General features: G+C 58.4%; 162 protein-coding genes, 4 tRNA genes and 2 riboswitches (2 of these 168 running past the window's edge). Of the genes, 77 read left to right on the top strand and 89 right to left on the bottom strand.

Translation table 11 applies throughout. The features are described from left to right. The 7 genes from clpB to miaA all read right to left on the bottom strand — a co-directional run. A protein-coding gene (gene clpB, locus FYB92_RS02440) for an ATP-dependent chaperone ClpB (RefSeq protein ID WP_332828109.1) crosses the window boundary here: on the bottom strand, positions 1–1251 show its beginning. 1353 nt of this gene lie to the left of the window's left edge; the window shows 1251 of its 2604 coding nt (coding positions 1–1251); it begins with the start codon at positions 1249–1251; its stop codon lies beyond the left edge, outside the window. Between the two features lie 886 nt (positions 1252–2137). Next, positions 2138–3214 carry an aldo/keto reductase gene (locus FYB92_RS02435; RefSeq protein WP_192266257.1) on the bottom strand — a complete coding sequence of 359 codons (1077 nt, stop codon included), beginning with the start codon at positions 3212–3214 and terminating at the stop codon, positions 2138–2140. Between the two features lie 178 nt (positions 3215–3392). Then, positions 3393–4085 (bottom strand): fumarylacetoacetate hydrolase family protein, encoded by a 693-nt coding sequence (locus FYB92_RS02430; protein ID WP_062809665.1) that lies wholly within the window; start codon positions 4083–4085, stop codon positions 3393–3395. Between the two features lie 276 nt (positions 4086–4361). Continuing rightward, on the bottom strand, positions 4362–5381 hold the full coding sequence (gene ilvC / locus FYB92_RS02425; protein WP_003616475.1) for a ketol-acid reductoisomerase: 1020 nt from the start codon (positions 5379–5381) through the stop codon (positions 4362–4364). 56 nt (positions 5382–5437) lie between these two features. Beyond that, entirely contained in the window at positions 5438–5953 is a 516-nt protein-coding gene (gene ilvN / locus FYB92_RS02420) for an acetolactate synthase small subunit (RefSeq protein ID WP_003616478.1), read from the bottom strand. Positions 5954–6052: 99 nt separating this feature from the next. Beyond that, on the bottom strand, positions 6053–7885 hold the full coding sequence (gene ilvB, locus FYB92_RS02415) for a biosynthetic-type acetolactate synthase large subunit (protein WP_003616482.1): 1833 nt from the start codon (positions 7883–7885) through the stop codon (positions 6053–6055). A 5-nt stretch (positions 7886–7890) separates the two neighbouring features. Continuing rightward, entirely contained in the window at positions 7891–8955 is a 1065-nt protein-coding gene (gene miaA, locus FYB92_RS02410) for a tRNA (adenosine(37)-N6)-dimethylallyltransferase MiaA (RefSeq protein ID WP_332828108.1), read from the bottom strand. Between the two features lie 30 nt (positions 8956–8985). Here miaA and serB point away from each other — a divergent pair, with 30 nt between their 5' ends. Beyond that, the gene (gene serB, locus FYB92_RS02405) at positions 8986–9894 is read left to right on the top strand and encodes a phosphoserine phosphatase SerB (protein ID WP_075595510.1); all 909 of its coding nucleotides are present in this window, start codon (positions 8986–8988) and stop codon (positions 9892–9894) included. 355 nt (positions 9895–10249) lie between these two features. On the opposite strand, the gene FYB92_RS02400 is transcribed toward serB, so the two are convergent. Continuing rightward, the gene (locus FYB92_RS02400; RefSeq protein ID WP_332828107.1) at positions 10250–11197 is read right to left on the bottom strand and encodes a cation diffusion facilitator family transporter; all 948 of its coding nucleotides are present in this window, start codon (positions 11195–11197) and stop codon (positions 10250–10252) included. Positions 11198–11618: 421 nt separating this feature from the next. On the opposite strand from FYB92_RS02400, the gene FYB92_RS02395 reads away from it, so the two are divergent. Both FYB92_RS02395 and FYB92_RS02390 read left to right on the top strand, forming a co-directional pair. Continuing rightward, on the top strand, positions 11619–12521 hold the full coding sequence (locus FYB92_RS02395; RefSeq protein ID WP_332828106.1) for a diacylglycerol kinase family protein: 903 nt from the start codon (positions 11619–11621) through the stop codon (positions 12519–12521). A gap of 2 nt (positions 12522–12523) precedes the next feature. Continuing rightward, on the top strand, positions 12524–12859 hold the full coding sequence (locus FYB92_RS02390; RefSeq protein ID WP_332828105.1) for a hypothetical protein: 336 nt from the start codon (positions 12524–12526) through the stop codon (positions 12857–12859). A gap of 302 nt (positions 12860–13161) precedes the next feature. Here the strand turns inward: FYB92_RS02390 and FYB92_RS02385 are convergent, their stop codons facing one another. The 3 genes from FYB92_RS02385 to FYB92_RS02375 form a co-directional block, all read right to left on the bottom strand. After that, complete coding sequence (locus FYB92_RS02385; protein ID WP_062810062.1) at positions 13162–13965, bottom strand: NAD kinase; 804 nt, start codon at positions 13963–13965, stop codon at positions 13162–13164. A gap of 708 nt (positions 13966–14673) precedes the next feature. Beyond that, complete coding sequence (locus FYB92_RS02380; protein WP_247067436.1) at positions 14674–15816, bottom strand: aminotransferase class I/II-fold pyridoxal phosphate-dependent enzyme; 1143 nt, start codon at positions 15814–15816, stop codon at positions 14674–14676. Positions 15817–15951: 135 nt separating this feature from the next. Then, entirely contained in the window at positions 15952–17325 is a 1374-nt protein-coding gene (locus FYB92_RS02375; RefSeq protein WP_003616500.1) for a cytosine permease, read from the bottom strand. A gap of 470 nt (positions 17326–17795) precedes the next feature. On the opposite strand from FYB92_RS02375, the gene FYB92_RS02370 reads away from it, so the two are divergent. After that, positions 17796–18398: a hypothetical protein gene (locus tag FYB92_RS02370; RefSeq protein ID WP_408902330.1), complete on the top strand. Its 603-nt coding sequence runs from the start codon at positions 17796–17798 to the stop codon at positions 18396–18398. A gap of 290 nt (positions 18399–18688) precedes the next feature. On the opposite strand, the gene FYB92_RS02365 is transcribed toward FYB92_RS02370, so the two are convergent. Next, positions 18689–19606, bottom strand: a complete 918-nt coding sequence (locus FYB92_RS02365) for an SDR family oxidoreductase (RefSeq protein WP_332828104.1) — start codon at positions 19604–19606, stop codon at positions 18689–18691. Between the two features lie 233 nt (positions 19607–19839). On the opposite strand from FYB92_RS02365, the gene FYB92_RS02360 reads away from it, so the two are divergent. The 7 genes from FYB92_RS02360 to FYB92_RS02330 all read left to right on the top strand — a co-directional run bounded on the left by FYB92_RS02360 (position 19840) and on the right by FYB92_RS02330 (position 28859). Further along, the gene (locus FYB92_RS02360) at positions 19840–20637 is read left to right on the top strand and encodes a deaminated glutathione amidase (RefSeq protein WP_332828103.1); all 798 of its coding nucleotides are present in this window, start codon (positions 19840–19842) and stop codon (positions 20635–20637) included. Positions 20638–21193: 556 nt separating this feature from the next. Beyond that, the gene (locus tag FYB92_RS02355; RefSeq protein ID WP_332828102.1) at positions 21194–22261 is read left to right on the top strand and encodes a D-TA family PLP-dependent enzyme; all 1068 of its coding nucleotides are present in this window, start codon (positions 21194–21196) and stop codon (positions 22259–22261) included. 87 nt (positions 22262–22348) lie between these two features. After that, entirely contained in the window at positions 22349–22714 is a 366-nt protein-coding gene (locus tag FYB92_RS02350) for a RidA family protein (protein WP_332828101.1), read from the top strand. Between the two features lie 529 nt (positions 22715–23243). Beyond that, the gene (locus tag FYB92_RS02345) at positions 23244–24725 is read left to right on the top strand and encodes a M81 family metallopeptidase (RefSeq protein ID WP_062810064.1); all 1482 of its coding nucleotides are present in this window, start codon (positions 23244–23246) and stop codon (positions 24723–24725) included. 43 nt (positions 24726–24768) lie between these two features. Next, entirely contained in the window at positions 24769–26106 is a 1338-nt protein-coding gene (locus FYB92_RS02340) for a gluconate:H+ symporter (RefSeq protein ID WP_332828100.1), read from the top strand. Positions 26107–26548: 442 nt separating this feature from the next. After that, positions 26549–28246, top strand: coding sequence for a Hint domain-containing protein (locus FYB92_RS02335; RefSeq protein ID WP_239021184.1), 1698 nt, complete (start codon positions 26549–26551; stop codon positions 28244–28246). Positions 28247–28292: 46 nt separating this feature from the next. Continuing rightward, complete coding sequence (locus FYB92_RS02330; protein ID WP_003616521.1) at positions 28293–28859, top strand: helix-turn-helix domain-containing protein; 567 nt, start codon at positions 28293–28295, stop codon at positions 28857–28859. Between the two features lie 96 nt (positions 28860–28955). Here FYB92_RS02330 and FYB92_RS02325 read toward each other — a convergent pair whose 3' ends face one another. From FYB92_RS02325 to FYB92_RS02290, 8 genes are all read right to left on the bottom strand, one after another. Next, positions 28956–29795 carry a sulfotransferase gene (locus tag FYB92_RS02325; RefSeq protein WP_332828099.1) on the bottom strand — a complete coding sequence of 280 codons (840 nt, stop codon included), beginning with the start codon at positions 29793–29795 and terminating at the stop codon, positions 28956–28958. Between the two features lie 110 nt (positions 29796–29905). Further along, the gene (locus FYB92_RS02320; protein WP_075595501.1) at positions 29906–30619 is read right to left on the bottom strand and encodes a LuxR family transcriptional regulator; all 714 of its coding nucleotides are present in this window, start codon (positions 30617–30619) and stop codon (positions 29906–29908) included. Positions 30620–31637: 1018 nt separating this feature from the next. Beyond that, positions 31638–31726, bottom strand: a tRNA-Leu gene (locus FYB92_RS02315). 99 nt (positions 31727–31825) lie between these two features. Continuing rightward, entirely contained in the window at positions 31826–32530 is a 705-nt protein-coding gene (locus FYB92_RS02310) for a SprT family zinc-dependent metalloprotease (RefSeq protein WP_332828959.1), read from the bottom strand. Next, positions 32530–33045: a YcgN family cysteine cluster protein gene (locus FYB92_RS02305; RefSeq protein ID WP_003616561.1), complete on the bottom strand. Its 516-nt coding sequence runs from the start codon at positions 33043–33045 to the stop codon at positions 32530–32532. Before FYB92_RS02305 ends, FYB92_RS02310 begins: the two co-directional genes overlap by 1 nt. 20 nt (positions 33046–33065) lie before the next feature. Further along, positions 33066–33539 (bottom strand): hypothetical protein, encoded by a 474-nt coding sequence (locus tag FYB92_RS02300; protein ID WP_332828098.1) that lies wholly within the window; start codon positions 33537–33539, stop codon positions 33066–33068. A gap of 6 nt (positions 33540–33545) precedes the next feature. After that, entirely contained in the window at positions 33546–34586 is a 1041-nt protein-coding gene (locus FYB92_RS02295; RefSeq protein ID WP_081378512.1) for an extracellular solute-binding protein, read from the bottom strand. Between the two features lie 107 nt (positions 34587–34693). Continuing rightward, positions 34694–35815 (bottom strand): ABC transporter ATP-binding protein, encoded by a 1122-nt coding sequence (locus FYB92_RS02290; protein ID WP_003616567.1) that lies wholly within the window; start codon positions 35813–35815, stop codon positions 34694–34696. 99 nt (positions 35816–35914) lie between these two features. On the opposite strand from FYB92_RS02290, the gene FYB92_RS02285 reads away from it, so the two are divergent. The 7 genes from FYB92_RS02285 (at position 35915) to FYB92_RS02255 (ending at position 42208) form a co-directional block, all read left to right on the top strand. After that, positions 35915–36163, top strand: coding sequence for a hypothetical protein (locus FYB92_RS02285; protein WP_003616569.1), 249 nt, complete (start codon positions 35915–35917; stop codon positions 36161–36163). Positions 36164–36203: 40 nt separating this feature from the next. After that, entirely contained in the window at positions 36204–36644 is a 441-nt protein-coding gene (locus FYB92_RS02280; RefSeq protein ID WP_003616570.1) for a hypothetical protein, read from the top strand. 196 nt (positions 36645–36840) lie between these two features. After that, positions 36841–37317 carry a MarR family winged helix-turn-helix transcriptional regulator gene (locus FYB92_RS02275; protein WP_003616572.1) on the top strand — a complete coding sequence of 159 codons (477 nt, stop codon included), beginning with the start codon at positions 36841–36843 and terminating at the stop codon, positions 37315–37317. Further along, the gene (locus tag FYB92_RS02270) at positions 37314–39539 is read left to right on the top strand and encodes an FUSC family protein (protein WP_003616574.1); all 2226 of its coding nucleotides are present in this window, start codon (positions 37314–37316) and stop codon (positions 39537–39539) included. The genes FYB92_RS02275 and FYB92_RS02270 overlap by 4 nt, the downstream gene beginning before the upstream one ends. Continuing rightward, complete coding sequence (locus FYB92_RS02265; RefSeq protein WP_003616576.1) at positions 39539–39733, top strand: DUF1656 domain-containing protein; 195 nt, start codon at positions 39539–39541, stop codon at positions 39731–39733. Before FYB92_RS02270 ends, FYB92_RS02265 begins: the two co-directional genes overlap by 1 nt. Before the next feature lie 29 nt (positions 39734–39762). Further along, a complete protein-coding gene (locus FYB92_RS02260) occupies positions 39763–40674 on the top strand; it encodes an HlyD family secretion protein (protein ID WP_003616579.1) in 912 nt (303 codons plus the stop codon). A gap of 16 nt (positions 40675–40690) precedes the next feature. Next, positions 40691–42208, top strand: coding sequence for an efflux transporter outer membrane subunit (locus FYB92_RS02255; protein WP_003616582.1), 1518 nt, complete (start codon positions 40691–40693; stop codon positions 42206–42208). A 320-nt stretch (positions 42209–42528) separates the two neighbouring features. Here the strand turns inward: FYB92_RS02255 and FYB92_RS02250 are convergent, their stop codons facing one another. From FYB92_RS02250 to hpnA, 10 genes are all read right to left on the bottom strand, one after another. Beyond that, positions 42529–44898: a phosphoketolase gene (locus FYB92_RS02250; RefSeq protein ID WP_075624919.1), complete on the bottom strand. Its 2370-nt coding sequence runs from the start codon at positions 44896–44898 to the stop codon at positions 42529–42531. Positions 44899–44932: 34 nt separating this feature from the next. Next, positions 44933–46141, bottom strand: a complete 1209-nt coding sequence (locus tag FYB92_RS02245; RefSeq protein ID WP_075624937.1) for an acetate/propionate family kinase — start codon at positions 46139–46141, stop codon at positions 44933–44935. Positions 46142–46211: 70 nt separating this feature from the next. After that, positions 46212–46358, bottom strand: coding sequence for a hypothetical protein (locus FYB92_RS02240; RefSeq protein WP_155116134.1), 147 nt, complete (start codon positions 46356–46358; stop codon positions 46212–46214). A gap of 339 nt (positions 46359–46697) precedes the next feature. After that, positions 46698–47393 (bottom strand): hypothetical protein, encoded by a 696-nt coding sequence (locus FYB92_RS02235; protein WP_081254529.1) that lies wholly within the window; start codon positions 47391–47393, stop codon positions 46698–46700. 2 nt (positions 47394–47395) lie between these two features. Beyond that, complete coding sequence (gene shc, locus FYB92_RS02230) at positions 47396–49432, bottom strand: squalene--hopene cyclase (RefSeq protein WP_239021183.1); 2037 nt, start codon at positions 49430–49432, stop codon at positions 47396–47398. A gap of 160 nt (positions 49433–49592) precedes the next feature. After that, positions 49593–50891: a hydroxysqualene dehydroxylase HpnE gene (hpnE, locus tag FYB92_RS02225; protein WP_332828097.1), complete on the bottom strand. Its 1299-nt coding sequence runs from the start codon at positions 50889–50891 to the stop codon at positions 49593–49595. Between the two features lie 4 nt (positions 50892–50895). Continuing rightward, entirely contained in the window at positions 50896–51792 is an 897-nt protein-coding gene (hpnD, locus tag FYB92_RS02220; protein ID WP_332828096.1) for a presqualene diphosphate synthase HpnD, read from the bottom strand. A 100-nt stretch (positions 51793–51892) separates the two neighbouring features. After that, entirely contained in the window at positions 51893–52759 is an 867-nt protein-coding gene (gene hpnC / locus FYB92_RS02215; RefSeq protein ID WP_003616600.1) for a squalene synthase HpnC, read from the bottom strand. Further along, positions 52756–53991, bottom strand: a complete 1236-nt coding sequence (locus FYB92_RS02210; RefSeq protein ID WP_040511179.1) for a glycosyltransferase — start codon at positions 53989–53991, stop codon at positions 52756–52758. Before FYB92_RS02210 ends, hpnC begins: the two co-directional genes overlap by 4 nt. Before the next feature lie 10 nt (positions 53992–54001). Continuing rightward, positions 54002–54997 (bottom strand): hopanoid-associated sugar epimerase, encoded by a 996-nt coding sequence (gene hpnA / locus FYB92_RS02205; protein WP_003616603.1) that lies wholly within the window; start codon positions 54995–54997, stop codon positions 54002–54004. 189 nt (positions 54998–55186) lie between these two features. On the opposite strand from hpnA, the gene FYB92_RS02200 reads away from it, so the two are divergent. Together FYB92_RS02200 and FYB92_RS02195 are read left to right on the top strand one after the other, a co-directional pair. Next, on the top strand, positions 55187–56257 hold the full coding sequence (locus FYB92_RS02200) for a lysylphosphatidylglycerol synthase domain-containing protein (protein ID WP_062809698.1): 1071 nt from the start codon (positions 55187–55189) through the stop codon (positions 56255–56257). Positions 56258–56296: 39 nt separating this feature from the next. Continuing rightward, positions 56297–57205, top strand: a complete 909-nt coding sequence (locus FYB92_RS02195) for a prephenate dehydrogenase/arogenate dehydrogenase family protein (RefSeq protein WP_332828095.1) — start codon at positions 56297–56299, stop codon at positions 57203–57205. A gap of 259 nt (positions 57206–57464) precedes the next feature. Here the strand turns inward: FYB92_RS02195 and pyk are convergent, their stop codons facing one another. The 4 genes from pyk to FYB92_RS02175 all read right to left on the bottom strand — a co-directional run bounded on the left by pyk (position 57465) and on the right by FYB92_RS02175 (position 61401). Continuing rightward, the gene (pyk, locus tag FYB92_RS02190) at positions 57465–58907 is read right to left on the bottom strand and encodes a pyruvate kinase (protein WP_003616608.1); all 1443 of its coding nucleotides are present in this window, start codon (positions 58905–58907) and stop codon (positions 57465–57467) included. A 135-nt stretch (positions 58908–59042) separates the two neighbouring features. Continuing rightward, positions 59043–60113, bottom strand: a complete 1071-nt coding sequence (locus FYB92_RS02185; RefSeq protein ID WP_192265340.1) for an SH3 domain-containing protein — start codon at positions 60111–60113, stop codon at positions 59043–59045. 17 nt (positions 60114–60130) lie between these two features. Further along, positions 60131–60556, bottom strand: coding sequence for a DsrE family protein (locus FYB92_RS02180; RefSeq protein ID WP_062809701.1), 426 nt, complete (start codon positions 60554–60556; stop codon positions 60131–60133). Continuing rightward, on the bottom strand, positions 60553–61401 hold the full coding sequence (locus FYB92_RS02175; RefSeq protein ID WP_062809702.1) for a molybdopterin-synthase adenylyltransferase MoeB: 849 nt from the start codon (positions 61399–61401) through the stop codon (positions 60553–60555). Before FYB92_RS02175 ends, FYB92_RS02180 begins: the two co-directional genes overlap by 4 nt. A gap of 161 nt (positions 61402–61562) precedes the next feature. Between FYB92_RS02175 and FYB92_RS02170 the strand changes: the two genes are divergently transcribed. Further along, positions 61563–62183 carry a DUF2939 domain-containing protein gene (locus tag FYB92_RS02170; protein ID WP_003616616.1) on the top strand — a complete coding sequence of 207 codons (621 nt, stop codon included), beginning with the start codon at positions 61563–61565 and terminating at the stop codon, positions 62181–62183. A 56-nt stretch (positions 62184–62239) separates the two neighbouring features. On the opposite strand, the gene FYB92_RS02165 is transcribed toward FYB92_RS02170, so the two are convergent. Further along, entirely contained in the window at positions 62240–62467 is a 228-nt protein-coding gene (locus FYB92_RS02165; protein WP_003616619.1) for a DUF3126 family protein, read from the bottom strand. A 267-nt stretch (positions 62468–62734) separates the two neighbouring features. On the opposite strand from FYB92_RS02165, the gene FYB92_RS02160 reads away from it, so the two are divergent. Beyond that, positions 62735–63289 (top strand): hypothetical protein, encoded by a 555-nt coding sequence (locus FYB92_RS02160; protein WP_040510282.1) that lies wholly within the window; start codon positions 62735–62737, stop codon positions 63287–63289. On the opposite strand, the gene FYB92_RS02155 is transcribed toward FYB92_RS02160, so the two are convergent. Then, the gene (locus FYB92_RS02155) at positions 63261–65042 is read right to left on the bottom strand and encodes a hypothetical protein (RefSeq protein ID WP_003616622.1); all 1782 of its coding nucleotides are present in this window, start codon (positions 65040–65042) and stop codon (positions 63261–63263) included. The two genes, FYB92_RS02160 and FYB92_RS02155, sit on opposite strands and share 29 nt — an antisense overlap. A gap of 394 nt (positions 65043–65436) precedes the next feature. Between FYB92_RS02155 and FYB92_RS02150 the strand changes: the two genes are divergently transcribed. The 7 genes from FYB92_RS02150 (at position 65437) to FYB92_RS02120 (ending at position 74195) form a co-directional block, all read left to right on the top strand. Continuing rightward, entirely contained in the window at positions 65437–66363 is a 927-nt protein-coding gene (locus FYB92_RS02150) for an MIP/aquaporin family protein (protein ID WP_281649535.1), read from the top strand. Positions 66364–66571: 208 nt separating this feature from the next. Next, a riboswitch (FMN riboswitch) is annotated at positions 66572–66734 on the top strand. A 97-nt stretch (positions 66735–66831) separates the two neighbouring features. Beyond that, positions 66832–67905, top strand: coding sequence for a bifunctional diaminohydroxyphosphoribosylaminopyrimidine deaminase/5-amino-6-(5-phosphoribosylamino)uracil reductase RibD (gene ribD / locus FYB92_RS02145; RefSeq protein ID WP_075595530.1), 1074 nt, complete (start codon positions 66832–66834; stop codon positions 67903–67905). Then, the gene (locus tag FYB92_RS02140; RefSeq protein WP_062809703.1) at positions 67887–68501 is read left to right on the top strand and encodes a riboflavin synthase; all 615 of its coding nucleotides are present in this window, start codon (positions 67887–67889) and stop codon (positions 68499–68501) included. Before ribD ends, FYB92_RS02140 begins: the two co-directional genes overlap by 19 nt. Continuing rightward, entirely contained in the window at positions 68501–69769 is a 1269-nt protein-coding gene (locus FYB92_RS02135; RefSeq protein ID WP_075624924.1) for a bifunctional 3,4-dihydroxy-2-butanone-4-phosphate synthase/GTP cyclohydrolase II, read from the top strand. The genes FYB92_RS02140 and FYB92_RS02135 overlap by 1 nt, the downstream gene beginning before the upstream one ends. A 24-nt stretch (positions 69770–69793) precedes the next feature. After that, complete coding sequence (gene ribH, locus FYB92_RS02130; protein WP_003616631.1) at positions 69794–70279, top strand: 6,7-dimethyl-8-ribityllumazine synthase; 486 nt, start codon at positions 69794–69796, stop codon at positions 70277–70279. 71 nt (positions 70280–70350) lie between these two features. Next, complete coding sequence (locus FYB92_RS02125) at positions 70351–71367, top strand: lysylphosphatidylglycerol synthase domain-containing protein (protein ID WP_075624925.1); 1017 nt, start codon at positions 70351–70353, stop codon at positions 71365–71367. A gap of 233 nt (positions 71368–71600) precedes the next feature. Continuing rightward, positions 71601–74195: an MMPL family transporter gene (locus tag FYB92_RS02120; RefSeq protein WP_003616635.1), complete on the top strand. Its 2595-nt coding sequence runs from the start codon at positions 71601–71603 to the stop codon at positions 74193–74195. Between the two features lie 160 nt (positions 74196–74355). Here the strand turns inward: FYB92_RS02120 and FYB92_RS02115 are convergent, their stop codons facing one another. Further along, on the bottom strand, positions 74356–74592 hold the full coding sequence (locus FYB92_RS02115) for a DUF3297 family protein (RefSeq protein WP_003616637.1): 237 nt from the start codon (positions 74590–74592) through the stop codon (positions 74356–74358). Positions 74593–74847: 255 nt separating this feature from the next. Between FYB92_RS02115 and FYB92_RS02110 the strand changes: the two genes are divergently transcribed. The 9 genes from FYB92_RS02110 to FYB92_RS02070 all read left to right on the top strand — a co-directional run bounded on the left by FYB92_RS02110 (position 74848) and on the right by FYB92_RS02070 (position 86155). Further along, positions 74848–76128: a multidrug effflux MFS transporter gene (locus FYB92_RS02110; protein ID WP_075595529.1), complete on the top strand. Its 1281-nt coding sequence runs from the start codon at positions 74848–74850 to the stop codon at positions 76126–76128. A gap of 263 nt (positions 76129–76391) precedes the next feature. Then, on the top strand, positions 76392–77177 hold the full coding sequence (locus FYB92_RS02105) for an ABC transporter permease (protein ID WP_003616645.1): 786 nt from the start codon (positions 76392–76394) through the stop codon (positions 77175–77177). Then, positions 77174–77965, top strand: coding sequence for an ABC transporter ATP-binding protein (locus FYB92_RS02100; protein WP_003616647.1), 792 nt, complete (start codon positions 77174–77176; stop codon positions 77963–77965). Before FYB92_RS02105 ends, FYB92_RS02100 begins: the two co-directional genes overlap by 4 nt. A 185-nt stretch (positions 77966–78150) precedes the next feature. Further along, on the top strand, positions 78151–79545 hold the full coding sequence (radA, locus tag FYB92_RS02095) for a DNA repair protein RadA (RefSeq protein WP_003616649.1): 1395 nt from the start codon (positions 78151–78153) through the stop codon (positions 79543–79545). Between the two features lie 43 nt (positions 79546–79588). Next, positions 79589–80152, top strand: coding sequence for a YigZ family protein (locus FYB92_RS02090; protein WP_075624941.1), 564 nt, complete (start codon positions 79589–79591; stop codon positions 80150–80152). Positions 80153–80910: 758 nt separating this feature from the next. Continuing rightward, entirely contained in the window at positions 80911–81897 is a 987-nt protein-coding gene (gene galE, locus FYB92_RS02085; protein ID WP_075624926.1) for a UDP-glucose 4-epimerase GalE, read from the top strand. A 378-nt stretch (positions 81898–82275) separates the two neighbouring features. Further along, on the top strand, positions 82276–82689 hold the full coding sequence (locus tag FYB92_RS02080; RefSeq protein WP_075624927.1) for a hypothetical protein: 414 nt from the start codon (positions 82276–82278) through the stop codon (positions 82687–82689). 12 nt (positions 82690–82701) lie between these two features. Next, complete coding sequence (locus FYB92_RS02075) at positions 82702–83889, top strand: hypothetical protein (protein ID WP_332828094.1); 1188 nt, start codon at positions 82702–82704, stop codon at positions 83887–83889. A gap of 7 nt (positions 83890–83896) precedes the next feature. Further along, entirely contained in the window at positions 83897–86155 is a 2259-nt protein-coding gene (locus FYB92_RS02070) for a glycosyltransferase (RefSeq protein WP_332828093.1), read from the top strand. Between the two features lie 713 nt (positions 86156–86868). Here the strand turns inward: FYB92_RS02070 and FYB92_RS02065 are convergent. After that, positions 86869–88019 (bottom strand): IS3 family transposase gene (locus tag FYB92_RS02065; RefSeq protein WP_237915129.1). Its coding sequence is split into 2 segments (ribosomal slippage): positions 86869–87761 and positions 87761–88019, totalling 1152 coding nucleotides; the frame shifts between segments, so codons are not numbered across the junction. 36 nt (positions 88020–88055) lie between these two features. On the opposite strand from FYB92_RS02065, the gene FYB92_RS02060 reads away from it, so the two are divergent. Continuing rightward, on the top strand, positions 88056–88301 hold the full coding sequence (locus FYB92_RS02060) for a hypothetical protein (RefSeq protein ID WP_332828092.1): 246 nt from the start codon (positions 88056–88058) through the stop codon (positions 88299–88301). Between the two features lie 333 nt (positions 88302–88634). Here FYB92_RS02060 and FYB92_RS02055 read toward each other — a convergent pair whose 3' ends face one another. Continuing rightward, positions 88635–90158, bottom strand: coding sequence for a replicative DNA helicase (locus tag FYB92_RS02055; protein WP_110550141.1), 1524 nt, complete (start codon positions 90156–90158; stop codon positions 88635–88637). A gap of 51 nt (positions 90159–90209) precedes the next feature. Beyond that, the gene (gmk, locus tag FYB92_RS02050; protein ID WP_003616672.1) at positions 90210–90869 is read right to left on the bottom strand and encodes a guanylate kinase; all 660 of its coding nucleotides are present in this window, start codon (positions 90867–90869) and stop codon (positions 90210–90212) included. A 176-nt stretch (positions 90870–91045) separates the two neighbouring features. On the opposite strand from gmk, the gene FYB92_RS02045 reads away from it, so the two are divergent. The 6 genes from FYB92_RS02045 (at position 91046) to rfbA (ending at position 100066) form a co-directional block, all read left to right on the top strand. Continuing rightward, complete coding sequence (locus FYB92_RS02045; RefSeq protein WP_332828091.1) at positions 91046–94345, top strand: efflux RND transporter permease subunit; 3300 nt, start codon at positions 91046–91048, stop codon at positions 94343–94345. A gap of 58 nt (positions 94346–94403) precedes the next feature. After that, positions 94404–94480: transfer RNA gene (locus tag FYB92_RS02040), tRNA-Arg, on the top strand. Positions 94481–94973: 493 nt separating this feature from the next. Then, positions 94974–96440, top strand: coding sequence for a D-glycero-beta-D-manno-heptose 1-phosphate adenylyltransferase (gene rfaE2 / locus FYB92_RS02035; RefSeq protein ID WP_332828090.1), 1467 nt, complete (start codon positions 94974–94976; stop codon positions 96438–96440). Between the two features lie 57 nt (positions 96441–96497). Then, positions 96498–97634 carry an AGE family epimerase/isomerase gene (locus FYB92_RS02030; protein WP_332828089.1) on the top strand — a complete coding sequence of 379 codons (1137 nt, stop codon included), beginning with the start codon at positions 96498–96500 and terminating at the stop codon, positions 97632–97634. A 456-nt stretch (positions 97635–98090) separates the two neighbouring features. Then, a complete protein-coding gene (gene rfbB, locus FYB92_RS02025; protein ID WP_332828088.1) occupies positions 98091–99161 on the top strand; it encodes a dTDP-glucose 4,6-dehydratase in 1071 nt (356 codons plus the stop codon). After that, complete coding sequence (gene rfbA, locus FYB92_RS02020) at positions 99158–100066, top strand: glucose-1-phosphate thymidylyltransferase RfbA (protein WP_332828087.1); 909 nt, start codon at positions 99158–99160, stop codon at positions 100064–100066. The genes rfbB and rfbA overlap by 4 nt, the downstream gene beginning before the upstream one ends. A 9-nt stretch (positions 100067–100075) precedes the next feature. On the opposite strand, the gene petA is transcribed toward rfbA, so the two are convergent. The 5 genes from petA to FYB92_RS01995 all read right to left on the bottom strand — a co-directional run bounded on the left by petA (position 100076) and on the right by FYB92_RS01995 (position 106410). Continuing rightward, the gene (gene petA / locus FYB92_RS02015) at positions 100076–100720 is read right to left on the bottom strand and encodes a ubiquinol-cytochrome c reductase iron-sulfur subunit (protein ID WP_062810075.1); all 645 of its coding nucleotides are present in this window, start codon (positions 100718–100720) and stop codon (positions 100076–100078) included. A gap of 441 nt (positions 100721–101161) precedes the next feature. Beyond that, positions 101162–102385, bottom strand: a complete 1224-nt coding sequence (locus FYB92_RS02010; RefSeq protein ID WP_062809718.1) for a cytochrome b N-terminal domain-containing protein — start codon at positions 102383–102385, stop codon at positions 101162–101164. A gap of 243 nt (positions 102386–102628) precedes the next feature. After that, entirely contained in the window at positions 102629–104389 is a 1761-nt protein-coding gene (locus FYB92_RS02005) for a hypothetical protein (protein WP_003616688.1), read from the bottom strand. A gap of 540 nt (positions 104390–104929) precedes the next feature. Beyond that, a complete protein-coding gene (locus tag FYB92_RS02000) occupies positions 104930–105931 on the bottom strand; it encodes an NAD-dependent epimerase/dehydratase family protein (RefSeq protein ID WP_062809719.1) in 1002 nt (333 codons plus the stop codon). Between the two features lie 239 nt (positions 105932–106170). Next, positions 106171–106410 carry a hypothetical protein gene (locus FYB92_RS01995; protein ID WP_332828086.1) on the bottom strand — a complete coding sequence of 80 codons (240 nt, stop codon included), beginning with the start codon at positions 106408–106410 and terminating at the stop codon, positions 106171–106173. A 228-nt stretch (positions 106411–106638) separates the two neighbouring features. Here FYB92_RS01995 and FYB92_RS01990 point away from each other — a divergent pair, with 228 nt between their 5' ends. Continuing rightward, positions 106639–107130 (top strand): DUF2721 domain-containing protein, encoded by a 492-nt coding sequence (locus FYB92_RS01990; RefSeq protein ID WP_003616693.1) that lies wholly within the window; start codon positions 106639–106641, stop codon positions 107128–107130. Positions 107131–107502: 372 nt separating this feature from the next. On the opposite strand, the gene FYB92_RS01985 is transcribed toward FYB92_RS01990, so the two are convergent. The 14 genes from FYB92_RS01985 to rapZ form a co-directional block, all read right to left on the bottom strand. Next, a complete protein-coding gene (locus FYB92_RS01985; protein WP_332828958.1) occupies positions 107503–108963 on the bottom strand; it encodes a phosphomannomutase in 1461 nt (486 codons plus the stop codon). 320 nt (positions 108964–109283) lie between these two features. Then, on the bottom strand, positions 109284–110321 hold the full coding sequence (locus FYB92_RS01980; RefSeq protein WP_332828085.1) for an ABC transporter substrate-binding protein: 1038 nt from the start codon (positions 110319–110321) through the stop codon (positions 109284–109286). Positions 110322–110348: 27 nt separating this feature from the next. Then, a riboswitch (TPP riboswitch) is annotated at positions 110349–110443 on the bottom strand. 405 nt (positions 110444–110848) lie between these two features. Next, a complete protein-coding gene (locus FYB92_RS01975; protein WP_075631791.1) occupies positions 110849–112504 on the bottom strand; it encodes a glycosyltransferase family 39 protein in 1656 nt (551 codons plus the stop codon). 176 nt (positions 112505–112680) lie between these two features. After that, on the bottom strand, positions 112681–113436 hold the full coding sequence (locus FYB92_RS01970; RefSeq protein ID WP_075595524.1) for a glycosyltransferase family 2 protein: 756 nt from the start codon (positions 113434–113436) through the stop codon (positions 112681–112683). Between the two features lie 16 nt (positions 113437–113452). Beyond that, on the bottom strand, positions 113453–113947 hold the full coding sequence (locus FYB92_RS01965) for an ATP synthase subunit B (RefSeq protein WP_003616705.1): 495 nt from the start codon (positions 113945–113947) through the stop codon (positions 113453–113455). Positions 113948–113977: 30 nt separating this feature from the next. Then, a complete protein-coding gene (locus FYB92_RS01960) occupies positions 113978–114592 on the bottom strand; it encodes an ATP synthase F0 subunit B' (protein WP_003616707.1) in 615 nt (204 codons plus the stop codon). A gap of 14 nt (positions 114593–114606) precedes the next feature. Further along, positions 114607–114831: an ATP synthase subunit C family protein gene (locus tag FYB92_RS01955; RefSeq protein WP_003616715.1), complete on the bottom strand. Its 225-nt coding sequence runs from the start codon at positions 114829–114831 to the stop codon at positions 114607–114609. A gap of 55 nt (positions 114832–114886) precedes the next feature. After that, positions 114887–115636: a F0F1 ATP synthase subunit A gene (locus tag FYB92_RS01950; protein WP_040510302.1), complete on the bottom strand. Its 750-nt coding sequence runs from the start codon at positions 115634–115636 to the stop codon at positions 114887–114889. 38 nt (positions 115637–115674) lie between these two features. Continuing rightward, a complete protein-coding gene (locus FYB92_RS01945) occupies positions 115675–116001 on the bottom strand; it encodes an AtpZ/AtpI family protein (protein WP_003616720.1) in 327 nt (108 codons plus the stop codon). A gap of 147 nt (positions 116002–116148) precedes the next feature. Beyond that, positions 116149–116946: a hypothetical protein gene (locus FYB92_RS01940; RefSeq protein ID WP_075631789.1), complete on the bottom strand. Its 798-nt coding sequence runs from the start codon at positions 116944–116946 to the stop codon at positions 116149–116151. A 104-nt stretch (positions 116947–117050) separates the two neighbouring features. Then, positions 117051–118634 carry a bifunctional phosphoribosylaminoimidazolecarboxamide formyltransferase/IMP cyclohydrolase gene (gene purH / locus FYB92_RS01935; protein WP_332828084.1) on the bottom strand — a complete coding sequence of 528 codons (1584 nt, stop codon included), beginning with the start codon at positions 118632–118634 and terminating at the stop codon, positions 117051–117053. A gap of 112 nt (positions 118635–118746) precedes the next feature. Next, the gene (locus FYB92_RS01930; RefSeq protein WP_332828083.1) at positions 118747–119550 is read right to left on the bottom strand and encodes an aminotransferase class IV; all 804 of its coding nucleotides are present in this window, start codon (positions 119548–119550) and stop codon (positions 118747–118749) included. Then, complete coding sequence (locus FYB92_RS01925) at positions 119543–120952, bottom strand: anthranilate synthase component I family protein (protein WP_332828082.1); 1410 nt, start codon at positions 120950–120952, stop codon at positions 119543–119545. The genes FYB92_RS01930 and FYB92_RS01925 overlap by 8 nt, the downstream gene beginning before the upstream one ends. Positions 120953–120980: 28 nt before the next feature. Next, the gene (gene rapZ / locus FYB92_RS01920) at positions 120981–122003 is read right to left on the bottom strand and encodes an RNase adapter RapZ (RefSeq protein ID WP_332828081.1); all 1023 of its coding nucleotides are present in this window, start codon (positions 122001–122003) and stop codon (positions 120981–120983) included. Between the two features lie 287 nt (positions 122004–122290). On the opposite strand from rapZ, the gene FYB92_RS01915 reads away from it, so the two are divergent. From FYB92_RS01915 to FYB92_RS01905, 3 genes are all read left to right on the top strand, one after another. Beyond that, positions 122291–122644 carry an endoribonuclease L-PSP gene (locus FYB92_RS01915; RefSeq protein WP_332828080.1) on the top strand — a complete coding sequence of 118 codons (354 nt, stop codon included), beginning with the start codon at positions 122291–122293 and terminating at the stop codon, positions 122642–122644. Between the two features lie 612 nt (positions 122645–123256). Next, positions 123257–125092 carry a glycosyltransferase family 4 protein gene (locus tag FYB92_RS01910; protein WP_332828079.1) on the top strand — a complete coding sequence of 612 codons (1836 nt, stop codon included), beginning with the start codon at positions 123257–123259 and terminating at the stop codon, positions 125090–125092. Between the two features lie 264 nt (positions 125093–125356). Beyond that, positions 125357–127063, top strand: coding sequence for a glycosyltransferase family 4 protein (locus FYB92_RS01905; protein WP_048859220.1), 1707 nt, complete (start codon positions 125357–125359; stop codon positions 127061–127063). 236 nt (positions 127064–127299) lie between these two features. Here the strand turns inward: FYB92_RS01905 and FYB92_RS01900 are convergent, their stop codons facing one another. The 4 genes from FYB92_RS01900 to FYB92_RS01885 form a co-directional block, all read right to left on the bottom strand. Then, positions 127300–127614 (bottom strand): hypothetical protein, encoded by a 315-nt coding sequence (locus tag FYB92_RS01900; RefSeq protein WP_062809726.1) that lies wholly within the window; start codon positions 127612–127614, stop codon positions 127300–127302. Between the two features lie 383 nt (positions 127615–127997). Further along, a complete protein-coding gene (locus tag FYB92_RS01895; protein WP_332828078.1) occupies positions 127998–129149 on the bottom strand; it encodes a glycosyltransferase family 1 protein in 1152 nt (383 codons plus the stop codon). 34 nt (positions 129150–129183) lie between these two features. Then, a complete protein-coding gene (locus tag FYB92_RS01890) occupies positions 129184–130443 on the bottom strand; it encodes a polysaccharide biosynthesis/export family protein (protein ID WP_225578726.1) in 1260 nt (419 codons plus the stop codon). A gap of 261 nt (positions 130444–130704) precedes the next feature. Next, positions 130705–130780 (bottom strand) — tRNA-Ala (locus FYB92_RS01885). A gap of 146 nt (positions 130781–130926) precedes the next feature. Between FYB92_RS01885 and FYB92_RS01880 the strand changes: the two genes are divergently transcribed. Together FYB92_RS01880 and FYB92_RS01875 are read left to right on the top strand one after the other, a co-directional pair. Next, the gene (locus FYB92_RS01880; protein ID WP_040511214.1) at positions 130927–131247 is read left to right on the top strand and encodes a YggT family protein; all 321 of its coding nucleotides are present in this window, start codon (positions 130927–130929) and stop codon (positions 131245–131247) included. A 99-nt stretch (positions 131248–131346) separates the two neighbouring features. Continuing rightward, positions 131347–131808, top strand: a complete 462-nt coding sequence (locus tag FYB92_RS01875; protein WP_003616749.1) for a YjjA family protein — start codon at positions 131347–131349, stop codon at positions 131806–131808. A 102-nt stretch (positions 131809–131910) separates the two neighbouring features. Here the strand turns inward: FYB92_RS01875 and hemJ are convergent, their stop codons facing one another. From hemJ to hemE, 3 genes are read right to left on the bottom strand one after another with little or no spacing between them, the layout of a single operon-like run. Next, positions 131911–132357 (bottom strand): protoporphyrinogen oxidase HemJ, encoded by a 447-nt coding sequence (gene hemJ / locus FYB92_RS01870; RefSeq protein ID WP_062809728.1) that lies wholly within the window; start codon positions 132355–132357, stop codon positions 131911–131913. After that, positions 132357–133058 carry an HAD family phosphatase gene (locus FYB92_RS01865; protein WP_075624850.1) on the bottom strand — a complete coding sequence of 234 codons (702 nt, stop codon included), beginning with the start codon at positions 133056–133058 and terminating at the stop codon, positions 132357–132359. Before FYB92_RS01865 ends, hemJ begins: the two co-directional genes overlap by 1 nt. A gap of 3 nt (positions 133059–133061) precedes the next feature. Then, entirely contained in the window at positions 133062–134123 is a 1062-nt protein-coding gene (gene hemE / locus FYB92_RS01860) for a uroporphyrinogen decarboxylase (RefSeq protein WP_075595521.1), read from the bottom strand. 437 nt (positions 134124–134560) lie between these two features. On the opposite strand from hemE, the gene FYB92_RS01855 reads away from it, so the two are divergent. Together FYB92_RS01855 and FYB92_RS01850 are read left to right on the top strand one after the other, a co-directional pair. After that, positions 134561–135202, top strand: a complete 642-nt coding sequence (locus tag FYB92_RS01855) for a nucleoside triphosphate pyrophosphatase (protein WP_281649516.1) — start codon at positions 134561–134563, stop codon at positions 135200–135202. A gap of 84 nt (positions 135203–135286) precedes the next feature. Beyond that, positions 135287–135362 (top strand) — tRNA-Ala (locus FYB92_RS01850). 188 nt (positions 135363–135550) lie between these two features. Here the strand turns inward: FYB92_RS01850 and FYB92_RS01845 are convergent. After that, positions 135551–136204: an ABC transporter ATP-binding protein gene (locus tag FYB92_RS01845; protein WP_003616759.1), complete on the bottom strand. Its 654-nt coding sequence runs from the start codon at positions 136202–136204 to the stop codon at positions 135551–135553. An 83-nt stretch (positions 136205–136287) separates the two neighbouring features. After that, positions 136288–137757, bottom strand: coding sequence for an LTA synthase family protein (locus FYB92_RS01840; RefSeq protein ID WP_332828077.1), 1470 nt, complete (start codon positions 137755–137757; stop codon positions 136288–136290). A 193-nt stretch (positions 137758–137950) separates the two neighbouring features. Between FYB92_RS01840 and FYB92_RS01835 the strand changes: the two genes are divergently transcribed. The 8 genes from FYB92_RS01835 (at position 137951) to FYB92_RS01800 (ending at position 148801) form a co-directional block, all read left to right on the top strand. Next, the gene (locus FYB92_RS01835; protein ID WP_332828076.1) at positions 137951–139651 is read left to right on the top strand and encodes a beta-3-deoxy-D-manno-oct-2-ulosonic acid transferase; all 1701 of its coding nucleotides are present in this window, start codon (positions 137951–137953) and stop codon (positions 139649–139651) included. Then, on the top strand, positions 139648–140988 hold the full coding sequence (locus FYB92_RS01830) for a capsule biosynthesis protein (RefSeq protein ID WP_003616765.1): 1341 nt from the start codon (positions 139648–139650) through the stop codon (positions 140986–140988). The genes FYB92_RS01835 and FYB92_RS01830 overlap by 4 nt, the downstream gene beginning before the upstream one ends. Before the next feature lie 9 nt (positions 140989–140997). Then, the gene (locus FYB92_RS01825; protein WP_003616767.1) at positions 140998–142206 is read left to right on the top strand and encodes a glycosyltransferase family 1 protein; all 1209 of its coding nucleotides are present in this window, start codon (positions 140998–141000) and stop codon (positions 142204–142206) included. A gap of 237 nt (positions 142207–142443) precedes the next feature. Then, the gene (locus FYB92_RS01820) at positions 142444–143913 is read left to right on the top strand and encodes a mannose-1-phosphate guanylyltransferase/mannose-6-phosphate isomerase (protein ID WP_003616768.1); all 1470 of its coding nucleotides are present in this window, start codon (positions 142444–142446) and stop codon (positions 143911–143913) included. 448 nt (positions 143914–144361) lie between these two features. Next, positions 144362–145174, top strand: coding sequence for an ABC transporter permease (locus tag FYB92_RS01815; RefSeq protein WP_075595460.1), 813 nt, complete (start codon positions 144362–144364; stop codon positions 145172–145174). A 95-nt stretch (positions 145175–145269) separates the two neighbouring features. Next, positions 145270–146385 carry a hypothetical protein gene (locus FYB92_RS01810; RefSeq protein ID WP_081385165.1) on the top strand — a complete coding sequence of 372 codons (1116 nt, stop codon included), beginning with the start codon at positions 145270–145272 and terminating at the stop codon, positions 146383–146385. Between the two features lie 137 nt (positions 146386–146522). Further along, the gene (locus tag FYB92_RS01805; RefSeq protein WP_064305479.1) at positions 146523–147695 is read left to right on the top strand and encodes a polysaccharide biosynthesis/export family protein; all 1173 of its coding nucleotides are present in this window, start codon (positions 146523–146525) and stop codon (positions 147693–147695) included. 476 nt (positions 147696–148171) lie between these two features. Then, positions 148172–148801: a sterol desaturase family protein gene (locus FYB92_RS01800; RefSeq protein ID WP_117129574.1), complete on the top strand. Its 630-nt coding sequence runs from the start codon at positions 148172–148174 to the stop codon at positions 148799–148801. Between the two features lie 239 nt (positions 148802–149040). Here the strand turns inward: FYB92_RS01800 and FYB92_RS01795 are convergent, their stop codons facing one another. Next, positions 149041–150519, bottom strand: a complete 1479-nt coding sequence (locus tag FYB92_RS01795) for an MATE family efflux transporter (protein WP_332828075.1) — start codon at positions 150517–150519, stop codon at positions 149041–149043. A 569-nt stretch (positions 150520–151088) separates the two neighbouring features. Between FYB92_RS01795 and FYB92_RS01790 the strand changes: the two genes are divergently transcribed. Then, positions 151089–151292 (top strand): hypothetical protein, encoded by a 204-nt coding sequence (locus FYB92_RS01790; protein WP_003616784.1) that lies wholly within the window; start codon positions 151089–151091, stop codon positions 151290–151292. Between the two features lie 458 nt (positions 151293–151750). Here FYB92_RS01790 and FYB92_RS01785 read toward each other — a convergent pair whose 3' ends face one another. The 7 genes from FYB92_RS01785 to FYB92_RS01755 all read right to left on the bottom strand — a co-directional run bounded on the left by FYB92_RS01785 (position 151751) and on the right by FYB92_RS01755 (position 158760). Further along, complete coding sequence (locus FYB92_RS01785; RefSeq protein WP_192265299.1) at positions 151751–152689, bottom strand: electron transfer flavoprotein subunit alpha/FixB family protein; 939 nt, start codon at positions 152687–152689, stop codon at positions 151751–151753. Positions 152690–152691: 2 nt separating this feature from the next. Beyond that, on the bottom strand, positions 152692–153441 hold the full coding sequence (locus tag FYB92_RS01780) for an electron transfer flavoprotein subunit beta/FixA family protein (protein WP_332828074.1): 750 nt from the start codon (positions 153439–153441) through the stop codon (positions 152692–152694). An 87-nt stretch (positions 153442–153528) separates the two neighbouring features. Beyond that, positions 153529–155166 carry an electron transfer flavoprotein-ubiquinone oxidoreductase gene (locus FYB92_RS01775; protein WP_003616789.1) on the bottom strand — a complete coding sequence of 546 codons (1638 nt, stop codon included), beginning with the start codon at positions 155164–155166 and terminating at the stop codon, positions 153529–153531. A 169-nt stretch (positions 155167–155335) separates the two neighbouring features. After that, positions 155336–156022, bottom strand: coding sequence for a 2OG-Fe(II) oxygenase (locus FYB92_RS01770; protein ID WP_075595456.1), 687 nt, complete (start codon positions 156020–156022; stop codon positions 155336–155338). Next, positions 156019–157389 (bottom strand): oxygen-independent coproporphyrinogen III oxidase, encoded by a 1371-nt coding sequence (gene hemN / locus FYB92_RS01765; RefSeq protein WP_332828073.1) that lies wholly within the window; start codon positions 157387–157389, stop codon positions 156019–156021. Before hemN ends, FYB92_RS01770 begins: the two co-directional genes overlap by 4 nt. Before the next feature lie 4 nt (positions 157390–157393). Beyond that, positions 157394–158179 (bottom strand): OmpW family protein, encoded by a 786-nt coding sequence (locus tag FYB92_RS01760; protein WP_003616794.1) that lies wholly within the window; start codon positions 158177–158179, stop codon positions 157394–157396. A 104-nt stretch (positions 158180–158283) separates the two neighbouring features. Then, complete coding sequence (locus FYB92_RS01755) at positions 158284–158760, bottom strand: hypothetical protein (RefSeq protein ID WP_003616796.1); 477 nt, start codon at positions 158758–158760, stop codon at positions 158284–158286. Positions 158761–158976: 216 nt separating this feature from the next. On the opposite strand from FYB92_RS01755, the gene FYB92_RS01750 reads away from it, so the two are divergent. After that, positions 158977–159732, top strand: a complete 756-nt coding sequence (locus FYB92_RS01750; protein ID WP_332828072.1) for a helix-turn-helix domain-containing protein — start codon at positions 158977–158979, stop codon at positions 159730–159732. Between the two features lie 310 nt (positions 159733–160042). Here FYB92_RS01750 and FYB92_RS01745 read toward each other — a convergent pair whose 3' ends face one another. Then, positions 160043–161320 carry an AI-2E family transporter gene (locus FYB92_RS01745; RefSeq protein ID WP_003616799.1) on the bottom strand — a complete coding sequence of 426 codons (1278 nt, stop codon included), beginning with the start codon at positions 161318–161320 and terminating at the stop codon, positions 160043–160045. Positions 161321–161637: 317 nt separating this feature from the next. Here FYB92_RS01745 and pqqA point away from each other — a divergent pair, with 317 nt between their 5' ends. The 6 genes from pqqA (at position 161638) to FYB92_RS01715 (ending at position 166377) form a co-directional block, all read left to right on the top strand. Next, positions 161638–161718, top strand: coding sequence for a pyrroloquinoline quinone precursor peptide PqqA (pqqA, locus tag FYB92_RS01740; protein WP_075595519.1), 81 nt, complete (start codon positions 161638–161640; stop codon positions 161716–161718). Positions 161719–161776: 58 nt separating this feature from the next. After that, entirely contained in the window at positions 161777–162700 is a 924-nt protein-coding gene (gene pqqB / locus FYB92_RS01735) for a pyrroloquinoline quinone biosynthesis protein PqqB (protein WP_332828071.1), read from the top strand. Continuing rightward, complete coding sequence (gene pqqC, locus FYB92_RS01730; RefSeq protein WP_062808404.1) at positions 162697–163434, top strand: pyrroloquinoline-quinone synthase PqqC; 738 nt, start codon at positions 162697–162699, stop codon at positions 163432–163434. The genes pqqB and pqqC overlap by 4 nt, the downstream gene beginning before the upstream one ends. Continuing rightward, positions 163431–163718, top strand: coding sequence for a pyrroloquinoline quinone biosynthesis peptide chaperone PqqD (pqqD, locus tag FYB92_RS01725; protein WP_075631691.1), 288 nt, complete (start codon positions 163431–163433; stop codon positions 163716–163718). Before pqqC ends, pqqD begins: the two co-directional genes overlap by 4 nt. Further along, positions 163715–164821, top strand: a complete 1107-nt coding sequence (gene pqqE / locus FYB92_RS01720; protein ID WP_408902328.1) for a pyrroloquinoline quinone biosynthesis protein PqqE — start codon at positions 163715–163717, stop codon at positions 164819–164821. The genes pqqD and pqqE overlap by 4 nt, the downstream gene beginning before the upstream one ends. 245 nt (positions 164822–165066) lie before the next feature. Beyond that, positions 165067–166377: a glycosyltransferase family 1 protein gene (locus tag FYB92_RS01715; protein WP_062808406.1), complete on the top strand. Its 1311-nt coding sequence runs from the start codon at positions 165067–165069 to the stop codon at positions 166375–166377. Between the two features lie 477 nt (positions 166378–166854). On the opposite strand, the gene rfaD is transcribed toward FYB92_RS01715, so the two are convergent. After that, the gene (rfaD, locus tag FYB92_RS01710; protein ID WP_062808407.1) at positions 166855–167838 is read right to left on the bottom strand and encodes an ADP-glyceromanno-heptose 6-epimerase; all 984 of its coding nucleotides are present in this window, start codon (positions 167836–167838) and stop codon (positions 166855–166857) included. Positions 167839–168358: 520 nt separating this feature from the next. Here rfaD and FYB92_RS01705 point away from each other — a divergent pair. The 3 genes from FYB92_RS01705 (at position 168359) to rfbD (ending at position 171992) form a co-directional block, all read left to right on the top strand. Then, positions 168359–169675, top strand: coding sequence for an FAD/NAD(P)-binding protein (locus FYB92_RS01705; RefSeq protein ID WP_332828070.1), 1317 nt, complete (start codon positions 168359–168361; stop codon positions 169673–169675). Between the two features lie 867 nt (positions 169676–170542). Then, positions 170543–171103 carry a dTDP-4-dehydrorhamnose 3,5-epimerase gene (gene rfbC / locus FYB92_RS01700; protein ID WP_075632268.1) on the top strand — a complete coding sequence of 187 codons (561 nt, stop codon included), beginning with the start codon at positions 170543–170545 and terminating at the stop codon, positions 171101–171103. Beyond that, positions 171096–171992: a dTDP-4-dehydrorhamnose reductase gene (gene rfbD, locus FYB92_RS01695; RefSeq protein WP_075632274.1), complete on the top strand. Its 897-nt coding sequence runs from the start codon at positions 171096–171098 to the stop codon at positions 171990–171992. The genes rfbC and rfbD overlap by 8 nt, the downstream gene beginning before the upstream one ends. Positions 171993–172455: 463 nt before the next feature. Here the strand turns inward: rfbD and FYB92_RS01690 are convergent, their stop codons facing one another. From FYB92_RS01690 to FYB92_RS01670, 5 genes are all read right to left on the bottom strand, one after another. Further along, positions 172456–173886: a sugar porter family MFS transporter gene (locus FYB92_RS01690; protein WP_075632267.1), complete on the bottom strand. Its 1431-nt coding sequence runs from the start codon at positions 173884–173886 to the stop codon at positions 172456–172458. A 119-nt stretch (positions 173887–174005) separates the two neighbouring features. Next, positions 174006–174560, bottom strand: a complete 555-nt coding sequence (locus tag FYB92_RS01685) for a hypothetical protein (RefSeq protein ID WP_332828069.1) — start codon at positions 174558–174560, stop codon at positions 174006–174008. A 421-nt stretch (positions 174561–174981) separates the two neighbouring features. Continuing rightward, positions 174982–175497 (bottom strand): transcriptional repressor, encoded by a 516-nt coding sequence (locus FYB92_RS01680; protein WP_003616823.1) that lies wholly within the window; start codon positions 175495–175497, stop codon positions 174982–174984. Between the two features lie 185 nt (positions 175498–175682). Beyond that, complete coding sequence (locus FYB92_RS01675; protein WP_003616824.1) at positions 175683–175841, bottom strand: hypothetical protein; 159 nt, start codon at positions 175839–175841, stop codon at positions 175683–175685. Positions 175842–176098: 257 nt separating this feature from the next. Continuing rightward, complete coding sequence (locus tag FYB92_RS01670; protein ID WP_247067244.1) at positions 176099–176593, bottom strand: flavin reductase; 495 nt, start codon at positions 176591–176593, stop codon at positions 176099–176101. A 125-nt stretch (positions 176594–176718) separates the two neighbouring features. On the opposite strand from FYB92_RS01670, the gene FYB92_RS01665 reads away from it, so the two are divergent. From FYB92_RS01665 to FYB92_RS01655, 3 genes are read left to right on the top strand one after another with little or no spacing between them, the layout of a single operon-like run. After that, the gene (locus FYB92_RS01665; RefSeq protein ID WP_075632272.1) at positions 176719–177777 is read left to right on the top strand and encodes an enoyl-CoA hydratase/isomerase family protein; all 1059 of its coding nucleotides are present in this window, start codon (positions 176719–176721) and stop codon (positions 177775–177777) included. A gap of 5 nt (positions 177778–177782) precedes the next feature. Beyond that, entirely contained in the window at positions 177783–179246 is a 1464-nt protein-coding gene (locus FYB92_RS01660) for a protein adenylyltransferase SelO family protein (RefSeq protein WP_247067243.1), read from the top strand. A 27-nt stretch (positions 179247–179273) separates the two neighbouring features. After that, positions 179274–180755, top strand: a complete 1482-nt coding sequence (locus tag FYB92_RS01655; protein ID WP_332828068.1) for a sugar porter family MFS transporter — start codon at positions 179274–179276, stop codon at positions 180753–180755. Positions 180756–180847: 92 nt separating this feature from the next. Here FYB92_RS01655 and FYB92_RS01650 read toward each other — a convergent pair whose 3' ends face one another. After that, complete coding sequence (locus FYB92_RS01650; protein ID WP_332828067.1) at positions 180848–182842, bottom strand: prolyl oligopeptidase family serine peptidase; 1995 nt, start codon at positions 182840–182842, stop codon at positions 180848–180850. Between the two features lie 180 nt (positions 182843–183022). Between FYB92_RS01650 and FYB92_RS01645 the strand changes: the two genes are divergently transcribed. Together FYB92_RS01645 and FYB92_RS01640 are read left to right on the top strand one after the other, a co-directional pair. Further along, positions 183023–183616: a DedA family protein gene (locus FYB92_RS01645; protein ID WP_003616838.1), complete on the top strand. Its 594-nt coding sequence runs from the start codon at positions 183023–183025 to the stop codon at positions 183614–183616. Then, complete coding sequence (locus tag FYB92_RS01640; protein ID WP_332828066.1) at positions 183613–184554, top strand: SDR family oxidoreductase; 942 nt, start codon at positions 183613–183615, stop codon at positions 184552–184554. Before FYB92_RS01645 ends, FYB92_RS01640 begins: the two co-directional genes overlap by 4 nt. Positions 184555–184751: 197 nt before the next feature. On the opposite strand, the gene FYB92_RS01635 is transcribed toward FYB92_RS01640, so the two are convergent. The 5 genes from FYB92_RS01635 to dnaK all read right to left on the bottom strand — a co-directional run. Beyond that, complete coding sequence (locus FYB92_RS01635; protein WP_040510317.1) at positions 184752–185456, bottom strand: tRNA (guanosine(46)-N(7))-methyltransferase TrmB; 705 nt, start codon at positions 185454–185456, stop codon at positions 184752–184754. 101 nt (positions 185457–185557) lie between these two features. After that, on the bottom strand, positions 185558–186745 hold the full coding sequence (gene metK, locus FYB92_RS01630) for a methionine adenosyltransferase (RefSeq protein ID WP_003616845.1): 1188 nt from the start codon (positions 186743–186745) through the stop codon (positions 185558–185560). Between the two features lie 133 nt (positions 186746–186878). Beyond that, the gene (gene dapB / locus FYB92_RS01625; protein ID WP_062808415.1) at positions 186879–187679 is read right to left on the bottom strand and encodes a 4-hydroxy-tetrahydrodipicolinate reductase; all 801 of its coding nucleotides are present in this window, start codon (positions 187677–187679) and stop codon (positions 186879–186881) included. A gap of 628 nt (positions 187680–188307) precedes the next feature. Next, on the bottom strand, positions 188308–189435 hold the full coding sequence (gene dnaJ, locus FYB92_RS01620; protein ID WP_003616848.1) for a molecular chaperone DnaJ: 1128 nt from the start codon (positions 189433–189435) through the stop codon (positions 188308–188310). Between the two features lie 237 nt (positions 189436–189672). After that, a protein-coding gene (dnaK, locus tag FYB92_RS01615; RefSeq protein ID WP_003616850.1) for a molecular chaperone DnaK crosses the window boundary here: on the bottom strand, positions 189673–191206 show its 3' portion. It continues 389 nt past the right edge of the window; 1534 of the gene's 1923 nt are visible here — the last part of the coding sequence; the start codon falls outside the window, past its right edge; the stop codon is at positions 189673–189675.

Genomic DNA, 191206 nt, shown 5'->3' with positions numbered 1-191206 from the left:
GTCGAGTTCGTCGAGCTCTTCGGGCTTGCTGTCGATTTCCATACGCAGGCGACTTGCGGCCTCATCCACAAGGTCGATGGCCTTGTCCGGCAAGAACCGGTCGGTGATGTAACGGTTCGACAATGTCGCCGCCGCAACCAGCGCCCCATCGGAAATACGGATGCCGTGATGGAGTTCGTATTTCTCCTTGATCCCGCGCAGGATGGAAATCGTATCGGCCACTGTTGGCTCACCCACATAAACCGGCTGGAAGCGGCGGGCGAGGGCGGCATCCTTTTCGATATACTTGCGGTACTCATCCAGGGTCGTCGCACCGATACAATGCAGCACGCCGCGGGCCAGTTCAGGCTTGATCAGGTTGGAAGCATCCATCGCCCCGTCCGAGCGCCCCGCACCGACAAGGGTATGCATTTCGTCGATGAACAGGATGATCTGTCCCTCGGCGGTCTCGATCTCCTTCAGGACGGCCTTGAGGCGTTCCTCGAACTCCCCGCGATATTTCGCCCCGGCCACCAGCGCGCCCATATCAAGCGACAGCAGCTTTTTGTTCTTCAGTGCCTCTGGCACGTCACCATTGACGATACGCAGCGCCAGCCCCTCGACGATCGCGGTCTTGCCCACGCCGGGTTCACCGATCAGGACGGGATTGTTCTTGCTGCGGCGCGCCAGCACCTGAATGGCACGACGTATTTCCTCGTCACGGCCGATGACGGGATCAAGCTTGCCCTGCAAGGCGATCTCGGTCACGTCACGGGCGTATTTCTTCAACGCATCGAAACTGGCTTCGGCGTTTTCACTGGTCACGGTGCGTCCCTTGCGGATGGTTGCGATGGCCTTGTCCAGAGCCTGCGGCGTGGCACCACCGGCCCGCAGCGCCTGACCGGCAGGCGTTTCGGATGCCGCAATGGCGGCCAGCAGGCGATCCTGCGCCACATATTCGTCCCCGGCCTTCTGCGCGGCTTGTTCGGCGGCATCAAGCAGGCGCACGAGATCTGGCGTAGCACTTGGCTGTCCCGCGCCACCGCCCTGCACCTTCGGCAGTTTGGCAAGCGCCGTGTCCACGGCGGCGGCGATGGCCGGCGGCTGTCCCCCGGCGGCGCGGATCAACGCGGATGCGGCCCCCTGGTCATCATCAAGCAGCGCCTTTAGCAAATGCTCAGGCGTAAGCTGCTGATTATATTCCCGCATGGCAATAGTCTGCGCAGCCTGAAGGAAGCCGCGCGAACGTTCCGTAAATTTCTCGATATTCATAAAATCCCCCGTCCCTATATCCTCAGGCGACAAAATCAGGTCCGCTGCTGCCGTCCCATAAAGAGAGGCAACGGCACAGCGGCTGGTTTCACAATTGGGTATGGATGCATGTTATTACAAGATGACACTCCCATGTTTCCATGCCCCTCTTTCAATCCTGCGCAGCATCGGCCACATCCATCATCCCAGTATGATCACTGATTGGTGAGATGCTACTTAATCTGCATCAAGGCTGGCGTGACTTCTTCTCCGGGCGGCCATTCGCACAACGCGTATCCTGCGATCAAGGTTGTGACCATGATTAAGGCCGCCCCCCATCGACAGGCATTCGATGTCCTGAACAGGCCACAAATTCTTTATGAGCCGCAGATTTTCAGGAATAGAGGCAAACCATCGGCTTGATATAACTACCCCTGATCCTTCTGCTCCAGCACGTGGGCCAAGGTCATTGGGTCTGGGTAATACAGTTCTTTCGCCATGAATTATAAAACGGATGACACGTAAATTACGCCAGATTACGACACCCATTGCAGAATAATAATATATTTAATTCCTGAATTTCATCAAAAATACTTCCGATGAATATGAGACCCCATAATCATGACGCCTGATCCCCGGACCGGCAGAACATGTGATAAAGACAATACGGACAAGGTTTTCATGCCACGAGAGAGAATAATTCCCAGATTTCGGAAAATCCTTGCCATTGAATGAAAAGATCCGTCATTCATATAACAGTGCCAGCCGAGCCTACGAATATACGGGCCTGTTGATTAATGCCGTGATCTGCGGGGAAGGCGCCATACTGCCCTCACAAAACATTATCCCCCAAACGCCCCCCCCCCTGCCCTTTCATCGAAATGGCAGGGGGAACAGCATGTGGGACTCAGGCCTTTCCGTCTTTCGCGCGTTCCGCGATCGTGGGGGCCAGCAGCAGCAGGTCGGCAGGCGACAGGCGGTCAGATGCGGTGCTGGCCTGATGCCAGTATGGATACAGCACCGGCGGCGCGCTGGCCTTGTTCAGGCGTGCCATCTCCTCGGCGCTCAGGCTCAGTTCGGCAGCCTTCAGGTTATCGGCAAGCTGCGCATCCGTACGTGCCCCGATCACGACCGAGGTAATGGCAGGACGGTGCGCCACCCAGGCCAGCGCGACCTGCGCCGCCGAAACCCCGCGTTCCGCCGCGATGGCAACCAGCACTTCGACCACGTCATAAAGCTTTTCGATGTCATAGACAGGGGGCTCGCCCCATTTCTCGATCTGGCGGGTGCCGGTTGGCTGCGGTTTGCCACGCCGGTACTTGCCCGACAGCAGGCCACCGGCCATCGGGCTCCAGACCTGCACACCAATCCCCTGGTCCACCGCCACGGGCAGCAGTTCATATTCCGCCTCACGCGCCTGAAGGGAATAATAAATCTGTTGCGCCACCGGGGCGATCAGGCGATCGCGTTCCGCAGTACTCAGCGCCTTCATCAGGTGCCAGCCGGAAAAGTTCGAAACCCCCGCATAGCGGATCTTCCCGCTGCGCGTCAGGGTATCGAGCGCCTCCAGCGTTTCATCAAGCGGCGTCTGACCGTCCCACTCATGCAGGTAATACAGGTCGATATGGTCACGCCCCAACCGTTTCAGGCTGGCTTCACACGCGCTGATCAGGTGATAACGCGATGATCCCGCATCATTTGCCCCCGGCCCCATGGTGAAGCGGGCCTTTGAACTGACCAGCAGGTCAGACGAACGGCCCTTCAGCGCCGCGCCAAGGATTTCCTCTGACACACCAGCGGAGTAGATGTCGGCGGTGTCGAAGATATTGATCCCGGCATCCACGCACATGTCGATCTGGCGCTTTGCCCCGGCAAGGTCGGTATCCCCCGTCTTGGCAAAGTCTCCCTTGCCGCCAAAAGTCATCGTTCCCAACGTAAAGGTGGAAATGCGCAGGCCGGAGCGCCCAAGCTGACGATAATGCATGATCTGTCTCTCCCGTGCGGATGATATGAAAGGATGATGGCCCGTGCGTGACGGGTGCGGACGGGTCAGGCGCGCCAGAGCGTTTCCACCGAAAACCGGTTCGGTGAAAATGCTCCGGTTGATGGTTTTTACGAGCATCTTCACCTGTTTGAATGCACGCATTCAAACAGGATCTGCTCTAGCTGCCATATGTGATGTTGAGTTCCCCTACCCCCGCGCATACGGCGTGCAGGACATCGCCGCGTCCCACCGGGCCGACGCCCGATGGCGTGCCGGTCATGATGAGATCGCCCGGCGCGAGGGCGACAAAACGGCTGAGGGCGGCAATGATTTCCGCCACCGACCAGATCATGTCCGACAGGTCCCCTACCTGCCGTTCCTCGCCATTCACACTCAGGCTGATGCGCCCCTTCGCCGGATGGCCGATTTCGGAAACCGGACGGATGGTGCCAATGGGACAGGACTGATCAAATCCCTTGGCCAACGCCCATGGACGCCCCGCCTTCTTCGCAACCGCCTGCAGGTCACGGCGTGTCATGTCCAGCCCCACGGCATAGCCATAGATATGGGACAGCGCCTTGTCCGCCGCGATATTTTCCCCATGCCGCCCGATGCATGCCACCAATTCGACCTCGTGGTGCAGGTCGGACGTCGCAACGGGAAAATCCAGCAGGCCGCCACCGGGCACCACCGCATCCCCCGGCTTGGCAAAGAAAAATGGTTCCGTCCGTTCGGGATTCCCCCCCATTTCACGCGTATGGGCGGCATAGTTCTGTCCCACACACCAGATTCGGCGCACGGGAAAGAGCGCCTCCGTCATGCTGACACCAACCGTGGGCTGGGTGGGGGGAGGAATCACAAAATCCACCATTGGCAGATAACTCCGTCACAGTTGCAACCAGCCCATCACAGGCCATGCCCATGGTTGCATTGCACACCCCCGCCTGTCACGCCTGCAGAACGCACCGGGACAATACAATAAATTCATCGCCTCCCCCATGAGCCATACCTCATGTCCCATGCCCCTGACCGTACCTGCCGAACCCGCAGCATGTGCCCCCAATGCAAAACGCCGCCCGGAAACCCGGACGGCGTTCGCGATGGACCATGGGAATGGCCCCGATAATGCAGTGACCTTGGCCCGCGATCAGTTGCGGCTTTTGTCCACCAGCTTGTTCTTGCCGATCCACGGCATCATGGCGCGCAGCTTCTCGCCCACTTTTTCGATCTGCATGTCGTTGTTACGCGCGCGCGTCGCCTTGAACCCAATGTTACCGGACTGATTTTCAAGGATGAAGTTACGCACGAACGTACCATCCTGAATATCGGTCAGGATCTTCTTCATCTCCGCCTTGGTATCCGGCGTGATGACGCGCGGGCCAGAGACATATTCACCATATTCGGCAGTGTTGGAGATGGAGTAATTCATGTTCGCGATGCCGCCCTCATAGATCAGGTCAACAATCAGCTTCGTTTCATGCAGGCACTCGAAATACGCCATTTCCGGCGCATAGCCCGCCTCCACCAGCGTTTCGAAACCGGCGCGGATCAGCTCCACCAGGCCACCACACAGCACGGCCTGTTCACCAAACAGGTCGGTTTCGACCTCTTCCTTGAACGTCGTCTCGATGATGCCCGCACGCCCACCGCCATTGGCAGAGGCATAGGACAGCGCGATTTCCAGCGCATTGCCTGACGCGTTCTGCGCCACGGCAACCAGCGACGGGACACCGCCGCCCTTCTGGTATTCGGAACGCACGGTGTGGCCGGGGCCCTTGGGCGCGATCAGGAACACATCAAGGTCTGGACGCGCCTCGATGATGCGGAAATGAATCGCAAGGCCATGCGCGAATGCCAGCGCGGCACCCTGCTTCATGTTCTTTTCCAGCGCGTCCTTATACAGCGCGCCCTGCCCTTCGTCGGGCGTCAGGACCATGACGACATCGGCCCATTTGGCCGCATCGGCGGGGGTCATCACCTTGAAACCGGCGGCCTCGGCCTTGGCGACGGCACTGGATTCGGGACGCAGGCCAATGACGATGTCCGAAACACCTGAGTCCTTCAGGTTGTTGGCATGGGCGTGACCCTGGCTGCCATAGCCGATGATGGCGACCTTCTTGCTCTTGATCAGGTTCACGTCGGCGTCGCGATCATAATACACGCGCATGGGAATACTCCTGTGTAGTAAACTGTTCGAAATGAAGGAAAAAACCGGGACCTGCGTTACAGCGTTTCCGGGCCCCGGCTGATCGCGACGACACCGGTACGCGATATTTCAGCCAGCCCCAAGGGACGCATGAGGTCAATAAACGAATTCAGCTTTTCCGGCGAGCCGGTCAGCTCGAACACAAAGGACGTGGCCGTCGTGTCAATGACGCGCGCACGGAACGCCTGGGCAATGCGCAGGGACTCGGCACGGGCCTCGGCGGTTGCGACAACCTTCACCAACGCCAGTTCACGCGCGACATGGGGGCCGCCCTCGCTCAGGTTCGCGACACGATAGACCGGGACCAGCCGCTCCAACTGTGCCTTGACCTGTGCGACGGCGTGGGGGGTGCCCGTCGTCACCACATTGATGCGCGACATGCGCCGCGTTTCATCCACCGGGGCGACGGTCAGGCTTTCGATATTGTAGCCGCGCCCCGAAAACAGGCCGAGCACACGGGCAAGCGCCCCGCTCTCGTTCTCGACCAGTATGGAAATGACCGCGGAGGTTTCAACCTCCTGCTGGGTGGTCATGATGTTGTTTCCTGCACTTTGGTTTCCGCCCCGCCACCAGGACCGGGTGCGGGACATGACAGACGGACCGGAACGGCGCAACCGCTCCATGGGGATGGATCAGACGAGCATCCGTCCCTCGGCGCTGACTTCCACCCCATCATCCTGATCGGGGCCAAGCAGCATCTGGTTATGCGCCGCCCCCGAAGGGATCATGGGATAGCAGTTCTCTTCCTGTGCAACGCGGATATCCGCGACGACCGGACCGGGATGGGCCAGCATGTCCGCGATGACGCCATCAAGTTCGCCCACGCATGTCGCCCGCAGGCCACGCCCATGGAAACTTTCGGCAAGGCGGACAAAATCCGGCAACGCCGCGCTATAGCTTTCGGAATAGCGCGATTCATGCAGCAGTTCCTGCCACTGCCGCACCATGCCCATATATTCGTTGTTCAGGATAAACAGCTTCACCGGCAGGCGGTACTGCGCGATCGTGCCAAGTTCCTGAATGTTCATCAGGGTGGATGCCTCCCCCGCGATATCGATCACCAGCGCATCGGGATGGGCAACCTGCGCGCCCACGGCGGCAGGCAGGCCGTATCCCATCGTGCCCAGCCCCCCCGACGTCAGCCAGTGGTTGGGCCGGTCGAACTGAAAATGCTGCGCCGCCCACATCTGGTGCTGCCCCACCTCGGTAGAGACATAGGTGTCACGTCCGGTCTGGCGCGTCATTTCATACAGGCGGCTGATGGCATATTGCGGGCGGATGATGGCGGACGGGGTCATGTCCTGACGGAAGCCAAAGCTGTCACGACCGCGCCATTCACCGATCTGCGCCCACCATTGCGCGATATCGCCGGCCTGCGCCGCAGGGGTGGGGGTACGTTCCCATTCCTCGATCATCATTTCGATGATGCGACCCGCATCCCCCACGATACCAAGGTCAACCGGCACGATCTTGCCGATCTGCGCAGGGTCGATATCGGCATGGATCTTGAACGATCCCGGCGAAAACGCATCAAGGCGTCCTGTGACACGATCGTCAAAGCGCGACCCCAGCGCGACCAGCACGTCACAGTCATGGGTGGCAAGGTTCGCCTCGTACGAACCATGCATGCCCAGCATGCCAAGGAACTGCCGGTCCGTGGTGGGAAACCCGCCCAGCCCCATCAGGGTGGAGGTGCATGGGAAACCTGTCATCCGCACCAGACGGCCAAGCAGCTCCGCCGCCCTGGGGCCGGAATTGATGACGCCCCCACCGGTATAGAACAGGGGACGGCGCGCCGCCTTCATCGCGGCGACAGCCTGCGCCACGGCGGCACGTTCTGGCTCGAAACGGGGCCGGTATGACGGATGCAGGACGGGCGCCGGTTCGACATAGGGGGCGGGACCGACCATCAGGTTCTTTGGCAGGTCCACCAGCACCGGCCCCGGACGCCCGGTCCGCGCGATATGGAATGCCTCCTGCACGACAGGGGCGATATCCTGCGCCCTGCGCACGAGGTAGTTGAACTTGGTCGCCGGACGGGTGATGCCAGTAATGTCCGCTTCCTGAAAGGCATCGGTCCCGATCAGGGGCACGCCGACCTGTCCGGTGAAACACACGACCGGAATCGAATCCAGCAGCGCATCCATCAGCCCGGTCACGGTATTCGTACCGCCCGGCCCGCTGGTGACGAGTACGACGCCCACCTTTCCGGTGGAACGGGCATATGCCTCCGCCGCGTGGACGGCGGCCTGTTCATGACGGACCAGGACATGGCGGATCGCATCCTGCCGGAACAGCGCGTCATAGATCGGCAGGACCGCCCCACCGGGATAGCCGAAGACGACCTCTACCCCCGCATCCTGAAGAACACGCAGCAGTACTTCCGCGCCGGACATGACGGTGGGGTCCACAGTCGTGGCGCGGGCGTCGGGCCGGATGGCGGTATGCTGCACTGTTGCGTTCATGTCCCTTACTCCTTCGCCCCGGTCCCGTCAGGAAGGACGGCACCCCCAGCGGGCGAAATGTGGGCCGGGTTTAAGCGAAAGCGGCCCCCGGCGTCAATGCAATTAATAACAAAAGAAATAATTTTCCGCTTATCTCTTTCCATTTGTTGCGCACCTGATGTGATTCTGCCGTCATGGAGACAGGTCCGTGCCTCCGCGGCGAGGGAATGGTGCGCAAACCATGTGGACTGGCGCTTGGTATATTGCGCCGTAACCTGCACCGCGCGGGTGATGGCGTCCTGGCGCGACATCTCCCCACGCAGCATGGCGGCAAGTTCGGGCACGCCATGCGCACGCATCGCAGGCAACGTAGGCGACAGGTGGCATGACAGCAGGGCGCGCACTTCCTCCACCGCACCATTTTCCATCATCGCCACAAACCGCGCGGCAATCGCCTGCCGCAACAGGTCACGCGGCGGCGACAGGCGCACGGAGACAAAACGCGCAGACAACGGCGGCAGTACCGATTCCGTGCGCCACCATGACAGGCCCCGCCCCGTCGCGCGCCAGACCTCCCACGCGCGCGCGATGCGCTGCGTATCACCGGGGCGCAGGGCGGACGCGGTTTCGGGATCGACCGCCATCAGGCGGGCATGGATCGCGGGGCCTCCTTCGGCCAGCACGGCAGCCCGGGCTTCCGCCCGGATTTCGGGGGGCGGGTCAGGAATATCGGCTAGACCGTCGGTCAGGGCGCGGAAATACATCCCCGTCCCACCGCAGAAAATCGGGATACGCCCGGCCCGCCATGCCTCATCCGCCGCATGCAGGGCCTGTTCGCGCCACCATGCGACCGACCCCGCCTGTGCCGCGGGCAACACGCCATACAGGCGATGCGGCAGCAATGCTTCCTCCGCCACCGTGGGGCGGGCCGTCAGGATGCGCAATTCGCGATAGACCTGCATCGAATCGGTATTGATGATGGTGCCGCCAATCACGCGCGCCAGCGCCAGCGCCAGCGCGGACTTGCCCGAACAGGTGGGGCCTGCCACGATCACGGCGGGACGCAGGCCCGTTTCGGTGCCTTGCGTCATGATCTCATCCCTGCCACATGCCCGGACATCATGGCTGAATCCTCCTCCTCCCCGACCCACGTCCTCGTCCTTGTCGCGCATCGCGACGCCACATCGCTCAGCACGGCGGACATTGCCACTGCACGCGACATGACCGGGGGGGGAACCCCCACCATCCTGTCGGCAGGCGAAGCGGTCGAGATCCCGTGCCCCGCGCCCGGCACGGGCGACATGCCGCATATTGCCCCCCTGCGCGAGGAATTTTCGCGCCGCGCCCTCGACGCCATCGTCGTTGCCGCCCATGGACGGCGCAAGGGGCTGCTGGTTGCGGACATGGACAGCACCATCGTCGATTGCGAAACGCTGGATGACCTCGCACGGCATGCGGGTATCGGTGAACGCATTGCCGAGATCACGCGCCAGTCCATGAACGGGGAAATGGATTTTGAGGCCGCGTTGCGTGAACGCGTCGGGTTGCTGCGCGGCATGCCCGCCACTTTGCTGGAGGCGGCATGGAAGGACGTACGTCTCAATCCCGGTGCGCGGGAACTGGTGCGCACGATGAACAGGCATGGCGCGCACACGGCGCTGGTATCGGGCGGGTTCACGTTCTTTACCTCCCGCGTGGCGGAAAAGTGCGGATTTGACGAACAGCACGCCAATACCCTGATGATCGAGGGCGACCACCTGACCGGCAAGGTCGGGCAGCCGATCCTTGGCCCCGACGCAAAGCTTGCGCACCTGCGCAGGCTGGCGCTGGCACATGGGCTGCATATTGGACAGGCGATGGCCGTGGGCGATGGGGCAAACGACCTTGCCATGCTGCGCGAAGCGGGGCTGGGCATCGCATTCCATGCCAAGCCTGCCGTGCGACAGGCGATCAGCAGCCAGGTCAACCATACCACGCTGCGTACTCTGCTGTTCGCACAGGGATATGCGGCGGCGGACTTTGTTGGCTGATTATGGACCTTTCATGACAAGCCCCCGGCACCGTGCCGAACAGCACTGATATTTCCGGGCATCACCCTGGTTTGGAGATTGGTCGAAAATATCCCCATTGATAATGGCATGGCCGCAACCCACTGGATGTTGCCTCCTTTCTTAACAGGCAACATCTTTCAAAGGTTTTTTGGTGTTGCCTTTCGATCGAAAAAGGCAACGTCTTTCGAAGCTTTTTGGAAAAAGCTTCACCAAAAACTTTTATTATTTCAAGATCTTATCTGACTTATCTTTTCAAACAGTCTCTTGTGTATCCTTATTCAGGGGAAAGGGGCCTGCCCTGCCTTTTCAGGCGCACCAGCAGCTTTCACATGCATCACGGCGCGGTCGGGATGACGGCCGACTGCTGGCTGCGATTGTCCTGTGCCTCGATAAAGACGCGCGTGACCTCGGGATAGGTCTGCTTGATCTGGCGTTCAAGCTCGGACACCGTTGCCTCCACATCGCCTGCGGACAGGTCATTGTGGAAATCAATGCTGATGACCACCAGCACATCGCGCGGCCCGAAATGCATGGAACGGATTTCGTTCAGGCGGTCCACCCCACGCGCCGACAGCGCCATGCGACGCAGGGCCGCCAGAACTTCGGGCGCCACACCTTCGCCCGTCAGCAGCGACTGCGATTCGCGCGCCAGGAAAGCAGCCGTCACCGCAAGGATCAGCGCGATGATGATGGAGGACACACCATCCAGCACCGGCATATCCAACGTTTCCGACAGCACATTGCCCACCAGCGCCACAAACAGGCCCGCCAGCGCGGCTGTATCCTCGAACAGGACGGTAAAGACGGTCGGGTCCTTGCTGCGCTGTACGGCTTCGACCCAGCCAAGACGGCCCTTGCCATGGCGACGGAACGCACGCAGCGCCATGACCCAGACCGATCCCTCGAACAGGATGCTCAGCCCCAGCACGATATAATTGACCAGCACATGCGCCATTGGTTGCGGGTGAAGGATGTGGGTCACGCCCTCGAAGAACGAAATGCCAGCCCCCAGCCCGAAAATCAGCAAGGCAACGACAAAGGTCCAGAAATACAGTTCCAGCCCATAGCCGAACGGATGCGCAAGCGTGGCCGGACGCGCCGCGCGCCGCATTCCCACCAGCAGCAGCGCCTGGTTCCCGGTATCAATAAGGGAATGGATCGCCTCGCTCAGCATAGAGGAACTGCCGGTGATATAGGCCGCGACGCACTTGGTCGCCGCCACGAGAAGATTACCCCCCAGAGCCGCCAGAATCACGAGGCGGGAGGAAGAAGAATGCGCCATGACCATCCCATATAAAAAAGCTGGCATATCCTATCGCCTGCCCCAGCACATTGACAGGGCAGCACATCACGCCCGCCACCATGTGATCGCCCACACGCCACATCACGCAAAATGATAGGAAGTTTCTGGTGAAGCCTTTTAGAGACTGTTTGAAAAGTCAGGATCGATAAAACTCTGAAATTATAAAGGTTTTTGGTGAAGCTTTTTCTAAAAAAGCTTCAGAAGACGTCGCCTTTTTGAAAAAAGGCAGCACCCAAAAACTTTTCTTGTTTTTTATCAATGACTTGTTTTCAAACAATCTCTTACAGCCAGAACAAAATACCAGAACAAGATGATAGCCAAAATTTTTATGATTTTTATCAATGATCTACATTAGAACACGACGCCATTATCCGGTCATGCAGCGCCCGGGCGAAAGAACATGAAGGGTATCACGGGCATGCGGGCATGCATCATCGTCAACCCCACGGCGGGACGCAGGCGGCGCAGGCCACTTGCGCGGTTCATCGCCGCCCTGCACGCGGGTGGGGCGCAGGTGCGGGTCCTGACGACGCGCCATGCGGGCCATGCGCAGGAACTGGCGCGCCAGACCCTGGGGGCGGCCGGGACCGACTGCATCATCGCCGCGGGCGGGGATGGCACGATTGCCGAAGTGGCGCAGGTCCTTGCAGGAACACAGCAGCGCATGGGTATTTTCCCGGCGGGCAGTGCGAACGTTCTGGCCCGTGAACTTGGCATACCCTTTGCCCCGCAGGCGGCGGCACGTCTGATCCTGTCGGGCGCCAGCGCGACCATATGGCCCGGCATGGCGGAGGATACGAAACATGCCCGCCTGTTTGTCCAGATGGCCGGAATCGGGTTCGACGCCTGCGTGGTACACGGGCTGCCGTCACGCCTGAAACGCATGGTGGGACGCACGGCCTATGTCCTGACCATGTTCGGCGCGGCGCTGCGTTACCGTTTTACGACGTTGCAGGTACAGGTGGACGGCATCACGCACCGCGCCCATGGCGTCGTGGTGTCCAAGGGACGCCTGTATGGCGGGCGGTTCGTCCTTTGCCACACCGGCATGCAGCATGAGGCGGGGTTTCGCGTCATCATGCTGGAAACGGCCGGCCTTCTGGCCACCCTGCGCATGGGATGCGCGCTGCTGCTGGGGCGGGTGGAGCAGATGCATGATGTGCGGATCGTGACCGGGCACGACATAGAGGTCCATGCCGCAACGCCAGTCCCGGTGCAGGTGGATGGGGATGTGCTGGGCATGACGCCAGTCCGTATCCGCGATGCCGGGCGGCCTCTGCACCTTGCGATAGAAAGTAGGTAAATATGGAAGAATTAATAAAGAAAATAAATGATATATCATGTATTTCCGATAATATTTCTAATTTTATTTCGCAAAGGAGTGCGGATAATCTGCCTATGATTTTGGCAGATTTGGGCCGCCTGCTTTGTAAGGACTTCAGTCGCTTTTCTGATCGTGACAAAAGAAATATCTTTTCCCTAATAGAAAAGACAATAGAAAATAATGAAAAAGAAAGTGACATGGTGGCTACAATGTTTTTAGAGTCATTTATAAACTGTTGGATCGACCGCGGTCATAAATACAATTATAAAGAATTTATTGGGCAGAAATCACTAATATTTATTAATAAACTTGATTAATATTACTCTTAACACCAGATATTATTGCGATACAGGATGCATCACGCTATAATTCCCAGACCACAGTCAAAGACCTGCAAGACTGTTTAAAAAGTCAGGCTCGATAACACCCTGAAATTATAAAGATTTTTGGTGAAGCTTTTTCTAAAAAGCTTCAGAAGACGCCGACTTTTTGAAAAAAGGCAGCCCCCAAAAAACTTTTCTCAATTCCAGCATGTTCATGAACCTGTCTTTTGGGGAAAAGACGGCATCCAGACATTTTCATGACTTTTCTACCAATCCGATATTTGGAAAATCGATGTTCAGGTCGTGAACTGTTCGGCAATGATCCGTTCGGACAGGCTCTGCCCCGGATCAAACAGCAATGTCGTATGCCGGGTGCGATCTTCTTGTATCTCCACAGACATGACATCGCGGACTTCGGTAAAATCCGCCACAGCCGCGACCGGTCGTTTGTCAGGTTCCAGTATGGTGAACCTGACCTGTGCCGTTGACGGCAGCAACGCGCCCCGCCAGCGCCGGGGACGAAAGGCACTGATGGGCGTCAGCGGCAGCAGATTGGCCGACAGCGGGACGATTGGCCCATGCGCCGAAAGGTTATACGCCGTCGAACCGGCAGGCGTCGCGATCAGCACCCCATCACAGATCAGTTCCGCCAGACGCTGTCGCCCATCGACATCAATGCGGATCTTGGCGGCCTGACGCGTCTGACGGAACAAGAAGACATCATTCAGGGCCAGTGCCTCCGTCACCATGCCATCGCGGGTGGTTGCGCGCATGCGCAGGGGATGAAGGACAGCCTCCTGCGTGGTGGCAAGATGGGCAGGCAGGTTTTCTGGCACGGTCGGGTTCATCAGGAAACCAACCGTGCCGCAATTGATACCATAAACCGGAATGTCACGATCCAGCGCGATATGCAGGACCTCCAGCATGAATCCATCCCCACCAAGGCAGACCATGGCGTCAGCCTGGGCCGGGGGGGTCTGCCCATACTGGCGGGTCAGGCGTTCAAGCCATGCCTGCGCGCTTTCATTGGGGGCCGCGACAAAGGACAGGCGTGTGGGCAGGTATCCGTCCTGCCAGCGGGAGGCAACGGCTTCGGTCATGCAGCGTGCCGCCATGCCGTCAGGCACCGCATCACACGGGCCATCGCATCACCCCCCGGCACAGTGGCACCCGCCACCACAGCCAGAAGCGTCGGAAGGAAGGTCGTGCGCATCGGGAACTCCATAAGGCTTGCAGCGCAGGGAAACGACAGGAAAGCAAATGACAGGGGACACGAAACCGCCAGCCAGGCCCGCGATAGTAGGATGCCCCCATCAGATTGCGCAACATATCTGCGCCACGCACAACGTAATTCGCGTGACACCATACCAAAAACAGTCAAGAAACCGCTTCAAAATAACGCATCGACGCGGAACAACAAACGTTCCCTGAGAGATTGTCTGAAAACAGGGCATTGATAAAAAACAAGAAAAGTTTTTGGGTGCCGCCTTTTTCAAAAAAGCGGCGTCTTCTGAAGCTTTTTGAAAAAAGCTTCACCAAAAACTTTTATAATTTCAGGATGTTATCGAGCCTGATTTTTCAAAGACCCTCTGATATTATATTTTCAAAAATATCCAGAATATATTTAATATTTTCAAATACCACTTCCTGGAACCGATCATCTCCCCACCTGACAGAAATTTTTTAAAGCCGTTGGGAAAACAAAAATTCATAAGGAATGGTAACATTCCCTAAATGTTGGATTTTATATAAAGGCAACAGGTTTCAAAGATTTCATCATTCCGGCCTGTTATTCCCCTCCTGTCTTTTCAAACCGCCTTTCTGTCCCCTGCCTGCGCCAGCACTGCGGACAGATGCGCAAGAAACCGTTCATTATCATGCGGCAGGCCGATGCTGACCCTGATCCAGTTTTCGAATCCCTTTTCCTTCCACGGTTTGACAATCACCCCATGGCGCAGCAATGCACCCGCCACATCCATGGCGTCATGCGCGGTACGAAAGAACAGGAAATTGGTATGGGCAGGCGCGACAAACAGGCCCATGGCCCGCAGGGCAGCGGCCATGCGGGCACGCGATGCCACCGTACGGGCCACGCAGGCGCGCATATGATCGGGGTCCGTCAGGGCGATGGTGGCCATTTCCTGCGCGGGCATGGTGGTATTGAACGTATCGCGCACGGTCTCCAGCACAGACGCGACCTCAGCCGAGGACGCAAGCGCATAGCCGATACGCAGGGCGGCCAGGCCATATGCCTTTGAAAAAGTGCGCAGGCACAGCCACGGCCGCCCCTGTTCACGCAGGATGGCGCGCGCATCGGGATAATCGGCATCTATTTCGGCATATTCACGATACGCCTCATCCACCACGATCAACGTCCGGGGCGAACATGCCGCGATGACCCGACGCAGGGCATCCGCCGTCATCATGCAGCCGACAGGATTGGACGGATTGGAAAAGATCAGGATCTTGGCCGGGCGCGACAGGGCATGGCACAGGCCGTCGATATCGAACTCTGCCCCTGGCGTGACCGGCACCGCATCGACCACCGCCCCCATCAGCAGCGGATGTATTTCATGCAGGCCAAAGGCAGGACGCACCGTCACCACCCGTTCCCCCGGTGACAGCCATCCTTCCGCGATCATGCGGATGATCTGTTCCGACCCATTGCCAATGACCACCCGGTCGGGGGCGATGTCGTTGAAACGCGCGATCCCTTCACGCAGGCCGGTCGCCCCGGCATCGGGATAGCGGAAAAGACGCTGTGCCAGCGCGGGCCACTGCCGCAGTACCTCGGGCGAGGGACCATACGGATTTTCATTACTGCCCAGCTTGCTGATTTCCGACACGCCAAACCGGCGCTTCACCGCATCTTCGGACAGGCCCGCATTATAGCGGGGCAGCGTCCTGACTTCGGGGCGGCACAGGGTCTGATGGTCGATCGTCTCCGGCATGGTCTGTCCTGTTTGCGTGCAACGCCCGGGCACCGGGCGGAAATATACGTGATACCACCGGCGCGACCGGCGGCAGGGCTGGTCCGTGTTTCCTGGCAGGAAACACAGGTGGGGGCAAAAGGGCGCGGTCGCCTGTCAGGCGGCCTGCCGCCGCGATGCGCGCGTGCTTCCGCCACGATACAGCACCACATACACCACCGTGGTGACGATCAGGCTGACCAGCCACGAGATATCAACCCCATGCAGCATTGGCAGCAAGAACCCCATATACAGATCATTTTTCAGGAACGGCAGTTCCACCAGCACCCCCACGACATAGGACAGTACGGCAGGCATGTTGAAATAGCCGTAACATCCCCCATCGACACGAAAAAACGAGGCAACGTCATAATCCCCATGACGCAACAGGTAATAATCGGTCAGGTTGATGGCCGTCCACGGCACGATGACCGCCATCAGGATATCAAGGAACGCGGCATAGGATTTCATGAAATTGGCGCTCATGCCAAACGCCATCACCAGCGCCAGCGCCACAAGGCACAGCGTGACCACGACGCGGCTGATCATCGCGGGATGCCAGTCGGGACGAAAGGTCTGCACCACCGTGATGGTCGATAACGCGCCGCAATACACCCCCATCGCATTGCCCAGCGTAATCGCCAGCGACAGAACCACCAGCACGATGCCAGCCCCCCCGCCACATAACCGCGCCAGTGCCTCCACCGTGGTCAGGTCCGACCACTGGCACGCCAGCACGATCCCCAGCATCATCGGCAGGATGGTGCCAAGGACCGTACCCGCATAGGTCGCGATGAACGTGTTGCGCACCGATACGGCACTGTTGGGCAGGTAACGCGACGAGTCCGAAACATAGGGGGCATACGCAACCTGCCACAGGGCGGAGACGGAAAATGCGCTGAAGATCCCCGCGACCGAGCCATGCATATCCATCAGCATCCCGCCCGAAAACCGCCACAGCCCCAGCGCGATGCACAACAGGACCACCCCACCGGCCAGCCAGCTTACGACCTTGGAAATCACATGGATCGCGCGATATCCCATACAGCACGGCACAAGGCTGACACCCGCGATGGTCAACACCCCCACCGTACGGTTGAGGCCCGGAAGCGCCTGCACCAGCGCCTGCCCCCCCACGACATAATTGGACGCGGCAAAGCCGACATACATCACGATCACCAGCAACACGATGGGAACCGCGCCATAGGACCCGAACTGGCCCCGGCTCTGCACCATCTGCGGCACGCCAAGCATCGGCCCCTGTGCCGCATGCAGGGCCATGAAGACCGCGCCCACCATATTCCCCGCCACCGCCGCCAGCATGGACCACCCGAACGACAGCCCGAAAACCGTTGGCCCCAGCGCACCGGTCACGACCGTCAGCAATGTCATGTTGGTGCTGAACCAGACGCTGAAGAGATCGCTGACACGGCCATAACGCTGGTCTTCGGGTATCTGGTAGATCGTATGCGTCTCAAACGTCGCGGCCATGGGCGCAGCCCCCCTTCATTCTCTTCTTGAAACATTACACGGATGGCATGGCAACCGCATCCATGGCTTCCTTCTGTTTCGATGCCCGTTATGAAGACATCCCGCCCGAAAGCAATATCATACGGCAATCCGGCGCAACGTGGCCCCCGGGGAACGCCATGGCCCTGCCCCCCGCGCCTCATCACATGCGCCCCATCATGGGTCATGCGACACGCACCCATTTTGCCCGATATGACAGCGCAAGGAAAACACACGCCCCACCTGCCATGACACCGGCACGCACGATAACGACGCCGGGGCACGGGACAGCCGCACGCGGCATGGGGGACAAGGCAGGGGAAATACGGACACAGGGGGAAAACGGATGCAGGGGGAATATGCAAGTCAGCCTACCGGTTTTACAATCTCGCCCTGGCTTCCCATCCTGCTATATTTCCATCACGGGCGTGTGAGAACAAAGGGAGAAGCACGTGAGCCATACATGGGGCGATTTTCAGGCCGTCGTACAACTGTCGGCAGGGCTGAATGTCGCCATTCTCAGCTTTGTGGACATCAGCCTGCCCGCGATCAAGGAACGGCGACGCACCTTTGCCAAGGCCCAGCAGGAACTTGACATGCATCGAAGTGCGCCGGGCAAGGTTACAAGTGCCGCACAGCTTGAACATGACTGCCAGGTGGAGGAAATGAACGAAAAGCTCTACCTGCTGTGGCAGCAATCCCTTGCATTCAGTAACGAAGAAGATTCCCTGATCCATTATACGGGCATCCTCGGCTTCCTTGGCGCCGCACTCAGCCTTGTCCTGCTGTGGTATTCGGCGCAATGTTACGATGACGTCATAAGCGTGACGGGCAAGACCGTGATCGGGCTGTCGTTCTGCTCCCTCATCGGGGCGTTCGTCATCAATTTCATGACGGCCTCCCAGGCGGGCGTTTATACCAAGAAATGCAACCAGATTCGGCAGGAAATGCACCAGACGCTGGGAATCGCAACGGCCCCCACGCCGGGCGCATCCCCGGCCCCGGCCACACATACGGACGCGGCCTCAGCGAAAATGCCATCAGCGGAAAACTGAGGATCGTTGCATATTTTCCGGGGGCCGCAGCCTGCTACGATTACGCGGCCGCCCTGATGCGTTTGGATCAGTGCGTCATCAAAAACATTTCATATGCATGATGATGGTCTTTCATGACAGTCCGCCCAGAGAGTGTTTGAAAACACATCATTGATAAAAAACAGGAAAAGGTTTCGGGTGCCGCCTTTTTTCAAAAAGGCGGCGTCTTCTGAAGCTTTTTGGAAAAAGCTTCACCAAAAAACCTTTATGATTTCAGTATGTTATCTATCCTGATTTTTCAAACAGTCCGCTCAGACATGCTGACCGCCATTGATATGGATTTCCGAACCATTGACATAGGATGACGCCGACATACACAGGAAATAGATCGTCTCCGCCACCTCCATGGGGTTTCCCAGGCGACGCATGGGCACACCATTCGCCACCAGTGTATCTGTGCCCTTGGACAGGATGGAGGTATCGATCTCCCCCGGGGCGATCGCGTTCGCCCGCACGCCACGGCCACCGAATTCGTGCGCCATTTCCCGCGTCAATGCCGCCAGGGCCGCCTTCGACGCCGCATAGGCCACACCTGCAAACGGATGCACGCGCGAACCTGCGATCGAGGTCACATTGACGATCGCCCCGCCCGCACGTTCCAGTTCAGGCATAAGCGCCCGTGCCAGCAACGCCGTTGACACAAGGTTGACGTTCAACACCTGCGTCCACAGGGCCGCATCGCTGCGCATCAGCCCAAGACGTTCGCCCTGCGGACCCTTGGGCGAAATCCCCGCATTGTTGACAAGGGCATGAAGCCTGCCATTCCCAAGGCACCCACGAACGGCGGCCACAAGGTCGGGAATGGCGTCAAGGTCGGAAAGATCTGCCTGAATATGGCCATCCCCCGCCGCACGCCACTGACACAGGGGGGAGAATTCCTGCCGCGATACCGTCAGCACCCGCCAGCCACGTTCCTGAAACAGCTTGACGGTGGCATGGCCGATCCCGCGACTTGCCCCAGTCAGCAGCAGGACCGGCGGTCCCGCGCCATCATCCTCAGGTGCCGGCATGCTGTCACGCGGGGCCGTCTCATCCAGCGGGGCCTCGACATGGCCATCCACTGGACGCGTATTGCCAGTGCTGCGCGCCCTGTCATTCCCAGTGCCATCGCCAGTGCCATGCCCCGTAAAAGGACAACCCGGATTACCACTCGCCTGCGTGTCGGTCATACCGGTATTGATACAATGCGCCGGGGCGACAATGGAAATGAATTCAACCCGGGCACCTGCATTTGATATGCATGCCCGCACTTCAGAATCACACACCCCCTATTCATCTGGCGAAATCACCGCGCAACCTGCGGGATGCGGGCGGGAACATTTACCGCAACATGGCTTTATATTACGCTGACGCAAAGCCTGCCGACACGGACCGAGCCCACACAGATCGACATGGACATATCATGCTGAAAGTCGCCCTTGGACAGTTTGCCGTTTCCCCCAGATGGGAAACCAATCTGGAACACATCCTTGGCCTGATCCGGCAGGCCGCGATGGAGAAGGCCGGGCTTCTGGTCCTGCCCGAAGGCATCCTGGCGCATGACATCGCCGATCCCGATATCATCGCAAAGACCGCCCAACCGCTTGATGGCCCCTTCATGTCACGCCTGCTGCATGAAAGCCGTGACGTGGACGTGACCATCATGGGGTGCGTGCATGTCCCCGATGGGCAGGGACGTTACCACAATACGCTGGTTGTACTGCACAAGGGAAAAATCACCGCGCAATACAGGAAGCTGCATCTCTATGATGCTTTTGCCGTGCAGGAATCACGTAATGTCACGCCCGGTCAGGAAATCCCGCCGATTGTCGATGTGGCGGGTTTCCGGATCGGGCTGATGACCTGTTATGACGTACGCTTTCCCGAACTGGCGCGGCGTCTGGCGCTGGACGGGGCCGATGCGCTGGTTCTGCCCGCCGCATGGGTGCGCGGGCCACTCAAGGAAGAACACTGGAAAGTACTCGTCACCGCGCGGGCGCTGGAAAACACATGTTACATGGTCGCCGTCAGCGAATGCGGCAACCGCAATATCGGATCAAGCATGGTGGTGGACCCGCTCGGCGTTGCAATCGTACAGGCGGGGGAGGCCCCGACACTGGCATTCTGTTCGATTTCCCACGAACGGATCGCACATGCCCGCACCATTGTGCCCGTCCTGCAGAACCGCCGGTTCGGCACGCCGGAACTGCGACAGGACTGACACGCGGCGCCTGCCGGAAACACATGACCGGATTCCGGGAAATGTCGCCGCAGTTCATGACAGGGGGCGTTGCGAAACACCCCGTTGATAAATAACAATAAAATTCCAGCGTTGCTTTTTTCATAAAGGCAACGTCTTTCAAGGATTTTTAGGAATATTTCCAAAATTCTATTGTTGCGGAAGGTTATTTATTCTGGACCCTTCAGGTGAAATTGTAATATTTTTAAAATATCCTGATTATAAAAAGAATTCCGGAATATTTACCTGGCATTTTCATACGATGCTGGATCTTATCCTGCCGCCTTTTCTGAAAATCCGATGCTTTTCGAAATTTTTCCCCAATGGTGGCCTCCCCTCTGGTCATGCCATCGCCCTATCCCCGGATGGAAATAGAACCGCTTTCCCCTCTATGGAAACATAGGGGTGTGAGAATTTTATACTTTTTTCGTGACGGTTAACAATTTTACACGACTTCCCTTCGCCATTATGTTTCGACATGGTTATTATCGATAATGGTTGGCGGGCATCTCCCCTCCACCTGAAACGCGGGAAGACGATGTCCATTTCCATTGATATGCTCGATACACCAGCCGTACTGGTCGATATCGACAAGGCACAGGCCAATATCAACAGGGCGCAACAGTACGCCAACACACATGGGTTCTGCCTGCGCCCCCATATCAAGACACACAAACTGTCCTGGTTCGCCCATAAACAGGTGCAGGCAGGCGCAGTCGGCATCACCTGCCAGAAACTGACCGAAGCCGAAATCATGGCGCAGGCAGGGCTGTCGGATATCCTGCTGACCTATAACATCATTGGCGCGCACAAACTTGGGCGGCTCGTCAACCTCGCACGGCAGGTCAATCTGTCGGTTGTGGCCGACAACCTGCCGGTGATCGAGGGATATGACCGCGTGACGGCGGGTGCGGACATTCCCGCACTTCGGGTATTTGTCGAATGCGACACCGGGGGCAATCGCTGCGGTGTGCAGACACCACACGACGCACTGACGCTGGCGCAACGGATCATGGCGGCCCCGAACCTGTGCTTTGCCGGGCTGATGACCTATCCCGCATCCGGGAAACAGGCACAGGCGGACACGTGGCTGGAACAGGCACGCGGCGTATTCGACACGGCCGGGGTCACGATACCGGCAATCACGGTTGGGGGAACACCCGACCTGTGGACGGCGGGCGACATGCGTAACATGACCGAATACCGCCCCGGCACCTATATCTATATGGACCGTTCGCAGGTGGCGGCGGGCGCCGCGACGATCGGGGATTGTGCGCTGAGTGTGCTGGCCACCGTCATCAGCCGCCCCACCGATACACGCGCGATCATTGATGCAGGGACAAAAACCCTGACAAGCGACCTGCTGGGACAGGACGGATACGGCCATATCATCGGCCACGAAGACAGCCGCATCACCGCCCTGAGCGAGGAACACGGCACCATCCATTCTGGCGGCGGCACATCCCTGCCCGCCATCGGGGACAAGGTGCGCGTCATTCCCAACCATGCCTGTGTGGTTACGAACATGTTCGATCACATCTACCTTGTTTCGGACGGCAAGGTCATTGACCGCCTGCCTGTCATCGCACGTGGTGGTGTAAGCTGAGGTCAGACATGTTTCCGGTCGCCACCCGTCCCTGAAAATTCATTTCCGATCAGCATATTTTTATAAATTCTGGAAAATAGGAACCCTATGATGAAGAAAGTTTTTGGCAAGGCCGCCGTTCCCCTGTCCATGGCGGTGCGTGCAGGTGATTATGTCTATGTCTCGGGACAGGTGCCCGTCGTGGATGGTGTGGTTGTCGAAGGCGGAATCGTGGCGCAGACAGCCGCCGTGCTCGATCACGTTACCGCCGTCCTGAAGACGGTAGGGTGCGAAATGAGCGACGTGGTCAAGACCTTTGCCATCCTGACCGATGCAGGAAATTTCGAGGAATTCAACAAGGTATATGCAACCTATTTCCCGGTTGCCCCCCCTGCACGCACCACCATCGAAGCCGGCCTGATGGCCGACATCATGGTGGAGATCGAGGCCATCGCCTATAAGCCGATCGGCTGACCTCCCCTTTCCTGCATACAGCCATATTGCGGGTCATGATGGCATAAGGATTGTTCAAAGATCTTTTAAAAACAGATTATTGATAATGAAATCCCACATTGTCAGGGTGTTGCCTTTTTTTCATGAAGGCAACATTTCCCGAAGCTTTTAGAGACTGTTTGAAAAGTCAGGATCGGTAACACTCTGAAATTACAAAGGTTTTTGGTGAAGCTTTTTCTAAAAAGCTTCAGAAGACGCCGCCTTTTTGAAAAAAGGCAGCACCCAAAAACTTTTCTTTTTTTATCAATGACTTGTTTTCAAACAATCTCTTAAAAAACCTTCCCCGAAAAACTTCCTGTCTTTAGCTGTATTTTCTCCCCAGACTGAATTTTCAGACAGCTTTTTGCGAAGAGGGAAATTATAAGATTCCCGATTGGTAAATTTTCGAAAATATTTGATTTTAAAAATATATTTCATAAAAATTTTCTCAAAAAACTATAAATCATTCCAACACAGAAACAGACCCCCTGATACCCAGAGGAGAATGAACGTGCGCGTGTTTGTTGCCTCACTTGCAACCGAAACCAATACCTTTTCCCCGGTACCAACCGACCTGTCCGCATTCAAAGCTGCGTTCTATGCCCCACCGGGGCAGCATCCCCCCACACCGACACTCTGTTCCGCCGTAGTTCCCGCCCTGCGTTCGCGCAGGGCGGACGGGGATTTCGAACTGGTGGAGGGCACCTGCACATGGGCGGAACCCGGCGGCCTGGTCAAACGCCAGACCTATGAAGAGTTACGTGACGAGATCCTGGAACAGTTACGTGCTGCCATGCCCGTGGATGCGGTGGTCATGGGGTTGCATGGTGCAATGGTCGCGCAGGGTTACGATGATTGCGAAGGAGACCTGCTGTCGCATATCCGCGACTGCGTTGGGCCAGATGTCGTGATCGGGGCGACATTCGACCCGCACAGTCACCTCACCGCACAACGCGTACGCAGCCTGGATGCCATGAATGCGTTCCTGGAATTCCCGCACACTGATTTCATGGAACGCGCACAGCAACTTGTCGATATTGTCCTGCGCGCGGCACGTCGTGACATAAAACCGGTCATTTCGACATTCGACTGCCGGATGATTGACGTCCTGCCCACCAGCCAACAACCATTGCGCGGGTTCGTGGACAGGATCGTGGCGTTACAGGGCACGGGCAGGATCCTGTCCATTTCCCTCATCCATGGGTTCCTTGCGGGGAATGTGGCTGACCTTGGCACACAGGTTGTGGTCGTAACGGACAATGACCCGGACGGTGGCGAACATCTGGCGCATGATCTGGGCATGGAGGTATTTGGCTTTCGCGGCAGCACGCGCATGCACACCCTGTCCCCCGAACAGGCGATCACACGGGCACGGGATGCGATTGCCGACCCTGCGACCACCGCGCCGGTCGTACTGGCGGATATCTGGGACAATCCCGGGGGCGGCGTCGCGGGGGACGGGACGCTGCTGCTGTCGGCACTGATCGATGCGGGCATCGACAATGTGGGGATTGCGACGATCTGGGACCCGATCGCCGTCGCATTTTGCAAGGCAGCAGGGATTGGCGCACGGATTCACCTGCGCATCGGCGGCAAGGCCGGTCCCGGCGGCGGGGACCCGATCGACGCGGATGTCGAAGTGCGCAATGTCGTCGATGCGGCATGGCAGAGCTTTGGCGAAAGCAGGGTTCCACTGGGCGCAAGTGCCGTCATCCGGATTGCTGGCACACATATCGACATCATCGTGAACACCAACCGTACCCAGTGTTTCGAGCCGGACATATTCTCCAATCTTGGCATTGATCCCACCGCCAAGGACGTACTGGTGGTGAAATCCACCAACCATTTCTATGCCGGGTTTATCGGGATTGCCGCCGCAGTCCTTTATGTCGATGCGGGCACGCATTACCCATCCGACCCGAAACGCACCAGATACACCAAGCTGACGCGCGGGATCTGGCCCATCGTGGAAAACCCCCATGACGTGACATGATCGCACACCGCGCATGTGACATTCCCCACCCGGGACCGCCAAGATGCCCTTGACCCATGCCCTTGCCATCGGGGGATGTGCGATCGGGATGATCATTGTCCTGATCGCCCGCTTTCGCCTGAATGCACTGCTGGTGCTGTTCGGTGTGGCCATCGCGGTCATGCTGGCGACAGGTCACAGCCCGGCGCAGGCCGTGACCACGTTCCAGCACGGGGCAGGCAACGCGCTGGGCAATATCGGATTCCTGATCGCCTTTGGCACCATGTTCGGCAAACTGATTGCGCAGTCGGGGGCGGCCGATACGGTTGCACGCTCGGTCATGCAACGATGTGGCGTACGCAACCTGCACTGGGCCATGGCCGCGACCGGCATGATTGTCGGCCTGCCCATCTTCTTTGACGTGGGGTTTGTCCTGCTGGCCCCGCTGGGCTTCATCGCGGCACAGGAAAGCCGCAGGCCTGTACTGATGGCCATCCTGCCCCTGGTTGCCAGCCTGTCGATCGCCCATGCGGTCATGCCGCCACATCCGGCCATCATGCTGGCCATCGGCATTTACCATGCCCGCCTGACACTCAATCTCATGCTTGGGCTGCTTGTCATGCTGCCCACGGCAATCCTGTGCGGGCCTGTGTTCGCGCAGTTTGTCATCCGTCACATCGGCACAATTGCGACCAGCCCGATGGAAGCGGAATTCCAGATACGCACCACGCCAGAAATCCATGCTCCGCCGGGGCGCAGCGTGCTGTGCATTTTATTGCCATTCCTGCTGATCGGGGGTGGGCAGGTGCTGGCGGCCATACCCGGCGCAGGGATATGGCATATGCTGGGGCAGGCACTGGGGGAGACGAATATCGCCCTCCTTGTGTCGCTGCTGGCCGTGGCCGTACTGTTATGCAGGCCTGCGGGCATGACACCGCAACAGATTGCCCATGCCCTTCAATCCTGCCTTGCCCCGACGGGATTCGTCATCCTGCTGGTGGGCGCGGGCGGGGGATTCGGACAGGCGGTGATCGACAGCGGCATTTCCGCAGCCCTGACATCCGCGGCCCTGGGCGCGCATATGTCCCCATTGCTGCTGGCGTTCCTGTCGGCTGCGATCATCCGTCTTGCGACAGGATCGGCCACCGTGGCCACCGGCACGGCGGCAAACCTGATCGCACCAGCACTCCCCCACCTGCATGGCGTATCACCGGAACTGCTGGTACTGGCAACAGGCGCAGGATCAATCGCCTTTGGCCCGGTTAACGATCCCGTTTTCTGGCAATTAAAGGAATATCTGGGCCTGTCGCTGGCACAGACCTTTGTCGTGTGGTCCGGAACGGAAACACTGATTTCCATTGTCATCTTGTGCCTGACGCTTCTTCTTTCTGCTGCCCTATAGGAATGCTGCTGTCTTTGGATGGATTTTCAACGGTCCGACCGGACAGTAGATCGCCCCCTTTGGATGAACCGGCACACACCCGCGACGATAAACATCTTAGTATCTGTTTGAAAAGTCAGGCTCGATAACATACTGAAATTATAAAGTTTTTTGTGAATCTTTTTCTGAAAAGCTTCAGAAGACACCGCATTTTTGAAAAAAGGCGGCACCCAAAAACTTTTCCTTTTTTATCAATGATCTGTTTTCAAACACTCTCTTACGCCAGAACAGCGGAGAGCGTCGGGCGGGCTGTCCCTGCCTCGTGCCATGCGATTCACATAATGATAACATTTCAGGAGCATTATCCTGGTCACGAGTTCCATTCGATACGCTCAGGAATGATGAAATGACCCAACTATTCGGAACGGGAAACAGTGTTACCAGCAGTGGAACATATGACCTTATGCCAATTGCGGTACTTGGTATTCTGGGAAGCGCCGATGCCACGGTATCTTCCTCCACCGGTGCAGAGGTCGATGCCACCATCAACATTACGGGACTGCTGGACCTTCCGGTCACAGCACTCAGCACCTATACGATCACTGCGGAAAAAAATACTTCCGTCACCGTTTCCGCCGGTTCCGTCGCCATCGGAACCGAAACGATCCTCAATGCGGACGGGGGGACGATCTCGCTGGGTGGTGGACTGCTGAATGCAGCCACAGGCGTGACCATCAATCTGAGCAACGGTGGAACATTCAACGGTTCGGCCGTCATATCGGCCCTGTCTGGTGCGACAATCAATTTCGAGTCCGGTGGTGGCGTGCTCAACCTGGCTGGCTCCAGCACCGGGCTGGCCCTGCTGTCGGGGGCATCAATCAAAAATTTTGGAACGGGGGATTCGATTATTATCGAATCCAACGGTTCCCCCGCGACCATCAGCAGTGTCAGTTATAATTCCCTGCTGGGAACAACTGACATAACATTTTCAAATAATGACAGTGTAACGCTGACGGGTGAGTACCAGAACACGGACCCGACGGCCTCCAACTATGTCAATGCCGTTGCAGAAAGCGGTGATACAGGCACAGTGATTGTCTGTTTCCTTTCGGGCACCATGATCCAGACCCCGACGGGGGACATCGCGGTCGAGGCCCTTCAGGTTGGTGACGCCATCAACATTTTTGACTGTTCTGTCCCTGCTGGCACAACCCGGAACATCGTCTGGGCAGGACACCACAAAGCCGTGGTGCGGCCCCACCTGCCAGATGATGAAGCCGGATATCCCGTGCGTATCGTCAAGGATGCGATCGCCGATGGCGTACCGTACAAGGATATGCTGATCACGGCGGAACACTGCCTGTTCTTTGACGGGAAATTTGTGCCCGTCCGCATGCTGGTGAACGGTCGATCCATTTTTTATGACAAGTCGATCACATCCTATGACTATTATCATATCGAAACCGCACAACATTCCGTCATCATGGCCGACGGTATGCTGAGCGAAAGTTATCTTGATACCGGAAACCGCCGCAATTTCCATCAGGCTGGCAATGTCGTGCGCATCGGGTCGTCACCACGAAATTGGGCCAATGATGCCGCAGCACCATTGGCGGTCAACCGTGATTTCGTCGAACCCCTGTTCCACCGGATCGGGGAACGGGCCATTGCCTCTGGTCATGCACCCAGGTCCGAACCGCCGATCGTGGAAACCAACGCCGACCTGCACCTGGTTACAAAAACAGGGGCCGTCCTGCGCACGATGCGCGAGGCCAATGGCCATGCTTTTTTCATGATCCCACCTGGGATCGAGGAAGTACGGATCATGTCACGCACGGGCCGCCCGTCAGATATGGTTGGTCCTTATGTGGATGACCGCCGCCATCTGGGTGTATTGGTCAGGAGCATCAAACTGTTTGAAGGCAATATCGCCCGTCCCGTTACGTCCCACCTCGCACCCGACGCACCGGCGGGATGGCATGATGGGGGATATATGCCCTGCAAGGAGCCTTGCCGCTGGACAGATGGGCAGGCCACGCTGCCGCTTGGGCACCGGCATCCCACATTGATGGGGCTATTGTGCCTCGAAATCATTGCGGGTGGGCCTTATAATGTCGAAAAAGACAATATTCCCCAAAATGATACGCGCCTGACAGCCTGAACAGGACGCCCCCTGTGTTCTGCCGCAGGGGGCGATTCACACGATCATGAAGCCTTTATTTACCCTAAAACCCGGACAGACCTGGACCGGTGCCCCCCCACGCAGCGAAGTGCGTGTCATTGACAGTATTGAAAAAAACCATGTCGTCTTTCGCAGGAAAGGAAAACGACGTGCCTTTCTGACCTTGCAGGAAACAACCATCATGGGTTTCCGCAAATGGATCCAGCAAAGTCAGGCCATTTCCGATGATGGGCTGAGCGCAACCGATCTGCACGGTTTTTCACCTTCACGCGAAATCGGGCAACGTATTCAGTTATTGCGCAAGGCTGCGGGACTAAGCCAGAAAGCATTTGCCGAAATGTTGGGTATGTCGCGTGCCGCCGTCTGTTTCTGGGAAACAGGACGTTCCAGCCATATCAGCGAACATGTACCCCGCATTGCGGAAATATTTGGTATCAGCGAAGAAGTTTTCCTAAATGGACAGAACAACGAAACAATACCGATCGAGCTTACAAAAGATGAAGAAAATATTATAAAGCTCTATAGATCCCTTTCCATCGAGAACCGTCTTCAGGCGATAAAACGTATGGAAATGCTATATATAAAAGGATAATATCAGGAATTCATAAAATAAATTAAATGTTTTTGAAAAATTTCCATCAAAGAACATTATAATCCCAATATGCGCGGTTCTGTGTTTTTAAAATCATTAGGCAATGACTACCGCCCTTCCGACTTTTTTCCTCTGGTCACACCAAAAACGATTCCCGGCAAGTTTTGAAACAATATCCGGGGGAAGGACTGGGCGCCGACGCAGAACTTCAACGCGCGGTCTTACTTTATGCAGGCCGGGGGAATTCAGACTTTCATCAAATTTGACGGGTTCTTCGAAATATACATTTTCGAAATCATATTTGCATGCGGGAAGGTTTAATACATCGCCCAGAATACTCGATGTCCTGGCAGGTTCATGAACCAGGACATCGTAATCTACGACAATGAGGTTATGAGCAAAATCGCTATAAAATGCTTCGGTAAAAGCACGCCAACAAAACCCGAATGCCCCATTGGCTGAAAGCAGGGAATACACGCGGCTGTGCAAATTCCCCCTGTGTTCGATCGGGACGATTTTTGAACTTAAAAGAGGGTTTTGCTGCATCACACGTTCAAATGAATCAATAATCCAGACAGGGTCCCTGACACAGAAAATAATCTTTGCTTCTGGGAAAATAGCATTGATCAAACCAAGTCTGGTACACCACAGACGGCTATTATCAATAATCACTGACAGATTATTGGCATTCAGGGATGAATCCCCGCCATAATAATTGAACAATATCCCCCGCAGGAGACGATGCCTTGTGTCCCTGTCAAATTCGGTTTGATACTCCCCCTCCACCATAACGGAACTTAATTTTAACATCATGGGAGCAACAGGAGAAATATGCCCTGCTTTGATGATCGTAGGATTCTGTCGAAGCAATGCCGCAAGCAATGTTGAGCCTGAGCGCGGTAATCCAGACATGAAATGCACAGTAGGGACGAGCATGCACATAAAGGCCATTGCAGTTGAACCAAGCCTTTATCGTAGTAAAGTCAGTCTTTAAGATCCTCCTACCTGAACAGGTGGCGCACATATTACATGATGTTACATATGCATCAGGGATGAATCAGGCCCAGGTTGATTGCCTGGACAACAGCCTGAATGCGATTATGGGCCCCCAATTTCTGCATGATATTTTTCAGATGATATTTGACTGTATTGTCACTGATATTAAGGATGGAACTGATTTCCAGAGTATTTTTCCCTTGCGCGACCCACAGCAGGCATTCACGTTCCCTGTCTGAAAGGGAACAGTCTTCTTTAGATGTCCCACCATTGGTAATTTGCATGTAGCAGGCGTGATATTGGTTAATCGCGATTTGCAGTATCGTTCGGTCACGAAAATTGATTTCTTTATCATTAGATGCCATTCCGACTAATAACAGCATAGAAGGGGATACCGGCAGGGGAACTGCATATCCGCTTCTAAAGCCGATATCCTGAAATTCTTGCATCATATTTTTTTGGCTTTTATTCCGGACACCTACAGATCCCCAGCCATAGGGCAGGAATTCATGCCTGGCAGTTGCGATTACGGGATCTATATTTTGATAACAATTGTCAATATAATGTTGCATCCAGTCATCAGGATACGTACTGTCAATCAGATAGCATTCCGTAACACGGGTTTTATGCACCAGCCCGGCTGTATGAACAAAATGTTTCAGTTTCGTCAATATACTCCGAAATTCCGCATTTAATTGATTTATATTTTCAGAATTCTGCATACTTTCCACTGAATTCAGGGCATCTTCAAACAGGTGTAACATGCGTAATTTCTTTTTGTCGGGACAACATGGAATCAGGCGTGAAATTATACATGATGTGCATTTATCATTTAAAGGAGGATATGCATAAATATTCCAAAAATATCAAAAATGCCCGTTACAATTTGTCGAAGATGAACATCCATATTTCTGCACTGGACGGACACCGTATTTCGCAATGCAGACACCATGATCCCCACAGGCAGGCTGACACGGCCTTGAACCACAAGAACGCCTGTTCCAGCGCAACCATCTGGCCCCCCTGTCTTGATGACTCCAGACCAAGCACGCGGCCCAGGGCGTCTTTCAGACCAGATCCCATGTATCTGGAACGCACTGGCGTGATCTGGAGATCCTTCTTCCGTCGGTTACAGATTTCACCCAGCCCCATCGCTGAGTAAGCTGCCATCCATATGGCTATCCGGAAAATATGCTCTGATGCCACGAGGCTGTATCGTGAACAGGCAACCTGCACAGCCGGTTCTGTGATCGTCCAGTCCCCGCATGGAGTACGTGACACCTGTCCGCTGAAATGCTTTTTTCGTGTCGGCACTAACATGAGGGATCTCCGGCACAAAACGTTTCAAGGCACCAGAACGCATCAGAAACTGCTATTTTGGAAGCTTCCGTTTGATTTTTTGTCCTCCGGGGGATGGCATTGATACCGCCATTGGCACGTATCCCCGTTCCAGGAGACTGTATTTAAAAGACAGGATCAATAATATATTAAAAATAGAAAAGTTTTGGGTGAATTTCGTTGCAACAGTCTGACAAAAACATCGCCTTTTAGGGAAAGATACCCCAAAAACTTTTCTGTTTTTTTATCAACAGGCTACTTTCAAACAGTATCTGGACGCATGCGGCCCAGCCAGCACGGAACGAACCTGCATACGATAAAGCCTCCCTGCCTGCTGGCCTTATACCAGTCGCCAGGACTGCGGCCACGGCGCAGGAACCCATCAGGGCAAAACCGTCTTTACCCCGGTGTTGCCGAACCACCCTTCATCACACAGGGCACCTGTGGTGCGAGCTGCGGGACTCGAACCCGCACGCCCTGTTAACGGGCGCAAGATTTTAAGTCTCGTGCGTCTACCATTCCGCCAAGCTCGCATTAAGCGCATCTTCTAGCACACACACCATCCACGACAACTCAACCCGTCGCGGTTTAAGGATATTTTCACACAAAAAATATCCCTCTGCCCCTCCGGGTCATTCCTGCATATCGCGCAACAGGGTGGCCCCTTCGCGGTGTAGCCATAGCTCGGCCATACGCCGATGCGGGGTCAGGCGATCCACCAGCATCCAGAAATCCGGCCCATGGTTCATGTGCCGCAAATGCGCCAGTTCATGGGCCATCACGTAATGCTGCACCTCTGGTGGGGCCATGATCAGACGCCAGCACAGCATGATTGCCCCATCGGCAGTACAACTGCCCCACCGGCTGCGTGTATCGCGCACCGTCAGCCGCGTGGGGCGCAATCCCGCCTGCCGTGACAGCGCGTCCAGCCCCGCCCCAAGGCGGGTCCGCGCCTCCTCCCGCAGGAAAGCCAGCAGGCGTCTTACCAGAAACGCGGCTTCCCCACTGACATGTATCACCTCGCCCTCGATCCACACGCCACGCCGGGCCTGCGGACAATGGCGAATGGCATGGGGCCGTCCATCAATCAGCACCTGTCCCCCATCATGCCATCGCGGGGCCTGCGGTATGCGGGCAAGATTGGCCACCACCCATGCCGAATGTGACCGCAACAGCGCCAGTGCATCATCACGTCGGGCGCGTGGCGGCAGGGTCAGGATGACATGACCGCTGCGTGCATCAATCCGCATGGAAATGCGCCGCGCCCGCGCCGAACGACGCCAGCATACCGTGACCTGCCTGCTGGCGATGGCCACGGTTTCGGGGCCATCGGACATCATTCGCGCGACGGAATGTCCGGGGCCTGCGTGCCGTCGGCACCGGGGGGACATTCACCCGGCCATTCAACGACATGATCCTCCAACGCACCGGCACGACGTTCGCTAATGACACGCCCGCTGACCGAAACCCCGGCCTCATGCACCGTATCGGCCCGTCCCGAAACCAGCGGATGCCACCATGGCAGGGGCCGTCCCTCCTGTATCAGACGGTATCCACAGGTGGGAGGAAGCCAGTCGATATCCTTCAGCATGTCCGGCGTCAGGCTGATACAATCCTGAACCTTGCGCTGTCGATGCGGATAATCCTTACACAGGCACGTCGTGGTATCCAGCAGACGACAGGCAACATCGGTAAAGACGATCTCCTCCGTCTCATCATCACGCAGTTTGTGCAGGCAGCACCGGCCACACCCGTCACACAGCGATTCCCATTGCTGGCGCGTCATACGTGACAGCGGAACCGTCATCCAGAACGGACGGTCCCCTCCGTCATTACGGCTATCCATGCCCATTGCCTCCTGTCCCCGTCCCGTCATGTCCCGAGGGTCGCCCCCATATCCACCATGGCGGCCAACACCCCCATCCCCAGTCCCGCGCAGGCAGACAGCACCAGTGACGGCCCAAGCAACGGCAACCACAACAGACGCGCACGCATCCATAGCCCCGCCCCCAGCCCCCATGCCGTGCGCGACACGCTCGCAGGCACGCGCATCAGCGCTCGCAACGGCAGCACCGTCACAAGAGGGCACACAAACACGCCCTGCAATACCGGCCACAGGGCCACATTCCCCGCCCCGCCCCAATGCGGCAGCCACAACACACCGGCCATCCCCGGCACCAGCACCAGCAGCAGCAACACCTGCACCACGGCAGGTCCCCATGGCATGCGACGCCGCATGAACATGCATGCCCCCATGACCACCACCGCCATGATGAACGCCGTCATGGCGCATTCCGCCATATCAGGAAGCAACATCATACCGCCACCACCGCGAACAAAAGACACGTGGCATCACGCGGGTCCACGCAGCCAGTCGGCAAAACGCTGTGACAGGTCCGGCAGGTGCGCACCCCAGAACTCCAGATCCATGGGCAGGTCGACCGAGGGTTCGCCCGCCGGCGACCCGGCGGCAACCTGCCCCATGGGATAAAGGGCGGCAAAACGATCCTGCTGTTCAGGCTGCACTATATAATGCAGCAGATCGCGCGCCTGTCCCGCCATGGCGGGGGATACCCCCTGCACCAGCGCCCATGACAGACATTCGCCCAGGCTCTGCGCCCACTGCACGCCGATATCATGACGACGCGCGGGCAGGCGGGCGATTTCATTGCTGAAGACACTGCCCATCAGCACACTGCCATTTTCAATGATGCGGGCTGATTCCTCTGGCGTGGACCACCATGTAATATACGGGCGCAACTGCGTCAGCTTACGAAATGCCCGGTCGATGCCCGGCCCGGTGGACAGCACGTCATATACGTCATGCGGTGGCACGCCATCGGCCATCAATGCGATTTCCAGCGTCGAGCGCGGGTCACGTCGCAGCCCCCGTTTGCCGGGAAAGCGCACCACATCCCAGAAATCGGCCCAACGTGGGGATGCAGGACGCCACCCGCGATCCCATGCCAGGACGATGGCCGGATGCAGCGCGGCGACACCACATCCGTCGGGATTGTCCGCACTGCCCGCCAGGCGCACCAGGGTGCCCTGTATGCACGATGTACGAATTGCACTGTCTTCGCCAAAGACGACCGCCCATGTGGCGGGCGTGGATTCTGTCGCGGCATGCGCCGCCAGCGTCGTCGCCTGCCCATCCCATGTCCGACGCACGACACGTATCCCCGCCTTCCTTGCAAAAGGCTGGAAATAGGCACGGTCCTGCACCCTGCCCAATGTATCGTCCTGTGTCGCGACGCTCAGGACGGCAAGGCGGTGGTGATGGACGGTGGACACCAGACGGGCGGCCAGCACTTCGGGCGCACACACGATATTCCCCGCCAGCGCCATGATGATGAAAAGACACGACACGCGACGCGGCGACAGGCGGGGCAAAAGGCACGCACTGCTCAACGGAAAGGACAACAGGGAAAACAGCGGGAAAGACCTTCACAAGACGGCATGACCGCCGGTGCGGCCACAGGGATACGGAACATCGGACGCTAGCGCATTTCATGACGGAACGGAAAGGCAATCGCCTGCCCCGCCTGCCACGCCAGCAACGCCGGACGACCGGGTTCCACCCCGCACACGATCTGCAACGGGGGACGGCGCACCAGCAGCTCATCGCCATTCGACAGCCTCATGCGCATGCGGATGTATGTGCCCATGTGACGCATGTCCACCAGGACCGCGGGCAGCATCGCGGATTCGCCATCATCGGTGGCAAGGCTGCCCATCGCCCCCGGTCGCGCGGGAAACAGGGTCGCAATGCGGTCAGGACGCACGCAGACGGTGCAAAGGCTGTCTTCCGCCAGGCCGGGCGCCGCCATGGCCTGCACCGTCAACCCGTCGGGCAGGCGGATGACGGCGACATCCTCCTCGATATAGGACACGCGCCCGGTCAGGGCATTCGCCCCGGCAAAACCGGTGGCCACGCGGTCGCATGCCGGACGGTCGAACAGGTCCGCCGCCGCCCCGGTCTGCAAATGTTCTGCACCGTCAAAGAACGCAATACGGTCCCCCACCACCAGCGCATCATCACGATCACAGGTGGCCATCACCACACACAGGTCACGCGCACGGATCAGGCGGCCAAGGAAATTGCGCATCATCCCCCGCCGGTCCGCCGGCAGCGGGGCAAAGGGATCATCCAGCACAATGACCGGCGGCGCGCAGACCATGACCCGCGCCAGTCCGGCGCGCAGGACCTGTTCCGCATCCAGCGCGGCAGGCCGCACATGGCCCAGCCCCTCCAGCCCCAGCAAAGCCATGGCCTGACGCGCACGGTCCGCCGCCTCCGCCCGGGCAATGCCACGGACACGCAGCGGAAACAGCAGGTTGTGGAAAACCGTCAGGTGCGCGAACAGCGGATCGCGCGCTCCCCACAGGCCACACATCCGCGTGAGCGGTGGGCGACCCGACACATCGATCCCCCCCACCATGACGTTACCGTCAAGCAATGGCCGCTGCCCCACCAGCGCGTCGGCCACCGCCGACAGGTCCGCACCGCGGTTTCCCAGCAGGGCAAGGCATTCCCCCGCCCCGACACCAAAGGAAAACGGGGCGGTATCGGCAGTTGTGACCAGATTGCGGACAACCAGTCGTGAGGAGAAAGGTGGCATGCGATAACAGAAACCTGACTATCCAAAGAAAGGGTTATAAGTGTTTCCTTCCTCCTTACCAGAGGATCATCGGGCCAGCCCCTTTGCAAGGACAAGAAAATGACAAAGACAGACATCAAGCACGTCACGCACGAAGACCTTCAGGCACTGAAGTCCCACGTCGAAAACCTGCTGCAGACGCATGGCAAGCAGGCCCTGCACACCGCCGTCGAAAAGGCGGAACACCTGGCCACCAACGCGCGTGAACTGGCCGAAGCCCCGACCAAGACCCGCTCGCGCGGACGTTCCTTTCTGGCTATCGCCATTTTCTCGGCAATCGGCTACTTTCTTGGCCGCGCCACGAAATAAGGCTTGGTAGCCTGACGAAACCAGAGGACACGCGACAGCAATGAGAATAGGCGAAATCGGCAAGACCATCATTGATGGGGAACTCACCCTACGCAAATTGATGGCCATCCGCCTTGGCCGCCAGGCTGCCTTTCTGGTTGTCGCGGCCGTTTTTGGTGGTTTCGCGACCATAACGGGCCATGGCCTGCTGTGGGCTTTCTGTTACCAGACCCTTGGCCTCAGCGTTCTTGGCGCGTCATGCGCGGTCTTTGCGGTGGATATCATCGCCGCGTGCATGTTCGCCTTCATGGGACGGCGGTCCTATATGACGGCCGAAGAAATCCGTGTCCGCTTCGCCCGCGAACATGCCCTTAATGAACTGCGCCAGACGGTGGCGCTGTCCGCCGTGGTGGGCACCGTCGCCGGGCCGGTGACACGTCACACCGGGCGCGCAATCTGGAACCTGTTCCAGACCGTGACAGGACGCCGCCCCCGCTCCTGATGTGACCATCGGGGGCCGCCGCCCCCGCCGTCATGCATACCATCATGATTGATGCACATCATTGTCAGATGGTATCCATGACGAAATTGCATTGGCTCCCGGACACTTTTTCTGGAAACGTGCGACTGCACGCAATCGTAAGCAGGCAAATAGTTTGCATGCTCATGATTTTTTCCAACCCGGCTGGCAGGATGCAATGGCCGATACCGAGCGCCTTGAACGAGAACGGTCCTTCAGACGCAGGCTGGCGCGCCTTGGCACGGCATGGCGGCGACAGGTGGACCATGACCTGCGCGATTACGGCCTGACCGAAGCCACCTGGCGGCCTGTCCTGTATCTGGGCCTTCTGATGCCGCCGGTACGGCAGACCGACCTTGCCCGCGCCCTTGAGATCGAGGCCCCATCGGTCGCCCGCCTTCTTGATGTGCTTGAACGCCGCGGACTCGTCTTCCGTTCCCGCGACGAGGAAGATCGCCGCTCCAAGCTGGTACGCCTGACGCAGGAGGGGGAGCGGATCGAACGTCAGGTGCGTGACGCGGTGGACGCCGTGTCGCATCGCCTGCTGTCGGGCATTTCGGATTCCGAACTGACGGCGTGCTATTCCGTCTTCGACCGGATTGAGGCCAACCTGTACACGGATCGCATGGCGACCGGGGCCTCCGTCCGTTCATGAGGCTGATCCCCCCCCACGGCGCGCTGTCGCGGCCCCTGCTCCGGCTGGGAACCTTTGTTTTCCCCGACTGGAAAACGGTGCGCCCCACGATTGCCTACAGCATCCGTACGTTGCTGGCGGTGGGGCTTGCACTGTTCCTGGCCTTCGACCTGCAACTCCAGACACCGATGTCTTCGGTCACGACGGTGTTGATCGTCGCCAATCCCGTCGTGGGCGCAATGGTGTCGAAAAGCGTGTGGCGTATTTTCGGCACGATCATCGGCGCGACCTCCGCCATCGCGCTGATGGCGCTTTTTCCACAATCGCCCGTGCTGTATTTCATGGGGCTGTCGTTCATCATCGGGCTGGCATGCTGCGTGTCCACCCTGCTGCGCTTTTACAAGGCGTATGCAGCGGTGCTGACGGGTTATACCATCATCCTGATTTCCGTTTCCGCCTTCAGCGAACCGGACCATATCTTCATGGCCGCGATGTCACGCCTGTCGGCGGTGACGGTGGGCATCCTGAGTACCGCATTCGTCTTCCTGCTGACGAATATCAGCCATCCTGAAAAGGTCATACGCCAGATCGACCAGGTGTTGCGCAACATCACCTCCCATTTCGCGCAGCCAAGCGATCCGTCATGGAATGACGCAACCTCCATGCCCGATGACGCGGGACAGCCCCTGTCCTTCCGCGCCATGTCGATCACATCATATGACCAGCGTGCGCGCCTGCTGTCGCAGGCCAACGCCCTGGTGGAGGCCATCGAATACGCCGCAGCCGACAATTACAGCGTCAGCCTGCGCGCGCGTGGCCTGCGTGGGGGGGTGGCGCGCCTTTTGGGGTTGCTGAGCGCGCATCATCCCATCTGGCAGGATGAACCGCCGATGACCCGGCAGGCGCGGACGGCGCGGCATATCCGCCAGGAGATCATGCGGCATTTCGCGACCCTGCCGCCAGAGGACCTGCATCTGGAAGCGCGCGACAACATGCGCCCCATCCGTCGGCGCATCCGCGCGGCGATGACAGAACTCGACGAACTCGGCGAACAGACGCAGGACCTGCCGACCATCGCCTTCATCGACAATGAACGCGACGTACTGGCGCAGCTCTGTGCGGCGCTTGATGATTTCATGGGACCGCAGGAACATGTCCGCGCCATCGGCCTGAAACTGTATTTCGACTGGCCCGCCGCCCTGCGCAACGGCACGCGCGGCGCGTTCGTCACCCTGCTGGGTTGCATGTTCTGGTATATCTGCCGCTGGACCCACGGGGCGAACATGCTGACCTACCTGATCCCGGCATCATGCCTGCTGGCGACAAGCCCGCTGGCGTCACGTGCCAGCGTCATGTTCGCAAGCGGCACATTCGCGGCCATTCCCGCCGCCTTCATCTGCCAGACCTTTTTGTTGCCGCGCATCGACGGCTACCCGCTGCTGTGGCTGTCGCTGTCACTGTGCCTGCTGCCGGGGATATGGTTGCAGTTCCATCCACGCCACGCCATGCGCGGATTCGGCTATGCGGTGTTCTTCAACGCCATGGTACAGGTGCGCAACCCCATCACCTATGACGACCTGTCGCTGATGAATACATGGATGGCCTTCGCGCTGGGCGTGGTGTCCATCGCACTGGTGTTCCGCGTCATCCTGCCCGCCAACCATCGCCTCGACTCGGGGCGGCTGGTGGCCTCCATCGCACGCGCGACCGAACATCTGGCCCGCCAGCCACTGGGTCAGCATGTCGAATGGCCGGTGTGGGAAAACCTGCAGATGCAAAAAATACTGCGCATCATACAACGCTTCTCCCTCGTATCGTCACCGGGGCGGGTCTATGAACTGACGGATGCGGCATTCATGGCCGTATCGCTGGGCCGGGTGCTGGTCCGGTTGCGCACCCTTGTCACGTCCCCCGCCATTCACGCAGAAGACCGCGAACGCGTGACGCAGGCGCTTGGCGCGTTCCGTTACCTGCGTTCCGACCCGGCGCTTACGGTCCAGACGCTGCGCGCAACCGCGCTGACGCTTCTGTCCCACCTTGAACGCCGGGGGATGCCGGCACATACGCCCACACGCCGTATCGCCGCCTGCCTGGAACAGGCATCGCTGCTGATTGGGGCAATCCCCGGTTTCTTCCATCGCCATGGTCCGCTACAGATGGCGGCGGATATGCCCGGCGCCAATAACCGCCTGACCCTTCCCGTATTGTCCACGACTGGCCCGTTCGGAATGAGAACCGCCTGATGCTGACCGAATTCAATCTCTTCGGTGTCTTCATGGCACCGATTGTCGTCTATGCCATCGCGGCGCTGCCTGTGACCATGCTGCTGCGCTCCCTTTTATGGTGGAGCGGCATCATGAAATGGTTCTGGCATCTCGCCCTGTTCGAGGTCGCGCTCTACACTTGCGTCCTCTGCCTGATGATCCTGTACATCTGACTGTCGCCGAAAAGGTTCGAGAATCCACCATGCCTCTCTTGCGCACCCTGATCCGTGTGGTACTGACCCTGGCGGTCGTGGCGATGGCCATCGTCATGGGCGTCACCTTATGGGACACCTACATGATTGCCCCGTGGACACGTGACGGACGTGTGCGCGTCTATGTGGTCGATGTTGCCCCCGAAGTTTCCGGCACGGTGGTCCAGCTACCGGTGGTGGACAACCAGTATGTCCATAAGGGCGACCCGCTGTTCGTGCTTGACCCGGTCCGCTTCCACCTGGCCATCCGCGAGGCGCAGGCCCGCCTTGACGGTGCGCTCGAAGACCTGAAGCTCAAGCAGAATGATGCCCGGCGCCGCATGGGCCTTGGCGGTATCGTCTCTGCCGAAGAACAGGAGGTTTTCAACTCCAACGTGGCGACGCAGATCGCGTCGGTGGATGCGGCCCGCGCTGCCCTTGATCTGGCCAAGCTGAACCTCCAGCGCTCCATCCTGTATTCGCCGGTCAATGGCAACATCACCAACCTGAACCTGCGGGTGGGCGATTACGTCACGGCCGGGCATGCCCGCCTTGCGGTGATTGACTCCGACTCCTACTGGGTCAACGGGTATTTCGAGGAAACGAAGATGTGGGGCGTCCATGTCGGGGACGAAGCACGCGTCAAGCTTATGGGATACAAGGACATCCTGCCTGGCCATGTCGTCAGTATCGCACGTGGCATCAATGACCAGAACGGCAAGCCAGATGGCCTGGGCCTGCAGGACGTCAGCCCGATCTTCACCTGGGTCCGTCTGGCACAGCGTATCCCGGTGCGCATCCATCTGGACCATGTTCCCGACAGCATCACCCTTGCCGCAGGCATGACGGCGACCATCAGCGTCGGCCCGCAGTCCCGTACCCAACGCGGCCATCTGACGACGTGGTTGCAAGACCACCTGTAAGGCGCCAGGCACAACAATGAATATCACCACGATCACCCGCAAGACCGGCCTGTTCCTGAGCGCCGCCCTGGTGCTGGCCGGTTGCACGGTCGGACCGCGTTACCAGCCCGACCGCATGAAGCTGCCCGCCCGCTTCACCGAGGATGACCATCCTGCCACCAAGGAAGAGATCGAGGACACCGACCGGGAGCTGAAACAGTGGTGGCACCTGTTCAAGGACCCCGAGCTGGACAAGCTGGTCGATAAGGCGATCACAGGGAATTATGACCTGCAGGCGGCAGGGCAGCACATCCTTGCGGAACGCGCGATCCGCGATGTGCAGGCGTCGCAATGGTATCCACAGATGGATGCCGATGCGGGTGGTGGTAATGTCCGGTATTCGATCAACATCGAGAACTGGCCGATCCGTCCAGGCAACCCGGCCAACCACCCGGATGCGAATTACCTGACCTATGGCATGGCAGGCAGTTGGCAGCTTGACGTTTTCGGGCGTATCCGCCGCAGTGTGGAGGCGCAGAAATACGCCGTCGAAGCCACGATTGAGGAACGCCGCGCCCTGATGGTCATGATCCTGTCCGAAGTGGCCAGCGATTACATGATGCTGCGCGACCAGCAATTGCGGCTGGAAATTGCGAACAATAACATCCGTGTGGCCCAGGATGCCTATGACCTGACCAACCGCCTCTACCTCGAAGGGGTGGGCAACACCATGCAGATCGCGCAGGCCAAGGCAGAGCTGGATTCCCAGACCGCCGCGCGCGAACCGCTCAAGACCCATATCTCCCAGATCACGCATGCGCTTGATGTTCTGATGGGGCAGATGCCCGGGACTTCCGAAATCGAACTGAAGGTGGCCAGACCCCTGCCCAAGGTGCCGGAATTCCCGGCCACCCTGCCGTCCATCGTCCTGGCCAACCGCCCGGACATCCGCACGGCCGAACGCCAGTATGCGGAGGCCACGGCACGGATCGGCATGGCCGTGTCACAGCTTTATCCCAATTTCAGCATCCCCATCAGCTTTAACCCGAATGCCTCGGTCATGTCGCAGATGACAGAAGCTGCGACCATGAGCTGGCAGTTCCTGATGATGGCTTCGCTGCCGCTGATGCATGGGGGCAAGCTGACTTCGCAGGTGCGCGCGACACAGGCCGCGGCCGAAGCAAGCCGCCTGAATTACCGCCAGACCGTCCTCAAGGGCTTTAAGGAAGTCGAAGACGCAATGGCCGCCTGGCATGATGATGAGGAACATACCGAACTGCTGGCCAAGGCCGCCGAAGACAGTACGCTGGCAAGTGAGCGCGCGCGCAAGCTGTATGGCGCGGGACTGGTCGGCTTCCTCGAAGTCCTGACTACGGAACGCACCACCCTGAACGCGCAAAATGCCGAAGCCATGGCACGGCTGGAACGGTTGCAGGATGCGATCAACCTGTATACCGCCATCGGCGCAGGCTGGCAGGGTGTGGCACTGACCAACACCACGCTGCCGATCTCGCTGGAGAAACAGAATTTCCTTGCGCACCTGTTCCAGCAGTAATCCACACGGGATTACATGGGCCACGAACTGATTATGATGCCCGTTTCCAGTTGCATGAAAATAACTGGGAACGGGTATTTTCATATTATGCAGGACGTGTCTTCTTGTTTGCAGAAACAATGAAAAAAAACGTTCATGTCATAACCACAAGAAGATTTCAGGAAATATTTCCAGAAAAATTTTGAAAATACTTCCTGTTTTCAAAATTGGTCATGACAGGAAAATACCGCCCGAAAAAAATACCGGCAGCAAGCCATGCTCACTGCCGGTACCAGAAGATCACAGCCGGATCAGATGATCCGGGTCAGCGCCGCCAAACCTTATGACCAGCGCCAGTTACGCACTTCCGGCAGGTCCTGCCCGTATTGCGCGACATAACGCTTATGCTCGTTCAGCTTGTCATTGATCAACTGGTTGGCATAGGCCGCCTTGACCGCAAGGGCGGGTACGCGGCGGATCACGTTCTGCACCAGATGGAACCGGTCCAGATTGTTGCGCACCGTCATGTCGAACGGTGTCGTGGTCGAACCTTCCTCACGATAGCCATGAACGTGGAAGTTGCGGCAGTTGGTCCGCTTGTAGATCAGCTTGTGAATCAGCGCCGGATAGCCATGGAAGGCGAAGATCACCGGCTTGTCCACGGTGAACAGGCTGTCGAACACTGCATCATCCAGGCCATCGGGATGTTCCTGCGGGGTCTGCAGCGTCAGCAGGTTCACCACGTTGATGACACGGATTTTCAGGTCCGGCAGATGTTCATTCAGGATCTGCGTCGCGGCCAGAGCCTCGATGGTGGGGACATCACCGGCGCAGGCGATCACGACATCGGGCTCCCCCCCCTTGTCATTACTGGCCCATTCCCAGATGCCAATTCCCTGCGCGCAATGTTCAATGGCGGCATCCATATCCAGCCACTGCGGCTCCGGCTGCTTGCCCGCCACGATAACGTTCACGCGGTCACGACTTTCCAGACAGGTCTTGGCCGTGCATAGCAGCGTGTTCGCATCGGGCGGCAGGTACACGCGGACGGTCTTGGCCTTCTTGTTCAGGACATGGTCGATGAAACCCGGGTCCTGATGGCTGAACCCGTTATGGTCCTGACGCCAGACATGCGATGTCAGCAGATAGTTAAGCGAGGCGATCGGCGCACGCCATGCCACTTCATCAGCCTGCTTGATCCACTTGGCATGCTGGTTGACCATCGAGTCGACGATGTGAATGAACGCCTCGTAGCACGACATGAAGCCATGGCGGCCCGTCAGCAGGTAACCTTCCAGCCAGCCCTGACAGGTATGCTCGCTAAGGATTTCCATCACATGGCCATCAACGGACAGATGGTCATCGTAATCGAACGTCTCGGCGTTCCATGCGCGGTTCGTAACGTCAAGCACAGCGTTAAGGCGGTTCGAATTGTTCTCATCGGGTGCCAGCACGCGGAAATTGCGTGATGACAGGTTTTCCTTCATCACGTCACGCAGCCACGATCCCAGCACGCGCGTCCCCTCACCCAGCGCATGGCCTGGCGCTTCCACCGTCACGGCATAGGGTGCCACATCCGGCAGGCGCAGGTCGCGACGCAGCAGGCCGCCATTCGCATGGGGGTTGGCACTCATACGGCGGTTGCCCTTGGGCGCAAGCGCCGCAATTTCGGGCATCAGCGTGCCGTTTTCGTCAAACAGTTCCTCTGGCCTGTAGCTGTGCAGCCATTCATCAAGCAGCTTGAGGTGCGCAGGATTGCCAAGGTCGGTAAAGGGCACCTGATGGGCGCGCCAGTATCCTTCGACCCGCTGGCCGTCCACCGTCTTGGGGCAGGTCCAGCCCTTGGGCGTGCGCATGATGATCATGGGCCATATGGGCCGTTCGGTCCTGCCTTCGGTGCGGGCGGCCTTCTGGATGGCGTCGATGCGGGCAAACGCCGTGTTCATCGCATTCGCCATGGCCTGATGCACCACGTCGGGCACGTCACCTTCGACCACGATCGGGTCATAGCCATAGCCCTTGAACAGGGAGACCAGTTCCTCGGGCGAGATACGCGCCAGAACGGTGGGGTTCGCGATCTTGTAGCCATTGAGGTGCAGGATCGGCAGGACCGCGCCATCGGTCTTGGGGTCAAGGAACTTGTTGCTGTGCCACGATGTCGCCAGCGGCCCGGTTTCCGCCTCGCCATCACCGACGACGCAGGCGGCGATCAGGTCGGGGTTGTCGAACACCGCACCATAGGCATGCGACAGGGAATATCCCAGTTCGCCACCTTCGTTGATGGAACCCGGCGTGGTGGGGGCAGCATGGCTGGGAATGCCACCGGGGAAGGAGAACTGCTTGACCAGCCGCGCCAGCCCGTCCGCGTCCTGCGACACTTCGGGGAAATACTCGCTATAGGTGCCTTCAAGATAGGTGTTGGCAATCACACCCGGCGCCCCGTGGCCCGGCCCCGCGATGAACAGGATGCTGCGATCCTGTTCACGAATGATGCGGTTGAGGTGGAGATACAGGAAATTCAGCCCCGGCGTGGTGCCCCAGTGCCCCAGCAGGCGTGGCTTGGTATCCTCAAGCTTCAGCGGCTCGCGCAGGAGCGGATTGGCCAGCAGGTAGATCTGCGCGATCGACAGATAGTTGGCCGCGTGCCACCATTTGTTGAATAATGCCAGTTCCTGTGCCGATAATGGCGTGGTGGATACTGTCTCACTCATCTGCGTCCCCTTCGAAACAAATTGTCCGTGTCCGTTACGCCAGACACATCATCACATGGCGGCGGATCGTCGTTTCCTCATCCGTCGGAATGACCCGCACCTCGACCTTGCTGTCGGATGTGCTGATAATTTCGCTGTTCGCGATATTCGCGGCAGCATCGAGCCGCACGCCCAGCCATTGCAGCCGCGCACAGATCGCAGCACGCACGATGGCGTCATTTTCCCCAATGCCCGCCGTGAAGACCAGTCCGTCCAGCCCCTGCAACGACGCGGCCATCATGCCCGCTTCCTGCACAAAGCGATAGACGAACAGCTCCAGCGCCGCGCTGACGGCGGGATCGTGGGCGGCGCGCGCATGCAGGTCACGCATGTCATTGGACACCCCCGAAACCCCCAGCAGGCCGGAGTCGTGGTACAGCACCTTTTCGATCGCTGCTGCGTCCAGCCCTTCTTCCCTGAGCATGTAAAGGATCACACCCGGATCGAGATGACCGCAGCGTGTGCCCATCATAAGCCCGTCCAGCACCGAAAATCCCATCGTGGTATCGATACTGTGCCCTTCATGCATGGCGCACAGGCTGGCACCGCTGCCGACATGCGCCACGATACAGCGACCACCCGCCAGATGCGGCGCGCGCGCGCGCAGGCAGTTGGCGATATATTCATATGATAGCCCATGGAAACCATACCGCCGCACGCCCTTGGCGGCATAGGAACGCGGCAGGGCCTGTGCCTGCGCGACAGGGGGCATGGTATGGTGAAAGGCCGTATCGAAACACGCGACCTGCGGCAGGTCGGGCCGCTGTGCCATCAGCGCGCGCGCGGGCGCCAGACTGCCGGGCTGATGCAGAGGGGCAAACGGCGTCAGCGCCGTCAGGGCGGCCAGCACATCGGGCGTGATGCGCACCGGGCGGATGAAATCCGGCCCGCCATGGACAACACGGTGCCCCACCCCCATCAGTTCGACATGACCCAGATGTTCGCCCACCCACTCCATCAGGGTGGCCATGGGGCCATGATGCGCATCAGGCGTCCCCGCTTCATGGGCGTCCCAGCTTTCATCAACCAGGACCTTGCCGTCCGCATCCCTGGCGCGGAAATGCGGATGGGTGCCAATGCCCTCCACCTCGCCCGAGGCGATGCGGTGGCTGGGACTTGTGGGGGTATCGGTCGGGTCAATGCGGAACAGGGCGAATTTCAGGCTGGACGACCCTGCATTCAACGCCAGAACAGCCTTTGTCATGCCCGTCTTTCCTTTCCCGACACCCACCGACATCCTATCGACTATCGACCCTGCGACACATTGACGCGAATCAATTCCGCATCGCCGCCGCTGCATCGCGAACGTGCGGCATCAGCGCCGGATTGCTGTCATTCTTTGAAACATAGCGCAAAAACAGCGGGATATTCCACAGATGGCTGATGCCCGGTACCTGCATGGGAACACACATGTCGCCCATGCGTGGTGACACACCCTCTGCAAGGGCGCAGCCCTTGACCCGCCCAAAGGGCATCGCCCTCTGAAAACCGGCCATTCAGAGGTTTTTAAAAAAGGAAGACCCCATAACTTCCTGAAATATTATAAGTTTTTTTTAGTGAAGTTTTCCCGAAAAGCTTCAAAAAGAGTGTCATCTTCTTAAAGATTTCTTGAAAACAAATCATTGATAGAAAATCAGAAAAGTTTTTGGGTGCCGCCTTTTTTTAAAAAGGCGGCGTCTTCTGAAGCTTTTTGGAAAAAGCTTCACCAAAAACCTTTATGATTTTCAAACCACCTCTTTAAAGACAAAGAAGGCAGCATATCAGTCCGGGTCAAACCGCCGCCGCAACATGGCGCGCGCGGCCTTGCGGGCCATACCCGCATCCCGTCCCACTTCGATCAGGGCCGGGATCTGCCCCGGATGGGCCAGCACATTGCGCAGGATCGCGCCCAGTGCGATCCCCCCGCCCGGCTGCAACGCCACCACGGCGGCGGGGGGCAAGGTGCGGTCCGCCGGGTCGCACACGACACGCAGGACCGCGAACGCAACCTTGCGCTCGGAACACAGCGTCGCCACCACGCCACTTTCCATGTCCAGCCCTTCGCACCCGCTCTGCGCGAACAGTTCGGCTTTCTCCTGCCGGTCGGAGACGATCACATCACTGTGTAGCAGATCCCCGCGCTGCACCGTCCGCAGCCCCTGCCCCAGCCAGTCGGAAAAGGCCGGATCGGTGGGGATACGCGCCCCATCGACCACAACATGACGTGGCAACAGGACAATCCCCGGATACAGCGCCGGGTCCAGACCCGCGGCCAGCCCGAACGACAGAACCGCATCCACCCCGGACGTCAGCAGGATGGAGGTCGCACGCCGTGCGCCATCAAGCGTCGCGCCACTGATGCCAAAGCGCGCGGCGGGGAAGAACGGGCGGATCAGGGCGGCCTCCGCCTCCATCCCGACCACGATCCCAAGACGGGTGAAGGGCACCACAACCGTGGCCTGCATGCTGTTATCCATAATCAGAATCCATACCCCACGCGGCCACTATTGCTGTTTTGCAGGTTGCGATAGCGCGACAGCGCCATCAGCGGAAAAAACTGTCGGTAGCCATGATACCGCAGGTAAAACACCTTGGGAAAACCGACGGCATTATACGGCTCTTCGGCCCACTCGCCGTCCGTACCCTGCGTCCGGGCCAGATACGCCACACCGCGCGCAACCGCCGCATCATCCTTCAGGCCCGCAGCCATCATGCCCAGCACGGCCCATGCGGTCTGCGACGGCAGGCTCTGGCCATATTCACCATGGGGGCCACCTTCGTAGGATTCACATCCCTCACCCCAGCCACCATCCGCGCGTTGCCTACACCGCAGCCAGTCTGTGGCGCGGACGACCATCGGGTCGTCCTTTGCCACATTCGCCGCGTTCAGCGCACACAGCACCGACCAGGTGCCATAGATGTAATTGGTGCCCCAGCGGCCGAACCATGACCCGTCCGCCTCCTGCTCCGTGCGCAGGTAATCAAGACCACGTTCGATGCACGGGCGATCCACACCATGGCCAAGCTGCGCAAGGAAGGAAATGCAACGTGCCGTCACATCGGCGGTCGGCGGGTCAAGCAGCGCCCCATGATCGGCGAAAGGAATGTGGTTGAGCACATCAAGGTCGTTATCAATGTCAAACGCCCCCCAACCGCCATTGCTGCTTTGCATGCCAATGATCCAGTGGCGTGCGCGCTCCAGCGCTTCGGCATTGGCCGGATCGCCCGCACGGTGCAGCAGCATGCCCACCACCGCCGTGTCATCCACGTCGGGGTAGTAGTCATTGTTGTACTGGAACGCCCAGCCACCGGGCTTCACATCCGGGCAGTTCATCGCCCAGTCACCCTTGACGTCAAGGATCTGGCGTCCACGCAGCCATTGGGCAGCCTTCGCCAGCTTCTCCTTCGTCGCCTGTGGTGCAATGCCATCAGGACCGGTGGCGGATTCGATCATGGCGTGCCCCGCAAGGCCGGTGTCCCATATGGGGGACGCGCAGGGCTGGCAATAGGTTTCCCTGCCCTGATTGACCAGCAGGCGCTGCACCGCTTCCCACGCTGTTGCGGCGCGGGGGTCGGTATCGGGCACACCCAGTGCGCGGAACATCATGACGGTATTGGCCATGGCGGGATAGATCGCGCCCAGCCCATCCACGCCATTAAGGCGTTTTTCAACGAAGTCCACGGCGGCACGGATCGCACGACGGCGCGTTTTACGCGGGAAAAAACGTTCCGCTGGATGCAGTACCCTGTCCAGATACTGAAACACATGCCCCCAGCGGGAACGGTACGGCCCCCGGACCCAATCGCGCACCCTGTCGGGCGGGGTTACGAACAGTTCGGGGATATGGACACCGCGCGGGTTCAGCGCACAGGGCCGCACGGCCCCCAGCACCAGCAGGGGCGCGATGACCGTCCGTGACCAGTACGACATGTTCCATACCGAAAACAGCACCTTGCGCGGCATCAGCATCAGTTCGACCGGCATGGCGGGCACGGCGTGCCATGGCACCTCCCCAAACAGCGCAAGCTGCAGGCGGGTGAACACGTTGGTGCGTTCCGCACCACCATGATGCAGGATTGCCGCCCGGGCACGGATCATGTGCGGGGCATTGATGTCGTCGCCAATGGCCTTGAGGGCAAAATACGCCTTGACCGACGCGGAAAGGTCGAACCTGCCATTTTCATACAGGGGCCAACCACCATGCGCCCCCTGGATACGACGCAGATAGACGCCAATCCGCTTTTCCAGCGCCGGGTCGATCCGATCAAGGAAATGTTCGAGCAAGACATATTCAGCCGGAATGGTGGCGTCCGCCTCCAGAGGGAAAACCCAGTGGCCGTCTTCCTTCTGTCGCTGTCCCAACGCGGCCTGCGCACGGGTGACGGCCGCATCAAGGTCCGCCGCCGCCAATGGCGCATCAGGTCTGACCACCTTTGTGGCGGTGCGCCTGCGTGTCGTCGTGGTCTTGCGGGCCGGGGCCTTGCGGGTCGTCGTCGTTTCAGGTTTCTGCGCCATAATCCCATATTCCCCCATTATCCGGCGGGGGCCTGTTCCAGATTCAAAGAAATTTCCGGTGTGGCCTTCTGAAACACGCGTCAAAAGACGTCATATTTTTGGAAAAAGGCCGCACCCGAAAATTTTTCTCTTTATCAAGCAGCTATTTTCAAACAGCCGTTCATGCACCGTGGCGCTGCCGGACGGCCTGCGCCGCGGCAACACCAGAACGGATCGCACCCTCGATCGTGGCGGGCAGGCCGGTTTCCGTCCAGTCCCCGGCCAGCATCAGGTTGGGCAACATCGTGCGCGTGGCGGGCCGCAGCCGATCCTGCGCCGGGGTTGCGGCGAAGGTCGCGCGCTTTTCACGCACGATGCGCATCGGCGGCATGTCCACCGGCAGGGCCATCGTCAACGCGGGGTCGAGGGCTGCGCGCACCTCCCCCCAGATGGTGCGGGCCAGAGCGTCGGTGTCATATGCGGCATAACGGTTGGCGGCGCTGACGGTCACAGACAGGATGTGCCCCTTGATGAACACCCATTCGCTGATCCCCCCCACCAGACCGATAAAGCGCGCCTGCGCCAGCGCACCGGTCGCCACGGGCACATAAGGCATGGCGAAATGCGCGTTCACGATGGCCTCGAACTGGTCCGGGGCGCTGAACCCGGGAAGCTGCCCCTCCAGCAGGGAGGCCGCGACCGGTGCAGGCGTTGCCATGATCACCGCGTCCCCTGAACCAATGGCGATGTCCTGCCCCGTTGCGCGCAGCATGGTGACGCGCCCGTCCCCGGCCTCCACCGCACTGATACGCACGCCGGTCTGGACCTGTGCCTTCATCAGCGCGAGGTGCGACAGCGCCGGATCAACGAAACTTTCGGACAGCCCGTCCTGCGGGAAGCGTGGCAGGCAATGCCGCCCCCCCTGCGCCAGGCTTTCACGCACCACCGCGCCCAGCAATGCCGCACTGCCGACGTCGGGCATGGTGTTGAGGACGGAAATCGCAAACGGTTCCAGCAGGCGCGACGACAGCGCACCGGGCATCAGGCAGTCCGACACCACGATATCGGGGGCTGCCTCCATCAGGCGCATCAGGCTGCGCAGTTCCCCCAGCCGCATGCCCGGCACACGGCGCCGGCGCGACAGCACCCACAACGGAACCTTCCCGCGCGACAGGTCCAGCGTCCAGCGCGCACGGTCCGCAAGGTCGATGAAGGGGAAGACCGGGCGTGACGGCCCCGTCAACGTATCCTGCGCGCCAATCAGCCCAAGATAGCGGTTGACCGCCCGATTGCCCGACAGCAGCAGGTGGTTGCCATTGTCGATGCGACAGCCAAGATGTTTGTCCACATATGAACGCGCCCGCCCGCCACAGGCCGGTCCGGCCTCGTACACCGTGACGCGTTCCCCGGCACCCGCCAGTTCAACGGCCGCCGACAGGCCCGCAAGGCCGCCGCCGACGATATGGATATGTCCGCTCATGCGTTCAGGCCACCAGCGCGCGGGCTGCAATCAGCAGCTTGCGCGGGCGCGACAGCGAAACACGGTGCGACAGGTCGCGCCACCCATGGCGTTCCTGCGCGGACAGGATCGCGGCATAGGTCGCGCCCATCACGCGCGCGGGGCGCATGGCCCGGCGGTTGCACCGGCGCATCGCGGCATCCGCGGCGCGGAAATGGTCACGTGCCCGTCCCGCCAGAATGCGTCCCACCGCATCCAGCCCCGCCGCATGGCATGCCCCCTGCGGGGTCAGCGGCACATCGAAACGCGACAGCAGTTCAGCAGGCAGGTACAGCCGCCCGATCCGCGCATCCTCCGCCACGTCACGCAGGATATTGGTAATCTGCAACGCACGGCCAAGGTGATGGGCCACCTTGTCCGCCTCGGCCGAGGCATCGCCGAACACACGCACAGACAGACGCCCCACGGCAGAGGCGACACGATCGCAATACAGGTCAAACGTCGCCTCGTCCGGGGCGACGATGGGGCCACGCGCATCCATTTCCATGCCGTCGATCACGGCATTGAAATCCTCCTGCCGCAGACCGAACATACGGATGGTGGACAGAAGTACACGATCCAGCGCATCGTCCGCCTGTCCCGCATACAGCCGCGCGATACGTGCCCGCCATGCATCAAGCCGGTCGCATTTGTCCCGGGCTTCGCCTTCGTCATCGGCCACGTCATCCACCAGGCGACAGAAGGCATACACGGCATACATCCCATACCGCCGGTCCGGCGGCAGGATCTGCATACCCTTGCCAAAGGACGTGCCCGACGCCGTTACCACCGCCTCGACCTGCATCAGGTCCGTGGGGTCGCATCCCAGTGGGGCCGTGCCATGTGGGGTCGTGCCATCATGCCGCGCGCGCAAAAAAACCATCCCCGCGTTTTCCGTTCCATCCAAGGTTCACAATGTCTGCCGGACGTTCTTTAACGGCAATTACCCTAACGGCAAAATCCGCCTGCCGACATGCACGGCATCAGCGGCGGATGACACGCAGCGCACCGCCCATCGCCGCCAGCATGTCGCCACGCGACAGCTTGACCCGCCCCGCCAGCGGGTCCTCACGCCGCAGGCGGGCGGCAAGACGCTTTGACAGGCCAACGATCACCGCACATTCCATGCGCATACGCCGGTCATGCACCAGCGCGGGCAGGCGGGATGCTTCGTCATTGAGGCGGTCCACACCGTCCAGCATCGCGTCGAACACACGGCGCAGGGCAGGCAGGGCATAGGGGCCATACAGATCCTCCACCTGCGCGCCCTCGCGCGCCATCCATTCGCGCGGCAGGTAACAACGATCGAGCGCACGCAGGTCATCCGCACAATCCTGCAGGTGGTTGATGACCTGCAACGCCGTGCATAACGCATCGGACGGACCTGCCGTCTCCGGCCCCTCACCATGCAGCGCCAGCAGGAACCGCCCCACCGGATTGGCGGAATAGCGGCAGTATTCCAACAGTTCGTCCCACGTGTCGTACCGGTTCTTGACCGCATCCTGACGGAAGGCGACGATCAGGTCGGTTGCGGTTTCAACCGGCACGCCCGTACGCGCAAACATCTCGCGCACCCTTGCCGCCGTCTGTGCATCGGGACGGGCGGGGGCGGCCACGGTGCCGCGCACCACACCCTCCATGGCATCAAGGCGGTCGATCTTCGCCTGCGGGTCAAGCTTCGTGCTGTCCACGATATCGTCGATGACACGGGCAAAATCATAATAGGCATGGACATGCGGACGCTGGTCGCGGCTGATCAGCAGGGAGCCGACAGGAAAATTCTCATCCCCCGCCCCCTTGCCAGACGAGACGTCCTCGCTTCCCCATGCGTCGTGTTCGGCTTTACTCACCCTATGTCATCCCCTGTCATTGTCCTGTTCATGACCGCACCACCGGCTTCGGGATGGGTATAGGTCGAAATCGCCCCATCGGCATCGGTATAGGCACGGCTTTTCCACACCACGCCCCGCCCCCGATGGTGATTGATGGCCGACCCGATGGTCGCCAGTGTATAAAAACCCGCCACAACCGGCAGCAACAGCGCCCATGCGGGCATCAGGTTGAACCGGCGCAGCGTGGGGGTGTACGACGCCATCGACATAACCCACGCCGCAGCCCCCAACAGGCAGGCCGCGCCATGGGTAAACAGGGCAAGTTCCATCGGCACGATCCACACCACGATCATCCCGATCACCGTCGCAAGCAGCCTCCACGGCGAATATCGCAGTTGCACATATGCCGTGCGCGCCACCATGCGCCAGATATCATGCGGGTGGGGATAGGGCCGGATGGAACGGGCAAGGCAGCTATGCCCCAGATAGATCTTCCCGCCCCCATGCTTGATACGCGCGGCAAGCGTGCAATCGTCGATCAGTGCGCCGCGCAGGCTGTCGATACCGCCAATCCGTGCAAGCGCCGTCCGACGCACAAGAATTGTCCCACCGGCGGCCCCGGCGGTTTTGCTGCGCGGATCGTTGACGCTGGCGAAGGGATAGAGCAGGGCAAAGAAAAAGACGAAGGCCGGGACCAGCATGCGTTCGGCGGGACTGACGCAGTGGAGCTGCACCATTTCCGACACCTGATCGAGGCCGCCCCCCTCCGCCCGGGCCACAAGGGTGGACACATGGCGCGCATCATGGGTGATGTCCGCATCCGTCAGCAGGACGAACCCATCGGTCGCGGGACACAGGCGCGCGACCTCCGCCATGCCCTGGCTTACAGCCCACAGCTTACCGCTCCACCCCGCGGGGCGGGGCCTGCCGGTCACGACCGTCAGGCGTTTTTTCGGATCGGCCACCTTGCGCGCCAGTCGTCCCGTCCCATCGGTGCTGCCATCATCAACGACGATGACATGCAACCGCCCCGGATAATCCTGCGCCAGCAGGGACGAAAGACATTGCGTGATCGCCGCGGCCTCATCACGCGCGGGCACCACGACACAGACGTCGGGGCATCGCCTGCGGTCAAGCTGCCTGCCCCCCACCGGGGCAAGGATCGGGCCAGCCTGCCAGAAACGCCCGTGGAAGAAGATCAGCCATCCCCATATGGCCAGCGCCAGCCCCGCAATGGCGATAAGCAGCATGCCGCGGACCTCAATCCAGCATACCATGCTGGCGGAACCAGTCGATGGCGTCCTTTACGGCGTCCCGCGCGGGACGGGGGGAATAGCCCAGTTCCCGGATCGCCTTGTCAGAGGAAAAGAACATCTTCTTGTGCGACATCGCCAGCATTTCGCGCGTAACGCGCGGGGCGATGCCGAACATGCGCGACAGCCATTCGCTGACGATCGCAACGGGCCAGATCACCGCCTGTGGCAGGCGGACGCGCGGGGGCGCCACCCCGGCAAGTTCCGCCGTCATCGCAAACAGGTCGCGCAGAAGGTAATTCTGCCCGCCCAGGATATATTTCTCCCCCACGCGCCCACGTTCCAGCGCCAGCGCATGCCCTTCGGCCACGTCATCAACATGGACGATATTCACACCCGTATCGACATAGGCAGGCATCCGCCCCGCTGCACAGTCGAGGATCATCTGCCCCGTGGGCGTGGGCTTGATGTCGCGCGGGCCGACAGGGGTGGAGGGGTTGACGATCACGGCAGGCAGCGCACGTTCATGGACCAGACGCAGGACTTCCTGCTCCGCGCGGTATTTGGAACGCTTGTAGATCCCGATCACGCCATGTTCATGGACCGGCGTTTCCTCATCGCACACCGTCCCGTCCCCGATCAGGCCAAGCGCCGCAACGGAGGAACAGTAGACGATTTTTTCCACGCCCGCGCGCTGCGCCGCAAGCATGAGCTGGCGTGTCCCCTCCACATTGGCGATCATCATGGGGACGGGATCGGGCACCCACAGGCGGTAATCCGCGGCCACATGAAACACATACCGGCACCCGCGCACCGCAGCGTCAAAGGTGGACGGGGTGGACAGGTCCCCTTCCACCAGTTCGCATGGCAGGTCGCGCAGGTTGGTGAGATCACTGCCCTTGCGCACCATAAGGCGCAGCGAATGGCCACGTTCCAGCAGGTTGCGGGCGACAGCAGAGCCGACAAAACCGGTTGCACCGGTGACGAGCGTTGGGGCAGTCATGACCTGAACGAGCACTCCGTGACAGAATTCAAGATTGCGATACGGACTCGCAACCAGCAAGAAGTACCATTTATCCCGACACCTCGCGGTGGCGCCAGACCCTGTCGTGGTGTAAGTCAGGCGCGCACTGTCACTTCGGGCGGACATTGCGACCGCTTTTCGGCTTAACAGACGCATTACGGATCTTTCTTGAGAAAGCTTACCATCCTGCTGGCCTTCCTTGGCCTGGCCTTCCTTACCGGTTGCACGGCGTGGCTTGGCGCGGGCTCCGTCATGAAGGCGATCGTGTCGATCGGCTTCGTCGGATTCATGGCAACCGTGCTGGCGCAGCTTGCAGTCGATGCAATACTGGGTCTTGCATGGCACGCGGCTTGTCGTGACATTTCTGTCCGGCAACTGCTGGTATCGCGCATGATCCGTGATGCGGCGGCGTCATGCCTGCCCTTCTCCCAGCTTGGGGGGATGGTGATCGGCATCCGCGCGACCTGTTCAAGCCACCTGTTCGCGGGACGTCGCGGACGCACCATCAGCGGGCCGGAAGCCGCGTGCGCGAACCTGGTGGACATCACGACAGAGGTGATGGGCCAGATCCTGTTCATCCTCACCGCCGTGCTGTGCCTTGTCGCCCACCAGCAATCCAGCCCCTTCGCCAAGCCGGTGATCATCGGTCTTGTGTTGCTGACGATGGGAATTGGCGGCTTCATCTGGACACAACAGCACGGGGGGTCGCTGCTCAAGCGTGCGGGCCGCATGCTGGGCCATAACATGGCGACGCAGTGGCAGGATGCGATGATGAGCAGCGCCGACAGCCTGCAGGAACGTTTTGACGAGATCTGGTCGCACCCGCGCCGCATCGCAGAGGCCGCGTTCCTGCACTATCTGGGCTGGCTGGGCAGTGCGGGCACGATCTGGGTTGCATATTATTTCCTTGGCGCGAAGCTCAGCTTCAGCGGCGCGATCGCCATCGAGGGCGTGGCCTGCGGTATCATGTCCGTCTCATTCCTTGTCCCCGCCGGGCTGGGCGTGCAGGAAGCGGCCTATATCGCGCTGGGTTCGGCCTTTGGCATTGCGCCGTCCGTCTCGCTTGGGCTGTCACTGCTGCGACGCGGGCGTGAACTGGTGATCGGCATCCCGATGCTGCTGGGATGGCAGGCCATGGAAATGCGTGGCCTGCGCACGACGCCGCAGGCCACACCCCCCGACGCCAAGGACGCCGCCCCCGTTGCAACCCCGTCCACCACCACCCCACCGGGCGAATAACCCGCCCCCATCCCCGCACAGCTTTGACCCGGTGCCGCCATGACCGCCACGCCCTTCGTCCCCCCCCTGTTTGACAAGCTGGTCATCATTGGACCGGGCCTGATCGGTTCGTCCATCCTGCGCCGTGCGATGATGGACCGTGACATTGCGCGTGAAATCGTCGCCAGCGATATCGACCCGAAGGTCTGTGCGCGCGTGCGTGAACTCGGCATTGCCGACCAGGTGGAGCCCGACGCCACACAGGCGGTGCGGGATGCGGACTGCGTGATCCTGTGCGTGCCGGTGGGCGTGATTGGCAAGGTCGCGGCACAGGTCGTCCCGGCCATGAAACCCGGCGCGATCCTGAGCGAGGTGGGATCGACCAAGGTTTCGGTCATCAACGCCGTACTGCCCGCGCTGGCGTCACGCCCCGATATCGCCTTCGTCCCCGCGCACCCGATGGCGGGGACGGAATATTCCGGCCCCGACGCGGGGTTTCCCAGCCTGTTTGAAAACCGCTGGTGCCTGCTTCTGCCGTTGCAGGACACGCCCGCCGACGCGGTGGCGCGGATTTGCGCCATGTGGGAGGCGATGGGCGCGCGCCTGCGCACCATGACGCCCGAACATCATGACCGGGTGTGCGCCATCGTCAGCCACCTGCCGCACCTGCTGGCGTTCACCATCTGCGGCACGGCGGATGACCTGGCGGATGAAACACGTTCCGAAGTGCTGGATTTCGCGGCATCGGGCTTTCGCGACTTCACCCGCATCGCGGCGTCCGACCCGACGATGTGGCGTGACATCTTCCTGAACAACCGCGAAGCACTGCTGGAGATGCTTGAACGTTTCATGACCGACGCACAGGTCATGGCCGACGCCATCCGCAGGGGCGACGACACGATCATCGTCGATCGCATCGCACGCGGGCGCGCCATCCGGCGCACCCTCATTGAAAACCATCAGGCCTGATCGTCAGGGCTGATCATCAGGGCTGCGGCCCCTTCTGGCTGTTTCGTAAAAATACTGCCGGTCACAGGGCAGAAAGAAGAGGTTTGGGGGCAGGAGGCTTGAGAGACTGTCTGGAAAGTCACCCTCGATAACATACTGAAATCCTAAAGGTTTTTTGTGAAGCTTTTTCCAAAAAGCTTCGAAAGACGCCGCCTTTTTGAAAAAAGGCGGCACCCAAAAACTTTTTTTGTTTTTTACCGGTGACCAGTGGGGCCTGACCCTACTGCACCCGCGCCACACGCAAGGTGTTGGTACTGCCGGTCACACCAAAGGGCAGACCGGCGGCAATGACCACAGCATCCCCCGGACCCGCGCACCGGGCCTGCGTCGCGGCTTCAAGGGCCTGGTCCACCACGGTCTCGATCCCATAGACCGGAACTTCCTGCCCCGCCGAAAGCGCAACCACGCCCCATGCGATACACAGCCTGCGCGCGATTTCATCCGTGGGCGTCAGGCCAATCACCACGCAGTCGGGCCGTTCACGCGAAATGCGCAACGCCGTGCGCCCCCCCAGCGTAAAGGCCACAATGACCGGGGCATCCACCGATACCGCCACCTGCCGTGACGCGGCGGCGATCGCATCGGCGACGGTACTTTCGGCGGGTGATGGGGTGGCGGCCTGCATCGTCAGGTTCCATCCCGCATCGCCTTCCACGCTGCGTACGATACGATCCATGATCGCCACCGCCTCACGCGGGTAATCGCCCACGGCGGTCTCCGCCGACAGCATGACCGCATCCGCCCCATCAAACACCGCCGTCGCCACATCCGACGCTTCCGCCCGGGTGGGGGTAGGGGCGTGGACCATGCTTTCAAGCATCTGCGTCGCAACAATCACCGGGCGGCCCATGCGGCGTGCAACGCGGATGATCCGCTTTTGCGCCACGGGCACCTGTTCTGGCGGCAGTTCGACGCCAAGGTCGCCACGCGCGACCATCACCACGTCCGACAGGGCCACAATCTCGTCCACGCTGTCCATGGCCTGCGGCTTTTCCATCTTGGTCAGTATCCAGGCCTGCCCCCCGACAAGTTCACGCGCATCGCGCACGTCCTGCGGGCGCTGGACAAAGGACAGGCCAACATATTCCACCCCGAGTTCAAGGGCGAAGGCCAGATCATCGCGGTCCTTTGTGGTAATGGCGGGGATGGGCAGGACCACATCGGGAACATTGACGCCCTTGCGATCCGACAGGCGCCCCCCGACCACCACCTGCGTCAGGAGGTGATCCGCCCCCTTTTCACGTACCTCCAGCCGGAGCCTGCCGTCATCAAGCAGAAGGCTGCTGCCGATAGCGGCGGCCTCCACGATTTCGGGGTGCGGCAGATGGACGCGCGTCTCGTCCCCCGGATGGGGTTCAAGGTCAAGACGGAACATCGCGCCGGGGCGCAGGGTCACGCCACCGTCGGCAAAGGTGCCAACCCGCAGCTTCGGCCCCTGAAGGTCGGCCAGAATGCCCAGCGGTCGCTGGATCTCGGCTTCCACCGCGCGGATGGTCGCATGGCGCTGCGCGTGTTCGGCGTGCAGCCCGTGGGAGAAATTGAGGCGGAACACATCGACGCCGGCATCCGCCAGCGCGCGTATGGTCCCGTAACTGGAGGTGGCCGGTCCCAGCGTCGCCACAATCTTGGTCCGTCGCTGGTCATGCGCGAATATAGGGTCCATCGGGAATCCTCTTTGCCGGACGGACGCAATGCGCGCCGTTCGCGGCCCTTGCCTGAACCGGCATTCCCGATGCGCGCACGGCATGGGAAATGCCTGCCACCGCGCACGCCAGACCGCGATCAGGCCAGAGCGCGATCAGGACGGCGAGATGACTTCCTGCGGCAGCAGCCCCCACAGCGACTGCCGTTCCAGCCAGCCGGAGTACTGCTTGACCGTTACCTGGCACCAGCCCGAACCTGCCGGACACTGGCGCAGCGTCCCCACCACTCCGGGCTTGAGCACCGCGACAATGGGGGACGCGGGATCTGCCTTGCCACGCAGCATGACACCACCCGGCACGGCCGCCGCCTGCGTGGCGTCGGCCACATGCCCGATGATGCGGCTGTCGGCCCGACCGATGACATCCGTTTCCTTTGCGGATGGCTGGCCTGCCTGCTGCGCATCACCCTGGACTGGCTGTCCCGGTATGACGAACGTGCGTGTCCCCACCAGGGTTGCCTGATGGACCCACCCTTTCTGTCCGTCCGCATCCTCGACCAGTCGCCAGACATCGAATTCACGTTCGATTTTCACCGGCAGCCCACGGCGGTGATACACCCAGTCGATGGGATAACGCTGTCCCGGCCCGGCGCGCAGGTTGACCTCGTCCGCGCGGAACGCGGCAAAGCGCGGCAGCGGCAGGCCGGTCGCACTGCCCTTGTCAGGGGACATCCCCGCCGCTGCACCGGCGGGCGCCGCAGCAGCAGTGGTACCTGCCGCCGCCGTGGCCGCAACCGCGGCCCCCGCCGCGACGGGGGCCGCCACGGCGGCGGCATGGGCGTGATGATGTGCCGGCGCAACAGGCATGGCGGCGGCATGTTCATGCCTGTGGGCGGCGGATATGCCCTTGCCCTTATGCCCGGCATGGGCCGCATGGACCTTGCTGGCCTGTGCGCCTTTCTTTTCCGCCGCGACCCCCTTGTGATGGTGTGCGCCGTGATGCGGGGCATGGTGCGCGCCCGCCTGTGCCGCCGGGGCAGTGGCCGCCGCCTGCGCCCCATGGACACCTGCCATCACGCCCCCACCGAACAGGGCCAGCATGGTGGCGGCCCGCGCCGCGCCCCACAGGTGACGCGAACGCATCCCGATGGGGGAAGCCGCCCGATTGCCCACCGTCCGCGCGGTGGAAACATGCGGTGCACAAACATGCCGCGTGCCTTGCGCCATCGCGTTCCTCAATCCTTTTATAACGTTATGACCTGCCGCCCACGGGCGGCATCCAGGAATGTCGGCACCCCCGCGACACGCACCGATGGCAACAGCGCCTCATGCCCCAGACCACATAGCCTCAGTCCCGCCTCGCACGCCAGCAGGGTACATTCCAGTTCCACCACCGCATCGCGCAGTGTTGCAAACGTGGCGACACCGCGCGCGGCCATTTCCGCATCCTGTCGCACATCACGCAACCCCCGCCAGTCCCGCGCCAGCGCATGCACGCCCCGCCCGGCCGCGAACAGCACGACCGACCGCCCCAGCGCAAGGCCCGACGCCGCAAGGACCAGCGCATAATGTGCCCGTTCATACCCCCCGTCGAGCAGCAGGATCGCAAGATCCCCCGACGCGGACGCATTGTCACACGCCGATGGCGTCCCGTTTACGGCGTCACTCATGACGGCGCCATCGCATCATGCCCGCAAGCCGCGCCATGGACGGCGGCAGAGGCGGCGGCAGGGGCATGGCCCGACAGGTCATGGATGGTCGCATGCCCCCCACACAGGCGGCAGTCCGGGTCGCGGGACAGGCGGATAGTATGAAACCGCATCGCCAGCGCGTCCCACACCAGCAGGCGCCCCGACAGCCCTTCGCCGATGCCCAGGATTTCCTTGAGCACCTCTGTCGCCTGCAGGGTACCCATCACGCCGGTCACGGCGCCAAACACCCCGGCCTGCGCGCATGACGGCACCATCCCGGCAGGCGGGGCGGATGGATACAGGCAGCGATAGCACGGCCCCCCGTCATGCGGGCGAAAGGTCGAAAGCTGTCCCTCAAACCGCAGTACCGCCGCCGAAACCAGCGTCCGGCGTTCCAACACGCACGCATCAGCCAGCAGGTAGCGGGTGGCGAAATTGTCGCACCCATCGCACACGATATCGTATCCACGCACCAGTTCGCGCACGTTATCCGGGCCAAGGCGGATGTTATGACAATCGACCGTCACACCGGGGTTGAGCGCGCGCATCGCCTCTGCCGCCGATTCGACTTTTGCATGGCCGACCCGCGCCGTGACGTGGGCGATCTGGCGTTGCAGGTTCGACAGGTCCACCACATCATCATCCACCAGACCGATCCGCCCCACGCCAGCGGCAGCAAGGTAAAGGGCAAGCGGGGACCCAAGACCGCCGGCCCCGATGATGAGGACACGGGCCTTCAGCAGGGTTTCCTGCCCCGTGCCCCCCACCTCCGGCAGGAGGATATGGCGCGCATAGCGCTGTATCTCGTCTTCGGAAAAATCCATCCGTCACCCCCGGCCTGGTGTTGTTTCAAGGCCCACGGGCCCCTGCATGAAATCACAATTTCGTGATGCCATGGGTGCCATTTCATGAAACCAATGCATGCCCGATATGTTTCCAGTATAATGCGGGCTGACCGCGAACCACCATGGGGGAATATAAAACAATGTCTTCTCTTTCCCGCATGAAAATCCCGTCGTCGCTACCGGAAATGCGCAGGCAGCAGGCGCGCTGGATATGTGCCGGGACGTTCGCTGCGGCAACATCACTGTATGCCGCATCGCCTTTTGTCACATTGTGGTCGATTTCATCCGCCATCCAGAACCATGACATGCATGAACTGGGCGAAAGCATGCGATGGAATTCCGTACGCGACAGCCTCAAGACACAGGCGGTGGATGAACTTCTTGGCCCCAGGCCCGCCGAAGACGACCTGCCGGCCTTCGGGGCCTCCTTCGCCAGTACCGCCGTGTCGAACGCGATTGATACACGCGTGAACGAAAACAACCTTGGCGATATCGTCGACCACCTTGTCCCGCAGGGACAGGCGGCGACCTTCACCCCACTGGCATTCGTGCAGCGCGTGCATGCGCGATTCGTCAAGCCCGGCCTGTTCGAAACCAGCATCGTCATGCCCGGCCATGAAGGCGAGACACCGTTGCGCGTGCAAATGCGCATTCACGCGTTCCAGTGGCAGATCCATCGCATTGACCTGCCAACATCGCGCCAGCCGCTGATGGAAGCCTCCGCCACGCAGGCACAGCCCCCCGCCATTACCCGGCACTGACCCGCGCGGGCCAGGGGCAGGGCTGTGGCGCGGGGCCTGATGCCGGGGCGCAGGGATCAGCGCGCGGGCGGCAGGTCTTCTTCGAGTACTGTCATATGCACGGCATAGGACACCTCGCCTTCGTCCTCGTCACGATGGATGGTTCCCACCACTTCGCCATTGACGGCCAGTTCGACCGACAGGCCCGCGCGCGGCGGGGCATTGACCGTCAGGCCGGGCGAACCCAGCAGGCGGCGCAGGCAGGTCTGAAGGCGGCTGATCTCGGATGTGGAAATGGCGCTCATTGCTCTTGTCTCTCCTTGGGGGACGGATATGGCGGGGTCACAAACATGCCCTTAACGGGGCCGGATGCAAAACCGGGCCCCCAGCCCGCCGGACCGCGTCCGATACCAGATGATGAAATACGGATATTGCCGCACGCTATAGGCACATGGCGTTTTCCCCGCAACCGCCCCGTGCCCATGATTTACCCCATCCTTGCCCCGTGATTGCCACGAAGTCCCGGTCTTTTGCCACTTACGGGTTCAACAACAACGCCATAGGAAAAAAGTTTGCGGCTACGCTCCCTCCCACGCCTTGTGCTGTTCTGGCTGCTTCTTGCGCTGCCCATCGGGCTGACCGCGCTGGCGGCCGGCACACCCACGACGCCCGGCGCCCCGGTGGAGGCATCGCGCGTCCTGACGGCACGCGGGCTGGCGACGCGCATCCGCGATACGGGGGCACGTGAAAGTGTAAGGCAGCTTGAACGGCAGCAGGCATGGCCACATGTGATCCGCGCCGTTTCCGCCGGATGGGGGGGATGGATCGCACTGGTGCCCGACCTGATCGCCAACACCGACAGCGCACATGTCAGCGCCCTGCAGGCCGCGCTGCGGCGGGGGCTTGCGCATAATCCGCGCGCGGTGATGCAGATCCTTGATCCCGGCAATGGGGCATTGCTGGGTGGGGGGCGCATCTGCGTGGATACCGGCATGACCCGGCGCTGGCGCACCGGCGTGATCACGGGGCTGCGCGCCATGCATGACATACACCTGAACCATCAGGTGTCAGACTGCCTGGCCGCGCTGCATGCGCCCCCTACTGAAATGGCAGATAGCGGAAAGTGACATAGATCGTGTTGCCACCGGTTTTCGGGTCGATCCTGCCCCCCGCACCATTGGTGCCGGAAAATGCGATCTTCTGCACATAGGTATACTGCACACCGGTCATCACCGCGCCATAACGGCCCTGCAACATATGCCACCAGCCCCCCACCGTCATGTCGGCCACGGTGCGCGTCTGCGCATTGCAGGTGCTGGTCGTGATCTGTTCGATATCGCATGAGGCGAGATCAAGGTCACTGACGCCATAGCCGTACTGGCGTCCATCAAGACCACGATAGCTGCGTCGGCCCGCCGTTTCGATCCCACCATACAGATAGAGCAGCACATTATCCGTCGGATGCCCGATCAGCCCGAGGCTGCCAATCAGTTCGGGAATGGGCGCGGGCGTGCCATCAGCCTTGAACGTGGCGTCGGAAATCATGGATGGCCCATAGCGCCCGATTCCCTTCCCCGCGAGGACATTGCCCGTCACCTGCAGGTATTTGGGAATGGCATGAACGGTGATATCGCCACCGACACCCCCGGCAAAGGAAATCCGTTCGCGGATCGAATTGCTGCCATAAGCCTTTTCCAGTGCCTTGAACCAGCGCGCCAGGCCGTACACCTCATAATGGGCCAGTTTCGTATCCAGCGCGCCCTTAAGCACAAGGTCCGGCGCCACGTCCATGCTGTATTTGGCATTGGGGTTCAGCATACCCGTCCCGGTATTGTTATACAGGACATCCGTGCCGCCACGCATGCCCACGCCCGGCTGCAACGTGCCATCGTCCAGCATGCCGTCAGATTCCGCAAAGGCGACCTGCGGGGCCTCGATCGACAGGCCCACCCACCATTTGCGCCCGAAATCCTTGATAAAGCGGATCTGGGGCACGCGGGTAAACACGATACCGGGGATCTGGTTGTTATCCACCACGGGGGGCAACTGCTCATGCCGCGACAAAAGCCCCTGTGTATAGCCGGTCGTCAGGCTCCACGCCTGTCCGGCAAGGACATGGAACCCCCATTTCGTATCGCTATAGGTCATGTAGGCCTGGCGGATACGCGGGGTATAGCTGTTGGTCTGATAACTGTTGGCGGTACCGGCGGCGCCGCCGAAATCGGTCTCGATATACGCCGAAAGCACCTGGTGGTCCGTCGGCGTTCCCTGCAGCAGCACACTCAGGCGCGTCAGCTGTGCGGAGGGACGGTATTCCCCGGTATGGGCGTTGGGGCTGTTGGCATAGGGAAAGCTGCCCCAGCTTGTGGCGGGGCCGCTGGTCAGGTTCTTGCTGCGGTAGATGTTGGAAAAGTCGATGAACCCGCCAAGCCGCACCGACACGCCGCCGATGCGGAACACGGGCGGCAGGCTGTCCACACCGGTCTGGGTGATCGACAGGGGGCTGGAGGAATCCATGTTCAGTTGCGGCTGCTGCTGCGCATTGGTGTCCTGAAGCGCCGCGTTGGCTTCCTCCGCCGCGGTCTGGCTGTCGGCGGAAACGGCGGGACCGCCGATCGACAGGTGGCGCAGGTCGGGCACGGCACCGGGGTCGATGGGATGCGTGTGCGCACCGCCATCCGACAGGCTGTTCTGCCGTGTGCCATGGCGTGCGAACAGGTGGCCACCCCCATTGCCCGCCGCATGGGCATGGTGTGATTCCAGCCGTTCGACCTTGGCCTCCAGCCTGCGCATCTCCTCGCGGATGGCCTGGATTTCGCTCAGGTCATCGGCACGGGCCGGAAGGGCGATACAGGCCGCGAACACCCCGGACAGCACCATGGCCACGCCCCGCGCCGCCGTCCGGTGGGCGCACCGGTGGACGCACCCGCCATCGCGGTGGCGGACAGGATCATGTATTTTCTGCCAACAGCACATCGTTCCGGCACGCAGTCCCTAAAGCAGATACAAGAACATCATCGCATCGTGACAACAGCCACAGATGGATATGGCCGCGCACGAGTATTTCATGCCATGAAAGTGTTTTTTTTCGCATACACTTTGCAGCATGTTGCCTCATCAATAAAAATAAGAAGAACTGTTATTTAATTATTATTGGATTCAGCATCTTATATTCACATGATTATATATATTTCATAACATTTCTTCCTGTAGACAAGGGGCCTACGCCCATTTTCCGGGGTACAGCCCTGTCACAGCCATGGAAGAAGGCGGCATGAACACCCTTCCTGCTTCATCATCCCCCGCGACAGCCCCCCACACACAGGAGGACCGCCCCCTGTCAGGTGCGGCCCACCCCGACCATCCCCTGCACTGGACATTGTATGGGTGTGAAATGGTGGCCACCGCGACCCTGATGATATGCGGCGTCATCTCGGTCGCGGTCCTGACGGCGCCACAGGGTGCGGTGGGGGCATTCCTTGCCCCCCATCCGATCATCCAGATTGCATTGTGCGGCCTGTTTTTCGGCCTGTCGGGCACGGTCGCGGCCATGACCCCGTTTGGCAGGGTCAGCGGCGCGCATGTGAACCCGTCGGTCTCCCTGGCATTTGCCCTGTCGGGAAAGCTGGGGTGGGTGGACCTGTGCGGTTATGTCATCGCACAGATGGTTGGCGCATGCCTTGGCACATGGCTTCTGGCATGCGCGGCAGTGCTGTTCCCGTCATGGGGGCATCTGGTGACGACAGCGGGATACGCGGCAACGGTGCCTGCGCCCCATGTCTCCATCATGTGGCCGCTGATGACGGAACTGGTGCTGACGGCGCTGCTGATCCTCATGCTTTACGGGCTGGCGGGGCATCCGCGTTTCAAGGAACTGACGCCATGGGCGGGGGGCCTGTTCTTCCTCTTGCTCAATCCCGTCTCCGCATGGCTGTCGGGCAACAGTTCCAATCTGGCGCGCAGTTTTGCGCCCGCCCTGTTTTCGGGGCAATGGACGTCTTTCTGGATCTATGCCATCGGGCCGTTCGTGGGCGCATCCCTGTCTGTGCTGGCGATCCGTATGCGCCTGTTCGGTCATCTGGAGGTGGAAGAAGCGCGCCTGGTCAATTTCGGCCACCATGGGCGTGTCCCCTCCCTGTTCCACCCAATGCGCCGGCACGCGGAGAGGCAGGAAGCGAAGATACAGGGAAAAGAAGGATAGCAAGGCACGGTGGGGGATCTTGCACCGCCTCTGCCCCATGGCGGCAAAGGGGCATGCCGGTGGGGTGGGTTTCACGACAGCAGGTCCGGGTGAAGCCGGGTGAAAACGCCTCTTGGGGAATGTGATCGGGGACGGGGCTTGCAATTGCCTGTCATTCTTCCCAAACTATAGGCCAAGTTGATGGGTCGGTTCATGGGAACCGGCCCGCAGACGTTCTCGGGGCGGGGTGCAATTCCCCACCGGCGGTGTTTGACGGGGCGTAACAGTCCCGCCATCAGTCCGCGAGCGCCTGGCGGCATCAGCCGACAGGGTCAGCAGATCCGGTGAGACCCCGGAACCGACGGTTACAGTCCGGATGATAGAGAACGAACGCATGTCAGGATGTCCGCACCCGTTAACGGGTGCGGCATGCAGGCGTCGTGCGCCCTGGGTCCGTCCGCATAGTGGATGGAGAGTATCGTCGTGGACATGTCGGCTGGACATGCACGCACGGGGACAAGGGCAGGCAGGCTTCCCCCCCATATCGAACGGGCCTTCCGCGCGGCGGTGGCGGACGCGGTGCGCCATGTCGGCGCGACCGCCCCCAACCCGCCCGTGGGCTGCGCGATCCTCGACGCTGCGGGGACGATCCTGTGCACTGGCGCGCATCATCGCGCGGGCACCCCCCATGCGGAGGCACGGGCCATCGCCCTGTGCCGTGAACGCGGCCTGATCGAACGTGCCCATACCATCGTCGTGACGCTGGAGCCGTGCAACCACACCGGGCGCACCGGCCCGTGTTCGCAGGCCATCATGCATACCCCCATCCGCACCGTCTGGATCGGGGCGACGGACCCCAACCCCAATGTCGCGGGTGGCGGGGCGGATTTCCTGCGTGACCACGGGTGCGATGTACGCCTCCTGTCCGATATGGGCACATATGACGCAGCAGAACTGGCCCGGCTGTGCCGGGGCCTGATTACGCCCTTTGCCCATCTGGCACGCACGGGCCGCGCATGGGTCACGGTCAAACAGGCCGTTGACGCCACGGGGTCCATGCGCCCGCCCGCCGGACGCACGACCTTTACCTCCGCCACAGCACTCGACCTTGCACACCGCCTGCGCCGCGCGACGGATGCGGTCGTCACCGCCACCGGCACGATCGCGGCGGACCGCCCGGGACTCGATGTCCGGCGCGTACCCGACCATCCGGGCCGCGCGTCACGACTGCTGGTGATATGCACCACACGCGGGCAGGTCGATGAACAGTATGCCACGCAGGCCCGCGCGCGCGGGTTCGATGTGCGGACCTGCACCGACATCCGCCACCTGCCGGACCTGCTGGGCCGGGCCGGGGCGATGTGGGCGCTGGTGGAGGCCGGGCCGGGCCTGCTGTCGGCAATACGTGAACATGCAACATGGGATGACTGGCTGACGGTTACGGTCCGCCCCGACGGGACGGAGGCCATGGAGGTCAGCGTACGCACGGGCGGGGACACGCCGCTGTGCCTGTTCCCCGAACTGGATATCCCGAAAGGAGCGACATGTTTTCAGGGATCATAGAGCATCTGGGCACCATCACCACCACACAGCGGGGCGAACGCGACCTTGAGGTGCAGGTGGCGACCGGGATCACGGACCTGTCGCTGGGCGAAAGCATCGCGGTCAATGGCGTGTGCCTGACGGTGACGGCATTCGACACGGCAGGCAACGCCACGTTCTTCATCAGCCCGGAGACACTGGAATGTACATCGCTGCGCCAGCTTGCGCCGGGGCGTCGCGTCAACCTGGAACGCGCGGTGACACCTGCCACCCGCCTGTCGGGCCATATCGTGCAGGGCCACGTGGACGCCACCGCCCGCCTGCTGTCGGTCACACCCGAAGGCGAGGCGCGTCATATCGCATTCGCCGTCCCCGCGCGCCTGCGCCGTTATCTCGTGGACAAGGGGTCGATCACCCTTGACGGCATCAGCCTGACCCTCAACGCCGTCGGCGCACCGGGCGAAGACGCAGGGCCGGACGCATTTCGCATCGAACTCATGATCATCCCCCATACATGGGAACACACGACGCTGGGCACACTGACGCCCGGCGCGGACGTGAACGTGGAAGTGGATGTCATCGCAAAATACGTGGAGACATTATGCCAGTACCGTTGATGCCCCCCCGGCTGGAACACGCGGTCGCGACCATACGGCGTGGCGGAATGGTCATCCTTGTCGATGATGAAGACCGCGAGAACGAGGGCGACCTTGTGATGGCGGCGGAACTCGTCACGCCAGAGGCGATCAATTTCATGATCACCCATGCCCGTGGCCTGGTGTGCATGCCACTTGCCCCCGCCCTGATCACACAGCTTGGCCTGCCGATGATGACGCAGGTCAATACCTGCCCGCGCGGCACGGCGTTCACCGTCTCCATCGAGGCGCGCGAGGGCGTGACCACCGGCATTTCAGCCGCCGACCGCGCACGCACCATCCTTGCCGCCGTGGCCCCGGATGCACGGCCGTCGGACCTTGTCTCCCCCGGGCATATCTTTCCCCTGCGCGCCAAGCCGGGCGGAACGCTGGAACGTGATGGCCATACCGAGGCATCGGTGGACCTCGCACGCCTTGCCGGGCTGATGCCTGCCGCCGTGATCTGCGAAATCACGAACGATGACGGCACCATGTCGCGCATGGACGACCTGCGCCCCTATGCCGAAAGGCACGGGCTGCCGATCCTTTCCATCGCCGAACTTGCGGCGTGGCTGCGCGCACGGGCCGACGCGGCCGCCACACCGGACGGAACCGATGCGCCCCTGCCCCGCGTCGAACAGGTGGCGCAGGCAAAGCTGCCGAGTCGCTTTGGCGGGGAGGACATGATTATCCATGCCTTCCGCGCGCCCGATGGCACGGAACATGTGGCAATGGTCAAGGGCCAGCCGGACGCGGCGGGATGCGTGCCGTTGGTGCGGCTGCATTCCGAATGCGTCACGGGCGATGCGCTTGGTTCGCTGCGCTGCGATTGCGGGGCGCAGCTCCAGGCGGCGCTGGAACGGATCGACCGCGCGGATGCCGGCGTGCTGGTGTACCTGCAGGGGCACGAGGGACGCGGCATCGGGCTGGCGAACAAAATCCGCGCCTATGCACTGCAGGACATGGGACTCGACACCGTGGATGCGAACCACCGCCTTGGCTTCGACACGGATACACGCGACTGGAACGTGGCGGCCGACATCCTGCGTGCGCTGGGAATCGGGACACTGGACCTGATGACCAACAATCCCGACAAGGTCAGCGCCCTGACGCAGCGCGGCTTTACCGTGCGTCACCGCGTGGCGCTCGACATCGCGCCCAACCCCTTCAACCGTGCCTATCTGGATGCCAAGCGCACCCGCATGGGCCATAAGCTCTGCCTGCCCGTGACTGCCCCGGTCGCGGAATAAAGGCCCCTTCAGGAACCTGTTCCCATGAGTACAAACATTCCCTCCACCACCGTGGACCTGACCTTCGCACATCCGCCACGCCTTGCCATCGTGGTCAGCCGGTTCAATGAAAATGTGACGCATGGCCTGCGTGACGGCGCGCTGGCGTGGCTGCGTGAACATGATATTGCCATGCGCGATGACGATGTCATGTATGCCCCCGGTGCGTACGAACTGCCGCTGCTGGCGCAGACGCTGGCGAAAACCGGACGTTACGACGGGGTTGTCTGCCTTGGCTGCGTCATCAAGGGTGAAACCGCGCATTTCGAATTCATCAGCCTTGGCGCTGCTGTCGGCCTGATGCAGGCATCGCTGTCAACAGAAGTACCGGTCGCGTTCGGGGTGGTGACAACCTATACCGACCAACAGGCGATCGTGCGTTCGCGTGACGACGTGCATAACAAGGGACGCGAGGCCGTGGCTGCCTGTGTCGAAAGTCTTGCATTGATACAGAAAATAAGAGGCTGTTAAGGTCATAGCATCTTCGCGCGCGGCGGCCCCGCGCGCGACATGGACAACGGCGCGCGACAAGGGGACGGCGGATGAGGCTGATCACTTTCATCGCCGGGACATTCGGGATCGGGCTGACGGTATGGATGCTCTCCCGTTTCGGCCTGCATGACATCCTTGCCCTGATCGCCACGGGCGGGTGGAGCCTTGCCGCCGTCATCATCTTTCACGCCACACAGGTCTGCGCCTCCGCCCTGGCGTGGAAGATCCTTGCCGAAAGCCATCGTCGCCCCCTGCCGCTGGGTGATTTCCTTGTCCTGCGCTGCGCGCGCGAGGGGATCAACAACCTGCTGCCGGTGGCGCAGGTAGGGGGCGAGGTCATTACCGCACGCCTGCTGTCACGCCGTCATGGGGTGGGCCTGCGCCGTGCGGCGGCCTCGACCATCTGCGACCTGACGATCGAACTGCTCAGCCAGGTGACATTCACGCTTATCGGGCTGGGGGCCCTGTTCTGCCTCGTCAACCGTTCCGCCGTGACGGACGAACTGATGGAAAGCGCGGGCGCTGCCCTGCTGCTTGGCGCGGTATTCCTTGGCAGCCAGTATCTGGGCGCGGTTTCCCTGATCGAGGGGCTGCTGATGCGCATCGCCTCGCATCTTGGCTGGGGCGGGATGGAGGATATCCGCGGCCTGCATCATGAAATCATCACGCTGTACAAAACACGGTCAAGCACGCTTCGCGCGGGGGCGCTGCAACTGCTGGGATGGTCACTGGGCACGTTTGAGGTCAGCATCATCATGCACGGCGTGGGCCACCCGCTGTCACTGGGGCAGTGCCTGGTGATCGAGAGCGTGGGACAGGCGGCGAAATCCGCCGGCTTTGCCGTGCCCGGCGCGCTTGGTGTATCCGAAGGCGGGTATATCATCATCGCCGGCCTGTTCGGGGTGTCACCACAGGTGGCCATTGCGCTGTCACTGATCAAACGATTGCGTGAGATCGCATGGGGCCTGCCGTCTCTGATGGGATGGCAATGGATGGAGCTGCACTGGATTATCCCCACGAATACGAAAAACCCCGCACGGGGAAAAGAGATTCCCGAACAGTCATAATGGCGTCATCCGGCGGGCCGCCGCCTCTGATGGGCGCGGCGCGGGGGCATGACAAAAGCCCAGGCCACCATTACGTGCGTCACACCGCCATGTTCATGACACGGATGGCGGCCACGGTAACAAAGAACCGCCTTGCATCACACGTGCTTCATGGGCCAAACCGAGGCTCTTCCACCCGGTGCCAGGACGAAATACGCATCGGCAACGGTTTCTGAAGGGCTGAATAACTCGTCATGCTATCGGTACCCCTTGGGCGTCTTGTCGCGTTCTGTTCCAACCGGGCCATTACGGTGGTCCTGGCCTTTGCCATTCTGGTCGGGGGGGCAGTCTTTGCAAGCTATACGCAACTGGGCGTCACCACCGACACGGGCATGATGTTTTCATCCGACCTGCCATGGAAACAGCGTTCGGATGAAATGGGGCGGCTGTTCCCGCAAAAACAGGACCAGCTTGTCGCGGTGATCGACGCGGTCCTGCCCGAAGAGGCGCAGCAGACCGCCATAGACCTTGCCGCGCGGCTGAAGAACGACCACGTACATTTCAATTACGTCACCACCCCGCAGACCGATCCCTACCTTGTACGCAACGGGCTGATGTTCCTTGACCCCAAGGCGCTGGACCGGGTGCTGGATACCACGATCACCGCGCAACCCTTCCTGGGGCAGCTTGCGGCGGACCCGTCGGGACGCGGCCTGTTCGGTGCCCTGTCGATGATCGCACTGGGTATCGAGCATGGTGAAGGCGACCTCAAAGGGTTCCAGTCCGCGCTCTCGGGCTTTGCCACCACGCTGGAGCATGCCGCGCAGGGCCATCCAGAGACGATGTCGTGGGAGCGTCTGCTTGCGGGCGACCTTGCCGACCTTGGCGGCAAGTACCAGTTCGTCGTGACACAGCCCAAGCTTGATTACGATTCGTTCCAACCCGGTGGCGCCGCCGCCGACGCCATGCGTGACGCCGCGCGTGACCTGCCATTCGTCAAGTCCGGGCGCGCGCACATCCATATCACCGGCGACATCCAGATCGCGGACGAGGAATTCGCCACTGTGGCCGAAGGTATGGTCGCGGGCCTGCTGGGGTCGCTGGTGCTGGTGACGCTGTGGCTGGTGCTTGCGGTCCATACGTGGCGGCTGATCGCACCGATCATCATCACGCTGGTGGCTGGCCTGTTGCTGACCACGGGTTTCGCCGCGCTGGCGGTGGGCAAGCTGAACCTGATTTCCGTGGCGTTCGCCATCCTGTTCGTCGGCATCGCAGTGGATTTCGCCATCCAGTTCTGCGTACGTTTCCGCGCACAGTCGCTGCCCGATGGGGGCGTGCCAAGCCTGCATGACGCGCTGGAGCGGACCGGAAACGAAACCGGGCACCAGATCCTTGTGGCCGCGACCGCGACCTCCGCCGGGTTCCTTGCCTTTACGCCCACCGCCTTTGTCGGCGTGGCGCAACTGGGCCTGATCGCCGGTTTTGGCATGATCTTCGCCTTCGTCTGCACGCTGACGCTGCTGCCTGCGCTGCTGCGGATCTTTCGCCCGACCTCCGGCCATGGGGCGGTCGGGTTCGTCGCCGCACGGCCCATCGACATCAGCATCCGCCATCATCGCAAGCCCATCCTGGGCGTATTCGCCTGCCTTGCCCTGCTGGGCGCGGGCCTGATCCCGACCCTGACATTCGACGCCGACCCGCTGCATACCAAGAACCCCAGGTCCGAGGGCATGGTCACGCTGGGCATGCTGATGTCGGAACCGCAATATTCGCCCTATTCCGTCGATGTGCTGATGCCCAGCCTGGACCAGGCGCATGCCATGTCGGACAGGCTGTCGCAGTTGCCACTGGTGCATGACGCGCTGTGGCTGGGATCGCTGGTGCCATCAGACCAGACCACCAAGCTGCCGATGATCCAGGATGCGGCGAACATCATGCTGCCCACCCTGATCGTCCCCAATCCCAAGCCCGCGCCGGACGCCAACGCCCTACGTGAAGCGGCGGCAAAAACGGCGGCGGACCTTGGCGGCGTGCTGGACAAACTGGCCCCGAACGACCCGCTGCGCCAGATCCAGTCCACGCTTGCACGTCTGTCGCACGCGGATGACCAGACGATCCTTGCCACCAACGAGGCACTGGTCCATTTCCTGCCGATGCAACTGGACATGCTGCGCACCATGCTGCAGGCCAAGCCGGTATCCATTTCCGACGTGCCGCCCATCCTTGCCAACGATTACCTGCTGCCTGACGGGCGCGCCCTGGTGGAGGTCCACCCCACCAAGGAAATGACCGGCAACGCAGCGCTGCACCGGTATGTGGGCGAAATCCAGAAGGTCGCCCCCACGGCGGCAGGCAGCGCCATCGACATCGTCGAAAGCGCGGCAACCATGGTCCATGCCTTTGTCATGGCCGCGTGCGCCGCGATCGTGATGATCGGCATCATCCTGTCGGTCGCACTGCGCCGCCTGCTGGATTCGGCGCTGGTGCTGGCACCGCTGCTGCTGTCGGCGCTGATGACGGTCATCCTGATCGTGTTCGTGCCCGAACAGCTTAACTTTGCCAACATCATCGCCCTGCCCCTGCTGCTGGGTGTCGGCGTGTCGTTCAACATCTATTTCGTCATGAACTGGCGCGCGGGCGTGAAGATGCCGCTGTCGAGTCCCACGGCACGCGCGGTGCTGTTTTCCGCCCTGACAACCGGTACGGCGTTCGGCTCACTCGCCGCGTCGCACCACCCGGGCACCGCCAGCATGGGACGGCTCCTGCTGCTGTCACTGGCATGCACGCTGGTCGCGACGCTGGTTTTTGTGCCAGCACTTCTGCCCAAACGGGCAATTGACGAGGAATAAGCCTCAGGGGCTCTGCCCCTGAAACCCCGCCAAAGGTCACGGACCTTTGGAAACCATGACTTTATAAACGAATCAGGGTGCAGGGATCGTGATCCCTGCCGGGTCCGGGCAGAGAGCCCGGACGTCGCCCGCGCGGAACTTCCTTCGCGGGGGCAGCAAATCAATCCTTGATCCAGACCTCGACCGGGCCGCGCACCAGCATGGTCATCGGGTTGCCGTGGCGATCGGTGCTCTTGCCCACGGCAAGGCGGACCCAGCCTTCGCTGATGCAGTATTCCTCGACATTGTTCTTCTCGATCCCCTTGAAGCGGACGCCAATACCGCGCTCAAGCAGGGCTTCGTTATAAAACGGGCTGGAGGGATTGGCCGACAGGCGATCGGGAACGGTCTCGGTCATGTGCGTTCTCTTTCAATATGCAGGAACTTCAAGCGTGCCTGACATAGCGGCTTCGCCCCGGTAATCCAAGCAGCGGATAAGACCATGGTGGACATGCATGCAGCGCCCCTCCGTCATGTCGCACCGGAACATATCGCGGTGCATGAAAACATGGACAAACACCCCCGAAACCACGGATATGAAAACCCGAAGTCACCCGTCACGCCGACCGTCACATTCGCTGTGCCGCCCGCCCTGCCCCAGAGCCACGTTCCAATGCCCATTGCCGCCCCGACCACATCCTCCCGTCCTGTCCTGTCCGCCCTGCCGCCACTCATGCCGATGTGGATGATCGGGCTTTTGGGAATGCTGACCGCGATCGGGCCGCTTTCGACCGACATGTACCTGCCCGCCTTCCCGGTGCTGGACCTCGAACTTGCGAATGGCCGCAATGGGGCCAGCCAGATCACGCTGGCGGCATGGTTCGCCGGGCTGGCGGTGGGACAGTTCAGCATGGGGCCACTGTCTGACCGGCTGGGACGGCGGATTCCCCTGATCGGGGGACTTGCCGTATTTATGCTGGCCTCCATCGGGTGTGCCTGCGCCACCACGCTGGACCTGTTCTGCGTATGTCGTTTTGTCGCCGCACTGGGCGGGTCCGCGTGTTCGGTAGTACCGCGCGCCATCGTGCGGGATGTCGCAACAGGGCAGCAGGGCGCGAAAATCATGTCGCAACTGACACTGGTCTTCGGCCTTATGCCAATCCTTGCCCCCTCCTTAGGCAGTCTTGTGCTGTCGGTCGGGCATTGGCGGTGGATTTTCTGGATTGCGGTTCTCTATTCCGCGCTGGGCCTGGTGGCAGTGGCCGCGGCAATGCCCGACACCATGCCCCACGCACGGCGCATCCCGCTATCGGCATCGGGCATCGCCTCGCGCTATATGGGGCTGGTGCGTGAACCGGTCTTTATGTCCAGCGCGCTGATCACCAGCTTTTCGTCATTCGTCATGTTCGCCTACCTTACGGCGTCGCCCATACTGTTTGAAAAGCTGCTGCACTTCACACCGCTACAGTTCGGGATGTTTTTCGGCATCAACGCCGCATTCTTCATCGCCGGGGCGCAGCTTAACGGATGGCTGGTGCATCACCATTCCCTGACGCGGTTGCTGAACGCTGGCATCGTGGTGTGCCTGTGTACCAGCACGTTGTGCCTTGCGCTGTCGCTGTCGGGTTTTGCCGGGCCGCAACATCCGGTCGTGATCTGTCTGCTGATCATGGGGATTACCGGCACGCTTGGCTTTATCGGACCGAACGCGATGGTTCTGGCCTTTACCCATCATGGACATCAGGCCGGAAGCGCATCGGCACTGATGGGCACGATCCAATTCTCACTCGCGGCATTCAGCGGATTTGTGCTGGGGCATGTGACATTCCATACGCCCGTGCCTCTGGCGGTCACGATGATGGCGGGGGTAATCGCGATGGTGGCGTGCAATATCTGGCGGCATATATGTGATAAAAAAGTATCACATGCATCCCTTTCTGGCACTTCTGCTTGACACCGGTCGATCGCTTTTTCCATCCTTGGGGGCGAAGCCGCATGACGTGTGTGCTTCATGGACGTTTCCTCCCTAAACTCTGGCGGCGTCTCACGACGCCGCCTTTTTTTTGGCGCGGGGCCCCGATACAACCGTCGCGGCCATCGTCGGGGCCATGGGGCTCACGCGGTTTGGCTTTGACGCCATGACAATCCCGCGCTACGGCAGGAAGATGTCCGCTTTCCTCTCCCGCTCCGTGCCGCAGCCCCGTCGGGAGCGCGCGCATGGATAAAATCCTCGATTTCATCGCAGGCATCGGCCGTACACTGCTCGACATGGTCCGCATGGCGGGGCAGGTGGCACTGTTCGGGCTGCTGGCGGTTTCACACCTTGTGCGCCCCCCTTTCTACTGGCGGACCTTCTGCGGGTCACTGATCGAGATCGGGTATTTCTCCCTTCCCGTCGTCGCGCTGACGGCGCTGTTTTCGGGCGGCGTCATCGCACTGCAATCCTATACCGGTTTTGCGCAGTACCATGCGCAAAGCGCGATCGCAGGCATTGTCATCCTGGCCGTCACGCGTGAACTTGGCCCGGTGCTGGCGGGGTTGATGGTGGCGGGGCGCGTCGGCGCCGCAATGTCGGCGGAAATCGGCACGATGCGGGTGACCAACCAGATCGACGCGCTCAGCACACTTTCGACCAACCCGATCAAATACCTTGTCACCCCACGTCTTCTGGCCGGGACGCTGGCGCTGCCGTTCCTGGTCATCATCGCCGATATCCTTGGCGTCATGGGGGGCTTCATCGTCTGTGTCATGAAGCTCAACTTCGTACCACAGGCCTATATCTCCGCCACCATCGCGTCGTTCAGGATGATGGACGTGACCGTGGGACTGGCAAAGGCCGCGATCTTCGGCTTCCTGATCGCGCTGATGGGGTGCTACCACGGCTATCACAGCCGTGGCGGGGCCGAGGGCGTGGGGGCAGCCACGACGGCGGCGGTTGTCGCGGCGTCGATCCTGCTGCTGACCTTTGATTACCTCCTGACGGATGTGTTCTTTTCGCAATGACCGGACCGACACCGAAAATCCGCATTCGCGGCCTGTGCAAATCCTTTGGCCCGAAGGTGGTGCTCAACGGGGTGGACCTTGATGTGATGGAGGGGACGTCCTTCGTCATCATCGGCGGGTCCGGCACCGGCAAGTCGGTGCTGCTGCGCTGTATCCTCGGGCTGGTGACGCCGGATGCAGGTACGATCGAAATCGACGGCGTGGATGTCACCGCACTGTCGCCACGCCACCGTGAACCATATATGGAAAAGATCGGCATGCTGTTCCAGAATGCCGCCCTGTTCGACAGTCTGACGGTATGGGAAAATGTGGCGTTCGGCCTGATGGCGGCAGGACGGCAGCACAAACATAAAATCAGCCGCGCGGATGCAAAGAAACGCGCGGGCGAGCTGCTTGAACAGGTGGGCATGGACCCGGGTGTTGGCGCGTTGTCGCCTGCTGAACTGTCAGGCGGAATGCAAAAGCGCGTGGGCCTTGCGCGCGCAATCGCGGCACGGCCGGAAATCCTGTTCTTTGACGAACCGACCACCGGCCTTGATCCCATCATGGGGGCGGTGATTGACGGACTGATCGTCGATTGCGTGCGCAAGCTGGGCTCGACCGCGATTGCGATCACCCATGACATGGCCTCCGCCCAGCGGATCGGCGATCAGGCGGCGATGCTGTATGAAGGCAAGCTGATCTGGCAGGGGGCGGCGACATCGCTGCTTGCCAGTGGCAACCCGATTGTTGACCAGTTCACCCATGGTCGCCGCGAGGGACCGATCAAGGTGGATGTCCGCGTCTGAGGGACTGTCTGTAAAATGTTAAAAGTTTTTGGGTGCCGCCTTTTTTCAAAACGGCGGCGTCTTTGAAGCTTTTTGCAAAAAGCTTCACCAAAAACCTTTATGATTTCAGTATATTGTCGGCCCGATCTTTTCAGACAGTCCCGGCACGACAGATCCGCCGCCTTTTCACAAGCTGAGGAATCAAGATGGCCCGCCGCCCTGCCAACCGTTTCGTATGCCAGTCCTGTGGCGCGGTTTTTCCGAAATGGTCGGGTCGGTGCGACGCGTGCGGCGCATGGAACAGCATCGTGGAGGAAACGGTCGAACCCACGGCAGGCGGTGCCGTCGCCCCCCGCCGCAGCCGGGGCAAACGCATCGAACTGGTCGGGTTGGATGGGGACACGCCGCCGCCCGAACGGATCGAGACACGGATCAGCGAACTAGACCGCGTGCTGGGCGGTGGTATGGTCCCGGCCTCTGTCGTGCTGGTGGGCGGTGATCCGGGCATCGGCAAATCGACCCTGCTGCTTCAGGGGGCCTGCGCACTGGCCGCGATGGGGCGCAGGGTCATGTATATCTCTGGCGAGGAAGCGGTGGACCAGATCCGCCTGCGCGCGCGCCGCCTTGGGCTGGACACGCCGGGACTGGAACTGGCGGCGGCGATCAACGTCGCGGACATCACCGCGACGTTGGAAGGTGAGCGCGACGTGGCGCTGGTGGTCATCGACTCCATCCAGACGATGTGGATGGAAACGGTCGAAAGCGCGCCGGGCACCGTAAGCCAGGTCCGTTCCTCCGCCTTTGAACTGATCCGCCTGGCCAAGCAGCGCGGTTTCTGCCTGATGCTGGTGGGCCATGTGACCAAGGAAGGCGCGCTGGCGGGGCCACGCGTGCTGGAACATATGGTTGACGCGGTGATGTATTTCGAGGGCGATCGCGGGCATCAGTTCCGCATCCTGCGCGCGGCAAAAAACCGTTTTGGTGCGACAGATGAAATCGGTGTCTTCGCCATGACCGATCAGGGATTGGTGGAGGTGCCCAACCCTTCCGCCCTGTTCCTGGCTGAACGGCGCGGGCATATCGCGGGATCGGCGGTCTTTGCCGGGATGGAGGGCACGCGGCCCGTCCTGCTGGAGGTGCAGGCACTGTTGTCGCCCAAAGCAGGCGATGGCGCACCACGTCGCGCCGTGGTCGGGTGGGAGACGGCGCGGCTGAACATGCTGCTTGCGGTGCTGGAATCACGTTGCGGGATGAAGCTGAACGCCATGGATGTCCACCTGAACATTGCAGGCGGACTGCGGGTGATGGAGCCTGCCGCCGACCTTGCGGTGGCGGCGGCGCTGGTTTCGGCGGCGACGGGACAGCCGACGCATGCGGGCGCAGTGTATTTCGGCGAAGTCGGCCTGTCGGGGGAAGTGCGTCAGGTCTCGCTGGCCGATACACGCCTGAAGGAAGCGCACAAGCTAGGGTTCGAGAGCGCCTACCTGCCGCGTCGCATTGCACGGGGGAACCGCCGTCCCAGTGCCCCCGAAGGCATGCAGTTGCATGAGATAGGCCACCTTGGCGATCTGGTCAGCCTGTTCGCCACAGAGGGGGAGTGACCCCGGCGTGAGCGGGACATCCCTGATCCTGACACAGCAGGTGATGCTGGAACGTGAAGTCCGAAAAAGCCTGTTCCTGGCGCAGGCGGCCCCCGTATCCTCGGCCGAGGCGGCGATGGCGTTCATCGCCGATGTCAGCGATCCCGATGCCACCCATAACTGCTGGGCCTATCGCATCGGGCAGTCCTATCGCAGCGATGATGACGGCGAACCCGGCGGCACGGCGGGGCGGCCCATCCTGCAGGTGATCGAGGGACAGGGATTCGACCACACCGTGGTCGTGGTCACGCGCTGGTTCGGGGGCATCAAGTTGGGCGCGGGCGGGCTGGTCCGGGCCTATGGCGGGACGGCGGCGGAATGTCTGCGTACCGCGCCGTCACGGCCCATCGTGCCGATGGTGGGGCTGACGTTCCACTGCGGCTTTTCCGACCATGCCCTGATCCGTGCGCGCCTTCTGGCGATGGACGCCACGATTGATGAGGAGACATTCGGCGCGGATGGCGTGGACCTGCGCATCACCCTGCCGCAGGTGCGCGAAGAAGAAGCGCGGGCGCGGATCACCGACATCACGCGCGGGCAGGCTGTTATCCGGGCGGTGGAAGATTAGGCGGCACGTTTGGACAATATATGCCAGATTACAGCCACCACAGAATCAGAAGATATTGTATTCTCCAGAAATTTTTCCGTGCCATGACCATAAATCTACCATGATTCCATACCGTAATATCACGAAATACGTTAATCACGACCAATCACATCCGAAAATTATTTCGGATTATGAAATGAAGATATCAGAAGCTGGACAACAGGCAAACGGCCGGAACATATATCACGCCAAAATGGCGGTTCTTTCTGACGTTCAGCAGGTAGCTATTGATTCCAGAAACAGATTTTCATATGCGTTCATCCTAACTATGTATTAGGTATTGCACTCACCAGATCGGGCTCATGAATATCATTCTCGCTGACGGAATCATCTGCGATCGGGATGAAATGGCCAAGGTCTTTCCATATACGCGGCTTCTTGGACTTCGTGTTGTATTATGCGACGACATGCGGAAAAGACTTCCTGATTCCGGTCAGGGTCGCCGGAATTTCCGTGAACCGCCTGCCTCATATATGTCGTCCCCCTCCCCCCTACACCATGACAGCCATACCAGACAGGGCGGACAGGGCGGACAGGGCGGACAGGGCGGACATTATGGATGCACCGTTCCAGACGAAGGACCATCGCATAACAACCAGCCTGTTGTTTCCATGTCCCCAAGACGAGGCCACCTCATAGATATGGGCACAAGGCCAAGATAAATCCACGGGTTTCCCGAAAGCAAAACATAAACAACGTAAAGTGATGGATTCTGATTTATGCGCTATTTCGTAACCGGTGGAGCAGGCTTCGTAGGCAGTCATGTATGTCTGGAATTTCTTGAGGCCGGACATGAAGTCGTTATTCTTGATGATCTCAGCACCGGTCACAGATCCGCCGTTCCCAAAGGCGCACGATTTATCGAAGGAAGTGTGCTTGATTCCGAACTGATCAACAAGATACTTTCCGATGGACAGTGGGACGGTGTGCTGCATTTTGCTGCTCTCTGCCTCGTCGGTGACAGCATGCGAAATCCCATCGAATATATGCGCAATAACGGGCTGGGGGGGTTTATCGTAATTGATGCCTGCGTTCGCCATGGGATACCCAGGTTCATCCTGTCCTCCACCGCATCGCTGTTCAGCAATGTGGATGACAACCTGATTGATGAAAGCTGTACCATTGATCCCGCGTCCCCTTATGGGGAAAGTAAATTCGTGGTGGAAAGGGCACTGCACTGGGCAGACCGCGCCCATGGCCTGAAAAGCGCCTGTCTGCGCTACTTCAATGCTGCCGGGGCCGACCCGTTGGGACGATTGGGTGAAGACCATAACCCGGAGACGCATTTATTACCGTTAATCATCGATGCCGGGTTGGGACGTCGCCCTCCCCTCGTCTTGTTCGGGAATGACTATCCCACACCAGATGGGACATGTATCCGCGATTATATCCATGTCACGGATCTTGCATCCGCACATCTGGATGTCATGATGAGCCTGAATGAAAAAAGCGTTTCCTATAATATAGGAACGGGAAAAGGTCATTCAAATCTGGAACTCATACATGCCGTTGAAAAAGTAACAGGCATTCCTGTTCCATACTCGGTTGGCGACCGCCGGGAGGGAGATCCCGCCATCCTGATTGCCAACCCCGACAAAATCAAAAAAGAAGTGAACTGGTTCCCTAAATATGCCAACATAGAAGAAATTATCGCCCATACTTACAAATGGCGCGTTGCCAACCCAGGTGGTTATGGAAATGCATAACCCATAGGCATCATCCGAGGATCAACACCCAACATAACCCGATATAAATGCCAAGCTGGTCTTCACATTAAATCTATGTGCCATAGCCATCCCTGCACATGGCGCAATGTTCGCGATAGTGCCGTGCATGGAAATATTATATGGATATAAAATAAATAAGTAGAAATTATACCTAATAAAATTACAATTATTAATCGTTACAACAGATATAAATCTGCAATTCTAATTTTATCTAAAGATACCCCCAAAGACAGCCCATATCGTAACATTATATTTCATTATAAAAATATATAAATTGATAAAATTTACCTACAAATTCTAGACATTTTCCTACCTGATGATAGTCTCGAACTATTGTTATGTAAGGAACGTCACGAGATGACTCGTTATAGAAAATTTCTGGGCGCTGAATTGCCTAGTGCAGTTGGTCGTAACGAGAAAGGGGGACTTCGCGTTGCAGACGGGCAGGAGGGCCATTTAAGTTTTGGTCCTTACATGACGCTGGAAGCGGGAGACTATGTCGCTGGCATATATATGCGTCGGATTGGTTCCGCACACCCGGCGAATGTTTCGATTGACGTCGTAACCGATCCCAATGAGATTGAAATCGCTCATCTGAATGTTCCCCATCGCGAAATCCTTGATAAAATCGCGGGGATGATTGCAGTTCCCTTTTCTCTTTACGGGGATGCCAAGAATCTTCAGATCCGAGTATTTGTCCCTGCTGGCGTTATGATAGAGATCGAAGAGCTTGTGATTATTCCAATGCGTGCCCGTCGCTGGACGGTATAATGTGAGGGCATAATGAAGAAAATATTTCAAAAACCCGCCGGAATTATACCTCCTTTGCCTATTCGGGAATGGGTCGAAAAAAGGGTTCAGTTCGCAATTGCTGAATCAGTTGCACAAGCTCACCAAGAGAGCAAACAGCAACTTGCAGAAGTTAAATCTGAAATACAGGATTATTTGCAATCTTCCATTACTGAATCAGTTGCACGGGCACATCATGATAACAAGCACCAGATTGCGGAATTTAAATCTGAAATTCAGGCTGATCTGCAATCCTCTATTACTAAATCAGTTGCACGGGCACATCAGGACAGCAAACAGCAGATTGCAGAATTTGACTCCAAGATACAAGCTTCCATTGCAGATCTGGCAGATAAATCATATGTGGAGCGTCGCGTAAAACTATCTATACTTGAGGTTCAAGGTTTTTTTGACCAGAACGTAGAAACAGTCAGTACTAGCCTTCGTGCTATTGGTAAAGTAATTTGTGAACTTCAAGACCTTACCAAAGAAAACTCTCGTATCGTACCTAAAATTCAGAACGAAATTCAAGAGTTACAAGAAAAAGTAAAAAACATCTCACATTTCCTTAAATCCATGCAGATGGAAAATTTTGGTGAAGGACATGTGAAACTTGACAATGCCTGTTCTTCCACCAATCAGCCACCTTCTGCTCCTAAAATCATCAATCAGGCAAAACTTGATGCCATGAAGCCAGACGGCATACGGCTCAATGTTGGTTGTGACCATATTCCTCTTGAAGGATATTTGAACGTTAATGGCCGGGAGCTGCCCGGTATTGATATCGTTTGCGATGCACATTCAATACCATTTGAGAATGGGAGCATAAAAGAAATACTCTCTGTGCATCTTGTTGAACATTTTCCTGCCAATGTCTTGGAATCTGTCATTTTACCGCACTGGTTCACTCTACTGGAAACAGGTGGGACGCTGGTAACTGTGGCATCAGATGGTGGGGCCATGCTTGAGGCCGTGAATGCGGGCACAATGAGCTATGAGGATTTCCGGGAAGTCCTGTTCGGTGGTCAGGAATACGATAATGATTTTCACTATAATATGCTGACAGTAGATAGTTTTGCTGCGCTGCTCAATCATGTTGGATTTTCAGATGTCAAACTTGAATATTCAGGGAAACGAAACGGAAAGTGTTTCGAATTCCGGGTTACAGCCCGTAAGCCATAAGCCTGCCATGCCCCTTACCTTTTCAGTGGTCATCAACACCAATGGGCGCTTGGAGTATCTCAAGCGCACATTATCTGGCCTTAAATACCTGACTTATCCCCATTTTGAAGTTTGTGTCGTTGCAGGCCCCACGGCGGACGGAACCGTGGAATATCTGCAAAGCCTGCAAGGACAAATAAAGATAGAGCATTGTACAGAATTTAATCTGTCGATATCGCGCAATATCGGAATCGCCATGTCGGATGGCGATGTTGTCGCCTTTATCGACGATGATTCCGTGCCAGAGCCGGAATGGCTTGCGGATCTGGCCAAATCCTATACTGACGACAGCGTTGGTGCGGTGGGAGGGTTCGTTTACGACCATACCGGCATTGAATTTCAGGCACGCTATGTAACGACGAACCGCCGGGCATATGCAAGCGATTGGGATGTCCCCACCCCCCACCTGAATTTTCCTTTCAGTCTGGATGTGCCCCACCTGCTGGGCACAAACTGTTCCTTCAGTCGCAAGGCTCTTCTGAAAATTGGTGGATTTGACGAAGAGTATGAATATTTTCTCGATGAAACCGATGTGTGCTGCCGCATAAACGATGCAGGTTACGCCATCGTACAAAGACCCGATGCATTCGTGCATCATAAATATGCCCCCAGCCATCTTCGCGATGAAAAAAAGGTTATCAAAAATTGGTATCCCCTTATTAAAAATCGCATCTATTTTGGTATGCGCAACGGCCTGTACCACCATACCGTCGCAGAAGTCGTCCAGGCTGGTATTGATGATGTAAATTCCAGGGGACAATCTGTAAAGCATGGTGAAAGTGAAGGAATTTATACAAAAGAAGACATCGATAGATTCTTAGAGCAGGCAGACAAGGCAATCATTGATGGCCTTACCCGCGGAGCCCAGCCTGCGAAATATCTACGTGACGCGACGCTTGAAAAATATCATTCACAATTTTTACAGTACCCACGGCTTTGCCCTGTCGGCACCAGACGTGTCATATGTTTCGTAACGCAGGATTATCCGCCAGGCCAGAATGGCGGTATTGCACGTAATATTGCCCAGTTCGCACGATCACTGGCGGCGTTAGGCCATTATGTTCATGTATTTACGAAAATGCGCATTGCACCAGCCGTGGATTATGAAGACGGCGTATGGGTCCATCGCGTTGCAATCAACCATCACGAACTCCCTCCTGTCTCACCTCTCGAAGATTGCAATATCCCCCAGCATATCTGGGATTATAGCCAAACCATGCTGCAGGAGATCCGTGATCTCAATGAGAAGCGCAAGATAGACGTCGTATATTGTCCACTATGGGATTGCGAACCGATCGCCTTTGTCCTTGATGGCACATTCCCGCTGATTGTGGCCTTGCAAACAACAATGCACTTCTGGCTCGACAGCCAGCCGTTAAAGGCCATGGATACCGAATGGATGCGGGCCTATGGCCATCCCATTATGGAAATGGAAAAATTCATTATTTCTCATACACCACTCCTGCATGCGAACAGCCACGCAATCGTCCGTGACATTGAGAAAAGATACAAGATCAAAATACCCCAAAACCGGGTTTACTATTCGCCTCATGGACTGGAAGACTGGGCTGCAGGCATGCCGCCCTCGGACCGGAATGATGAAGCTTTCCGTCTGCTTTTCGTCGGACGACTGGAATCCCGAAAAGGTATAGACGTTCTCCTGAAAATTGCGCCTGAAATACTGCATGATTTCCCTAAGGCGATCTTGGATATCGTTGGTGACGATACTATCCTTCGGCCAGACATGATGACGTATAAAGAGGAATTTCTTGCCCTTGAGCTTCCGGTGGATATCAGGGACAGGGTTATTTTCCATGGGCGCGTTGAAGAAGATGAGCTGAAAAAGTTTTATCGGGATTGTGACGTATTCATAGCGCCCTCGCGGTATGAATCATTTGGTCTAGTTTTTCTTGAAGCGATGATGTTCGGCAAACCTGTCATCGGTTGCGATGCAGGTGGCGGACCTGAAGTTATAACAGACGGTGTAAGCGGTTTCCTGATAAAGCCAGGAGATTCGGAAGGCTTACGATCTACGCTGGAATATCTCCTACGCAACCCTGACGCCTGCAAAAAAATGGGAACACAAGCACGTAAAGATTATGTGGATCGTTTCACTGATCAGGTTATGGTAAGTGACCTGATTAAAATTCTGGACGATTATGTCCCAACATCCTCACCTGATAAACAGTCAATGCTAACAGAGTCTTCAAAGGTCGTGCATTCATAATATTATTTCGTTGGAGTGTTAATGAATGAGTGAGAAATTTCTGTTTATGGCATCGGAAGTGCGGAGTGGAAGCACATTCTTTGCGGAACTTATTTCTTAACTCATTCCATAAATCTTATGGCGAGGAATTCTGGGATCTATCACGGAAGTTATTAAGCACTCTCAAAGACTCCTCTACACGTGACGAGATGCTTTCGATAACAAGAAATCTATATCTAAACAAATCTGGATATAGGTCGTGCAAGATTATGTGCGCACAGTTATCAATCATCAGTCGCGAAGCACGTAAAGACCAAGAAATTAAGGATATTTTCTTCGGAGACAATACATACTGGATTGTCTTCCGCAGAAAAAACAAGATAAAGCAGGCCATAAGTCTTGCCATGGTACGAAAGAGCAATATCTACCATTCATACGATGCGGATATGAAAGTCTCAAAAGCAGACACTGTATCCATGGAGGATATTGATCGTGCCCTGAAAGCAAATAGCCATATCCGATGAATATCTGAAGTTTTTTCCAAAAATTTGATATTGTTTGGAAACAAATCATTGATAAAAAACAAGAAAAGTTTTTGGGTGCCGCCTTTTTTCAAAAAGGTGGCGTCTTCTGAAGCTTCTTAGAAAAAGATTCACCAAAAACCTTGATAATTTCAGAATGTTATTGATCCTGACTTTTCAAACAGTCTGACGTGCCCCCTTTTTTGTATCCACTTAAAAGGAGAGTTCCCGTTTTTTATGGCTTGGGGTTGATGGAATGACAAGGGTCTCGGGGGCATGCCCCCGAGACCCTTGTCTGGCGATCTGATCCGGTGTCCTGCCATCCAGCTGGGAATGGGGACGCACCGTATTGTAGTCTTCCCGCCAGTCAGCCAGAACCTGTCGGGCATGGCTGAGAGACGTGAACAGCGTCTCGTTGAGGCATTCATCCCTCAACCGGCCGTTGAAACTTTCGACAAAGCCGTTCTGTTGCGGTTTCCCGGGGGCGATATAGTGCCATTCAACCTTCATCTCATCCGCCCATTTCAGGATGGCATGGGATGTGAACTCCGTACCGTTGTCGCTGACAATCATGAGGGGTTTGCCATATCGTTCCACCAGGGCCGTCAGTTCCCGCGCCACACGTCCACCTGATAATGACGTGTCGGCAACCAATGCCAGGTTCTTGCGACTGAAATCGTCGATAACAGCCAGAATGCGGAACCGGCGGCCACAGATCAGGGCATCCGAGACAAAATCCAGGCTCCAGCGCTGCCCGGGTTCCTGAGGGATGGTCATGGGAGAACGCGTCCCCAGTGCCCTCTTGCGGCCGCCCCGATGGCGGACTTTCAGCCCTTCCTCCTGGTAAAGACGGAACAGCTTCTTGTGATTGGGGCTGAACCCTTCGCGTGCCAGAAGATAACCCAGGCGGCGATAGCCAAAGCGGCGTCTCTGGCTCGCCAGATCCCGCAGGCGCTGGCGCAGGGTGGCATCATCTGCCCGGGTGGAAACATACCGCGCAACACGCCTGGCAAGACCAACAAGGGCACAGGCGCGACGCTCACTCACCTCCAGAGCCTTTTGAAGGTGTAGGACCGCCTGCCGCTTTGCGACAGGCGTCACCACTTTTTTCCAACAATTTCCTTCAACGCCGCATTATCCAGCATCGCATCCGCCAGGAGACGCTTCAGACGACCGTTTTCATCTTCCAAGGCCTTCAGTCGTTTGGCCTCAGATACCTCAAGGCCACCATAGCGGGTCTTCCATTTGTAAAACGTCGCATCACTGATCCCGTGTTTGCGGCAAAGATCAGAGACCTTGAGCCCAGCCTCCTGTTCCTTCAGCACCCCTATGATCTGCTCTTCCGTAAAACGACTGCGTTTCATTCGTCCGTATCCTTCTCGATCGGACTCTACTTTAAAATGGTTACATTTTCGGGGGGCACGTCAAGTCTCTTTGAAAATCATATTGAAATTTTTCATGAGGATGCCGTTAAGGCACAAAGACAATCTATGACCGACGTGATTACCAAACTTGATATGCCGCTTGATATCTCCAGACTACAGATCGAAGAACAAAAATTGAAACTATATGAAAGCCTCAAGAAGACCGAGCTTGAAAACAGATTTTTAGAGTGGTTTTCCATGAATTATCATTCCACTCAATGATATTATCCTCCTGAATTCCGACATCCGGATACTCAGATGCCTGTATGAACATTCATAAAATATCTGATGTAGCCTGTCAGATAGAAACATCTGTAGTTTCACAACCACATCAAGTCTCAAGACAAAATAGCATATCCTGAGACTCAAAGTGTTATCCCGCACCTTCCATAAAACATGAGGCGCTACGACGGAATATTCATCTCCAACATTTCACATCTGGAAATGAATATTGTTCCAGAAATGACGGGGGATGATGTTTTGTCTCATAATCCTGATGGGAAGCGGATCACCCTTATTAAGCCTGACCGTCATCCTGCCTCCATCCATCTCTCATCAACCGTCATGGACCATATCAAGGTCCGCGAACCGCGTGAACTCACCTTCGAAGAACAGATGAACCGTGCCGGTCGGGCCATGACGCTGTTTTTCAAGGATCAGTTCCGCGCGGTTATGGGCAAGGTCCATCTTGCGCTGCCATTCCTCAAGCGCAGTCTGGTACTTATCCTGTGAGTCGAAGGACGTCTCCTTGGGCTGACGCTGCTGCAGGTAATACTGATCGCGATAGACGAACATGACGGCATCGGCGTCCTGCTCGATGGAGCCGGATTCACGCAGGTCCGACAGCATCGGCCGCTTGTCCTCACGGCTTTCGACCTGACGCGACAACTGTGACAGCGCGATGACCGGCACCGACAGTTCCTTTGCCAGCGCCTTGAGCCCCTGCGTAATCATGGAGATTTCCAACACACGGCTTTCCGGGCGCGTACCGACTGACGGCCGCATCAGTTGCAGATAGTCAACCACCACCAGGCTCAGCCCCTTGGTACGCGCCAGGCGGCGACAGCGTGTACGCATGGCCGACAGAGAAATGGCTGGCGTATCGTCGATATGCAGCGGCAATTGCGACAATTCGCGGCTGACCTGCACGAAACGATCGAACTCTTTCTGTCCGATCTCGCCGCGGCGGATGCGCTCGCCCGACACGCTGGCCTGTTCGGACAGGATACGGGTAGCAAGCTGTTCGGCTGACATTTCAAGCGAGAAAATCGCAACCGAGCCTTTGGGCTGTGTACCCGGCGGACCTTCCTGCGCCTCGCGCATCAGGGCACGCGCGGCGCTGAATGCGATCTTGGTCGCCAGCGCCGTCTTGCCCATGGCGGGACGTCCGGCCAGGATCAGCAGGTCCGACGGATGCAGGCCACCCGTCTTCTTGTCGAGGTCACGCAGGCCCGTAGTCAGACCCACGACATCACCTGCCCGGCTGAAAGCCTGCTGCGCTACGTCAAGTGCTTCGGCCAGAGCCTTGTCAAAGGCAAGGAACCCACCATCTTGCCCCTTTTCTGTGGCCAGGCGGAACAGTGCTTCTTCCCCTGCCGCAATCTGGTCCACACCGGTCATGCCGGTAGTGGAACCGAATGCGGTATTGACGACATCCTCGCCAATATCGATCAACTGACGGCGCACCCACGCGTCATGGATGGCACGACCATAATCGGCGGCATTGATGATGCCGACCATCGCGCCCGCCAACTTCAGCAGATAGCCTGTCCCCCCAACAGCGCCCAGCGCGTCGGAATTCTCGAACTCCGCGCGCAGCGTCACCGGGTCGGCCAGTAACCCGGCCTCAATCCGCCGGGAAATGGTGTCATAGACAACACCATTCACCTCATTGGCGAAATGGGCACCTGTCAGGAAGTCGGAGACACGGTCATAAGCGCGGTTATTCGTCAGGATGGCACCAAGCAACGCCTGTTCTGCCTGGAGGTTGGCAGGAGGCGTACGCTGGGAAATCCCGATCAGGGAACCTGATGCAGGGGACTCGTCGGGGGTGGGATTGATCGTATTCACGGGGTCCATTCTATCCGACATCGCGGCAAAGCAGGAGGGGGACGGACGGGCAAAATGACCTCAGACCCCGAAACCCGCAACAAGGTCCGCCAGCCCGAACTGCCGATGGCGTTCCAGCCGGGCCGCCATCAGGATGGCACGCGCCTGCGCGATAGCGGTATCCAGATCGGCATTGACGATCACATGGTCGAACTCGTTCCAATGCGAAATTTCGTCCCGGGCCGCCTGCATGCGACGTTCGATCTCCTCCTTCTCGTCAGAACCGCGGCCATGCAACCTGCGCTCCAGCTCCTTGATGGAAGGTGGCAGCACGAACAGGCCGATCACGTCATCGGGCAACGCCTTGCGGATCTGGCGATGCCCCTGCCAGTCGATGTCGAACACCATGTCGCGTCCCTCCGCCAGGGCCTGCTCCACCGGCGCACGCGGCGTGCCATAGCCCCGGCCGAACACTGTCGCCCATTCCAGAAGTTCACCCGCTTCGGCCATTTGCGTGAAACGTTCCATGGTGCGAAAGTGATAATGGACGCCATCCGTCTCCCCCGGACGGGGCTGGCGGGTGGTGACGGACACGGAATGCAGCAATTGGGGTTCTGATGCACGCAACGCATTGGCGATGGTAGATTTCCCCGCCCCCGATGGGGCGGAAATGACAAGGCAGACCCCACGACGCGACACCGGGGGACAGGATGAAGGCACAGGCGCGCGCGTCGTGGTCATTGGCTTGAATCCTTGCTTGGTGGTCCATGGTCTGCCCCGGCGGGGCGCCGGGTTTTCGATGTTTTATCAGGCGAAGAGTATTCTGCGAATATGAAACCCACCCCCATGCGACGCGGGACAGGCTGTCCGCCGGTCGGTCACCCCCCTGATCATTCCAGTTCCATAATGGGCGTTGCATGAACCTGTGCCGAATCTTCATCCTGCGCCCGGTGGCCACGACACTGGTTTCGCTTGCGCTGCTGCTGGCGGGGGTGTTCGCCTATCGCATCCTGCCGGTGGGCGACCTGCCCAACATCTCTGTGCCCATCATCTATGTGGAGGCGACCCAACCCGGTGCTTCTCCGCAACAGATGGCAAGTTCGGTCACAACGCCGCTGGAACGCAGATTGGGGCAGATCGCAGGCATCAGTACGATCGAATCGGATTCCAGCCAGGATTCCGCCTTCATCTTACTGACATTCAATGATTCAGTGAACATCGACTCTGCTGCCAATGACGTGGAGGCCGCACTTCAGGCCGCACGCGGCGACATGCCCGCCACCTTGCGCACCCCACCCGAATACTGGAAGGCGAACCCGTCGGATAACCCGATCATCATCCTTGCACTGACATCGGATACGCAACCGGTCTCCCACCTGTATGATATCGCCAAGACGCGCCTGCAGCCACTGCTGTCACAGATCCAGGGGGTGGGCTGGATCGATATCGTCGGCAGTTCCGCCCCCGCCGTACGCGTGGACATCAATCCCTTTCCACTGTTCAAGTACGGGCTGGGGTTCGAGGATATCCGCTCTGCCCTGGCCTCGGCAAATGCCAACACGCCCAAGGGATTCATCCAGGAAGGGCCGATCCGTTACACGCTGGCCACCAATGACCAGGCGCGTGACGCGGCGCAATACCGCAACCTTGTCATTGGCTATCGCAATGGGCGGCCCGTGCGCCTGTCGGATGTGGCCAAGGTGCATGACGGGGTGGAAAATGACCACAAGGCAGGCTTTTTCAACGGCCATCCCGCCGTCATGGCCATTGTGCGGCCAAAGGCAGGGGCAAACGTCATCCATGTGATCGACCAGATCAAGGAACGCGTTCCCACCCTGCGTGCCGCCCTTCCGCAGGGTATCACGCTGACACCCGCGATGGACCGTTCGGTGACGATCCGCGCATCGCTGGCGGATACACAATGGACATTGGTGATTTCCGTAGCACTCGTGGTGCTGGTGGTGCTGTTTTTCCTGCGCACGCCCCGCTCCACCCTGATCCCGGCGATCACGGTGCCCATCTCGCTCGCGGGGACGCTGGCGGTGATGTATCTGTTCGGCTTTTCGCTCGATATCCTGTCGCTGATGGCGCTGACGATCGCCACCGGGTTTGTGGTGGATGATGCGATTGTCGTGCTGGAAAACATCGCACGCCACATGGAAGCAGGCATGGGCCGTATGGAAGCCACCTTGCTGGGCTCGCGCGAGATCTCCTTTACGGTTCTGTCGATCACCATCTCGCTGGTCGCGGTGTTCCTGCCGCTGCTGCTGATGGGGGGCACGGCGGGGAAGATATTTTTCGAATTTTCCATGACCCTGGCAATCACGGTCATCGTCTCGCTATTCCTGTCACTCAGTCTGACGCCGATGATGTGCAGCCTGATGCTGGAGGTGAACCACGACGCCCCCTTGCCTGAGACCGCACCATTATGGCAGCGCGCCATGCGGGCCTGTTCAGACGGGTTCGAAACCCTGTTCGCCATGGTGCTGCGGATCTATGGGCGCTCGCTTGAATGGGCATTGCGCCATCATGTGATCACGGCCCTGACGCTTCCGGCCAGTTTCCTCCTGATGATCGGCGTTCTGGTCATCATGCCCAAGGGAATTCTGCCCAAGGAAGATGTCGCCCTGGTCATGAGCTTCTTCCGCGCTGACCAGACCACGTCCTTTCCCGTCATGACCAGCAAGATCCGCCAGATCAGCCAGGCCATGATGGCAGACAAGGATACGCAGGACGTCCTTGCATTTTCCGGGGATTCAACCATCGAGGGGCAGGCCTTCGCACAGATGATTGACCGGACGCAACGTCGTGACGGCCCCGATGCCATGATCGCCCGTATCCATGACCGCCTGCATGATGTGACGGGACTGGACCTGTCGATGTTTTCCGCAGGCGACATCAGTGGCGGTGGCGGGCGGCAGAAGGAAGGGGCCTATCGCTATATCCTGACCAGCGACAATGCCGATGACATCTATACATGGGTGCCGCGCCTGACGGCGGCGCTGCATGATGATCCGGTGCTGAAGGATGTCACGACCGATGTCATGAACAATGGTGCCGCCGTGCATGCCAACATCGTACGCGACGCGGCCGCCCGTTACCTGATTACGCCCCAACTGGTCAGCAACACGCTCTATGATGCATTCGGGCAGCGCTCGGCCTCCAACATCTCGACTTCGCTTACGACCTACCATGTCGTCATGCAGGTGGAAGACCGGTTCCGCACGACGCCGGACATCCTGTCCGCCTTTCGCCTGTCCACGGCGGGCGGTTCGGCAGGTGGCGGGACAGTGTCGAACACAGTGCGCGTCACGGACCCAAGCGGCACCGCCAGCAAGGAAACGCAGTTGAGCCAGCAGTCCTTCCGCAACTCTGTCGCCAACAGGCTTGCGGGGGGGAATGGGGCGTCGAACGGTTCCGCCGTGTCATCAAGCAGCGAAACGATGGTGCCCCTGTCGGTGGTCGCCAGACTGGAACGCCATCCCACCGCGATCACGGTGTCGCACCGTGACGGATTCGTCTCCGCCGCGATTTCCTTCAACCTCGCCCCCGGAAAGGCACTTAGTGACGCCACGGACGAAATCCGCACGACCATGGTCAAGCTGCGTGTCCCGTCCTCCATCCAGGGTGGATTTTCAGGACAGGCGGCAGAGTTCCAGAAGGCCATCGTCAATGAAATTCTGGTGTTCATCGCGGCGCTGATGACCATGTATGTCACGCTTGGCATCCTGTATGAAAGCTACATCCACCCTCTGACGATCCTCTCCACCCTGCCCTCCGCAGCCGTGGGGGCGGTGCTGGCGCTGTGGCTGACGGGACAGGAATTCTCCCTGATCGCAATGATTGGCATGATCCTGCTGGTGGGGATCGTGAAGAAGAACGCCATCCTGATGGTGGATTTCGCCCTGCATGCCGAACGCGATGGCGGCATGCGGCCGGAGGCAGCCATCCGTGAAGCCTGCGTCAAACGCTTCCGCCCCATCGTCATGACAACGCTGGCAGCGGCCTTCGGGGCTGTCCCGCTGATCATCAGCGACGGCTACGGCATCGAACTGCGCCGCCCATTGGGGATTGCCGTGGTGGGGGGGCTGGCGATGAGCCAGTTGCTGACGCTCTACACCACGCCGGTTATCTATATCTATCTCGACCGGCTGCGGGCCTGGAGCAAACGTATGGTCCTGCGGCTGCGCAGAAAAAATAATGCGATCAAGGCGTAAAAAATGAAAAAAGGGGCTTGCGGCCCCCAGGAGGTCAGGTTAAAAGCCGCCTCACAGCGCACCCGTAGCTCAACTGGATAGAGCACCAGACTACGAATCTGGGGGTTAGAGGTTCGAGTCCTTTCGGGTGCGCCACTTTCCTTAAAATGCAGCTTGCTTCATATGCCCATGGCATGGATGTGATGCCGACCGTTCGATTGCCGCACCAAGGCTGCGATGACACCGGGCGTCACCGGTTACGCAGCGCCCTGCGCCAGTCGGCCCGAACATGACACACGCCGCCAGATGCCCGCGCGATGCGTTTCGTCATGATGGTGCCCGTTGCCGCCCTTATTGTTTCCCCGTGATTTTGGCCTATGCTACAGCAGCATATCTCCACAGGCGGGTTTGAAGGAATAATGAGCTCTGCCGTTTCCCTGAATCGTAACGGCATCATCAATATGTACGGGGGAAAGCCCCGTCACGTTGGGGGCCTGTGATTCATGCATGACATCACAAACACTGCGCCCCCCATACCGCATAGCCAGCAACGCCATATAAGCGGTCATACATACAGGGAACCCACTGCGGTGCTCCCATGCTACAACGACCTGCTTCCTTTCCCCAATCCATGGACATGCGACGTGGAATGATTGAGAATTTTAAATTTGGCCGCCTGTGCATCATCGGGGACCTGCTGGTGGACAAATATGTCTTCGGCACGGTCAACCGTATTTCGCCCGAAGCCCCCGTGCCGGTCCTCCTTCATTCCCATCAGGTCGCGGTTCCCGGCGGCGCGGCCAATGTTGCCGCCAATGCGGCCGCGCTGGGCTGTACGGTGGACCTGATCGGCGTGGTGGGACAGGATCGTACGGCCGATACACTGCGCGACATCATGGCGCCCTGGCCCGGCGTGAACCTGCGCCATTTCGTCACAGACCCCGCATGGACGACCATTACCAAGACACGCATCATCAGCGGCCGCCAGCAGATCGTCCGCATTGATGAAGAACATGTCGGCACCCTGTCCCCCACGACCCCCCAACATCTGATTGCCGCCACGCTTGATGCGCTGACGGAAGCCGACGCGCTGGTCTGTTCCGATTACGCCAAGGGCGTGCTGTCGGATGAAGTCCTGGATGCCGTGATCCGGGCAGGCCGCAAAAGGGGTATTCCCGTCATCGTGGACCCCAAGCGCCCCACCTTCGCGGCCTATCGCGGTGCAGACCTGATCACGCCCAACCGGTCGGAACTGACGCGCGCCACCGGCCTGCCGCTGGTGACGGAACAGCAGATAGAAAAGGCCGCACAGGCCGCATCACGACAGTTCGGCGGGGATGTCCTGCTTACCCGGTCCGAAGAGGGCATGACCCTGTGGCGGCGGGATCGCGAATGCCTGCATGTGACCGGTCGCCGTTCAGAGGTCAGCGATGTCTCCGGCGCAGGAGATACCGTCGTTGCAACCATCGCCAGCACCCTGTCCGCGGGGCAATCCATGGAAACGGCGGTCGTGATCGCGGCGGCGGCGGCGGCGGTTTCCGTCAGCAAGCTGGGCACGGCCACAGTCTCACGCGCGGAACTGAGCGCCGAACTGCATAGTGAAATGAATGATGCGGGCGCTTTGGTACCCGTCGAACAGGCCCGTCACATCGTCACCAACTGGCGCCGCCATGGGGCGCAGGTGGTCTTTACCAATGGCTGTTTTGACCTGATCCACCCCGGCCATATCGAATTGATCCGTGCGGCGGCAAAGGAAGGTGACAAGCTGATTGTCGCACTGAACACCGACAGGTCCATAAGACGCCTTAAGGGAAAAAGTCGCCCGATCCAGGACGAAATCGCACGCGCAACGGTCATGGGCGCCCTGCGTGATGTGGATCTGGTGATCCTGTTTGATGAGGACACTCCCCTTGACCTTATCCAGGAGTTGCGCCCCGACGTACTGGTCAAGGGTGCGGATTATACCGAAGATCAGGTGATCGGCGGTGATTTCGTCAAACAGCATGGCGGCCGTGTGGCACTGGTGAACATCGTACAGGGGCGCTCGACCTCATCGCTTGTCAAAAAGGCGCAGGGAGACGAGGCCACCACGCCCCAAAGCGCCACCGCGACATGAGCGTGGCCCTGCATTTGTGTAAACTGCCCAATAATAAATAAGATAAAGGGTATTGAATTGTCACACGATACGTGGCGCCGCTGGCTATCGGAAAGCGCACTTCCCCTATGGGCGGAAAACGGGTTCGATACTGATCGGTCCCTGTTCCATGAACGCCTGACCTTTGACCATCAGCCCATTGCCCTGCCGGAATTGCGCCTGATGGTACAGGCACGTCAGGTATCCACCTACTGCCGCGCGGAACTTGATGGTTTTGGCAACACGGCGGCCCGATCCCTGCGCTGCCTGCATGAAGTGAAGCGCCGTTACTGGCGCAGTGATGATGCGCCGGGGTGGATATTCTCCCTCGGGCCGGATGGGCGTCCGGCGGACAGGCGGCGCGACCTGTATGCCCATGCCTTTATCCTGCTGGCCCATGGCTGGGCCTATCACGTATCGCAGGATCGTCAGTACCTTGCCGTCGCACGGGAAACTTCGTTGGAAATCGACCGGATTTTCCTGATGGAACATGGCGGGTATCGCGATACCCTCCCCCCTGCCGACAGTATCCACCGGCAGAACCCGCATATGCACCTGCTGGAAGCCTATCTGGCGCTTTTTGATGTCTCGGGCGACAGTTTCTATCTGGACCACGCACGACGCGTCGCCTCTCTGGCGCTGGATCATTTCATCCTGCCCGGCACCGGCATGCTGCTCGAATTCCTTGATAGCACATGGGCCCCCCTGCAGGCGACGGGACATAACCGGGTTGAGCCGGGACACCTGCTGGAATGGTCATGGCTCTTTTGCGAATTCGCCCGCCTTGCCCCCGATGACCCCAATATTGACCGGGTGCTGGATGCGAAAGACAGGCTGGCGGAAACCGCCATGGCATATGGGGTAAATACCCGCACCCTGGTGGTTTGTGACGCGATAACCGAAAATGGTACGCAACTTGAAACCTCCACCCGCATCTGGCCACAGACCGAATTCCTGCGCATCCTGGCCTTGCGCGCACGGGGGGGGGACACGCAGGCCGCTGGTTTCATTGAACGGCAGAGCGCATTTTTCTTCGAACATTATGCCCCGTCGCGCCTGCGGGGGGGATGGATTGACCGCCTTGACGTACATGGCGTGGCCCTGACCGACCATATGCCTGCCAGTTCGCTGTATCACATCTATGGGGGCGCCATGGAGCTCCTTGCATCACGCTGACAGACCCTACCGGCCGGGGCAGTCTGCAGGGCAGCGACACAGGCACCTTGCCACAGGTGCCTGTGTGATCGCGGCATGTCTTGCAGCACCTGTTTTTCCAACCATTCCTTATCCAGACAGATATTTTCATTATGGTCGCATGAAGACCCGATCTGTGCCCACGCCAAGCAGGCTGTTTGAGCAGGGCGGAGCAGTAACCTTCTGGAATAATAAAGTTTTTTGGTAAATATTTTCAAAACGTCTTTAAATATCTTCATATTTCCAAAAACATAAGATAACGCATTAAATGTTCGTACTTTTTATCAATCGGCCGTTTTTGAACGGCCCCTAAAAAGTAACGATATATTATGAATTACGGGATAAAAAACATTCATATCCCCTGTGCTTTCCCTGCTTAGTTGAAAGCATATTTATCAGAAATATTTTAACAGTATATGCATACATGCAGGATTATACATGCGAATTCTCCTGACTGGTGGATGTGGCTTTATCGGATCGGCGGTTGTGCGCCACGTCATCCGACATACCACACATGAAATCATCAACGTGGACTGCATGACCTATGCCGCAAGCAGTGAAGCACTGGAGGATTCGGCCACGAACCCACGCTATCGCTTTGAACGGCACGACATTACCGATCCTGCCGCCATGGCACGCCTGTTTGCACATTACCAGCCGGATGCGGTCATGCACCTGGCCGCAGAAAGCCATGTAGACCGCTCCATCGACGGGCCGGACACCTTTGTCCGCACCAACGTGATGGGCACGTCGGTCCTGCTGGATGCGGCACGACACTACTGGCAGGCACTGGACCGGGCGGCGCAGGCTCGCTTTCGCTTCCACCATATCTCCACCGACGAAGTATTCGGCGCACTTGGCGCGCAGGACGCGCCCTTTACGGAAACAACCCCGTATGACCCGCGCAGCCCCTATTCCGCCAGCAAGGCGGCATCGGACCATATGGTACGGGCATGGCATCACACCTATGGCCTGCCGACATTTGTAACGAACACGACAAATAATTATGGCATCTGGCATTTCCCGGAAAAGCTGATCCCCCTGATGATCATCAACGCCGTGGAGGGCAAACCCCTGCCGGTCTATGGCGCGGGACAGAACATCCGCGACTGGCTGTTTGTGGAGGACCATGCCGAGGCCCTGGTGCTGGCGGTGGAACAGGGGCGACCCGGCGAAACCTATGCCATCGGCGCACGGCAGGAACGTACCAACATGGAGGTGGTACAGGCCCTGTGCGCCATCCTTGATGAACTCCATCCCGATCCGACAGGTCCACATGCACGCCTGATCCATCACGTACAGGATCGGCCGGGACATGATTTCCGTTATGCAATCGACCCATCCCATGCGGAAAACATGCTGGGATGGCGGGCACGGCACAATTTCGAGCAGGGATTGCGTAAAACGATCCAATGGTACCTGGACAATGCCGCATGGTGGCGGGGCCTGCGCGCACAACGTTACGCGGGACAACGTCTGGGCCGCGCGCCCATCATGGAGGTGACATGACCATTTCCCAGCCAATGAAGGGCATCCTGCTGGCCGGTGGGTCGGGCACCCGGTTGCATCCCATGACACTGGCATCAAGCAAACAGATGCTGCCGGTTTATGACAAACCCATGATCTACTACCCGCTTTCGACCCTGATGCTTGCGGGTATCCGTGACATCATGGTCATTTCCACGCCGCTGGACCTGCCACAGTTCCAACGCCTGCTGGGGGATGGATCACAATATGGCGTCTCCTTTTCCTATCGCGAGCAGCCCTCCCCCGATGGGATTGCCCAGGCCTTCGTGATTGTCGAAGACTGGATCAACAATGCGCCATGTGCCCTGATCCTTGGCGATAACCTGATCTTTGCCGATCACCTGTCGCAGATCCTGCAAAAATCCGCCCAACAGGAACATGGGGCCACGGTCTTTGCCTATCAGGTACGTGATCCTGAACGCTATGGCGTTGTATCCTTTGCCCCGGATGGAACAGCCGTTGATATCGTTGAAAAACCCCCCATCCCCCATTCCAACTGGGCCGTGACGGGGCTTTACTTCTATGATGCACGGGTCAGTGAATTTGCCCGCCGCCTCCGGCCATCGCCACGCGGGGAACTGGAAATCACTGACCTGAACAAAATCTATCTGCAGGAACATTCGCTGCGGGTGGAGCCGCTGGGTCGCGGCTGTGCCTGGCTGGATGCCGGCATGCCCGACAGCCTGATGCAGGCCGGCACCTTCGTACAGACGATACAGTCACGTCAGGGAATGCTGGTCGGCTCCCCTGCGGAAGTCGCATTCAGGATGGGATACATCAATGCACAGCAACTCCGCCACTGGGCGGGGCGTATGATCAAGACCGAACTGGGGCGCACTTTGCATGCTATTGCCGATGGACAGCAGGGACTTTGCATCGCGCCCTGAAACCACGTCCTATATCTGCAATATCGTCGTAAAATCAAACTCCTGCCCATCAGGATTCGCCCCGATCCGAATGGTTGTGGGCGTCGGCATGGAATAAGGCGGGACAGGCAGGTTGTAAGGTGCGGGCGCGCCCTTGAATACACGCCCTGCAAGATCGAACATCGACCCATGGCAGGGACAGGCATAACCACCGGGCCAGTCATCCCCCCCCGTTCCCTCCGGCAGGGGACGATAGGCCGGGATGCAGCCCAGATGCGTACAGATCCCCACTACAACCCCATATTCAGGCACAAGGGAACGATGCCAGTTGGTGGCATAGGCGGGCTGCTGCCGGTCGGTGGAATGTTCATCGCGCAGGCGCCGCGCCATGTCGGGCTGCTGCATCCGCGCAAGTGCCTGGGGTGTACGATGGGTAATGAAGACGGGTCGCCCCTGCCATGTCACGACGATCTGCTGCCCCGCCTGCAGGTGCGAGATATCGACATTGACCGGCATATGCGCCGCCGCACTGTCACGCGGCGCCAGACTTTGCAGGAACGGCCACAGGCACGCACCCGCACCGGTGATGGCGGTCGCGGCTGTCACCATGCCCAGAAAGTCACGTCGCCCACCGCCTGACGCAGGCGTTGCGCTGTCGTCGGTATTGTCTGTCATGAGGATTTCATATCCGCAGATGGCGGCGACGGAAAGGGCATATCGCATTACCGGTGGGCGACAGGGGAAAGGCAAGGGCTCTGCCCTTGACCCGCCAAAGATCACAGACCTTTGGAAACCATAACTTTTAACAGATCAGGGTGCAGGGATCGCAATCCCTGCCGGGTCCGGGCAGCGCCCGGATATCACACGCCTGGCAGAAGATGGAAACAAGGCAAAGGCTCCGCCCTTTACCCCGCCAGTTCTAAAAGATTGTTTGAAAACAACTCATTGATAAAAAATAAGAAAAGTTTTTGGGTGCCGCCTTTTTTCAAAAAAGCGGCGTCTTCTGAAGCTTTTCAGAAAAAGCTTCACCAAAAACCTTTATAATTTCAGTATGTTATCGAGGATGACTTTTCAAACAGTCTTTAATAGATCACAGGAAACATAATTCCTGCCGCCTCAGGAAAGGAAGGACGGCAGCGGCCGCGTCTTCTCGAAACGTGGCGCGAATGGCAGCAGCACAAGGAAATAGCCAAAATAATACAACGTGGCGCATCGTCCCGCGATCATCCACGCACCCGCCGCATGATGCCGTCCGACCAGCCCCAGCACCACGAACGCCACCACCAACCCAAACAGGCCGATGCGGCACACCGGGCGAAACCGGGCAGAACGCACGGGTGAAGGGTCCAGCCACGGCACAGCGAACAGGACCAGCACCGCCCCGGCAGAGGCAAGCAGTCCCCCGAACTTCGACGGCACGGATTGCAGGATTCCATAGAAGGGAAGGAAGTACCACTCCGGCTCGATATCCGTGGGTGTATGCAATGGATTGGCCGGGCGATAATTGGCCGGTTCCGACAGAAGGTCCGGCCACAGGAAAGCCAGCGCGGCAAACACGATGCCAAACAGCATAAGGCCCACCATGTCCTTGCTGCTGTAATACGGGTGAAAGGGCACCGTGTCGGAAGGTTGAGATGGCTCCACCCCCTGTGGATTATTCGAACCCGAAATATGCAACGCCGCCACATGCAGCCCCACGATCGCCACGATCGCAAACGCCATCACGAAATGCAGCACAAAGAATCGGTGGATAAACACATCCCCCAACGCATCGCTGCCTTCCATCACATGTTCCAGTCCGGGACCAATACCCGGAATGGCCCCGACTGCCTTGCCCACCACGTCCGCGCCCCAGTACGACATCTGCCCCCATGGCAGGACATACCCGGCAAAGGCCGTCACCATCGTCATGACCAGCAGCACAAGGCCCGTCAGCCACAGGATCTCGCGCGGGGCCTTGTATGACCCGTAATATAATCCCCGATACAGGTGTATATACAGCGCCCCCATGAACAGGCTGGCCCCCGTCATATGCAGCGCCCGCAACAGCCAGCCGGCGGGCACCTGACGTTCGATCACCTCGATCGACGCAAAGGCCCCAGCAGCGGCAGGGGTATAATTCATGGCAAGGAAGATGCCCGTCGCCAGCATCAGGACGAGAACAACACACAGGATCGCACCGAAATTCCACAACCCGTTCAGGTTGCGCGGCATGCGATAATCCACATATTCGGCCCGGAACCATCGGACCACATGCAGGCGACGGTCGATCCACGCAATGACGCCCGTCCCTGCTACGGACTGCTGGTCCGCCTCCTGCATGGTCTCTGGACCGCCCATCCCCTGCTCTCCCTTCCCATTGTGCAAATGGTGCTGCGGTCAGTCTTCTACCCGCTTTCAGGCACCTTTAACAGAAGGGATACCCTGCCTTGCACGACAGGGCATAAAGATCGCTTTGGCACAACCCATTGATAACAAACAAAAATTTTTGGGTGCTGCCTTTTTTCAAAAAAGCGGCGTCTTTCGAAGGCGTTTGAAAAAAGCTTCACCAAAAACTTTTACAATTCATAATGTTACCCGAGATCAGAACAGCAGGATGGCACCGCCCGAGGCCGTGTTGTCGGTGGCGCGTGCCGGGCCATGTGCCTTGGATTCCGTATGAGCATATTCACCCACGATGTTGAGCCAGTCGGTCAGGCTGTAGAACAGGGCGCCGACTTCGGACTCGTTGCGCGCGACAAGACTGGGATCGTTTTCCCCCCGCGCTTCATAAAGGTTACTGACACCATAGCTTCCGACCAGCTTGATCTTCTTGGTGACGTTATACATCCCCTGCAGGTAGTAACCTTCGGACGCGCGCTTGTGCCCGTTCGACGCCACACCGTCGAAGAACAGGCCCGTCGTGCCAAGGCCGCTGCCACGATAGTAATAGGCCACGCCCTGGAACGGGCCATAGGTCAGCTTGGTGCCGATTTCGCCCGCTTCGGCCATCACACCGCGCTTTTCCCCTTCGGAAACCGGCACGGTGGAGGTGGAAGTCTGGACCATGTTGTAGATCCCACCATCCATGCCGCCGGTTGTGACCTCACGCAGCGCGGTGGTGACAGTCGTCGTCTGGCTGCGGGTCAGATCCTGCTGATGCTGCACCAGGAAGCTGGCCCAGATACGGGCTGTCAGGCCACCAACCTTGAAATCGTAAGTAACCTTGCCCTGCACCATGGGGGAACTGTGCTGCGTCGATCCGGCAGACAGGTTGTCTCCTGCGAAATTATACTCATCCAGCGGCTGGAGGACACCGACATTGCCCTGGAAACCGGCCACCTTGGGCGACAGGTAGGAAATCTGCGGGATCCAGTCGGCATATACATAACCGACACCGATACGGCCAAGGGACGTATTGCCCGGCGCAGTATTGCTGCCGGTGGAACCGACACTCAGCAGGGTCGCATCATTAAGGATCGCATCCCCGCCGAAGATGCCAAGGTCACGCCCGATCTTGATCGTGCCGAAGGATTTCGTGCCTGCCGTCACGAACACCTGACGAAAATCGATCCCTGCGGTGCCAAGGCCGACCGGGCTGCCGCCGGAATTGGCGTTCATCGCGCCGGGCTTGTTATTATCAATGCCCGGATACATCCCCATGACGGCGGACATGTCGATGCCAGCCTGCGTCGTGGACAGTTTCAGGATCAGGCCCGCAGGCAACAGGCCGTTACGCAGGGCGGAGGAATCAAACCCGTTCGCCCCGGTGGATACCCCACCATTGACGATGCCACCACGGCCCGGGCTGTTAAAGGTATAGAACCCGTTGACGAAACCCGACAGGTTGATCTTGACCGGCCCGGCGTCAAAGGTCAGGCCCTTGCCCGGCACGTATTTTTCCATGCGGACAAATCCCTCGCCATAAGCGGGGCCACCGGGCTGCATTGACAGCATGGCCGTGCGCGCGGCCTCTGCACTTTGCGCGGCGGAAGCTGCCGCCGCGCGGGCCTGCGTCACCATGTCCGCCGTCTCGTCCGCGCCACCGATGCCAACCTCGCCAGGAAGGACGGTATGGATGGGATTATCCGGCGTTCCCGGGGCCGCCGGGCGTGCGGACGGGACATGGCGGGTCGTCGCGGCCATGCGGCTGCCACGGGTGGTGGTCGCCTCAGCGCGCGCATGGCTCAGATGCTTGGCAAGCAGGCCCTTATATTCACTGGACGTCAGGCTGCCTTTGGCACGCAGGATATCGAGCAGGTCGCTGTAATCATCGGCCCGTGCCTCACGCGGTTCCATCAGGTGCCCGGCACTGGCGGTCAGAACGACAACGGCTCCTATTCTGGCCAACCTTTTCGCCGACATCTGATCGTTCCTTCCGTGTAATTCGCCTGACTATCCGGGCCTGAAACTTGGGGGTGAGCGCTTCAGGGCATTTCTGTTGGATATGATCCGACGGGTCAATGGCGTCCCCTCCCTGCGCGATGACCATGCCATGCACCCTGCGCGAAGAATTCTGTTCCGACTGAATCGTAAAAGTTCCCACCACCACACCAGATGTTGATGACACGAATCAGGGATATCAACTGTCTGTGCGCACCTGGGCACAGCAACAGGTGCGATATATGCAGATGACAAAGAACTTCCATATAAAAACTATTGTTTTCACGTTTTGTCATGTGACGTTAAATCAGTACGTTATGGAAAAATCTGGAAAATACCCCCTGACTTCAGGGGGCCAGAAATGGCACCAGAAACGTTAAAATCAGCATCATGAAAATGTGATCGTAACGTTGATTTTAACTTGGACAGTTGCAGTGAAACTACATATTCAATAAATCTGTTCAAACAATCGTGTGTACAAACAATCGTGTGATTTGTATTTCCTGCACCTGTCGTGCATCTTCATGCGTCATGCTGGGCATAATAATCCCGGTACCAGGCCACGAAGCGCGCCACCCCCACACGTAGAGATGTCTTTGGGCGAAACCCCGTCAGGTGTTCCAGCAGGGATGCGTCAGCCCATGTCCGTTGCATATCCCCCGGTTGCATTGGCATGAAGTTGGTCCGGGCGGTACGGCCAAGGCACGTTTCGATCGCATGGACAAAATCCATCAGCGGCACAGGTTGCCCGTTACCCACATTGACCACACGATACGGTGCAACAGGGCTGCATCCCGTCGCTTTATCCCCACGCACCGGTATGCAGGGCAGCACGCGCAGGACGGATTCCACCACGTCATCAATATAGGTAAAATCACGCTCCATCTGTCCGTTGCCGTACACGTCAATCGCATGCCCCCGCAGGATTGCATCCACAAACAGGAACAACGCCATGTCGGGCCGCCCCCATGTCCCGTACACGGTAAAAAAACGCAGTGCCGTCACGGGCGTACCCGACAGATGGGAGAAGGAGTGGGCCAGCCCTTCAGTTGCCTTCTTGGTCGCGGCATAGAGGCTGAGGGGATAATCACAGCGTTCAGTCTCGATAAAGGGCAGATCCGTTGCTGGCCCATAAACGGATGAGGTGGAGGCCAACACGAAATGATCCAGCGCCATACCCCGTGCCAGATCAATCAGGTTGGATGTGCCAACGACATTACTGTCGATATAGGTATCAGGCCGATGTGCGCCGTACCGCACCCCCGCCTGTGCCGCCAGGTGAATGATGACACTGATCCGCGCGCCCTCCACCACACGGGCCAGTGCCGCACGATCCTCCAGCATGATTTCATGGGCGACAAAGCGGGGATAAGCGCGCAAGAGCGCATGCCGACGTCGCTTTAGCGCAACATCATAATAAGGCGTCATGCCATCTATACCGATGACTTCGTGCCCTTCCGTCAGCAGGCGACGCGCCACATGGAATCCGATAAAACCCGCGCTTCCGGTGACCAGCACCCGCACTCTGTCCTCCTGCGTGCCGTGACATGGCACTGTCTGTTATTGTGGCGTTCGCCGAAACGGCAGATACCCCATATCCGCGCATATGCCGATCCCTGATCGCATGACCGTGGCATGCGTCGTCAATCGATGGGGCATCTGAAAATAACGGATTGATAAAAAAGAAAGTTTTGGGATGTCGCTTTTTTAAAAGAACCTCACCAAAAACCTCTCTCCTGTCAGGCAGATTTCTGGACCGCCCATCATTGCTGCTGGCGCGCATGTCGCCATGCTGCCTCCAGCGCATCGACCATCGTGGGATACTCGGTGCACCATTCACTTTCCTGCGCACCCCGCTGCGGGGCGACAGCCGCACGCCACGACATTGTATCCCCCTCCGCCCCACACCGTTCGACCCGGATGGACCAATCGGCAGGAATGCGCAACAGGACACGCGCCAGACGTTTTTCCGGCGTCATGGGGGTGGCATAATTATGTGACATGGCGTCCTTTCCCGTGGCAGGCGATATGCAGGCCCCTTCCATACCAGAAGAGCGCCCATTTTATCAGCAGCACGCATGTTTCGGCCTATCAGGCTGGGGAAATGGCCTTTTTTGGCAGAAATCGGACTAAAAACGAAACATTTCCCCCTTGACGATACGCGCCATAGCCACACAATCCGACCCTTCGTGATATTGTTCCCCAAGCCAAGACTGGAGTACCCCCCGTTCGTGACCCTTCTTCCCGGCCTTTTACCTGATGAGTCCATTGACGGCGCCACCCACCTGATCCAGACCGCATTGACGCCGGTTTTTATGCTATCGGGCATTGGCACGCTGCTCGGCCTGTTCAACACGCGCCTTGCCCGTGTCAGCGACCATATCGAAAACATACGCGATAAACTTGATGCCGCCGATCAGGATGACGCAGGCCGCCGCATGCTGATGCGACGGTTGCGCCACCTGCATTACCGCACATTACTGCTTGACGCATCCATCCTGTTCGCCGGTGTCGGCGGCGCATCCGCATGCGGATCGGCCTTCGCCCTGTTTGTCGGCAGCGTGCGTGATTCCGCAAGTGCATGGTGGCTGGTGCTGATGTTCGGCAATGCCCTGATGTGTACGGCCGGCGCACTGGCGATGTTCCTTGGTGACAGTATCGTCGCATGGCATGGCCTGCGGGTGACAACTTTTCTGCCACATAAATACACGCAGGTGGATTAGTGAGCGTTCCTTTGCGGGAACCTCCCTTAATATCCCACGCATAAGAAGTAACCAGATATCCCCAGACGTTGCTTTTTAAAAAGCAACGTCTCTTGAAACTGTCTGAAAAAGCCTGCCAAGACACCTTAAACTTAGAAGCTGTTTGAAAAGTCAGGCTCAACAGCATCCTGAAATTATAAAGTTTTTTGGTGAAGCTTTTCCTAAAAAGCTTCAGAAGACGCCGCCTTTTTGAAAAAAGACGGCACCCAAAAAACTTGTCTTATGTTTTATCAATAATTTGTTTTCAAACAGTCTCTTATGCTTGCACGGTCTTTTTTCGGACAGACTTTGCAGACAGCCTCCTGTTTCATTTCCCCAGACGCCTGCTTCCGTTCAGGAGGCTTCGTCGCGCCACGCACTGACCGCACCAAGCCCGGTCTGTAGCAGGTTGCCAGCACGTTCCGGGCTGTCGGCTTCTACATAAACACGCAGTTCCGGGGCGTTGCCTGACGGACGGAGGTGAATGATCTCCCCATTGGCAAAGGTCATACGCAGCCCGTCCGTTCGATCCACATGCGACAACTCCCCGCATGTGGCGACAAACCCCAATGCCGCCGCCCCTGCCGATGGGCTTTCGCCCAACGCGGCAATGCGCGCCCTGCTCTTTTCCGTGGGCATGGCCACCAGGCGATCACTCAGCGTGAAACGTGGCGGCAGCGTTGCGACCAGGCCAGCCAGATCCGTGCCAACCCGGCGTGCCGCAACCAGCGCACAGATCATGGGCAGCACGGAATCACGTGTTGGCAACGCCACAAGCGTGCGGTTTTCATGATGCACATCACTTGCCAGCAGGAACCCGCCATTTGCCTCATACCCGACGGAGGGGACAAGCCCGGCTGCCGCCGCCTCGGTCATGGCCGCCACGACAAAGGGGGACCCGATGCGCGTGCGACGGATATCGCGGGCAAATCCGGCCTGCTCCAACGCGGTATTGCTGCTGACGGGGGTTGTCACTGCCGCTGCGTTGAGAAAACGCGCAGCCAGAATGCCCAGCACATCGCCACGCAGCCAGTTTCCATGCCGGTCAGCAAGGAGTGGGCGGTCGGAATCCCCATCCGTTGTCAGGATGGCGTCCAGCGTACCGTCCGACGCCCATTCACGCGCCAGTTCAGCATCCTCGGGGCGCACGGCTTCGGTATCGACGGGCATGAACGTATCCGAACGTCCCAACGGGACCGCCTTCGCGCCCAGCGCCTCTACCACCAGCATCAGCACATCGCGTCCCACGGCAGAGTGCTGATAAATCCCCAACGTCAGGCCCGACAGGGCATCAGGGCCGAAAAAATCCCGATACCGCGCGACATAATCCGGCACCACATCCGTGATCGCAGGCAGTTCGAGCATTTTTACAAGCTCACCATCGGCATTGAACCAGCCTGCGGGCAGTACGGCGTCCTGTTCACGCATCGCGGCCTCGTCAGTCTTGAGGAATTCGCCCCGCGCCCGGTTGAACTTGATACCGTTACGATCAGCAGGAATATGGCTGCCGGTCACCATCAGAGAGGGAATCCCCCGCGCAAAGGCATGCAGGCATAGCGCCGGGGTCGGCACGAACCCGCAAAATACCGGTACGCCATGCAGGCATTCAATCGCCGCGGCACAGGCGCGCAGGATACGCGGCGTACTGGGGCGCAGGTCCCCCGCCACCGCGACCTGTGTCCCCGGCGCGAATTCACCCAATGTCGCCAGATGTTTCAGGTACCCCACGGTATAGGCGAAACAGACGGCATCCGTCATCGCGGTAACAAGACCGCGCGCCCCGCTGGTCCCGAATGCCACACCTGACTGTTCCATCCACTGGGCTATTTTCATGAGATACGTTCTCTTGCGACTATGTTGAATACAGGCCAGGACATGCTCGTGCCCCATCCCCTTCATGTTAGGGGGTTTTTCCTCTGATTGCATGGATATTCAGGCAGATGCCCCATGAAAGCGCGTCGCCATGGCCGACTGACTGGCAGGTTGCAGGAAAATTGATGGCAACAACGCGCATTTGAGTGGGACAGCGCTTTTTTCTCAACACGCGCCCTCTTTTGAAGAGCGTGCACAAATATTCAAAAAAATAACTATATCCCAATATGTTATGCGTATTTTTCCATTCAGGAGATCTCTTTTTATTCTTGTGCCCGCGACGTTACATCCGCAACCAATGCAAAGGGATCAACGGCGTAGGTTTCCAGTGCCGCCTCATGATTGATCACACCATGACTATGCTGGAACGCCATGAACGCACGATATCGCCGCGCATTGAGCAGCGCGGGCTGCTTTGCCAGTCGTGGCAGGGTTTCGCGCCATGCCGCCCGGTTCAATGGCGTATCGAGTTCTGGATGATCGGCAATCGCCTTCGACAGGATTTCGTCGGAATGGTTGAGCAACGTATTCGTCCCCTCCTCCAGCGCCGCCATGAACGCGCGCACCCATGGATCACGTATGTGATCGCGCGCGGCAAGGAACACCAGTTCATCATTCAAGGGCACCCCATGCTCCTCAGGGAAGAAGGCAGTAACGGTCATCCCTTTCTGTTTCAGGTCAAGGAGTTCATAGGTCCGCACGGCCCCGATCACCGCATCAACGGCATGCGACATCAATGCCTGTTCAAGCTGGAAATTGACATTGACCTGATGGATGTCCCCCATCCCCACCCCGACAGTGGACAACATGGTCGCCAGCATCGCATCATCCGCGCCCGAGAGGGAAACACCAATCACCTTGCCCTTCAGGTCAGCCAGAGAATGGATATCCCCTGCCGCGATCAGGGTATTGAGCGGCGTGTCGATCAACGTGCCCACCCGCACCAGTGGAATCCCCTGTTCCAAAAGCATGCCAAGCTGCGTCTGATAGGAAACAGCCAGGTCTGCCTGCCCCGCTGCGACAAGGCGGGGCGCAGCACCCGGATCGGCTGGCGCAATCAGATGGACATCAAGACCATGCCGTGCGAACGCCCCGCCATATTGTGCGGCAAGGAGTGCCGCATGATCGGCATTGAGAAACCAATCCAGAATCACGTTGACACGACGTGGCGCATCGGCGGCATGCGCAGTGCCGATCCCACCCATCATGATAAGGAGACATGCAAGTCGTAACAGTATGGCCTTCATCATCGCCCGCCCTTCACGCACCCGCCCCGGGAAAAAACCAGGCAGGGACCGCATGGGGAAGCCAGCATGGCGGGCTCAGCCCCGGCATGCCGTTTTTCTCCCTACGCTGGCATGACCCAGGTCAGGTTCAACGGGTGTGATCTCAGCCCGCATCGCGGACACCCCGGTTGATGCAGATGATGGGAAATCTGGTGACGCGTCAACCATGCCTGATGGCACATAGGTGTGACCGGTCCATTGGCCGCCCAGTCCTTTGGCAAAAAAGAACCAGAACGCCTGTCTTCATAAAAACCGGCCATTTCATAACGTTCAGAAATTAGCAAAAGAGTATTGGACAAAGGTTTTCTCAAAAAACCTTCAAAAAACGATGTGTTTTTCAGAAGCTGTTTAAAAAGTCAGGTGCGATAACAGATTGAAATTATAAAGGTTTTTGGTGCAGCTTTTTCTAAAAAGCTTCAGAAGGCGCCGCCTTTTTCGATCAAAAGGCGGCACCCAAAAACTTTTCTTTTTTATCAATGATTTGTTTTCAAACAATCTCTCAGAAATGCAGCCAAATACTTTCATCCATAAAAAGCATATCCTTACGGCTGCATCCCATACAATCCGATCTCCAGATGCTTCCCCGTGGAATAATTCAGCCCGCTGGCCATCCCCAACCGTCGGACATGCAGGCCATCATGTTCCAGTCCACCTTCAAACGCGGGTAGATCCTTTGACCCCACCAGCACCAGCGCACATTTCCCATGCTGGCGCAGGAAACCCGCCGCCAGTTCCGGTCGCATCAGCTTCGTATCCTGCCCCAAAAGGAAGACAAGACTTGGCTCTGAATCCGAAACCGACGCCACCATCGTGGTGGGACAGGGACGGTGCGCCGCCACCAGTGTCGCCAGACGGGGGCTCAACCAGATCGTCTCCAGCCGGGGAATGACGGCAAGGAACAGGCCCACATGGATGATGACAGCCGCCGCCACCGACGCCATGGCCGCCTGAAGCACCGCGCCACGCACCAGCAGCAACGCCGCCGCCATCAACAACGGCAGCGCCCCTGCCGTGATCGTCATGGCGGCAGGCGACATGATGCCCTCCATCCGCCACAACAGGACCGGTCCCGCCAGCGCAAGGACAGAACCCACACCCAGCCAAACCACGCCATAGGCCAGTAACAGCCCCCGCCCCCACAGGGAATGCGGCCACCGCCAGCCCTGGGGCATGGTCACGATCGCCGCCGCCGTCAGGATGGCGATGGCGGGATAGGTCGGCAGTACATAATGCGGCAGCTTGGTCGCAATCGCCTCGAACACCAGCCAGTGCGGCACGATCCAGCAGATCAGGAACCGCACCGGTGGCTGGTGCCGCTGCTGCCACACGAAGGGAAGCGCCATCGCTGCGAACAAAGAGCCAGGCCAGAACGCAATAGCAAATGCCAACAAGTGATAGCCGGGCGGCAAGCCATGGGATTCCTGCCCGCTGGCAACCTTGCCAAGGAAATTATGTCCCACCGCGCGACTGTAGAAATCGCCATGACTGACCACGCCAATCGCCACGCACCACGGCACGACAATCGCCAGCATCACCCCCCATCCCCACGCCGGACGCAGGCGACGCCACCAGTCAGTACGCCGCTCAATCAGGGCAAGGGCGATCGGTGTGCCAAACCCCGGGATCAGCACCACTGGCCCCTTGAGCATTAACCCGCATCCCAGTGCCGTCCAGTACAGCAACGCCGCAGCAAGAGGCGTCGGCACGTCACGCTCCCGATCCAGATAGGCACGCAGTAACCCACATTGCGCCAGCAGAATCGACAGCAGCAGCGTCGTATCAATGGTCGCCATACGCCCTTCGGCCGTCATCAACACCGACACAGCCAGCAGCGCCGCCGCCAGCAGGCCACAGATGGGACCAAACAGGGTCGCCCCCATCCATGCCGTCAACACACCAGCCGCCGTTACCGCCAAAAGGGAGGGAATACGGTACGGCCACGTTGCATGGGCATCGCGCATGCCCGTCAGGCTGACAGCCGCAGCCTCCAGCCAATAGATCCCGGCCGGTTGCAGATAGCGCGGCTGATCCAGAAAGCGCACATCGACGTAATCGCCGCTGTGGAGCATCTGGGCCGTTGCTTCCATATAACGGGGTTCATCACGATCCAGTGGCGGCAGTGACGCGCGACCAGGCAGGAACAGGACAAAGATCGAGACAGCGATAATAATATAATGGCGCAGCGTCAGGCGTGTCATCGCACCGCCCTCTCAGAGAGTGTTTGAAAACAAATCATTGATAAACAACAAGAAAAGTTTTTGGGGTGCCGCCTTTTTTCAAAAAGGCAGCGTCTTCTGAAGCTTTTTAGAAAAAGCTTTAGCAAAAACCTTTATAATTTCAGTCTGTTATCGCGCCTGACTTTTCAAACAACCTCTCAGCGTTCGGTAATATGATCCGGGATCCTGGCGCGGTTGTTCAGCCACATGACACCAAGAACGTCACGAATCCCGACCAGCGCCCGATTGAGGTTCGTGTATTTTGACTGCCCATGCAATCTGCCGCGATGCCCGACCGGCGTGCAGACCAGCGGCACGCCATGACGGCCCATCAGGGACGGCAGGAAACGATGCAATCCCTCAAACTGTGGCAGGCGCAGGAAATCCTGCCGTAGGAACAGTTTCAGAGGCGCCCCCGTATCGGGACACCCGTCATCAAGCAGGCGGCTGCGCAATCCATTGGCAAAACGTGTTGCCACCCGTCGCGACAGGCGATCCTGCCGCTTGGCGCGCACGCCAACCACCAGCGGCGCCCGCCCGGGGGCCTGCTGCGCCAATTCAAACATACGAATGAATTCGAAGGGGTTATCCTGCCCATCACCGTCAAGTGTGGCGATCCATGTCCCGCGCGCGGCCTCGATCCCCGTCCGCAATCCTGCGGATTTGCCCAGGCGGCGATCATGGGAAAGAATCCTGAGTTGGGGCAGGATACCTTCAGCCCGGACAGCCATCAGAAGGGCAAGGGTATCATCCGTGCTGCCATCATCTACAAAAATGACTTCAGCAGGGGGCAGTTGTGCCAAAGCGTCGGCCAGTTCAAGACAGACGGGACGAATATTCGCCGCTTCGTCAAGAACAACCGACACAATGGACAGGACGGGCGTATCGTCCTTATGGGGGGTCGGAGAACTCAGCGTTCCGCCACCCGGTTCAGGCTGCGCGATGGGACAGGGCCGAAGGAAGCCCCGAAATGGCACTGTCAATCAGGCTTTTGTCCCCATCGGCAGACAACGACGCCGCCAATGTTTCCCGCGTGGCCTGCATCGCGATGTCGATGGCGGCTTCACGCACTTCACGGATTGCCCCACGCTCGGCTGCGGCAATGCGGTCGCGGGCCATCTGTTCGCGACGACGTGCAATATCATCGGCATCCTGGCTGGCCTGTGCCGCGATACGGGCGGCTTCCTGCAGGGAATGTTCGACCATTGCACGGGCTTCCGCCAGCGCGGCTTCACGCTCCCGCGTGGCATCCTCAAGCATCTGCTCCGCTTCGCGGCGCAGGCGCGCGGCTTCATCAAGGTCAGCACGAATCTTCTGCGCGCGTGCATCAAGCGCAGCGCTCAGTGGACGCCACAACTTTGCGCCGAACAGGATGAAGAACAGGAAGAAGGCAACAGCCGACCAGAAACGGGGCTCATGCAACATGACTACGGACCTGTCTGTAGAGGGGGCCCATTAAAAACCACGGGCCGTCGCGACACCGTCAACCTTGGACGTCACCACGTCCAGAGGGGCCGAAATGCCGGATATCTGATGGATCAGGGCTTCTGCCGTATCGGTGGAAATCTGCCGCAGCGACCCCAGCGCCGTTTCACGGGCAAGGGCAACGCGGGCTTCCGCCTCACGGATTTCGGCACCCAGTCGCGTATTCATTTCCTGCGCCTGCTTTTCAGCAGCGGCACGGGCTTCTTCCACGACCTTGTCAACATTGGCCTGCGCCTCTGCCATGGCGTCCTTGCGGGCCTGGCGAAGCTCCGCCACCGCATCATCGGCACGGGACTTGGCCTTATGCGCGATCTCAAGGTCATTCTCGATCGTCTGGCGACGAAGGCTCAGGACCTTTTCGACCTTCGGCAGGGCCGAACGGCTCAGCAACAGGTAAAGGATGAGGAAGATGCCCGCACCCCACACCACCTGACCGATGACGTAGGGATTGCCGAAATCAAGCTGGGGCATACCCTCGGCGCGTGCGCCAGGTGCAACCATGGCCATCAATGGCAGGGCCAGCACGGGTGCCGCCGCGCGCGACGCCACCCTGCGGATGTTTTTATACACCGTGGAACGCACCACGCACCCCTCCTGTATCAGACGAACAGGATCAGGAACGCAATCAGCAGCGCATACAGGGCGACGGCTTCCGTCAGGGCAAAGCCCAGCATGCCGAGGCCGAACACGTGCGGACGTGCGGACGGGTTGCGCGCGATGCTGCTGACCAGCGTGGAGAAGATGTTACCCAGGCCAATGCCCACGCCAGCGAGGGCGATAACGGCGATACCGGCACCAATTTCACGGGCGGCTGCGATATCCATGTCAGTTTTTCCTTGTTTCAGACGTTCTGGATGAAATGACGGAAGATGGTGGCCCTCAGTGGGCCACGGCCTCCCGCAGATAGATGCAGGTGAGGATGGCAAACACATAGGCCTGCAGTGCGCCCACCAGCAATTCGAGAGCCATCAGCGCGACATTGATGACGATCGGTCCCACGGCGATGACATCGCCAAACAGGCCCAGACCAGCCAGCATGATCGTGAAGGCGGCAAACATGTCGAACATCACGTGACCGGCGACCATGTTGGCAAACAGACGGATCGACAGGCTCACGGGACGGGAAAGGAAAGAAAGGATCTCGATCGGGATCAGCAGCGGCGCCAGCGCCTTGGGCGCACCGGCGGGCATGAAATGGGCGAAGAACTTCGCCCCCTGCACCTTCAGCGACACGATGATCGAGAGACAGAACACCATCAGCGCCAGCGCCAGGGTCACGGCGATATGGCTGGTGAAGGCAAAAGAGAAAGGCAGCAGGCCGAGATAGTTACCCGCGAGGATGAAGAAGAACAGGGTAAACACGAACGGGAAGAACGCGCGTCCCTCCGAACCGATCGTGTCAACGGCCATGTTGTAGATGAAGTCATAGCAGATCTCGGCCGCGGCCTGCAGGCGACCGGGCACCACGGCTGCGGGGCGCATCCCGACATACAGGAACGCCAGCACGATGACGGATGCCACAATCATCATCAGCGGCGACTGGCTGAATCTGAGGGACTCCCCAAGAGCGCCCAGAACAGGATGGAGCTCGAACTGACCGAGCGCGTCGATGGATGATCCGGCCGCCAACTTCGTTCTTCCCTAAAATATCTCTGCCCGGTCCCCGATCAGGAACCCGAATCGCCATCCGTTATGGCATCGGGCCTGACAAGACGCCAGACATTAAGCACACCTGCCGCACCGCCGAGAAGCGAGAACAGAACAAGAAACACCGCCCGCAGGTGCAACCAGTGATCCAGCCCCCAGCCAATGCCCACCCCCACAATAAGGGCCGACACCAGCTCGGTTCCCGCACGGAGCATAAGCCCCAGTTCCGAAAACCCCCGTCCCGTGTCCTTCGCCTGCGCTGCATTTTCCGGCTTTTCCAGCCGGGTCCGTGCCGCGTGCAGGCGTTGGTCAAAGGACGTACCGGATGGATCTTTGTCCGTGTCCATTTTCGCACCTCCCGATGGGTGCAGGCGCTAGCTAACGATGCTGCAATAACCTGTCAAGCAAGCGTCGTCCAGCAAAGCATGACAATATTGGGTCAGTGCATGAAAACATGGCATTTTCGCCTGTCCAAAACAGGAGAAAACCAAAACTTATTCCGCAGACGTGTCGCTGCCAGGAATCCGGTCATAGGCGGCACTTCCGGGGAAGGCACCCGGCGGCGGTGCATCGGCTGGCACAATGTGGATCGCCTGATTGACATCCGGCCCGATCTCACGCGCGTTGATTGCCGTGCCACGACCGCCATTCACGCCGGTGCCGATCGCATGCAGCGTGACCCCCGGACGCAGCCAGTTGGCAAGGCGCACAGCATTGGCGCGCCCCACGTAAACGAGCGAATGGTCACGCATCACCACCCCCTGTACAGCGCCGGTGATATCATAAAGCTGCGCCAGAACGGTACCGTCCACCGCCACGTCGGGCCCGATGTTGGAGGGCGGCAGGGCTGTTTCCGACCCCGGTTCGTCCGCAATCCGGCGGCCACGCGGCCCGCTGATGGCATAGGCGCGTACGATCGGGTGGACACGCCCCTTCAGGCCGCTGACGCTGACCTGTTCCCCCGGACGCACGACCTGCGTCGCGGCATCGCCCAGACGGTGCGGGCACAGCACCTGCGTCCCGTCGGACAGCAGCAGTCCCGCCACGTCGCCGGTGCTGGTCAGCAGGTACTGCGCCACCGTCCCCGTCACAACAGGCAGGGGGGAATAATCGAATGCCGAGGTCGCCTGCACCTGCGAAGGCTGAGTGGCAGGGGCGGCGGGTGTCGCCGCCGGGGCATGCTGGGCCTCCGCCGCGGGCTTGGACGCGGCGATGGCCGGTGCGCCCGCGAGGCTGGCCACAAGGCCGAGCGCCGCTGTCACGTAAAGGGGGGAACGCCGATGAATATGCATGCCGGATCTCGTCTTTCGTCTGCATCCACCGGCCTGTCGCGATGCCGGGGCGGTGTCTAGTGATATCCCTCGCCCCGCGACAGGCAAGTCCCCGTGATGTGGGATCAGTGCCGGAAATGGCGCATACCTGTGAAGACCATCGCAATCCCCGCCTTGTCAGCGGCAGCGATGACCTCATCATCACGGATGGACCCGCCCGGCTGGATCACCGCGACGGCGCCCGCCGCGATCGCGGCCTCAAGCCCGTCCGCGAACGGGAAGAACGCGTCCGAGGCCACCACGCTGCCCTTTGTCAGGGGCTGTGCCTCGCCCGCCGCCTTCGCCGCGTCAGCACTCTTGCTCGCCGCGATGCGGGCCGAGTCGACACGGCTCATCTGGCCCGCGCCGATGCCCACCGTCGCCTGATCCTTGACGTAGACGATGGCATTCGACTTCACGTGCTTTGCTACACGGAATGCGAATATCAGGTCTGCCATTTCCGCATCTGTCGGGGCGCGCTTGGTCACGACCTTCAGGTCCGCGCGGTCCACACGTCCATTGTCGCGGGTCTGCGCCAGGAAGCCACCAGCCACCGAACGCACGACAATGCCGGCCGCCGTGGGATCAGGCAGCGCACCCGTCAGCAGCAGGCGCAGGTTCTTCTTCTTCGCGAGGATGGCGCGTGCTTCCTCCGTCGCGTCGGGGGCGACGATGACCTCCGTGAAGATGGTGGCGATCTTTGCCGCCGCTTCGGCCTCCAGTGGGCGGTTCAGCGCGACAATGCCGCCAAATGCCGAAACTGGATCACATTTCAGGGCCTTGTCCCAGGCCTCGGCCTGCGTCGCGGCGACGGCGATGCCGCACGGGTTGGCATGTTTGACGATGACGATGGCGGGGTCGGTGAACTCGGCCACAGCCTCGAACGCGGCGTCAGTGTCGTTGATGTTGTTGTACGACAGCGCCTTGCCCTGGATCTGGCGCGCGGTCGCAACGCCCGGACGGTTGGTCCCGTCGGTGTAGAACGCCGCTTTCTGGTGCGGGTTCTCGCCATAGCGCAGGCTTTCGCGACGCACACCCGCCACCGTCATACGCGCGGGCAGCAGGTCGTCGCGCTGTCCGGCGAACCACTGCGCGATCGCGGCGTCATAGGCAGCCGTGCGGGCATAGGCCGCACCTGCCAGCCCCCGGCGCTGCGACAGCGTGGTGCCGCCACCTTCGCCAAGGGCGGTGATGATATCGGCATATTGCGCCGGATCGGTCAGGACCGCGACATGGTCATGGTTCTTCGCCGCCGCACGGATCAGGGCCGGACCACCGATGTCGATATTCTCGATACAGTCCTCGCTCCCGGCACCGGACGCCACGGTGGCCTCGAACGGATACAGGTTGACCGCCACAAGGTCGATCGGCGCGATCCTGTGCTCTTCCATCTGGCGCAGGTGTTCGGGCAGATCGCGACGGCCGAGGATACCGCCATGGACCTGCGGCACCAGCGTCTTCACCCGGCCGTCAAGGATTTCAGGGAATCCCGTATGTTCGGACACGTCCTTGACCGGGATGCCTGCTTCGCGCAGCGCACGGGCGGACCCACCGGTGGACAGGATCTCCGCCCCGTGGGCGACAAGCGCGCGACCAAGATCGAGCAGGCCGGTCTTGTCCGAAACGGAAATCAGGGCGCGCCGCACCGGCACAGGCGTCTGGGGGGCCATCACAGTGACCTTTCACTTTAAACCGCGGGACGATCCGAACATGGATCTGATGGGGGTGATTAATCCAACCCCGCCTTTTTGAGCAATAACCGAAATGACGGAACCGGTGGCCTTATGACATCAGGGCCGCACGGATCCGCGCAACCGTGGCGGCATCCCGTGATAGCGGCGCAGCATCGAGCGACACAGCCGCGCGCACCGACATGCTGTTGACCAGCACAACCGCCTCCGCCGCCAGCAGGTCCGCACGTGTCAGGGCCCGTTCACGCGCAAGGCGCATGTCCAGCAGCACGGAACGTGCAATGCCGGGCAAAGCACCTTCGGCCACGGGCGGGGTCAGCAACATGCCGTCGCGCTGGATCAGCAGGTTACTGGCGCTTGCCTCGGCCACGCGCCCCGCCATATTGAGCAATACGGCCTCAGTCCCGCCACGCTGGCGTGCTTCCATCAATGCGAGGATATTGGGTAGGTAATTCAGGGTTTTGGCCCGCGACAGGGGGCTGGTTTCATCACGGCGCATACGGCTGATGACCAGATGCGCATCAGGCATGGGGACAGCGGCAGGCGGAAACGGCACGATCATGATGGTCGGGGCCGCACCTTCGGGTGGCAACAGGCCACGCGGGCCGCATCCGCGCGTGATGGTCAGGCGCAGCGACCCCGCCTGCATCGCGTTACCGGTGATGACACATACCAACGCCGCCTCGACCTGTTCCCGCTCAGGTGACGGGATCATCAAGGTTTCCAACCCTGCATAAAGGCGCGCCATGTGCCGTTCCAGATGGACGATGCGGCCTGCCTGCACACGCATGGTCTCGAACACGCCATCACCGAGCAGAAGCCCACGATCAGCGGGATCAATCCGCACCGCATCCCGATCCTGCATGGCCCCGTTAAACCACAGGCGCTCAGTCATGCTCTTTTTCCCCGGATGACGTATTGCCAAACACCGACAGAAGGGCGGAAACCTTCAGGCACATTTCCTCATATTCCTTCTGTGGATCTGAAAGTATCGTAATCCCGCCACCCGCGGCCGCACATATTCCCGCCCGTGTCATGACAAGGGTGCGGATGATGACCGAACTATCCATCGCCCCATCCCCACCGATACGGAAGACTACCCCACAATAGGGTCCCCGCACCGAACCCTCCAGTTCATCAATGATCTGCATGGCGCGATGCTTGGGCGCGCCAGTTACGGAACCGGGCGGCAGCGTCGCACGCAGCAGGTCGATGGCATCATGACCGGGCAGCAGGGTTGCCTGCACCTCCGACACCAGATGGTGGACATGGGTGAAATGTTCAACGTTAAACAATTCCGGTACGCTGACACTGCCGATCCGTGCGAGTTGCCCAAGGTCATTGCGCATCAGGTCCACGATCATCAGGTTTTCGGCGCATTCCTTCTCATCAAGGCGCAGGTCCTGCGCACGTTGCCGGTCACGCACGGGATCTGGATCTCGTGGCGCCGTCCCCTTGATCGGACGGGTGCGCATGACACCATGCACGTCGAGGGCGACAAACCGTTCCGGTGATGCCGACAGAAGGGCAAAGTCCGGACCACATGACAAGAACGCCCCGAATGGCGCCGCAGAGGTGACGCGCAACGCGCGATAGGCCGCAATGGGAGATAATCCGGGGGGCCTTGCCCCCCACATGCGCGCAGTGATGTTCACCTGAAAGATATCACCTGCCGCAATATAATCACACGCTTGCGCCACCGCCCGGCGGTATCCCCTGGCCGAACGCTCCATGGTAAACTGGATATCGGGCATTTTTGGAAGAGGTGCGTGGGCGACAACCCGCCCCCACAGGTCCATGACCTCCCGTCGGCGTCGCGCCATGACATCGGGCGTCCCATACCCGGTCAGCCATGCCCGCCGTTCAAGGCGATCCATGATAATGGCATGGTCATAGATACCGGCCGCGAATTCAGGCTGCTGCGGGTCAGGATCGTGCCGCGTGGACAGGCCATGCGTCCTCTGCCCGAACCGATAATCCGCAAACCCGATGGCCCCACCGACAAACGGCATTCCATCAGGGCATGCAAAGGCGGGAATCAGGCCACGCAATATCTCCAGCGCATCCCCCGCCTGTTCGCGCCTGTCCACGAAACATCGTCCCGCATGGGCCTCCACCACATGTACGGGATCACGGCATAGGATTGTCCAGCGCCCACGCGGCATGATCTCGCTGCCACTGTCCAGACAGGCCAACCATGGCTCCCCCTCCAGCACGGCCAGAACATCGCCCATATCATGCCATGGCAGTTGATGGACATGAACGGACAAGACGGAAGATGGATCAGGTTGTGTCACGGACGGAGGGAAAATCCTGCCTGCGGCCTTAGGATGCAGGGGTATCGTCTGGTTGCGTCTGGCTGCTGCCCAGACGGTTTGCAGGACGATTGGCCCAGCGCCAGCTGCTGCGCCCCTGCCGGGCCAGTTCACGGTGCATGACCACCACAGGCCATTGTCCGCGCGCGAAACTGGCGGAGGGGGCATCATGCCCCTGTCCGCCCTGCGCCGGCTGCGCCGGCTGCGCCCCAAGGCGCTGGGCCAATGCCTCCACCAGGGTCACGGAACGATGCCGCCCCCCCGAGCAGCCAATCGCAATCGTGGCATATTTCTTCCCTTCCTGCACGAAGCGCGGCAGCACGAGGTCCAGAAGACCGTCGATCCGGTCAAGAAAGGCCGCATAATCCGGGTCCACCTGCACATAGGCCGCGACCTGCGGATCAAGCCCCGTCAGCGCGGACAGCGAAGGATCGTAATAGGGGTTACGCAGGAAACGGGCATCGAACACCATGTCCGCTTCGCGCGGCAGGCCGGCAGGAAAGGCGAACGACATCAGGGCAACCGTCAGGCCCTCGCCACGTCCATCCTCCCACTGTCCAAAGCGCGCCTCCACAAGCTGGCGCAATTCGGGCGGTGGCAGGTCCGTGGTGTCAATCACCACGTCGGCAGCTTCCCGCAGGGGGGCCGTCAGACGAAGTTCCGCCTCGATCCCTTCCTTGACAGTGCCATGGCTGGCCTGTGGGTGCCGCCGTCGCGTGGCGGTATAACGGCGCAGCAGCACGCTTTCCTCCGCCGTGGCGTAGATCAGTTGCGCATGCAGGTGCGGATTGATCCGCAGGCGCGACAGGGCGGCAAGGACCAGGGTGGCGTCAAACCCACGTGTGCGGGAGTCCACCCCGATGGCCACCGGCTTTTCCGCGCGGGCCACGATCTCGTCCAGCATGCCAAGCGGCGGGTTATCAATGACTTCATGCCCCAGATCCTCCAGAATTCGCAGGATCGACGATTTCCCGGCACCAGACAGCCCGGTTACAAGAAGGATGCTGCGCGGTAATGGTGAATCTTCATGCATGGGTTATGGCAGTCACATGAAATCCTGGGGAACCATCGTGCCAGCAGGGGCTGGCGTCGGATGACAGGGGTTACGATGGTGGTGCAGCGACAGCCTCCGACACAAGGATTTTCCTCTTTTTCACCACAGATGAAAAGTGGTGTCATTATCACATCTGCATTTCGTCAGGCACGTGGATGAAACCATCTTACAATATCCGGCCTTTCCATGTCACATCGAAAGGAGCGAGCGTTTAGGGCTGAAATTTATCATGGACAAAATATGACTATTTTGTGATTTTCTTCCTGATGAAAGAAACCACGCGACCAAACGAGGATATCCACATCCGCTATCTGACCGGGCAGGATCTGGCCACGGGGCAGTTTGCCCCCACAATGCTGGGCCAGTTCCGTCATGCGCTGGCACAGGGTGCGGACATCCTTGAACAGCATGGCAACAGCCTGCATGATGTTACGCGTATGGTTGTTACCCTAACAAAAACCGATGAATTCGCGTCGTGCTTTACAACACTGAACGAAGTGTTTGGCCGCACCTGTCCTGCGATGACATTCCGTCTGGTCAAAAAGCACCAGCATGCCCCCCAGTTGATCGAACTTGATCTTCTGGTTGCGATACCGGACGCCTCCCTCTGCGGTATCTGAGCCAGACTGACGCGGAACAGGGCGGATGGGACAAACGGGCATCTTTCCCTACCTCCACGCGCTATGGCCGGTTTAAGAGGAAAGATCATATTTGCGCCTTAAATAATACATATTCATTATGCAAACATTCCATCAGGCGTTTGCTGAATTTGGCGCAATTACCAGAATCCCAATAATCATAGCATCTCAATATCGCTATAATTATTTTTTAAAATACAACAAAATGGGGATTTTGTTTTTATATATTCGCCTCAAATGCCACGCGTTTTTAAAATGTACACCGTGTACTTGCAGAATACATATAAAATTACATTTTATGATTTTATTGCATGGCTTGCCTGCATGGCAGAAGCATCCTAGCGCATACTGAGCAATACAAAGCCGCATACCACAATCAGTCGGTGAAGAATAGGAGTTTTTGATGCGACTTCTATAGACTAATGCCCGTTTAAACCTTATAAATCCCTTGGGAGAATTCCGTTTATCATCAGGTAATATCCATTACCCTTGTAAATCCATTGGGAGCATGACCTAGTGAAATTGGCAATTTTGGCTCTAAATATGTCTGAAAGGAATGATTCCGTATGTAATGACGTTGCTCATCATTACAGAATGCTGTCATCCCAGAATCCTGCCATAAACATTGTTCGTGTATTCTCCAATAATCATGACCCCCTGGCATTCCCTGATATCCCAGTGGAAAGTGCTGACGCCTTTCACGAGTGGTTGAAGCAGGACCGGTCCATTACCGTTCTTTTCCATTATTGCGACAGCCTGACCCCTTTTGATAAATTCCTGCGGGAAAAATGTCGGCATGTGATTATCCGGTGGCACAATGCCACGCCTCCCTGGTTTACCTTTGGATTACAGAACCAGAATGCGACGCATGCTCTGCTCGGTTATGAAAACATCATTGATTTCATTAATTGCAGCCATATCCAGTTCTGGTCGAATTCGGAATTTACAAGCGATCAGCTCATCGCATTGGGGGCCGCGCCGGAACGATGCCATGTCGTTTACCCGGCCAGTCGTTACCTGAACCTTCCTGTTCCCTTTCTGCCCCATGCGGTCGAAACAGGGACAGACGATGTCAGTAACACCGCCAATGACGCGACAATAAATCTCCTCTTCGTCAGCCGTGTTGTCGCGCATAAGGGGCATATCAACGCAATTTCCGTTGCAGATCGGGTTCAGGAACTTACCGATGCCCGTGTCAGACTGAACATTGTTGGAAAGGGTCTCGACGATCCCAATCCTTTTTCCATCCGCCTGCGCAAAATCATCAGTCAGGCAAAGTCCGAAGTCATCGTTCATGGACTTGTCTCCGATGATGCCCTGATCAATCTTTACCAGACTTCTGATGTTTTTATCTGCCTTTCAGAGCATGAAGGGTTTGGTCTTCCCGTTTTCGAGGCCATGAGGTACCGCCTTCCTGTGGTCGCCTGGGCAACAACAGCCTTTCGGGAATTACTTGCAAGGCATCCTCTTGCTTTCCCCAATTTCGATCTGGATCTTTTTGCCGCTGCGATTAACGCCCTTGCGACCCCAGGCGTAAAAAATCGTTTGCTGGAGATCCAATATGCCATTCTCCAGACCTATTCTGCTGAAATCATTGAAACCCAGGTGCGTGATGCACTGGCGGCACAGGATAAAAACAGATGGCCGCAACCAGTTCCTGATGATCTGGCGCGCCCTGCGATCCGCTACTTGCCACGTGTCGCCCATGCAATCAATACCGCGCGTAACTCTCTTTACGAATACTGTCATCAGGGCTTTGATAACAGTCTGGTCTTCGATTCCCACATCAATATTACGTCTCTTTACGATGTGCGAATGTTCAAGAATTACCTGATCCAAGATAAGGAACTCCTGAACGCCCTGACCATGCCTGTGGACGAGCCTTCCATTACCTTTGATCCCAGTGAATTTTCCATGCGTAAGGGGGTCTGGTCAGCCGCTGCCCTTATCGAAGGGGATAGCGTATCGCTACCTTCCGTTGATATTGCAGCCACACACCTGATTTTTGGGCCTTACGCGCAGATGCCTGCCGGGCGTTATCGCGCCATCATGCATGCATGTATCAAGAATGATACGCCGCAGGATGTACGGTTTGAAATCGATGTAAACTCCAATAACAAACAATTAACAAGCCGTGTCCTTACCCTGTCCAACGGAACCCATGACATTAATGAACAGGTGACGTTTGAGTTGACTGGCGAAGCCCCGATGGTCGAGATCAGGTTGGGTGCGTTGGCAACATTCACGGGAAATATCGTCTTTTCAGGCGCAACACTCATACAGACTGATGCCAAAAAGCAACGGCTCTCCCTATCAAAGGCAAATGTCATATCCCTTACTTTTGGTCGACTATGGCGGATTGGCCCTTTTGCAAAACGTCTTCGTAAACGTTTGGTCAAAACCATTTTACGTGGAATTGGCAAGGGGTGAAACACAGGTGCCCAAATTGGAGCATATGTTTTCATGCGATGGAATTTCGTCTTTGACAGGATCGTTTGTGTCCCTGATTACCAGACGATACGGATTGATGCCTGAAAATAACTTATTTTTTCAAGAATGCAGAGATCCTAACCATGCCACACAGGAAATACAGCCCAAGGCTCTCGACACCTAAATCCCAGTTCTACCGCTACAGACGCAGATGACGAACTCCGCTCTTATCGCAGTTCTAAAGGCACGAGGTTCTAGATCGACATGAAGATTGCATTTCTTGTACAGGGTCTGTTTGAAAAGAGCGACTCCATAGGCTTTGACTGCATTTATGAATATGAACGCACCAAGGCGCTTTTTCCAAAATTTTCCAACCAGATCCGTATTTTTGCCGAACGTTTCGATACCGCGCGCCATCCTGACGTGCCTATTGAAAATCTGGATACATTTTATGAATGGTGCGACGTTAACCCGGAAGGGACCGTTATCTATCATTATTGTGGCGCTTGGGAAAAAATGGATAGTTTCCTGGCAAACCGCCCTACACCCTCTGTTGTGCGTTGGCACAATAATACGTCACCATGGTTTTTCTTTTCAAAGAAGCGTTATCTTGCACATACGATTGAAGGCTTTGAAAATATCATCCGGATTTCGACAAAGCCCAATCTGTTTTTCTGGGTAAACTCACTATTTACACGGGATCAGTTCGTAGCTCTTGGTGGCGAAGCCTCACGCTCTGCCGTTGTATTCCCTGCCAGTCGTTACCTGAAGAAAACCACCAATGTTCACGTATCCGAACGGCGTTTTGCACCCAACGGCATTATCAATATGCTTTTTGTGGGACGTGTCGTGCCGCATAAAGGGCATAAATCCATTATCTCTTTGGCGGATCGCGTTCGTATGGCAACGGGAAAACCCGTTATAGTACACTTTGCCGGGCGTGAAGATGACGTCAAAGCGGAAATCGAAGTACATGCCACCAGATATCCTGAAATCGAAGTAAATTTCTATGGCGAGGTTTCTAACGCCGAACTTGATGAACTTTACAAAATCTCCGATGTATTTCTCTGTCTTTCAGAACATGAAGGATTTGGTTTACCCGTTTTCGAAGCCATGCGCTGTGGACTTCCGACCATTGTCTGGTCAACAACAGCCCTTCGGGAACTGATGGTCGATCATCCTTTGGGTTTTCAATATTACGACCTGAACATGTTTGCGGCGGCTATTGTCGCGCTGCAGGATGCAGACGTCTATCACCAGGTACTTGCTGCACAGCAGCATGTCCTGAAATCCTATACCGCAGAAATTCTTGATAACCAGATTCTGGAAGCCCTTGCCGCCGTTAAGGGGGAGACCAACACCCAGCTACATACGGCCCTTCCCCGGGCGCTTCAGGCGCAACCAGAAATTGCCCTTGCAATAATGGAGCAGATGCACAAAGCACAGGCTTTTCCTCAAAAAGCTCCATTGGTTGATCGTGATAGTGGTTACAACCTCTTTTCACGTTACGATATTCAAACTTTCCGCAAATTTTTTGATCGCTCAGAGCGCCTTCGCTTTGCTGCGTTCGAGAATTTCAGAACCAATGGGCAATATCATATTGAAGCTAATGAGTTTCATCATAGAGAAGGCAAATTGGAAGGAGATGTACTCCACTTCAAGCAAGGTCATTATTCTGGTGGGCACCTTATTTTTGGGCCTTACAGGGATCTGCCCATCGGGACCTATACCGTAATGTTTGATTTGTCGGTTACAAGCACGGATCTCAAATCGGTTGTCGTTGACGTCGCTTCCCAAAAACATGGCGAGTTGGATTATATAAAGACGCCTCTGGCAAAACTTTCTACCAATCAACCAACGCTTAAATTTCGTTGTGATGATGCAAATGACATGTTTGAATTTCGTGTTAAATTTGAAAATGATTTCACAGGCGAAATTTCTTTTCGCGGGGTGATCTTAAGCCAGGTTTAAGCGCGACCAACTGGCTTCATCGAATGAAGCTGCCTGATTTGTGAGTATCTGGTTAAAAGCCTGCACTCCCCTTTGCATCATTCCATAAATCACGATGATGGAATGTATTGCTAAAGGGGAGCACAGTCCTTGGTAATGTTGAGGATGTGGCCATAAAGCATCTCTTTAGATTCATTTGGGCCATTACGCGGTTTTATGAAGATGCCTTTAAAAACGATTTTCTATCATTCAGGTATTTATGAAATATTTCTGCCTGTAGACGATTCTGATTTTGATACTATCCTAGTCTCAGAAATTACGCGTGCAATACATTCTGACACCCATTTATGAGCACTGGTAATATCGTTGAATTCATCGCTATCCGGTCCGATCTGGTGCGCGATCTGCTGTTCATCACGTTCTTTGATGCGATACTGCTCATATTGTAGCATTTCAACCTGCTGTTCATGCGTCAGCAGACGCAATGCCCTCTGAAGGGCCGCCTCAAGGCATCCGACATGCGCTTCAAGCAACGCGATTTCGCCAGCGATCCCAGACATATTGTCATTCATTGTGCCCATCTTCCTTTGCTTTTTAAGATACAGGATGCTGCGTTCGTTCCAGATGCTTACCATTCCTGACCTGTTCCTGCATTACACACTTGATAATCCTGATTCTGCAGAAAATATTCAATCAAGTCGTGATATCGCCTCTACTCCCGCAGGCATGATACAGGCGGTGTCACGGGAAGCCGGACATACAGTTTAAGACAATCATTTTTATCTGTAATAAGTGAAAAATACTTTTAAATCCGTTTCTAATTATCCCTATTATTGTGAATAATAAATAAATTTCCTGAGTAGGGCTATTGTTTTAAAATGAAATAACTTGGAATATTAAAATAATTACAATGGTTTTATATTTCTATCTTCTCAAACAGTCTCTAAACATTCCTTTAAAAACGTTCATAAAATGCTTTCAGTCGTGTGCCATAGGCCATCCGTGAAAAGAATTCTGCCCTGACATACCCTCGCTGGACGAGATCGTCACACAGACCCGCATGCTTATCCATGGAATCCAGTACAGCGATCGCATCGCCAATGGCCTTCACGTCAAACGGATCGACCAGATATGCTGCATTATCAGCAATTTCCCCGGTCGCCCCACCACAGGAGGTAATCACTGGTGTGCCTAATGCCATGGCTTCTATAATCGGCAGGCCAAATCCCTCTCCCAAAGAGGGAAAGACAAGCATATGCGCCTCGGTCAGTCCACGTAGTAAGGAAAAACGCTCAATCCATGGAATGCGTATGACCTGCCCCGGCCCTTCAGGAAGGGACATATCCGGACGGTCATCCCCATCGGGGCCGACCAGCACCAGTGGTCGATGCGACCTGCTGCGGGCATAACCTGCGATCAGGCGCTCTATATTCTTTCGGGTTTCGACACGTCCGATATGAATGATACTGTCAGATGGAATGATACGTTCACTCTTCATCACAGCTTCCCGATCAATATCGACCATCTGATAAAGATTGGTAATACGTGACGGAGAAATATTCAGTATTTCAATCAACTGTTGCCGGACAGTTTCTGAAACCGTCACAATTGCATCCATGCGTGGCAGGAGTTCACGTAGCAGACGGGCAAAATGTGTGGGATCAATTCCTGTCAGATTGGGATTGAGGATGGGCACCAGATCGTGAATGGTGACTATATTCCTGCATCCCTGCATGACCATCGGCAGGGGATAGGTCCAGTGCATAAGCGCAGGCGACATAGCAGTATCAAAGGATGTCAGTCGGCCAAAGGTCTTGAACCTGACATGGGCAGTTCGATAAAGGTCAGGGCAATAGGGCACATCATGAACTTCCCTGACATGTCGCCAGGGAAGGGTTGCGCGTAGCAGACGCTGTAATGCATCCAGTTTTCCGCCTGATAACGATTTTCCATCTGGCCTGACCCCTTGCACAAAGGCCGTCGAGATCCCCAGATCACCCAGACAGGTAGCAAGATCCTGCGTATATCTTGCTACACCGGTTCCCCCATTGATTCCGATATTACGGCTGTCCAGCCAGACCGGTCCTGTGGTGGAAATTACTGACACATGTACCTGCCCCTTCAATCCTGTTAGGACAGTATTACTTCGCCAGCCATGCCGCCGTGATGCCAGGACTGATAATCGTACTCAACAGGTTAAAGAATTTATTGAAATCATTGATTTTAGCATTCGCAACATAAATCAGGTCGCGGTTTTTCATCGGGATTTTCTGCGCAAGGAAATAATCCTGAGTATTCATCAGGTCCAGATGATAAACAACGGGAATGTTTTCCTGCCCTGCATCCATCTGCAGACCCAGTTTAGTTGCAATGTTCCGATCCTCAAACCGGAACAGATAAACGGCATTCGGATCACCTTGCCCGTCAGAAACGCCCCCCACCCGTGACAGGGCCTCCGCCAGCGAAACCTGTGGCGTTCCGAACGCAACTTCCGTGACCTTGGAGCTTGCGCCAAAGACCGTAAATGTACGGGGTTCAGACAAGAGTTCCATCCGGTCTCCGGGCTGGAGAGGGATATCCTGTTCAGGCGTCTGTTCGATAAGTTTCAGCGGTGCCTGCACCACGCGATCACCACGCGTCAACTGGACAAGCGTATCTTCCGAAAGCTGTTTTGGCCCACCTGCCAGCGCGACAACATCAAGCACCCGTTCCTGGTTGGGGGTCAGTGGGATACGCCCACTCTTGAGAACATTTCCATAAACCATCACCACATTCGTCTCGTCCAGGACAGGACGCACGATAACAGCGGGCCGCGTGGAAATGTGTTTCAGGCTATTATTGATACGCTGGGAAATTTCGGAGATCGTAAGCCCTGCGACATGGACCTGGCCTGCATAAGGAATGAGGATATTGCCATCGTCATTGACCTCCACCACGGGCAGGTTTGTTTGAACGGCCCCAATCGGCGGCGCGCCCCCGACCCCGTTCAGGGTCGTCAATGTTCCAGGTTCCGTGGCCGATGCCGTCGCCACACCACCGGTAAAGACACCATTACCGATTTCATAGACAGAAATCGCCAGATGATCCCCCGGACCCAGCCGGTCATTATGTGTTGGCGTATAACTCGTGGTATTGAGCGTCGAAAGCAAAGGCGGCTTTTCTTCGCTTAGCCAGGATGCCACCTGGTCAGTCACAGGCTCGATCTTGAACCCAAGGCTGTTCTTATGCCGGTCTGCCTGCTGCGAAACGATATCCGCCTGTGCGGGACCACTGCTTGGAAGTGTATTGCACCCTGTCAGAAGACATCCCACCATGGACACTATGGCAACAGCCCGACTGCTGCGACAGGACAATCCCCCCATAAGGCGGAAGCGGCGATCCACACCTGACGATGTCGTCATTCCAACGGAATGTCCATCTTCATGACGCGTCATCAAGGTAATGGGATGTTCTGACATGCTGGTTTAATATTTTCTCTTTGCTAGGAACGATAGGACATCCCCGTCACACGACCTGGATGTCACCGGAAAGAAAAGTCGGCTATCTCTACTCTGCCCACGCTGAACGATCAACCGCAACCTGCCATAAGGCAATATGACGCATCATGGACGTCATGAAACCCATGAATTACAATTTTTAACATTTGGGGATTATGTGAAACGTGGTGGAGCTGAGGGGAATCGAACCCCTGACCTCCTCATTGCGAACGAGGCGCTCTCCCATCTGAGCTACAGCCCCACGTTTCATGGGAAAGCGATTAATCATATACCCTTTGTCATGTCAAGGCGTCCAGTATCGCGAAGATGGTTTTTTACGATACACCCTCCGACATGATATTGTGACCCACGTTCCAGAACGCTAGTTTGAGCGGTCAAACCCCTGTTTTGAAAGTTGGCCCATTGGTTACAATCGTGTTCCAACTGCTGTTCGAACTGATACAGCTCTATACCTGGGTCGTCCTGTCGGCCTGCCTGTTCAGTTTCCTCCTGGGCTTCGGGATTCTGGACCCGCGCCAGCCAGTTGTATGGAAAATCTATAATTTCCTGTCGCGCATGACAGAGCCATTGTTGCAGCCCATCCGCAATATCCTGCCCACTGTTGCGAATATCGACCTCAGCCCCCTCGCACTGCTGCTGCTGATCCAGTACGTGCTGTATCCGGTCCTGGGCAAGATATATGCCATGTTGATGGTGGGGATTGCATAACCGCCCATGAGGCGGAATGTTAAGGACTGTGGCGCATATCATGGCAGAAGCTGGTTCTGCCGCGTCCTGTGCGCCCGGCCCCATGGTTCAGGAGTTCCGATGTCCATCTTCAAGAAACTTTCGGCGACATGCCTTGCCCTTCCCCTCCTTGGCGCAATGGCGGCATCCCCCGTTCATGCACAGGGAATTCCCGGCTTTTCGGGTGGGAACTCGTCCGGTTCTTCACTGTTGGGCAATGCTGCGTCCGGCGCACTGTCGGGCAGCGGCCTGAGCATTCCCTCAGTCTCCTCACTTGCGCCGTCGAACGTGACGGGCCTGCTGAGCTATTGCGTGGAAAACAACTATCTGGGCGGGAATTCCCCTTCGACGGTCCTGTCCTCGCTAAAGAGCAAGAGCGGCCTTGATACATCCAGCCCGCTTTATTCCAACGGACAGAAGGGAATCCTCGATACCGGTAACGGCAACACCTTCTCGCTGTCCTCGCTTGAAGGTAACATGAAGCAGAAAGTGACCAAGAAAGTTTGCAGCGCAGTGCTGAAGCAGGGCAAGTCGCTTCTGTAAGCCATAAGTTTCCGGATGCCGCCTTTTTTGAAAAAGGCGGCGTTCTTTTGATACTTTCAGTAAAAAAACTTCACCAGAAACTTTTATCTTCTGAAATATAAATCAGAAGGGCCGCACGACAATCATGATGACGACAATCATCATCAGGACCGTGGGAACCTCATTCGCCATGCGATAAAAACGTTCGGGGTGCGTATTACAATCCTCGGCAAAGGCACGGCGCCATTTGGCACAGGCCCCGTGGAACCCGGCAAGGCCGAATACCGCGATAAGCTTCGTCCACCACCACCCACTATGCCAGTCGATCAGGCCCGGTAACATCGCAAGCAGCCCACCGAACAGAAACGTGCTGCACATCGCAGGCAGCATGATGAAGCGCAACAGCTTGTATTCCATGACCTTGAAACGTTCGGATTCCGCTGATCCGACCGCCACCTGGCAGTGATAGACGAACAGGCGTGGCAGGTAGAACATGCCCGCCATCCATGCGACCATGGACATGATGTGGAATGCCTTGAACCACAGCATCCATGGCCCAAACACAGCCATCACGCGGCCTGCCCCTGAGAACGCAGGATACGCTTCACCAATGCGGTGAATTCCGTCAGGTGCCCAACCCGCAACAGGCCCGGCCAGCTTGTCGCCGGCAGGTCAAGCGGGCGCAGCAATACACAGGCCATGCCGGCGGCACGCGCGGCACCTGCCCCGGTTTCCGTATCCTCCAGCACCAGACAGTTTTCCGGCGCAACCCCTTCGGCATGGGCGGCAGACAGATAGACAGCAGGGTCCGGCTTGGGCTTGCCCATGTCACGTGCGGAATGGATACAATCCGGGGAAATCAGTGAATCCAGACCCGTGCGGCCGAATTTTGCATCCATTTCCATTTTGGAGGAATTGGATCCAATCCGATAAGGAATACGCAGTTCGCGGATCTCACGCAGCATGGCGGCCGATCCCTCGATCGTTTCCGCCTCGGACCGCATGAGTTCAACCAGCGCATGCTGCATCTGCGTGGGCCAGTCCTGATCAAGTTCCAGTCCGGCCTGATCTTGCAATTCTTCCTTCAGGGCTGTCAGCGCCTTGCCCGCGAAACGGCCCACCGCGTCCTCGTCACTGATTTCCAGCCCGACCTTGCGCAGTTCACGCGCAAGCATGCGGCACGAAGGTCCTTCACTGTCGATCAGGACGCCATCGCAATCGAAGATGATCAGGCGCAGTTGTCCGTCGGGCCGGATGGAAGCAGGTAACATTCGTCAGATATCCCTGATGGTCGCGATAAGGTCGCCCACATGTTCGGGCGGCGTTGCAGGCACGACCCCATGGCCAAGGTTGAAGATATGCGGCCGTCCCTTCATCGCATCCCTGATGGCACGTGCCTCCGCCCGCATGCCCTCGCCCCCGGCAAGAACGCGTAACGGATCAAGATTCCCCTGTAATGTCAGTGTATTGGGAAGCTGTTCTGCAATCGCCTTCATGTCCGCACTGGTATCAAGCGCCATCGCATTGACCCCGGTTTCACGGCCATATTCCACCGCCATGAGGCCGGCAAGGCGCGGGAAACCGATGATTGGCACACCCGGATGGCGTTCGTTGATGATCTTTACGATCCGCTGCGCCGGGGCGATGACATGCCTCCGGAATTCGGATGGGGGCAGCAGACCGGCCCAACTGTCGAACAGCATCACGGCCTCGGCCCCGGCAACGATCTGGTTGCACAGCATGTCCGCCGTCGCAGTGGTCAGAATATCGATCAGGCGGTCGAAGAATTCCGGATCGGAATAGGCCAGGCCGCGTGTTACGTCGAATTCGCGCGAGCCGTGGCCTTCCACCATGTAACAGGCGACGGTAAATGGTGCGCCCGCAAACCCGATCAATGTCACCTGTCCTGGTTTGGCCACCCCGATCGGATCCGGCCCATCGACAATGGTCCGCAACCGTTGCAGGGTTTCCATCACCGGCATGGTCGCCGCTTCCACGCGTTTTACGTCAAGCCGTTCAAGGTCATGCAGGCTGCGCACCGGTTCCAGCACAGGGCCGCGACCATGGATGAACTCCAACGATTGTCCCATTGCCCAGGGCAGGATCAGGATATCGGAAAACAGGATGGCCCCATCCATGCCAAAGCGTCGAATCGGCTGCAGGGTGATTTCCGTTGCCATGTCGGGCGTCATGCAGCGTGTGATAAAGTCCGCCTTTTCCCGCAGCGCCCGGAATTCAGGCAGAAACCGTCCCGCCTGTCGCATCAGCCATACCGGAGGGGGCCAGATCGCTTCTCCCGCAAGGGCACGCAGAAGGGGTTTGCCTGTTTCGGTCATCGGTCCGTCGTTCAGTTTCATTGCAGCGGGACTATCTCGTACTTTTTGCCGAGCGAACAGCGTCGATGCGCCCCAGCCGTGTTTCCACGTCATTCGCGGTTCCCATTCCTAAACAATAAAAGAAAAGAGAAAGAAATTCTTGAAGGGGTTAATAGGGGCTGTGAGTGATGGGGTACCCATGTTTCCGAAAATGTACCCCGTTTTTCCCACAGTGTGTACAACCCGCCGGTACGCAGTTTTCAGCCATCAGGGGAAGTTATTCAGATTTTCCCGACAGGGGGCTGTGTACAACTCACGATGCAGGGGGGTGTTCAGCTTATCCACGGTACTCGGTACGGTGCAGAATCATGCGAAGTACCATCCCCATGTACCACAGTACTCCCGGAGTACTCCCCGGCCCGAATTTAATGTTTCACTTTGGCAGTACGGAGCGCCAGATGTCCGACGACTCGAATTTAGTACTAAAGGCCGATTCATTACAGGTCGAGTCGCCCCCGATAGTACTCGCCAGCCAGTCCCACGCACGGCGCAGCCTGCTGGAATCGGCAGGGATCATGGTGTCCTGTCGTCCTGCCCATGTGGATGAGGCCGCGATCAAGCGCGCCTGTCGCGATCATGGCCATGATGTCGATACCACTGCCCTGACGCTCGCCCGGGCCAAGGCGGCGCATATAAAGGCCGCGGGGGCGATCGTGATTGGTGCGGACCAGATGCTGTCATGTAACGGGGAATGGTTTGACAAACCCGCCGACATGCCCTGTGCGCGCGAACATCTGATGCGCCTGCGCGGGCAGGCGCATGTACTGCATACAGCGGTCGTGGTGCTGCGTGAGGGGAAGGAAATCTGGCGTCACGTCGCGCGCCCCCGCCTGTGGATGCGCACATTCAGTGAAGACTTCCTTGACCGTTACCTGCGTCTGGAGGGGGATGCCATCCTGTCCTGTGTGGGCGCTTACCGGCTGGAGGGGCCGGGCCTGCACCTGTTCGCCCGGATCGAGGGCGAACATGATGCGATCCTTGGGCTGCCGCTGTTGGCGTTGCTGGAATTCCTGCGTGGATATGGTGTCATACGGGGCTGAAAATAGGGGGTTGCAAAGCTGAAAGGCACTCGCTATACCCCGGCAGGCAAGCGGATCGTTCCCATGCGATCCGGTTTATGATGTGGGGCCATAGCTCAGTTGGGAGAGCGCCTGAATGGCATTCAGGAGGTCGTGAGTTCGATTCTCATTGGCTCCACCATTTTTTCCCGATCATAAATATATAGTATCCCCGACAGGATATATCGTCGGGTGTACCGGATTTTCCCTGCTGAAAAGAAGTTTTGGTGAAGCTTTTCCCAAAGCCTTCGAAAGGCGCCGCCTTTTTTGAAAAAGGCGGCATTCAGGAACTTTTAAAAGTTTTTCAATTGGTTATCCGGGAATGCGTTCTTATTTATACAGTTCGGCAGAAGCATCAATCGCCGCGTCAATCGTGTCATAGAATGTCAGCCTGCCATTTTGCAGCACCGCGCCCTGATCACAATATTCCCGCAGGGTATTGGGATCATGCGACACCATGATCAATGTCCCATGTTCGCGCCGTTCCAGCAGGGCTTCGCGGCATTGCAGGCGAAAGGAATGGTCCCCCACCGCCGTGACTTCGTCCACAAGATAGCATTCAAAGCGGATCGCCAGGGAAACGGCAAAGGCAAGGCGCGCCTGCATACCTGACGAGTATGTCTTGACCGGGGCGTCGAAGTAATGCCCAAGACGGGCAAAGCTGTTGACATAATCAAGGATTTCATTGATCGGCCGACGATAGATGCGGGCGATGAAACGTGTATTGTCAGCACCCGTCAGGCTTCCCTGGAATGCCCCCCCAAACCCCAGGGGCCAGGAAATGGACATGGTGCGCGTGATCCGGCCACTGGTGGGGTATTCGATCCCTGCGATCATGCGTGTCAGGGTCGATTTCCCCGCGCCATTGACGCCCACGATCCCGATCGACATGCCCCTTTCGATCACGAATGACTGGTGGTCCAGCACACACTTGTTCACACCGCGCGCATGATAGACTTTTGTAACATTTTCAAACTGGATCATGATCTTGTATTCATGGCCTCGGAAAGAGCAGGGTCAGGTCGCATCATGGACCGGGCATATCACCCATACCATGTTTCGTGGTTTCAGCCAGCATAACCGCCAAGTGTATTGCGCAAAATCAGGTGGTGCAGTTGTGCGGGTGTCAGGTCCTGCTTCATCGGCGCGGCAGGTGTTCCCGTGCCAACCGGTATGACAACATAAGGGGTTCCACGCTGTGGCGTAGGGATGATCATGCCGGGGATGGAGGGGCGATGGTCGCCAAAAAAGACCAGAAGTCCCTTTTTTCCCATCTGTGAAAGCATGTCTGTCAGCGTGCCAAGCATCCGGTCGCTGTTCTGCAGATGCCGCAGATAATGGTCGAATGCCGTTTGTGGGCCATTGGGGCCTGTTGCCGGCCATGGGCCATGGTTTTCCATGGTCACGGCATAAATGAAGGCGGGGCCTTTCGCCTTTGCCGCCACCGCGCCGATTTCCTGCGCAAGTGCCATGTCTTCCACATAGGGCATGCCGGGGCGGGCGGTATGGGGAAATGCCTCCTCTCCGACAATGTGGCTGAACCCGCATGCGGGCATCAGTTGCGCCCGGGCATAGAAACGCAGGTCATGGGGATGGACGAAGGTGCAGTCATATCCTGCCTTTCCCATGATGGCGGGAAGCGAGAGGGCCGTATCCCTGCCTGCCGTCAGGAACGGGTCATAGGCCCTGAACCCCAGCATGCTTTCTTCCTGCCCGAACAGGACGCCATATTCCGTGCGCATGGTATAGGCGCCAAAGCCACTGACGTGGAGCGTGCCCCAGTGACTGGCCATGGTTTCGGCCCGGGTCAGGGCAGGCAGCACAGGGATCCGTGCAGGATCATGCGCCTGTTGCGCCATCAGGTCGCCAGGGCGGGCAAAGGATTCACATTGGATGACGATGACGATGTCGTATGCGGGCTTTCCTGAAGGAGTGACAGGGGGGGCAGCTTCTGGTTGCATTGCGATTTCATGCCGCCAGCACCGCCAGTAAAGGAACAGGGAACCAGGCAGTCCCAATCGCCCGATATCATGCTGCGCATCGGGGGTGGGAACCCATCGTGTGGCGGGAATGGCCCATAGCCCCAGCATGCCTGCAATCAGGAGGCAGCCCCCAGCAATATGAGGCAGGAGCGCAGGCGTAAAGAACACGACCAGCATCACGGGAAGGGCAATCATCCCCCCCACGACGGCGATGCGTCCGCTCAGCGGAATGGAAAACAGGTAGAATTTGGGATGCTGGAGGAAACTGCGGGCGGCCACGACGTCACAGAACAGCATCGGTTCGCCAAGAATCGACAGCTTGATATTAGACCCGATGACCAGGCACAGGGTCAGGGCCGTCGTCAGGACCGCCGCCAGGACCGGTGTCCCGCACAGGGCCAGCCACGCCCCATACTGCGCACCCGTCAGCAGGGCGTTGAGGAGGCATCGCCGGAGTGGGGGAAATCCTGATATGCACGGTCGCGCCATGCTTTCGACCAGAAAGCCGGATATGACGGTCGCGCCAAGAGTGACAAAAGGAAACCATAATTGCATGAAATCAGGACTGCATTCTATTCAGGCGACATGAAGCGGGCAGGGCACCTTCCCTTCTTGCCGATGGCGTGTGGAAGGGCAAGTGCATGTATCAGGCAATCATGCGGAAGTTGCGCCATGGCAGGCATCCATTGCCCGGCCATGGCTTTATCATCGCATTGGGCATGAGGTGGCAGGGCATGAGACTGTTGGCATGACTAGGATTCCGGACGATGCGCTCTTGTTGCATGCGCCGCCCCTGCGGCGGCACATGCCTGTGCTGGCGGCGCGCGGGGCGGGGCTGGTGGATCACGCGGGTGTGGCGCGGATGCTGCGCGCGCGCGTGGGCGGACAGTTCTGGGCCCCTGCGCCAGATGTTGTCCGGCCTGTCATCGTCACGGCTTCCACGGCGGAGCAGCGCAGGCATGGACAGGCGCGGCTTGCCGTATTGCTCGACCGCATACTGACGTGCGTCCGGCCTGACGAGGTGCTGCTGGTTGCGCATGACCGGCATGGCGCGGCAGCCCGTATGGCCCGCCGTCGCGGGATTGCCGCCATATACGGGCCGGTTGACCCGCATGCGCTGCTTGATGGCGCGCGGGAGGTCCATGGCCTGGGCCTGGGCGATCTTGTCCGCCTTGCCGCGTTGCGTGGTCTTCGCGCAGTGCGATATGCCACCGCCCGTGATGAGGCCCCCCAGCCGGTGACGTATGACGCGTGCGCGCATGACCTGACGGTGCGCACAACCTATACGGATCCCTTTGACGGTGCGGTCGTGCCGTTGGGGCGGATCGTCGATATCCTGTCACTATGGCGTGCACGGATAGTGTCGGGACGCGAGATTTCGGCGTGCGTGGGCATGGCGTTGTGGAAACGCGAGCGTATCGGGGAATTCCTGGCCCATGCGCCCGGCCATCCGGCCTTTTGCCGCAGTGCCGCTGCCGCCCTGCGCCTTGCCGGACGTGTGCAGGGCGGGGGCGCGATTGCAGGATGGGCCACCCGTCTGCCCGAAGGGATCGTCCGTGATGCGCAGGCGGCGGGGGTCGCGTTATGGCGGGTTGAGGACGGGTTTGTCCGTTCCGTCGGATTGGGCAGCGACCTGTGTGTGCCCTGTTCCATCTTCGTCGATCGGCGCGGGATCTATTATGATCCCTCCGAACCAAGCGACCTTGAACATATCCTTGCCACAACCGATTTCGACGCGGGGATACTGGCGCGGGCTGAACGCCTTATCACCCGGATGGTCGATGGCGGGGTTTCCAAATACGGGCGGGCGGATACCACAGTGCCGCCCCCCACATGGGATGCAGGTGGCCGCAGGGTACTGCTGGTGCCCGGGCAGGTGGCCGATGACCTGTCCGTGCGGGCGGGTGGCGGCGCCATACAGGGGAACGAGGAACTGTTGCGTGCGGTGCGCAAACATAACCCGGATGCCTTCGTCATCTATCGCCCCCATCCCGATGTGGATGCGGGACATCGCGCGGGACATCTGCAGGATGCGCAGATCATGCGATATGCGGATATGGTCAGTCGGGGTGGGTCGATTACCACCCTGATGATGCAGGTGGATGAAATCCATACCCTGACATCCCTGGCCGGGTTCGAGGGACTGTTGCGGGGGCGGAGCGTTGTCACCTATGGCGTGCCCTTCTACGCAGGCTGGGGATTGACAACGGATCTGGGCGATGTGCCGTGCGTACGGCGTAACCGTTCTCTGTCTATAAAGGCCCTTGTTGCGGGTACCCTATTGCTTTATCCCCTCTACATAGATCCTTTGACGCGATTGCCCTGTGAAGTGGAAACGCTATTGGGACGGTTTGGGGACAGGACCGTCTGGCGTGTGAGCATGTTGACCAGGCTGCGACAATTGCAGGGAAAGCTGGCCCACCTGTGCGGAAGAAGAAACAATAAATGAACAGTCTTGATGGAAGAAGCGTTGTGGGCGAGCGCAGGTTTCTTTTTCTGCAGGGATTGATGGGGCCGTTTTTCCGGGAGCTGGGCAAGGCGTTCCGCAAGACGGGGTACGGCGTCTACAAGATCAATTTCAACGGGGGCGACCGCCTGTTCTGGGGATTGCCGCACGGGATTGACTTTACAGGTGGCGCCGAAGAGTGGCCCGCTTTTTTCAATGATGTAATAAAGCGTTACTGTATTACAGACGTACTTCTGTTTGGTGACTGCCGTCCCCTGCATCGTGTCGCGATCGCGGCATGTGCGCAGATGCATATTCCCGTGCATGTGTTCGAAGAAGGCTATATCCGGCCTGACTGGGTGACGCTGGAACTTGGTGGGGTCAATGGTCATTCCGCCCTGCCGCGCGATCCCGACTGGTATCGCAAGGAGGCGGCGCTGCTGCCGCCGATGCCGCCGCATTATCCTGTCCCGTCCTCCTTCCGGCGCCGCGCGCTGGAGGCCGTGGCCTATAACACTGCCGATCTGCTGAGCCGCTGGCATTATAAGCACTGGTCCGACTATCGCCCGTGGCACCCGCTCAAGGAAGGTGTGGGCTGGGTCAAGCGCCTGCGCCGGCGCGAGGCGGCTGGTGACGAAGCCATGCGGATCATGCAGTCGATTGAGGCGCGGCATGTTCCCTATATGCTGTTCCCGCTACAGCTTGATGCGGATGCGCAGGTGCGGCTGCATTCCCCGTTTGATGGGGTGGAGCCCGCATTGCGCAAGGTCATCAAATCCTTTGCGGCGCATGCGCCAAAGGATCTTGTCCTGCTGGTCAAGGAACATCCGCTTGATAACGGTGTGCGCAACTGGCGTGAACTGACGCGCCAGATCGCCCGGGCGGAGAATGTCGCAGACCGGGTGGATTTCCTGGAGGCGGGGGACATTGCCCTGATCGTGCGTGCGGCACGTGGTGTCGTCACGATCAACAGTACCACCGGCACCCTTGCCCTGTCATCGGACGTGCCGGTCATTACCTTGGGGGAAGCGGTTTACGACATTCCCGATATTACCGACCAGAACGGGCTGGACAATTTCTGGGTCCATCCGACCCCGCCGGACAAGGCGACGTTCGATGCGTTCTATCGCGTGCTGGTGGACCGTTGCCTGATTGCAGGTGGTTTCTTCTCGCCCGAAGGGCTGTCCAGTCTGGTTGACGGGGTTATCCGGCGGGTGTCGCGCGTATTGCCGGCGGGGAACCGCATGGCGCGCGTTCCCGCCCCGATTACCGCAGCCCCTGCCCTGTCGGAGGTGGTGCGTGTGTCACGTGATGCCGTGCTGTCCGACGGGGTGCGCTGACCTTTCGTCATGCACCTGTCTTCTTATATCTATCTTGACATCTCCCGCCTGATTGCGCGGGCGGGGTTTGTTGTTCCCACCGGGATCGACCGGGTCGAATTCGAATATGCGGATTACCTGCTGCGCAACGCCGCGCAACGGTTGACCTTTGTTGCGATCACTCCGTTGGGAAGTATCGTGATCCTGCCGTTTGCTGAGGCCGAGCAGTTTGTAAGGCAGACGGAAAAGATATGGCAGGGTCATCATGGCCTGTGCCGCGATATCAGGCGGGCGGCGCGGCGTATGGTGCAAAAGGCGATGCTGGGGCGCCAGATCACGCCGGTGGCCGCACGTGCCTGTCGGAAATCCGTGTATTTGCTGCTGTCGCATCACCATCTGAACCGTCCGGGCAGCATCATGCGCTTCATGCGTCGCCACGGGGCAGAATTTGTTCCCATGGTGCATGATCTCATCCCCATCGAGTATCCTGAATATGCCCGGCCGCGTGAACCCGCCCGGCATGAAGCACGCATGAACACTGTCCTTGAACTGGCGCGCGGGGTGATTGTTCCTTCCCAGGCGGTGGCGGACTCGCTGGCGCGATATGGCCTGCGCCGGCGTGCGGACCTGCCGGTCCGGGTGGTGCCGCATGGTGTCGTGAAGGCCACGCCCGCAGCGGGGGATTTTTCGGTGCCGGAACGCGCCTATTTCGTCTGTCTGGGCACTATCGAGCCGCGCAAGAATCATCTCCTCTTGCTTAATATGTGGCGGGATATGGTGGAAAATCCCGGTGCCGCCCCGGTGCCGCAACTGGTGCTGGTTGGACGCAGGGGGTGGGAAAATGAAAACATTCTTGACATGATCGAACGCTGTCCTGCCCTTCAGGGGACGGTCAGGGAATGCAACAGCCTGTCCGATCCAGAGGTGACGACCCTGCTTCGTGGTGCGCGTGGGTTGCTGTTCCCGTCCTTTACCGAAGGATATGGCCTGCCATTGGCAGAGGCGCTGACGTTGGATGTCGCATGTGTCTGCAGCGATATCCCCGTGTTCCATGAGGTTGCCGGGGATGCGGCAACCTTTGTTGATCCGTTGGATGGCCCGGGATGGCGCGGCGCGATCACGAAGCTGATGGTTGGGGAGATCGCAGCCCATCGTCCCGGCGCACGCATTGCGTCGGCAGCCCTGTTCACATGGCCCACACAGGTCGGTGATGGGCTTGCATTCCTTGAGGAACTTTAGGTTCGTGAACGCTATTTAGGCATCATGTCTGATTGCCGCCATCTTTGACGGTTCTTATGGAAATCATGATGTACGGTTTTATTTCGACCCGATCGGATCAGGAATGGGACTCCCGCCTTGGAATGGTCGTTCTGGCGAAATATGCGATGATGGGAAATTCAAGTCGTGTACGTGACGTATGCTGATCGTGTGAATACTTTTCTGTTCAAGTAAATTTTGTATATTTGGAGTCTATGAATGTCTATTTCAAAAAATGACCTGCGCGGGGGAAAAACACAGGCTGACAGCATCGGCACCGTAATTCCCGTCATCCTGTCCGGCGGATCGGGCAGCCGGTTATGGCCGGTTTCGCGTAAAAGCTTTCCCAAGCAGTTCTGGGCCCTTCTGTCGGATCGGACATTGCTTCAGGAAACTGCATTGCGTGGTGCGGCCTGCGGGCTGGGGGCACCGATCGTGGTGTGCAATCAGGAACATCGTTTCATCATTGCAGAGCAACTGCGTGAAGTCGGGATTACCGATGCGCGCATTGTGCTTGAACCGGTCGGCCGCAATTCAGCCCCTGCGATTGCCGCAGTCGCCCTGATTGTTGCGGAAACGGATCCTGACGCCGTGTTGTGGATAATGGCAGCCGATGCCGCCATCAGCAAGCCTGACGCCCTTGGGCCTGTGCTGTCACAAGGGGTGGAGGCCGCGCGCGAAGGGCAGATCGTGACATTTGGCATGACGCCCACGCGGCCGGATACCGGATATGGCTATATCCGCCAGGGGGCAGCACTTGCCGGTGTGGACGGGGTCTATCAGGTTTCCTCCTTTATCGAAAAGCCCGATGCGGCCAAGGCGGCCACGATGTTGGACGAAGGTGGATATCTGTGGAACTCCGGTATGTTCCTGTTCCGTGCCAGTACCATTGTGGAGGAACTCGAACGCTATGCCCCTGACGTGCTGAGCGCCGTCAGGGCGGCGGTCAAGGGCCGGACACGGGATATGGACTTCATCCGTCTTGATCCTGCGACCTTTGAGAAGGCGCCCGATATCTCTATTGACTATGCCGTGGCTGAACATACACGCCATGCCGCCGTCATCCCTGCGGATCTGGGCTGGTCCGATGTGGGAAGTTGGGATGCGTTGTGGGATCTCAGCCCCAAGGATGCAGATGGTAATGTGACAACCGGGGACGTTTTCCTGGCCAACAGCCGTAACTGCTACGTGCGTTCCGATGGGATTGTGGCAGCCGTCAGCGGGGTGGACGACCTGATTGTTGTCGTGACGCAGGACGCCGTCCTTGTATCGCATCGCGATCATGCACAGGACGTCAAGAAGGTCGTGGCACGACTGGAAGCTGCGGGGCGGACGGAAGCGAAAATGCATAATCGCAACTATCGCCCATGGGGCTTTTATGAAGGCCTGACAAAAGGCGACCGTTTTCAGGTCAAGCGGATCGTGGTGGACCCGGGTCGCAAGCTTTCGCTGCAAAAGCATTTCCATCGTGCCGAACACTGGGTCGTGGTCGAAGGTACCGCCATCGTCACACGGGACAATGAAGAGCATATGGTGCGTGAAAACGAGAGCATCTACCTGCCGCTTGGGGCCGTCCATCGCCTGCTGAATCCCGGCCGTATTCCCCTGACACTGATTGAGGTGCAGTCAGGCCCGTATCTTGGGGAAGATGATATCGTCAGGATCGAAGACGATTATGCACGTAGCTGAGTAATTCAGCGCAATGGGGACGCAACGGGGCGGAGAGTATCCTATCCGCCCCGTTGGGGCTTTCCCATGGGGTTTGATACATTCAGTTGTGCGGTGATTTTGTAAAAATAAGTAACGACATATATGTCATGCAAATAAACCGCATGGGATGTATGTTGTTACCTTCTGATTCATTAAAAAATATATCAATGAAGAATATGAATTTCTGTAGGTGATGTTTTAGTTTCTGGTTTCAAGGTTTCTAAAAGCATTTTTATATTGCTTTTTGTTAGTATGGTTGCTGCCCACTTCCATCTCGACAATCTTTGTCAGGTGCGGTATTGGAAGTCCCTGTTTATTCTTCCGGTGCCTTAATATGACTGAAGAATGCATATATGGAGATCAGTCAGGGTGCCGGGGTGGTTTTTTCCGCCCGATGGCGTGTCTCTTCTGATGGTATGTTGGCAATATGACGCAGGCGGTAAAAAAATATTCTGAACTTGACCTGCTTCGAAGTGGTTTCAAGACACAATGGCATGTCATTGGTGCGTTGATCATCCGGGAGCTGCATACCCGCTTCGGCCGTGACAATATTGGCTTCCTGTGGGTCATGCTTGAGCCTTCGTTACTGACGCTTGGGGTTTCGGTCCTGCATGCCGCCGAAGGTCCGTTTATGCATATCGGCATGCCAACCGGCTCTTTTCTTGTGTCGGGTTACACGTTCTTCTGCCTGTTCCGTTCCGTGGTCAATCGCGCCGGCGGTGCGATCGAGGCTAACCGCTCGCTCCTGTACCATCGAATAGTTACAATTTTTGATATTCTTTTTTCGCGTGCCGTACTCGAGGCGGCCTCGACCGTGATGGCCGTGATTTTCCTGTCGCTGATCATGCAGGCATTTGATTATGGCTTCCTGCCTCAACGGCCGCTGCTCATGATCTGGGGGTTGGTGCTGCTGACATGGATATCGTTTGCATTATCCATGATACTGGCGGCTTACAGCGAAAAATCCAGTACAATCGAACGTCTGGCGCATCCCTTGATGTATCTTAGCATGCCTTTGTCAGGGGCGTTTACGATCCAGCAGATGTTGCCCGACCCATTTCGCTGGTACCTTTCATGGTTTCCGACAACGGAAATATTCGAATATATCCGCGAAGGACAGTTCGATTTTTATGAAAGTGATTATACTTACCCAACCTACGTGATTGGCTGGTGTCTGGTATTGACCTATATTGGGCTGATAAGCATCCGGAATGTTCGTAAGGACATACATCTGGGCTGATGTGGTCCGCCTGTGACCAGTATGTTATATGTCCCCGCCATTCCTAGATAAGAGGTAGTATGATCAACGCTGATACGCCGGATGCAGAGTCTGGCATGATGGTATTTTTGCGACGACGTGCACCTGTCCTTATTGTCGTGGTCCTACCGACTGTGCTTGCGCTCCTGTACTATCTGTTGCTGGCAAGCGGGCAGTACGAGTCCGAGGCCGCTTTTGTGGTCAAGGACAGTCGTCCCAGCGCGCGTAGTATGGCGAGCGGTGGTGGCAGTATGATGGGCGGTGGGGCCATGGGAATGGCCATGGCCGGTGGTGGTGGATTGGCAGAAGGCTTTGCCGTCAACACCTATATGAAATCTCATGATGCGGTTGACGCCCTGCAAAAGCGCCTCAATCTGGTTGCGATGTATCGTCATGCCGATACGGATATCCTGTCGCGCTTGTTCTATGCGGACCCGACACCGGAACGTCTGCTGTGGTATTATCAGAATCATGTGGATGTGGTGTTCCATGAAGATACAGGCGTCACATCCCTTGATGTGCGGGCATTCCGTCCTGATGAAGCCAAGAAAATCGCCGAAGAACTGCTGAAGCTTGGCGAAGAACGGATCAACGAATTTAACGAGCAGGTTGCGCAGAACACCATCAAGGTGGCGGATGTCGAGGTCAGTGCCGCAGAAAACCGGGTCAGGGAAATCCAGGCCCGTATGACGGCATTCCGTCAGAAATCTGGCGATATCGACCCAAGCAAGAGCAGCGTCGTCGGTATCAGCCTGATTGGGCAGTTGCAGACCGAACTGGCGCAGGCGGATACGCAACTGACACAGATGCTGCGCAATCTTGCCCCCTCCAGCCCTCAGGTGCAGACGCTGAAGCTGCGTATCAATGCCCTTGATACCCAGATCAAGGACCAGCAGATGCATGTTCATGAAAAGGGCGGTGTTTCCGTTAATATGGCGGAATATGACCAGTTGATGCTGGAGCGTGAGTTTGCGCAATCTGCCTATGTCTCATCGGCGACCCAACTGGAAACAGCGCGGGCGGCCGCCCTTCAGCAGCAGGTGTATGTCGTGCGTGTCGTGCAACCGAATCTGCCGGGCATGCCCACATATCCCCATACATTCCTGATGGTTCTGGCCGTGCTGGTGGGGTCGAGCCTGACCTTCATGATCGGACGGTTGCTGATTACTGGTATGCGTGAGCATGCTATCTAGAGTATGGAAATGGTGTCTTGCGCGCGGTCGCGCATCAGTCTGATACGGGAAAGCCGAGACATATCCCCCATAATGGGAGCTATGCTTTCGAATGAAAGAAAATTTCAAGCGTGATGGCCATACAACCTTCCAACTTCATGCGAAAATTTTTTCTGGAGTGCAAAAAGGCATTTGCGATTGGCATCCTGCCGGTCGCCCTCCTTGCCGGGTGTGATACCTTACCAGATAGTGCGCCTACGGAATCCGGTGTCAAAAGCGCGCAATCCAGTCGCAAGAAAAATACCATCGGGTATGGGATTGTTCAGATCAGTCCTGACCTGATTACGTTGCTGAATAGCGAAACGCCCCCCCTGTTTTCGAATATCGCGCAGGCACCGGCGCAGGAACATTATAACAGTGATCGCGCAGGGGCAGGCGATACGCTGGAAATCGATGTTTATGAAATGGGCGAAAGCCTGTTTACGACGCGGACCAGCAGCAATACCGCGTCAGGCATTGCAAGGAGGAGTAATTTCCCCTCCATCCTGGTCAATGGCGATGGAACCATCGACATGCCCTATGTCGGGCATCTCATGGTTGACAAACTGACCTCCGATGAGATCGCCGACAAGATCCGTGCAGGGTTGAAGGGAAAATCAGAGGCCCCGCAGGTTCTTGTGCGGATATCCAAGAATCTGGCGAATTCGGTCATCGTTTATGGTGATGTCAAGCTCAATGGCCGTATGCCGCTTACATTGCATCAGGAACATCTGGTGGATGCCGTCGCCCTGGCGGGGGGAAGCCTGCATGACCCGGAAGACACCATTGTCGAGCTGACCCGCCATAACCAGATTGCGACAGGCCCCCTGAAGCTGATTGAGGATAACCCCGAACAGAATATCCTGCTCGAAGCTGGCGACAGAATTCACCTTATTTACGAACCGCGTACCTACACGGTTTTCGGTGCGGCAGGTAAACCTGTGGAAACGCCATTTTCAAGATCGAGCGTCAATCTGGCGGAAGCCTTGGCACGTGTCGGCGGCCCGGCGGACTCACGCGCGGACCCGAATGCGGTCTTTATCATTCGGTATGAGAGTTCCACGATTGCAGAGCGTCTGGGCCTGCCGGTGGATTCAACCAAGCCGACTACGCCCATTGTCTATCAACTTGATATGATGAACCCCGCCAGCTTTTTCCTGGCGGAACATTTCATCATGAAAAACAAGGATACAATCCTGATCGCGAATGCCAAGACGAATAAGGTTCAAAAAGTATTCAACCTTATCAATACGTTGATCGCTCCGGGCATGTCGGCTGGACGGAATTTCTGATAAAACCAGTCCCGTTCTATGGGTGTCTGTATTCAGGCAGACACCAAAAATACCGACCGGGATATTTGTATGTATTGATCTCTGGTATGTTTCTGTATTGATGGATGTGGAAAACATTTTGATACAATTTAAGAGGCATTGTCATCTTAAATATATTGAATGGTCATCTGGAATATGGCGTTAAGGAGTGTTCAGGAACCCTGGCACGCTATATGATATGAAGGGAACTCTGAGGTGGTCCAGAAGATTGGACTTATGCAGATCGGTATGTACGAATAAGCTTGATTCGGGTTCCGTAGCCTCGTATCTGATGCCCTGAGACACATATGCTTGGGGCTGATGATGGGAAGTTTTTCCCCGTTGGATGGCAGCGTGTCGTCTGGAGCAGTCGGGTAATAGAGTTCAAGATGGATTGGTGCGTACCGTAGGCAGTTTCTGCTTTATGTTCCAGATCGGCTTTTCGAGGTGTAGCCAGCATGCAGGATAACAACAGGCAGAAGATGGAGGAGCCGGTCAGGTTATTCAAGAATTCCATCCTTGAACGCCTGACGCTGCTGTCTTTCAACGTCTTTTTGTCCGTCTGGCTGCCGCTTCTGGTTCTGTCCCTGGCCTATGGCGCGTGGAAATCTGCGTCTGTCATTGTTTTTGTGCTCTATGCGGTCATGGGCTTCCTGATCTGGTTTCCCACGGAATATCTGCTGCACCGTTTCCTGTTCCATCTTCAGGCCCGCTATGCCCCGGTGCAGTCTTTGGTTTACCTGCTGCATGGCAATCATCATGAGCAGCCAAACCATCCCCTGCGCAACCTGATGCCGCTGAGTGTCACACTGCCACTTGCGCTACTGATCTGGGCGGGGTGTGCGTTTTTCATCGGTCAAGGCCGGGGGGGAAGTCTGGCGGCTGGTTTCTTTTGTGGTTACGTCTTTTATGACGTGATCCATTATTCCTGCCACCAGTTCCCGATGCGTGGTCCGCTGTTGCGTCGGCTGAAGATCCACCATATCAATCATCACTATCGGGATCATGATACCAATTATGGTATCACCAGCATCTGTATCGACCGTGCCTGCCATACATTGTTTGTGATGCAGGAAAAAAAGTCCTGATTATCGGTGTTGGACAGGTCGTGCGACAGTAAGAGAGTGTTTTAAAACACATCATTGATAAAAATAAGAAAAGTTTCCAAGTGCTGCCTTTTGATCGAAAAAGGCGGTGTCCTCTGAAGCTTTTCAGGGAAAGCTCCACCAAAAATCGTTATAATTTCAGTATGTTATCTAGTCTGGCTTTTCAAACAGTCTCTAAGGCCAGATTTCCTCCATACGCGTAATTTATGGAGGATTATCCGCTAGTCCTGCGTATTTTCCTTTTCATGTTCGTATTCCTGCGCCTCGTTATCAAGGTCGTCGAGTTCGATCATCGCACTTTCCGCACTTTGTGCGGGGGGCAGTGACGGGACGGAGTCCATTTGCGGTTCAGGGGAGGCAACCTTAAGGTTGCGCACGACACTGAACGCAACTGTCACCGCACCTATCCCGAACAGGACGCTGCCCAGAACCTGTCCCACCTGTACGCCCATGGGGCCGTACTGCATGCCGATCCATACGAACGGCACGGTTCCCAGCGTCGCGCGTCCCCAGTTGAACAGGGTCGAATAAAGCGGGTGCCCAAGGTTGTTGAACGCAGAATTCGCGACAAACAGGATGCCGATGAAGAAATAGCCGCCGATGGTCCAGTTGCAGAACAGACGGATCAGGTCAGCGGTGGTGCCCGTCGCCGAAAAGATACGGATGACCAGATCCTGTCCCACAAACAGGATTGCCCATGTCAGTCCCACGCAGCCCAGCACCAGTTTCAGGGAGGCGACGAGTGTTTCATGGACCCGCCCCACCTGCCCTGCCCCAAGGTTCTGCGACATGATCGGCCCGATCGAACCTGTCAGTGCAAATACGAAAGCAAAGGCAACGGGTACGATGCGGTCGATGGTAGCCTGCCCCGCCACGGCGGACAGGCCGAAGCTGGCCATGGCATGGGTGACGAAGATCCCGCCGATCGGGGTGGCAAGGTTCGTCAGGATGGCAGGCATGGCGATCTGTCCCACCCGGTGGGTGTCGCTGCGGATGAACCGCGCAACCGGCCAAGCCAGCAGGTCATGCTGACGGGCGCAATAGACCCCCAGTCCCGCCACGACAGCACGTGATATCAATGTGCTGATGGCGGCGCCCTGTAATTCGAAATGCAGCCACAGGATCAGCACCGGGTCCAGCAGGGCAGAAATCAGCGCACCCGCCAATGTAACATTCATGGATTGTTGTGCGGCCCCAACCGCACGCAGCAGGCTGGAGGCCCCCATGCCCACCGCGATCAGCGGCAGCATGGGGGATGCAATATAGAGATAGAGCGCCGCCTGATGTTCCGCCTCTCCCTGCGCGCCCAGCGCATGCAGGATGGGATGCGCCAGAAGTGCAGTGCCAAAGCCGAGCAAGCCTGTCAGCAGCAGCATGACCACGGAAAATGACGAGGCAATGCGCTGGGCCATGTCATGATGGCCTGCCCCGATCTGTCGGCTGGTAGTGGCGCCCAGCCCGATCGACATGCCGATGGAAACCGCGATCTGTATGAAACCGACAGCGGCCGTGAACCCGATGGCGGCGGTCATGGCCGGATTATGCAGGGTGGAGATGTAGAACAGGTTCAGCAGGTCAACCATGAACACGGCCATCAACCCGATGGCACCCGTTCCCGCCATGACGATCACATGGCGCATGATGCTACCCTGACAGAATGCGGCGCAGCGTGTGTATGTGCCCCGTCGCCTGCGTGTCATGCGTAAAGACGCCGGGCGCGATAGAGGATCATGCGAGGGCGGCCAGGGCCTGTCATGCGGTTCATGAGCCCATCATACAGGACATCCCAACGATCAGGAACATGCCGTACGTTGTCCCTTTCGAAGAATATCCCTCATTTGGGGGCAATGCACTGATATGTGTCATTTGTGTCTATATTTCCGCGTTGATTGTGCAGTGCAAAACAAATACAGTAATTGTGCAGTGCAACAAAAGTAAAAAAGAGGTTTATTTATTTTTTACGTTGACGTGGGAAAAATTAAATGGCAATAAGGGGTCATGAGGCCAGCAGGGCTTCGAAAAATACTGAAATGTCCAGCCTGAATACAGGCTGGTATAAAATTCCACATGATGTCCTCATGTGCGGTCAACTGACGGGATACATTGCCATGGCGATGTGTCCCGTTTTTTTGTCTCTCCCCTGGGGTAGCCGTGCAGCCTGATGGGGGGAGACAACGGTATTTTACCTGTTGGTAGATCCCCGATGAGGCGTAAACTTTACAAAGGATGGCTTTTCATGGGGGCCATCCAAGACAGAAGGATACGGATCATGTCCAGACTGACAGCCGCCGAACGCGATGCCCTGCCGGATTCGGCATTTGCCCTGCCCGGCCGACGCTATCCCATCCCTGATGAGACACACGCCCGTGATGCCCTTGCACGGGCAAGCGAGATGCTGCATCGCGGCAACCTGACGCAGGAAGAATACGATACGGTGGTCCGTCGCGCGCGCGCCGTGCTGGGTGAGGGATAAGGGCGCAAAGCCACGCCTATCCCTATCCATAAGAAGTTGTTTTTAATTAATAAATTTACAAATCAGGATAAAATTCCTTCGGTGGTGTCTTGTTTCAAAAAGGCTTCACCAAAATCTTTATGCCTTTTCAAACGACCTCTTGGAGGCTGTTTGAAAAGGAAGGCTCAATAACATCCTGAAATTATAAAGGTTTTTTGGTGAAGCTTTTTCCAGAAAGCTTCAGAAAACGTCGCCTTTTTCGATCAAAAGGCGACATCCCAAAACCTTTCTTATTTTTATCAATGAGTTGTTTTTAAACAATTTCTCAAGAGGTCTATCGCGGTTTTTCCTTGGGAAAGCCCCAAAAAAGAATGCCGCCTTTTTTCAAAGGCGGCACCCTGAAATTTCCAATCATCATGCCGCCCAAAGGGGAATGCCCTTTGGCGGTGTCCAGGGGCAGCGCCCCTGAATGGCCGGGATCAGCCTGCCTTGTCGAGTTCTGCTTCCAATGCAGGCAGCACCTCGAACAGGTCCCCCACCAGTGCATAATCCGCAATCTGGAAGATCGGGGCCTCAGGGTCCTTGTTGACGGCAACGATGACCTTGCTGTCCTTCATGCCCGCCAGATGCTGGATCGCGCCGGAAATCCCCATGGCGATATACAGTTCCGGCGCCACGATCTTGCCGGTCTGGCCCACCTGGTAATCATTGGGCACGAAGCCTGCATCAACTGCCGCGCGCGATGCGCCGATAGCGGCCCCCAGACGGTCAGCCAGCGGTTCGAGGAGCTTGAAGTTTTCCTCGTTCTGCATGCCGCGTCCACCGGACACCACGACGCGTGCGGACTCCAGTTCCGGACGCTCCGACTGCGACAGTTCGGTGCCGATGAACTTCGATGTGTCCTCGCCCGCCGGGGTGGCAACGCTTTCGACCGGGGCGGAACCGCCCTCCGTCGCGACGGGATCGAAGGCGGAGGCACGGACAGTCAGCACCTTCTTTGCATCGGACGACTTCACCGTCGCCAGTGCGCTGCCGGCATAGATCGGGCGCACGAACGTATCGGCGTCGATGATTTCCACGACGTCGGGGATAGGCTGCACATCCAGCAGGGCCGCCGCACGGGGCAGGATGTTCTTGCTGTTCGCGCTGGATCCACCAAGGATGTGGCTGTAGCCGTCGGCCAGCGACACCAGCAGGGCTGCCACGGGTTCAGCCAGCTCATCCGCGCTGGTGGTATCGGCGGCGGACAGGACTTTCTTCACGCCCGGTAGTTTTGCCGCAGCCTGTGCAGCTTCAGCAGCATTGCGGCCCACGACCAGCACATCGACATCGCCCAGCTTTGACGCGGCGGTAATGGCGGAACGCGACGCCTGCCGGATGGCGCCTGCTTCATGGTCGAGAAGTACGAGGACGGTCATGATCAGATCACCTTTGCTTCGTTACGCAGCTTTGCAACCAATTCGGCGGCGGAACCTACCTTGATGCCCGCCTTGCGCCCGGTGGGTTCGGCCACGGATACGATGCTCAGGCGTGGGGTCATGTCCACACCCACATCGGCGGGCGTGATCTTTTCCATCGGTTTCTTGCGTGCCTTCATGATGTTCGGCAGCGAGGCATAGCGCGGTTCATTCAGGCGCAGGTCCGCCGTGACGATGGCGGGCAGCGCCAGTTCGACGGTCTGCAGGCCACCGTCGATTTCGCGTGTGACGGTGGCCTTGCCGTCATGCAGTTCCACCTTGCTGGCGAATGTGCCCTGTGGCCAGCCCAGAAGCCCCGCGAGCATCTGCCCCGTGGCGTTCATGTCGTCGTCGATCGCCTGCTTGCCAAGGATCACCAGATCAGGCTTTTCCTTGTTCACCAGTGCCTTGAGCACCTTCGCCACCGCCAGAGGTTCGGTCACGCTGTCGGTTTCCACCAGAATGGAACGGTCAGCACCCATGGCCATGGCGGTGCGCAGCGTATCCTGAGACTTGGCTTCGCCAATGGAGACAACCACGATTTCGGTGGCGACACCTTTTTCCTTCAGGCGGACGGCTTCTTCCACGGCGATTTCATCAAACGGGTTCATCGACATCTTGACGCCAGCGGTTTCAACACCGGTGCCGTCGGCCTTCACGCGCGGCTTGATATTGTAATCGATCACGCGTTTTACGGGGACAAGAACCTTCATCACATCTCTTCTCGGTCTGTGTCTGGATGGGGGATCGGAAAACGGGGGACGCCATGACGGGGCCATGACATCCCTGTGGGCATGGGATTACATGCCGCCGGGGTAGTTCGGACCACCTGCCCCTTCGGGCGTGACCCAGTCGATGTTCTGGGTCGGGTCCTTGATGTCGCATGTCTTGCAGTGGACGCAGTTCTGCGAATTGATCTGCAAGGCCGGGGCGGCCTGCTCATCCACGACCTCATACACCCCTGCGGGGCAGTAACGGCTTTCGGGGGAGCGGAACACATCCCAGTTGACGGTCTTCCACATGGACGTGCTGCGCACCTTCAGGTGCACGGGCTGGTCTTCTTCATGGTTGGTGTTCGACAGGAAGACGGACGACAGCTTGTCGAACGTGACCTTGCCGTCAGGCTTGGGATAGTCGATCTTGGGCGAGATGGAGGCGGGCTCCAGCGTCTCGTTATCCGCATGGCGGGTATGGAGCGTCCATGGCGCGCGACCGCGCAGCAGCATGGCGTCGATGCCGGAATACAGCGCGCCGCCCTTCATGCCAAAGCGCGCGAAGGCCGGACGGATGTTGCGCACGCCGCGCAGTTCGTCCCACAGCCAGGATTCCCTGATCCGCCGCGTGTAGGAGCCCGGCTCCACCCGGTTGGTCAGGAAGGCTTCAGCCACGGCCTCGGCCGCCAGCATGCCCGACTTCATTGCGGTGTGCGTGCCCTTGATCTTGGGCACGTTGAGGAAGCCCGCCGTGTCCCCAACCAGCATGCCGCCGGGGAAGGTCAGGCGCGGAATGGACTGCAGCCCGCCTTCGGACAGGGCGCGCCCGCCATAGGACAGGCGACGCCCACCCTCGAAATACGGACGGAAGGAGGGGTGCAGCTTCACACGCTGCATTTCGTCAAACGGGGATAGCCACGTGTTGGGATAATCCAGCCCGACGACAAAGCCGTAGGAGACGAGGTTTTCCCCGAAATGATACATCCACGCCCCGCCATAGGTGCGGTCATCGAGCGGCCAGCCAAAGCTGTGCTGCACCAGTCCGGGGCGGTGCAGTTCGGCGGGGACTTCCCACAGTTCCTTGATGCCCAGGCCGTAGGTCTGCGGATCGACCCCTTTGCGCAGGTTGTACATCTCCATGACCTGTTTGGTCAGTGACCCGCGGCAGCCCTCGGCGAAGATTGTGTATTTCGCGCGCAGTTCCATTCCCGGCGCATAGTTGTCACCGGGCTTGCCATCGCGACCCACGCCCATGTCGCCGGTTGCAACGCCCATGACGCGCCCGTTTTCGGTCAGGACCTCCGCCCCGGCGAAACCGGGATAGATCTCGACGCCCATTTCCTCGGCCTGTGCGCCAAGCCAGCGGCAGACCTCGCCCAGACTTGCGATGTAATTGCCGTGGTTACGCATGTGCGGCATCACCCGGTCCAGCATCGGGATGCGGTAGCCGCGTGTGGGCGTCAGGTAGAGCATGTGCTCCTCGCTGACGGGGGTGTTGAGTGGCGCGCCAGTCTTACGCCAGTGCGGCAGGAGTTCGTCCAGCGCGCGCGGCTCGACCACCGCACCCGACAGGATATGCGCCCCGATTTCGCTGCCTTTTTCAATCAGGCAGACGCTGGTGTCAGGGGCCAGTTGGCGCAGGCGGATAGCCGCCGCCAGTCCGGAGGGACCGCCGCCGATGATTACGACGTCGAATTCCATAATCTCGCGCGGGTTTTCACTCATACCTAGATCTGTCCTCTTGCGCCATGACCGGGATGACATGGATAGGTGGGATACCACATGTAGCAACGCTTCCTAGAACCGTTTGAAACGGGAATAAAGGTTTGTGTGCATATATGTTGCGCATGTGGCGCATATCCACAGGCCGGACCCCGCAGGCCAGGCGTGTCGTTCAGGCCCGTGCGGGCGGGAACGCCAGTTCGTCGTGTGCCCGCCATTCGGGACCGACATAATTGACAATCAGCGTCCGGCGCAGCCCTGTGATGGGGCGGCGGACAAAGCCGTGCCATGACCGGTCGGACGGGATGAACAGCAGGCCGGAATTGAACGTACCCGACGCCCGCGCCACGGTCTCTCCCTGCGGGGTCAGCAGGTCGGTGCCCCAGTCATGGGCATTGGCGTCGGTGGAAAGGGAAATCAGCAAAGTCAGCCGTTTCGCCCCGATATCGGTATGCGGCGCCAGCCAGAACCCGTCCGTATCAAGGCATAGTTCCAGCCGCAGGAACGTCCCCGCGAGGTCGATGCCGCAGGTCCGTTCGAAATGCTGCCGTGCCGCCGGGGCATCGAACAGATGTGCCAGATGGTCGAGCGCCGTGTCGTGCGCCCGTCGCGCAGGGGTCACGAAAATCCGGTGTCCGTTGCGCATGGCGCGCTGACCGCCGCTTTCACCCGCATGGAACCGCGTTCCCGGGTTCCAACCCAGCAGGGAGTGCGTGACCGATGGCGGCAGGACATTTTCCATGTTCCAGTGGGGGAACGGGTCCGACCGGCATGGGGCCGTCAGCAGTGCGGTGATGACGGAGGTGTTCGTGACGCCCGGCGTGGCGGCAGAAGATCGGGCGTGGGGGGGCATGGTCATATTCCGCTGGCGTGGCGCTGGGGCATGTCCATCTCAAGGTGGTGGTCGAACGCGGCCGCAACATGACGCAGGAACGCGCGTCCGGCCTCGGTCACGTGGAGTCGCTGGCCCGAGATGATGACAAATCCATCCGTTTCCAGTCCAGACAGTTTGCGCATGTCGTCGCTGAAATATCCAGAGTGCAGCCCATGGCGGGCGATGAATGCGCCAAGGTCGATTTCCATGTCGCACATCAGGCGTTCGATCAGTTCGGCGCGCACACGGTCATCATTGGTGCGGCGCACCCCCCGGACAACCGGCAGGCGGTCGGGTGTTTCGCCCATCAGGCGGGCATAGGCCGCAGCCGATACCGCATTCTGCGTCATGCCCTGCGGGAAAGAGGATATGGCCGACGCCCCCACACCGATCAGGGTCGTTGCCGGATCGGTGGTATAGCCCTGGAAATTGCGATGCAGCGTACCATTGCGCGCGGCGATGCCCATCGGGTCGGCATGGTGGCTGTAATGGTCCAGCCCCACGGGCAGGTAGCCTGCGGCGCACAGGGCATCGTTGATGGCCGCGCGCTGTTCGAACCGGGCGATGGCATCGGGCAGTTCGCCTGTCGGCATCAGGTTCTGGCGCTTTTGTTTCCATGGCACATGGGCATAGCCGAAAACCGCGAGCCTGTCGGGGGACAGCGCCGCGATGGCGGTGGCCGTGTCGCGTACGCCCCGCACGCTCTGTCGTGGCAGGCCATAGATCAGGTCGATATTGATGGCGCGGATACCCGCCCCGCGCAGTGCGTCGATACAGGTGCGTGTCTGCTCCATGCTCTGGATACGACCACAGGCTTCCTGCACGGTGGGGTCGATATCCTGTACCCCCAGGCTTGCGCGGTTGAAGCCGAGTTCATGCAGGACCGCCGGATATTGCGCGGGCAGATGGCGGGGGTCGATCTCTATGCTGATTTCGGCATCGGGCAGCAGCGTGAAGCTGTTGCGGATGGTCTGCATCACCTGCCGCAGCGTGCCCACCGGCAGGGTCGTGGGTGTCCCCCCGCCCCATTGCAGGTGTGAGACGGGATGGCCCGTGCCAAGCTGTTCGGTAACGCGGCGCAGTTCCTCGATCAGCAGGGCGGCATAGGCGGCCCGGGCATCGGCGCTGCGCAGGACGGCAGTATTGCAGCCACAGAACCGGCAGAGCGTATCGCAGAAGGGAACATGCAGGTAGAGGGAGAGCGCATCCCCCGCAGGGACGGCCCGCAGCCAGTCGCGGGCGTCGTCCGGCCCCACGGTGTCAGTGAACTGCGCCGCCGTGGGATAGCTGGTGTAACGTGGCAGGTTCCGGGCGTACCGCGCAATCAGCGCGGCGGGGTCCGCCACGTTCATGTCATCAGAACCGGTAGGCGATACCGGCGGAAACGACCGTCGGATCCAGCGAGTCGTGGGCACGGACCTTGGTGGTTTCGGAGCCGTTTTCAGCCCATGCGTGCATGCGCACGAACATCTGCTTCACGTCGAAGTTGAAGAACCAGTTGCCCACCAGCTGGTAATCCACACCGGCGTTGATCGACGGACCACCGGTAAAGCCGGAATTCAGCTTCGTCAGGCCAAGCGCACCGCTGGCGTTCATGTTGTGGAACCACATCATCGTGCCACCCACGCCCACATACGGGTTCAGGCGCTTGTGCGGACGGAAATGCCATGCCGCCGTAATCGTCGGCGGCAGCACCCAGGCGCTGCCGACGTCGGTCTTCCCACCCAGCGCGCCGCCTTCGCCAGCGACCTCATGACGGGTGCTGGTGGCGATCAGGTCCAGCGAGATATTATCGGTCAGGAAGTATTCGAACGTCAGTTCGGGCATGACCTGGTTGGTCGTCTTGATGCGCGCGCCCGGCAGGGCTTTGCCATCAAGCCAGACCTTGCTGTCACGATCTTCCGGCAGCACGCCGACGGCCGAGAGGCGGATCATGAAGTCACCCTTGCCCAGACCGATCTTGGTGCTGGAGCATGTCTCAAAAATGCCACAGTGACCGTGGGGACGCGAAGGGGCGACCGGGGCGGCAAGCGGGGCATTCACATAGGCGGACGGCGTCGCAGTCTGAGCATGGCCCGCGACCGGCGCGACAGCCGCGGCGCCCAGCGCCGCCGCAAGGGCAGTGTTACGCATTTTCTTCATCTGGTGCGGACCTTTTCATTCTGACGACTGGACGTCGTAATCAACGTGTTTTGATGACTGGCAACAATCACGCGGCGCTTACATCGCACCTTGATATGGATCAATCAGGCGGGGGGCGAGAAACCGTTAATTTCCGTCAAAAGCAGTGTTCTTTCGACTATGTGGTCGGCAGGACACACTTTTGGGTCCTGTGATGTCATTTTTGCGATGGGCTGCATTGTTCGCATTGCATGACATCCGAGTTCCTGCGCCAGTCGTGTCATGGCCGGGTGAAATGCGTTCATGACGTGCTGTGCATCGCCGGGCGTCATGACGATGCAGTGGTCACTGGTCAGGACCTGCCCCAGTCGGATGTCGAAATCACGGCGATAGGTCGCCATGGCGCATGGCAGGCCGCGTGTCCCGTAATGCGCGACCAGGATTCCCTGACGCGGACGCTTGCGCTGTGCGGACATCCGGCGACCGACATCCATCCATCGCCGTCGTTCCATTTCGGGAAAGGCATGCTGGATCAGGGGATAGAGGACCAAAATATCCGCAGCGCCAAGCCGCCGGACCGTCAGGGAGGAGTGTCCATGCACTGGGGGCGGCATCCTTAATTTTCCGATGATTGCAGACTGTTCTGATTTACCGGATTGGGATCGGGGCTTCGCATTGATTTATATCAAGGGGTCAGACATAGTGTCGGGCCTTCGGGGCGCAGTTATTTCGCCGGTGCCCACAGTGCCATGCGCTGCGTCCCGCCCGGGACGACCACAGGGTGTTGCATTGGGCAACAGCAGGGAATTGGGATAAACATGCCGGATACGTCTTCGTGCCAGTTCGAGCAGCGACCACGGCGCCTTGTCATGGGGGCGGTTGGTCTCCAGCCTGATTTCTGCAAGATGTGCAATGTGCGCCCATCCAGCGTGTGCAGCGCCATTGAGGACGAGGATATCTCCCGCCTGTCCGAGGCGGCGGTGGAAACCATCATCACCCCAGGCCGGTGCTTCATCGAGGAAGGGGAGCTCGCCACCGATTTCTTCAATGTCACTTCTGGCACGGTCAAGCTGTTCAAGGCCCTGCCCGATGGGCGGCGGCAGATTACAGGATTCGCAGGGCCGGGTCATTTTCTCGGGCTTGCGGTGTCCGACCGGTATGCTTTCGGCGCGGAAGCGGTCGATACCGTGCGCCTGTGCCGCTTCTCGCGGGAGCGGATGCGCGCCCTGCTGGATGATTTTCCCCGCATGGAACGCCGCCTCCTCGAAGAGGCATCCAACGAACTGGTTGCGGCCCAGAACCAGATGTTGCTGCTTGGCCGCAAGACTGCGCGTGAACGCGTCGCCAGTTTCCTGTTGGACCAGGCCAATCACGGTGAACTCAACAGCGCGGGACAGTTGCACCTGCCCATGACGCGCGGCGATATTGCCGATTACCTTGGCCTGACCATTGAGACCGTCAGCCGTACCCTGAGCTGGATGCGTGCGCAGGGGATGATCGACGTGGGCAAGGGGTATGCCATCACGCTGCTGTCGCGGGAACGACTCGAAAGCCTTGCTGAAGGTGAAGACTGAGGGCTCTCAGTTACGGGATACCGCCAGCTTGCGATAGCCGGGCGCTGCCTGAGCCCGGCAGGTATCGCGATCCCTGCATGAAAATTCCAGTATAGTTTTTGGTGTTACCTGGTTTTCTACGAGATTGTTTGAAAATAACTCATTGATAAAAAACAATAAAAGTTTTTGGGTGCCGCCTTTTTTTAAAAAGGCGGCGTCTTCTGAAGCTTTTTGAAAAAAGCTTCACCAAAAACTTCTATTCTGTAAATCAAAGCCATGGTTTGCCAAAGGGTTATGCCCTCTGGCGGGTGTCAGAGCAACGCTCTGAGCCTTACTTCCCCGGCGGCTGACTGTCATCCTCATCAATCATGTCCGGTGTGAATAAGGGCGTCGTCGTCGCCCCCCGTGTCGGGCCGCCGACGATGTGGCCGATAGGGGTCAGGATATCGACATGGTCACAGATGATCTTGAATACAGCGAGCAGCGGCACGGACAGGAATGCGCCACCGATCCCCCACAGCCAGTCCCAGAACATCAATGATCCCATGACCAGCACAGGGTTAAGCGTAAAGCGCCGCGCCAGCACCATGGGCGTGATCGTCTCCCCCTCCGTCAGGTGGATGCACAGATAGATCGCAGGCGGCAGGGTTGCCTGCAGGACAGAAGGGAACGTGAACAGCCCCACAAGGAAATAGATGGTGATCCCCATCATTGGTCCGATGATGGGGATATAGTTCAGCAAAAATGCCATCACCCCCCACAGCAGCGGGTTGGGCATGCCCAGCAGCCAGCATTGCAACATGTTCGCAAGGCCGACGAGGAAATTGATGATCGTGATCGTTGCCAGATAGAGCGAGACATTACGTTCGATCTGATAGGCGATCTGCACGGTCCGCCGCTTGTCCGCAAAGGTGGGCATGATCTCCACAAACCGTCGCAGCAGGCTGTCCCCCTGCGCCAGCAGGAAGAACAGCATCAGGATCATGGTAAAGAACTGCCCCACAAACGCCCGCGTTCCCAGCAGCAGGGAGGAGCCGAAGCTGTCGAATCCCCCGCTGGCGGGGGCTGTGGACATCACGATATGTTCGGCGTCATCCCCGCCCGCCTTGGTCGCGTGGTCAAGGTGACTGCCTGCGATGTTCATGAAACTTTCGATCCGCGCCGAGGCGGTGTTGAGCAGGTGGATCGGGCCGCGCAGGAATGCCAGGCGTTCGCCCAGAGCGTTCATCGCCTCTGGCGCGCGTTCAATCCATCCGGCGGCAGGCACCGAAATGGCGGTTCCGATTGCGCCCACGACCCCGAACACCCCAAGGATCAGCACCAGCGCCGCCAGCGGCTTGGGCAGTTTAAGCTTCAGGTGTAAAAAACGCATCGGCGATGACAGCAGCAGGTTCACCACCAGCGCCAGGATCATCGGCAGGATGATCGAAGCCGCGAAATACAGCGTATAGAACACCGCAAGGATGCACAGCACCAGCAGGCATGCGGTCTTCAGGTCCATGCGGGTGTGGCGCATGACCTCCCGCGCGCGATGCTGCTGCATGCTTTCGTAAGTGGGCGTGGCGGACGGCGTTTCAGACGGGGTGGGCATGGTCTCTTCGGGCGGCATGATCCGGCTTCACCTTTGGCAAGACGCAGGGGATCAGGGGACCGACCAACCGGCTTTACCGAGCAAGAAACAGGAAAACAGGCCTAGTCCGTCCGGATTGCCTCCGCAACCCACAACAGTGGCGGGCATTGCCGCTACGCAATTCTTGCAATGGCGGCACGGCACGTATGATGCGGGTACACATGATTGTGAAGCCATTCTTCATCCCACGACGGCGCTTCCCCCTGAGAAGGAGTTGCAAGGTGCCGGATTCAGCGTTCAAATGCTTCATGGATATGAAGGTTTGTCGCCTTCATCGCAGGAAATGGAGAAAAGTCATGGCATGGAATACACCCAAGATCACTGAAGTTCCCCTGGGCGCAGAAATCAACAGCTACGTCTGCGGCGAAAAGAAGTAAGACGTTTTCATCGCCACCCGTCTCGTCACGGGTGGCGATTTGCTTATAAACGTCTGCCATGATCGACATCATCGTTCTTGGCGCGGCTGCTGGTGGCGGGTTTCCGCAATGGAACTCCAACGCCGATGGCTGCCGACGGGCCCGGTCCGGCGACCCCGCCGCACTGCCCCGCACACAGGCTTCGATCGCCATCAGTGGCGATGGAGTGCACTGGTTCATCATCAATGCCTCACCCGACCTTCGGACGCAGATCAGCCAGACCCCTGCGCTGCACCCGCGCGAAGGGCTGCGTTCGACCCCGATCGCGGGCGTGATCCTGACGGGGGGCGAGGTCGATACCATCGCGGGCCTGCTGACCCTGCGTGAACGCCAGCCCCTGACGCTGCTTGCCACGGATATGGTGCTGGAGACGCTTGACGCCAATCCGGTATTTGAGGCGTTGAACCGGCAGGTGGTCACGCGCACGCAACTGCCGCTGGAGCAGGATGTCGCGCTGCATCTGGTCGATGGCGCGCCTGCGGGACTGGGCATCCGTGCCTTTGTGGTGCCGGGGAAGGTGCCACTTTATGCCGAACGTGGGCCGAACCCTGCCGCCATTGTTGAAAATGGCGAGACGATCGGCCTTGAGATCACCGATGGAAAGCGCCGTGTCTGTTTCATCCCCGGCTGCGCGCGCATGACCGACGCGCTGCGGCAGCGTCTGTCGGGCGCGGACCTTGTGTTCTTCGACGGCACGCTGTGGGTCGATGACGAGATGCTGCGCGCGGGCATTGGTGAAAAGACGGGTCAGCGTATGGGCCATATGTCGCTGATGGGCGAAGGCGGCACGTTCGAGGCGTTCCGCGACCTTGAGATCGGGCGCAAAGTGCTGATTCACATTAACAATTCCAATCCCGTACTGCTTTCGGACTCGGTAGAACGCCAGCAGGCCAATGCGCAGGGATGGGACGTGGCCCATGACGGGATGAGGATAACCCTATGACCGGACAGATACTTTCCCCCGACGAACTGGAGGCCGCGCTGCGTGCCATCGGGGCGGAGCGTTACCATAACCTCCACCCGTTCCACCGTGCCCTGCATGATGGCCGCCTGACGCAGGGGCAGGTTCAGGCATGGGCGCTGAACCGGTATTATTACCAGTGCCGGATCCCGGCCAAGGATGCGACGTTGCTGGCGCGTCTGCCCACGGCGGAACTGCGCCGTGAATGGCGGCGGCGTCTTGTGGACCATGATGGCGAGGCACCGGGAACCGGAGGGGTCGCGCGCTGGCTGAAGTTGACGGACGGGCTGGGCCTTGACCGTGCCTATGTCGAGTCGCTGGAGGGGCTGCTACCTGCCACGAAGTTCGCGGTGGATGCCTATGTCGAATTCGTGCGTGACCGTTCCATCCTTGCTGCAATCGCCTCTTCCCTGACGGAACTGTTTTCGCCGACCATTATCAGCGAACGCGTCTCTGGGATGTTGCGGCATTATGATTTCGTCAACAGCGAGACCCTGGCCTATTTCCATCCGCGCCTGACGCAGGCCCCGCGGGATTCCGATTTTGCGCTGTCCTATGTCCGCGAACATGCCCGGACGGTGGAGCAGCAGGAAGCGGTGCTGGGCGCGTTGAAGTTCAAGTGCGGCGTGCTGTGGTCCATGCTCGATGCGCTGGATTATGCCTATGTCACGCCGGGGCGGATTCCGCCGGGTGCATTCCGGCCGACCTGTCCATGACGGATGCTCTGCCCCTGACGCCCGACAGTGTCGTGCGGTTTGCCCGTGGCGTACGGCTGCAACATGACCGCGTGCGCGACCAGTGGGTGATACAGGCGCCCGAACGCGCCTTCCTGCCTGATCCTGTCGCGGTGGAGATCCTGCGCCTGGTCGATGGAACGCGCACGCTTGATGCGATTGTCACCGATCTTGCCGCGCGTTTTGCCGCCCCACGTGACCTGATTGCGCGTGATGTGATGGAAATGGCCGCCGACCTTGTGGCGCGGCAGGTGCTGCTGCCATGACGGAAATGCCCCCGCCCCCGATGAGCCTGCTGGCGGAACTGACGCATCGGTGTCCGTTGCAGTGCCCGTACTGTTCCAACCCGATGGCGCTGGAACCGCGCGCCAATGAACTGACCACCACGCAATGGATCGACATACTGGATCAGGCCGCGGATCTGGGGGTGTTGCAGGTACATTTTTCCGGGGGCGAGCCAATGGCGCGTCCTGACCTGCCTGACCTGATCCGTCATGCCGTGGGGCGTGGGCTTTATACGAACCTGATCACGTCTGGCGTGCTGATGACGCCAGCTTCCTTCGCCGCGTTGGTGGGGGCCGGGCTGGATCATGTGCAACTGTCGTTTCAGGATATCGAAACCGCCAATGCCGAGCATGTGGGTGGCATGAAGGGCGCGCAGGCGAAGAAGATGGCCGCCGCCGCGATGGTGGTGGCCGAGGGCATGCCGCTGACGCTCAATTTCGTCATTTATCGTGAAAATGTCGGACGTGTGGCGCAGATGATCGACGCTGCGGCGCAGATGGGCGCGCGGCGGGTGGAGATCGCCCATACGCAGTATTATGGCTGGGGCCTGCGCAATCGCGACGCCCTGATGCCAACGCGTGAGCAGGTGGAACAGGCCACCCGTGCGGTGGAGGCCGCGCGTGCGCGATATGCCGGGTGCCTGTCCATTGATTACGTTACGCCCGATTATTATGCTGACCGGCCCAAGCCCTGCATGGGGGGATGGGGGCGTCGTTTCGTCAATGTCTCTCCTTCTGGCCGGGTGCTGCCATGCCATGCGGCGGAAAGCATCCCCGGCGTGAAAATCCCTGATGTGCGTGACGCGACGCTGGGTGCGATCTGGGACGAGGCCCCGTTATTTACCATGTTCCGCGGGACGGACTGGATGCCCGCACCCTGTCGCACCTGCGACCAGCGTGAAAAGGACTGGGGTGGGTGCCGCTGTCAGGCGCTTGCGCTGGCGGGGGATGCGGCAGCGACCGATCCGGTGTGTGAGCGTGCGCCAGCCCACGATCAGGTCACGGCAGCCATTGCACGCCTGCCTGAAGTCGCACCGCCGTTTGTCTATCGCCGTTATGCCAATAATGGGGATGACAGACACTGACAGCCTGTATCCTGTCCAGAGAGGGGTATGGAGTATTATTTCCATATGGCAACTATGTCGCGCGAAGAGAAATCGATAAAGGCAATAGAATTGATCCATGATATGTGAGTAAAAATGTAAATATACATCTCTTTTTTGGAATTGAATTGTATATTTACATAAATTTACAAGCTTGATATAAAATTATGATTTATCAATCAAGTTGTGAAGATGATCATAGCGACCTCTGCGAAAGAACGGCGTAAATGACGGACCATAGTTCCTTTCCTTGTTCGATCTGTATTGATGGGTTTAACCTTGCTCTGGAAAAAGGTACAGGGATTGCGACATATGCGCGTGTGCTTTCATATAATTTGCAGGCGTTGCATTGCAGGTTATCCGGGCTATACGGACTGAATTTTCTGGATTCCACGCCTGCATCGTTACGCGAAGTCCTGTTTTTTGATCAGATCGGTCGGGAGAACAGGTGGAAACGTGGGAAATTTCCCACGCCTCACTGGCTGAAGGAATCTTTTCGCGATGTGAGGGGCATTACCGCAACGCCCGTTCCCCTGTCGGGGCGTATCGAACGGCGCATGCATAAGGATCGCCTGCCCGATTTTGAACGCCTGCTGAATATCCGTGGTCTTTTTCAGCGCGCACCGCAATATTTCAACAAGACCGGGAAATTTTTACGTGTCCGTATTCCTAATCCACCACAAATCATGCACTGGACTTACCCGCTTCCAATAATCGTCGAAGGGTCTTATAATATATACACAGTGCATGATATGGTTCCGCTTGTTTTCCCAAGTACGACACTGGATAACAAGAAATACCATTTCAATCTTCTGAAGCGTATTTCAGAAGTTTCAGATGCGGTATGTACCGTGTCGGAATCCAGCAGGAATGATTTTCTTTCGTTCTTCCCGGAAGCGCGGGACAAGGTATTCAATACTTATCAGTCGCTGGATGTCTATTCTGAAAATACGGATGACGCTGAAAAAATTGATATCAGTAAATTCGGACTGATGCCAAAGGAATATTTCCTGTTCTGCGGGTCCTTGGAACCCAAGAAAAATATCGGTCGGATCATACAGGCATTCCTGGCGACACGTTCGTCGCGGAAGCTGGTCATTATTGGCGCCATGGCATGGAAGAATGAGGAAGATAATCGCCTGATTGAATATGGGATCGAACTGGGGCGTATTATCCGGCTTGATTATGTGTCACGGGCTACGCTGCAGAAATTGGTAAGCAGTTCGCGCGCCTTGTTGTTCCCTTCCCTCACGGAAGGGTTTGGGTTGCCGGTCCTTGAAGCCATGGCGCTTGGGGCACCTGTCCTGACAAGCAAGGAAGGAGCGTTGCCTGAAGTTGCCGGTGATGCGACGCTTATGGTCGATGCGTACGACCTGTCATCAATCGAGGCGGGCATTGCCAGACTGGATCAGGATGATGATCTGTGTAAATCGCTCTGTGAAAAAGGTATGTCACAGGCTGAGATGTTCTCCCCAGCCGCCTATCAGAAGAGGCTTGCTGCAATGTACAGGGCTGTTCTGGCGCATGCCCGAACCTGATGAGTGAACGGGCAGGCGTCATGGATGCCTGTCTTTAGAAAATTGGTAAAATCACAAAAGTTTCTTGGGCGCTTATTTTGGAAAACTGTCTTTAATCAAAGATGTTTGGGAAATTTTTCCAGAAACTTTTGTGATTTCACGGCGATCGGATGGAAGGGGCGTTTTTGTAAAAATGATGAAAATTTGTTATGAAATCAGGTTTTTTTTGTATTCCATAAAAATTCCTTCGCGACTTAGAGACTGTTTGAAAAGGCAAGTCCGATAAGATCGTGAAATCATAAAAGTTTTTGGTGAAGATTTTTTCAAAAAGCTTCGCAAGATGTCGCCGTTTTCGATCGAAAGACAACACCAAAAATCGTTTTCTATTGTTTATCAATGCGTTGTTTTCAAATAATATTCAAGGCCTTTTAGGAAAGGCTTCACAAAAAACATTTATAATTTCAGGATGTTATTAATCCTGACTTTTCAAACAGCCTCTTATCGATAGGGGTCGTCCGTATCGAGATAGGTCCGCACAAAATGCGCGATGGCATCCTCCAGCCTGGTGCCCGGCCTGTTATAGCCATCTGTGCGCAGGCGTGTGTCATCGGCCTTTGTAAAATACTGATATCGTGGTCGTATTTCTTCTGGCATATCAATGAAGCGGATACGGTGTTCCTGCCCCAGAACATCGAAGATGGCCCCGACCAGATTGCGAAAGCTCCGTGCCTGGCCGCTTCCGACATTATAGAGGGCTATCCTGTGGGATTGATCCAAAAGCCACAGGATCACGCCAAGAATATCTTCCACATACACGAAGTCGCGTAACTGTTCCCCATCCTTGTAATCCGGATGGTGGGAACGGAAAAGGTCAATGGTTTCGCCTGCTTTGATCTTGTCGAAATATTTCGACGCCAGACTCATCATCGACCCTTTATGCTGTTCATTAGGGCCAAAGACGTTGAAGAATTTGAGGCCCACGCAAACAGGGGGCAGCTTCTTCCCGCTTTCCATCCGGGTTGCGACCACCTGATCAAACAGATGTTTGCTCCAGCCATAAAGGTTAAGCGGTCGCAAAGTCCGCAGATGGGCCAGTGACAGGTGATCGCTGAACCCCTGTGTGCCATCGCCGTATGTTGCCGCGGACGAGGCATAGATCAGCTTGACACCACGTGCCGTGCACCAGTCGAGAAGGGAGAGTGAGAAACGGAAATTACTTTCCATCACCTCATCGCCATCCTTGGCAAGGGTGGAGGAATTGGCACCCATATGGATAACCGCTTCGATATCTTCATGCTGTTCCAGCCATGACATGAGTTCATGGGGGGGGACGATATCCTGGATCACACGTTTGCGTAGGTTATGCCACTTTCCATCATTTCCCAATGTGTCGCAGACCACGACATCCATCCGCCCCACTTCATTGAGGGCAGCAACAATGTTTGAACCAATAAAACCGGCTCCACCCGTTACGACGATCACGTGAAATTTTCTCCCTGCCTCAAAGTCGAAAATATACGAATCCCCCTCATGATGGTAGCGCCAGTGTCGGAATCCTATACGGATGCCTGAAAACGGTCCTGGTTTGACAGGGGTGGCGATAAGAGGCTGTTTGAAAAGTCAGGCTCAATAACATCATGAAATTATAAAGGTTTTTGGTGAAGCTTTTTCTTAAAAAGCTTCAGAAGACGCCGCCTTTTCGAAAAAAGTCGGCGCCCCAAAACTTTTCTTATTTTTTATCAATGAGTTGTTTTAAAACGCTCACTAAACGATTGGGAGGCCCCGGCATAGTGTCAGCGACGTCCCAAGTCATTCCAGTCGTGTCAGGCAGGTAAGGCCGTTTGCATCCCAATCCGCACCACCGTCAGTCCTTCGCCAAGCATAATTCAGACGATGCGTTGCAAAACTTTGTTTCTTTTCCATGGATTGACCAAGGGAGGCGAAGATATGCCGAATGGTGGTCCGGCCGATGTCAGCCCAGCCTGTTGTGAGAAAGGATCATATGAAAACCCGGATTGCGATCATCGGGGGCGGGGCGAGTGGCGTTCTTGCCGCCCTTCATCTGGCGCGCAGAACTGATCCTGCGGGATTACTGGTTATCGAACCCCGGAAGGGCCTTGCACGTGGCGTTGCCTATTCAACAACGGAATCTGCCCACCTGTTGAATGTGCGCGCGGGCAATATGGGCGCGTTGGCTGATGCACCGGAAGATTTTGTTGCATGGCTGTCACAGCGTGGGGATGGGGCGGCGGATGGCACATCTTTCATGCCGCGTATGCTGTGGGGGGAATATCTGGCGGCACGGTTCGCCACAAGTAATGTCCCTGTTCTTCATCAATGTGTGACCCGGCTGGAGAAACGTGGCAATTCGGCCATCCTCCATATGGATGACGGCAGCAGAGTAGAGGCAGGAAGAACGGTTCTTGCCATGGGACATGCGCTGCCGGTGGATATTCCATGTTGTGATGACGTTGTCCGTAACTCGGGACGATATATCCGGGCTGTCTGGGACACATGGCCCCGCTGGCCAGAGGCGGATGCACCGGTTGTCCTTGTCGGTTCCGGCCTGACCGCGATTGATATCCTGCTGCGCCTGAGGGCCGGAGGATATGGCGGTGTTATCACGATGATCTCGCGCCATGGCCTGTTACCTTGTGCGCATGGCCCGGTTGAATCCGTGCCTGCCCCGGTTATTCCCATGGATACGTTGCCCACGACACGGCAGTATCTGCATCACGTGCGTCTGGCCCTGAAAGATGGTGTATCGTGGCGGGCAGCCGTGGATTCATTGCGGCCCTGTAGCAATGCCCTGTGGGCGCGTTTGTCGGACAAGGAGCGATGGCGGTTCCGCAGGCATCTTTTTCATCGCTGGCATACGGCGCGCCATCGTATGGCCCCACCTGTTGCGCGGCGGATCGTCGAAGAAATGGCTTCTGGTCATCTCATTGTCCGCCGTGGCCATGTGGCGGCCGTGTCAGGGGATCGCCATGGCCTGCGGGTTCATGTACGAGCCAGCGAGGGGGAATATCATCTGATGGCCGATATGGTCATGAACTGCACGGCACCGGATACGAATTTCGGTCGCGTGGATAATCCGCTGTTGCATGAACTGTTTGCTCTTGGCATGGCGGTTCATGGTGATCTTGGCAGCACCTTTGCGACTGATGCCAACGGTGCGCTTTTTGGTCATGATGGGCAGGTGTCACCATGGCTGCATGCAATTGGCCCGTTACGTGCGGGAAGCCTGTTTGAAACTACGGCCATTCCTGAAATCCGCCAGCAGGCGCAGGCTCTGTCTACTTTTTTGTTTCCCACATAATATTGGGATACCGGAGAAGATTTTTAGAGATTTTTTAAAAACAAATCATTGATAAAAAATAAGAAAAGTTTTTTTGGTGCAGCCTTTTTTAAAAGACGGCGTCTTCTGAAGATTTTCAGGGGAAATTCACTAAAAATATTTGTAATTTCAGCATGTTATTGAGGGTAATTTTTCAAATAACCTCTTGAAGACGGTTTAAAAAGCTAAGTCCTATAAGATCATGAAATAACAAAAGTTTTTGGTGAAGATTTTTTCAAAAATCTTCGAAAAACGTCGCCTTTTTTGATCGAAAGGTAACACCAGAAAACTTTTTCTATTTTTTATCAAAGGCATGTTTTCAAATATTCCCTTAAAAAATCTAAGGTCAGAAACACGCGCGTATTACAAAAGATTTTTTCGTTTTCACTTCTGTAGTATTATGTTTATGGCGCAGTATATTTCTATCAAAATCCCGTTTTCAGGAGGATGCATATCATGACGCTTGATTATGTCACCAAGAGTTTTTTTTGATGTGTGTTTTTTTAAATCACTGTATTTATAATATGTTGCAAGGAACATCCCGAAGATTTCCCAAGGGTCATGCAGGCTCCACGGGGAAGTGTTCTGTATTTTGCCTACTTCATTTAAAAATACATTACTAAAAAAGAAAATATTAAAAACAGGCATAAAGATTTTTCCATTTTTCCTTGAAATTTTGTGTCTGGGCAGCCCGTCCAACATCCATGAATCGTGTTCCTATGCCTTTATTTTCCTGTGCCTGACATTCATATCGCGGCAACTTTTCTCTTCTACCTTACCGATACAAGTCCTGATCCCGGAGCCTGATGAACGTCTGATGTCCGGGACGATATGATTGAGGTGCGGAGAATGAAAATCGAACGTCTTGCCATACCTGATGTCATTCTGGTGACGCCAGCGCGTTTTGGTGACACTCGCGGCTTCTTTTCCGAAACCTACAACCTGCATCGGATGGCGGATGCCGGCATCCATGCCCCGTTCGTGCAGGATAACCAGAGCCTGTCGCGGCATAAGGGGGTCGTGCGCGGACTGCACTGTCAGCTTGCGCCCCATGCGCAGGGCAAGCTTGTGCGGTGTACCCGGGGGGCGATCTGGGATGTCGCGGTGGATGCGCGCATGGGCTCACCGACCTATGGGCAATGGGTTGCGGCGGAACTGTCGGAAGATAACTGGTCACAGCTCTGGCTACCGCCGGGTTTCCTCCATGGTTTTGTCACTATGAGCGATAATTCTGAGGTGCAGTACAAATGTACGAGCCTGTATGACAAGGCATCGGAACGCGCTGTGATCTGGAACTGCCCCGAATTGAAGATCGACTGGCCCATCGCGCAGGAGGGTGCGATCCTGTCGGACAAGGATAAAGTCGCGCCCGGTTTTGCCGCGGCCCATGGATGGTTTCCCCATGCGTGAGGCCCCAACGCTGAAACCGGTTCTGGTGACAGGGGGCAATGGTCAACTTGCCGTCTCACTGGCCGATGTAGGAGGGGCGCGCGTGATTAAGGTCGGTCGTCCAGATTTCGATTTTGACCGACCTGAAACCATCGACGCAGTGGTCGCGCGGTATGATCCGGCCTTTGTGGTGAATGCTGCGGCGTGGACTGCTGTGGATGCGGCGGAAACCGAGGTCGCTGCTGCATCCCGTGCCAACCAGACCGGGCCTGCTATTCTGGCATCGGTATGTGCGACGCAGGGGTGCGGACTGATCCATATATCGACGGATTATGTCTTCGCCGGGGATAAGGGCACGCCGTATGTGGAGAGTGACCCGACCTCACCCCGCACGGTCTATGGCGCAACGAAGGCGGCGGGGGAAACAGTAGTTCTGGCAGCATGCCCACAGGCCATCATCTTGAGAACTGCGTGGGTGTATTCGGCGCATGGCAAGAACTTCGTTAAGACCATGATCGCCGCCGGGGCCAAAAACCCGAAATTGCGTGTGGTGGGCGATCAGTTTGGCAACCCCACCAGTGCTGATGATCTTGCGCAGGCCATCTTTGCCATCATCGCCCGGATTGAAGAAACGGGATGGCAGGTGGCTTATCCCGGCGTTTATCACGCCACCGCGCAGGGGGAGACGACATGGCATGGTCTTGCGGTCGCCACGTTGGAACAGGCCGCCCGTCACGGTCAGACACTGCCGGAAATAGAGGCTATCCGCACGCAGGACTGGCCCACTCCGGCGGAAAGACCGAAGGATTCCCGCCTGGATTGCACGAAGTTGAAGCAGGTGTTCGGGGTCAGTCTGCCGAACTGGCGGCAGTCTGTGGCGCGGACAGTGGACAGGGTTTTGGGGGCTTGAAATTGGTGCGACAGGCCATGGGTTCTACAGGCCGGGACCTGCCCTGAAACCGGCCAGAGGGCTTTGCCCTCTGGAAACCGTGATTTGGTGCCGGGGCAGGTGAAAAAGCCTGCACTTCCTATACAGAGCCGGGATATTCCGGGTTTTCACAATTCAGGGGCAGACCGGAATATCGTGAAAATATCAGAATTTTTCAGTGAATATTTTTCAACATGCCCCAAGGGGGGCTGCCGTCCTTGAGAAATGCAGCACCCCAGAATTTTATTTTCTTAGAGACTGTTTGAAAACAAGCTGTTGATAAAAAACAAGAAAATTTTTGGGCGCCGCTTTTTCTCAAAAAGGCGGCGTCTTCTGAAGCTTTTTGGGAAAAGCTTCACCAAAAACCTTTATGATTTCAGGATGTTATTGATCCTGATTTTTTAAACAGTCTCTTATGGGAATGATAAGGTCCGTAAACCACAGTTCATGACGGCCCCGTCGCGGTGGTGGCCTGTGTCGCCTTGCGCGAGGGTTGCCCGATCTCGCGCAGTGGTAGGCCCGCCATCAGGCGCTTTTCAATTCCTTCAAGGCTCATGTCCCGCGTTTCAGGGATGAAGCGCCACGTCACGAATACGAACGCCAGGTTGAACGCCGCGAACATCCAGAAGGTCGGGCCATTGCCGATCCATTGCAGCAGCGACAGGAAGGTCGCGCCGATAATCATGTTGGCGATCCAGTTGGTCAGCGTGGAAATGGAAATGCCAAGGTCACGCCCCTGCAGCGGCTGCACCTCTGAACACAGGACCCAGATCAGGGGACCAGCCGACATGGAAAAGCCTGAAATATAGATCATCAGCATGAACACGGCGATGATCTGCTCCCCCGGTCCCAGAGGCAGCGCATTGAGCAGTACCCCAAGGCCCCCCATACCGACCGCCATGATCAGGAATCCTGAATACAGGATCGGCTTGCGCCCCCATCTGTCCACCAGCCCGATGGCCACGAATGTCGCCAGCATGTTCACCAGCCCGACCATCGCCGTGCACCACAGTTGTGCCGGGCCGACATATCCCGCCAGGGCAAAGATCTTGGGCGCGTAATACATGACCACGTTCACGCCAGCCAGTTGCTGCATGATCTGCAACCCCATTCCCAGCAGGATGGAACGGCGGAAATTACGGTTTGCCAGTAATGCCCAGCCCTTCTGCTTCTGCTGGAGCTGGTCGCTGATGCTCTGGATTTCGCGTCGGGCGTCGCTGCGGCTGTCACGCAGGTTGACCAGCACCTCCAGCGCTTCGCTGCGGCGGTCTTTCATCATCAGCCAGCGCGGGCTGAAAGGCAGGAACAGCGCGCCGATCAGGAACAGCACCCCCGGGACCGCCGCCACGGCGAACATGCCGCGCCAGTTGCCGGAATAGCCGAAGAACGTATTGCTCATGAATGCCAGGAAGATGCCCACCGTAATCATCAACTGATAGGTGGAGATCATGGCCCCGCGTGCGGTCTCGCTTGCGATTTCCGACAGGTAGAGCGGCGCGGTGAAGGCCGCGACCCCGATTGCCAGCCCCATGACCGTGCGGCCCATGATCATCGACGGCACTGACCATGCCAGCGCACACCCGACGGAGCCAAGCACGAACACCACCGCACCCACCAGCAGCGTCCGCTTGCGCCCGATATGGTGTGACATCCATCCTGCGCACATTGATCCCACGGCCGCGCCTGCCATCATGGAACTGACGATCCATTCCTGCGCCACGGTGGAGGCATGGAATTCCTTGGCCACGAAATCCAGCGCGCCAGAAATGACACCGATATCCAGACCAGCCATCAGGCCCGCCAGCGCCGCAAGGCACCCGATAATCACGGAGCGCATGCGCGATGACCCCACAGGCTGCGTGACGGACTGATTCATATGTAATGATCCTTCATTTATTTTTTCTTCGTGATCAACTGGTGGTGGGCGATGGCCCCCATCGGTTTCAGCTTAAATTCGCGATGGCGCAGGTGGGCTGGCCTGTTTCAATTCCTGTTTCAGATCGGCGCGGCGCGCGTCACACCAGTCAGGAAGTAACATGGAACCCCATAGGCACGGGTATGATCAGGATCATTTTCAACCAGATCATTCACCATAAAACGCCGCAGCCGCAGGATCGCCACACCGCCTTCATCCGATATCGCCTCCATATCCTCGCTCATGTCCACGTACCATGCCATGACGCCTGGCCGCTCCGTCAGGGATACGGGCGTGCGGGGGCTGATGGACAGGCCATGCGCCAGCATGGCATCGGCCTGTGACGAGGTCGTGACGATATAGAAAAAACCGTCCGTGGCGTCGGCAGGCCCGAAGTGACGCAAGGGGACGGGGGACAGGCCGATTTCCGTCGCATCAAGATGCGTAACCCGGCGGGGTGGGACCGGGACGGGTGGCAGGGGACGCGCGAACAGGTCTTCCTGTCCTGCTGGTGGGGTGTCAGGCGGGCGTGGGGTGCGCTTTTTCGGGGCGGGTACCGACCCGTTGTCCCGCGGGGCGGTGGGGGGATGCGGCAGGGGCAGTTCGCCCGTTTCGTTGCGACGCGAACGCGTCATCGCGACACTCCGCCCGGCTGCGGGACTCTGTGGTTTGTGCCCTGCCTGCCGCCCCTATGGTGGCAGGTGGACCCGCATCATGCCGGGAAATGCGATGGGGATGCAATTACTGTAATGTGGGGTGGGGTCTGTCGTTGGCGGGGGCTGAAACGCGCAAGAAATATTAGAGACTGTTTGAAAAGTCAGGCTTGATAACATACTGTAATTATAAAGGTTTTTGGTGAAGCTTTTTCTAAAAAGCTTCAGAAGACACCGCCTTTTTGAAAAAAGGCGGCACCCAAAAACTTTTCTTATTTTTTATCAATGAGTTGTTTTCAACCAATCTCTTAAAGGATGCCGTCCCCTGAAAAAACGCCATGCCTGAAGATCTGGCGGGCCTGTTTTGTGCATACTGTTTCGAAAATATTGTCAGGAAATATTGTCAGGCACAGGCGGCGCAGATGCCCTCGGCCTCTATGGTGGAGGTACGGATGCTGAATTTGCGTGCCTGTGTCGCGGCTACCAGTGCATGGACGATCTGGCTGTCTTCAAGTTCGGTGACATGCCCGCATCGTGTGCAGATCAGGAATTGCGCACTGTGGAGATGGTTTTCACAGTCATGTGCGTTGTGGAGCATATGACGGCAGGCGACGAAGGCTGACAGGCGTTCGATCTTGTGAATCAGGCCGTGTTCAAGCAGGAAATCCAGCGCGCGATAGACGGTGGGCGGGGCGGCCCCCTTCGTATCGCGGCGCAGGCGGTCAAGCAGATCGTACGCCCCGACCGGTCGGTCCGCACTCAGGACAAGCCCCAGCACCTGACGCCGCTGCTGTGTCAGGCGTGCGCCATGGCGACGGCACATGTCATGCGCGCGTTCCAGCATCTGTTCGACCGCGGGGGTAAAGGTCGGGCCGTCACCTGCTGTTCGCGCATCGTCACGACGATCATCATTGCCCATCTGTCCGGCTTGCTCCTGTCATCCCGTGGGAAGGATATACGCCTCAATCCTGCGGTGATGAAGCCCCGGCACTGTGGGCATGGCCTGCGGGGGAACATCTGACAGGTATCGGGGTGTCTCTTGGGCAAAGGATGACACCGGGGAACGCCCATCTTCCTGATGATGGTATGGTCGGGTGGCGTTTTTTAACGCGGCAGTGAACTGTCCCACCACGCCATGATCAGGATGAATACTGTCACCCCCACCTGTATCCCGATCAGTACGCGCCACGACACGACCGGAACGTCCGGTCCGTCGTCCCCGTCCTGCCGTGTCGTGTCGTTGCGTGGTCTGGGTATGCGCATCCGCCGTATCCTGCCATGTCCGGGAAGATCCATACGGTCGCAAAGGGATTAATTTCACGTAAAACCCATGTCCGGGACGGCATGGTGGCATGTCCTGGATGGCGGATGGAAACATGTCCCCCCGACAACCTGTTGAAAGTCATGAATGTTTTTCGTGAATCTTTTTTCGCAAAGCATCAACAGATGTCGCCCCTGTTCCAGAACGGGCGACATCTGAAATTTTCATTTCTCGGTAACGCGGTGTTGGTAAAACTCTTTCAGGCTTCGTCGGACGGAGGCAGCATGTGATAGGTGCGGTTGAAGTAGATCAGGCCACCATGGCTGTCCCCGGTGCGCAGGCTTTCCACCGCGCCGAACATCACGCTATGCGTCCCGACCTCCACGATGCGCTCGATCCGGCAGTCAAAGGAGGTCACGGCTTCCGCCAGAACAGGGGCCCCGGTCGTCAGCGTGGCCCAGTGGCCGGAGGTGAAGCGTTCATGCTGCTCCTGTGCGGAGGCGAACACGCCGGAAATCTCCTGCTGTGCTGCGGACAGGACGTTGATGCACATCGCCGCCCCTTCACGAAAGCGCGGGCGGATGCGCGATGCACGGTTGACACAGACCAGCAGGGTCGGGGGGGTGTCGGTGACGGAACATACCGCCGATGCCGTGAAACCGGCCGGGTCCTCCAGCGTGCCGGTCGTCACCACGCTGACCGCCGCGCCCAGTCGCGCCATTGCATCCCGATAGGTCCGGGCGTCGATACCCATACTGTTTCCTGTTCTTCCTGACGTCACATGATCGCGCGTTGATTAAAACATGCCCCTGACGGGGGTTCCGTTTCCTTATTCTGTCATGCTTGAAGAAGATCGACAATTCGGGAGACGCCGTTGCGATGACACATGAAACGCTGCGCATTTCACGTCACGGGCATCTGGGGCGCATCACGCTGGACCGCCCGCGCGCGCTCAATGCGCTTGATATCGGCATGATCGAGGCGATTGCCGCCTGCCTTGCCCGCTGGCGGGAGGATCGCGAGGTCCGCACCATTGTAATCGACAGCACGTCTTCACGCGCTTTCTGCGCCGGGGCGGACCTGCGTGCGCTCATCACGCTGTTGCGGGCCCAAGGGGCCGGGGCCGCGCGCGCGGTTTTTCGCACCAGTTACCGTCTGGTCTCCATGCTGGCGGGATATCCCAAACCGGTCGTCTCCTTCATGGACGGCATCGCGATGGGCGGAGGCATCGGGCTGGGCGGGCATGTACGCCACCGGATTGTGACGGAAACTTCCATCCTTGCCATGCCGGAGGTCGCGATTGCCCTGACCCCGGATGCGGGCGGGTCGTACCTGCTGTCGCGCGCGCCGGGCCTGTCGGGCCTGCGTCTGGCTGTAACGGGGGGGCGGATGGATGGGGCGCAGGCCATCGCATGTGGCTTTGCCGACCGGATGGTACCCTCGTGCGATCTGGCGCAGTTGGTGGATGACCTGGCGCGTCATCCGGCGGGACGTGTGCTGGACCTTGCGTCACATGTGTCGGTGGCCGATGGCGGGTGGGGGGACGTTGCGGGGATTGACGCCGTGTATGATGCGCCGGACATGGGGGTGGTGGCCGAACGCCTGCGTAACTGCGATGCGCCGTGGGCGCAGGCCGATCGCGCCGCGCTGGCACAGGCGGACCCGTTCGCGGTAGAACTGGCATGGCGTGCATTTTTCGCGGCGCGGGCGTTGCCAAACCTTGATATGGTGCTGGAGCAGGAGTTCCGCCTTGTCTGCGCGTTGATCGAACGCCCGGATTTTGCCGAAGGAGTCCGGGCGCGCCTGATCGACCGCGACAATGCCCCGCAATGGTCCTGCCGTGATGGCGATGCGGTGGATATGCGTCAGGTCGCCGCCTGTTTCGCATCTGCCCCCCTCTCGCTGGACCTGCCTGTCCGATCCCATTCCCAAGGTTGAAGCCCATGCCCTTTTCCCCTGACTATCGTCCTGACACACGGCACATGACCCTTGGGGATGCGTTTTACGATCCGGTGCGACCGGCTGACTTTCCGGCCCATATCCTGCGGTTTCGCAATCAGGACGCGGCGGCGCGCATTGGCCTCGACACGCTGACGGGGGCGGAGTGGATTGCCCATTTCGGTCGGTTCGACCCCCTGCCCGGCAGCCTGCAGCAGCCGCTGGCGCTGCGCTATCACGGCCATCAGTTCCAGTCCTATAACCCCGACCTTGGCGATGGGCGCGGTTTCTTGTTCGCGCAGTTATATGATGCGTGTGATGGGCGGTTGCTTGATATCGGGACGAAGGGCAGCGGTACAACCCCATGGTCCCGTGGGGGAGATGGACGCCTGACGCTCAAGGGGGGCATGCGTGAAATCCTGGCGAGCGAAACGCTGGACGCGATCGGTGTCACCACCTCGCGCAGCCTGAGCGTGATCGAGACGGGGGAGGCGCTGCACCGCGGGGACGAGCCGTCGCCCACGCGTTCATGCGTGCTGGCGCGGCTGGGGCATTCGCATATTCGTATCGGCACGTTCCAGCGCCTTGCCGCGATGCAGGATACGCCATCGCTGCGCCGTCTGCTCGATTATGTGGTGGCGACGTACTATCCCGCCCTGTCGGGCGCGCAAGACCCGGCGGCAGCCCTGTTCGATGCGCTGTGTACGCGCCTTGCATTGCTGACGGCGCAGTGGATGACGGCCGGGTTTGTCCATGGGGTGCTTAATACCGATAACATCAATATCGCGGGTGAAAGCTTTGATTACGGTCCGTGGCGGTTCGCTACGCATTACGACCCCTCATTCACGGCTGCCTATTTCGATCATTCCGGCCTGTATGCCTTTGGCCGGCAGCCCACGGCGATGATGTGGAATCTGGCGCGGATGGCGGAATGCCTGCTGCCATTTTCGGAAATGGAGAAAATAAGAAGTATTTTTGAAAATTTTCCGCAAAGATACGAAAGATTCCTCGATATTTGTACCCTGCAACGCCTTGGTATAAAGGAAATATCAAGAAATACGTCCACAGAATTGCGCGAATCCGTTTGGTCTTTTCTCGAAGAAAGCACGATCGGGTTTGAATTTCCGTTCTTTGACTGGTATGGTGGTGCCATCAGTCACGACCGTGCCATGTCTGGACCGAGGAAGTATTTCTACGCCTCTCCTTCCTTTCAGACGTTGCGAAGCCAGATCGAAAACCATCCGCCACGTGCGGGTGTCGATGTTACGTTGCCCTATTTCACGCGCGACGATCCATGCACGATGTGGATTGATGCGGTGGAGGACATATGGCGCCCCATCGCCAGCGACGATGACTGGTCCGCGTTCCATGCGACCATGGCGCATGTCGATGAAATGAAGTCCGCCCTTGGCGCGGCGGGGCATGTCCGGTGCGAAACGGATGGAACCCTGCGTGACGCCGGGAATTAAACAGACACCAAGCCATAAGGAACAGGCATGCAGAATTATTCCCCACAATCCCCGGCCGCCCCCTCGGCGCAGCCTGAACCCATTCCCGATCTGTCCGACCTCGAAATCTCGCCCAACGCACAAAAGACACTCTGGCTCGCAGCCATCGTGGCCGCCATCTGTGGTGGCCTCTATGGCTACGATACCGGTATCGTCTCTGGCGCATTGCTGCTGATTACGCGCGATTTTCACCTCAGCAGTTTTTATCAGGAAATGGTGGCCTCCGCGATCCTGGCGGGGGCGGTCATGGGGTCGTTCATCACCGGGTGGATGTCTGAACGCTTTGGACGGCGTAACTCCGTCATGATCGTCACCGCGGTGTTCGTCACTGGCGCGCTGGCCTGTGCATGGGCACCTGATGTCTATGCCCTGATCGCCGCACGCGTGTTCCTTGGGCTGGCGGTGGGGGGCTCGACGCAGGTCGTGCCGGTGTACATCTCCGAACTGGCACCGGCGAAAAAGCGCGGGCACATGGTCACGATGTTCAACATCGCCATCGGTGTCGGTATTTTTGCCGCCAATGTCATCGGCTTTGCCGCGCGTGATGCATGGGGATGGCGCCCGATGGTGGCGATCGCGGCCATCCCGGCGGCGGTTGTCTTTGTTTCCATGTTCTTCCTGCCCAAGAGCCCGCGTTGGGCGGCGGAGAATGAAAGCCTTGATTCCGCCATCGAGCAGTTGCGCCGCATCCGCACCACCCGGCGCGAGATCCGCAAGGAGATCAAGCGTATCCAGGTGACTGCAAATGACGATGCGGCCGCTCATGAGAGTGGCTGGCGTGGGTTGATGCAGTCATGGGTGCGACCCGCGCTGGTTGCCGCGCTTGGTGTTGCGTTCTTTACGCAGGCTGGCGGGCTGGAGATGATGATCTATTACGCGCCGACCTTCCTGTCGGATGCGGGGTTTGGCAGTTCGGCCGCCCTGCTGGCCAGTATCGGCATCTCCATCGTCTATCTGGTCATGACGGTACTGGGGTCGAATATCGTGGATCGTATCGGTCGCCGTCGTCTTGTGCTGGTGATGGGGCCGGGTTCGGTCCTCAGCCTGATCGGGCTGGGCATCATGTTCCTGATCCACCCGGACAAAGGCAGCATCGGAAGCTGGATGATCATCATCTTCATGCTGCTGTTCATGGTGTTCAACGCGGGCGGCATTCAGGTCGTCGGCTGGCTGCTCGGTGCGGAGATGTTCCCCCTGTCGATGCGTGGCAATGCCACAAGCCTGCATTCCGCCATGCTGTGGGGCAGTGACCTGCTTGTAACCAGCACGGCGCTGACGCTGGTGTCCACCATCACGCTGGGTGGGACGATGTGGTTCTATGCCGGGGTTAATCTGGCGTCGGTGCTGTTCATCTATTTCTTCGTGCCCGAAACACGTGGCGCCTCGCTGGAGGATATCGAGGATGCATTGCGCGAGGGACGTTTCCGCCCCACGCGTGAATCCTCCGCCATCGTCGCGGAAGAGGACTGAAAGGGTTAAAGTCTCTGGTGTCGCCTTTTTTCAAAAAGACGGCGTTCCTTGACGCTTTTTGAAAGAAGCTTCACCAGAAACTTTGCTTTCATTTACCGCAGGACGACGTGTTCGCCGTCCTGCGCCGTGGGCAGGCCGAGCACCTGGCGGTAGAAATCGAGTTCCAGTTCAAGGGCGCGGCGCACTGTTGCCTCCTTGCGGAATCCGTGCCCTTCCCCTTCGAATTCATACTGTGCGCAGGTGATGCCGCGTTGCCGCAGGGCCCGCGCCATCTCGTCCGCCTGTGCGGGCGGCACCACCTTGTCATCCAGCCCGTGCAGGAACAGGACCGGCACATGGATATCCGCCGCCTGCGTCAGGGGGGAACGCGCGATATAGGTGTCCTCGTCCTGCGGATAGGGGCCGATCAGGGAATCGAGGTAGCGGGATTCGAATTTGTGTGTCTCCTGCGCCAGTGCGCGCAGGTCGGTCACGCCATACAGGCTGGTGCCGGCGGCGAACAGGTCGGAACGCGCCAGCGCGCCCAGCACCGTCAGTCCACCTGCACTGCTGCCACGGATGACGATGCGTTTCGGGTCCACCAGCCCCTGTGTCATCAGGTGCTGGCATGCGGCGATGCAGTCGTCGATATCCACGATGCCCCATTCGCGTTCCAGCCGTTCGCGATAGGGGCGACCGAACCCGGTGGACCCGCCATAATTGACATCCACCACGGCAAAGCCACGTGACGTCCACCATTGCACCTTGAACGAAAATGCCGGGTTCGCCCGTCCTGTCGGCCCGCCATGCGCCATCACCACCAGCGGCGGCAGCGTTCCTGTCACGCCGCAATATCGTGCATTGGCGGGGGGATAGAAAAAAGCATGTCCCGTTCCCGCCGCCGCATCGGACAAGGGGAAGTGTAGGGCCTGTGCATGGGCGATATCATCCGCCGCCATCGGCAGTGTGATCGCCCGGCGCAGGACGGTGGGGGCCTGTCCCGGTGCGCCGCGCATGACCGATGCGGCATCGTCTGGTGGTGTATCCAGCCACGCCAGCATCCCATCCGACAGCGCGACCGGGCATTGTGTGGGGAAATGCAGGTCCACCGGTGTGGCGGCGCCATCGCGCAGGACCAGCATGCGGTTTTCCCCATCGCGGATGGCAAGGGCAAGGATTGATCCATCCGGCAGCGGGCAGTAACTGCGCAGGCCAAAGATCCATTGCGGCAGACCTATTTCCGCCTGCATGGGCACCACCGGTACCGCCGGGGAGGCATTTGCGACATCGAAGCGGTAGAGGTTCCACCATCCGCTGATGTCCGATGATGCCAGCAGGTTCCCGTTCGCCTCCCACCGGGGTTCGATGACGGATCGTGCCGTCCCGTCATCACCCGCCAGCGTCCAGGGGGCGGCAAGGCGGGGCATGTCTGTTCCCTCCTGCAACAGGGAGGCCGCGCGCAGGCGGGTTGCGTCCCATGGCATATTGGGATGGTCCCACTCCACCCATGCCATAAAGCGTCCGTCAGGCGACGGGCGGGGGCTGGCGAGGAAATCCGGTCCCATCACCAGCGCCGTGCCGCCATTATCCGTGGGGTCTGCATCCGCGCCGCAGTCGAAGGCAACGATGGCGGCTGCGGCCTCCCCATTCGTGTTGTGGTCTTCGCGCACGCAAAAGACGAAACATCCATCCGGGCTGAGTGCGAAATCGGCAAAGCGCAGGCCATCCATTCCGCCAAGCGCACGCGGCGCGGCATCACCGTCGATCAGCCATACCGAACCGTCGGCCCGGTTGCTGAAGACGACCCGTCCCCCCGCGGCGGTATAGGCCCCGCCCCCATATTCATGGACGCGCGTGCCGACATCGAATGGCGGCGGCGTCATGTCGCGCGTGACGCCCGCACGCCAGCGCACCAGCACGCGGCGGCCTGCCTCGGCCGGGCGTCCCTCAATCCAATAGATGTCCGCCCCATCGGCCCGTACGTCCGACAGGCCCAGCGTTGCCCCGGCGACGAGATCCGCGCTGATGGGGGATGGCCATGTGCCATAGGGAAGGGAGGTCCGGTCCACCGGACTGGATGTGCCCGGATTGGATATGCAAGGAGCCATGTTTTATTCCTGCCATCGTCAGAACGTCGTGATAGAACTTGGCATCTGGGGGTGGTGCCGATATTCCCCCTCCTTGTCCCTCATGCACCACACTTGCCACAAGACGGGTAAAGTCCACTGCTTCAGCATTTTGAACAGCTTTTTCAGCATTATGGCTATGGCGTAATCGGCGTTATCGTCATGCTGGAAAGCATGGGCGTGCCGCTGCCTGCGGAAACGCTTCTGATTTCCGCCGCGATCTATTGCGCCAGCACGCATCATATGGAGATCCGCTGGGTCGCCACTGCTGCCGTGCTGGGGGCGATCATGGGCGACAACCTTGGATACCTGATCGGTCGTATCTTCGGCTTTCCGCTGCTGGAACGTCATGGCGCCAAGCTGGGCCTGACGCCAAAACGGCTGAAACTGGGGCGGTTCCTGTTCAAGCGGCATGGGGGAACAATCGTCCTGTTCGGGCGCTTTGTCGCCATATTGCGCGTATTCATTGCCCTGCTTGCCGGGGCGAACCACATGCCGTGGCATCTTTTTCTGGTGTTCAATGCGCTTGGCGGCCTGTTGTGGGCGGGGGGATATGCGTTCGGGGCCTATTACCTGGGACATAAGGTGATGCAGATCTCCGGTCCCGTGGGTATCACCTTTGGCGTGCTGGGGGCCATCGGGCTTGTGGCTTCCATTGTCTTCCTGCGTCGCAATGAACAGCGCCTGACCGAAGAAGCCGAAGCCGCCATGGAAAAAGACATGCAGAAATCCGAACAGCAGGACGCCTCATCATGACAGTGCAGTGGGATATCACACAGGCGCCGCGCCTGAAGGGGCAGGTGGCGGTTGTCACCGGGGCCACTGGCGGGTTGGGATACGCCACCGCACAGGGGCTGCTTGCGCGCGGGGCGGAGGTCATCCTTGCGGGGCGTAACCCGGCCAAGGGGGCCGCCGCGCTGGAACGGTTGCGCGTTGCCTGCCCGGATGGGACGGTTGATTTCATGACGCTGGACCTTGCCTCCCTGCACTCCATCGCCGATTTCACGCAGAACCTGTCAGGGCGCACTGGGACGGTCGATATCCTCGTCAACAATGCAGGTATCATGGGGGCACCCCGGCGGCAGGAAACCGTTGATGGGTTCGAACTGCAGTTCGGGACAAACTTCCTCGGTCCGTTCGCCCTGACGGCGCGGCTGCGCCCCTTGCTCTGTGCGGGGCGGAATGGCGCGCGGGTCGTCACGGTCGCAAGCCTTGCCGCGTTGGAGGGCAGGTTGGTGTTCGATGACCTTCAGGCGCGTCACAGCTATACCCCTTTCGGCGCCTATCGGCAGAGCAAGCTTGCCGACCTGATACTTGCCCTCGAACTCGACCGGCAGGCACGCCAGCATGGATGGCCGGTCCATTCCATCGCCGCCCATCCCGGCTGGGCCATGACCGATATCGCCACCAGCCGTTCCACCAGCCCGCAGGGATTGCGTGAACGCCTGCTGCGGCGTGCGACACGGGTGGCCTTTACCCTGATGGGACAATCAGCCGAACGTGGTGCGCTGCCGATCCTGTTTGCGGCTACTGCGCCACAGGCGCGTGATGGCGGGTATTATGGGCCCGATGGCTGGGGGGAACGGCGTGGCAACGTGACGGAGGCGGTCGTGCCGCCCGCCGCGCGTGACCTGCAACTGGCACAGCGTTTGTGGCAGGTATCGGAACGGCTGACCGGGACCGTATTGTCATAAGGGGTGTTTACGGGGGCTTTGCCCCAGCCCCCTCAAGGGTCATAGACCTTTGGAAACCATGATTTTCAAATGAATCAGGGTGCAGGGAACGTGTTCCCTGCCGGGTCCGGGTCCGGGTCCGGGTCCGGGTCCGGGTCTGGGCCGCGCCCGGACGTTTCATGCGTGCGATGGTGTATCGGGGGGCACAGAAAAAGCCGTCAGTTTCGTATAAAGGTCCAGTAAAATGGCTGCCGTCCGGCCTTCAGCGCCTTGGCCTCATACCGTGTCGGCGGCCAGCCTTCGGGGCGTTCGAGTACCGGCGGGGCTGTGCGGAATAATGTCTGCGCACCCATCACTTCCTCCACCCAGGCCTGATAGGTGGGATCGTCGCTGGCCACGCGCCAGATTGCGCCGGGTTTAAGGATGCGCGCCATCATGCGCACCGTATCCGGATGGACAAAGCGTCGCTTGGCATGGCGTGCTTTTGGCCATGGATCGGGAAACATGAGGAAGGCGCGCGCGATCGACGCATCGGGCAGTTCACGCAGCAGGATGCGCGCATCTTCGTCCCATATGCGCAACATATCGGGCACCGGCGCATCACCTTCGTGATCGTCGGGGACAAGGCGTGACAGCAGCGAACACAGGCCGTTGTCAAAAACCTCGCACGCGATATAGCCCACATCGGGATGGGTCGTGTGCTGCGCAAGGGAGTGTTCGCCCCCGCCAAAACCAACCTCCAGCCAGATTTCACGTGGGGTGTGGCCAAAGGCGTGGGCCGGGTCCGCCATCGCGGTTGTGGGAAAGCGCATGCGGGGCAGCGTCAGATCAAGCAGGCGCTGCTGGCGCGGACGCAGGGGATGGCCACGCTGGCGCCCGTACAGGCGATCGGGTGACGCCTTTACATCCACACTAGCCGTCATGAAAAAAGTCATCCTTGGTCGGATGCGATGGGGCATTGCCCGCATCGCGTCATGGCGTGACTGGCCCCGCCATCAACGGGACCGGCCACGCCGTCAGGCACTTAGCGGTTGAAGGCGCTGCGCAGGGTGTCGACGAGGTCCGTCTTCTCCCACGTGAAATCGTCCTTCGCCGCGTCGGGCGTGCGGCCGAAATGGCCATAGGCGGAGGTCTGGGTATAGATCGGGCGGTTCAGGCGCAGGTGCTTGCGGATGCCGCGCGGCGACAGGTCCATCACTTCGCGCAGGACACGGCCCAGCTTGTCTTCATCCACATCCTTGCCCGTCTCTGCAAGGTCAACATAGACCGACAGCGGATGCGACACGCCAATGGCGTACGAGATCTGCAGCGTGCAGGCATCGGCCAGGCCCGCCGCAACGATGTTCTTTGCCAGGTAACGGCAGGCATAGGCCGCGGAACGGTCAACCTTCGTCGGGTCCTTGCCGGAGAACGCGCCGCCGCCATGCGGGGCCGCCCCGCCATAGGTGTCAACGATGATCTTGCGTCCCGTCAGGCCGCAATCCCCATCGGGACCACCGATCACGAAAACGCCGGTCGGGTTGACGTAGAATTCTTCTTCCGGGCACATCCAGCCTTCGGGAAGGATATCCTTCACCACGCTGCGCAGGTCTTCGCGGATGGCCTGCTGGCTTGCGCCTTCGACATGCTGGGTGGAGATCACGACCGAGGTCGCGCCAACCGGCTTGCCATCGACATAACGCAGGGTGACCTGGCTCTTGGCGTCCGGCTGCAGGGCTGCGGCGCGCGGGTCGCCCGCCTTGCGCAGGTCACGGATGCGATGAAGGATGCCATGTGCGTAATGCAGCGGTGCCGGCATCAGGCTTTCGGTTTCGCGCGTGGCAAAGCCGAACATGATCCCCTGATCGCCTGCGCCTTCGTCCTTTTCGCCCGCGCTGTCAACGCCTACGGCGATGTCGGCGGATTGCGCATGCAGGTAATATTCAACCTCGGCGTTTTTCCATGAAAAGCCCGGCTGGTCATACCCGATGTCGCGCACGGCTTCACGCGCGCCTTCGATCAGTTGCTCTGGCGTGACAGATGCAGGGCCACGCACTTCACCGGCAAGGACGATGCGGTTGGTCGTGACGAGGGTTTCACACGCAACGCGGGATTCACCGTCGGCCGTCAGGAACGCGTCAAGAACGGTATCGCTGATCCGGTCGGCAACCTTGTCAGGATGTCCTTCCGATACGGATTCCGAGGTAAATAGAAAGTCGCCTTTGTTGCGCATGTTAATTCCATAATGTCTGGTAAAAGGACGATGGGACGCCTCGAACACAGGCGTTAAACAGTGCACGGATTTGGCCGAAGTTCCCGTTAGCGTCAAGTTTTTTTGCGGAATACCCCCATCGCGTGCGTGAAATTCACTCCAGACCCAGTACGTTATCCATTGAATACAGACCAGCCCCCCGCGTTCTGCTCCACTGTGCTGCGCGCACCGCGCCAGTGGCATAAATGCGGCGGTTAAAGGACCGGTGGGTCAGAGAAAGCTGTTCATTGGCGGACGTAAAGATGAGGCTGTGTTCGCCCACCACCTGTCCCCCGCGCAGGACGGCGAAGCCGATGGCATCATCGGCACGCGGGCCGGTATGTCCGTCACGGGCGGTTTCGATATGGTCCTTCAGCACGATGCCGCGCCCGTCCGCCACGGCGTTGCCAATCGCCAGCGCCGTGCCTGAGGGGGCATCGACTTTCTGCCTGTGATGCATTTCCAGTATTTCGGCATCATATTCGCCTCCCGGCAGGGCCGCGGCCATCTGGCGCGCCAGGCGGGTCATCAACGTCACCCCGGGGGAAAAGTTCGCTGCCTGCACCACAGCAATGCGCCGGGCCGCCTGCTCGACCGCCGCCTGATCTTCATCGCCCAGGCCGGTCGTGCCTAGTACCCATGCCGTTCCGGCCTGTGTCAGGGCCTGGGCATGTGCGCGCACGGTTGCGACATTGGTGAAGTCGATTACCACATCGCAGACCTGTGCAAGGTCCGCCATGGAGGTAAAGACAGGACAGGGCGGGGCGATGGTGTCGCCGCCAGCAGGGTCCATGACGCCGTTGCGTGTTGACCCCCCCGCCAGAATGGCGCCAGCCGCCGCGACTTCCTCACGCAGCAGGCGGCCCACCCGACCATTGATCCCGGCAATGCCGATACGCACCGTTTTCGTGTCCATGAAACTCTCCGCCCCGCTGTGATCCTGATAAAACTAACAAAAGTTCCTGGGGGCCGGATTTTTTCACAAAGGCGGCTTTCCTTGAAGCTTTCTGGGGAAATCTTCATCAAAAACTTTTTTCGAAAGTGTTTGAAAATACCCCATTGATAAGGAATGGGAAAATTCGGGCGTTTTCCGGGTCTTTTGAAAATATGCTGTCCTGTAAAGAATGTTCCAAAAATATTTGCCATTCCAGTGGGTTGCTGGACAAAAATTTCAAACGGCCTTTTGTATTTTCAGGATTTTCGCTGGATTGTCTGTGCAGACAACCTTCATAAGAGAGTGTTTGAAAACAAGTCATTGATAAAAAACAGGAAAAGTTTTTGGGTGCCGCCTTTCGATCGAAAAAGGCGGCGTCTTTCGAAGCTTTTTGGAAAAAGCTTCACCAAAAAACCTTTATAATTTCAGTATGTTATCGCGCCTGACTTTTCAAACAGTCTCTAAACAGATGGCGGCGCGACCGGGGGATCGCGCCGCCTGTAACATATCCATGGTGCAAGTTGGGGGGACACCATGCATATGAAAAAGGAGCCTATACCCGATCCGGCGGCCATTTCAACCATGGCGCACCGGGCCGGGGCGATGATGGTCAGAGCTTGCCTTCGAGGAAGTCCTTCACCTTGCTGAAGAAGCCGGTGCTCTCCGGGCTGCCCTTGTCATGTCCCCCACCATCGGCCTCGAACTCCTCAAGCAGTTCACGCTGACGGCGCGTCAGGTGGCGCGGGGTTTCCACGACGACCTGAATATACATGTCGCCCCGTGCCGAAGACCGCAGGACGGAGAACCCCTTGCCACGCAGGCGGAAATTCTCGCCCGTCTGGGTGCCTGCCGGGATCTTTACCTTGGTACGTGACCCATCAACGACCGGTACCTCGATTTCCGTACCCAGCGCCGCCTGCGCCATGCGCACCGGCACACGGCAGTAAATGTTGGCCCCGTCGCGCTGGAACAGGGGATGGGCCTCCACGCTGATATGGACATACAGGTCGCCCGGCGTGACGCCTGCGCCACCGGCCTCGCCCTCGCCCGACAGGCGGATGCGCGTGCCATCCTCGACCCCTGCCGGAATCGCGACCTCCAGCGTGCGGTTCTTTTCCACCGTGCCGGTGCCATGACATGCCTTGCAGGGATTGCGGATCAGGCGACCGCTGCCATGACAGGTCGGGCAGGGACGTTCCACAAAGAAGAAGCCCTGTTGTGCGCGGACCTTGCCCGCACCATGGCAGGAGGGGCAGGTTTCTGCCGGCTGGTCCTTGTCTGCGGACCCGGTGCCGTCACAGCTTTCGCAGGTCACGCGCGTGGGGACGCTGATCTGTTTTTTAACGCCGGAGAATGCCTCTGCGAACGTGATGCTGACCTGCACCTGCAGGTCAGCCCCCGCGCGACGGCCGCCGCGACGTCCCCCCATCATGTCGCCGAACATCTGTTCAAAGATATCGCCAAGCCCGCCACCGCCGAAATCAAAGCCACCGGCACCAGGGCCGCCACCCTCGAACGCCGCATGGCCAAAGCGGTCGTAGGCCGCGCGTTTCTGATCGTCCTTCAGGACGTCATAGGCTTCGTTGATTTCCTTGAACCGGTTTTCGGACTCGGTATCGCCGGGATTACGGTCCGGGTGGTATTTCATGGCCAGCCGGCGATACGCCCTCTTGATTTCGGTGCCATCGGCATCACGGGCAACTTCCAGAACCGCGTAGTAATCAAGATTGGTGGCCATAATGGGTCCTCGGTGGAAACGGGGCCGCCCCGGGACGGGGGATGGGTGTCCCTGTTATGGGCACGGCGGAACCGTTGTCGATTGGGGTGGGGAATCCGCATCGGATTCCTGTCGGGGCTTTAAAAACAGGAAAGGCGCCCGTCTTCCACGAAGCACGGGCGCCACCTGGGACCAGGGGCGGAATGCACATGGCTTCCGCGCCCCCGTTACCGGAGCATGTATGACGCCTTGCGACGATCAGGACGATTTCTTGCTGTCGTCCACATCCTCGAAGTCGGCATCCATGACCTTTTCGCCGTTCGGGGCGGCACCCGCACCCGGCGCGGCACCTGCGGCACCCGGCGCGCCTTCTGCCTGACCGGCCTTATAGACGGCTTCACCCACCTTCATCGCAGCCTGTGTCAGGCGATCGGTCGCCGTCTTCAGAGCTTCGGCATCGCTGCCTTCAAGGGCCTTGCGGACCTCGGCAATCGCGGTTTCAGCTTCGGCCTTGTCGGCTGCCGGAACCTTGTCGCCAGCTTCGGACAGGGACTTTTCGACCTGATGGGTCAGACCTTCGGCCTGGTTGCGGGCCTCGACCTGTTCCTTCTTGATCTTGTCGGCGGCGGCATTCGCTTCCGCGTCCTTGACCATGTTTTCGATGTCGGATTCAGACAGCCCGCCGGACGCCTGGATCTTGATCTGCTGTTCTTTGCCGGTCGCCTTGTCCTTGGCGGACACGGACACGATGCCGTTGGCGTCGATGTCGAACGTCACCTCGATCTGCGGCACGCCACGCGGGGCGGGCGCGATCCCGGTCAGGTCGAACGTGCCGAGCATCTTGTTGTCGGCAGCCATTTCACGTTCGCCCTGATAGACCTTGATGGTCACGGCGTTCTGGTTGTCTTCGGCCGTGGAGAAGGTCTGGCTCTTCTTCGTCGGGATCGTCGTGTTGCGGTCGATCAGGCGGGTGAACACACCGCCAAGCGTCTCGATCCCCAGTGACAGCGGCGTCACGTCGAGGAGCAGGACGTCCTTCACGTCACCCTGCAGCACGGCGCCCTGTACCGCGGCGCCGATGGCCACGACTTCGTCAGGGTTCACGTTGCGGGCGGGTTCCTTGCCGAAGAACTGCTTCACCGCCTCGATGACCTTGGGCATGCGGGTCATGCCGCCGACCAGGATCACTTCGTCGATTTCACCAGCGTTGACCGACGCATCCTTCAGCGCGGCACGGCAGGGTTCCAGCGTGCGCTGGATCAGGTCGTCAACCAGGCTTTCCAGCTTCGCGCGGGTCAGCTTCAGCACAAGGTGCTTCGGCCCGGACGCATCGGCCGTGATGAACGGCAGGTTGATTTCCGTTTCCTTGGCGGAGGACAGCTCGATCTTCGCCTTTTCCGCGGCTTCCTTCAGGCGCTGCAGGGCCAGCTTGTCCTGACGCAGGTCGATGCCCTGCTCGCGCTTGAACTCATCCGCGAGGTAGGAAATGATCCGCGCGTCAAAGTCTTCACCGCCGAGGAACGTGTCGCCATTGGTGGACTTCACCTCGATCACGCCATCGGAGATTTCGAGGATCGAGACGTCGAACGTGCCACCACCAAGGTCATAGACCGCGATCGTGCCGCCGTTCTTCTTCTGCAGGCCATAGGCAAGGGCTGCTGCCGTCGGCTCGTTGATGATGCGCAGGACTTCGAGACCCGCGATACGGCCCGCGTCCTTTGTCGCCTGACGCTGCGCGTCGTTGAAGTAGGCCGGGACCGTGATAACGGCCTGCGTCACAGTTTCGCCGAGA

This window comes from Novacetimonas sp. GS1 (genome assembly GCF_036686925.1).
GTDB classification, from domain to species: domain Bacteria; phylum Pseudomonadota; class Alphaproteobacteria; order Acetobacterales; family Acetobacteraceae; genus Novacetimonas; species Novacetimonas hansenii.
This window is presented reverse-complemented; position numbering and strand designations above follow the sequence as displayed.

Excerpts from the sequence above, each read along its gene's own strand:
- FYB92_RS02435 (WP_192266257.1), bottom strand. The coding sequence starts at position 3,214 with ATGCATTATCGTCAGCTTGGGCGCTCCGGCCTGCGCATTTCCACCTTT.
- FYB92_RS02430 (WP_062809665.1), bottom strand. The coding sequence starts at position 4,085 with ATGGTGGATTTTGTGATTCCTCCCCCCACCCAGCCCACGGTTGGTGTC.
- ilvC (WP_003616475.1), bottom strand. The coding sequence starts at position 5,381 with ATGCGCGTGTATTATGATCGCGACGCCGACGTGAACCTGATCAAGAGC.
- ilvN (WP_003616478.1), bottom strand. The coding sequence starts at position 5,953 with ATGACCACCCAGCAGGAGGTTGAAACCTCCGCGGTCATTTCCATACTG.
- ilvB (WP_003616482.1), bottom strand. The coding sequence starts at position 7,885 with ATGAACGCAACAGTGCAGCATACCGCCATCCGGCCCGACGCCCGCGCC.
- miaA (WP_332828108.1), bottom strand. The coding sequence starts at position 8,955 with ATGACGCAAGGCACCGAAACGGGCCTGCGTCCCGCCGTGATCGTGGCA.
- serB (WP_075595510.1), top strand. The coding sequence starts at position 8,986 with ATGGCTGAATCCTCCTCCTCCCCGACCCACGTCCTCGTCCTTGTCGCG.
- FYB92_RS02400 (WP_332828107.1), bottom strand. The coding sequence starts at position 11,197 with ATGGCGCATTCTTCTTCCTCCCGCCTCGTGATTCTGGCGGCTCTGGGG.
- FYB92_RS02395 (WP_332828106.1), top strand. The coding sequence starts at position 11,619 with ATGAAGGGTATCACGGGCATGCGGGCATGCATCATCGTCAACCCCACG.
- FYB92_RS02390 (WP_332828105.1), top strand. The coding sequence starts at position 12,524 with ATGGAAGAATTAATAAAGAAAATAAATGATATATCATGTATTTCCGAT.
- FYB92_RS02385 (WP_062810062.1), bottom strand. The coding sequence starts at position 13,965 with ATGACCGAAGCCGTTGCCTCCCGCTGGCAGGACGGATACCTGCCCACA.
- FYB92_RS02380 (WP_247067436.1), bottom strand. The coding sequence starts at position 15,816 with ATGCCGGAGACGATCGACCATCAGACCCTGTGCCGCCCCGAAGTCAGG.
- FYB92_RS02375 (WP_003616500.1), bottom strand. The coding sequence starts at position 17,325 with ATGGCCGCGACGTTTGAGACGCATACGATCTACCAGATACCCGAAGAC.
- FYB92_RS02365 (WP_332828104.1), bottom strand. The coding sequence starts at position 19,606 with ATGACCGACACGCAGGCGAGTGGTAATCCGGGTTGTCCTTTTACGGGG.
- FYB92_RS02360 (WP_332828103.1), top strand. The coding sequence starts at position 19,840 with ATGCTGAAAGTCGCCCTTGGACAGTTTGCCGTTTCCCCCAGATGGGAA.
- FYB92_RS02355 (WP_332828102.1), top strand. The coding sequence starts at position 21,194 with ATGTCCATTTCCATTGATATGCTCGATACACCAGCCGTACTGGTCGAT.
- FYB92_RS02350 (WP_332828101.1), top strand. The coding sequence starts at position 22,349 with ATGATGAAGAAAGTTTTTGGCAAGGCCGCCGTTCCCCTGTCCATGGCG.
- FYB92_RS02340 (WP_332828100.1), top strand. The coding sequence starts at position 24,769 with ATGCCCTTGACCCATGCCCTTGCCATCGGGGGATGTGCGATCGGGATG.
- FYB92_RS02335 (WP_239021184.1), top strand. The coding sequence starts at position 26,549 with ATGCCAATTGCGGTACTTGGTATTCTGGGAAGCGCCGATGCCACGGTA.
- FYB92_RS02330 (WP_003616521.1), top strand. The coding sequence starts at position 28,293 with ATGAAGCCTTTATTTACCCTAAAACCCGGACAGACCTGGACCGGTGCC.
- FYB92_RS02325 (WP_332828099.1), bottom strand. The coding sequence starts at position 29,795 with ATGCTCGTCCCTACTGTGCATTTCATGTCTGGATTACCGCGCTCAGGC.
- FYB92_RS02320 (WP_075595501.1), bottom strand. The coding sequence starts at position 30,619 with ATGTTACACCTGTTTGAAGATGCCCTGAATTCAGTGGAAAGTATGCAG.
- FYB92_RS02310 (WP_332828959.1), bottom strand. The coding sequence starts at position 32,530 with ATGTCCGATGGCCCCGAAACCGTGGCCATCGCCAGCAGGCAGGTCACG.
- FYB92_RS02305 (WP_003616561.1), bottom strand. The coding sequence starts at position 33,045 with ATGGGCATGGATAGCCGTAATGACGGAGGGGACCGTCCGTTCTGGATG.
- FYB92_RS02290 (WP_003616567.1), bottom strand. The coding sequence starts at position 35,815 with ATGCCACCTTTCTCCTCACGACTGGTTGTCCGCAATCTGGTCACAACT.
- FYB92_RS02285 (WP_003616569.1), top strand. The coding sequence starts at position 35,915 with ATGACAAAGACAGACATCAAGCACGTCACGCACGAAGACCTTCAGGCA.
- FYB92_RS02280 (WP_003616570.1), top strand. The coding sequence starts at position 36,204 with ATGAGAATAGGCGAAATCGGCAAGACCATCATTGATGGGGAACTCACC.
- FYB92_RS02275 (WP_003616572.1), top strand. The coding sequence starts at position 36,841 with ATGGCCGATACCGAGCGCCTTGAACGAGAACGGTCCTTCAGACGCAGG.
- FYB92_RS02270 (WP_003616574.1), top strand. The coding sequence starts at position 37,314 with ATGAGGCTGATCCCCCCCCACGGCGCGCTGTCGCGGCCCCTGCTCCGG.
- FYB92_RS02265 (WP_003616576.1), top strand. The coding sequence starts at position 39,539 with ATGCTGACCGAATTCAATCTCTTCGGTGTCTTCATGGCACCGATTGTC.
- FYB92_RS02260 (WP_003616579.1), top strand. The coding sequence starts at position 39,763 with ATGCCTCTCTTGCGCACCCTGATCCGTGTGGTACTGACCCTGGCGGTC.
- FYB92_RS02255 (WP_003616582.1), top strand. The coding sequence starts at position 40,691 with ATGAATATCACCACGATCACCCGCAAGACCGGCCTGTTCCTGAGCGCC.
- FYB92_RS02250 (WP_075624919.1), bottom strand. The coding sequence starts at position 44,898 with ATGAGTGAGACAGTATCCACCACGCCATTATCGGCACAGGAACTGGCA.
- FYB92_RS02245 (WP_075624937.1), bottom strand. The coding sequence starts at position 46,141 with ATGACAAAGGCTGTTCTGGCGTTGAATGCAGGGTCGTCCAGCCTGAAA.
- FYB92_RS02240 (WP_155116134.1), bottom strand. The coding sequence starts at position 46,358 with ATGGGCGACATGTGTGTTCCCATGCAGGTACCGGGCATCAGCCATCTG.
- FYB92_RS02235 (WP_081254529.1), bottom strand. The coding sequence starts at position 47,393 with ATGGATAACAGCATGCAGGCCACGGTTGTGGTGCCCTTCACCCGTCTT.
- shc (WP_239021183.1), bottom strand. The coding sequence starts at position 49,432 with ATGGCGCAGAAACCTGAAACGACGACGACCCGCAAGGCCCCGGCCCGC.
- hpnE (WP_332828097.1), bottom strand. The coding sequence starts at position 50,891 with ATGAGCGGACATATCCATATCGTCGGCGGCGGCCTTGCGGGCCTGTCG.
- hpnD (WP_332828096.1), bottom strand. The coding sequence starts at position 51,792 with ATGGTTTTTTTGCGCGCGCGGCATGATGGCACGACCCCACATGGCACG.
- FYB92_RS02210 (WP_040511179.1), bottom strand. The coding sequence starts at position 53,991 with ATGCTGCTTATCGCCATTGCGGGGCTGGCGCTGGCCATATGGGGATGG.
- hpnA (WP_003616603.1), bottom strand. The coding sequence starts at position 54,997 with ATGACTGCCCCAACGCTCGTCACCGGTGCAACCGGTTTTGTCGGCTCT.
- FYB92_RS02195 (WP_332828095.1), top strand. The coding sequence starts at position 56,297 with ATGACCGCCACGCCCTTCGTCCCCCCCCTGTTTGACAAGCTGGTCATC.
- pyk (WP_003616608.1), bottom strand. The coding sequence starts at position 58,907 with ATGGACCCTATATTCGCGCATGACCAGCGACGGACCAAGATTGTGGCG.
- FYB92_RS02185 (WP_192265340.1), bottom strand. The coding sequence starts at position 60,113 with ATGGCGCAAGGCACGCGGCATGTTTGTGCACCGCATGTTTCCACCGCG.
- FYB92_RS02180 (WP_062809701.1), bottom strand. The coding sequence starts at position 60,556 with ATGAGTGACGCCGTAAACGGGACGCCATCGGCGTGTGACAATGCGTCC.
- FYB92_RS02175 (WP_062809702.1), bottom strand. The coding sequence starts at position 61,401 with ATGGATTTTTCCGAAGACGAGATACAGCGCTATGCGCGCCATATCCTC.
- FYB92_RS02170 (WP_003616616.1), top strand. The coding sequence starts at position 61,563 with ATGTCTTCTCTTTCCCGCATGAAAATCCCGTCGTCGCTACCGGAAATG.
- FYB92_RS02165 (WP_003616619.1), bottom strand. The coding sequence starts at position 62,467 with ATGAGCGCCATTTCCACATCCGAGATCAGCCGCCTTCAGACCTGCCTG.
- FYB92_RS02155 (WP_003616622.1), bottom strand. The coding sequence starts at position 65,042 with ATGGTGCTGTCCGGGGTGTTCGCGGCCTGTATCGCCCTTCCGGCCCGT.
- FYB92_RS02150 (WP_281649535.1), top strand. The coding sequence starts at position 65,437 with ATGAACACCCTTCCTGCTTCATCATCCCCCGCGACAGCCCCCCACACA.
- ribD (WP_075595530.1), top strand. The coding sequence starts at position 66,832 with ATGTCGGCTGGACATGCACGCACGGGGACAAGGGCAGGCAGGCTTCCC.
- FYB92_RS02140 (WP_062809703.1), top strand. The coding sequence starts at position 67,887 with ATGTTTTCAGGGATCATAGAGCATCTGGGCACCATCACCACCACACAG.
- FYB92_RS02135 (WP_075624924.1), top strand. The coding sequence starts at position 68,501 with ATGCCCCCCCGGCTGGAACACGCGGTCGCGACCATACGGCGTGGCGGA.
- ribH (WP_003616631.1), top strand. The coding sequence starts at position 69,794 with ATGAGTACAAACATTCCCTCCACCACCGTGGACCTGACCTTCGCACAT.
- FYB92_RS02125 (WP_075624925.1), top strand. The coding sequence starts at position 70,351 with ATGAGGCTGATCACTTTCATCGCCGGGACATTCGGGATCGGGCTGACG.
- FYB92_RS02120 (WP_003616635.1), top strand. The coding sequence starts at position 71,601 with ATGCTATCGGTACCCCTTGGGCGTCTTGTCGCGTTCTGTTCCAACCGG.
- FYB92_RS02115 (WP_003616637.1), bottom strand. The coding sequence starts at position 74,592 with ATGACCGAGACCGTTCCCGATCGCCTGTCGGCCAATCCCTCCAGCCCG.
- FYB92_RS02110 (WP_075595529.1), top strand. The coding sequence starts at position 74,848 with ATGCCCATTGCCGCCCCGACCACATCCTCCCGTCCTGTCCTGTCCGCC.
- FYB92_RS02105 (WP_003616645.1), top strand. The coding sequence starts at position 76,392 with ATGGATAAAATCCTCGATTTCATCGCAGGCATCGGCCGTACACTGCTC.
- FYB92_RS02100 (WP_003616647.1), top strand. The coding sequence starts at position 77,174 with ATGACCGGACCGACACCGAAAATCCGCATTCGCGGCCTGTGCAAATCC.
- radA (WP_003616649.1), top strand. The coding sequence starts at position 78,151 with ATGGCCCGCCGCCCTGCCAACCGTTTCGTATGCCAGTCCTGTGGCGCG.
- FYB92_RS02090 (WP_075624941.1), top strand. The coding sequence starts at position 79,589 with ATGCTGGAACGTGAAGTCCGAAAAAGCCTGTTCCTGGCGCAGGCGGCC.
- galE (WP_075624926.1), top strand. The coding sequence starts at position 80,911 with ATGCGCTATTTCGTAACCGGTGGAGCAGGCTTCGTAGGCAGTCATGTA.
- FYB92_RS02080 (WP_075624927.1), top strand. The coding sequence starts at position 82,276 with ATGACTCGTTATAGAAAATTTCTGGGCGCTGAATTGCCTAGTGCAGTT.
- FYB92_RS02075 (WP_332828094.1), top strand. The coding sequence starts at position 82,702 with ATGAAGAAAATATTTCAAAAACCCGCCGGAATTATACCTCCTTTGCCT.
- FYB92_RS02070 (WP_332828093.1), top strand. The coding sequence starts at position 83,897 with ATGCCCCTTACCTTTTCAGTGGTCATCAACACCAATGGGCGCTTGGAG.
- FYB92_RS02060 (WP_332828092.1), top strand. The coding sequence starts at position 88,056 with ATGGTTACATTTTCGGGGGGCACGTCAAGTCTCTTTGAAAATCATATT.
- FYB92_RS02055 (WP_110550141.1), bottom strand. The coding sequence starts at position 90,158 with ATGGACCCCGTGAATACGATCAATCCCACCCCCGACGAGTCCCCTGCA.
- gmk (WP_003616672.1), bottom strand. The coding sequence starts at position 90,869 with ATGACCACGACGCGCGCGCCTGTGCCTTCATCCTGTCCCCCGGTGTCG.
- FYB92_RS02045 (WP_332828091.1), top strand. The coding sequence starts at position 91,046 with ATGAACCTGTGCCGAATCTTCATCCTGCGCCCGGTGGCCACGACACTG.
- rfaE2 (WP_332828090.1), top strand. The coding sequence starts at position 94,974 with ATGATTGAGAATTTTAAATTTGGCCGCCTGTGCATCATCGGGGACCTG.
- rfbB (WP_332828088.1), top strand. The coding sequence starts at position 98,091 with ATGCGAATTCTCCTGACTGGTGGATGTGGCTTTATCGGATCGGCGGTT.
- rfbA (WP_332828087.1), top strand. The coding sequence starts at position 99,158 with ATGACCATTTCCCAGCCAATGAAGGGCATCCTGCTGGCCGGTGGGTCG.
- petA (WP_062810075.1), bottom strand. The coding sequence starts at position 100,720 with ATGACAGACAATACCGACGACAGCGCAACGCCTGCGTCAGGCGGTGGG.
- FYB92_RS02010 (WP_062809718.1), bottom strand. The coding sequence starts at position 102,385 with ATGGGCGGTCCAGAGACCATGCAGGAGGCGGACCAGCAGTCCGTAGCA.
- FYB92_RS02005 (WP_003616688.1), bottom strand. The coding sequence starts at position 104,389 with ATGTCGGCGAAAAGGTTGGCCAGAATAGGAGCCGTTGTCGTTCTGACC.
- FYB92_RS01995 (WP_332828086.1), bottom strand. The coding sequence starts at position 106,410 with ATGTCACATAATTATGCCACCCCCATGACGCCGGAAAAACGTCTGGCG.
- FYB92_RS01985 (WP_332828958.1), bottom strand. The coding sequence starts at position 108,963 with ATGGAACAGTCAGGTGTGGCATTCGGGACCAGCGGGGCGCGCGGTCTT.
- FYB92_RS01980 (WP_332828085.1), bottom strand. The coding sequence starts at position 110,321 with ATGCGGTCCCTGCCTGGTTTTTTCCCGGGGCGGGTGCGTGAAGGGCGG.
- FYB92_RS01975 (WP_075631791.1), bottom strand. The coding sequence starts at position 112,504 with ATGACACGCCTGACGCTGCGCCATTATATTATTATCGCTGTCTCGATC.
- FYB92_RS01965 (WP_003616705.1), bottom strand. The coding sequence starts at position 113,947 with ATGTTGCATGAGCCCCGTTTCTGGTCGGCTGTTGCCTTCTTCCTGTTC.
- FYB92_RS01955 (WP_003616715.1), bottom strand. The coding sequence starts at position 114,831 with ATGGATATCGCAGCCGCCCGTGAAATTGGTGCCGGTATCGCCGTTATC.
- FYB92_RS01945 (WP_003616720.1), bottom strand. The coding sequence starts at position 116,001 with ATGGACACGGACAAAGATCCATCCGGTACGTCCTTTGACCAACGCCTG.
- FYB92_RS01940 (WP_075631789.1), bottom strand. The coding sequence starts at position 116,946 with ATGCATATTCATCGGCGTTCCCCCCTTTACGTGACAGCGGCGCTCGGC.
- purH (WP_332828084.1), bottom strand. The coding sequence starts at position 118,634 with ATGGCCCCCCAGACGCCTGTGCCGGTGCGGCGCGCCCTGATTTCCGTT.
- FYB92_RS01930 (WP_332828083.1), bottom strand. The coding sequence starts at position 119,550 with ATGACTGAGCGCCTGTGGTTTAACGGGGCCATGCAGGATCGGGATGCG.
- rapZ (WP_332828081.1), bottom strand. The coding sequence starts at position 122,003 with ATGCATGAAGATTCACCATTACCGCGCAGCATCCTTCTTGTAACCGGG.
- FYB92_RS01915 (WP_332828080.1), top strand. The coding sequence starts at position 122,291 with ATGAAAGAAACCACGCGACCAAACGAGGATATCCACATCCGCTATCTG.
- FYB92_RS01910 (WP_332828079.1), top strand. The coding sequence starts at position 123,257 with ATGCTGTCATCCCAGAATCCTGCCATAAACATTGTTCGTGTATTCTCC.
- FYB92_RS01905 (WP_048859220.1), top strand. The coding sequence starts at position 125,357 with ATGAAGATTGCATTTCTTGTACAGGGTCTGTTTGAAAAGAGCGACTCC.
- FYB92_RS01900 (WP_062809726.1), bottom strand. The coding sequence starts at position 127,614 with ATGAATGACAATATGTCTGGGATCGCTGGCGAAATCGCGTTGCTTGAA.
- FYB92_RS01890 (WP_225578726.1), bottom strand. The coding sequence starts at position 130,443 with ATGACGACATCGTCAGGTGTGGATCGCCGCTTCCGCCTTATGGGGGGA.
- FYB92_RS01875 (WP_003616749.1), top strand. The coding sequence starts at position 131,347 with ATGTCCATCTTCAAGAAACTTTCGGCGACATGCCTTGCCCTTCCCCTC.
- hemJ (WP_062809728.1), bottom strand. The coding sequence starts at position 132,357 with ATGGCTGTGTTTGGGCCATGGATGCTGTGGTTCAAGGCATTCCACATC.
- FYB92_RS01865 (WP_075624850.1), bottom strand. The coding sequence starts at position 133,058 with ATGTTACCTGCTTCCATCCGGCCCGACGGACAACTGCGCCTGATCATC.
- hemE (WP_075595521.1), bottom strand. The coding sequence starts at position 134,123 with ATGACCGAAACAGGCAAACCCCTTCTGCGTGCCCTTGCGGGAGAAGCG.
- FYB92_RS01855 (WP_281649516.1), top strand. The coding sequence starts at position 134,561 with ATGTCCGACGACTCGAATTTAGTACTAAAGGCCGATTCATTACAGGTC.
- FYB92_RS01845 (WP_003616759.1), bottom strand. The coding sequence starts at position 136,204 with ATGATCCAGTTTGAAAATGTTACAAAAGTCTATCATGCGCGCGGTGTG.
- FYB92_RS01840 (WP_332828077.1), bottom strand. The coding sequence starts at position 137,757 with ATGCAATTATGGTTTCCTTTTGTCACTCTTGGCGCGACCGTCATATCC.
- FYB92_RS01835 (WP_332828076.1), top strand. The coding sequence starts at position 137,951 with ATGACTAGGATTCCGGACGATGCGCTCTTGTTGCATGCGCCGCCCCTG.
- FYB92_RS01830 (WP_003616765.1), top strand. The coding sequence starts at position 139,648 with ATGAACAGTCTTGATGGAAGAAGCGTTGTGGGCGAGCGCAGGTTTCTT.
- FYB92_RS01825 (WP_003616767.1), top strand. The coding sequence starts at position 140,998 with ATGCACCTGTCTTCTTATATCTATCTTGACATCTCCCGCCTGATTGCG.
- FYB92_RS01820 (WP_003616768.1), top strand. The coding sequence starts at position 142,444 with ATGTCTATTTCAAAAAATGACCTGCGCGGGGGAAAAACACAGGCTGAC.
- FYB92_RS01815 (WP_075595460.1), top strand. The coding sequence starts at position 144,362 with ATGACGCAGGCGGTAAAAAAATATTCTGAACTTGACCTGCTTCGAAGT.
- FYB92_RS01810 (WP_081385165.1), top strand. The coding sequence starts at position 145,270 with ATGATGGTATTTTTGCGACGACGTGCACCTGTCCTTATTGTCGTGGTC.
- FYB92_RS01805 (WP_064305479.1), top strand. The coding sequence starts at position 146,523 with ATGCGAAAATTTTTTCTGGAGTGCAAAAAGGCATTTGCGATTGGCATC.
- FYB92_RS01800 (WP_117129574.1), top strand. The coding sequence starts at position 148,172 with ATGCAGGATAACAACAGGCAGAAGATGGAGGAGCCGGTCAGGTTATTC.
- FYB92_RS01795 (WP_332828075.1), bottom strand. The coding sequence starts at position 150,519 with ATGACACGCAGGCGACGGGGCACATACACACGCTGCGCCGCATTCTGT.
- FYB92_RS01790 (WP_003616784.1), top strand. The coding sequence starts at position 151,089 with ATGTCCAGACTGACAGCCGCCGAACGCGATGCCCTGCCGGATTCGGCA.
- FYB92_RS01785 (WP_192265299.1), bottom strand. The coding sequence starts at position 152,689 with ATGACCGTCCTCGTACTTCTCGACCATGAAGCAGGCGCCATCCGGCAG.
- FYB92_RS01780 (WP_332828074.1), bottom strand. The coding sequence starts at position 153,441 with ATGAAGGTTCTTGTCCCCGTAAAACGCGTGATCGATTACAATATCAAG.
- FYB92_RS01775 (WP_003616789.1), bottom strand. The coding sequence starts at position 155,166 with ATGAGTGAAAACCCGCGCGAGATTATGGAATTCGACGTCGTAATCATC.
- FYB92_RS01770 (WP_075595456.1), bottom strand. The coding sequence starts at position 156,022 with ATGACCATGCCCCCCCACGCCCGATCTTCTGCCGCCACGCCGGGCGTC.
- hemN (WP_332828073.1), bottom strand. The coding sequence starts at position 157,389 with ATGAACGTGGCGGACCCCGCCGCGCTGATTGCGCGGTACGCCCGGAAC.
- FYB92_RS01760 (WP_003616794.1), bottom strand. The coding sequence starts at position 158,179 with ATGAAGAAAATGCGTAACACTGCCCTTGCGGCGGCGCTGGGCGCCGCG.
- FYB92_RS01750 (WP_332828072.1), top strand. The coding sequence starts at position 158,977 with ATGCCGGATACGTCTTCGTGCCAGTTCGAGCAGCGACCACGGCGCCTT.
- FYB92_RS01745 (WP_003616799.1), bottom strand. The coding sequence starts at position 161,320 with ATGCCGCCCGAAGAGACCATGCCCACCCCGTCTGAAACGCCGTCCGCC.
- pqqA (WP_075595519.1), top strand. The coding sequence starts at position 161,638 with ATGGCATGGAATACACCCAAGATCACTGAAGTTCCCCTGGGCGCAGAA.
- pqqB (WP_332828071.1), top strand. The coding sequence starts at position 161,777 with ATGATCGACATCATCGTTCTTGGCGCGGCTGCTGGTGGCGGGTTTCCG.
- pqqC (WP_062808404.1), top strand. The coding sequence starts at position 162,697 with ATGACCGGACAGATACTTTCCCCCGACGAACTGGAGGCCGCGCTGCGT.
- pqqD (WP_075631691.1), top strand. The coding sequence starts at position 163,431 with ATGACGGATGCTCTGCCCCTGACGCCCGACAGTGTCGTGCGGTTTGCC.
- pqqE (WP_408902328.1), top strand. The coding sequence starts at position 163,715 with ATGACGGAAATGCCCCCGCCCCCGATGAGCCTGCTGGCGGAACTGACG.
- FYB92_RS01715 (WP_062808406.1), top strand. The coding sequence starts at position 165,067 with ATGACGGACCATAGTTCCTTTCCTTGTTCGATCTGTATTGATGGGTTT.
- FYB92_RS01705 (WP_332828070.1), top strand. The coding sequence starts at position 168,359 with ATGAAAACCCGGATTGCGATCATCGGGGGCGGGGCGAGTGGCGTTCTT.
- rfbC (WP_075632268.1), top strand. The coding sequence starts at position 170,543 with ATGAAAATCGAACGTCTTGCCATACCTGATGTCATTCTGGTGACGCCA.
- rfbD (WP_075632274.1), top strand. The coding sequence starts at position 171,096 with ATGCGTGAGGCCCCAACGCTGAAACCGGTTCTGGTGACAGGGGGCAAT.
- FYB92_RS01690 (WP_075632267.1), bottom strand. The coding sequence starts at position 173,886 with ATGAATCAGTCCGTCACGCAGCCTGTGGGGTCATCGCGCATGCGCTCC.
- FYB92_RS01685 (WP_332828069.1), bottom strand. The coding sequence starts at position 174,560 with ATGACGCGTTCGCGTCGCAACGAAACGGGCGAACTGCCCCTGCCGCAT.
- FYB92_RS01680 (WP_003616823.1), bottom strand. The coding sequence starts at position 175,497 with ATGGGCAATGATGATCGTCGTGACGATGCGCGAACAGCAGGTGACGGC.
- FYB92_RS01675 (WP_003616824.1), bottom strand. The coding sequence starts at position 175,841 with ATGCGCATACCCAGACCACGCAACGACACGACACGGCAGGACGGGGAC.
- FYB92_RS01670 (WP_247067244.1), bottom strand. The coding sequence starts at position 176,593 with ATGGGTATCGACGCCCGGACCTATCGGGATGCAATGGCGCGACTGGGC.
- FYB92_RS01665 (WP_075632272.1), top strand. The coding sequence starts at position 176,719 with ATGACACATGAAACGCTGCGCATTTCACGTCACGGGCATCTGGGGCGC.
- FYB92_RS01660 (WP_247067243.1), top strand. The coding sequence starts at position 177,783 with ATGCCCTTTTCCCCTGACTATCGTCCTGACACACGGCACATGACCCTT.
- FYB92_RS01655 (WP_332828068.1), top strand. The coding sequence starts at position 179,274 with ATGCAGAATTATTCCCCACAATCCCCGGCCGCCCCCTCGGCGCAGCCT.
- FYB92_RS01650 (WP_332828067.1), bottom strand. The coding sequence starts at position 182,842 with ATGGCTCCTTGCATATCCAATCCGGGCACATCCAGTCCGGTGGACCGG.
- FYB92_RS01645 (WP_003616838.1), top strand. The coding sequence starts at position 183,023 with ATGCTGGAAAGCATGGGCGTGCCGCTGCCTGCGGAAACGCTTCTGATT.
- FYB92_RS01640 (WP_332828066.1), top strand. The coding sequence starts at position 183,613 with ATGACAGTGCAGTGGGATATCACACAGGCGCCGCGCCTGAAGGGGCAG.
- FYB92_RS01635 (WP_040510317.1), bottom strand. The coding sequence starts at position 185,456 with ATGACGGCTAGTGTGGATGTAAAGGCGTCACCCGATCGCCTGTACGGG.
- metK (WP_003616845.1), bottom strand. The coding sequence starts at position 186,745 with ATGCGCAACAAAGGCGACTTTCTATTTACCTCGGAATCCGTATCGGAA.
- dapB (WP_062808415.1), bottom strand. The coding sequence starts at position 187,679 with ATGGACACGAAAACGGTGCGTATCGGCATTGCCGGGATCAATGGTCGG.
- dnaJ (WP_003616848.1), bottom strand. The coding sequence starts at position 189,435 with ATGGCCACCAATCTTGATTACTACGCGGTTCTGGAAGTTGCCCGTGAT.